This is a genomic window from Vagococcus fluvialis bH819 (genome assembly GCF_900163795.1).
Classification (GTDB): Bacteria; Bacillota; Bacilli; order Lactobacillales; family Vagococcaceae; genus Vagococcus; species Vagococcus fluvialis_A.
This window is the reverse complement of record NZ_FWFD01000003.1, coordinates 57,672-288,357: the sequence shown is the minus strand read 5'-3', so window position 1 is coordinate 288,357 and position 230,686 is coordinate 57,672. Positions and strand designations below refer to the sequence as shown.

General features: G+C 32.9%; 201 protein-coding genes, 1 tRNA gene, 1 other RNA gene, 1 pseudogene, 1 riboswitch and 2 other annotated features (1 of these 207 running past the window's edge). Of the genes and pseudogenes, 169 read left to right on the top strand and 35 right to left on the bottom strand.

What is annotated here, in order from left to right:
* Positions 1-16: 16 nt before the first annotated feature.
* The 4 genes from rbsR (at position 17) to rbsU (ending at position 3,343) form a co-directional block, all read left to right on the top strand.
* Positions 17-1,012 (top strand): ribose utilization transcriptional repressor RbsR, encoded by a 996-nt coding sequence (gene rbsR, locus FM121_RS01645; RefSeq protein ID WP_086950415.1) that lies wholly within the window; start codon positions 17-19, stop codon positions 1,010-1,012.
* Positions 1,013-1,116: 104 nt separating this feature from the next.
* Positions 1,117-2,022 (top strand): ribokinase, encoded by a 906-nt coding sequence (gene rbsK / locus FM121_RS01640; RefSeq protein WP_086950414.1) that lies wholly within the window; start codon positions 1,117-1,119, stop codon positions 2,020-2,022.
* A 12-nt stretch (positions 2,023-2,034) separates the two neighbouring features.
* Entirely contained in the window at positions 2,035-2,430 is a 396-nt protein-coding gene (rbsD, locus tag FM121_RS01635) for a D-ribose pyranase (RefSeq protein ID WP_086950413.1), read from the top strand.
* Between the two features lie 25 nt (positions 2,431-2,455).
* Positions 2,456-3,343, top strand: coding sequence for a ribose/proton symporter RbsU (gene rbsU / locus FM121_RS01630; protein ID WP_086950412.1), 888 nt, complete (start codon positions 2,456-2,458; stop codon positions 3,341-3,343).
* Positions 3,344-3,444: 101 nt separating this feature from the next.
* Here the strand turns inward: rbsU and FM121_RS01625 are convergent, their stop codons facing one another.
* Complete coding sequence (locus tag FM121_RS01625; RefSeq protein ID WP_179203769.1) at positions 3,445-4,722, bottom strand: S41 family peptidase; 1,278 nt, start codon at positions 4,720-4,722, stop codon at positions 3,445-3,447.
* Positions 4,723-5,128: 406 nt separating this feature from the next.
* Here FM121_RS01625 and FM121_RS01620 point away from each other — a divergent pair, with 406 nt between their 5' ends.
* The 3 genes from FM121_RS01620 to deoC all read left to right on the top strand — a co-directional run bounded on the left by FM121_RS01620 (position 5,129) and on the right by deoC (position 7,416).
* Entirely contained in the window at positions 5,129-5,539 is a 411-nt protein-coding gene (locus tag FM121_RS01620) for a hypothetical protein (protein WP_086950410.1), read from the top strand.
* A gap of 182 nt (positions 5,540-5,721) precedes the next feature.
* Positions 5,722-6,657: a sugar-binding transcriptional regulator gene (locus FM121_RS01615; protein WP_086950409.1), complete on the top strand. Its 936-nt coding sequence runs from the start codon at positions 5,722-5,724 to the stop codon at positions 6,655-6,657.
* Between the two features lie 81 nt (positions 6,658-6,738).
* A complete protein-coding gene (gene deoC / locus FM121_RS01610) occupies positions 6,739-7,416 on the top strand; it encodes a deoxyribose-phosphate aldolase (protein ID WP_086950408.1) in 678 nt (225 codons plus the stop codon).
* Positions 7,417-7,561: 145 nt separating this feature from the next.
* On the opposite strand, the gene FM121_RS14400 is transcribed toward deoC, so the two are convergent.
* Positions 7,562-7,720: a hypothetical protein gene (locus FM121_RS14400; protein WP_179203768.1), complete on the bottom strand. Its 159-nt coding sequence runs from the start codon at positions 7,718-7,720 to the stop codon at positions 7,562-7,564.
* Between the two features lie 222 nt (positions 7,721-7,942).
* On the opposite strand from FM121_RS14400, the gene FM121_RS01605 reads away from it, so the two are divergent.
* The 5 genes from FM121_RS01605 to FM121_RS01585 all read left to right on the top strand — a co-directional run bounded on the left by FM121_RS01605 (position 7,943) and on the right by FM121_RS01585 (position 12,526).
* Positions 7,943-8,176: a DUF1858 domain-containing protein gene (locus FM121_RS01605; RefSeq protein WP_086950407.1), complete on the top strand. Its 234-nt coding sequence runs from the start codon at positions 7,943-7,945 to the stop codon at positions 8,174-8,176.
* On the top strand, positions 8,176-9,462 hold the full coding sequence (locus FM121_RS01600) for a DUF438 domain-containing protein (protein WP_086950406.1): 1,287 nt from the start codon (positions 8,176-8,178) through the stop codon (positions 9,460-9,462). The genes FM121_RS01605 and FM121_RS01600 overlap by 1 nt, the downstream gene beginning before the upstream one ends.
* Positions 9,463-9,834: 372 nt before the next feature.
* A complete protein-coding gene (locus FM121_RS01595) occupies positions 9,835-10,647 on the top strand; it encodes a TrmB family transcriptional regulator (protein ID WP_086950405.1) in 813 nt (270 codons plus the stop codon).
* 2 nt (positions 10,648-10,649) lie between these two features.
* Positions 10,650-11,528: a sulfite exporter TauE/SafE family protein gene (locus tag FM121_RS01590; protein ID WP_086950404.1), complete on the top strand. Its 879-nt coding sequence runs from the start codon at positions 10,650-10,652 to the stop codon at positions 11,526-11,528.
* A 17-nt stretch (positions 11,529-11,545) separates the two neighbouring features.
* A complete protein-coding gene (locus FM121_RS01585; RefSeq protein ID WP_086950403.1) occupies positions 11,546-12,526 on the top strand; it encodes an ornithine cyclodeaminase family protein in 981 nt (326 codons plus the stop codon).
* Between the two features lie 96 nt (positions 12,527-12,622).
* Here FM121_RS01585 and FM121_RS01580 read toward each other — a convergent pair whose 3' ends face one another.
* From FM121_RS01580 to FM121_RS01575, 3 genes are all read right to left on the bottom strand, one after another.
* Complete coding sequence (locus FM121_RS01580) at positions 12,623-13,072, bottom strand: GNAT family N-acetyltransferase (protein WP_086950402.1); 450 nt, start codon at positions 13,070-13,072, stop codon at positions 12,623-12,625.
* Positions 13,073-13,092: 20 nt separating this feature from the next.
* The gene (locus tag FM121_RS14395; protein WP_179203767.1) at positions 13,093-13,269 is read right to left on the bottom strand and encodes a hypothetical protein; all 177 of its coding nucleotides are present in this window, start codon (positions 13,267-13,269) and stop codon (positions 13,093-13,095) included.
* Between the two features lie 87 nt (positions 13,270-13,356).
* The gene (locus FM121_RS01575; protein WP_086950401.1) at positions 13,357-13,842 is read right to left on the bottom strand and encodes an AAA family ATPase; all 486 of its coding nucleotides are present in this window, start codon (positions 13,840-13,842) and stop codon (positions 13,357-13,359) included.
* A 258-nt stretch (positions 13,843-14,100) separates the two neighbouring features.
* Between FM121_RS01575 and FM121_RS01570 the strand changes: the two genes are divergently transcribed.
* From FM121_RS01570 to FM121_RS01445, 26 genes are all read left to right on the top strand, one after another.
* Positions 14,101-15,015 (top strand): ABC transporter permease, encoded by a 915-nt coding sequence (locus FM121_RS01570; protein WP_086950400.1) that lies wholly within the window; start codon positions 14,101-14,103, stop codon positions 15,013-15,015.
* A gap of 19 nt (positions 15,016-15,034) precedes the next feature.
* Positions 15,035-15,913, top strand: coding sequence for a carbohydrate ABC transporter permease (locus FM121_RS01565; RefSeq protein WP_086950399.1), 879 nt, complete (start codon positions 15,035-15,037; stop codon positions 15,911-15,913).
* Between the two features lie 29 nt (positions 15,914-15,942).
* On the top strand, positions 15,943-17,550 hold the full coding sequence (locus FM121_RS01560; RefSeq protein WP_086950398.1) for a sugar ABC transporter substrate-binding protein: 1,608 nt from the start codon (positions 15,943-15,945) through the stop codon (positions 17,548-17,550).
* A 49-nt stretch (positions 17,551-17,599) separates the two neighbouring features.
* Entirely contained in the window at positions 17,600-18,193 is a 594-nt protein-coding gene (locus tag FM121_RS01555; protein WP_086950397.1) for a DUF624 domain-containing protein, read from the top strand.
* Positions 18,183-19,106 carry an acetylxylan esterase gene (locus tag FM121_RS01550; RefSeq protein ID WP_086950396.1) on the top strand — a complete coding sequence of 308 codons (924 nt, stop codon included), beginning with the start codon at positions 18,183-18,185 and terminating at the stop codon, positions 19,104-19,106. Before FM121_RS01555 ends, FM121_RS01550 begins: the two co-directional genes overlap by 11 nt.
* Positions 19,087-19,848 carry an endonuclease/exonuclease/phosphatase family protein gene (locus tag FM121_RS01545; protein ID WP_086950468.1) on the top strand — a complete coding sequence of 254 codons (762 nt, stop codon included), beginning with the start codon at positions 19,087-19,089 and terminating at the stop codon, positions 19,846-19,848. The genes FM121_RS01550 and FM121_RS01545 overlap by 20 nt, the downstream gene beginning before the upstream one ends.
* Positions 19,849-19,867: 19 nt before the next feature.
* The gene (bglX, locus tag FM121_RS01540) at positions 19,868-22,018 is read left to right on the top strand and encodes a beta-glucosidase BglX (protein ID WP_086950395.1); all 2,151 of its coding nucleotides are present in this window, start codon (positions 19,868-19,870) and stop codon (positions 22,016-22,018) included.
* A 14-nt stretch (positions 22,019-22,032) separates the two neighbouring features.
* Positions 22,033-25,347, top strand: a complete 3,315-nt coding sequence (locus tag FM121_RS01535; RefSeq protein WP_086950394.1) for a GH36-type glycosyl hydrolase domain-containing protein — start codon at positions 22,033-22,035, stop codon at positions 25,345-25,347.
* A 1-nt stretch (position 25,348) separates the two neighbouring features.
* Positions 25,349-26,311, top strand: a complete 963-nt coding sequence (locus tag FM121_RS01530) for a LacI family DNA-binding transcriptional regulator (protein WP_086950393.1) — start codon at positions 25,349-25,351, stop codon at positions 26,309-26,311.
* 158 nt (positions 26,312-26,469) lie between these two features.
* Entirely contained in the window at positions 26,470-27,438 is a 969-nt protein-coding gene (locus FM121_RS01525; protein WP_179203766.1) for an LPXTG cell wall anchor domain-containing protein, read from the top strand.
* 366 nt (positions 27,439-27,804) lie between these two features.
* Entirely contained in the window at positions 27,805-29,658 is a 1,854-nt protein-coding gene (locus FM121_RS01520) for a beta-glucoside-specific PTS transporter subunit IIABC (RefSeq protein ID WP_086950391.1), read from the top strand.
* Positions 29,659-29,744: 86 nt separating this feature from the next.
* The gene (licT, locus tag FM121_RS01515; RefSeq protein ID WP_086950390.1) at positions 29,745-30,587 is read left to right on the top strand and encodes a BglG family transcription antiterminator LicT; all 843 of its coding nucleotides are present in this window, start codon (positions 29,745-29,747) and stop codon (positions 30,585-30,587) included.
* Between the two features lie 135 nt (positions 30,588-30,722).
* Positions 30,723-32,405 (top strand): PTS transporter subunit EIIC, encoded by a 1,683-nt coding sequence (locus FM121_RS01510; protein WP_086950389.1) that lies wholly within the window; start codon positions 30,723-30,725, stop codon positions 32,403-32,405.
* Positions 32,406-34,436: a BglG family transcription antiterminator gene (locus FM121_RS01505; protein WP_086950388.1), complete on the top strand. Its 2,031-nt coding sequence runs from the start codon at positions 32,406-32,408 to the stop codon at positions 34,434-34,436.
* Between the two features lie 10 nt (positions 34,437-34,446).
* Positions 34,447-34,884: a PTS sugar transporter subunit IIA gene (locus FM121_RS01500; RefSeq protein ID WP_256958389.1), complete on the top strand. Its 438-nt coding sequence runs from the start codon at positions 34,447-34,449 to the stop codon at positions 34,882-34,884.
* Between the two features lie 154 nt (positions 34,885-35,038).
* On the top strand, positions 35,039-36,790 hold the full coding sequence (locus FM121_RS01495) for a PTS mannitol transporter subunit IICBA (RefSeq protein WP_086950386.1): 1,752 nt from the start codon (positions 35,039-35,041) through the stop codon (positions 36,788-36,790).
* Between the two features lie 12 nt (positions 36,791-36,802).
* The gene (locus FM121_RS01490) at positions 36,803-37,243 is read left to right on the top strand and encodes a PTS sugar transporter subunit IIA (protein WP_179203765.1); all 441 of its coding nucleotides are present in this window, start codon (positions 36,803-36,805) and stop codon (positions 37,241-37,243) included.
* A 12-nt stretch (positions 37,244-37,255) separates the two neighbouring features.
* Positions 37,256-38,401: a mannitol-1-phosphate 5-dehydrogenase gene (locus FM121_RS01485; protein ID WP_086950385.1), complete on the top strand. Its 1,146-nt coding sequence runs from the start codon at positions 37,256-37,258 to the stop codon at positions 38,399-38,401.
* 200 nt (positions 38,402-38,601) lie between these two features.
* Positions 38,602-39,171: a LemA family protein gene (locus FM121_RS01480; RefSeq protein WP_086950384.1), complete on the top strand. Its 570-nt coding sequence runs from the start codon at positions 38,602-38,604 to the stop codon at positions 39,169-39,171.
* 39 nt (positions 39,172-39,210) lie between these two features.
* Positions 39,211-40,719 (top strand): TPM domain-containing protein, encoded by a 1,509-nt coding sequence (locus FM121_RS01475; protein WP_086950383.1) that lies wholly within the window; start codon positions 39,211-39,213, stop codon positions 40,717-40,719.
* Positions 40,720-40,903: 184 nt separating this feature from the next.
* Complete coding sequence (locus tag FM121_RS01470; RefSeq protein WP_086950382.1) at positions 40,904-41,863, top strand: ABC transporter permease; 960 nt, start codon at positions 40,904-40,906, stop codon at positions 41,861-41,863.
* A gap of 14 nt (positions 41,864-41,877) precedes the next feature.
* Positions 41,878-42,801 (top strand): carbohydrate ABC transporter permease, encoded by a 924-nt coding sequence (locus tag FM121_RS01465; RefSeq protein ID WP_086950381.1) that lies wholly within the window; start codon positions 41,878-41,880, stop codon positions 42,799-42,801.
* 25 nt (positions 42,802-42,826) lie between these two features.
* A complete protein-coding gene (locus FM121_RS01460; RefSeq protein WP_086950466.1) occupies positions 42,827-44,293 on the top strand; it encodes an ABC transporter substrate-binding protein in 1,467 nt (488 codons plus the stop codon).
* A gap of 127 nt (positions 44,294-44,420) precedes the next feature.
* On the top strand, positions 44,421-45,047 hold the full coding sequence (locus tag FM121_RS01455) for a YesL family protein (RefSeq protein WP_086950380.1): 627 nt from the start codon (positions 44,421-44,423) through the stop codon (positions 45,045-45,047).
* Entirely contained in the window at positions 45,010-46,773 is a 1,764-nt protein-coding gene (locus tag FM121_RS01450; protein ID WP_086950379.1) for a sensor histidine kinase, read from the top strand. The genes FM121_RS01455 and FM121_RS01450 overlap by 38 nt, the downstream gene beginning before the upstream one ends.
* On the top strand, positions 46,766-48,262 hold the full coding sequence (locus FM121_RS01445; protein WP_086950378.1) for a response regulator transcription factor: 1,497 nt from the start codon (positions 46,766-46,768) through the stop codon (positions 48,260-48,262). The genes FM121_RS01450 and FM121_RS01445 overlap by 8 nt, the downstream gene beginning before the upstream one ends.
* 82 nt (positions 48,263-48,344) lie before the next feature.
* On the opposite strand, the gene FM121_RS01440 is transcribed toward FM121_RS01445, so the two are convergent.
* Entirely contained in the window at positions 48,345-49,679 is a 1,335-nt protein-coding gene (locus FM121_RS01440; protein ID WP_086950377.1) for a M20 family metallopeptidase, read from the bottom strand.
* Between the two features lie 262 nt (positions 49,680-49,941).
* Here FM121_RS01440 and FM121_RS14605 point away from each other — a divergent pair, with 262 nt between their 5' ends.
* The 25 genes from FM121_RS14605 (at position 49,942) to FM121_RS01320 (ending at position 76,820) form a co-directional block, all read left to right on the top strand.
* Entirely contained in the window at positions 49,942-50,226 is a 285-nt protein-coding gene (locus FM121_RS14605; protein ID WP_256958388.1) for a GNAT family N-acetyltransferase, read from the top strand.
* A gap of 414 nt (positions 50,227-50,640) precedes the next feature.
* A tRNA-Sec gene (locus tag FM121_RS14390) sits at positions 50,641-50,737 on the top strand.
* Positions 50,738-51,012: 275 nt separating this feature from the next.
* The gene (gene proS / locus FM121_RS01430; protein ID WP_086950376.1) at positions 51,013-52,458 is read left to right on the top strand and encodes a proline--tRNA ligase; all 1,446 of its coding nucleotides are present in this window, start codon (positions 51,013-51,015) and stop codon (positions 52,456-52,458) included.
* 220 nt (positions 52,459-52,678) lie between these two features.
* Positions 52,679-53,842, top strand: coding sequence for a double-cubane-cluster-containing anaerobic reductase (locus tag FM121_RS01425; protein WP_086950375.1), 1,164 nt, complete (start codon positions 52,679-52,681; stop codon positions 53,840-53,842).
* 3 nt (positions 53,843-53,845) lie between these two features.
* The gene (locus FM121_RS01420; RefSeq protein ID WP_086950374.1) at positions 53,846-54,598 is read left to right on the top strand and encodes an acyl-CoA dehydratase activase; all 753 of its coding nucleotides are present in this window, start codon (positions 53,846-53,848) and stop codon (positions 54,596-54,598) included.
* 285 nt (positions 54,599-54,883) lie between these two features.
* Positions 54,884-56,167 (top strand): proline reductase-associated electron transfer protein PrdC, encoded by a 1,284-nt coding sequence (prdC, locus tag FM121_RS01415; RefSeq protein ID WP_256958387.1) that lies wholly within the window; start codon positions 54,884-54,886, stop codon positions 56,165-56,167.
* 51 nt (positions 56,168-56,218) lie between these two features.
* Complete coding sequence (prdA, locus tag FM121_RS01410; protein ID WP_086950372.1) at positions 56,219-58,108, top strand: D-proline reductase (dithiol) proprotein PrdA; 1,890 nt, start codon at positions 56,219-56,221, stop codon at positions 58,106-58,108.
* 20 nt (positions 58,109-58,128) lie between these two features.
* A complete protein-coding gene (locus tag FM121_RS01405) occupies positions 58,129-58,422 on the top strand; it encodes a CBO2463/CBO2479 domain-containing protein (protein WP_086950371.1) in 294 nt (97 codons plus the stop codon).
* 3 nt (positions 58,423-58,425) lie between these two features.
* On the top strand, positions 58,426-59,151 hold the full coding sequence (gene prdB / locus FM121_RS14600; protein WP_086950370.1) for a D-proline reductase (dithiol) protein PrdB: 726 nt from the start codon (positions 58,426-58,428) through the stop codon (positions 59,149-59,151).
* A 45-nt stretch (positions 59,152-59,196) separates the two neighbouring features.
* On the top strand, positions 59,197-59,934 hold the full coding sequence (gene prdD, locus FM121_RS14745) for a proline reductase cluster protein PrdD (protein WP_086950465.1): 738 nt from the start codon (positions 59,197-59,199) through the stop codon (positions 59,932-59,934).
* Between the two features lie 30 nt (positions 59,935-59,964).
* Complete coding sequence (locus FM121_RS14740; protein WP_086950369.1) at positions 59,965-60,438, top strand: glycine/sarcosine/betaine reductase component B subunit; 474 nt, start codon at positions 59,965-59,967, stop codon at positions 60,436-60,438.
* Positions 60,439-60,462: 24 nt separating this feature from the next.
* On the top strand, positions 60,463-61,479 hold the full coding sequence (locus tag FM121_RS01385) for a proline racemase family protein (RefSeq protein ID WP_086950368.1): 1,017 nt from the start codon (positions 60,463-60,465) through the stop codon (positions 61,477-61,479).
* A 15-nt stretch (positions 61,480-61,494) separates the two neighbouring features.
* On the top strand, positions 61,495-62,367 hold the full coding sequence (locus tag FM121_RS01380; RefSeq protein WP_086950367.1) for a TSUP family transporter: 873 nt from the start codon (positions 61,495-61,497) through the stop codon (positions 62,365-62,367).
* Positions 62,368-62,506: 139 nt separating this feature from the next.
* Positions 62,507-63,529 (top strand): selenide, water dikinase SelD, encoded by a 1,023-nt coding sequence (gene selD / locus FM121_RS01375; protein ID WP_086950366.1) that lies wholly within the window; start codon positions 62,507-62,509, stop codon positions 63,527-63,529.
* A gap of 15 nt (positions 63,530-63,544) precedes the next feature.
* Positions 63,545-64,153: a sulfurtransferase-like selenium metabolism protein YedF gene (yedF, locus tag FM121_RS01370; RefSeq protein ID WP_086950365.1), complete on the top strand. Its 609-nt coding sequence runs from the start codon at positions 63,545-63,547 to the stop codon at positions 64,151-64,153.
* Between the two features lie 12 nt (positions 64,154-64,165).
* Positions 64,166-64,426, top strand: a complete 261-nt coding sequence (locus FM121_RS01365; protein ID WP_086950364.1) for a DUF3343 domain-containing protein — start codon at positions 64,166-64,168, stop codon at positions 64,424-64,426.
* A 5-nt stretch (positions 64,427-64,431) separates the two neighbouring features.
* The gene (selB, locus tag FM121_RS01360; protein ID WP_086950363.1) at positions 64,432-66,324 is read left to right on the top strand and encodes a selenocysteine-specific translation elongation factor; all 1,893 of its coding nucleotides are present in this window, start codon (positions 64,432-64,434) and stop codon (positions 66,322-66,324) included.
* 10 nt (positions 66,325-66,334) lie between these two features.
* Entirely contained in the window at positions 66,335-67,501 is a 1,167-nt protein-coding gene (locus tag FM121_RS01355; RefSeq protein WP_086950362.1) for an aminotransferase class V-fold PLP-dependent enzyme, read from the top strand.
* Positions 67,494-68,879 (top strand): L-seryl-tRNA(Sec) selenium transferase, encoded by a 1,386-nt coding sequence (selA, locus tag FM121_RS01350; protein WP_086950361.1) that lies wholly within the window; start codon positions 67,494-67,496, stop codon positions 68,877-68,879. The genes FM121_RS01355 and selA overlap by 8 nt, the downstream gene beginning before the upstream one ends.
* A gap of 24 nt (positions 68,880-68,903) precedes the next feature.
* Entirely contained in the window at positions 68,904-69,467 is a 564-nt protein-coding gene (locus FM121_RS01345) for a TetR-like C-terminal domain-containing protein (protein WP_086950360.1), read from the top strand.
* Positions 69,468-69,620: 153 nt separating this feature from the next.
* Entirely contained in the window at positions 69,621-71,414 is a 1,794-nt protein-coding gene (locus FM121_RS01340) for an oleate hydratase (RefSeq protein ID WP_086950359.1), read from the top strand.
* A 201-nt stretch (positions 71,415-71,615) separates the two neighbouring features.
* Entirely contained in the window at positions 71,616-72,755 is a 1,140-nt protein-coding gene (locus FM121_RS01335) for a trans-sulfuration enzyme family protein (RefSeq protein WP_086950358.1), read from the top strand.
* Positions 72,756-72,977: 222 nt separating this feature from the next.
* Positions 72,978-73,733, top strand: coding sequence for an ABC transporter ATP-binding protein (locus FM121_RS01330; RefSeq protein ID WP_086950357.1), 756 nt, complete (start codon positions 72,978-72,980; stop codon positions 73,731-73,733).
* The gene (locus tag FM121_RS01325) at positions 73,720-75,306 is read left to right on the top strand and encodes a hypothetical protein (RefSeq protein WP_086950356.1); all 1,587 of its coding nucleotides are present in this window, start codon (positions 73,720-73,722) and stop codon (positions 75,304-75,306) included. The genes FM121_RS01330 and FM121_RS01325 overlap by 14 nt, the downstream gene beginning before the upstream one ends.
* A gap of 8 nt (positions 75,307-75,314) precedes the next feature.
* A complete protein-coding gene (locus tag FM121_RS01320) occupies positions 75,315-76,820 on the top strand; it encodes a helix-turn-helix domain-containing protein (protein WP_086950355.1) in 1,506 nt (501 codons plus the stop codon).
* Positions 76,821-76,835: 15 nt separating this feature from the next.
* On the opposite strand, the gene FM121_RS01315 is transcribed toward FM121_RS01320, so the two are convergent.
* Positions 76,836-77,975 carry a VanZ family protein gene (locus tag FM121_RS01315; protein ID WP_086950354.1) on the bottom strand — a complete coding sequence of 380 codons (1,140 nt, stop codon included), beginning with the start codon at positions 77,973-77,975 and terminating at the stop codon, positions 76,836-76,838.
* A gap of 154 nt (positions 77,976-78,129) precedes the next feature.
* On the bottom strand, positions 78,130-78,477 hold the full coding sequence (locus FM121_RS14545; RefSeq protein ID WP_086950353.1) for a hypothetical protein: 348 nt from the start codon (positions 78,475-78,477) through the stop codon (positions 78,130-78,132).
* Between the two features lie 88 nt (positions 78,478-78,565).
* On the opposite strand from FM121_RS14545, the gene FM121_RS01305 reads away from it, so the two are divergent.
* The 5 genes from FM121_RS01305 (at position 78,566) to FM121_RS01285 (ending at position 84,602) form a co-directional block, all read left to right on the top strand.
* A complete protein-coding gene (locus FM121_RS01305; protein WP_086950352.1) occupies positions 78,566-79,243 on the top strand; it encodes a response regulator transcription factor in 678 nt (225 codons plus the stop codon).
* On the top strand, positions 79,240-80,730 hold the full coding sequence (locus tag FM121_RS01300; RefSeq protein WP_086950351.1) for a sensor histidine kinase: 1,491 nt from the start codon (positions 79,240-79,242) through the stop codon (positions 80,728-80,730). The genes FM121_RS01305 and FM121_RS01300 overlap by 4 nt, the downstream gene beginning before the upstream one ends.
* A gap of 142 nt (positions 80,731-80,872) precedes the next feature.
* Entirely contained in the window at positions 80,873-82,708 is a 1,836-nt protein-coding gene (gene asnB / locus FM121_RS01295) for an asparagine synthase (glutamine-hydrolyzing) (protein WP_086950350.1), read from the top strand.
* Positions 82,709-82,797: 89 nt separating this feature from the next.
* Entirely contained in the window at positions 82,798-83,505 is a 708-nt protein-coding gene (locus FM121_RS01290; RefSeq protein WP_086950349.1) for an aspartate/glutamate racemase family protein, read from the top strand.
* Positions 83,506-83,615: 110 nt separating this feature from the next.
* On the top strand, positions 83,616-84,602 hold the full coding sequence (locus FM121_RS01285) for a choloylglycine hydrolase family protein (protein WP_086950348.1): 987 nt from the start codon (positions 83,616-83,618) through the stop codon (positions 84,600-84,602).
* An 83-nt stretch (positions 84,603-84,685) separates the two neighbouring features.
* On the opposite strand, the gene abc-f is transcribed toward FM121_RS01285, so the two are convergent.
* Positions 84,686-86,185, bottom strand: a complete 1,500-nt coding sequence (gene abc-f / locus FM121_RS01280; protein WP_086950347.1) for a ribosomal protection-like ABC-F family protein — start codon at positions 86,183-86,185, stop codon at positions 84,686-84,688.
* A 351-nt stretch (positions 86,186-86,536) separates the two neighbouring features.
* On the opposite strand from abc-f, the gene pulA reads away from it, so the two are divergent.
* Positions 86,537-89,731: a type I pullulanase gene (pulA, locus tag FM121_RS01275; RefSeq protein WP_086950346.1), complete on the top strand. Its 3,195-nt coding sequence runs from the start codon at positions 86,537-86,539 to the stop codon at positions 89,729-89,731.
* Between the two features lie 68 nt (positions 89,732-89,799).
* On the opposite strand, the gene FM121_RS01270 is transcribed toward pulA, so the two are convergent.
* Positions 89,800-90,204, bottom strand: coding sequence for an organic hydroperoxide resistance protein (locus tag FM121_RS01270; RefSeq protein WP_086950345.1), 405 nt, complete (start codon positions 90,202-90,204; stop codon positions 89,800-89,802).
* Between the two features lie 136 nt (positions 90,205-90,340).
* Between FM121_RS01270 and FM121_RS01265 the strand changes: the two genes are divergently transcribed.
* Positions 90,341-90,706, top strand: a complete 366-nt coding sequence (locus tag FM121_RS01265; protein WP_086950344.1) for a DUF488 domain-containing protein — start codon at positions 90,341-90,343, stop codon at positions 90,704-90,706.
* A gap of 26 nt (positions 90,707-90,732) precedes the next feature.
* Here the strand turns inward: FM121_RS01265 and FM121_RS01260 are convergent, their stop codons facing one another.
* Complete coding sequence (locus tag FM121_RS01260) at positions 90,733-92,262, bottom strand: endonuclease MutS2 (RefSeq protein ID WP_179203764.1); 1,530 nt, start codon at positions 92,260-92,262, stop codon at positions 90,733-90,735.
* A 429-nt stretch (positions 92,263-92,691) separates the two neighbouring features.
* Between FM121_RS01260 and FM121_RS01255 the strand changes: the two genes are divergently transcribed.
* The 9 genes from FM121_RS01255 to FM121_RS01215 all read left to right on the top strand — a co-directional run bounded on the left by FM121_RS01255 (position 92,692) and on the right by FM121_RS01215 (position 100,807).
* The gene (locus FM121_RS01255; RefSeq protein WP_086950342.1) at positions 92,692-94,503 is read left to right on the top strand and encodes an LTA synthase family protein; all 1,812 of its coding nucleotides are present in this window, start codon (positions 92,692-92,694) and stop codon (positions 94,501-94,503) included.
* A 190-nt stretch (positions 94,504-94,693) separates the two neighbouring features.
* Entirely contained in the window at positions 94,694-95,431 is a 738-nt protein-coding gene (locus FM121_RS01250) for an amino acid ABC transporter ATP-binding protein (protein WP_296746313.1), read from the top strand.
* 11 nt (positions 95,432-95,442) lie between these two features.
* On the top strand, positions 95,443-96,249 hold the full coding sequence (locus FM121_RS01245) for a transporter substrate-binding domain-containing protein (RefSeq protein ID WP_086950340.1): 807 nt from the start codon (positions 95,443-95,445) through the stop codon (positions 96,247-96,249).
* A 16-nt stretch (positions 96,250-96,265) separates the two neighbouring features.
* Complete coding sequence (locus FM121_RS01240; RefSeq protein ID WP_086950339.1) at positions 96,266-96,910, top strand: amino acid ABC transporter permease; 645 nt, start codon at positions 96,266-96,268, stop codon at positions 96,908-96,910.
* 17 nt (positions 96,911-96,927) lie between these two features.
* Positions 96,928-97,581, top strand: coding sequence for an amino acid ABC transporter permease (locus FM121_RS01235; RefSeq protein ID WP_086950338.1), 654 nt, complete (start codon positions 96,928-96,930; stop codon positions 97,579-97,581).
* 153 nt (positions 97,582-97,734) lie between these two features.
* Entirely contained in the window at positions 97,735-98,715 is a 981-nt protein-coding gene (locus FM121_RS01230) for a biotin--[acetyl-CoA-carboxylase] ligase (RefSeq protein ID WP_086950337.1), read from the top strand.
* An 81-nt stretch (positions 98,716-98,796) separates the two neighbouring features.
* Entirely contained in the window at positions 98,797-99,333 is a 537-nt protein-coding gene (locus FM121_RS01225) for a biotin transporter BioY (protein WP_086950336.1), read from the top strand.
* A gap of 112 nt (positions 99,334-99,445) precedes the next feature.
* A complete protein-coding gene (locus FM121_RS01220) occupies positions 99,446-99,832 on the top strand; it encodes an Rrf2 family transcriptional regulator (protein ID WP_086950335.1) in 387 nt (128 codons plus the stop codon).
* Positions 99,833-99,892: 60 nt separating this feature from the next.
* A complete protein-coding gene (locus FM121_RS01215; protein ID WP_086950334.1) occupies positions 99,893-100,807 on the top strand; it encodes a DMT family transporter in 915 nt (304 codons plus the stop codon).
* Between the two features lie 58 nt (positions 100,808-100,865).
* Here the strand turns inward: FM121_RS01215 and FM121_RS01210 are convergent, their stop codons facing one another.
* Positions 100,866-101,525 carry a carbonic anhydrase family protein gene (locus FM121_RS01210; RefSeq protein ID WP_086950333.1) on the bottom strand — a complete coding sequence of 220 codons (660 nt, stop codon included), beginning with the start codon at positions 101,523-101,525 and terminating at the stop codon, positions 100,866-100,868.
* A 144-nt stretch (positions 101,526-101,669) separates the two neighbouring features.
* Positions 101,670-101,913: a binding site (T-box leader), on the top strand.
* A 35-nt stretch (positions 101,914-101,948) separates the two neighbouring features.
* Positions 101,949-102,186, top strand: a binding site (T-box leader).
* 59 nt (positions 102,187-102,245) lie between these two features.
* On the opposite strand from FM121_RS01210, the gene FM121_RS01205 reads away from it, so the two are divergent.
* The 4 genes from FM121_RS01205 to FM121_RS01190 all read left to right on the top strand — a co-directional run bounded on the left by FM121_RS01205 (position 102,246) and on the right by FM121_RS01190 (position 107,222).
* The gene (locus tag FM121_RS01205) at positions 102,246-103,319 is read left to right on the top strand and encodes a methionine ABC transporter ATP-binding protein (RefSeq protein ID WP_086950332.1); all 1,074 of its coding nucleotides are present in this window, start codon (positions 102,246-102,248) and stop codon (positions 103,317-103,319) included.
* On the top strand, positions 103,319-103,999 hold the full coding sequence (locus FM121_RS01200; RefSeq protein WP_086950331.1) for a methionine ABC transporter permease: 681 nt from the start codon (positions 103,319-103,321) through the stop codon (positions 103,997-103,999). The genes FM121_RS01205 and FM121_RS01200 overlap by 1 nt, the downstream gene beginning before the upstream one ends.
* A gap of 16 nt (positions 104,000-104,015) precedes the next feature.
* A complete protein-coding gene (locus FM121_RS01195) occupies positions 104,016-104,861 on the top strand; it encodes a MetQ/NlpA family ABC transporter substrate-binding protein (RefSeq protein ID WP_086950330.1) in 846 nt (281 codons plus the stop codon).
* 126 nt (positions 104,862-104,987) lie between these two features.
* Positions 104,988-107,222 (top strand): bacterial Ig-like domain-containing protein, encoded by a 2,235-nt coding sequence (locus FM121_RS01190; RefSeq protein ID WP_086950329.1) that lies wholly within the window; start codon positions 104,988-104,990, stop codon positions 107,220-107,222.
* Between the two features lie 80 nt (positions 107,223-107,302).
* Here FM121_RS01190 and treP read toward each other — a convergent pair whose 3' ends face one another.
* The gene (gene treP / locus FM121_RS01185) at positions 107,303-109,255 is read right to left on the bottom strand and encodes a PTS system trehalose-specific EIIBC component (RefSeq protein ID WP_086950328.1); all 1,953 of its coding nucleotides are present in this window, start codon (positions 109,253-109,255) and stop codon (positions 107,303-107,305) included.
* Between the two features lie 241 nt (positions 109,256-109,496).
* Here treP and FM121_RS01180 point away from each other — a divergent pair, with 241 nt between their 5' ends.
* From FM121_RS01180 to FM121_RS01170, 3 genes are all read left to right on the top strand, one after another.
* Positions 109,497-112,088, top strand: coding sequence for a glycoside hydrolase family 65 protein (locus FM121_RS01180; RefSeq protein WP_086950327.1), 2,592 nt, complete (start codon positions 109,497-109,499; stop codon positions 112,086-112,088).
* 65 nt (positions 112,089-112,153) lie between these two features.
* Entirely contained in the window at positions 112,154-112,867 is a 714-nt protein-coding gene (gene treR / locus FM121_RS01175; RefSeq protein WP_086950326.1) for a trehalose operon repressor, read from the top strand.
* A 108-nt stretch (positions 112,868-112,975) separates the two neighbouring features.
* Entirely contained in the window at positions 112,976-114,298 is a 1,323-nt protein-coding gene (locus tag FM121_RS01170) for an APC family permease (protein WP_086950325.1), read from the top strand.
* A gap of 51 nt (positions 114,299-114,349) precedes the next feature.
* Here the strand turns inward: FM121_RS01170 and FM121_RS01165 are convergent, their stop codons facing one another.
* The gene (locus FM121_RS01165) at positions 114,350-115,744 is read right to left on the bottom strand and encodes a 6-phospho-beta-glucosidase (protein ID WP_086950324.1); all 1,395 of its coding nucleotides are present in this window, start codon (positions 115,742-115,744) and stop codon (positions 114,350-114,352) included.
* A gap of 117 nt (positions 115,745-115,861) precedes the next feature.
* Between FM121_RS01165 and FM121_RS01160 the strand changes: the two genes are divergently transcribed.
* Positions 115,862-116,842, top strand: a complete 981-nt coding sequence (locus tag FM121_RS01160; RefSeq protein WP_086950464.1) for a LacI family DNA-binding transcriptional regulator — start codon at positions 115,862-115,864, stop codon at positions 116,840-116,842.
* Positions 116,843-116,999: 157 nt separating this feature from the next.
* On the opposite strand, the gene glmL is transcribed toward FM121_RS01160, so the two are convergent.
* Positions 117,000-118,388, bottom strand: a complete 1,389-nt coding sequence (glmL, locus tag FM121_RS01155) for a methylaspartate mutase accessory protein GlmL (RefSeq protein WP_086950323.1) — start codon at positions 118,386-118,388, stop codon at positions 117,000-117,002.
* A 655-nt stretch (positions 118,389-119,043) separates the two neighbouring features.
* On the opposite strand from glmL, the gene ftcD reads away from it, so the two are divergent.
* From ftcD to FM121_RS01110, 9 genes are all read left to right on the top strand, one after another.
* Positions 119,044-119,943, top strand: coding sequence for a glutamate formimidoyltransferase (gene ftcD / locus FM121_RS01150; protein ID WP_086950322.1), 900 nt, complete (start codon positions 119,044-119,046; stop codon positions 119,941-119,943).
* Positions 119,944-119,957: 14 nt separating this feature from the next.
* A complete protein-coding gene (locus FM121_RS01145) occupies positions 119,958-120,584 on the top strand; it encodes a cyclodeaminase/cyclohydrolase family protein (RefSeq protein ID WP_086950321.1) in 627 nt (208 codons plus the stop codon).
* 57 nt (positions 120,585-120,641) lie between these two features.
* Complete coding sequence (locus FM121_RS01140) at positions 120,642-122,318, top strand: formate--tetrahydrofolate ligase (RefSeq protein ID WP_086950320.1); 1,677 nt, start codon at positions 120,642-120,644, stop codon at positions 122,316-122,318.
* A 16-nt stretch (positions 122,319-122,334) separates the two neighbouring features.
* Positions 122,335-122,931 carry a HutD family protein gene (locus FM121_RS01135; RefSeq protein ID WP_179203763.1) on the top strand — a complete coding sequence of 199 codons (597 nt, stop codon included), beginning with the start codon at positions 122,335-122,337 and terminating at the stop codon, positions 122,929-122,931.
* Positions 122,932-123,136: 205 nt separating this feature from the next.
* A complete protein-coding gene (locus FM121_RS01130; RefSeq protein ID WP_086950318.1) occupies positions 123,137-124,447 on the top strand; it encodes an APC family permease in 1,311 nt (436 codons plus the stop codon).
* Between the two features lie 143 nt (positions 124,448-124,590).
* Positions 124,591-126,141 (top strand): histidine ammonia-lyase, encoded by a 1,551-nt coding sequence (hutH, locus tag FM121_RS01125; RefSeq protein ID WP_086950317.1) that lies wholly within the window; start codon positions 124,591-124,593, stop codon positions 126,139-126,141.
* Between the two features lie 132 nt (positions 126,142-126,273).
* The gene (gene hisS, locus FM121_RS01120) at positions 126,274-127,596 is read left to right on the top strand and encodes a histidine--tRNA ligase (protein WP_086950316.1); all 1,323 of its coding nucleotides are present in this window, start codon (positions 126,274-126,276) and stop codon (positions 127,594-127,596) included.
* 28 nt (positions 127,597-127,624) lie between these two features.
* Positions 127,625-128,497: a YitT family protein gene (locus tag FM121_RS01115; protein WP_086950463.1), complete on the top strand. Its 873-nt coding sequence runs from the start codon at positions 127,625-127,627 to the stop codon at positions 128,495-128,497.
* An 81-nt stretch (positions 128,498-128,578) separates the two neighbouring features.
* Entirely contained in the window at positions 128,579-129,466 is an 888-nt protein-coding gene (locus FM121_RS01110; RefSeq protein WP_086950315.1) for a diacylglycerol/lipid kinase family protein, read from the top strand.
* A gap of 45 nt (positions 129,467-129,511) precedes the next feature.
* On the opposite strand, the gene hutI is transcribed toward FM121_RS01110, so the two are convergent.
* Positions 129,512-130,777 carry an imidazolonepropionase gene (gene hutI / locus FM121_RS01105; protein ID WP_086950314.1) on the bottom strand — a complete coding sequence of 422 codons (1,266 nt, stop codon included), beginning with the start codon at positions 130,775-130,777 and terminating at the stop codon, positions 129,512-129,514.
* 281 nt (positions 130,778-131,058) lie between these two features.
* Between hutI and FM121_RS01100 the strand changes: the two genes are divergently transcribed.
* The 32 genes from FM121_RS01100 to FM121_RS00945 all read left to right on the top strand — a co-directional run bounded on the left by FM121_RS01100 (position 131,059) and on the right by FM121_RS00945 (position 162,646).
* The gene (locus FM121_RS01100; RefSeq protein WP_086950313.1) at positions 131,059-133,083 is read left to right on the top strand and encodes a urocanate hydratase; all 2,025 of its coding nucleotides are present in this window, start codon (positions 131,059-131,061) and stop codon (positions 133,081-133,083) included.
* A 413-nt stretch (positions 133,084-133,496) separates the two neighbouring features.
* Positions 133,497-136,535 carry an AAA family ATPase gene (locus FM121_RS01095; protein ID WP_086950312.1) on the top strand — a complete coding sequence of 1,013 codons (3,039 nt, stop codon included), beginning with the start codon at positions 133,497-133,499 and terminating at the stop codon, positions 136,533-136,535.
* 183 nt (positions 136,536-136,718) lie between these two features.
* Entirely contained in the window at positions 136,719-137,705 is a 987-nt protein-coding gene (locus FM121_RS01090; protein ID WP_086950311.1) for an alpha/beta hydrolase, read from the top strand.
* Positions 137,695-138,057 (top strand): EamA family transporter, encoded by a 363-nt coding sequence (locus FM121_RS01085; RefSeq protein ID WP_256958386.1) that lies wholly within the window; start codon positions 137,695-137,697, stop codon positions 138,055-138,057. Before FM121_RS01090 ends, FM121_RS01085 begins: the two co-directional genes overlap by 11 nt.
* On the top strand, positions 138,050-138,397 hold the full coding sequence (locus FM121_RS01080) for an EamA family transporter (RefSeq protein ID WP_086950309.1): 348 nt from the start codon (positions 138,050-138,052) through the stop codon (positions 138,395-138,397). Before FM121_RS01085 ends, FM121_RS01080 begins: the two co-directional genes overlap by 8 nt.
* A gap of 207 nt (positions 138,398-138,604) precedes the next feature.
* Entirely contained in the window at positions 138,605-139,999 is a 1,395-nt protein-coding gene (locus FM121_RS01075) for a gluconokinase (RefSeq protein WP_086950308.1), read from the top strand.
* Positions 140,000-140,087: 88 nt separating this feature from the next.
* Positions 140,088-140,573, top strand: coding sequence for a 5-(carboxyamino)imidazole ribonucleotide mutase (gene purE / locus FM121_RS01070; RefSeq protein ID WP_179203762.1), 486 nt, complete (start codon positions 140,088-140,090; stop codon positions 140,571-140,573).
* Positions 140,566-141,687: a 5-(carboxyamino)imidazole ribonucleotide synthase gene (gene purK, locus FM121_RS01065; protein ID WP_086950306.1), complete on the top strand. Its 1,122-nt coding sequence runs from the start codon at positions 140,566-140,568 to the stop codon at positions 141,685-141,687. The genes purE and purK overlap by 8 nt, the downstream gene beginning before the upstream one ends.
* A 13-nt stretch (positions 141,688-141,700) precedes the next feature.
* On the top strand, positions 141,701-142,996 hold the full coding sequence (gene purB / locus FM121_RS01060) for an adenylosuccinate lyase (protein WP_086950305.1): 1,296 nt from the start codon (positions 141,701-141,703) through the stop codon (positions 142,994-142,996).
* Positions 142,997-143,187: 191 nt separating this feature from the next.
* A complete protein-coding gene (locus tag FM121_RS01055; protein WP_086950304.1) occupies positions 143,188-145,104 on the top strand; it encodes an amidase family protein in 1,917 nt (638 codons plus the stop codon).
* Between the two features lie 42 nt (positions 145,105-145,146).
* Complete coding sequence (locus FM121_RS01050; RefSeq protein ID WP_256958385.1) at positions 145,147-145,377, top strand: hypothetical protein; 231 nt, start codon at positions 145,147-145,149, stop codon at positions 145,375-145,377.
* Positions 145,378-145,646: 269 nt separating this feature from the next.
* Positions 145,647-146,360 carry a phosphoribosylaminoimidazolesuccinocarboxamide synthase gene (gene purC, locus FM121_RS01045; protein WP_086950302.1) on the top strand — a complete coding sequence of 238 codons (714 nt, stop codon included), beginning with the start codon at positions 145,647-145,649 and terminating at the stop codon, positions 146,358-146,360.
* Between the two features lie 2 nt (positions 146,361-146,362).
* Positions 146,363-146,614 carry a phosphoribosylformylglycinamidine synthase subunit PurS gene (gene purS, locus FM121_RS01040; RefSeq protein ID WP_086950301.1) on the top strand — a complete coding sequence of 84 codons (252 nt, stop codon included), beginning with the start codon at positions 146,363-146,365 and terminating at the stop codon, positions 146,612-146,614.
* A complete protein-coding gene (gene purQ, locus FM121_RS01035) occupies positions 146,615-147,295 on the top strand; it encodes a phosphoribosylformylglycinamidine synthase subunit PurQ (RefSeq protein WP_086950300.1) in 681 nt (226 codons plus the stop codon).
* Positions 147,295-149,517, top strand: coding sequence for a phosphoribosylformylglycinamidine synthase subunit PurL (purL, locus tag FM121_RS01030; RefSeq protein ID WP_086950299.1), 2,223 nt, complete (start codon positions 147,295-147,297; stop codon positions 149,515-149,517). Before purQ ends, purL begins: the two co-directional genes overlap by 1 nt.
* The gene (gene purF, locus FM121_RS01025) at positions 149,502-150,914 is read left to right on the top strand and encodes an amidophosphoribosyltransferase (protein ID WP_086950298.1); all 1,413 of its coding nucleotides are present in this window, start codon (positions 149,502-149,504) and stop codon (positions 150,912-150,914) included. Before purL ends, purF begins: the two co-directional genes overlap by 16 nt.
* Before the next feature lie 12 nt (positions 150,915-150,926).
* Positions 150,927-151,973, top strand: coding sequence for a phosphoribosylformylglycinamidine cyclo-ligase (gene purM / locus FM121_RS01020; RefSeq protein ID WP_086950297.1), 1,047 nt, complete (start codon positions 150,927-150,929; stop codon positions 151,971-151,973).
* Positions 151,970-152,542 carry a phosphoribosylglycinamide formyltransferase gene (gene purN, locus FM121_RS01015; protein WP_086950296.1) on the top strand — a complete coding sequence of 191 codons (573 nt, stop codon included), beginning with the start codon at positions 151,970-151,972 and terminating at the stop codon, positions 152,540-152,542. The genes purM and purN overlap by 4 nt, the downstream gene beginning before the upstream one ends.
* Positions 152,542-154,083: a bifunctional phosphoribosylaminoimidazolecarboxamide formyltransferase/IMP cyclohydrolase gene (gene purH, locus FM121_RS01010; RefSeq protein WP_086950295.1), complete on the top strand. Its 1,542-nt coding sequence runs from the start codon at positions 152,542-152,544 to the stop codon at positions 154,081-154,083. The genes purN and purH overlap by 1 nt, the downstream gene beginning before the upstream one ends.
* A 12-nt stretch (positions 154,084-154,095) precedes the next feature.
* Positions 154,096-155,337 (top strand): phosphoribosylamine--glycine ligase, encoded by a 1,242-nt coding sequence (gene purD, locus FM121_RS01005; RefSeq protein ID WP_086950294.1) that lies wholly within the window; start codon positions 154,096-154,098, stop codon positions 155,335-155,337.
* Between the two features lie 167 nt (positions 155,338-155,504).
* Positions 155,505-156,035, top strand: coding sequence for a YqeG family HAD IIIA-type phosphatase (locus tag FM121_RS01000; protein WP_086950293.1), 531 nt, complete (start codon positions 155,505-155,507; stop codon positions 156,033-156,035).
* On the top strand, positions 156,028-157,137 hold the full coding sequence (gene yqeH, locus FM121_RS00995) for a ribosome biogenesis GTPase YqeH (RefSeq protein ID WP_086950292.1): 1,110 nt from the start codon (positions 156,028-156,030) through the stop codon (positions 157,135-157,137). The genes FM121_RS01000 and yqeH overlap by 8 nt, the downstream gene beginning before the upstream one ends.
* Positions 157,138-157,157: 20 nt before the next feature.
* Entirely contained in the window at positions 157,158-157,469 is a 312-nt protein-coding gene (yhbY, locus tag FM121_RS00990; RefSeq protein ID WP_086950291.1) for a ribosome assembly RNA-binding protein YhbY, read from the top strand.
* 13 nt (positions 157,470-157,482) lie between these two features.
* The gene (locus tag FM121_RS00985) at positions 157,483-158,124 is read left to right on the top strand and encodes a nicotinate-nucleotide adenylyltransferase (protein ID WP_086950290.1); all 642 of its coding nucleotides are present in this window, start codon (positions 157,483-157,485) and stop codon (positions 158,122-158,124) included.
* On the top strand, positions 158,111-158,695 hold the full coding sequence (yqeK, locus tag FM121_RS00980; protein WP_086950289.1) for a bis(5'-nucleosyl)-tetraphosphatase (symmetrical) YqeK: 585 nt from the start codon (positions 158,111-158,113) through the stop codon (positions 158,693-158,695). Before FM121_RS00985 ends, yqeK (FM121_RS00980) begins: the two co-directional genes overlap by 14 nt.
* The gene (rsfS, locus tag FM121_RS00975; protein ID WP_086950288.1) at positions 158,692-159,066 is read left to right on the top strand and encodes a ribosome silencing factor; all 375 of its coding nucleotides are present in this window, start codon (positions 158,692-158,694) and stop codon (positions 159,064-159,066) included. Before yqeK (FM121_RS00980) ends, rsfS begins: the two co-directional genes overlap by 4 nt.
* 2 nt (positions 159,067-159,068) lie before the next feature.
* Positions 159,069-159,803: a class I SAM-dependent DNA methyltransferase gene (locus FM121_RS00970; protein ID WP_086950287.1), complete on the top strand. Its 735-nt coding sequence runs from the start codon at positions 159,069-159,071 to the stop codon at positions 159,801-159,803.
* A 76-nt stretch (positions 159,804-159,879) separates the two neighbouring features.
* On the top strand, positions 159,880-161,058 hold the full coding sequence (locus FM121_RS00965; RefSeq protein ID WP_086950286.1) for a nucleotidyltransferase: 1,179 nt from the start codon (positions 159,880-159,882) through the stop codon (positions 161,056-161,058).
* Between the two features lie 3 nt (positions 161,059-161,061).
* Positions 161,062-161,391, top strand: a complete 330-nt coding sequence (locus tag FM121_RS00960) for a DsrE family protein (protein ID WP_086950285.1) — start codon at positions 161,062-161,064, stop codon at positions 161,389-161,391.
* Positions 161,392-161,619: 228 nt separating this feature from the next.
* Positions 161,620-161,847, top strand: a complete 228-nt coding sequence (locus tag FM121_RS00955; protein ID WP_179203761.1) for a DUF3955 domain-containing protein — start codon at positions 161,620-161,622, stop codon at positions 161,845-161,847.
* 103 nt (positions 161,848-161,950) lie between these two features.
* Positions 161,951-162,415, top strand: a complete 465-nt coding sequence (locus FM121_RS00950; RefSeq protein WP_086950283.1) for a DUF2975 domain-containing protein — start codon at positions 161,951-161,953, stop codon at positions 162,413-162,415.
* Between the two features lie 21 nt (positions 162,416-162,436).
* Positions 162,437-162,646, top strand: a complete 210-nt coding sequence (locus FM121_RS00945; RefSeq protein WP_086950282.1) for a helix-turn-helix domain-containing protein — start codon at positions 162,437-162,439, stop codon at positions 162,644-162,646.
* Between the two features lie 33 nt (positions 162,647-162,679).
* Here the strand turns inward: FM121_RS00945 and fni are convergent, their stop codons facing one another.
* The 6 genes from fni to FM121_RS00915 are packed head-to-tail and all read right to left on the bottom strand — an operon-like array spanning position 162,680 to position 168,394.
* Complete coding sequence (gene fni, locus FM121_RS00940) at positions 162,680-163,726, bottom strand: type 2 isopentenyl-diphosphate Delta-isomerase (protein ID WP_086950281.1); 1,047 nt, start codon at positions 163,724-163,726, stop codon at positions 162,680-162,682.
* A 2-nt stretch (positions 163,727-163,728) separates the two neighbouring features.
* Positions 163,729-164,835, bottom strand: coding sequence for a phosphomevalonate kinase (locus FM121_RS00935; RefSeq protein ID WP_086950280.1), 1,107 nt, complete (start codon positions 164,833-164,835; stop codon positions 163,729-163,731).
* 13 nt (positions 164,836-164,848) lie between these two features.
* Positions 164,849-165,847, bottom strand: coding sequence for a diphosphomevalonate decarboxylase (gene mvaD / locus FM121_RS00930; protein WP_086950279.1), 999 nt, complete (start codon positions 165,845-165,847; stop codon positions 164,849-164,851).
* Positions 165,848-166,795: a mevalonate kinase gene (mvk, locus tag FM121_RS00925; protein WP_086950278.1), complete on the bottom strand. Its 948-nt coding sequence runs from the start codon at positions 166,793-166,795 to the stop codon at positions 165,848-165,850. It abuts the gene before it with no gap.
* Between the two features lie 14 nt (positions 166,796-166,809).
* A complete protein-coding gene (locus FM121_RS00920; RefSeq protein WP_086950277.1) occupies positions 166,810-168,150 on the bottom strand; it encodes a tripartite tricarboxylate transporter permease in 1,341 nt (446 codons plus the stop codon).
* The gene (locus tag FM121_RS00915; protein ID WP_086950276.1) at positions 168,140-168,394 is read right to left on the bottom strand and encodes a hypothetical protein; all 255 of its coding nucleotides are present in this window, start codon (positions 168,392-168,394) and stop codon (positions 168,140-168,142) included. Before FM121_RS00915 ends, FM121_RS00920 begins: the two co-directional genes overlap by 11 nt.
* A 192-nt stretch (positions 168,395-168,586) precedes the next feature.
* Here FM121_RS00915 and FM121_RS00910 point away from each other — a divergent pair, with 192 nt between their 5' ends.
* On the top strand, positions 168,587-169,606 hold the full coding sequence (locus FM121_RS00910; RefSeq protein ID WP_218778605.1) for a branched-chain amino acid aminotransferase: 1,020 nt from the start codon (positions 168,587-168,589) through the stop codon (positions 169,604-169,606).
* Between the two features lie 39 nt (positions 169,607-169,645).
* Here the strand turns inward: FM121_RS00910 and FM121_RS00905 are convergent, their stop codons facing one another.
* Positions 169,646-170,344 (bottom strand): peptidylprolyl isomerase, encoded by a 699-nt coding sequence (locus tag FM121_RS00905; RefSeq protein WP_373385052.1) that lies wholly within the window; start codon positions 170,342-170,344, stop codon positions 169,646-169,648.
* A gap of 208 nt (positions 170,345-170,552) precedes the next feature.
* On the opposite strand from FM121_RS00905, the gene FM121_RS00900 reads away from it, so the two are divergent.
* The 6 genes from FM121_RS00900 to FM121_RS00875 all read left to right on the top strand — a co-directional run bounded on the left by FM121_RS00900 (position 170,553) and on the right by FM121_RS00875 (position 176,894).
* Positions 170,553-171,644 carry a DUF871 domain-containing protein gene (locus FM121_RS00900; protein WP_086950274.1) on the top strand — a complete coding sequence of 364 codons (1,092 nt, stop codon included), beginning with the start codon at positions 170,553-170,555 and terminating at the stop codon, positions 171,642-171,644.
* 107 nt (positions 171,645-171,751) lie between these two features.
* A complete protein-coding gene (locus tag FM121_RS00895; protein WP_086950273.1) occupies positions 171,752-172,726 on the top strand; it encodes a DUF4003 family protein in 975 nt (324 codons plus the stop codon).
* 102 nt (positions 172,727-172,828) lie between these two features.
* Positions 172,829-174,142: a GTPase ObgE gene (obgE, locus tag FM121_RS00890; RefSeq protein ID WP_086950272.1), complete on the top strand. Its 1,314-nt coding sequence runs from the start codon at positions 172,829-172,831 to the stop codon at positions 174,140-174,142.
* Between the two features lie 169 nt (positions 174,143-174,311).
* Complete coding sequence (locus tag FM121_RS00885; RefSeq protein ID WP_218778611.1) at positions 174,312-175,097, top strand: metal ABC transporter ATP-binding protein; 786 nt, start codon at positions 174,312-174,314, stop codon at positions 175,095-175,097.
* Positions 175,097-175,954: a metal ABC transporter permease gene (locus tag FM121_RS00880; RefSeq protein WP_086950271.1), complete on the top strand. Its 858-nt coding sequence runs from the start codon at positions 175,097-175,099 to the stop codon at positions 175,952-175,954. The genes FM121_RS00885 and FM121_RS00880 overlap by 1 nt, the downstream gene beginning before the upstream one ends.
* A complete protein-coding gene (locus FM121_RS00875) occupies positions 175,941-176,894 on the top strand; it encodes a metal ABC transporter substrate-binding protein (RefSeq protein ID WP_086950270.1) in 954 nt (317 codons plus the stop codon). Before FM121_RS00880 ends, FM121_RS00875 begins: the two co-directional genes overlap by 14 nt.
* Before the next feature lie 101 nt (positions 176,895-176,995).
* Here FM121_RS00875 and FM121_RS00870 read toward each other — a convergent pair whose 3' ends face one another.
* Complete coding sequence (locus tag FM121_RS00870; protein WP_086950269.1) at positions 176,996-177,787, bottom strand: MerR family DNA-binding transcriptional regulator; 792 nt, start codon at positions 177,785-177,787, stop codon at positions 176,996-176,998.
* Positions 177,788-178,076: 289 nt separating this feature from the next.
* On the opposite strand from FM121_RS00870, the gene FM121_RS00865 reads away from it, so the two are divergent.
* The 8 genes and pseudogenes from FM121_RS00865 to FM121_RS00825 all read left to right on the top strand — a co-directional run bounded on the left by FM121_RS00865 (position 178,077) and on the right by FM121_RS00825 (position 186,854).
* Positions 178,077-180,647 carry an isopeptide-forming domain-containing fimbrial protein gene (locus tag FM121_RS00865; protein WP_086950268.1) on the top strand — a complete coding sequence of 857 codons (2,571 nt, stop codon included), beginning with the start codon at positions 178,077-178,079 and terminating at the stop codon, positions 180,645-180,647.
* A 27-nt stretch (positions 180,648-180,674) separates the two neighbouring features.
* On the top strand, positions 180,675-181,334 hold the full coding sequence (locus FM121_RS00860) for a WxL domain-containing protein (RefSeq protein ID WP_086950267.1): 660 nt from the start codon (positions 180,675-180,677) through the stop codon (positions 181,332-181,334).
* A gap of 111 nt (positions 181,335-181,445) precedes the next feature.
* Positions 181,446-182,498, top strand: a pseudogene (locus FM121_RS00855) (DUF916 and DUF3324 domain-containing protein).
* Positions 182,499-182,530: 32 nt separating this feature from the next.
* Entirely contained in the window at positions 182,531-183,181 is a 651-nt protein-coding gene (locus FM121_RS00845; protein WP_086950264.1) for a response regulator transcription factor, read from the top strand.
* A gap of 200 nt (positions 183,182-183,381) precedes the next feature.
* Positions 183,382-184,314: a ribonuclease Z gene (gene rnz / locus FM121_RS00840; protein WP_086950263.1), complete on the top strand. Its 933-nt coding sequence runs from the start codon at positions 183,382-183,384 to the stop codon at positions 184,312-184,314.
* 10 nt (positions 184,315-184,324) lie between these two features.
* A complete protein-coding gene (locus FM121_RS00835; protein ID WP_086950262.1) occupies positions 184,325-185,128 on the top strand; it encodes an SDR family NAD(P)-dependent oxidoreductase in 804 nt (267 codons plus the stop codon).
* 12 nt (positions 185,129-185,140) lie between these two features.
* On the top strand, positions 185,141-185,572 hold the full coding sequence (locus FM121_RS00830; RefSeq protein WP_179203760.1) for a LapA family protein: 432 nt from the start codon (positions 185,141-185,143) through the stop codon (positions 185,570-185,572).
* An 82-nt stretch (positions 185,573-185,654) separates the two neighbouring features.
* Positions 185,655-186,854 (top strand): FtsW/RodA/SpoVE family cell cycle protein, encoded by a 1,200-nt coding sequence (locus FM121_RS00825; RefSeq protein ID WP_086950260.1) that lies wholly within the window; start codon positions 185,655-185,657, stop codon positions 186,852-186,854.
* Between the two features lie 50 nt (positions 186,855-186,904).
* Here FM121_RS00825 and FM121_RS00820 read toward each other — a convergent pair whose 3' ends face one another.
* A complete protein-coding gene (locus tag FM121_RS00820) occupies positions 186,905-187,558 on the bottom strand; it encodes a metal-dependent transcriptional regulator (protein ID WP_086950259.1) in 654 nt (217 codons plus the stop codon).
* A gap of 154 nt (positions 187,559-187,712) precedes the next feature.
* Here FM121_RS00820 and FM121_RS00815 point away from each other — a divergent pair, with 154 nt between their 5' ends.
* The 5 genes from FM121_RS00815 to nifJ all read left to right on the top strand — a co-directional run bounded on the left by FM121_RS00815 (position 187,713) and on the right by nifJ (position 194,161).
* On the top strand, positions 187,713-188,066 hold the full coding sequence (locus tag FM121_RS00815; protein ID WP_086950258.1) for an arsenate reductase family protein: 354 nt from the start codon (positions 187,713-187,715) through the stop codon (positions 188,064-188,066).
* A gap of 15 nt (positions 188,067-188,081) precedes the next feature.
* Positions 188,082-188,366 (top strand): glycine cleavage system protein H, encoded by a 285-nt coding sequence (locus tag FM121_RS00810; protein ID WP_086950257.1) that lies wholly within the window; start codon positions 188,082-188,084, stop codon positions 188,364-188,366.
* An 87-nt stretch (positions 188,367-188,453) separates the two neighbouring features.
* Complete coding sequence (locus tag FM121_RS00805; protein WP_086950256.1) at positions 188,454-189,917, top strand: serine hydrolase domain-containing protein; 1,464 nt, start codon at positions 188,454-188,456, stop codon at positions 189,915-189,917.
* Positions 189,918-190,098: 181 nt separating this feature from the next.
* Positions 190,099-190,545: a flavodoxin gene (locus tag FM121_RS00800; protein WP_086950255.1), complete on the top strand. Its 447-nt coding sequence runs from the start codon at positions 190,099-190,101 to the stop codon at positions 190,543-190,545.
* Positions 190,546-190,624: 79 nt separating this feature from the next.
* Positions 190,625-194,161: a pyruvate:ferredoxin (flavodoxin) oxidoreductase gene (gene nifJ / locus FM121_RS00795; RefSeq protein ID WP_256958384.1), complete on the top strand. Its 3,537-nt coding sequence runs from the start codon at positions 190,625-190,627 to the stop codon at positions 194,159-194,161.
* A 16-nt stretch (positions 194,162-194,177) separates the two neighbouring features.
* Here the strand turns inward: nifJ and FM121_RS00790 are convergent, their stop codons facing one another.
* Positions 194,178-195,392, bottom strand: coding sequence for a GGDEF domain-containing protein (locus tag FM121_RS00790; protein WP_086950254.1), 1,215 nt, complete (start codon positions 195,390-195,392; stop codon positions 194,178-194,180).
* A 27-nt stretch (positions 195,393-195,419) separates the two neighbouring features.
* Complete coding sequence (locus FM121_RS00785) at positions 195,420-196,907, bottom strand: helix-turn-helix domain-containing protein (RefSeq protein WP_086950253.1); 1,488 nt, start codon at positions 196,905-196,907, stop codon at positions 195,420-195,422.
* A 282-nt stretch (positions 196,908-197,189) separates the two neighbouring features.
* On the opposite strand from FM121_RS00785, the gene FM121_RS00780 reads away from it, so the two are divergent.
* Positions 197,190-197,888: a zinc metallopeptidase gene (locus FM121_RS00780; RefSeq protein ID WP_086950459.1), complete on the top strand. Its 699-nt coding sequence runs from the start codon at positions 197,190-197,192 to the stop codon at positions 197,886-197,888.
* Here FM121_RS00780 and FM121_RS14710 read toward each other — a convergent pair.
* Positions 197,885-198,733, bottom strand: coding sequence for a helix-turn-helix domain-containing protein (locus FM121_RS14710; RefSeq protein ID WP_296746223.1), 849 nt, complete (start codon positions 198,731-198,733; stop codon positions 197,885-197,887). The two genes, FM121_RS00780 and FM121_RS14710, sit on opposite strands and share 4 nt — an antisense overlap.
* Positions 198,734-198,838: 105 nt before the next feature.
* Here FM121_RS14710 and tadA point away from each other — a divergent pair, with 105 nt between their 5' ends.
* The 3 genes from tadA (at position 198,839) to FM121_RS00760 (ending at position 199,893) form a co-directional block, all read left to right on the top strand.
* Complete coding sequence (tadA, locus tag FM121_RS00770; RefSeq protein WP_179203759.1) at positions 198,839-199,342, top strand: tRNA adenosine(34) deaminase TadA; 504 nt, start codon at positions 198,839-198,841, stop codon at positions 199,340-199,342.
* Positions 199,343-199,382: 40 nt separating this feature from the next.
* Positions 199,383-199,467: signal recognition particle sRNA small type (gene ffs, locus FM121_RS00765), an RNA gene on the top strand.
* 219 nt (positions 199,468-199,686) lie between these two features.
* Positions 199,687-199,893 carry a hypothetical protein gene (locus FM121_RS00760; protein ID WP_086950251.1) on the top strand — a complete coding sequence of 69 codons (207 nt, stop codon included), beginning with the start codon at positions 199,687-199,689 and terminating at the stop codon, positions 199,891-199,893.
* Between the two features lie 57 nt (positions 199,894-199,950).
* Here the strand turns inward: FM121_RS00760 and FM121_RS00755 are convergent, their stop codons facing one another.
* The gene (locus tag FM121_RS00755) at positions 199,951-200,592 is read right to left on the bottom strand and encodes a deoxynucleoside kinase (protein WP_086950250.1); all 642 of its coding nucleotides are present in this window, start codon (positions 200,590-200,592) and stop codon (positions 199,951-199,953) included.
* Positions 200,593-200,745: 153 nt separating this feature from the next.
* Between FM121_RS00755 and FM121_RS00750 the strand changes: the two genes are divergently transcribed.
* Positions 200,746-201,231: a cupin domain-containing protein gene (locus FM121_RS00750; protein WP_086950249.1), complete on the top strand. Its 486-nt coding sequence runs from the start codon at positions 200,746-200,748 to the stop codon at positions 201,229-201,231.
* Between the two features lie 71 nt (positions 201,232-201,302).
* On the opposite strand, the gene FM121_RS00745 is transcribed toward FM121_RS00750, so the two are convergent.
* Complete coding sequence (locus FM121_RS00745) at positions 201,303-202,217, bottom strand: DUF5692 family protein (protein ID WP_086950248.1); 915 nt, start codon at positions 202,215-202,217, stop codon at positions 201,303-201,305.
* A gap of 108 nt (positions 202,218-202,325) precedes the next feature.
* Positions 202,326-202,892, bottom strand: coding sequence for a TetR/AcrR family transcriptional regulator C-terminal domain-containing protein (locus FM121_RS00740; RefSeq protein WP_086950247.1), 567 nt, complete (start codon positions 202,890-202,892; stop codon positions 202,326-202,328).
* A 136-nt stretch (positions 202,893-203,028) separates the two neighbouring features.
* On the opposite strand from FM121_RS00740, the gene FM121_RS00735 reads away from it, so the two are divergent.
* The 11 genes from FM121_RS00735 (at position 203,029) to lpdA (ending at position 218,936) form a co-directional block, all read left to right on the top strand.
* Complete coding sequence (locus FM121_RS00735) at positions 203,029-204,060, top strand: LacI family DNA-binding transcriptional regulator (protein ID WP_179203758.1); 1,032 nt, start codon at positions 203,029-203,031, stop codon at positions 204,058-204,060.
* Between the two features lie 130 nt (positions 204,061-204,190).
* Entirely contained in the window at positions 204,191-205,444 is a 1,254-nt protein-coding gene (locus tag FM121_RS00730; RefSeq protein WP_086950245.1) for an ABC transporter substrate-binding protein, read from the top strand.
* 13 nt (positions 205,445-205,457) lie between these two features.
* On the top strand, positions 205,458-206,330 hold the full coding sequence (locus tag FM121_RS00725) for a carbohydrate ABC transporter permease (RefSeq protein WP_086950244.1): 873 nt from the start codon (positions 205,458-205,460) through the stop codon (positions 206,328-206,330).
* Complete coding sequence (locus FM121_RS00720) at positions 206,327-207,184, top strand: carbohydrate ABC transporter permease (RefSeq protein WP_256958383.1); 858 nt, start codon at positions 206,327-206,329, stop codon at positions 207,182-207,184. Before FM121_RS00725 ends, FM121_RS00720 begins: the two co-directional genes overlap by 4 nt.
* Before the next feature lie 34 nt (positions 207,185-207,218).
* The gene (locus FM121_RS00715; RefSeq protein WP_086950243.1) at positions 207,219-208,847 is read left to right on the top strand and encodes a glycoside hydrolase family 13 protein; all 1,629 of its coding nucleotides are present in this window, start codon (positions 207,219-207,221) and stop codon (positions 208,845-208,847) included.
* Between the two features lie 200 nt (positions 208,848-209,047).
* Positions 209,048-210,226, top strand: coding sequence for an acetyl-CoA C-acetyltransferase (locus FM121_RS00710; RefSeq protein ID WP_086950242.1), 1,179 nt, complete (start codon positions 209,048-209,050; stop codon positions 210,224-210,226).
* Positions 210,227-210,438: 212 nt separating this feature from the next.
* Positions 210,439-210,607: riboswitch (M-box (ykoK) riboswitch) on the top strand.
* A 93-nt stretch (positions 210,608-210,700) separates the two neighbouring features.
* Positions 210,701-213,319 carry a magnesium-translocating P-type ATPase gene (gene mgtA, locus FM121_RS00705; RefSeq protein WP_296746233.1) on the top strand — a complete coding sequence of 873 codons (2,619 nt, stop codon included), beginning with the start codon at positions 210,701-210,703 and terminating at the stop codon, positions 213,317-213,319.
* Positions 213,320-213,794: 475 nt separating this feature from the next.
* On the top strand, positions 213,795-214,907 hold the full coding sequence (gene pdhA / locus FM121_RS00700; protein ID WP_086950240.1) for a pyruvate dehydrogenase (acetyl-transferring) E1 component subunit alpha: 1,113 nt from the start codon (positions 213,795-213,797) through the stop codon (positions 214,905-214,907).
* Positions 214,908-214,910: 3 nt separating this feature from the next.
* Positions 214,911-215,888 (top strand): alpha-ketoacid dehydrogenase subunit beta, encoded by a 978-nt coding sequence (locus tag FM121_RS00695; RefSeq protein ID WP_086950239.1) that lies wholly within the window; start codon positions 214,911-214,913, stop codon positions 215,886-215,888.
* Between the two features lie 39 nt (positions 215,889-215,927).
* A complete protein-coding gene (locus FM121_RS00690) occupies positions 215,928-217,517 on the top strand; it encodes a dihydrolipoyllysine-residue acetyltransferase (protein ID WP_086950238.1) in 1,590 nt (529 codons plus the stop codon).
* Positions 217,518-217,529: 12 nt separating this feature from the next.
* Positions 217,530-218,936, top strand: coding sequence for a dihydrolipoyl dehydrogenase (gene lpdA, locus FM121_RS00685; protein WP_086950237.1), 1,407 nt, complete (start codon positions 217,530-217,532; stop codon positions 218,934-218,936).
* Positions 218,937-219,040: 104 nt separating this feature from the next.
* Here the strand turns inward: lpdA and FM121_RS00680 are convergent, their stop codons facing one another.
* Entirely contained in the window at positions 219,041-219,574 is a 534-nt protein-coding gene (locus tag FM121_RS00680) for a GNAT family N-acetyltransferase (RefSeq protein WP_179203757.1), read from the bottom strand.
* Positions 219,575-219,695: 121 nt separating this feature from the next.
* Here FM121_RS00680 and FM121_RS00675 point away from each other — a divergent pair, with 121 nt between their 5' ends.
* From FM121_RS00675 to FM121_RS00660, 4 genes are all read left to right on the top strand, one after another.
* Complete coding sequence (locus FM121_RS00675; RefSeq protein ID WP_256958382.1) at positions 219,696-221,468, top strand: DNA-binding protein; 1,773 nt, start codon at positions 219,696-219,698, stop codon at positions 221,466-221,468.
* A gap of 215 nt (positions 221,469-221,683) precedes the next feature.
* Positions 221,684-223,279, top strand: a complete 1,596-nt coding sequence (locus FM121_RS00670) for a CTP synthase (protein ID WP_086950235.1) — start codon at positions 221,684-221,686, stop codon at positions 223,277-223,279.
* 277 nt (positions 223,280-223,556) lie between these two features.
* Positions 223,557-224,744 (top strand): glycine C-acetyltransferase, encoded by a 1,188-nt coding sequence (locus tag FM121_RS00665; protein ID WP_086950455.1) that lies wholly within the window; start codon positions 223,557-223,559, stop codon positions 224,742-224,744.
* Between the two features lie 15 nt (positions 224,745-224,759).
* Complete coding sequence (locus tag FM121_RS00660; protein ID WP_086950234.1) at positions 224,760-225,719, top strand: L-threonine 3-dehydrogenase; 960 nt, start codon at positions 224,760-224,762, stop codon at positions 225,717-225,719.
* Between the two features lie 200 nt (positions 225,720-225,919).
* Here FM121_RS00660 and yqeK (FM121_RS00655) read toward each other — a convergent pair whose 3' ends face one another.
* The 3 genes from yqeK (FM121_RS00655) to FM121_RS00645 form a co-directional block, all read right to left on the bottom strand.
* Positions 225,920-226,573: a bis(5'-nucleosyl)-tetraphosphatase (symmetrical) YqeK gene (gene yqeK / locus FM121_RS00655; RefSeq protein ID WP_086950233.1), complete on the bottom strand. Its 654-nt coding sequence runs from the start codon at positions 226,571-226,573 to the stop codon at positions 225,920-225,922.
* Position 226,574: 1 nt separating this feature from the next.
* Positions 226,575-227,429: a metallophosphoesterase family protein gene (locus FM121_RS00650; protein ID WP_086950232.1), complete on the bottom strand. Its 855-nt coding sequence runs from the start codon at positions 227,427-227,429 to the stop codon at positions 226,575-226,577.
* A 259-nt stretch (positions 227,430-227,688) separates the two neighbouring features.
* Positions 227,689-229,476: an aminopeptidase P family protein gene (locus FM121_RS00645; protein WP_086950231.1), complete on the bottom strand. Its 1,788-nt coding sequence runs from the start codon at positions 229,474-229,476 to the stop codon at positions 227,689-227,691.
* Between the two features lie 247 nt (positions 229,477-229,723).
* Here FM121_RS00645 and FM121_RS00640 point away from each other — a divergent pair, with 247 nt between their 5' ends.
* A protein-coding gene (locus tag FM121_RS00640; RefSeq protein ID WP_086950230.1) for a DUF1846 domain-containing protein crosses the window boundary here: on the top strand, positions 229,724-230,686 show its 5' portion. The gene runs 558 nt beyond the window's last position; only the first 963 of its 1,521 coding nucleotides appear in the window; it begins with the start codon at positions 229,724-229,726; the stop codon falls past the right edge of the window.

The window sequence follows — 230,686 nt, the reverse complement described above, 5'->3', positions numbered from 1 at the left end:
ATTAGGTGGGGGAGAAATGACTGGTAAAAAAATAACCATTAAAGATGTTGCCAAAGAGTCTGGTGTCTCAATTTCTACAGTTTCACAAATATTAAATGGTAATGGAAAGAATTTTAGTCCTAAAACAGTTGAAAAAGTAATCAAAATAAAAGAAAAACTAAATTATGAACCTGATTATTTTGCTCGAAGAATGGTCATGAAAAAAAGTAAAACAATCGGAGTCATGGTACCAGATATTTCAAATCCTTTCTTTTCAACTTTAGTTCGAGGGATTGAAGATGTTTTGTACCAAGAGAATTTTATTACGATGTTGTGCAATGCAAATGAAGAAAATAAACGAGAAAATAATGCCTTGGAAGAGCTGAGTCGAAGAGGTGTAGATGGCTTTATTATTGCTAGTTCTGCGATTAGCAACGATGACATCGAACGTTTACTAAGAAATAAAAAGCATCCGTTTATTATTTTAGATCAAAAAAGTTCTGAAGGAAATAGTGATACTATTGGCACAGATGATTTTTTAGGTGGTAAATTAGCAGCAGAACATTTAAAAAAATTAGAACATATAAATGTAGCAGTAGTTGTTCCTAAAAATATTACGCAAAATATTCAGAGGCGAGTGGATGGATTTCAGTCAATTTATGGAGAGACTTGTCAATTAATAAAAGTAGACAGCTTATCTAAAAAAAGTGGTCGAGAAGCAGCAAAGGAAATTACACAACTAAATATTAGTGGGATTTTTGCGATTAATGATGAAATTGCTTTTGGTTTATATCTTGGTTTAAAAGAGTTAGGAAAAGTGGTACCTGATGATTATAGCATCATAGGATATGATAATATCGATATGTGTGAATACATAACACCGCCATTGACTACAATAGGACAACCAATCTACGAATTAGGTAGGCAAACAGCTGAGATGTTACTTGATCGAATTGAACATCCCACAAAAGAATGGGAGTCTAAAAAACTACCGGTTAATATAATAAATAGATTTTCAACGACACATGCTTGAAATTGCTTTCATCATGTGTTATATTTTTGTTGTCTTATTAAAACGTTTTAATAAAACGTTTTAATTTTTATAAATTAAACAAATAAATCTTGGAGGGAATCAAAATGAATACGATTACCGTTATCGGAAGTATCAACTTAGATACAACACTTAGAGTAAGTCAAATGCCTAAACCTGGGGAAACAATGCATGCGAAAGAACATTTTACTGCCGGTGGTGGCAAGGGAGCTAACCAAGCTGTTGCAGCTAAACGTTCTGGTGCAGATACTTATTTCATCGGTGCAGTGGGAAATGATGGAGCAGGAACAGTTATGAGTGAGTTACTTGAACAAGAAGAGATTGATACAACAGGTGTGATTAAGTTAGATAATCAATCAACGGGCCAAGCTTTCATTACAGTAGATGATGCTGGCGAAAATAGTATTTTAATCTTCTCTGGAGCAAATAATAGTTTTACACCAGAAGACGTTCAAAAATCAACAGATATTATTGGAAAAAGTGATTTTTTAATTTCTCAATTTGAAAGTGCTATCAACAGTACAACGGAAGCGTTTAATATTGCAAGAAGTAAACAAGTTAAAACAATTTTAAATCCAGCTCCAGCTCTTAGTGAGATGCCAAAAGAATTGTTATCTGTGACAGATATGATTATTCCTAATGAAACGGAAACAGAAATTTTAACTGGAATTAAAGTAACAGATGAAAAAAGCTTAAAAGAAGCTGCTGATTATTTACATGATTTAGGTATTGAAGCTGTTATTATTACAATTGGTAGTAAAGGCGCTTTCTATGATGTGAATGGGAAATCTGGTATTGTGCCAGCATTTAAAGTGAAAGCAGTCGACACAACAGCAGCCGGTGATACATTTATCGGAGCGTTAAGCACTATTCTAAAAACTGACTACAGTAATATTGAAGAAGCAATTACTTATGGGAACAAAGCATCATCATTAACTGTTCAAAGATACGGGGCACAACCATCAATTCCATACAAAAATGAATTAGTTTAGGAGAAAATTAAAATGAAAAAATCAAAAGTTATCAATTCAGATATTTCAAGAGTTATTTCTCAAATGGGACATTTCGATAAATTAAGTATTGGAGATGCTGGTATGCCAGTTCCAATGACAACAGAAAAAATCGACTTAGCTGTAGATAATGGCATTCCGAGTTTTATGGACGTTTTAAATAATGTTCTGGAAGAGTTAGAAGTTCAAAAGGTATATTTAGCAATGGAAATTAAAGAGATGAATCCTGAAATGCTAAAAATGATTCAGGAACGTTTACCAGAAACACCTATCGAATTTATTCCACATAGTGAAATGAAAGCAGAACTTAACAACTGTCATGCTTTTGTTAGAACAGGTGAAATGACGCCATATGCTAATATTTTATTGGAAAGTGGCGTAGTCTTTTAATTAAAAGGAAAATAGGGGGATGGATATGAATACAACAGCATTACTTATCGGTTTAGGACCACTTTTAGGTTGGGGACTTTATCCAACTATCGCATCAAAAATTGGTGGTAGACCAGATAATCAAATATTAGGATCAACAATTGGAACACTTATTTTTGCCATTGTTTTTTCAATGACACAAGGAATCAGTTTAGCAACAGGCTCTGATTTAATGTTAGGTATTTTATCAGGTATTGGTTGGGCATCTGCACAAATTATTACTTTTTACTCATTTGGTTTAATTGGTTCATCTAAAGCAATGCCAGTTACCACTGCTTTTCAATTACTCGGTGCATCATTATGGGGCGTTATTGCATTAGGAAATTGGCCTGGTTTGACAGCTAAATTAGTTGGTGGACTAGCTTTGATTTTAATCATCGTTGGTGCAAGTTTAACAGTATGGACAGAGAAAAAAACAGATGAAAATGCCAGTGTCTTGAAAAAAGCTGTTATCATGTTAGCAATAGGTGAAATTGGTTACTGGGGTTACTCAGCAGCACCACAAGCAACTAACTTAACAGGACAACAAGCCTTCTTGCCACAAGCAATTGGAATGCTATTAGTTGCGGTAATTTATAGTATTGTCTTAACAATGAAAAACAAAGAACAATCAGCGTTTAAAGAAGCCGTTTCATATAAACATATTATTTCAGGATTCTTCTTTGCTTTTGCTGCTTTAACTTACTTAATTTCAGCACAACCAGATATGAATGGTTTAGCAACAGGCTTTATCCTATCACAAACATCAGTTGTTTTAGCGACATTAACAGGTATTTGGTTCTTAGGACAAAAGAGATCTAAAAAAGAAATGACAATGACGATTATCGGATTAGCATTGATTATTATCGCAGCAACAGTTACTGTGATGTTATAGGAGAACAGAGAAACAAACCAATTATCGATTAGGGTAATTGGTTTGTTTTTTTACTGTAATTAATTAAGTAGATATATTTTGATTTTTCAAAAGCAACTAGCCTAGTTTTTCAATGCATAAATTAAGGTATTATCTTGTCTTTGTCTGTTGTCTACTAACGTATCATGTATAAATATATCAGGTTTAATTCCGATATTATGATGTGCCAAACCATTAGGTGTTTCAACTTTTTTAGCTGTTACTACAAAGCAACCACCTGTTTTTAGTTTAAAAAGTGCTGGTTGACCTGTTGATCCAGCTGTATTAGAACCAATTAAAGTTGCTCTATCGGCATTGGAAAAGTTGATAATAAAATTTTCAGCAGCAGAATAAGTCTGGTCATTTTGAAGTATTTTTACAGATTTATTTTTTAATAATCCTTCATATTTTTTATAGTGATTTGTTTCTATATGAGAAGTTAAGTATTGATGATGCAGCATTTGATTCATTTTTATTAATTCTGGATCAGTTTCATTCTTAGAGTTATAATTATCTGTGTTTAAAATAATAGCTGAGGCGATGTATCCACCCTCAATTGCTTGAGTACTAATTTTTTCTGTTTCAAAGGTAGAGTTAAAGAAAGCTTGAGTTATTTCATTACCATACCCCGAATTACCACCACTGTTATTTCTTAAATCAAAAATTATTTCTTCACAAGCTAGGTATTCTGGAATATATTTGTAAAAAATAGCCACCATCTCATCAGACATAAAGTGTTTTAAATTAATGATTATTTTATTAGATACTTGATAAATGCTAATGGCTTCATGTTCAGTTAAAGTCAGATAGTTATTAAATTTTTCAGTGTAGTTACTTGAATCATTCATTTGGTTTGGTAAAAAAGGGAACGTCATCTTTTTACCGTTTTTAAATTCAATTAAAAATAAACTTGTATTGAAGATAAAACTAAAGTTTTTTTGAGCCATTGTTAAAGAAATGTTGATATTATGTTTCCAATAATGATTAGTTATTTTGTTTAAAAATTCATTAACGGTAAGAGTGTTGATTTTTTTTATAGGTTCAAAAAGATAACTAGTGAAATCTTTGTGCGCAGAATATATAACTAATTCATTTTCAATGACAGTTAACGTAAGTGGTGCATAAGTTAAATTTTTTTTAATCTCGTCAGGAAGAAAAATCATTGTATGACCATCATTTAATAAAGCACTTAGTTTTTTGAGTTTTTTGTAAAATTCTTTATTAGGTAATCCTTGCTGAATATCTTTAAACAAACCAATAATTGAAGTTTCCCATAAATCAATCAAATCATCTGTCCAATATGGGAAAACATTTAATGCTTGATGATGGATAGTTAAAATATCTGAGAGTTGCTTATTCATTAAGTTCATCTTCCTTTGTTGTGAAATAATCATGTGTTTGGTTATTGATAGAAGGCTTATATTAATAAATAAGCAAAAATACCTTATTGCGTTGGGAGTAAATAAAGATAAATAACCAAACAAGTGCACAAAATATAAGTTTCATGATAATCACTCTTATTTTTTTATATTGTACATTATATCACAATAGGGTCTTTCTTTTAAGATAATTATCCAGTGATAATAAGTTTAGAAAGAGTTACATTAGAGAGTGTTTTTACAGTTGTATAGAGAAGTCACAGAGATAAAATAGTAGCTTTTATTATCCTATTACAATGTAATAATTACTTTAATTGTCCTTTAACAACTCGTTTTATATACATGTGTAAATAAATTATGCTATGATAAAAATAAAGGGTGATGACTCATGAAAAAAATAGCTAGAATATTCATTATTGTATTTATTTGTGTCATTACAATACTTATGCCAGTAATTTCATTTAATTTTTGGAAAGATCAACAGGATTTTTCAAAAGGAGATAAAGAAAAGACAGAAGCAATAATCAAAGTAGATAAGCATAAAGTTAAAACTTATAATTATAAGGAAAATAATTATGGAGTAGATGCTGAAAAGTCTGCTTGGCAAGATGGCGATAAAGTAACAATTTACTATTTAAAAAATAGACCAGAGATGGTTGCTGAAAATCCCTATAGTTATCACTCTAGTTTAGAAATTTTTTTCCCGTTGATTTGGTTTATCCTTTTGGGAATTGTAGTTATTAATGAAATGTACATGCGATACTTAATAAAAAAAATAGATTTAGATAGGATTGAGTAGATTAAAAAAATGTCTGAATGTGACTTCTGTTTGGACTATCTTATCAGAAAATTGACTTCTTTTTTAGCAATATTTTTTATAGTTAAGTTAAACTATGGTGTGCTTACTTAAGATATGCCATAATTAAACTCATCAGTTAGAAGTAATTTTTTTAAAGATGTTACGGTGAAAGGTGAATAATAATGAGTATAACAAAAGATCAATTAAGCGTCGAAGTTGCTAGATTATACTACCAGCTAGAGTATGGACAACAAAAAATAGCAACAGAATTAAATATTTCAAGACCGACAGTCTCTAGATTACTTAAACATGCTAAGGATAATGGATTTGTGACTATTACAATTACAGATCCTTTTAGTGAAAGAACGGTATTAGCTAGAGAAATTAAAGAAAAATTTGGATTAAAAGAAGTTGTTATCGCACAAACGCCTAGTGATAACTATGAATTGATTGTAGAACAAATTAGCTTGGAGGCTGCAAATTATCTTTCAGAAGTAGTAGCAGATGGCGATATAATTGGAATTGGATGGGGAACTACTATCTTTGAAGTAGCTAAAAAACTCCAATCTAATCAATTAAAAAATATACAAGTGGTTCAATTAAAGGGAAGCATTACTCATTCAAAAGTGACAACATTTGCTCATGAAACATTATCATTATTTGCGGATAATTACCATACAACTGGAACAGCACTGCCTTTACCAGTTATTTTTGATAATAAAGAAGTTAAAACTGTTGTCGAAAAAGATCGTCATATTCAACATATTATGAAACTTCAAGAAGAAGCAAGCATAGCGATTTATACTGTAGGAACAACAAGGGAAGAAGCATTAGTTTTTCAATTAGAATATTTGACTGAAGAGCAAAAAAATAACCTACAGAAGACAGCAGTTGGCGATATTTGTTCTCGTTTTTATAATGAAAAAGGAGAGATTGCGTCTAAAGAAGTTAATGATCGTACTATCGGAATTGAACTTTCTGAATTACCCAAAAAACGTATCTCTTTATTGGTTGCAGGAGGTGACCATAAGTTACAGGCAATTAAAGGTGCACTAAATGGAGAGTATGTTAATACACTGGTTACTGATTATTGGACGGCTAAAAAGTTAGTTATTTGAAATTATGTTCATACCCCTCTTTACATTTGTTCATAGTGGAGTTATAATTAATTTGTAAACAAATAGAGAGGAAGTATAAATATGACAAATTTAGCAAAAATGATCGATCACACAAAATTAAAAGCAGATACTACTCAAGCAGAGATAGCTACCTTAACAAGTGAGGCAAAAGAACATGGCTTTTGGTCAGTATGTATTAATCCAGTATGGATTCCATTTGCTAAAGAAGAATTAGCAGGTAGTGATGTAAAAATTTGTACGGTTATTGGTTTTCCTTTAGGTGCAAATTCTTCAAAAACTAAAGCTTTTGAAACGAATCAAGCAATTATTGATGGCGCTGATGAGGTAGACATGGTTATAAACGTTGGTGCATTAAAACAAGCGCAATATGATGTTGTTTTAGAAGATATTAAAGCTGTTGTGAATGAAGCTAGAGGGCGCGCTTTAGTTAAAGTAATTATCGAAACAGCACTTTTAACAAAAGAAGAAATTGTTAAAGTTTGCCAATTGTCAGTAGAAGCTGGAGCAAACTATGTAAAAACATCGACTGGCTTTTCAACAGCAGGAGCAATAGCTGAAAATGTTAAGTTAATGAAAGACACTGTTGGTGATAAAGCATTAGTTAAAGCGTCTGGTGGCGTTAGAACAACAGAGGATGCGGAAGCGATGGTTGCAGCAGGTGCATCACGTATTGGCGCAAGTGACGGTGTTAAAATTATCGGTGCAAAAACAAACAGCAGTGATACAAGTGGCTACTAATAATAATCAAATATCAATCTGCTCTTAATAACTGATAGGTATTACGGAAATCGTTTACTATAAATGATGTTCGTAAAAATAAGAAGAGGCTGACATTTTAGTCAGCCTCTTCTTTTTATTAATTTGAATGTCTAATTGTCACAATTTATTCTTTTTTAGATGTTTCTTTTTTTTCTTCTTCTTTTAAGCGATTAAGTATTTGATCTTTATTGTCGAATATTTTTTTTGCCCCAGCTAAAACTAATCCACTAGCTAAAAGTTTACCAAAAAGACCTGATTTACTATTTTTTTTATGATGTCCCATGTGTATCATCCTTTCATAAAATAATAAACTACTATACATATATAGTAGTATAAAAACTAAATTAAAGTCAAATGAAAACGTTCTATAAAGTAAAAACATAAAATTTTTTTAAGATAGTAATTATTAAAATATCCATATAATGTGAAGTAAAACACATTGATGTTAAGCAAATAAAGTGCTATGATAATTTCGATTGAGAATAATTATCAACGAGGTGTGTTTATGATAAAGATAAGTAAAGAAGCAACTGTTTTTGATTTGATTGAAACATATCCAAAGATCAAAGATATTTTAATAGAATTAGGATTAAATGGAGTGGAAAACCCATTGATGCTTAGAACAGCAGGGAAAAAAATGACAGTTTTTAAAGGAGCAAAAATGAAGAAAATTCCTTGGGATGACGTTGTCAATAAATTTCAAGAGAATGGCATTATTTTTGAAGAGGAGGCTGAATAATGACAAAAGAAAGAGCAGTGGAAAGACAAAAGAAATTAATTGAAATTTTAGGATTACTTCATGAAGGTGGTCATTTTGAAGAGGCTAAAAAAATGTTTGATGAGTCATTTAGTGATGTGGATGTCAGTGAAATCACTTCAGCTGAAAGAGAATTAATTGCAGGAGGTTTAGATCCGGCAGAAATTCAAAAACTGTGTACTGTTCATGCATCAGTTTTTAAAGGCGCCATCAAAGATATTCACCACTCAAACTATGAACATGAAACACCGGGACATCCAGTTCATACGTTAAAATTAGAAAATATTGTCATTAAGTCTTTATTACATGATGAACTATTGCCTTTATTTGAAAAAATCGTTAAAGGTGACTTGACGCTACAAAATAAAATAGTTACCGTTTTAGAAGATTTATACCAAATCGATACTCATTACAAACGAAAAGAAATGCTGATATTTTCTTATATGGAGAAATATGGTATCACAGCACCACCCCAAGTTATGTGGGGAGTAGATGATGATATCAGATCTGAAATCAAACAGTTAATCACTGATTTTTCTGACCCTAAATTTATTATTAATCAACTAAGAGAACCACTTTTTGAAATGGTAGAAAATGTGGATGAAATGATTTTTAAAGAAGAAGAAATTATGATTCCTATGGTATTGGAAGTTTTTAGTTTGGAAGACTGGGAAGAAATAAGTGAAAATAGTTTTGATATTGGTTTTGCTTTTATTCCTAAACCACTTATTTATAAGGCTAGTGATGCTGCTAAAGAAGTAAGTTTAGAACATGAACCAAGAAGACTTGCAGCGATTCAAGAATCCATTCAGTTTAGTCAAGCACAACAAAAGTCAATGAAGTCAGAAGAAGTAAAAGAAGAAACCGTATTTGTTAACCTTCCAACTGGAAAACTAAATATTGAAGAAATGAAAGCCATGTTTAGCGTCTTACCAGTTGATTTAACCGTTGTGGATGCAGATGATAGAGTGAGATTTTATTCAGAAGGTCCTGATAGAGTATTCCCTAGAACAACATCTGTCTTAGGCCGTGAGGTGGTCAATTGCCATCCACCAAAAAGCATGCATATGGTTGAAAAGATTTTAGAAGAATTTAAAGCAGGCACCAAAGATGATGCTGATTTTTGGATTGATTTAGGACCAAGAAAAGTATATATTCGCTACTTTGCATTGCGAGATGAGAATAAAACTTATCTAGGTTGTTTAGAAGTTACTCAAGATGTTACTAAGATTCAAGCTTTAGAAGGTCAAAAAAGATTGTTGGATTAAACAATAAGTTAGTATAAGTCCAGGTATTCCGATTTGGAATATCTGGACTTGTTTGTTTTGGAATAATGATTGAAATAGATAGGTGAATACAGAGGTAAATTAAAAAGAGAGAGAAAGTAAATAAAAAACTGTCAATGTTGATTGGGGATTAAATTATAAAATAAACCCCTGAAGAGTTCATTCTTCAGGGGTTTTTCTGGTGTGATTATTTTCGTATAAAAAGTTATTTGGGGCTATCGAACCAATAATCTAAAAACATATCTTTTAAAAGGAACCCTATTTGTAAAAGTTTTAACAAACTATTGTAAAGTTACCTTTTTCACGATATAGTAGTCACTGTAGTAGCTACTAAAAAAATAGGGGATAAAAAATATGGAAACGATTGTACAAATAATGAAAAAATATGATTTTTCTGAAATGGAAACCTTAGTCTATACCACGCTTTTAGAAAAAGGGGTGATGACTGGTTATGAGGTTAGTAAACAGTCTGGTGTGGCACGTTCTAAGGTCTATAACGTTTTGGAAAAATTAATTAAAAAGAATTTGGTTGTCGTTAATAAATCAGAACCTAAATTGTATTACGCAGTGTCATCTGAAGAATTCTTAAGTCGATTAGAGAACAATGTTAAGCAAGATTTAGCTCTTTTAGATAATCAGTTAGGTAAGATAAAGATCCAAGAAGAAGAAGAAGAGCTTCTCTGGAAATTAGAAAATTACCAAAGTGTGATGGAAAAAAGCCAACATCTAATGAAGTATGCTAAAAATAGTTTGTTGATGCAGATGTGGGAAGAAGATTTAACAAAAGAAGTGGTCAGTCTTTTACAAGAAGTAGAGGCTAATATCCCTCGTTTTGTGTTGATTCTTTTTAGTAACAACCATCATTATGATATTCCTTTGAAAAATTATTATGTTCATGGTTTTGAAGAGGAAAAATTACATGACTTTGGTTCAAGATGGATTAATATTGTGGCAGACGAAAAAGAAGTTGTCTTTGGGACGTTAGAGAGTGACGAACAAGTTATGGACGTGACGTGGACGAAGAATAAAGCCATGGTAAATCTGGCAAAAGAATATGTTAAACATGATGCTTATACATTGAAGATCATTGAAGAAAACGCAGAGACACTCAAAAATCAATACGGAGAAGAATTTGAAAGAATTAGATTGATTTATGAGGAGGACTAACGATGGTTAGAACAATATTATTAAGTTTAATAGTGATAGTAAATGGTTATTTTTTATTTGTATTTGTGAAGGATTTAATTAACAGTAAAGAAGCATTTAAGGAAGAAAAGGGAAATATGAAGGCATTACCTTTTACCTCTTTTATTATGTTTTTCTTATCTACTTTTGGTATATCAGATTTTGCAATAGGAACCGTTTTATATCCAAAACTAGGTTGGACTAGTATGAAAAAATTACCTGGAACACTTAATACTCAATGTGTTATTCCAGTAGCAGTTATGGCATTATCGTATATCTCTTCTGTTGAAGTGGGAATAAAAACGTTAGCTGTTTGTATTATCGCTCAAGTCATTGGTGCTTATGTTGGACCAAAATTTGTAGTAAGATTACCAGAAGATACAATTAAAAAATTTGTTGGTATTGGTTTAATCGTAGCAGCATTTTTAATCTTTGCTGGTCAAATGAACTGGATTCCATCAAACGGTGTGGCTAAAGAATTATATGGTGGTAAACTTGTGTTAGCAGCTGTTTTATTATTTACATACGGTGCTTTAAATAATATTGGAATTGGTTCATTCGCTTTAACAATGGTAACTGTTTATTTACTTGGTATGGACCCAATCGCAGCATTTCCAATTATGATGGGAGCTTGTACTTTTTCAGTTCCAACAGGGAGTGTTCAATTTATCAAGTTGGATCAGTATAGTCGAAGAATTACATTATTTACATCAACATTTGGTGTTCTAGGAGTTTTAGTGGCAGTATTCTTAGTAAAATCATTGAATACTTATCTCTTAAAATGGTTGGTAATTATTGTCTTAATTTATAGCTCATACACAATGCTTGTAGAGCAAAAAAAGAAAATGACACAAGAAGCATAAAGAAAGGTTGAGTTAGTATGTTATTTTTAAAAAAAGAAGATATCGAACAAAGTTTTAATATGAGGGATGCTATTGATGCGTGTAAAGAAGCATTGAAACTTTATTCAGAAGGCAAAGCTAAGGTTCCTTTAAGAACTAATATAGGGATTGATAAACAAGCCGGACAAAGTTTATATATGCCAGCTTATGTAGAGGATAATGAAGATGCTTTAGGGGTTAAGATTGTTTCTGTTTATCCTAATAATATTGAAAAAAATATTCCAAGTGTGCCTGCTACGATGATCACTTTGGATGCTGAAACAGGGATGGTTTCTGCTATCTTAGACGGCACTTACTTAACGCAATTAAGAACAGGTGCGGTTCAAGGAGCTGCAACAGAAATTTTAGCATCTGAAAAGGCAATAATTGGCGCTTTAATTGGTACAGGAGGACAAGCTGAATGTCAATTATGGGCAATGCTAACAGCAAGAGAGTTAAAAGAAATTAGAATTTTTGATATTGATTTTACAAGAGCGACAGAGTTTGCTAAAGCAATGGAAGAAAAATACAAGGTAACAATGACAGCCTGTCAAAACGTTCAAGAATGTGTAACAGATGCCGATATTATTACGAGTGTCACAACTTCTAAACGTCCTACTTTTTCAAGCGAATGGGTCAAAGAAGGAGCGCATATTAACGGTGTTGGAGCATACACTCCTGAAATGTGTGAAATTCCTAGAGAAGTAATTAAAGCTGCGGATAAAGTTATTTTCGATACAATGGATGGTGTGCTTGAAGAAGCAGGTGATTTTATTCAACCACTAGAATCAGGTTATATTTCGAGAGATCATTATGAAGGTGAATTAGGTGAAGTGGTTTTAGGCAAGGTAGCAGGTCGTAAGTCAGAAAAAGATATAACAATTTTTAAAACGGTTGGGTCAGCAGTATTAGATGTTTATGTTGCCAATCAAATTGTTAAAAAAGCAAAAGTAAATAACTTAGGTCAAGAAATAAATTAAGTAGAGACATAATTCCAAGCAAGGGTGGGTGATAAGCCCTTTTGCTTGGAATTATTTTTGTCTTTCAATATCTAATCAGTAATGTTAGTCAATACTTTAACACTCTAAAATCATAATGATTTCGCCATTTTCTTTATCGACTTTATGTGTGTTTTTAAAGCCAAAAGCTTCATAAAAGGAAAAGATACTTTGATTTTCTTTATGTGCGCTTAAAATAATCGTTTTCACAGACCAATTGTCCTTAATAAAATTAAGAATAAGCTTTAAAAATTGCGTACCATATTTTTTTCCCTGAAAATGTTGGTCAATCATAAGACGATCCAACCAAATAGACTTTTGATCCTCATTAAAATCTCCAATCATAGCAAATCCTACTAATATAGCTTCATCATATAATGCTAAAGGCATCCAATTAAATTTTTCATCAAAAGCAGCTTCCAACAATGAATCGCTATTTAATTCGATAAAATTAATTTGTTCTTTAGTGACAGAAAGATTGGCAACTAGCCGCCAATTATCTTGTGTGATTGTTTCTAAAAATAACATTTTGTTTATCTTCCACCTTATTAAAATAATTTTTTTTCAAATAGACTGTCAATATGTCCATAAGTAGTTTCACAAGTCATTAATTTATTATAACCGTATTTTTCATACAGACCAACCTCTCCGCTGACAAGGTAAACGGAATCAAATTTTTTAGTGTAAAGATAATTTTCCGCCTGTATTAATAACATTTCTGACAAACGATTTCCTCGATATTTTTTCTGCTACATTATGCCAATCTTTATGATTTATATCGAGACTTTTAAAACTCCTTATCTTTAAAATAGCTAGGTCAAATCTGCAAGTATTAACTTAATCATCTCCTCTTTCGAAATATTCTCAGAAATTATTTTTTCGTTTTCAATCCCAAGAAAGTCGTGTGGAACAAACCATTCTCTCATTTTATTAGAATTAAAATCAGTATTTTCTTTTGTATTATGTCTTTTAATCGTTTCTTCAAGTGATAAGTCATAGTAATAGGCATTAACAATGTCCGCTCTTTTTAGTGTATTTCGAAGCATTTCACCATACTTATTGCGAGCTAAAATCCCTTCAATGATGATGTGTTCACAATTTTTTATACCATAGTCAATCATTGTCTCTATTAGACCAATTGCCAAGTTCATCGGTTTATCTTTTACTTTTAGCATGGTTCGTCTAACACAATCTTGAGAAATTAATAAATTTCCAGGACCTAAAATATCATGAAGTTCATTAGCTACAGTTGTTTTTCCGCTACCTGAATTACCTCGTATTAAAATAATTTTTGACATGTAAGTCTCCCCTTTTGGATATAGTTTAACAAAAATATCAGTATTTTATAAGTTGCTTCTTTGTATAATTATATATTTTCTGAAAAGTATCTGAAAGCCTTTTAATAATAAGGTTTATAGATGTTTTAGAGTTTAAAAGAAACGTTTCAATGAAAAAAATTAAAAAAACGACATAAAATCAGTTGAAAACGGTTTATATATATGATATTATCTATTTGTCGAAACGTTTCACCAAATTAGAAAGGAGGCTTTACTTTGATGAAATCAAAGTTTAATCGGTTTTTATCTCAATGGCAATTACAATGGATGGTTCTTCCTGGAATCGCTTTTATGATTGTTTTTAATTATATTCCAATTTATGGGATATCTATCGCATTCAAAAACTACACAGTTGTCGATAGTGTTTCTAGCGCAAATTGGGTAGGATTAGAAAATTTCAGAATTATTTTTGAAGATACATTCTTTTGGGAAGCTGTAAGAAATACTTTAGCAATTAGTTTATTAAAACTTGCGTTAGGTTTCTTTATTCCAATCGCTTTAGCTATTATGATTTATGAGATGAAGGACGGAAAGCTCAAGAAAACAATCCAAACTATCTCCTACATTCCCCATTTCTTTTCATGGATAGTTTTAGGAGGAATGATGATTAGTTGGTTATCAACTTCAGGATTCTTTAATCAATTACTGATGTCTGTTGGGTTAATGGACAAAGGTGTGAATCACTTGCTTGAACCAAGCAAATATTGGTGGATAGCAGTATTCTCTGATTTATGGAAAGAAGTTGGTTGGGGAACGATTCTCTATCTAGCAGGTATGTCTAAAATTGATCCAACTTACTATGAAGCAGCAAGAATTGATGGTGCAAGTAAATTAACACAAATCAGAAAAATCACTTTACCATTGTTAACACCCATTATTTCCCTTAACTTAATTTTAGCAGTTAGTGGCATTTTAGGTTCTAACCTTGATCAAACATTTGTACTGATGAATTCACAAAACCAAAATCGTTCGGAAGTTATTAACTCATTTGTTTATAAAATGGGTATCACACAAGGTGATTTCTCATACGCAACGGCAGTTGGTTTAGGTGTTTCTGTTATCTCAATTATCTTGTTACTAGTGACCAATAAAGTGACGAAGAAAATGAATAACGGTCAATCAGTTATCTTGTAAAAAATGGAGGTGAACTAAAATGCATAAGAGAAAACAAGAAAATCGAACATTTAATATTATTAATACCACTCTACTTGTCCTTTTTGCTTTAATTATTATCGTGCCACTTTGGAATATCGTGGTTTCTTCTTTAAGTGCAGGAGCAGGAACGGGAAGCTCAGGATTAGTGCTAATCCCTAAAGACTTTACCTTGGAAAATTATAAAAAGGTATTAACAGATGAGAGCATTCCAAGAGCGCTAATTATTTCTATTTTGAAAACAGTTATCGGAGCTTTTACCCATGTAGCATTTTGTGCGGTATTTGCCTACGCTTTAAGTAAACAAAAATTAGCAGGAAGAAGTATCTACACAATGATGGGTGTTATTACCATGTATTTTAGTGGTGGTATGATTCCTACATATCTATTAATTAAATCATTAGGTTTATTAGATACTTTTTGGGTATATATTATTCCAGGATTGTTTAGTTATTACGATGTAGTAATTTTAATGAACTTCTTTAGAGATGTTCCACCATCACTCGAAGAATCAGCTAAAATTGATGGTGCTTCGGAATTTACAATCTTTAGAAAAATATATGTTCCACTATCAAAACCAGCCTTAGCAACTATTCTTTTATTTAATGGAGTGGCTCAGTGGAATGATTTCATGACAACTAAATTATATGTAACAAATGAGAAATTATATCCATTACAAATGAAAATTTATGAAATAATCGTTCAATCTAATATGAATTCTATGTCTAACAGTGGTAGTACAGACGTGATCGTTGAATCCAGTACAAAAGGTGTTCAACTGGCAACGATTGTTATTACGACTATACCAATTTTAATTATTTATCCATTGTTACAAAAACATTTTATGGGTGGCATGATGGCGGGAGCCGTTAAAGAATAATAAACATAATAAGAAGGGTGAAAAAATAAATGAAAAAAGTAGTTCTTGGTTTATTAACAGCAACATTGGCACTAACATTAGCAGCATGTGGTGGCGATAAAAAAGATGAGGGTAAAGATTTTAGCATTAAAGATCGTTATGAATTAGATGCCAAAACACCAGCTTGGAAATTAGACAAGAAAAAAGAAACAACAGAATTAACTTGGTATATTAATGCTGATTGGAAAATGACACCATTTGGAACAGATGCTACAACGAAAAAAATTAAAGAAGATTTAAATATTGATGTGAAATTTGTAACCGGAGATGACGCTAAATTAAATGCTTTAATTTCTAGTGGTGACTTACCTGATATCGTAACATTAATGAAAAAAGATACTCCTGCTGGAAACAAAGCGGATAAATGGGCGTATTCTTTAAATGAATTAGCAGAAAAATATGATCCTTACTTAAATACAGTTGTAACAAAAGATACATTCAATTGGTTTGCTTTAGAAGATGGTAAAACATACGGCTATCCAAACTACTCAAATACTCAAAAAGATTATGATAACAATGTGATTCCAGCAAATGATGCGTTTGTTATTAGAAAAGATGTTTATGAAAAATTAGGCAAACCATCAATTTCTTCACCATCAGATTTCCAAAAAGTGATGGGAGATATCAAAAAAGAGTATCCTGAGTTAACACCATTTGGTTTCCCACCAGTTAAAGAAGAAGGTGGACCATTTGAAAGAATTTTACAAGACTTCATCGGTGTACCTTTAGAAACAAAAGATGGTAAGTTTAACGAACGTAGTCTAGATCCTGAATACAAAGAGTGGTTACATGCTATTAATAAAGTTTATCAAGACGGCAATATTACAGATGATAGCTTTACAGATGATGGAGACACTTACAAAGAAAAACTTAAAAAAGGAAACTACGCAATTGTTTTTGCTAATGGATTCAATGGTTCAGTTGGAGAATTCCAAGACTTTAAAAATAAAGGTGAATCAGAATACATGGCAATTGACGGACCAAAAAGTACAACTGACCGTGAAATTATGTTAAACCAAACAGGTATCTCAGGTTGGTTAGTAAATCATATTTCTAAAAATGCTAAAGATCCAGCTAAAGCAACACAGTTATTTACTTATTTGATTAGCGAAGAAGGTCAAATTTTAACTAAATTTGGCGTTGAAGGTGAAACCTTTAAATATAATGACGATAAAAAAGTTGAAATTTTACCAGAAGTTAAAGAGTTAGAAAAAACAAATCCTGAAGAATATCGTAAATCATATGGTTTAAGTGCATTTAACTTCTTTAATAATGACCGCATGAACTTACTTAAAGAACCAGAAGATAGTGCTGTAACCCAAATGCAAGAATGGGGTAAAGGGAAATTAGTTCCTCACTTTATCATTGAAAATACAACGCCAGAAGCAGGTTCAAAAGAAGCGCGTTCAGAAACAGCAATTAAAACAAAATATGACACAGCAGTTATTTCATTAATTCGTTCTAAAACAGATAACGATTTTGAAAAAACGTATAAAGAATATGTTGAATTTACAGAGAAAAATAATATTGACGATGTAAACAAAGCTAAAACAGAAATTATGAAATCGAACAAAGAAAAATTAGGCATAAAAGACTAGAAAGGAGAAGGTGGGGAAAGTCTAACTTTACCCACCTTTTGTAATAGATATGAAAAATATATTATCAATAGATGGTTGGTACTTTAGAGTATTTTCTAAATTAGCTAATTTGGTGTTACTTAATTTAATATTTGTAATTTCCATTATTCCAGTAGTGACGATTGGACCAGCTTTTATTGCTTTAGTGTTGTCTTTAAAAGAATTAAAACAAGATGGCACATTAGCAGTTTTTAGAGTATATAGTGGTTACTTTAAGGATAATTTAAAGAGAGGGATTATTTTATCTTTAGTAGAATTAATCAGCTTCTTGATACCTAGCTCTCTTATTTATATTAGTTTACAATATGTTCCTCTATTAAGTACGTTGTTGATGATTCTTTTTTCATTTGTATTACTGCTATTAGTCATGTTTCCGTTGGTTTATAGTTTAAAAAGGATGTCTTTAAAACAAGCTTTTCATAAAACATTAGAGTTTGTCACTGTTAGAATTGCTTATGCTATTGCTTGTTTTATTGTCCCAGTGATTATTACTTTTATTAGTTTGAAATATTCTATTATTTTTATTTTTTTAATAGGAATTGCTTTGATTGTTTACCTTCAAATTCATCTGTTGAGCAAAGGGGGCTTGCTCGATGAAGCCTAAAGAGTACTGGTTAAACGAACAAAAATTATCAAAAGAGTTACCGTTAGATTTAGAATATCAAAAAAGATGTTTTCCTAGTTCGATTGCCTCTGTTTATGATATTTCTTATACAAGTCTGTATGATGAAACCATTTATGGATGGTTGATTGAACCTAAAAATAAAAAAAATTATCCCCTCATTATAGAGTATATTGGCTATATGAATCATTTAGACTCTCCCTTGCAATTTATGCATTGGCTGAGTATTGGTTGTGGTGTACTAGTTACAGATTCTAGAGGGCAAGGTGGACGAACAAAAGATACTCATCCTTACCAGACTTTCTCAGAATCACGATTAATGGCTTGTGGTTTTTTAGATAAAGATGATTTTTATTTAAGAAGGCTGTATTGGGATGCCTTACGATTACTTGATGTTTCTCAAGAATTACCTTTAGTAGATAAGGAAAACATCTTTATTCATGGAACAAGTCAAGGTGGAGGCATTGGCCTTTTTGCCAATAGCTTCTCACTGTATCCAATTAAATACGGTTTTTACGATGTTCCTAGTCACAGCAATCTACTAAATAGAGTAGCACAAGGGACAGGTTCTTATCAGGGAATCCATGATTACTTGAAGGAAAATACAATAGATTATGAACAAGTAGAAAACGACTTAAATTATTTCGATATTAAAAATTTTGTTGAAGAAATAACTAACCCCGTTCTTGTGTCAGTAGGGGAAAATGACCCGATATGCCCGAAAGAAGACTTTTTAGTCTCTTATCAAAAAATAAAAGCGTTTAAAGAATTAACAAGTTATCCAGAATCAGGTCATGGTGGCGGTGGCTTGAAACATACAGAAAAAATTTTACAGTATTTAATGAAAGAAATAGATGGTGATTTACATGAGAGACATTCAAGTAGCAACTTATAATGTTAGAACTGATACAGATTTTGACCAAGATTGGTCTTGGGATTACCGAAAAGAGCAAGTTATAAAGCTAATAAATTATCACAATTGGGATATTTTAGGTGTGCAAGAACTTAGACCAAATCAAGTAGCAGACTTTTACAGATTAGTTGATTATTCTAGTTTTACTCGAGAAAGAGAAGGGGATAATTCGGATGAAGGCTTAGGTATCTACTATAAAAAAGAATCATTTGATTGTTTAGATGAAGGTTTCTTCTGGCTATCTGATACCCCTTTTGAATCAAGTATTCATCCAGAAGCAGGCTGTAAAAGAATTGCTTTATGGATAGTATTACAAGATAAAAAAAGTCAGCAAGAATTTTTAGTTATTAATACTCATTTGGATCATATATCTGAACAAGCAAGACAAATGGGAATGAAGGTTTTACTTGAAGTACTCGATGAAAAAATTAAAGTTTATCCAACGATTCTTTTAGGTGATTTTAATGCTGAAAGAAGTGAGCCGTTACATACAGAATTAAAACAAATTTTTGATTATCCAGAAGATGATAAAAATATCTTCCACTACGGTCCAAAGGGAACCTTTCAAGATTTTAACTATGAGATAGCGTGGAAGGACTTACAAAAAATAGATTATATCCTTTATAAAGAGATGAATTGTATTAAACAAGGGGTACTAACTGACTCTTGTGATCGGAGATTTCCATCTGATCATTTTCCAGTTGTAACCACATTTAAAATTTAAATATTAGGAGATTATAAAAATGAAACAGACAGAATTATTAGCCATAATAGAAAAAATGAGCCCTAAAGAAAAAGTAGATCAATTATTACAATTAGCAGCAGATTTTTATACAGATAATGCTGAGGATCGTACTGGTCCAATGGATAATCTAGATATTACAGAAACAACGATTGATAATGCTGGTAGTATTTTAGGTGTGTCTGGTGCTCAAAAAGCAATTGACATTCAAAAAAATTATATTGAAAATAATCCTCATAATTTACCAACCATTTTAATGGCAGATATCATTCATGGATTTAGAACAATCTTCCCGATTCCTTTAGCTCTTGGTTGTACGTGGAATAAATCAGCTGTCGAAGAGATGGCATCTATTTCAGCTTTAGAGTCCTCAGTTTCCGGTCTTCACTTAACTTTCTCACCAATGCTTGATTTAGTTAGAGATCCTCGTTGGGGACGTGTTTTAGAATCAACTGGTGAAGATCCATACTTAAACAGTGAATACGCTAGAGCTATGGTTAAAGGCTACCAAGGCGATAACTTAAAAGAAGATGTTACAAAAGTTGCTGCTTGTGTGAAACATTTTGCTGCTTATGGTGGAGCGATTGGTGGACGTGATTATAATACTGTTGATGTGTCTGAAACAACGTTACGCGAAAAATATTTACCTAGTTACCATGCAGCAATTGAAGCGGGAGCTAAAATTGTAATGACAGCCTTTAATACAATTGAAGGGGTGCCTGCTAGTGGAAATAAAAAATTATTCAGAGATGTTTTAAGAGATGAATTTGACTTTAAAGAACCAGTCATTTCAGATTGGGCTGCGATTAAAGAAATGATCAACCATGGTGTTGCTGCTAATGAAAAAGATGCCGCAAGACTTGCGATTGAAGCAGGTGTTGATATTGAAATGATGACGACTTGTTATGACAAACATCTTTTAGAATTAATTGAAGAAGATGCTAAATATATGGATTTATTAGATGAAGCTGTTCTAAGAATTTTAGAACTAAAAAATGATTTAGGGCTATTCGAAAATCCTTATCGTGGTGCTGACCCAGTGAAAGAAAAAGAAGTTATTTTATCACAATCTCACCGTGAATCAGCTCGTAAAATTGCTGAAAAAACAATGGTTCTTTTAGAAAATAAAGATGTTTTACCATTAGATAAAGCACAAAAAATAGCTGTTGTTGGACCAAAAGCGACGACGGGTGATTTAATGGGCGCTTGGTCATGGCAAGGTAAATTTGAAGAAGTTGTAACTATTGCAGATGGTTTATCAGCAATGGGTAGTAACGTGACTGTTTCAACAGTTGAATATGATCTATTTGAAAATACATCTGAAAGTCTAAAAGATGCTAAAGAATTGGCAACAACCAATGATGTGGTTGTCTTAGCACTTGGAGAAGCAGATTGGATGAGTGGCGAAGCGGCTAGTCGTAGCGATATTAAATTACCACAAAGTCAAATTGAATTATTTAAAGAAGTCCGTTCAGTGGCTAAAAAAGTTGTGGTTGTTTTAATTAACGGTCGTCCTCTGGATTTAACGGATATTTCTGAAGCAGATGGTATTTTGGAGGCTTGGTTCCCAGGAACTGAAGCAGGAAATGCGATTGCTAATATTCTTTTCGGTGATGTGAATCCAAGTGGTCGCTTGAGCATGTCATTCCCAGAAAATGTTGGTCAAGTTCCTGTTTATTACAATACGGAAAATACTGGTCGCCCTTATGAAGCGGCACCAGAAGAAAAATATGTATCTAAATATTTAGATATTTCTAATTACGCTAGATACCCATTTGGATTCGGTTTATCTTACAGCTCAGTTTCTTACGATAAACTAGAATTAAATAAAGAAGTTGGGAACATTGAGGATACCGTTAAAGCTACTGTGACTTTAACTAACCATTCAGATCGTCAAGTAACAGAAACAATCCAATTATATACACGTGATTTAGTTGGAGAAACAGCAAGACCTCTTAAAGAGCTAAAAGCCTTTAAACAAATTGAATTACAAGCAAATGAAACAAAAGAAGTTATTGTAGAATTAGATACTAAAAAATTAGCATACGTTCATCAAGATTTATCATGGGCAACTGATGCGGGTGAATTTAACTTAATGGTTGGACCAAATAGTCGAGAATTAAAATTAGCTAAGAGTTTTTCTCTTAGATAACGGAGTGATATGATATGAACTTAAAAAATTATTCAGGTAAAAACGTAGCATTTACGTTTTTACCTCATGGTGATATAAAAGAAATAACAGCAAAAGAAATTTTAATTAATCAATTGATTGGTAATGAATTTGATGGAAGTTTAAATAATTTGTTTTTACGCATCCATACAAGTGATTCTATCGAAGTTTTCCCGTTAATTGGTAAACAATCAAGCAGTCAAACAGAATTTTTTGAAAACGGTGTTCGTTGGACAGGAAATGTCAACGGTGTTAGCTATCAAGTAGAATTTAGATTATCTCATGAAGATATTTGGTTCTGGGAGACTAAATTAACGGGGACTGGCAATGTAGATATTATTTACGGCCAAGATTTAGGTTTGGCTAACAAGGGCGTTGTCATAACAAATGAAGCGTATAATTCTCAGTATGTGGATCACTCTGCTTATCAAGTAAAAGATAGTTATGCCATTTGTTCAAGACAAAATATGGCACAAGGGAAACAATTTCCTTATTTGCAACAAGGATCATTGACTAAAAATACCCAATTTTCAACAGACGGCTATCAGTTTTTTGAAAAGACAGAAGGCGACAGTTTTACGAGTTTGTTAAGTCATAAAGAGAATTTACCAAGTGAAGTTTATCAATTTGAGATGGCTTATACTGGTTTACAATCAGAACGTCTAGCTTTAACAGATGAGGAACAAAAAGTTATTTTTTATAGTGGCTATTTAGAAAATCATCCAGAAGCAGTTAAGCAAGCAGAAATTAGTTTATCGGCTATTGAAACAAGCTATCAATCTCTTGAAGAACTAAAAAATATAACTAAAACTGACCTTCCTTCTGAAGAAAATATGAAGGGATTATCAGGTGAAACGTTAACAGATAAAGAAATTAACGAGTTATTCCCTAAACGAAAAGTGGAAGAAAAAAGTAACTCTAATGACCTGCTTTCATTCTTTGATGAACATGATTATCATGTTGTTCTAAAAGAAAAAGAATTATTAATGGAAAGATCTCATGGTCACATCATTATTAGTGGTGAAGAAGATACAATAGAGCAACCTGTGATGGCAAGTACTCTTTATATGGATGGTTTATTTAATTCTCAGATAGTTTTAGGAAATACAACTGTTAATAAATTTATTAGTAACACACGTAGTACATTGAATTTATTAAAAAAAGCAGGACAACGTCTGTATGTAAAACTTGATAATGAATGGCACCGATTGGCTATGCCATCCGCCTTTAAAATAGGTTTTAACTTTGCTACTTGGTATTATAAGCTAGCAGATGATCTCATCGAAGTTACAAGTTATACTGTTGGAGTATCTAGAAGTGTTAAATTGATTGTAAAGAGTAAAAATAATAAAGAGTATGAGTGGTTAATGAGCTTTGATTTAGTTATGGGTGATAGTGAAAATAAAAAAGATTATACTATCTCAGAAGATAAAAACCTTTTAACATTTAGACCTAAATCAGCATCAGCTATTTACGGTAAATACCCAGAATTAACTTATTACATTTCTTTAGAAGAAAGTTATCGATTAATCTCAGCAAGTGACTTTTTCCATATGACAGCAGATGAGAATATCCTTTTAATGGAACTAGATCAAACAAGCACTATCGACTTAACGATTCAAGGAACATTAGAAAAAAAGGCCTTCCAAAAAGAAGCAACGTCTCTACTTGAAGCAAGTAAAAAATACAATGAATACATTGCTGATTTAAGTAATGGCTTCTTGCTTGAAGGTAGCGACCACAATCGTATTGATAAAATGAATTCACTTGTTAAATGGTATACACACAACATGTTGGTTCATTATCTATCACCACATGGTTTAGAGCAGTATGGTGGAGCCGCTTGGGGAACACGTGACGTTTGCCAAGGGCCAGTTGAATATTTCTTTGCGATGAATAAACCTGAGATTGTCCGTTCAATTATTTTAACTATTTATGCCAATCAATTCGACGATGATGGTAACTGGCCACAATGGTTTATGTTTGATAAATTTGAAGAAATAAAAGCAGATGAAAGTCATGGTGACATTATTGTTTGGCCATTAAAAGTTGTAGGGGATTATCTAAGCGTAACTGAAGATTATACTATCTTAGATGAATTGGTTCCTTATTCTAGTCGCCAAAACTTTAAACAAACTGAAATGTGTGAAAGTTTGCTTCAACATATTGAAAAACAAATAAAATACATAGAAGATAATTTTTTAGAAGGAACATATCTATCTTGCTATGGAGATGGTGATTGGGATGACACGTTACAACCAGCTGATCAAACATTGAAAAAAAATATGGCAAGCAGTTGGACAGTCGCTTTAACCTATCAAACAATGAATCAATTCTTTGAAGTGATGACAGGAAAAAATCAAGATTTAGCAGATAAAAGCCAAAAAATAGCTGAAGGTGTTTATGATGATTTCCATAAATACATGTTACAAGATGAAGTGATTCCAGGTTTCCTATTTATGTCAGATGAAGGTGAAACAGAGCTAATGGTTCATCCAGATGATACTAGGACAGGGATTGACTATCGTTTATTACCAATGACTAGAAGTATGATTTCTGAATTAATTGATCAAGAGGAAGTGGCTAAACATTACGATATTATTCAAGAACATTTGAAATATCCAGATGCTGTTAGATTAATGAACAAGCCTGCCAATTACAATGGTGGTGTGAGTAAAATATTCAAACGTGCAGAACAAGCAGCCAATCTTGGTCGTGAAGTAGGATTAGCATACATTCATGCTCATATCAGGTATGTAGAAGCGATGGCTAAAATCGGAAAACCTGAAGAAACATGGAAAAATCTTGAAGTGATTAATCCAATTGGTATTTTTGATGTCGTTACAAACAGTGAATTAAGACAAGGAAATGCTTATTTTAGTAGTTCAGATGGTAACTTCAAAACAAGATACGATGCTAAAGATAACTTTAATGAATTAAAGGACCAACAACGAACTGTTAAAGGTGGTTGGAGAATTTATTCTAGTGGTCCTGGTATTTATCTGAATCAATTGATTAGTAATGTTTTAGGAATCCGCAAAACAAATAAACATTTATTATTAGATCCTGTGTTACCTAATGAGCTAGATGGTTTGACATTAAACTATACAATTGATGATCGTCCATTAAAAATAACGTATCATTTAAATTCTTCTGTTCAACAGCTTAAAATAAATGGTAAACTAGTGGAAGTGACATCATCAAAAAATAGATACAGAAATGAAGGCATACAAATTGATTTAGATGCTTTTTATTCACAAACTAAACAAGGTGAAGTAAACGATCTAGAATTATTTATTGGAGAGATGTAAGATGGTAGGGATCAGAGATATAGCAAAATCAGCAGGTGTTTCTATCTCAACTGTTTCATATGCTTTAAATGGAAGTGAAAAGGTAACAGAGGAAACAAGACAGAGAATCCAGAAGATAGCTGATGAGATGAATTATGTTCCTAATATGGCTGCCAAGGCTCTTAAAAGGCGTGAAACAAGAATTATCGGTGTTTATCTATCGGATTATATGGGAAGTTTCTATGGCGAATTACTGGATGGGATAAAACATGGCTTGAAATCTTATGACTATGAGATGATTGTTTGTAGTGGTAAAAGGTCTCATCTTTTCATTCCAGAGAGAATGGTGGATGGTGTTATCGTTTTAGATTGGACATTTGATACAAAAGAAATTGAAAAATATGGTCAAGCAGGTTATAAATTAGTGACTCTTGATCGAGAAGTTTCAGGAGATAATTTGTGTCATGTTTTATTAGATAACACTGGCGGTGCGACCCTTGCTATTGAAAAAATAGTAGAAGCAGAAACACAAGAAATCCATCTTGTTACAGGACCTGATAATTCATTTGATAGTATGAAACGACTAGAAGCAGCTGAACGTGAATTGAAAAGATATGATCGAGAGTATACCGTACATAATGGTGATTTTGATGTGAAATCTGGCAAAAAAATAGCTGAAGAGATCTACTTGAAAATGACCCAAAAACCAGTTTCAATATTTTCATTTAATGATGAAATGGTTGTAGGAATGTATGACTTTTTCAAAAAAACAGAACTAAAAATTGGTAAAGATGTTAAGATTATTGGTTTTGACAATGCTAATTTTGGTAGTATTATTACACCAACTATTGCGACAATTGGTTTTTCAAAAAAACGTTGGGGAATGGTTGCTGTCGAAAAATTAATGCAATTAATTAATAATGAAGAAACAACAGATAGTTTAATTTACACAAGTTTTGTATCTGGCGAGTCTTTTCCAGATTAAATATAGTTCTTAATTAAAGAGGAATGAGCGAAACGTATCTAAGTTTTGTTTATTCCTTTTATTTTTGATTAATAATGACTAAATTTATGTCGACTTTTGATTACAAAAGTATTACAATTGTTACAACAAGATGTTTGATAAAAAAAGGAGAGAGTGAAATGAAAAAAAGAATAAATTCTTTATTAATGTGTGGCATAGTTGTCGGATCATTAGGAATTGGGACTGTTGCATTAGCAGAAGACAGTAAAGTAGCAGAGAAAGCTTCACAAGAAGAAGTCGTTACAGAATCAACAATTGCAGAAAGTATAAGTGGTGAAACTAAAACAAGTGAAACGACACAAGAAAGCAACACTTCAGATATAAAAAAAGACACAGTTGATGTGACAAAAGTAGAAGAAAAAATAGAAAAAATTGTGGGAGAAAAAAAAGGAGAAGATGTTCCAGTTGAAACTAACCCACAAGCTGGCAAGATCAGAGAAGAGTTACTAACAGGCGGCTATGGTATCACTAAGGAGCAACTTGATAAATATACTGATGATCAATTAGAACAAACCATGACACTATTTACTCGCTATAACTATGATATTACAGGAATGGATTATGGCTCTTATGTGCGTTTATTGAATACATTATATGTCGATAAAACAGTCAACGTAAATGATGCCTTAACACAACTATCTTTTGATCCAGATAGTTTTAATAGTTTTTCTGAAATGATCCCTCAAGTTGATAAATTACAAAAATACTTAAGTACGCTTTATCCAGCTAATAGCTCATTTATTCCTGGTGTAACACTTACGAATGACCAGTTAATAGCAAAATTAAATAAGCTTCAAAAAATGGAAGATGAATTAAAAGCCAATGGTCAAACCATGCCTTTCGGACGAATTGCAGGGCTAGTTCAAGCAGATACAGATGAAGAAACAGGAACAAGTTCAACAACGACTGAAACAACAGCAACAACATCTGAAAGTAATAAAAAAGATAAAGTAACACTGACAAGTTCGTCAGATAAAACAGGTGGATTTTTACCTAAAACAGGGGAAAAACAAACAGGTGGTATATTTATGACACTTGGATTATTTACAATTTTAGGTGCAGGATTTGTATTACGTAAAAAATTATAGTCAGTCAAAATAAGACGGTTAAAAAGATTTTGCTCCTAGTAACTTGAGACTGTTCAAGTTACTAGGAGCAGTCTTTTGAACTGTAATTATTAAAAATTATTCAGGAAAATATATATATAGTTCATGCTCTTAACGTAACCTATTTTTTTGAAATTTAAAAAAAAATAAAAGAAAGTGTTTACATTTTTTTGTTTTAATGATACTATCCATGTATACATTTAAGGATTGTGACTGTACGGCAGGCAAAACCTAGATTGAAAGAAGATATATTAAGTGAACAACCTCTACTTTTTAGAGAATGTTTTTTAGTATATTTCTCTCAGTTTGGGTTTTTTTTGTTGTTTTAAATTAAGAGGAGGAAGCAAAATGTCAAAACAAACGAATCAAGAATTAGCCAAAGATGTTTTAGACTTAGTTGGTGGAAAGAAAAATGTAGACAGTGTTGTGCATTGTGCCACACGCTTACGCTTTAAACTAAAAGATGAATCTGTGGCAAAAACAGATGAGATTAAGAAACATCCTGGTGTCATTCAAGTTGTTCAAAGTGGTGGACAATATCAAGTGGTTATCGGTAGTCATGTTAAAGATGTTTATGGTGAACTAGTTGAAATATCAGGATTGGGAGAATCATCATCTGATCAAAAAGGTCCGAAGGGAAGCATATTTAATCAATTTATTGATATTATTTCTGGTATATTTACTCCATTTTTGGGAGCTATGGCAGGTGTCGGGGTTCTTAAAGGATTGTTAACGTTATTAGTAGTAGGTGGTTTGTTATCAGACAAATCTGGCACATATCAAATTTTATTTGCAGCTTCAGATGGTTTTATGCAGTTTTTACCATTTGCTATTTCTTTTACTGCAGCTAAAAAATTCAAAACAGATCCATTTATTGCACTAGCTATTACAGCAGCTTTACTACATCCAAGTATCTCTGCTATTGCAGGAGCACAATCAGGTTTGGATTTCTTAGGTATCCCTGCAATTATGGGACCTACAGGATATATGCAAACAGTTATTCCGATTATTATGTTTGTTTGGATTCAAAAGTATGTTGAAAAATTTGCAAAAAAAATCTCACCTGATTTTCTACAAATTATCTTAGTTCCTTTAGTTACAGTTCTTGTTATGGCACCACTTACTTTTGTAGCTATCGGACCATTAGGAACAATCATTGGCGTTTTCTTAGGTAAAGCTTATGGCACGATTTTTGGTTTCAGTCCAATCTTAGCTGGGGCAGTTATGGGTGGCTTATGGCAAGTTTTTGTAATGTTTGGTATGCATTGGGGATTGATTCCAATTGCTATGTTAAATTTAACAACAATAGGGTACGATACAATGATTCCGATGTTACTTGGGGCAGTTATTGCTCAAGCAGGAGCAGCGCTAGCAGTAGCTATTAAAACAAAAAATCAAAAGAGAAAAGCTTTGGCTATCTCTGGAACGTTAACAGCGGTTTTTGGTATCACAGAACCAACCGTTTACGGTGTTACTTTGCCACTTAAAAAACCTTTCTACGCAGCATGTATTGGTGGAGCAGTTGGTGGAGCAATTATTGCTGGAGCTGGTGTTAAAACCTTCGCCATGGGATTAGTGAGTCTACTAAGTATTCCAGGATTTATCAGCACAATTGATGGTGTTGAATCTAATGTGGTTATGGCGGTTATTGGAGTGGTTGCTTCATTTATTATTGCCTTTGCTTTAACATTAGTTCTAGGATTTGATACTGAAGCTGAAGAAGTTGAAGAAAAAACAGCATCAAAAAATAGAGAAACATTAAAATCTCCATTAACAGGTAAAATTGTTCCAATGACAGAAGTTCCAGATGAAGTATTTGCTTCTGGAGCTTTAGGAAAAGGTCTAGCAATTGAACCAACAATTGGTGAATTACGTGCACCAGCAAATGGTGTAATTGCAACAATCTTTCCAACAGGACATGCAGTAGGTATGACAACTGATAATGGTGCAGAAATTTTAATGCATATTGGTATGGATACTGTCGAACTTGAGGGACAAGGTTTTGATAAAATGGTAGCACAAGGGGATAAAGTTAAAGCTGGCGACTTGCTTGTTAAATTTGATATTGAAAAAATTAAAGCAAGTGGTAAGCCAACGATTACTCCGATTGTAGTGACAAATTCAGCTGATTTTCTAGATGTGTTAGACTTAAACCAAACAGAAATAATCGATGGTGAAGATTTCTTAACCTTAGTTAAGTAATATATTTTGTAAATGATTAAAGATACGTTAAACTATAGATATCATTTAAAAGGGACGATCATGATTAGGAAGGGGCAAGATAACCGTTGATTATCAAAAAGGTATTAAATAATAATGTTGTTATTTCTGAAAATGATCGATTAGAAGAAATTGTTGTTATGGGAAAAGGGTTAGCATTTCAAAAAAAGCAAGGGGAAAAAATTGACTCTGAAAAAATAGATAAGGTGTTCGTTTCAAGCTCTTCCGAAGGTGTAAGTGAAATTGAAAAAATGGTTTTAACGATTGACCCAATGATTTTAGATATTGCAAAAGAAACGATATTATTTGCTGAAAAGACGACAAATCATGAATACTCTGATCAAGCATATATTACACTAACAGACCATTTGAATTACGCAGTTGAAAGAGGTCGTAAAGGTATCTACATACCCAACCCACTACTATTTGAAATAAAAAAATTCTATCCTGAAGAATCTAAAGTCGCTTTAAAAACTATTGAAGTAATCAATAAGCAATTAAAGATAGAGTTTCCATCTGATGAAGCAGGTTTTATAGCGATTCACTTAGCTAATAGTCGAATAAATGCTAATGAATTGCCAATAACGATGGAAAGTACTGAGATGGTTCGAGATATTTTAAACATTATTAGTCGCTTCTTTGGAATAATGTTTGATGATACGTCCCTTAGCTACAACCGAATGGTGACACATATTCAATATTTTGTAAAACGAATTTTACAAAATGAAACTATTGAAGAAAATGATGAATTTTTATATGAATTAGTTCAAAGTAAGTACCCAGAAGCTTTTAATTGTAGTCAAAGAATCAAAGATTATTTATGCCATACAAAAAATGTTAAAATTAAAGAACCTGAAATGATTTACTTGGTTATCCATATTAATCGAGTGGTAGAAGATACGAAAAAATAATTATAATAAAGGTATTGTAGGAGAGAGTCATCTTTTTCTTACAATACCTTTTTTCTTTTGAACAACAAGATACACAAATATTGAAACTCTATGCTATCATCAAAGAAAGAATATCTGTGATAGGGATTGAAAAAAATGAAAATGAAACAAAAAATCGGCTCATTTAGAAAATTCGGTCATTTTTTAAGTAGTATGATGATGCCTAATTTAAGTATTTTTATTGCTTGGGGAATTATTAATACGTTCTCAAAATTTACGGATGGACAAGTTCAAGAGTTACTTGTCTCAACAGAAGAATTTTTAATTAATATTTTATTACCATTATTGATTGCTTACTTTGGTGGCCGTAAAATTGAAAAAATAAGGGGCGGGACTGTTTCGGCTATTGCCGTTATTGGTTTAATCATTGGAGCAGATAGCCCACAAATTGTTGGTGCCATGTTAATTGGCCCACTAGCTGCATATAGCTATCATAGGATCAATCAATTTTTAGAAACAAAAATCAAAGAAGGTTATCAGATGTTACTTCATAATCTTTTAGTTGGCATGATTGGCAGTTTTTTTTGTTTGTTAGGCATTTTTTTATTTGTACCAATAATCAATGGCATAAATGAGGGGCTTAGTCTCAGTGCTAGTTGGATGATTGAGCACCAGTTAGTTCCTTTTGTTAGTCTACTAATCGACCCATTAAAAATTCTTTTTTTTAATAATGCCATCAATCATGGCGTTTTAACACCACTAGGATTAAATATGGTAAGTAGTAACGGGCAATCTATTCTTTTTTTACTTGAGACAAATCCGGGACCAGGTCTTGGGATTTTACTTGCTTACGCAGTAAAAGGAAATAGTTTAAATAAAAAAAATGCACGGACTGCTTTTTTTATCCAATTATTTGGAGGAATCCATGAAGTCTATTTTCCTTTTGTTTTAATGGAGCCATTGCTTTTTGTTGTAGTAGCATTAAGTGGTTTTACTGGAACTTTTATTTTTGAATTATTTCAAGTAGGATTAAGGTATCCAGTTTCTCCGGGATCAGTCTTCCTAATTTTAGCTAGTACCAGTTCAGGTTCTTTACTAGGTGTTTGTTTAGGTATTTTAGTTAGTTTTATTTTATCATTTACCTTAGCTAGTATTATTTTAAAAAGGCGTTATCTGGAGAACGAGACAGAAAAAAATCAAGTGGAGGAACCAATTAAAATGACTCAATTCCCTTTAAAAGTAAATAAAATTATTGTGGCTTGTGATGCTGGTATTGGTTCAAGTGCTATGGGAGCTAGTTTACTTAGAAGAAATTCACAAGAAAAATATGGTGTAATCAAAATTGAGAATCAATCAGTTTATGATGTGGTAAATAATCAAACATCATTAGTATTAGTACACCCTCAATTAGAGAAAATTTTGTTAGAAAATGCGCCAGATGTCCAAGTTCTTTTAATTGAAAATTTTTTAGAAATCAATGATATGGTAACGTTACTACAAAATTATCCTTTGGAAGAAATCAAACAAGAAAAAGGATTAATTTCTCAAAAAGAAAATCAACTATTAGAAATAGTCATATTATTTGAAAAAAATATCAGAGGGTCACAAACGATGGCGATTGAGATGATGCGAAAAAAATTAGATCAACAAGAATTAAACTATACGATTACTAAACAGGCGATAGAAACCTTAGTTATTAATAAAAATTGTTGGTATATTTTAACGAAAGAAATGGAAGAAAGACAACAATTAAAACTTAAAACTTCTTTTATTTTGGAAATGGCTAGTTTATTTAATATGAAAGAATTTGAAAAATGGTTACAGAAGGTAGGTGAGTAAATGTTTTTAACGCCAAGAGAAAAGATACTCTTAACAGAACTCTTAAATAGTCCAGCATCTGTTTCGATTAATCAGATGTTAACGTTATTAAAAGTAAGTCGACGAATGGTTTATCGTGAACTAGATAGTTTAACTCAGAGTTTGGCTAGTATCGATGTGGATGTCAAAAAGATATCAAGAGGAAACTACCAACTAATTTATGAAAAGGAACAAAAAAAAGAGTTAGAAGCTTTGTTAGGAACAACGACTCAAATGGAATTGTCTACGATTGAAAGGCAAAGAAGTATTTTATTGGAATTTTTAGATACGACTGAAGTTATACCAATGATTCAATTTCTAGAGAAATATCAGATTAGCAATACGACTTTTTACGCAGATATTAAACAATTAGAAGAGCAGATCAAGCAAAGTCCATTAAAAATTGTCCGGAATCAAGGGTATGAAATAACAGGTTCAGAAAAATACCGTAGGCTACTGATGGCCAATGTGTTAGAAACAGAAATTAATGAGTATCAGTTTTTCAATTATGATCCTAAGAACAATGAAAATCCTTATTTTTTTAGCTATATAAGTAGCCCAGATTTCTTTAGTACAAAGAAAATGGTTTTAGAAGAACTAAATCAGTCATTACCCAATTTAAGCGATCGTAAGAGACAACACCTTATTTTGGTAGCTTTTTTATCTGTTAAAAGAGTGAAAGCAGGTCATGTTTTATTTGAAGATACCTACACAGAGCGATTGAATAAAAATATGTTGAATATTTCTAAACGAATTTTTGCAAAATTAGGCAAAGAAACTCAGCAGCTGTATCCAGTTAATGAAATTGTCTTTTATAGTAGTTTGTTGAATGATTTTTCTAACTCTTTTGATGAGAATTTTTTTGAAGAAAATTTTGATACAGAGTTAGCTTATGATGTGAAAACTTTGATTGAACTTGTCAGTGAAGAGACAGAAATTGATTTTTTTGAAGATTATAATTTATACAAAATGCTCTTGACTCATCTATCTGGTGTTTTTTCAAGAGCTATTCTTAAAGAAGATACCTTAACTAATCCGATTCTTGAACGAATTATGGAGCAGTATCAAGAGTTAGCTAATGGTATTCGCCAAAGTTTACCAATTGCTTTTGAAGGTCAGGTTTTAACAGAAGAAGAGATTGCTTATATGGTTCTTCATTTTGCTAATTCCCTTGAACGTAGTCCAAAAATCATTGAAGTAGATGTTGCTGGTTTTTCACCAAGTGGCTTGGTCTCAACTAGTATGTTAGAGATGAAGTTACGTCATCATTTTCCGTTTATTCATCAAATTCATTTTTATAGTATTGCCGAATTAGATAAAATTAAATTAGAGGAAGATTATGATCTGGTTGTTTCGACATCAGTATTACCCGGATATCAAGGTCATTATGAATTAGTCACGCCCTTGTTACTAGAAGATGAGGTTAAACGGTTAAAGGATGTTTTAAAGAAAATAGATAAGCGAGATAGAAAACCTCGAGTGGCAATTAAAAATTTAGATGAAGGTAAGGCTTATACGGAAGTTCTTAAATTTATGGATGATGTGAATGAATTACTGTCACATTTTTTTGTTAAAAAAATTAGCTATTCAGGGGAGTTAGAGGAATTATTACAGGCCCTGCTATCAAATTTAGATCAGGAATTAGTGAGTAATCAAGAACAAATTTATCAAAAATTATTGAAACGATTAAAACAATCTCCAGTAGCAATCCCTAAAACATCCATGGCTTTATTCCACGCTTCCACAGAAGGAATCAAAAAACCTATTTTTTGTATCATGGATTTAGAAGAAGAAATGACTCTAATGGGAATGGATAAGGTAGAGATGAAAGTTTCAAGAATTTTACTCATGCTCTCACCCCAAGAAGTTACGGGGATTGAAACAAAGTTGTTGAGTAAAATCAGTGGTGCGATTATTATGAATGATTTATATACTGAAATCTTTAATTCAGGGAATGAGTCTATTATGTATCAACTTTTATCAACTTTATTAATTGAAGAAATGAAACATTAAGGAGTTAATCATGAAATTAAGTATTGATAATATTAGCCTTAATCAAAGCTTTGAAACTGCAGAAGAGGCGATTAATTATTCAGGAGAACAGTTAGTAAATCTAGGGTATGTAACAGAAGATTATCTTGAAAAGATGCAAGAAAGACATCAACTAGCAAGTGTCTATATTGGAAATTTTGTATCCTTACCTCATGGGAGTGGTAATTCAGAGATAGTTCTTGAGGAAGGCCTATTCTTAACGCAAGTGCCAGATGGGGTTGATTTTGGGAATGGCTCGCAACGTCAAATAGCAATAATCATCATAGCTGTTGCGGTTAAATCAGAAAATCAATTAGATTTTTTACAAGAATTGGCATTTTTTTGCTCAGATATAGAAAATATAAAAAAATTAAGTGATAGTAATGACAAGAATGAAGTATTAAAATTGTTAAATCAGGGATTATTTTAATAATGAAAAAGGTGTTTGGCTCCAAGAAATTGGAGCTAGACACCTTTTTTTTACTTTTGGCACAGTTGTTTGTGTCAAAGTACGACTTTTTTTGGTTAAGGTAAGCGAATACAATTTAAATATCAAGATAACACAAAAAAAGAGGGGGATATCGATGGAGTCGATAAAGACAAAAAGTTCATTAAAAGCAAAAGTTCAAAAGTTAGGTAGTACGTTATCAAGCATGGTTATGCCAAACATTGGTGCGTTAATAGCATGGGGTGTTTTGACAGCGCTTTTTATTCCAGATGGTTATTTACCAAATGAAAAATTTGCCACTATGGTTGGCCCAATGTTAACGTATTTAATTCCAATTATGATTGGTTACACAGGTGGTAAGGTGATTGCCTCTGATCGTGGGGCAATTGTTGGGGCGATTGCTACGATGGGAGTGATTGTCGGAACCGATGTACCAATGATGCTAGGTGCTATGTTAATGGGACCTTTAGCAGGCTTTTGTATTAAGAAATTTGATCAAATATTTCAGCACCGAATCAAAGCTGGTTTTGAAATGTTGGTTAATAATTTTTCAGCTGGTTTAATTGGTTTCTTTTTAGCTTTACTTGGTTTTTCAATCGTTGGACCAGTTGTTGACGGTTTAACACAGGCCATGGCACAAGGGGTGGATGCAATCTTATCTGCTCATTTGATTCCCTTAGCTAATATTTTTATTGAACCAGCAAAAGTACTCTTTTTAAATAATGCGATTAATCATGGAATTTTAACACCTCTTGGAACAGAGCAAGCGTTAGAAACTGGTAAATCAATTCTTTTCTTATTAGAAGCAAATCCTGGACCAGGTTTGGGTGTCTTACTTGCCTTTATGATGTTTGGTAAGGGTGCAGCCAAATCATCAGCACCGGGTGCCGTTATTATTCATTTCTTAGGAGGAATTCATGAAATCTACTTCCCATACGTGATGATGAAACCAATGCTCTTTTTAGCCGTTATTGCAGGTGGAATTTCAGGAAGTTTTACCTTCCAAGCTTTAAATGCAGGACTTCAAGCACCAGCATCTCCTGGTTCAATTATTGCTATTCTAGCAATGGCACCGCAAGGAAGTCATTTAGCTGTATTAATGGGCGTTTTAGTTGCTGCGGCTGTGTCATTCTTTGTTGCTAGTGTCATTTTAAAAGCAGATAAATCAACGGATATTGACTCATTTGAAAAAGCAGTTGGTGAAACTCAAGCAGCTAAAAAAGAAGCTAAAGGTCAAGGTAATCAAAGTATTGGTAATTTAACTGAAGTTAAGAAAGTTATTTTTGCTTGTGATGCTGGCATGGGATCAAGTGCTATGGGTGCTTCTTTGCTTAAGAAAAAAATAAAAGAAGCAGATCTACCACAGGAAGTAACTAATAGCGCTATTAATAATTTAATAAATGATTCTGATGTTTTAATTGTCACTCAAGTTGAACTTCAAGAAAGAGCTAAACAAAAAGCTCCTGACGCAAGTTTTGTTGCAGTTGAAAACTTTTTAAATTCACCTAAGTACGATTGGATTGTTGCTGAGTTGAGTGGAAAAACAGAAGAAAAATTAGAAGGAAAAGAGATGATTTCAGAATCTAATCAAAAACTTGATTTTTCAGAAGTTAAAAGTATTTATCTGGTTCATGATGATCGAGTAGGATCTGCAACAATGGGCTTAAAATTATTTGAAGAAGTTTTAACAGATAAAGAAATCAATTTACTCATTCAAAAAGTTAATGTTACTGATCTAGTTAATGAAAAAGGGGCACTATTTGTTTTTAAAGATGAGTTAAAAGAACAAGTTGAAAGTAAAGTTCCAAATGCCTTTTATTTGGAAGTGGATAGTTTAATTCAAACAAAAAAGTTTGAACAGATGCTTCATCAATTAAAAAATAGATAAGGAGAGATAATCATGACAAGTGTACTAGTTAAAGAAATGATCATTTTAGAACAACAGTTTGAAACAAAAGAAGAATCGATTCGCTTTTGTGGCCAAAAATTAGTAGAAGCTGGCTGTGTGGAAGAAGACTATATAGAAGCGATGATTGAAAGAGACAAGATGTTATCTGTTTACATGGGAAATTTTATTGCCATTCCTCATGGTACAGATGAGGCAAAAAAATATGTGAAAAACTCAGGTGTTTGTATGGTTCAAGTGCCTGAAGGTGTTAATTTTGGCACTGAAGAAGAGCCGAAAATTGTGACTATCTTGTTTGGTATAGCAGGCGTAGGAGAAGAGCATCTGCAGTTAGTTCAACAAATCGCACTTTATTGTAGTGATATTGATAATGTTGCTGTTTTAGCTGATGCATTGAAAAAAGAAGAAATAACAGAAAAGCTAGTTTTAGCATAGGAGATGAAAAGAATGAAAGCAGTTCATTTTGGAGCAGGAAATATTGGTCGTGGCTTTATTGGTGAAATTCTTCATAAAAATAAGTTTGAGGTTACTTTTGTTGATGTCAATCAAGAAATTATTGAACAATTAAAAACAGAAGGTAAATATATGATTGGTTTAGCAGATGAGAGTCATCAACAAATTTCAATTGATCAAGTAACAGGATTAAACAATCAATTAGAACCAGAAAAAGTTTTACTAGCCATGTTGGATGTTGATATTATTACAACAGCAATTGGTCCCAATATACTACCGTTAATCGCTCCTCTATTAGCTCAAGGAATTCAATTAAGAGAAAAAGAAAATATAGAACAAACGTTGGACATTGTAGCTTGTGAAAATATGATCGGTGGTTCAAGCTTCCTTAAAGAAGAAATCAAAAAACATTTATCTGACATAACTTATTTAGATGAGTGGATTGGTTTTCCAGATGCAGCTGTAGATCGAATTGTTCCTGCTCAAAGTCATGAAGATATTTTATATGTTGAAGTTGAACCATTTAGTGAATGGGTGATTAACAAAAAACAAATGAAAAATCCAAAACTCGTTTTAGAAGGTGTTCATTATGTGGATGATTTAGAGCCATACATCGAAAGAAAATTATTTAGTGTAAATACTGGACACGCAACAGTGGCTTACACAGGTGCTCTTCTAGGGTATCAAACCATCGATGAAGCAATGGAAGATTCTTTAGTTTTAGCTCAACTAAAAGCTGTTTTAGCAGAGACTGGGGAGTTATTAGTAACAAAGTGGGGATTTGATAAAGACGAACACAATAAATATATTGAAAAGATAATTAAAAGATTTCAAAATAAATATATCTCTGACAGCATTAGTCGTGTAGCAAGAACGCCTATTAGAAAATTAGGCTATGAAGAGCGGTTTATTAGACCTATTAGAGAGATGGGAACTTATGATATCGAAGCCAATCATTTGATTGCCATGGCTGGAATGGTTTTAAACTATAAAGATCCGGCAGATGAAGAGAGTCAACGGCTTCAGGAGATGTTGAATAAACAAGATATGAAGAGTGTAATTGCAGAAATCACAAATATAAATGATGAATCATTGCTAGTTGAGATGACTATAGATGCTAAAAGATACGCAAAAAAATAAGGCAGATAAAAGTTATTTGTCCACTTATTATTAAAAATTATTCAGAAAAGTAAGGAGGGGCTAATGTTGTGGATTAGCTTCTTCTTACTTTTAAATTTCCCATCAGTCTTTAGACGGATGTAAACTAAAAAACTAGTGTTATACTTGTCATATTAGTAATATATATGACATATTAGTTACAAAACAAGGAGGAGATAAAAATGAGTCAGGGAAAGAAAACAGGTTTAATTATTGGTGGAGTTGTTGCATTGTTAGTTATTTTTGGGTTTACTACATATAACGGACTAGTTACAAAGCAAGCTGAGGTCGAAAGTCAGTGGGCAAAAGTGGATTCTAAATTACAACGTCGCTATGATCTTGTTCCTAATTTAGTCAATTCAGTTAAAGGAAGTATGGAGCAAGAAAAAGAAGTCTTTGGCAATATTACTGAGGCTAGAAGTAAAATGGCAGGAGCAGATACAGTCAAAGAAAAAGCTACAGCCTCAAATGAAATGGAATCAGCCTTATCTCGATTAATGGTAGTAATGGAAAATTATCCAGAATTGAAATCAAATGAGAACGTTAAAACATTGATGACTCAATTAGAAGGAACAGAGAATCGGATTTCTGTGGAACGGGATCGTTATAATGATACAGTTAAAAAATACAATGTTTCAATTAAAAAATTCCCAAAATCAATTATTGCTGGAATGACAGGGTTTGAAGAAAAAGAATATTTTGAAGCGGATGAGGGAGCAGAAAAAGCACCAGAAGTTGATTTTAGTAAGTAAGTTTAGCGGCGTTAAGTTGTGACTTAGGAGGTAACTAAAATGGAGCGTATTTGTTATAAAAAACAGAGTAAAATGGGTCTGATTATTGGGTTGTTGGTAGTAGTAATGTCTTTTATTATATTTTCGGGTAAGGTGTTTGCTGACAGTGATAATATTTTCGTGGAAGATAATGCTAATATACTGACGACAGAAGATAAAAATTATATTAAACAAATCAATGAAGAGGTTTTTATTACTCTTCCAGGTGAACCACAATATGCTGTTGTAACCTTAAAGAGTTTGAAGGGATTTGATTCCATTGAAAGTTATGCTGAAAAAAAGTTTAAAGAATTAGGCATTGGAAATAAAGAATTAAATAATGGCTTTTTATTTGTTATTGCAGTAGAAGATCGAGAATACCGACTGGAGACAGGATATGGTGTGGAAGAAATCATTACTGATAGTATGAAAGAAGATATTGTCACGTCAGAAGCCACTGATTTACTACAAGATGAAAAATACGGAGCATCAGTAATGATGATTTCAAAAAATATTGAACAGTTAGTAAAATTAAAGTATAGCGATTTAGATTCAGCTAAAGAGATGGTGGTAGCTGAAAAAGAGAGACAAGAAAAAATAGTTAAAATGATTTTTATTGTTGTTCTATTCTTCTTTATCTTAGCTGCATTAGTGGCTATCATCTATATTTTAAGTATTATGTTTATTCGCAAGAAACTAACTAAATCATATTTGGCAAAAGAATTAGTGGGATACATTTACATAGATAAAACGAATGCGATATTAGGAGCAACAAAAGGTGCGAGCAAAGTAAATTTATCGGAAGCTATTGCCAAAAAAATAAATCGCATGCCAAATAAAATGAAGTTCTTATCAAATGAGTCTGATTTAAAGAATTATGTTGCCCAATTTTTATTGATTGATAGTTTGATTCAATATTGTAAGCAATTTAAAAAAGAAGCGCCTTATAATGTGTCAGTTTACTTAGATAGTAAACATTTAGATACATTGAAATCTGAATTGATACCAATTAGTAGCTCATTTGATTATCCAGTAACTGTTAATCCTTATTTATCAGATGTTGAGATGTTGATTGTTGGAGACTATGTGGAAATTGTGACAGAAAAACATCGTCAATCATTAAAAATAGCTGCAAAAAATAAAAAATTTATAGAAACTGTTTCTCAGCAGTATGCTAGTGAAAAAGAAAAACAACTTGGTCGTATCGACTATAAATTAATCATAGCCTTAATGGTTTATTACTTTTTAAAAGATAAAGACTTATCAGATCCAGAATTATTAGGCCAATTAACAATTAATGAGGCATCACTTGAAAAAGCATATAAATTTGCTAAAAAGAGAAAAAAAGAAATTGACAGTGATCAAAGGCAGAAAGCTTTGAATGATCTAACCAATATGTCATTAGGAAACTATTATATGCATACGATGATTTGGTCAAGTTATAATGAGTCTAGTGGTGGTTCTTCTGGTGGCGGCTCAACATTTGGTGGAGGTTCATCCGGTGGTGGCGGCTTTTCTGGTGGTTGGTAATTAAGTATTTATAAAGTTGGAAGTGAACTAACTAAAGTTCTCTTCCAACTTTTTTTGGTGTAGTAAGGGTTTAAAAAAAAGTATCTTCTTATGAAAAAGTACTTTATAAACTATAGTTTGTTTCAAAACCTCTTTAATTTGTTTCTTATAAAGAAATAAAGAAAGCGTTATACTTTCAGTGTGAATGAAGGGAGGAAAAAAAGTGAAGAAAAAGAAAAAAGGGTTTTGGGCTGATGTCTACCGCTTTAGAGCGTTAATTTTTATGGCAATACCTGGATTTATCTGGTTTATATTCTTCTTTTATATTCCAGTATTTGCTAATGTTATTGCGTTTAAAGATTTTCAACTATCACCTGATGGTTTTATATCTAGTTTAAAACAAAGTCCTTGGGTTGGGTTTGATAATTTTAAATTCCTGTTTGCATCAAATGATGCATGGTTAATTACCCGAAATACATTAGCTTATAATATTATATTTTTAGCATTTAACTTATTCTTTGCAGTAGCATTTGCCATTATTATGAGTGAGCTACGTAATAAAAAATTAGTAAAGGTTTATAATACGATGTCATTGTTACCTTACTTCTTATCTTGGGTAGTTATTTCATATTTTGTGTATGCATTTTTAAGTCCGGATAAAGGAATTATTAATCAATGGTTAACTCAAAATGGACAACTACCTATTCAGTGGTACACTGATCCAACATGGTGGCCATTAATCTTCGTTGTGTTAAACGTGTGGAAGAGTTTAGGGTATAACAGTATTATCTATTATGCTTCAGTTATGGGAATTGATCCAACTTACTACGAAGCTGCAATGGTAGATGGGGCAAGTAAATGGCAACAAATTAAAAATGTGACAATCCCACAGTTATTACCGATGATGAGTATTTTATTAATTCTAAATATTGGTGGGATTTTCAAAGCTGATTTTGGTATGTTTTTCTCAATACCTAGACAATCAGGGGCTTTATATGAAGTAACAACAGTATTAGATACTTATATTTATAATGGTTTAACAGCAACGGGGGATATTGGTATGACAGCAGCTGCTGGTTTGTATCAATCTGTTGTCGGAAGTACATTATTAATTTTAGCGAATTTTGTTGTTCGTAAGCTTGATCCAGATTCAGCATTATTCTAGTAGGAGTGTGACAAATGAGTAGAAAAAAAGTAACTAGAGTAGAGGTTCGAGCTTTTAGTCCTAAAGTCGATTTCTTCTTTAATATTATGGTGGCACTATTTGCTATCTCGTGCTTAATCCCATTTATCTTTGTTATTATTATTTCACTAACGAGTGAAACTTCTTTAGCAGAGAATGGCTATAGTTTTTTCCCACAAGAATGGTCTTTTGCATCATATAGATATATATTTGCTGGCCAAATGTCTGAAAAAATATTCAGAGCATTTGGGGTGACAATTTTTGTAACTGTCTTTGGGACTTTAGTGAATGCCTCAATGACATCATTATACGCTTATGTTATCTCTCGTTCGAATTTTCCATTTAGAAAATTCTTTACGATGTTTGCTCTTATAACAATGTTATTTTCACCAGGAATGGTAGCAAATTATATTGTTATGACCAATATGCTTCAATTAAAAGATACGATTTGGGCATTGATTTTACCACTTGCCTTGGGTCCATTTAATATTCTAGTCATGCGAACTTTCTTTAAAAAGACAGTGCCTGATAGCATTATTGAATCTGCTAGAATTGATGGAGCAAGTGAGATGACCATTTTTATGAAGATTGTCTTGCCACTAGCGGTACCAGGAATTGCAACAATTAGTTTGTTTGCAGCTTTAGGTTACTGGAACGATTGGTTTAACGCTTTGTTATATATTCAAAAAGACAATTTGGTTCCATTACAATACTTACTAATGAAAATCCAAAATAATTTGGATTACTTAGCTAAGAACACCGGAATGGGATCACAAATTGCAGGAGGATTAGCCGCTCTTCCAAGTGAGTCAGCGCGAATGGCTATTGTGGTGGTTTCAACCCTACCGATTGCTTTAAGTTACCCGTTCTTCCAAAAATATTTTGTGGGTGGTTTAACAATTGGTGGCGTGAAAGAATAAAAAAAGTATACAGGGGGAATTAATGGTGAAGAGCTTTAAGAAAATCGCAACTGTCGCTGGTGCGGCACTTTTAGTGGCAGGATTAGCAGCGTGTGGTAATGGTGGTAGTAAAGACGCTAAAGGTGGAAAATCTGGCGGTAAAAGTGATACAACAACTCTTTTAATGTACCAAGTAGGGGATAAACCAGAAAATTATGATGAGTTAATGGGAATCGCTAATAAACGTATCAAAGAAAAAATTGATGTTGAAGTTGATCTTCAATATATCGGTTGGGGCGACTGGGATCAAAAAATGAGTACCATCATTGCTTCAGGTGAAAATTACGATCTCTCTTTTGCTTCAAACTATGTTGCCAATGCTCAAAAGGGAGCGTATGCTGATTTAACTGAACTAGCGCCTGAGTACGCGAAAGAAGCTTACGATCAGTTAGATGATTCTTATATTAAAGGGAACTTAGTGGACAATAAATTATATGGATTCCCAGTTAAAGGAAATGTGTATGGTCAACAAATGTTAACATTTAACAAACAATATCTTGATAAATATAACTTAAATGTAGATGATATTAATTCTTATGCAGATGCTGAAAAAGTGTTAACAGAGTTTCATAAAAAAGAACCAAATATTGCTGCATTTGCAATAGGTCAAAACTTTAATGTTTCAGGTGATTATGATTATCCATTAGGTAAAAGTTACCCATTTGCGATTAAATTAGATGAAGAAAAAAATCCTAAAATTATTAATCAATATGAAGACAAAGACATGATGGATAACCTTAAAACTTACCGTAAATGGTATGAAGCTGGACTTATTCCAACAGACGCAGCAACAAACACAACTGGATTCCCGTTAGAAGGAAATACATGGTTCATGCGTGAAGAAACACAAGGACCTATGGATTATGGCGATACTGTACTAACCAATGCTGCAGGACAACCGATAGTTTCTCGTGCGATTACAAAACCATACAGAACAACAGCTCAAGCACAAATGGCTAACTTTGTTGTTTCTAATGTTTCTAAAAACAAAGAAAAATCAGTTGAATTTTTAGGATTGCTAAACAGTGATCCAGAATTATTAAATGGTTTAGTATGGGGTGTTGAAGGGGACGCTTGGGAAAAATCAGGTGACAACAAAATTAAATTATTAGATGGTTACAAACCTAATAAACATATGGCGGCTTGGAACACAGGAAATAACATGCTTCTTTACACACAAGACACTTTATCAGATGACTTAGTTAAAGAACGTGATAAAAAAATAGAAGAATCGATTGTTTCTCCAACATTAGGTTTTAACTTTAAAACAGATAGTGTTAAAACTGAATTAACTAATATTGCCAATATCATGAGTCGTTACAAAGATAGCGTGAATACTGGATCAGTTGACCCAGAAGAAAATGTCGCTAAAATGTCTAAAGACTTAGAAAAAGCAGGTTGGGATAAAGTACAAAAAGAAATGCAAAATCAATTAGATGAATTTCTAAAATAGGCTAAAAAAATAGTTGAGGTTGTGGCATAAAGTTTATTGTTTCTGTCACAGCCTTAATTTTTTATTTTAAAAGTACGTTTAATTAATGTTATAATGAATTGAGAATAAATGAAAGAAGGAATAAAATATGTTAGGAACAGGATTAGAAAGAGCTTTTAAAGTCAGTTGGCTCGTTATAAAATTAAATTTATTTTTTCATTTGTTTAGTCTAATGGGCGGTATTATTTTTGGAATAGGACCTTCAATTCAAATGGTGTCAAATTTATTTCAAACATCAGAGTTTGATTCGAAAGAAGTCACTTTAAAAAAAGCATTTAAATTATGGAAACAGTATTTTATCAGAAGTAATGTTCAGTTTTTGTTTTTCCTAAGTTTATTTACATTATTAGCCTATAATCTTTATCTATCTGTTCAAATGTTAGGAATGGTTTGGTTGATGATTGATTTTATCTTAATTGTCGCTATTCTTTTTCTGTATATATCTTATCAATACGTTATTTCCTATGAAGCCACTTATGATATGCCTTTCATTCAAGTTCTCAAATTAGCTTTTATTAGTGTTTTCTTTAGCTTTGGAACATTTTTTAAGTTATTATTAGGTGTAATCACCATTGGTTTTGTAACGTGGCAAATAAAAGGACTCTTACTTTTTGCAACGTTTAGTTTGCTAATTATTTGGAGTGTGATTGCAACTAAAAGGATTAGGGATGTCGTAAATGAGAAGTTGGGATTTAATGAAGAAGAGATGGTTTAACTTTTTTAATAAAGGTTTTTTAATAAACCAATTAATGCAATTATATAGCTTAATCCTGATTGTGGTGCTGTTAGTCATCATGATAGGGTTAAGTTTATTTATGGTTAATGCCAATGAAAAAGAGGCAAAGAAAACAATTGATAATGTGACAACTGAGCTTGGTACTAGCTTAAAAAGTAAAGATAGTGATGTAGTATCGAATATATTGGGTGAAGTAGCTATTACTAATGCTCATTATGAAAACATTCGTAATTACCTTATGATGGACCAACAAACTTATTTTGAGTATATGATTGATATTTGGCATGAAACAGGCACGAGCGTCTATTTTCCAGATGCGATGAAGACAATTTTTTTAAACTACGGAGATGTTAAGTCAATCGATATTGTGTTTGACGATTTGGATGTTTACTTACATGGTGATCGAGATCGTGTTATGGGGAAAAAATTAGATAAACCCTTTAAAAAACCGAGTAAAGAGTTAACGCTGGTCCGAGCAATTCGAGATCCTGGGACGTCTATTGTGAATGGAACAATCTATATTACTTTTTCTGAAGATAGTTTAACGTCTTTTTACAATAAAAACCAATCTAGTCAACAATCTGTGAACACTTTTATTTTCAATTCTCACAATGAAATTATTTATAGTAGCCAGAATGGTTTATCTAAAGATACGATCAATCAATTAAAAAATGCAATGTCTGAAAAATCTTGGGTCAGCGAAAAAGACTTAAAAAATGGATACTACGTAGGAAATATTTCTGTTAAAGATTTATCTGTAGTAACGATTTTAGATAAAAAAGAAGTACGAATGACTTCATTTATTCAGATTTTGATTATTTTTTCAATTGGCTTGACAGTAATTAGTTTACTCTTATTTTTCCTTAATAAAGTATTTAAAAAGTATTCTAACCAAATGGAACAACTGGTTAAGGTGACGAATCAAGTTAGTGCTGGAAATTTAGAGGCACAAGTTGATACATCAATGATGCAATTAGAATTAAATGACTTAGCTGAGGCGTTTAACCAGATGATTATTAATTTAAATAAGTACATAGAAGATATCTATTTACTAGAAATCAAACAACGAGATGCCCATATGCGTGCGCTCCAGTCACAAATTAATCCTCACTTTTTATATAACACCTTGGAGTATATTAGAATGTATGCTTTAAGTAATCAGCAGACAGAATTGGCTGATGTTGTTTATGCTTTTTCAGCTCTTTTAAGAAATAATATAACTCAAGAAAAAACAACCACTTTGAAAGAAGAATTAGATTTTTGTGAGAAATATGTTTATTTATATCAAATGCGTTATCCAGATAGTATCGCCTATCATTTTATTGTAGATGAAGGTTTGGATAAATTTGTGATTCCTAAATTTATTATTCAACCACTAATTGAAAATTATTTTGTCCATGGGATTGATTATGAAAGGCAAGATAATGCAATTAGTGTTAAGGCGCATCAATACAAAGATGGTGTTGAAATTAGAATTATTGATAACGGTCTAGGTATGAGTCAAGAGCGATTAGAAGAAGTAAATCTCAAATTGACAGACAATAAAACATTACTTCAAAATTCGATTGGTATATCTAATGTCTATCAACGTATTAGAGGGTTCTTTGGTGAAGAGTCAGAGATGCGATTAGAGTCTATAGAAAACAAAGGGGTCACAATTATTATTAGAATTAAAGAACAAGGAGAGGGCAAAGATAATGTATAAAGCGATGCTTGTTGATGATGAATATATGATTTTAGAAGGATTAAAACAAATTATCCCTTGGAATGAATTAGGTTTTGAAATTGTAAAGACAGTTAAAAGAGCACAAGAGGCTTTGGATTATCTTGAGGAACATCACGTCGATTTATTAATTACAGATGTAACAATGCCTAAAATGACTGGAATTGATTTAGTTAGAGAAATCAGGAAATTTAAACCAGAATTATCAATCATTATTTTATCAGGCTATCAAGAATTTTCTTATGTCAAACAAGGATTAGAGCTTGGCGTTAAAGGTTATTTAGTTAAACCTGTTAACAAAGAGGAGCTAGAACAAAAGGTCGTTCAAATTAGAGATGATTTAGAACAAGAGGAACGTATGGGAACTCAAAAAGAACTTTACTATGAGACAATGATTCATAGATGGTTAAATGATGAGCTGAATGAAGATGAATTTCTAACTTTTTTAAAAGAAGTAAACGAATCACTTCAAAAATCTTACTCCGTCATTATTGTCAATCAAGCTAATACAAGTCTTGATTTATCCAAGTATGCAAAGGACCAAGATCAACCCTTTATTATTCAGAATGAGAACGAGACAACTTTCCAAACAGTGATTGTTTATCAAGGGATGAGAAATGAACTCAATCTTTTTGTAAAAGGGATTGAGGAACAATTGAAAGGTCAAGTATTTAAAATAATTCTGGGTGAATCAGTTTCTGAATGGGAAAATGTGTATGAAAGCTTTGAAAAAGCAAAAAAATTATTATTATTTCAGGAATTTTATGGGGATAAAGAAGCGGCACAAATGATTGTTTCATTAACTGATTTAGAAAAAGAAGAAGAGAAATTGCATTTCTTATCATTTAATAAAGCATTGATAATAGGTGATATAGCTACTATTCAAGAAGAGCTACATCATATTTATCAACAAATGACAGAATTTCGTTATACGCCAGAAAATGTGCGACACGTCACTTTTCTTTTATTTACAGATATTTATCGGCAGTATCCTTCTTTAGATAAGGATATTTATGATGAGACATTAAAAAAGATCCATCATAGTTCAAGTATGATGGAATTAAAAACTTGGTTAGATGACATTTTAAATTCGATTTATGATAATCCTGCTGTGAGTAAGCGTTATTCAGATTTAGTAAAATCAGCCATAGATATTATCTCTTCTGATTATCAAAGAGATCTTTCATTGAAATCAGTTGCTGAAACGCTTCATATTAATCCTGTTTATTTAGGACAATTATTTAAGAAAGAAACCGAGCGAAGTTTCTCACAATTTTTGAATCAAACGCGAATCAAAAAAGGACAGTACTTGTTACTTAATTCAAACAAACCGATTAATGAAGTAGGATATGATATTGGTTATAATAATCCAACTTATTTTTTCAAAATGTTTCGAAAATTAAACGGTTTGACACCAAAAGAATTTAGAGAAAAATATTTACAAAACTATCATTCTTTTGAGGAAGAATAAAATGTACTAGAGTTGTTAAATAATAAAAAAACTTCCATCACATACAGATTAAAGTGTATGTGATGGAAGTTTTTTAACGATTTTATTTAGCACACAAACGATAAATTGCTTCAGCATAGATTTCCATAGTTTGTCGCATTTCTTTTAATTGCCATATCTCATTAGGTTGGTGCATGGTGTCTTTGGTATTTTCAAACATTGCGCCAAAAGCCACACAATTATCCATAGTACGAGCAAAAGTTGCTCCACCTGAAATTTGAGGTTCGCGCATATCGCCTGTTTTATCTCGATAGGCACCAAGCAGGGTTGTAACTAGTTCTGAGTCGACAGGAACATAAAGTGATGCTAAAAAGTCATGCTCGTGGTAAGTAAGACCGTATTCTTTAGCCACTTCTTCTAATTTTGAGGTGACTATTTCTTTTTCAAAAGTTACTGGAATACGAATGTCGATCCCGATTTTTGTTTCATTTTCATTAATATCAACCATAGCAGCGTTGAAGGTTAAGTTTCCAGAAGCTTCGTCTTTTATCTCTCCAAGAACGCTGATTCCGTTAGCATCATTTTTAATAAGTTTTCCAAGAAAATCAATAGCAGAATTATCATATAAATTAGCCATGGCTTCTGCTAAACGAGTATTAGCATTAATCCCATCAGGAGCATCTTTTGAATGGATAGATTTTCCTTTGACGTGAACCTCATTTTCTTTAACAAGATAGTTATAACCTAATTTATCTAATTCTGCGCAAAGTTCATCTTTTTTATTACCTGAATATACAGCAGTATCAGCCACGACATTTAATGCTGAACCACCCTTAAATGTAAAATCAGATGTTCCTTTTGAAGTTAAGAAGACTTGTAGTAAGCCTTTTTCAGCATAAATAACAGGAAAGTTTGCATCAGGCGCAATCCCCATAGCAACACCTTGTTCTTTTTTATGATATTGGTCCATACAACGCCATAGATTTTCTTCATCTGTTCCGAAAATAAAGCGAATTTTTTTATCTAAAATAACACCATTTTCAAGAAGTGCTTTAACTGCATAAAGTGCAGCGATTGTTGGACCTTTATCATCCTGAACACCACGTCCTACAATAGCATTTTCAACAATAGTAGCTTCAAATGCAGGTGTGTCCCATAATGTTTCATCACCTGGTGGCACAACATCTAAATGGCAAAGAATCCCAAAAATTTCAGAACTTTTACCGATTTCAGCATAACCATAATATCCCTCTGGATCAATAAAAGTAGAATAGCCTTCTTCTTCAAATAGTTTTAAAGTGTCTTTTAAACAATCAAGAATATCTTGACCAAAAGGTGCTCCATATACCTTATCTTGTAGAAAAGATGGTTTAGAAACAACACGTTGAAGGGCTTTGATAGCTTGTTCTTGATGTGAATCTGTAATAAAATCTTTCATTGAATGTTTCACTCCTTCTAAAATTAGTAATCAATTGGTTAATTATAACACTTTATATTTATAAAAAGAGTGAAGAATGCCATATTTTCATATGTTTATTATGAATATTGATTATTTTAGTAGAGTATAATTGTCAGAAAAATTTGGTAATGATACAATGTCTATAAGTATTTTTTATTAAATCAGAAGCCTAATTTGGCTCTATCTTTAATAAAAAAACATATTCTAGAATTATCAATAACACATCTAAAGGAGGGGAAATATGTTAGTTAGAGAAATTACCCAAACAGACAATCAAAGTGTTAAAAAATTAATCCAATCTTCTTTGAAAAAACTAGGTTTTGATAAACCTGGAACAGCGTATTATGATCCTGAATTAAATGATTTATATACTTTTTACAAAACAAGAAATAAGGCAATGTACTGGGTAGTTGAGGAAGAAGGTAAAATTGTAGGTGGTGTAGGAATAGCGCCATTTAAAGATAACATTTGTGAACTTCAAAAATTATATGTCTCACCGGAAATTCAAGGTAAAGGTTTAGCTTAATTATTAATGGATCACGCACTCAAATTTGCGGGTATACATTATGATTTTTGCTATTTAGAAACTCATTCTGATCTAGGTGCAGCTTGTAGATTATATGAAAAATATAATTTTGAGTTGCTACCTCAACCTATAGAAGGTTCGGAGCATTCAGCTATGGATAAATGGTATTTAAAACGAGTTTCATGAAATTAAATAACGAATATCCTAATGTGAATTGTTAACAAACTAAATAATTTTTAATAAGGAAATAAAATCTAAATAAGTTTTAATTAGGATGAGAATAATAAATAACCCATCCTAGCTGTTATAATATTCATTGTGCATAATTTAACAAAAATAGTTAAATTATGCTGAAATTATATTTGACAAAGGATTTTTTTAGTGATACATTGTTATCAAGTTATTTAATATGTTGGGAATGGATGGGTTCTGGTGTTCCCTCTGGTCTTCAAAACCAGTATGAGGAGTTAAGAGCTTCTTGGGTGGGTTCGATTCCCACACTTTCTCGCCAAAATCATCATATTAATGATAATATTAAAATTAAAATATAAAAAACTGGACTAGTAGAGGACTGTTTAACACAATAAGAGAAGAATCGGTAGCTGAAAAGATTCTAGTCGTTAAACCCTTGAACCTACCAAATTAATATAGGCTGGATGTCTTTAACAATCCCAATAAGTCGTAAAGTAAACTCTACTTTGAAGCAAGGTGGTACCGCCAGAAATGGTCCTTGTATTCAAAGTAGAGTTTTTTTATTTATATAGTAAAATTAGGAGGAATTTTTCAATGGCAAAAAAAGATGGTTTCGTTAAACAAATTACAAGTCGTGATATCGACTTTGCACAATGGTATACAGATGTCTGTTTAAAAGCTGAATTATGTGATTATTCAAGTGTTAAAGGTTGTATGATTGTCCGTCCTTTAGGTACTGCATTATGGGAAGGGATTCAAAATGCTGTAGATACTCAGTTAAAAGCAACAGGACATCAAAACGTTTTAATGCCAATGTTAATTCCTGAAAGTTTATTATTAAAAGAAGCAGAACATGTGGAAGGATTTGCTCCAGAAGTAGCTTGGGTAACAGCTGGTGGCGATTCTGAATTACAAGAAAGACTAGCAGTTAGACCAACTTCAGAAGTTATGTTCTGTGAGCATTTCAAAAAAATTATTCACTCACATAGAGATTTACCGGTTCTTTATAATCAATGGGTAAGCGTGGTTCGTTGGGAAAAAACAACTCGTCCATTCCTAAGGACAACTGAATTTTTCTGGCATGAAGGTCACACATGTCATGTAGATTACGAAGATGCGGACAAAGAAGCATTAAGTATCTTAGATATGTATGTGGATATTTGCGAAAATATGTTAGCTATTCCAGTTGTATCAGGTGTGAAATCTGAAAGTGAAAAATTTGCGGGAGCAGATAAAACATATACAAATGAAACCTTAATGTACGATGGAAAAGCATTACAAATTACAACATCGCATCATTTAGGTGATAATTTTGGTAAAGCTTTTGAAATTACTTATGCTGATAAAAATGGTCAAGAACAATTTGTTAATACAACATCTTGGGCGATCACAACCAGAGCAATTGGTGGTATGATCATGGTTCATAGTGATGACCGTGGCCTTGTTTTACCTCCAAGAATTGCACCAATCCAAGTGGCTATCATCCCAATCGCTCAACATAAAGAGGGAGTATTGGATAAAGCTTACGAATTACGTGATCAACTAAAAGAACAGGTAACTGTTATGGTTGATGCAAGTGAAAAACAACCAGGTTGGAAATTTAGTGAAGCTGAAATGAAAGGTTATCCAATCCGTATTGAGATTGGTCCTAAAGATATTGAAGCAGGCGAAGTGATTGTGGTTCGTCGTGATACATTGGAAAAAACTAAAATGGCTTTAGATAATAATTTGGCTTCTAACTTAAGTATTTTACTTGATGAAATTCATGAGAATATGTTAACGAATGCTCGTAATCGTCAAAATAGTAAAACGCGTGTAGCCAAGACGAAAGAAGAATTCGCTGAATTAATCAAAGATGGTGGTTTTGTTATTGCGCCTTGGTCTGGAAGCGAAGAAATTGAAGACTTGATTAAAGAAGAAACTGGGGCTTCATCTCGTTGTTTAAGTTTTGAATACCAAGATGCTGATTTAACAGGCATGAAAGACTTATGGAATGGTGAAGATGCTAAGTACATGATGCATTGGGCTAAGGCATATTAATCAATTTTGTTATTTTATAAAATTAACTAAAAAAGGTATAACACTAAAAAAAATGTTATGCCTTTTTTTTGTATGTTAAAACCCAAAATATATATATAAGTATCATAAGATAGTGAGGCGTTTAATGATAATGCTGTTAAAAAGGATTGAAAAATAAGGATTCCCCCTCTATACTTATTGTGAATTAAAAAACAATATAATATAAAATGGAGGGTATTTAATGAAAATTAGAACAGAGCTACCAAGTATTTTTAATGATTTTGCAGAAGCAAGACAACAAGGTTTTTTAACAGTGAAAGAATTAAAAGATCAAGGAAAGCCCATTGTAGGTGTGTACTGTACATTTATGCCAGAAGAACTAACGATGGCAGCAGGTGCATTACAAATTAGTTTATGCTCTACATCGGATGAAACGATTCCAGATGCAGAAGAAGTATTGCCAAGAAATTTATGTCCGTTAATCAAATCAAGTTTTGGATTTGGTAAAACAGATAAATGTCCATATTTTTATTTTTCAGATTTGATTGTTGGTGAATCAACGTGTGATGGGAAGAAAAAAATGTATGAATATATGACTGATTTTAAAGATCTTTATTTAATGCACTTACCCAATATGCGGAACAGTCCAGAAAGTTCTCAATTGTGGAAGGCAGAGATGGTTCGTTACAAAGAAAAGTTAGAAGAATATTTTGATGTTGAGATAACAGAAGAAGCCATTAAAGAAGCCATAATATTCAAAAATAGGGAACGACAAGCTCGTAAAAATTTTTATGAATTAGGTAAATTAAATCCGCTACCAATCAAAGGTTCTGAAATTTTTAAAGTAATGTATGGAGCCAATTATTCATTTGATAAAGAGAAATTGATTAGTGATTTAAATACGATGACTGCTGATATCAAAGCAGATTATGAAGAATTACAAAAAGAAAAAAGTGATAAACCACGCATTTTGATTACAGGTTCACCAATTGGTGGTGTAACGGAAAAAGTTATTCGAGCTATTGAGGATAACGGGGGTGAAATTGTAGCCTACGAGAATTGTACCGTAGCAAAACCAATTGAGCGCTTAGTGGATGAAACAAACCCAGATGTATATGATGCTTTAGCGGAAAAATATTTGGATATTGGCTGTGCTTGTCTATCTAATAATCAACCAAGAATTGATATGTTAGATCGAATGATTGATGAATATCAAGTAGATGGAGTTTTAGATATGGTTCTTCAATTCTGTACGCCTTTCTCAGTAGAATCATTGAAGATTAAAGAATTTTGTCAAAAAGAAAAAGGTGTTCCTTATCTATATTTGGAAACAGATTATTCAAGTGCAGATGTTGAACAAATTAATACAAGGGTTGAGGCCTTTATTGAGATGATTGGAGGATAACATGTGAGAGTTATTGGTTTAGATTCTGGTTCAACAACAACTAAAGGTGTTTTGATGGAAAATGATAAAATTGTTAAATATGCCCTAGTTTTAACTTCAGGAAACCCAAGAAAAGCAATGAATGATATTTTGAATCAGTTGAACAGCGATGAAGAAACACTATTAGTAACAACGGGTTATGGTCGTAAGTTGATTGAATCTGATAAATGTGTGACTGAGATTACGTGTCATGCTAAAGGTGCTAATTTTTTAAATCCTGATGTGACGAGTATTATCGATATAGGTGGACAAGATAGTAAAACAATTAAATTGAATAGTTTAGGGCAAGTAGAAGAGTTTAACATGAATGATAAATGTGCTGCTGGAACCGGGCGTTTTGTGGAAGTGCTAATGCGTATTTTAGGAGAAGATATAAGTTGTTTAGATGAATTTGTGGAGTCAGCTGAAGTAGTCAAAATAAATAGTATGTGTACTGTATTTGCTGAAACAGAAGTGATTAGTTTAGTTGCTAAGGGAGAAGAAAGAGAAAATATCGCTTTAGGTGTTCTTCACTCTATATGCCATAGAATCCAGGGACAATATCTTAAGATTACACCTCAAGAAAAAGAATTGATCTTCTTTTCTGGAGGGTTAGCAGGTAGTAAAGTGATGAAAGAAATATTAGAAAAATTCACAAATAAAAAAGTGGTCACTCATCCTCTTGCTCAATATACAGGTGCAATAGGAGCGGCTAGAATGATAAAACAGAAAAACTGATTGTGAAAATAGACACATTTTTATATTTTGAAAATATTAAAATAATTATTATTCTTTGTTATGTTATTTAAAAATCAATTGTGAAAATAAAAATAAAAGCGTTTTCTGATTCACCTAAATAATAAGCTTATCCTTTATAGGATAAAGAATAAAGTTTAGTGAAAAGAGTAACTATTTTGTTAAAAAGTCTGTTAAAAAATAAAAGTTTATGTTATTATACAAGCGAGATTTGTAAACCTTCAAATGCTCGAATTATCACAATTAAAAAGACAGGAGGTGAAAATAATGACCGTATTTTACATTCCATTAAAACAACATGTAGGTGCTCCTTGTATTTCTTTAGTGAAAAAAGGAGACTATGTGAAACGAGGACAGTTAATTGCAAAACCAAATGGACTAGGTGCCAATATTCATGCTAGTATTTCTGGAGAAATTTCCGAAGTCAATGAAGAAACAATCGCAATTATTCCAAGTGAAAAACTATCAACAGATTTTATTAAACTTGAAGAAAAAGATTCGTATTTAGAATTGATTGAATCAGCTGGTATTGTAGGTGCAGGTGGTGCTGGATTTCCAACGCATGTTAAGTTAAATGCTGAGATACCCAATGGTTGTTTTATAGCTAATGCTGTTGAGTGTGAGGCACTACTTAAACACAACGTGAAACAAATCAAGGAACATTCTGAGACAATCGTTCGAGGGATTAAATATGTTATGGAAATAACGAAAGCACCAAAAAGCTATATCGCGATTAAAGATAAAAATCGTCAAGCTGTGATTGAATTACTTAAAGCAACTAAAAATGAACCTAATATTGAAGTGTTCAGATTACCAGATGTTTATCCAGCTGGTGATGAACGGATGATTATTAGAGAGGTTTTAAATATTGTTTTAGAACCAGGTCAATTACCGATTGAAGTAGAAACAATTGTCTCTAATGTGGAAACATTGAAACATATTGTAGAAGCAATTGAAGAGCGTAAACCTTTCATAGATAAAGATTTAACTGTTTCAGGTCGCGTAAAAAATGAGTCACATGTTTTTGTAAATGTCCCAATTGGTTTACCAGTAAAAATATTAATAGATGAAGCTGGTGGCTATATTGAGCCGCATGGAGAAATTGTAATTGGTGGACCGATGACTGGGCACAGTGGTAATGAATCGACACCGATTACCAAAACAACAGGTGGTATTTTAGTTGCAATGCCTTATCCACAAGAACATCGTAAGATTGGAATCTTGATTTGCGAATGTGGTGGTTCAGAGGAAAGATTAACTGAAATTGCTGAAAACATGGGTGCTGAAGTTGTTGCAAGTGAAATGTGTAAGCGAATGGTAGAAGTAAATGGCCGATACAGATGTTCTAAACCGGGTGTCTGTCCAGGGCAGGCTGAAAAAGTGATGAAAATGAAAAAAGAAGGCGCAGAAGTTGTCTTAACAGGAACTTGTTCCGATTGAACGAACACCGTCATGGGTGTCGCTCCTAGGTTAGGAGTTCCAGTGTATCATCATACAGATCATGTTCTAAGAGCAGTTGGACATAAGCTTTACCGTAAGCTGCCAAGCTAATATATTATTAAACTAAAAAAATTTATTAATAAATTTAGGAGGAGTTTTCGAATGTCTATAACTGTAGAAACTGCAAAAGAACATGCTAAAGATCCTGCGGTACTTTGTTGTCGTGCGGAAGGAAATATCATTATTGAACCATCAAATTTGGAAGATCCAGCGATTTTTTTAGATTTGGAGGATTCAGGTTTACTAGAAATTCCAGAAAATTGTTTAACAATTAGTCAAGTCTTAGGTGCTAAATTGTTAAATACAACAGATGCTTTGGTGGCATTGACACCAGATTTAGTTGAAGGAGCAACAATTGAAGTAGAAGAAGAAGTTATTGAAGAAGTAGCTCCAGAAGTAGCTGCCAATCCAGTAGCAACATCTACGCCAGTTGCTGAACCGATTATTAATACACAAAATCAAACAATCAAAATTCATATTGCTGAAGGTAAAGGAATTGATTTGGAGTTACCACTTATATTAGCAGGTGTGCCCCAAGCAACTCAAGGACAAGCGCCTGTTGAACAAAGTGTGACATCACCGATTCAAGAAACTGAAACAGTAGTTACTGAAGCGGCTCAAGAAGCAATTAAAGTGCGTTCTTTTGAAAGAGAACATTTAGAAATTAAAGAAGTTGTATTTGGTGACGAAACTAAGATTGAAGGTACTACTTTAACTTTAAGAAATCCTAAAGAATTAGGTGAAGAGGCTGCTGATTTAGAAGCGTTAGTTCTTGGTATGACGATTGATATCATTACTCCAGATCGTTACGGAGAGTATAGTGAAACAATCATGGACGTACAACCAATTGCTACTAAAATCGAAGGCGATTTAGGTCACGGAATCACACGTGTAATTGATGGTGTGGTAATGGTCTTAACAGGTACTGATGAAAATGGCGTTCAAATTGGTGAATTCGGTTCATCTGAAGGTGAATTAGACCGTAATATCATGTGGGGGCGTCCTGGTGCACCAGATAAAGGTGAAATCTTTATTAAAACGCAAGTAACAATCAAAGCGGGTGCCAATATGGAAAGACCTGGACCTTTGGCAGCACATAAAGCTTCTGATTATGTCACTCAACAAATCAGAGAAGCACTAAAAGTAGCAGATAGTTCTTTAATTCATAAAAAAGACGAAGTCGCGCAATATCGTCGACCGGGTAAGAAAAAAGTCTTAATCATTAAAGAAATTATGGGTCAAGGAGCAATGCATGATAATTTAATTATGCCAGTGGAACCTGTCGGAACATTAGGAGCGAAACCTAACGTTGACTTAGGTAATCTACCTGTTATTTTAGCACCAACAGAAGTAGTAGATGGTGGTATCCATGCCTTAACATGTATTGGACCAGCATCAAAAGAAACATCTCGTCATTATTGGCGTGAACCATTAGTTCTTGAAGCAATGAATGATGAAGAAATTGATTTAGTAGGTGTTATGTTTGTAGGATCACCACAAGCTAACTCAGAAAAATACTATGTATCAAAACGATTAGGTATGACAGTTGAAGCGATGGGAATTGATGGTGCAATTGTAACAACTGAAGGATTTGGTAATAACCATATTGACTTTGCTTCTCATATTGAAGAAGTTGGTAAACGCGGTATTCATGTTGTGGGAGATTCTTATAGTGCTGTTCAAGGTGCTTTAGTTGTTGGTAATAAACAAATGATCGCTATGGTTGATAATAATAAATCAAAACAAGGGATTGAAAATGAAATCTTATCAAACAACACACTTTGTAAAGAAGACGCAATTCGTGACTTGGCAATGTTAAAAACATTAATGGGTGGCGGAAGTATCAAAGTTGCTGAACGTAAGTGGAATCCAAATGTGAAAGAAAATAACCTTGAAATCATTGAGAAAACAATCGGTCAAAAAATTGAACGTGTTGAAAATGAGCAAATTTTACCTAAGAGTAAAAAACGTCAAGAGATTTACGAAAAATAATTAACATCGTAGGTGAAAAGATGGATGCAATAGATAAATTGAAATATGTATCAACTGAGAGAATGTTTGAAGGGGTTTTAGTAGAGATTACCGGTGCAAGTGTTACGATCGATATAAAAGGTCGATTAGGTCAGTTTAAGATTCCAAGGAGAATGTTGATTTCTGAATATGATATTAAGATCGGACAAGAAGTTGGTTTTATGATGTCTTATCCTGAAGTATTAAATGAAGAACCTAATGATCACTATGTTAATGCGATAGCAGAGCACAACGCAAGACAAAAAAATATAATGGACACACGAGAGGAGATTTAAATCATGACTTTAACGGTTTTTGAAGGTTTACAATCAGAAATTTATGTACCGATTACACCAAAATCAATTTTTACTCCTGTAAAAAAAGAGTTGAAAGAAATGCGTGTAGCGATGGCAACTGCTGCCGGCGTACATTTAAAAACAGATAAGAGATTTAATTTAGCAGGAGATACTTCATACAGAGAAGTACCTGATACTGCTAAAACTGAGGATTTAATGGTTTCTCACGGTGGTTACGATAATGCTGATGTAAACCGTGATGTTAACTGTATGTTCCCTATTGATCGTTTGCATGAACTTGCAAAAGAAGGATTTATCAAAGAAGTAGCACCTGTTCACTTTGGCTTTATGGGTGGTGGGGGCGATCAAGATGCCTTTCACGATGTAACAGGTCCAGAAATTGCTCAAAAATTAGTGGAAGAAGACGTTGATGCTGTTGTCTTAACAGCTGGTTGAGGGACTTGCCACAGAACTGCCGTGATCGTGCAGAGAGCTATTGAAGAAGCAGGAATTCCTACAATTTTAATCGCCGCCCTACCACCAGTAGTGCGACAAAATGGGTCACCAAGAGCCGTAGCGCCACTTGTTCCAATGGGTGCGAATGCGGGTGAACCGAACAATATCGAAATGCAAACAGGTATTTTAAAAGATACATTAACTGAATTAGTAGCAATTGAAACGCCAGGAAAAATTGTTAGTTTACCTTATGAGTATATCGCTCACGTTTAAGGTATTTGGGATTATGATTTGAAATGAATGAAAGCTGGTTGAATGATGACTGATAGAGAATTAAAAATTAAAGCTTTTCATATGAGAAAAGTAACATCAGGAGACACGTTTCAATTAGACCCGAATGCTTTACAAATTAAAGCAACTCACACTTTCAGTGAACCAAATATTAAGCAAATGACGATTCAACTTTTATCACCTAATCAGCATCATGTTGAAACCAATACAATTATGGATATTATACCAATATCTACTAAAGTATTGGGGAAAATTGGCGAGGGAATCACACACACACTTACTGGTGTTTGTGTGGTGTTAACAGGTGCAATAGAAGCTGGAGAGCAAATGCATGAGTTTGGTTCTTCTGAAGGGATTTTATCAGAAAATTTGAAGTTAAACAGAGTAGGCACACCTCTTGATACGGATTATATCATTCACATTGATATATTAGCTCATCAAGGGGTGGGTTTCACTCGTGAATTATGTTTGAAAATGTTCGAGATGACTGATAATTATATTCAAGAAATAAGAGATTCTCTAAAAATGATGGAGGGTCGTGTGGCAACAGAAGTTCATACCTTTGTTGAGAAATTTAATGAAGGAAAACCTAGAGTTGTACTTGTGAAACAGGTAGCAGGTCAAGGTGCAATGTATGATAATTTGATTTTTCCAGATGAACCAAGTGGTTTTTCAGGTGGAACATCGATTATCGATATGAACAATGTGCCGATTATTATTTCGCCAAATGAATATCGTGATGGAGCAATAAGAGCTATGGTCTAATGTTTTTGAGAAAAAGAAAGAGGGGTATCTATGGGAATAGGTCCTTCGACAAAAGAAACGACACTACACCATTTTAAAGACCCATTAGTTGATTGTTTAGCAGCAGATCCTGATATTAATTTTTTAGGAGTTGTTGTTGTAGGGACACCACAAGATAACAAGATGAAGCATTTTGTTGGTAACCGAACTGCTACATGGGTTAAAAGTATGGGATGTGACGGAGCAATTGTCTCAACAGATGGTTGGGGAAATTCAGATATTGATTTTGCTAACACATTAGAAGAAATAGGAAAACGTGATGTGAGTGTTGTTGGTTTAAAATTTATTGGAAAACAAGCCAAGTTTGTTGTTGAAAATGACTATACTAATTTCGTTTTAGATTTTAATAAATCGGAACGAGGCATTGAAACAGAGGTCGTTGGTGAAAATACAATAGATAGTCGAGACGCTAGTAAAGCGCTTGCATTTATTAAACTAAAAATGCGTAAAGATAAACAAATATAAATTTTGAAGGGAGTCGTTTTAAAAGTGAAATTTTCAAAAATGATGACAGCAATTGATACACATACTGCTGGTGAAGCAGCTCGCTTGGTAATCGGAGGTATTCCAAAATTTCCAGGTAAAACAATGGCTGAAAAGAAAGAATATTTAGCAACACAAAAAGATTATTTAAGAACAGCAATGATGCACGAACCTAGAGGACACAATGAAATGTTTGGTGCCTTTATTTGTGAGCCTGTTCACGATGAAGCAGACTACGGTATCATTTTTATGGATGCCGGAGGTTATTTAAATATGTGCGGGCATAATACAATTGCTGCAATGACAGCAGCTGTTGAAACTGGTTGGGTTGATGTTGAACCTGGACAAAGAGAAGTTAAAGTTGTTCAAGACACACCAGCTGGCTTAGTTTATGGAGAAGTCCATTTAAGTGAAGATTATTATGCAGAATCAGTTTCATTTGAAAATGTCGAATCATTCCTTTATAAACAAGGGGTGAAAGTTAACGTACCAGAAATTGGCGAATTAACAATTGATATTTCTTTTGGAGGTAGTTTCTTTGCGATTCTTCCAGCTAAAGATTTAGGTTTAGAAATTAAACCTGAAAATGCTTCAAAATTCTCTGATTTAGGAATTAAAATACGTGACGCTGTTAATGAACAAATTGAGATTCAACATCCAACCTTGTCACATATTAAAACAGTTGATCTAGTTGAGATTTATGGACCTGCAACAAGCCCAGATGCTACTTATCAAAATGTGGTTGTCTTTGGAGATGGGCAAGTAGACCGTTCGCCTTGTGGTACTGGAACAAGCGCAAAACTTGCTACTCTTTATGCTAAAGGAGAAATGGGTGTGGGTGATACTTTTGTTTATGAAAGTATTTTAGGCACTAAATTTAAAGGTGAAGTTGTTAGAACTGCTAAATTAGGTGACTATGAAGCCATCATTCCACGTGTATCAGGTTCAGCAAATATTAATGGATTCAATACATTTTTAATCGATCCAAAAGATCCGCTTAAAGATGGTTTTGTTCTAGGGTAGAAAGGAAGTAATAATATGGTAGCAGTTTTATTAGGTATTTTAGGTTTATTACTTCTTTACTATATGTTTTTCTTAGTGAAAGATTTAATCGCTAACAAAGCTAATCTTGGAACAGGAAGTATTCCTATTGCAATGGGAATTGGATTTGTTACAGACTTTTTAGATGTATTGGGAATCGGAAGTTTTGCTCCAACTACTATGCTTCTACAAACAACTAAGTATTTAGATGATGATAAAAAATTACCAGGAACATTAAACGTGGCTCACACTATTCCAGTTATGATTGAGGCATTTATTTTTATCAAAGTAGTAGAAGTTTCACCTGTTACATTATTGTCATTGGTTTTTTCAGCAATCATTGGTTCTTGGGTTGGTTCTAAAACAGTAACTAAATTACCTGAGAAAAAAGTCCAATTTTACGTAGGTCTTGCCCTAGTAGCAACAGCAATTATTATGGCTGCTAAACAAATGGGGTGGCTTGCTATGCTTGGTGATGGCAATACTGCAACTGCCTTAACTGGCGGAAAATTAATTATCGGTATTGTGGGTAATTTTATTTTTGGTGCTTTAATGACTATTGGGGTTGGTCTGTACGCTCCGTGTATGGCAATGGTTTATTTATTAGGATTAAAACCAATTATTGCAATGCCAATTATGATGGCTTCATGTGCCGGACTAATGCCCGTAGCAAGTGCAGAGTTTATTAAGACAGGTAATTATTCAAGAAAAGGCACTATCGGTATCATTATTGGAGGGATTATTGGGGTAGCGATTGCAGCCAATTTTGTAACTAATATGCCAATGGATATCTTAACTTGGATTATTATTGTTGTTATTATATACACTGGTATTACCTATATCTTAAAGAGTAAAAAAACAGTAGCATAATATCAAATAAGTTCGAAAATAAAGTTTTTCAACTTTTATTTTCGAACTGTTTGTTTTATCTGTTAAAATAACAATATAAAGATAATGATTTCGGTTTCATTGTATGGTTATTTTAATAGATAAATAGGAGATGACTTTAATGGAAGATTTAGAACAGTTAATCGTATGTGGTGGATGTAACGCTAAGATAGGCCCAGGAGATTTAGGTGACTTACTTGCTGATCTACCTAAAGTAACGAATGATAAATTATTAGTTGGTTTTGAAAATACAGATGACGCGGCAGTTATCAAAATTAGTGAGGATCAAGTAATCATTCAAACCTTGGATTTTTTCCCAACGATGGTATCAGATCCTTATCTTTTTGGGAAAATAGCAGCAGCTAATGCCTTGAGTGATGTTTATGCAATGGGAGGGACTGTATTGTCAGCCTTGAATATTGTGGCTTTTCCAGAAGAGAAAGATTTTAATGTTTTAAAAGAAATTTTACGTGGAGGAGCTGAAAAAGTTCAAGAGGCAGGTGGAATTTTGGCTGGTGGTCACTCGATTCATGATCACTCTGTTAAGTACGGTTTATCTGTCACAGGAGTGGCACATCCAGATGAAGTATTGATGAATAATTCAGGTCAAATAGGGGATCATTTAATACTCACAAAACCACTTGGTGTAGGAATTATTACGACTGGCTTTAGTGTGGGAGAAATTTCTGAAAAGGCTTTTGAAGAAGCGACGAACTATATGCAAATGCTAAATAAATATGCCATGGATGTGATGAAAAAGTACCCAATAAATAGTTGTACAGATGTGACGGGATTTGGTCTTTTGGGACATCTACATGAGATGCTTCATGGTGAATTATCGGCTGAAATTGATAGTCAAAAACTTCCTTTTATAGAAGAAGCCTATCAAGGTGCTAAGGAATTTATATTAACGGCAGGTGGCCAACGTAATCGTAATTATTTATCAGAATTTGTTTCTTTTGAGAATGAAGATTTTGGTATAGAAGAGTTATTATTTGATCCGCAAACTTCTGGAGGGTTATTAGTGAGTGTTCCAGAAAATGAAGTGAGTAATTTATTAAAAGAACTCAGAGAAAAAGAAATTTTTGCAGAGGACTTTGGAAAAATTACCACAAAAATAAATGATGAAATTATTGTTAAATAGAAAGGTGAGATAGAAATGTTTGAGATAGATGCAAGAGGAATGGCCTGTCCGTTACCTGTTATAAAAACAAAAAAAGCACTTAAAGAAAATAAAGAGGTTGTAACAATTGTGGACAATGAGATTGCCACACAAAATTTAAAAAAATTAGCTGATCAACTTCAATTAAATTATCAAGTAGAAAAAAAATCTGCTACACATTTTGTGACAACGATTAGTCAAGGCGAAATATCTCATGATAAAGTGGTAGTGAAGTCGAAAGATGATTCAAGTGATGTACTCTCAGAAAAAATAGGCTACACAGTCGTTTTTGATACGAATATTATGGGAAGAGGATCAGACGAATTAGGTGCTAATTTAATGAAAGCTTTTGTATATTCTTTACTTGAACAAGATGAGTTACCAGAGGTGATTATTTGTTATAACAGTGGTGTTAAACTAACAGTTGAAGGATCAGACTGTTTAGAGGATCTTCTTCAAATGAAAGAACAAGGTGTTGAAATTTATTCTTGCGGTGCTTGTTTAAATTACTACAACTTAACAGAAAAACTAGCAGTGGGTGAAGTGACTAATATGTACCGAATTGTTGAAATGATGCAATCTGCTGTTAAACTGGTTAAACCATAGGAGGATTTCAAAATGAAGGAATACGGTGTTCTTTTATTTAACTCAACACATTACGCAATGGAAGCTGAAAAATATTTAAAAGAGGCCTCACTTCCAGCAAGAATCATATCTACTCCAGAAAAAATAAAAGCAAGTTGTGGGTTTTCTTTAAAATACAACATTGATTTAGAAAAAGAAATTATCGACTTACTGGATGATAAGAAACTTTTGTATGATGGTTTTTATCATGCGAGTGGCAAGGGACTTAATATTGACTATCGAAAGGTTGGCTAGTAACTATGGCAGATATTGTAATTGGAACAGCAGGACATATTGATCACGGGAAAACAACATTAATAAAGCATTTGACGGGAATTGAAACCGATACAACAAAAGAAGAAAAAACGCGTGGCTTATCAATAAATCTCGGATTTGCCTATCTAGATTTACCTAATAAAGAACGTGTTGGAATTGTTGATGTTCCTGGGCATGAAAAATTTATTAAAAATATGGTGGCAGGACTTCCAGGAATTGATTTAATTCTACTTGTTATTGATGCAGGGGAAGGTATTATGCCTCAAACAAAAGAACATATTGATATATTAAGTTTACTGGGGATTCAAAATTACATGATTGTCTTAAGTAAATGTGAGACGATTGATGATGAGTTAAAAGAATTGGTAAAAGATGATATCAGAGAACAACTAGCAAGTACGTTATTAAAAGAGGCACCTATTTTTGAAACAGATGCAGTTGCGGGAATTGGTTTGGAAGAGTTAAAGTTAGCCATCCAAAAATTCGCTGAAAACACACCTGAAAAAACAGTTAAAAACATCGGTCGTTTAAATGTGGATCGTGCTTTTTCAGTTAAAGGTTTTGGAACGGTTGTTACAGGAACACTTCTTGAAGGTCAGTTTAAAGTTGGTGATGAATTAACGATTTTTCCAAGTGGCAAAAAAACAAAAATTCGTAGTATTCAAATTCATGAGACGGATAAACAAGAAGCTTATGCGGGACAAAGGACAGCGCTTAATTTAACGAATATCTCAAAAGAAGAAATTAGCCGAGGTGATGTTTTAACAAATGGGTCAGCCCTAGAAGCGACTTGGATGATTGATGCTAAAGTAACTTGTTTAGAAGATATTTCAACTGGGTTTAACTTGTGGGATAGAGTTCGAGTGCTAGTTGGAACACAAGAAGTATTTGCAAGACTTGTTCCAATTGGATCAGAAAATATTCAACCAGGTGAGAGTGGCTTTATACAACTTCGCCTGGAAGAACAATTAGCAGTTAATACAGGTGATTATTTCATTATGCGTGCTTATTCACCAATGGTTACTATTGGCGGTGGACAGGTTTTAGACGCTATCCCTCAGAAACATCGACGCTTTAAACAAGATGTGATAGATAGTTTGAAAGTTAAAGAAGAAGGTAATATGGATCATTTGATTTTAGATTTCATGCTAAATCGTCAAGAGATGGTCAGCCAAACAAAAGAGATTTGCCAGTACATGAATTTATCAGAGGAAAAAATATTACCAATATTAGGGATACTTGCAGAAGACGGAGAGGTTGTACGCCTATCGGATAGAGAATGGATTTCTCAAGGTAAGATTAAAGAAGCGCGAGAACTTATTTATCTAGAATTAGAAAAGTATCAAAAGATGTATCGTTTACGACCAGGAATGCCGGTAGAAGAGTTACGTTCTAAGGTAAAGAGATGGATAACTACAAAACAACTTGATTTACTTATTGCTTATCTTGTTGCACAAAAACAATTGATACAAGAAAGCCATCGTGTGTCACATCCAGATTTTAAAATTGAGTTAAATAAATATCAAGAAAATGTAAAAATAGCAATTGAGAAAAAATTAAAAGAAACAGCTTTCACACCAATAAAAAAAGAAGAGTTAGAAGCATTAGATGAAAAAAATGGAAAAGACGTTTTAGAAATGTTAGAGGATAAAAGCGTCACTGCTTTAACTTTTGAGTATGTTATTAGTCAAGAGTACTATCTAAAAGCTGTTGAATTAGTCACCGATTTTATTAATAAAAATGGTCCTATGACTTTAGCTGATTTTAGAGATATGACAGATTCTAGTCGAAAATCATCCATGTTAATTTTAGAATATTTAGACGAACAACAGGTAACTAAAAGAGTTGAAAATACACGAGAATTAATGGAAAGTTAGGTGATTGTTGGTGTCAATTTATTTTGATAATGGAGCAACCACGATAAACAAACCTAAACAAGTTGCTCAAACTGTTTATGAAACAATGATTTCAGGAGAGTATGGTAATCCAGGAAGAGGGAGCCATGATTTTTCTTTAAATAGTTTTCGTGAAGTGAATGGTGTCAGAAAAAAAATCAAGTGTTTATTGAATGCTTCAGAAAATTATGAAGTAGCGTTTACTAATAATTCGACAACATCTTTGAATATGATAATTAAAGGTTTAGTCAAATCTAAGGAACATGTTATAACAACTTGTTGGGAGCATAACGCTGTTCTTAGACCTTTGTATCAATTAGCAGAAGAGGGGGTAACGTTTGATTGTTTAACAGGAAACCAAGTGACAGGACGACTTGATTTAGATAGATTAGAAGAATTAATCAAACCAAATACTTCAACTGTCGTTGTGACTCATGGCTCTAATGTGACGGGGAATGTGATTGATTTAGAAAAGGTTGGTCGATTTTGTCAAAAGAATAACTTACTACTCATCGTAGATGCCTCACAAACCATGGGACAGTTTTCCATCTCTTTAGAAAATGAAGCTGTAGATGCTTTATGTTTTACAGGTCATAAATCACTCTATGGACCCACAGGAACTGGTGGTGTTTGTTTGAAAAAAGATTTAGCAACGAGGATGACGCCTCTAATTTCTGGGGGAGATGGTATGCAATCTTTTTCCAAAATTCAACCTCAAGAATTACCAGTGTTATTAGAAGCTGGGACGTTAGATGTTGCAGGAATTAGAGGTCTTGGCTCAGGGATTGATTATGTGAACCAGATAGGTGTTAAACAGATTAATCTCCATGTAACAGATTTAGCAAGGCAGCTAGTTGAGGGTGTTAAAAATAATTCTCTTATTCAACTTTATGGTTATCAAGACATTGCAAGGACAGGTGTCATTTCTTTGAATTTTAAAGGAATTGATTCAGCCCTTGTGAGTGATTCTTTATGGGAAGAGTATGAAATTGCCATTCGAGCAGGGTATCATTGTGCGCCTTTAATGCATGAAACTTTAGGAACTAAAAATCAAGGAACCTTAAGATTTTCTTTTTCAAGTTTAAATACAAAAAAAGAGGTTGAAGTAGCAGTTAATGCGTTAAATGAACTAAGTCAGGAAGTGCAAAACAATGATTGATTATCAAAAACTAGCATTATTACCATCCGTTGACTCGCTACTAAAACATCCAAGTTTAAAGGATATAGCCGTGGAATCTCCGAAAGGATTAAAGGCGTGTATCCAACAAATAATATCAGAAATTAGAGAGAAATTTCTTTCTGAAGAATATTCAGATTTACCTTCTGAAGAAGAAATAATTCGGTGGGTGCTAGAGCAACAAGAGCAAACTAAGGATTTTTCATTAAAACAAGTGATTAATGCTACTGGAACGATCGTTCATACTAATTTAGGTCGTTCATTACTAAGTTTAAAAGTAAAAGAACAGTTAGAAAAATCAGCTTTTTCATATACAAATTTAGAGTATAATTTAGAAACAGGTGAAAGAGGATCACGTTATCAGCATCTAGAAGGTGTGATTAGAAAGTTAACAGGGGCAGAAGATGTAGTGGTTGTTAATAATAATGCAGCAGCAGTGATGTTAACTTTAAGTACGCTTATTCCAGAAAAAGAGGTATTGATTTCAAGAGGGGAACTAGTTGAAATTGGTGGTTCGTTTCGAATCCCAGAAGTGATTGAGTTGAGTGGTGGAATGATTCATGAAGTAGGGACAACGAATAAAACTCACTTAAAAGATTATCAACAAGGAATCAATGAGGACACTGGAGCTATTATGAAAGTTCATACGAGTAACTACCGAGTCATTGGTTTTACTGAAACGCCATCTATTGAAGCGTTAGCTGAGTTGGCCCATCAAAATGATTTACCCTTGATTAATGATCTGGGAAGTGGTTTATTAATTGATATGCAACCATTTGGATTACCTTACGAACCTACGATTCAAGAGAGCTTAAAACAAGGTTGTGATGTGGTGATGTTCAGTGGAGATAAATTATTAGGTGGTCCTCAAGTTGGAGTCATTATCGGTAAAAAAGAGTTCATCGAACCAATGAAAAAAAACCAACTACTACGAGCTTTAAGAGTGGACAAGTTAACTTTAAGTGCTTTAGAAGCAACTTTATCCATTTATTTAGAACCTGAGAATGCTATTAAAGAAATCCCTACATTACAAATGATTAGTAAATCTTATGAGACTTGTCTAGAGGAAGCTAAACACTTAGAAAAAGAATTAAAATTAGCGAATTTACCTTTAATTGTCGACAGGATATCAGAAAAAAGTCAAGTTGGTGGTGGTTCGTATCCAGAGTATCAGCTACCAACAGAGCTTGTGGGTATTAAAAGTGCAACGTTAACTACTAATCAATTGGCTTATAGATTAAGAACAGGTGATTATCCTGTTGTCACTCGTGTGAAAAACGATCAAGTTTGGTTTGATGTTAGAACATTAAAACAAATCGAAATTGAATTGATTACAAAAAAATTAGCTGAAATTTTATAATAAATAGTAGTAAGGGGAGAGTTCATGGCAAAGCAATATACAAAAAAACTAATACACGATACGTTTATTAAAATGTTGAATGAACAACCCTTGAAAAGAATAACTGTTAAGGATTTAGCACTAGCTTGTGAAATCAACCGAAATGCCTTTTATTATTATTATGCAGATATTTACGAATTACTATCTAAAATATTCAAAGACAATATTCAATTAGTAATTGATGAATTCAATCAATCCAATTCTTGGGAGGATAGTTTTCTTAAGGCAACTGATTTTGCATTAGCTAATAAAAAAGCCATTTATCATGTATACGATTCTATGCAAAAAGAAGAGTTAATTCAATTTATTTTTGAGATTTCTGGTAACATGATGACAGAATACGTTAAACGAGTGAATGCTTCGATTAACGCACCAGAAAAGGATCAAGATTATATTGCCTACTTTTATCAGTGTGCTTTGGCTGGAATGGTAGTTAAGTGGCTTCAAACAGGTATGAAAGAAGAACCTGAGGAAGTGATTGATCGTATCGGTTTTTTGTTTGATGGCAATATAGAAATATCATTAAAAAGGGCCGTTGAAAAAAATTAAAATTTGACACTTTGAGCTAGTTGCCTAAATTTATAGCAGGTTTAAAAGAATGTTTGGAAAGCAAGCATTCTTTTTTTGTGTCTAATGAAGTTATGTTTGTTTTTATTTATACTTATTCTTGTAAGAGAAAAGTTTAGAAAGTAGGAATGAACAATGGAATTAAAAACATACGATCCACGTTTAACTTTAACAAATGGAAGTTATCATGCTTTGGTTAATGCTAGAAAACCAGAAGGCATCGAAGAAAAACAAGCTTTCCTAATCGGAACAGGGATTGGTTCATTAGCAGCAGGTTGCTTTTTAATAAGAGATGCACATATGGAAGGTAGTAAAATTACCTTTTTAGAACAATTAGAGATAGCTGGTGGTTCATTAGATGGTGATATTCGCCAAAATGCAGGCTATGTTGCTCGTGGTGGACGTGAAATGGGACATCATTTTGAGGTTCTTTGGAGTTTATTCAGTTCTTTACCATCAACAGAAGACCCTAATATGAGTGTTTTAGATCATTTTTATTATACTAATTTTGATGATCCTAATTATAGTAATTGCCGTGTAACTGAAAATCGTGGTGAAAGATATGATAATGCTAAATTTAATTTAGGACAAGATTTAGCTAAAGAATTAGCTGATTTTGTGATGATGAGAGATGAAGTACTAGAAAATAAAACAATTGAAGACATTTTTTCTAAGGAATTAATCGCCAGTGATTTTTGGTTATATTGGCAAACAATGTTCGCATTTGAAAATTGGCATAGTGCTTTAGAAATGAAATTGTATATGAACCGTTTCATCCATCATGTGGACGGTCTACCTGATTTATCAGCACTACAATTCTCTAAACATGATCAATATACTTCATTCGTCTTACCAATGGTGAAATATTTAGAAGATCACGGAGCAAAATTTGAGTATGGTATTACTGTAGATAATGTGATTTTTGAAATTAACGACCAACACAAAGTAGCTAAAAAAATTGTGGCAACAAATTCAGAAGGTGAAGATGCTTCAATTAATCTAACTGAAAAAGATTTAGTATTTATTACAAATGGTTCAATCACTGAAGCTTCTGGTTATGGAGATGATAATACACCAGCACCATTTAATCGTGAATTAATGGGTTGTTGGAACTTATGGCAAAATATCGCCGAACAATCAGAAGAATTTGGAAAACCAGAAAAATTCAATTTTGATGTAGAACAATCTAACTGGGAATCTTGTACGGTAACATGTCACAATGACCGTGTTCCAAAATATATCGAAAAAATAACTAAACGTTCTCCATATGGTGGAAAAACAGTAACTGGTGGTATTGTCACTGCCAAAGATTCGTCTTGGTTACTTAGTTGGACCATTAATCGTCAAGAACAATACATTGGTCAACCTAAAGAAGATGTCATTGTATGGGTGTATGGTTTATTCTCAGACGTTGAAGGGGATTATATTAAAAAAACAATGAGAGATTGTACAGGAAAAGATATCACAAAAGAATGGTTATATCACATTGGTGTGCCAATTGGTGAGATTGATGAACTAGCTGAAACATGTACAGCAGTACCAGTGATGATGCCGTACATCACATCTCAATTTATGCCTAGAGAACAAGGAGATCGCCCATTTGTAGTACCAAGTAAAGCCGTTAACTTTGCTTTCTTAGGACAATTTGCAGAAACATTAGATAAACCAGGACGTGACACAGTCTTTACAATTGAGTATTCTGGACGGACTGCAATGGAAGCAGTTTATGTTTTAACAGGTGTTGAAAAAGGTGTACCAGAGGTCTTTAATTCAAGATATGATATTCGTTATCTATTGTTTGGTGGCTTGAGTTTATTAGATGGTGAAAAACCCGATATTAAAATGCCTGCCTTGACTAAGCATAAATTAATGAAGAAAATGAAGAATACTGAAATAGAAGCTATTTTAGAAGAATTTGGAATTTTATAAAATAAAAAAAAAGAGGCCGACTTTGGTCTCTTTTTTTTGTATCTTAAAAAGATATGAGTATTATCTAAGATTAATCACATGTAATTATTTAGTCACTCATGGAGCTATCATTTGCTTATTAATCTTAATAAATAAGTGTTGTTAACGCTTTATTCTAAGTGTATGATTAGGGTATGAGAGTTGATATAGGAGGAACTATATATGAAAGACAATACAAAATTAATACACGGTTATCCAGTTGTAGATAGTTTTACAGGGGCAGCGTCAATTCCTAAATACCAAACATCAACATTTAATCAATCAGATGTTTTTGAAAAACAAGCGTATAGTTATACCAGATTTGGTAATCCAACTGTTTCTGCTTTAGAAGAGGGAATAGCCGTGTTAGAAGGCGGTAAACATGGTTTTGCTTTTTCATCAGGTATGTCAGCAATTTCGACTGTTCTAATGATGATGGATGCTGAAAATCATATTATTGTACCAAAAGAAGTTTATGGCGGAACGTGTCAATTTGTAAAAGATATTTTACCAAGTTTTCATATTACTTCCTCATTCGTTGATTACAGTAATATAAGTGATGTCGAACAAGCAATTCAACCTAATACAAGAGTGTTATATCTAGAAACACCTTCTAATCCGTTATTAACAATTTCAGATATTAAAGCTTTAGTTGCTTTAGCTAAAAAACATAACTTAGTAACCATTATGGATAACACTTTTATGACACCACTCTACCAAAAACCATTAGAATTAGGTGTCGATATTGTGATTGAAAGTGCCACTAAATTTTTAAACGGTCATAGCGATGTTTTAGCTGGTTTAGTTGTTTTGAATGATGATAAAATGGCAGAACAATTACGTATTTATCAAAAATCTTTTGGTGCTATTCTTGGTGTGGAAGATGCTTGGTTAGTCTTAAGAGGAATGAAAACAATGGGAATTCGCATGGAAAAAAGTTGTCAGAATGCCCAAATTATTGCAGAATTTTTAGAAAATCATTCAAAAGTTGAAAAAGTTTTTTATCCAGGACTTAAGCAACATGAAGGATATTCTATTCACTGTGAACAGGCTAAAAATGGTGGTGCGGTTCTTTCATTTGAGCTTGGGAGTGAGGAGAATGTCCATACCTTTACTCAACATTTGAACTTGCCGATTATTGCTGTGAGTTTAGGAGGAGTAGAGTCAATCGTCTCTTACCCACGTACGATGTCTCACGCCTGTATTTCTGAAGAAGAAAGATTAAAACAAGGAGTTACTCCTGGTTTACTACGTTTATCTTGTGGTATCGAAGACACAGAGGATTTATTAGAGGATATTAAAGAAGCGTTAAGCTATTTGTAATCCCAAATAGGGTGAATCAAAAATTATTTTGCCTCTAGTTGCCTCTAGTTGCCTTTGGAGCAGACGTAAAATCATCTGGCTATTAAAAATTATTCGTATAATAAATAAGTGGTTGACATCGTGGTCAGCCTCTTTTTTGTTTTAATTGATAACAAATGTCATTTTCAATCAAGAAAGTGTATAATATTAAGTAAATAATTTTAAAAAATGGGGTTGTTTAAGATGATTATACTAGAAAATGTTCAAAAAAAATATGGAACAAAAGAAGCACTGAAAAATTTAACATTGACAATACCAGAGGGAAAAATATTCGGTTTTTTAGGTCATAATGGAGCAGGTAAATCGACAACTATTAAAAGCTTAGTAAGTATTATTACGCCAACATCTGGAGAAATTATGGTCGATGGGAAGTCCTTAAAAGAACATCGATTAGAAATAAAAAAAAGAATTGGCTATGTTCCAGATACGCCTAATATCTTTTTGCAGCTAACGGCAATGGAGTATTGGAATTTGGTTGCAGCTGCATTTGATTTAACAGAAGAAGAAAAAAATCAACAAATTAATAAATTAGCCAGTTTATTTGAGATTAGACAACAAGTTAATAATGAAATTGATAGCTTTTCTCACGGAATGAGACAGAAAGTTATTGTGATAGGAGCATTATTATCTAATCCAGATATTTGGATTTTAGATGAACCGATGCAAGGATTAGATCCACAAGCAGCTTTTGATTTGAAACAATTGATGAGAGAACATGCGGACAAAGGGAAAACGGTTATTTTTTCTACTCATAATTTAGACACTGCAGAACAGTTGTGTGATGAATTAGCCATCTTGAAGAAAGGTGAACTAATTTATAATGGTTCTGTAAGTGACTTGTTAAAAGAACATCCAGATACATCATTGGAAACAATTTATTTAGAAATGGCTGGAAGAAAACAAGATGAGAGGGAGTTGATCACACATGACACTCTTTAAAAAACAATTACTTGCTTTATTTAAAGTGAATTTATTGTATGCTAATCCTCAGGTTTCCGCACAACTTAGAAAAAAAGGAAAACAAGGAAATGAGATATTTAAGAGCATCGTCATTCAACAAGTGATGCTGAGTTTTGTTTTTACCTTTATTTATGGTATGAGCATGTTCATGATTGATTTTAGTCAATTTCCTGGATATTTTACTTACTATTTAGGGATATTTAGTATTCTAGGTTTTTCTCAAGGCATTTTTATTGTTTACAATGTTTACTTTGATAGCAAAGATGTAGAAGATTATCTACCCTTACCGTTTTCAGAAAGAAGTGTCTTTTTAGCTAAATTTTTATCGGTGGGTTTCTTTATGATTCCGTTTATGTTACCGATATTAGCATTATTTATTTTAACTGCCATTAGAAGTTCAATTTCTTTAATTTTAATGTTACCATTTAGTTTAATTTTGTTCGTTTTATTTTTTATCCTTTATTTAGAACTTGTCACTTATTTTGTGTCACTTTTAATCCAGACAAAAATATTTCAACGTTTTAAAACAACATTTACAACTTTACTGATGTTTATTCCAACAGTCGGAATGTTAGTCGGAATTTTATATATGAATAAGCAACAAACTAATATAAGTGAAATGAGTCAGTTAAAAGATCAAAAAGTCATTACTATTTTGAAGCCATTTCATCAATTAATAAATGAACCTTTTTCATTGGATGCGCTCTTAGCTTTTTTAATTATTGTTGCTTTGGTTGTATTATTAGGCCTATTGATTAAAGAAAAGACATTACCTAAAATTCGTAACCAAGTGAATACTACTAGCCAGAAAAAGAAAAAAACAACGTATAATTCTTTAAGAAGACAGTTGATTTCTTATCATTTTAGTTTAATTAAAAATCCAACGTTACAGTTACAAATACTATCAGGATTATTTATTTTTCCAATTATTATTATTTTCCCATTTCTAGCAAATGGTACTGAGTTTTTACAAAGATTAGGAACACAATATTTTTCTCTATTTTTTGTTGTGGGGATTATTTTTGCTATGATGACACTTAGCATTAATTCATTGGCGAGTGTAATTATTTCTTTAGATCAAGATAATTTAATGTTTATCAAGTCTTTACCAATTTCATTTAAAGAATACTTAAAAATGAAATACTATTTTGCTTTCTTTTTACAATTTATTTCAATTTTATTGATTATGTCGATTGGTGGACTAGTATTGAAATTACCAATTATTTTAATAATAGCTCTTGTTTTCGGTGCTCTACTAGGATGTTTAGCAGGTACTTCTCATTTTATTAAGGATGATTGGCGACATTTGACACTCAATTGGACAAATATTAACCAACTTTTTAATCGAGGGTCAGGCGCATTTAGAATAATGGGAATCATGTTTGGTACAATGTTTATAGGTAGTATTGTTATATTTTTTCTTTATACCATCACAAGAACAATCGAGAATACGTTACTCCTTAATATAATAGTGTTGGGAATAATAACTCTTTTAATTACTTTATATCAATTAAGAATGAAAAAAGTATTTTGGAGAAAAATGGAGGGATAGAAAAAGCGATGGAAAAAGACATTTTGAATTTATTAGATACTCAAAATAAAATCATGTTGAATATTTTAGATCTAGTTTCTGAAAGTCATAGATGGTACAGTGTAAATGAAATAAGCATTGAACTTAATGTCGTAGAACGAACAGTCCAAAGGTACATCCATACTCTAAAAGAATTGATAGATGCTTATAATGAAGAACGAAATCATCATATTGCTATTAGTTATGAAAAATATAAAGGTGTTTTACTTGAAATTGATAGTGGAAGTAATTATATGGAGTTAAAAAGTTATGTACTAGAAAATGATGAGACGATGAAACTTTTTAAGTTAATTATTTTCGAGGATTTTCAGTCTATTTCTCATTATTCGCAAGAAAATTTTGTCAGTGAAAATGCCACTAGAAGGTCACTAAAAAAAATAAAAGAATTTTTAGCTCAATATAATTTAACGCTGTCACGAAGTTCTTTCATCATAGAAGGAGAAGAAAAACAAATCCGTTTAATTATTTATATCTGTAGTTGGATTATATTTAAGGGCGTTGTTTGGCCTTTTGATTTCATTAGTCAAGAAAAAGTATATGTGTCAGTAGACCATTTTTCAGAAGAGATGAACATCGGATTCTCAGTCATTCATAGAAAACAGATGGCGTACATGTTAGCTGTTAATATTTTAAGATTAAGAAAAAAACATGTTATTATGATGGAACCTGAATGGAAAAATTATGCTAATTTACCAAAATTAATTGAAGGTTTACCTGTTTTAAATACTTTTATTGCTGATTATAATGTTTATATAGAATCAGAACTTTATTTTTATTTGTTATCAGTCCAATTTAAACCGAAACTTTATGAATCTCTTGATTATAGAAATCGAGTGCTTAACTATCATAAAAAAATGAATTCCAATGTGTATCAAGCAACAGAAGCGTTTATGAATCAATTTGATAAGGAAATTGTCTCTATACCAACAGAGTTGAAAGAACGTTTCTTTTTAACTAGTTTTTGCTCTCATCTATTCTGTCAGTTATTTTCTAACGTACAGGTAGATATAGATGGTCATACAATTTTTAGAGACATGGAATCGGATTATCCTAATCTAAAAAATGAATTATCAAAAATGCTAAATAATTTATTTCAAACGACACAAGAAAGATTATTTTTACAAGAAGATTTTTTACTTCAAAAATATGTCCAGTTATTTTCTTCTATCAAACCACTGACTTACTATGAGCCAAAAATCAGTATTTTTCTTGATTCTGATTTACCTTATTTTGTAAAAAATAATATTCGTGATCAAATTACCAATCGATTTAAATACGATTTTAATGTTCAGTTTGTTACGAAAGAAGAAGCTGAGAGCTCAGATTTAGTTTTAACCAATATACCTAATATGTTGGAAGAAGAATTACGCTTTTCACACAAGGTTCATTTATTTGATTTTCCTTTTAATCAAAGAGATTTTGTAGAGATAGAAAGAAAGCTAAGAACAATTACACAAGATAACTCTTTGAAATAACCAAAAAAGCCGATCTTAATGATCAGCTTTTTTTGGTTTATTGTCACGAACAAAAGCAATGTTAGAAAAACGGTTAAAGAAGATAGTCCCTCTTTTTTTGAACCAATCTCGCAAAATAAATAGCCAAAAAATCCCCCAAATGAAGAAGGTTAGAAGAAATAACCCGATTTGTAAAGCTAGTATATAAGGATTAACCGATTGTTTATTATTAGATATCATTGTTAAATAACTTAAAAAAGAAGGTGTATAAATCAAGATAAATCGATGTGTGAGATGTAAGATTGGTTTTGAATTAGGTAGAATAATTTTAATCTTAACTAACTTACCGCCGACTGTCTGTCCCTTACGTGTTAAAGGCCAAATTACTATAAAAATAAAGACACTAATAGTATTGAAAATAAACAAATAGTTACCATGGAAAAAGAGTCCAGATACAAGAGAACCAATAAATCTTGCAATCATCATACTAACAAAAACTTCGATTAGTTGAGCACCATAGGAAGCCAATTGATTATGAACATATAATGTATCTTTTTGTTGAATTTGATCACGACTAGGAATTAAAAATAAAAGAATAGGTGCAGTGAAAAAACCAATCATGCCACCTAAAGTATTCATCAATAAATCATCTACATCAAACAGTCGATAAGGATAAGCGTAGTATCCAAACAAAGCAGTTAATTGAGACACTTCAAAGAATAGGGTAACTAAAAAAGTTATAATTAATGCAAGATACCACTTACTAGCTTTTTTAAAGAAAAATCTTAAATAAATACCTAAAGGAAAAAGTAGTGCAATATTAAAGAAAACTTCTAAAAAAGTAAAGGATTTGACTAGAGTTAGGTAAGTTTTAATATTTACAGGATCGAAACCGGGAACTTGTTTGAAATTATTAATCATGTTAAATGGTGTTAGTTGAGTAAAAACATGATCTTTAAAGGCAAGTGTGTTATTTCGTTCTTTAGGTAGTGGTAGACTAACTAAGAAGAAGGCAGTTAAACAGTAATAAATAAAACTAAAAATAATTAAATTTCGCCAAAAGCTAAAATAACCATGTTTTCGATATTGATAAATTGTCCACGGAACAGTTCCAATAAAAGCAATAAAAGCAAATGAAAAAAAGGCAGTGGACAAAGGAATAGCATATGAAGGCATTTTATGTAATCTCCTTTTTTTACTCTAGTATAAAGGAAAAAAAGAAGATAACCAATAAAAATAAGAAGCTAGCAACTAACAATATTGTAAGACATCAAACTAATCAATAAAAAAAGGCTGATTCAATGTCAGCCTCGTTTTTATTGATAAAATGTTAGTTATTATTATGCTTCATATGACCAGTTCCATGTCTTTTGTTACCCATGTTGTTATAATTATGGCAATTTTTATTTTGTGAAGTATCACTATTTTTAGCTTGGGCTTCCTCATAGTAATCACAGTTTTCATTATGGTACCCTTTATTTTGATCATCACAATAGAAATTTCCGTCGCTCATTTTATGATTTTCTCTTTGACAATAAGATTGATTATCCTCCATTTGACTAGATGTGCTTGTTTCTTTTTTAGCTGTTGATGTTGTTGAAGCAAGAGTGATTGTTCCAGCGATTAAAAATAGACCAACAACACTTATTAAACTTGCGATGATAATTTTCTTTTTCATCTTACTACCTCCTATTAATATTTGATATAGTAAGTATATAAAACAAATAAGGCAGAATTATGTCATAAATTAATTTTAGGAGAGAAAAATGAAACTATTAATTATTGAAGATAATCATTCTTTAAGAACTATGTTGTCTCGATTTTTAAGAAATGAAGGATATGAGGTTACGGAAGCTAGCACAGGTGAGATGGGTGTAGAGTTATTTATTAAACATCCTTTTGACTTAGTGTTACTTGATATTATGCTACCTGGTATAGATGGTTTTGAAGTATGTCGAAAATTAAGAGAATTGTCGATGATTCCAATTATTATGATTACAGCTAAAAGCGAAGATCATGATAAAATTTTGGGATTAGACGTGGGGGCAGATGATTATATGGTGAAGCCATTTTCACATCAAGAAGTTACGGCAAGAATTAGAGCAATCATGCGAAGAATTGATCCACAAAAAAATAGGCCGGCTAAGTATAATGGATTAGAAGTTGATGCTGAACAGTATAAAATAAGCTTATTCGGAAAATCCATCCATGTAACTAAAAAAGAATTTGAAGTTCTATATCATTTTATTCAACATCCCAATCAATTATTCACACGGGATCATTTGCTAGATAGTGTTTGGGGCATAGATTATTATGGTGATTTCAGAACAGTAGACAGCCATATTAAGCGATTAAGAGAAAAATTAAAAACTGATGAAAAACTTAATTGGCAAATTAAGACTGTTTGGGGGAAGGGATATTTATTTGAGGTGACTGATACATGATATCTAAAAGAATAACGTCACGATTAATTAGAAATTACACTGTTTTACTGATATTATTTTCCACGGTTATTTTGGGGTTTTTTTTTAGCTTATTAAATCGGCAAGTGGCTACTGTTCATCAAGAACAAATAAAAGAACAAGGAAATATAATAGCAAAAAATATTATGAATGAAGGTTTAGTTGCTAAAGAAGAATCAAATGAAAGTAATCGTCATGGAAAAATGAGGATGCAAGAAAATCATATGGCGACTAATAATTCTTATCTGCAACTAATTAGTAAGTTATCGACTGATGATATTTTTATTGTGGATGAAAAGGGTCAGTCGTTGATTGGTGGGCATATGATGGATGAGGAACCTCAAGAACTTAGCCAAAGTGGGCAGGAAATTTTAAAGGAAATCGTGAGAAACAATCAAGCTGTTTTTTTTGAAACAGGACAGTTGTCTAACAGTGGACAGATGGGGTATGGTGTTCCTTTAATTTCTAAAAATGGAGACAATTATGGATATGTTATTGTATTATCAACAAAAACGATTACTTTGACACAATCTATAAAGGATTACCGCTTATTAATTTGGAGTATTTTACTTGCTCTGTTAGTGGTTGTTTTTATTTCTGTATGGTTAGCTAGAAGTTTTGTAAAACCTATTCATGAGATGGCCGATTTTACAGAAGAGTTAATTCAAATGAATTATCAGGATGAATTAGAAATCAATACAAAAGATGAATTAGCTGAATTGGGTAATAAGTTATTAATTTTATCTAATCGTCTTGAAGTTGCGAGGAATGATCAAGATAATAAGGAACAAAGTCAAAAATTATTTTTATCACAAATTTCTCATGAATTAAGAACACCTGTTATGGTCATTAAAAATTCTTTGGAAGCTTTAAAAGGAAATTTTTTGAATGAGACTGAGAGAAAGAATTACATTGAACAACTTCTCAAAGAAACGGAGCAACTCAATTTATTGGTTAATGATTTGCTTGAGTTAAGTAGGTTACAATCAACGGAATTCTCAATAAAAATAGAAGAGCTCCATTTGAATGATGTGCTAACTGATAGTGCGCGATCATTTAGACAACGAGCTGATGATGAAGGAAATAAAATTAAAATAAATAGTCAATTGAAAAGTTCAGATATTTATCGAGGCGATTATCAACGATTACTACAATTAATGAAAATTTTACTTGATAATGCACTTAAATATAGCCCTGTTGATGAAATGGTATTTTGTTCATTAAATCGAACAAATGAAGGATTTGAACTTGAGATTAGCAATAAATCGAAAGAAAGAATTACCGAATTTGAAAGTGATGCCTTCTTTGAAGCGTTTAATCGAGGTAAAATAAAAAAAGAAAATGGACATGGATTAGGATTGACCATTGCTAAGCAGATAGTAACAAGGCATCAAGGAAGTATTCAGTTTAATGTAGTAAATTCAAATAATGTTCAAATAAAAGTGAATTTACCTCAAATAACTAGTTAAAAAAAATTAATAAAAGGAAAAGAATAGTTCAAACTCTTTAATTTGTAAGTTATTTGCAGTATACTTGTAAACTGATACATTAGAATTTTAAATAGCTTGTTATTCTAATTTAAAATAATGAGACAAATGGAGGATTATAATAATGTGTGGATTTGTAGGATACATTAATCACCCAAACACAGTGGCTGAAACACTTAAAAAAATGACTGATAGAATAGTGCATAGAGGTCCTGATGATGAAGGGTATTACCAAGATGATTTCATCTCGATGGGATTTAGAAGATTATCAATTATTGATTTAAATCATGGTGCACAACCAATGAGCAATCAAGATGACACAAAAGTATTAACCTTTAATGGAGAAATTTATAATTATTTAGAACTTAGAGAAGAATTAATTGGTCTAGGTTATAAATTTAAAACAGATGTAGATTCTGAAGTGTTAATTCATGGATACGATGCATGGGGTGAAGGCCTTTTAGATCGAATTCGTGGAATGTATGCTTTTGTCATTTTTGACAAAAAAAACCAAGAAGTGTTTGGCGCTCGAGATCATTTCGGGATTAAACCACTTTATTACTATAAAGACAGTGAAAGTTTTATGTGGGGATCAGAAATTAAAAGTTTCTTAGATCATCCAGGCTTTATCAAAGAATTGAACGAAGAGTTACTACCTATTCATTTGAGCTTTGAATTTATTCCAAGTGATGAAACAATGTTTAAAAATGTGTATAAATTAAATCCAGGTCATTACTTTAAATTTAAAAATAATAAGTTAGATATTCAAGAATATTACCACTTTAAATTTGAAGAAGATAAAACATTAGACATGGAAACAGCTAAACAACAAATTATTGAAACAGTTCAAGAGTCAGTTAAGAAACATATGATTGCTGATGTTGAAGTAGGAAGTTTCCTATCAAGCGGGATCGATTCAAGTTACATATTAAATGAAGCTTCTAGAGATCGTGATATTACCTCATTTTCACTAGGTTTCGATGATGAAAGAATAAGTGAACTTCCTTGGGCTGAGCAATTTGCTGAAGAGATTAAGCAGAAAAATGTTCCTATCATGGTTAATGATGAAGAGTTTTTTAATATCATCCCAACAACGATGTATCATATGGATGAGCCTCTTTCTAATCCATCAGCTTTATTACTTTATTTCTTATCAAAAGAAACGAGTAAGCACGTAAAAGTTGCTTTATCAGGTGAAGGAGCGGATGAATTTTTTGGTGGTTACAATACTTATTTAGAAGCGAATACTTTTGAAACATATGAAAAATATACGACATTGCCTATGAGAAAATTATTTGCTCAAACAGCTAAAAGATTGCCTCATTTCCACGGAAAACGATTTTTAGTAAGAGGATCTCAAGATATTAGTGAAAGATATTACCGAGTTAATTATGTCTTTAATCAATCTGAACGTGATGAGTTACTAATAAATAATAAATATAATAAATCATCAGCTAATTTTGTCAAAAAATTATTTGCTGAAGCTAAAGGTCAAGATTCTATTACCCAAATGCAACATTTTGATATCCATGCCTGGCTTGCATATGACATCTTACATAAAGCAGATCGAATGAGTATGGCAAATTCGTTAGAAGTTAGAACACCTTTAGTTGATAAAGAGGTGGCAGAACTTGCTAAGAGAATCCCCTCAAATCTACGTGTGAAAGATGGTGTGACAAAAGTTGCTTGGCGCCAAGCATCAGAAAGTCAATTACCAGAAAGAATCGTTAACAGAGAGAAAATGGGCTTTTTATCACCGCTTGCTACTTGGGTAAAAGAAGATAAATATCAAGAAATGATCAAAGAAACATTTAACTCAGATGTTGCTAAACAATTTTTCAATGTGGATTATTTAAATAGATTAATTGAAGAACAAAAACAAGGAATGCCTCATATCCAAAAACTATTTACAATTTACACTTTTATTATATGGTATCAAGTATTCTTTATCGAAAACTAAATAAATGAATTAAAATATAGGGAAATTACGAAAAAATAATTGCTAAAAATATTAAGCAGTATGTCTATCGTATCGGGAGGTAATAGGGAATGGATAATTTTTTCACGATAATCGGTGGAATGGGAACAATCGCAACAGAATTATACATTAAACAAATTAACCAGAAAACACCAGCGACAAATGATCAAGAGTACTTAAATTATGTATTAGTTAACTACTCAACTATACCTGATAGAAGCTCTTATCTAATGAATAAAGGAAAAAATAAAAATCCATTACCTTATTTATTAAACGTTATTAAACAACAAGCTGCTCTGGAACCAAATTTCTTTGTTTTAACTTGTAACACCGCTCATTATTTTTATGAAGAACTGCAACAAGCGAGTACAATACCATTTCTACATATGCCTCGATTGGCGGTGGAGGAGGTAAGTAAAAATTATCCCAAAGGAACTCGTGTAGGTTTGATTGGTACTGAAGGAACAATTAAAAATAAAATTTATGATCCTTTTATTTTGGAGGCTGGCTTTGATTTAGTTTACCCAACTTTAGAAATTCAGCAATTAGTAAGTACGCTGATTTTTGATAAAATCAAACAAAAAAATGAGCTTGATACAGTGATATATAATCAAATTTTAGAAAAAATGTTTGAGTTGAACTGTGACGTTTTGATTTTAGGTTGTACAGAACTTTCTTTAATGGAAGATGCTGCCAATTATCAAAATCAACACGTGATAGATCCACAAAATATTCTTGCTGAGGAAAGTGTCAGATTAGCATTGAGTTATCGCAAGTAAAAAAAGTTGAAATGAAACATTAAATTGATTTCATTTCAGCTTATTTTTTTTGAATAAATTAATTAAAGAACGTATAATGAAAATACTCTGACGAATGAGGTGATGTATTTATGTGTACAAGCATTATTTATCAAAATAAAATGAAGCAAGCATTTTTAGCAAGAACAATGGATTTTTCTTATCCTCTAGATGGAAAACCTGTTTTTATTCCTTCCAATTATGAGTTTTTTAAAGGAAATAAAATAAAATCATTTACAAGTAAGTATGCTTTTGTAGGCTCTGGAGATTTACATGGTGAATATGTTTTAGCAGATGGCTTAAACGAAGAAGGATTATCAGCAGCCTCTCTTTATTTTTCAGCAGATGCGGTTTATAGTGATGAAAAAAATAGTGATCAAGTAGCTGTGGCTCCTCATGATGTTGTCGCTTGGTTATTAAGTATGTTTAAAACCGTTGAAGAAATTAAAGAAGGCATTTGGCAGCTTAATATTATAAATGAAAAAAATAGTTTACTTAAAAAAGTGATACCTCTACACTGGATTGTAGCGGATCAATCTGGAAAAAGCATTGTCATTGAATCGGTTGTTTCAGGTATTGAAGTTTATGATAATCCAGTTAACGTAATGACGAATAGTCCAAGTTTTACTTGGCATTTAACTAACTTAAATCAGTATGCTAATCTTTCTAATGCTAGCCTAGATCCTATAAAATATGGACAGTTTACAGCTTATGGTAATGGAGCAGGAAGTGGCGGATTAGGATTACCAGGAGATTTCACTTCAATTTCTAGATTTATTCGCATTGCTTTTATGAATCAGTACATAGAAAAAGTAGAAACAACAGAAGCTAGTTTGAATATTATTATGAGAATGCTAACCAGTGTTTATATTCCTAAAGGAGTAAAGAAAAAAAGTGATGGCAGAGATGATTATACTCAATTTATTAGTATGATGGATTTAAATCAGATTACGTATTACATTAATTACTATGAAGATAATCAACTTTTTAAAATTTCTTTAGATGAACAAATTAAGAAGCAAGTAACACCTAAAATTTTTGAATGCTCAAAAAAAGTAATGATCCAAAAGTTAAATTAAAAAGGAAGAGGTTGACCAAAATGTAGTGACCCCTAAAAATTAGGCTTTTAGGTGTTACTACATTTTGGCTCATCCTCTTATTTTTAGTATTTTTCCAGTGTAATAATTTTTGTTGCTACTTTTTTAATAAAAGCTTCATCATGTTCTATAAAAAGCATGGTTGGTTTTTTTAGAAGAATGATTTCTTCCAGTTGCTCATAATTAAAAATATCCAAATAATTAAGTGGTTCATCCCAAAGATAAAAAGGAGTCTCTTCTGTTAATGATTTAGCAACTTCAACTTTTTTTCGTTGCCCCATACTCATGGTTTCGATATTATTCGTAAAAAGTGTTCTTTCTAGACCAAGTTTCTTAATGTTACTTAAAAAATCTTGGTAATTAAGTCCATGCTCTAGACAAAAATTTTGTAAAGTACCTTGATTAACCTCATAATTTTGTCTAACAAGACTCCAATCTTGAGTATTTACTTTAGTTATTTCTCCGCTGATCTCTCCATTAAATAGCTCCAGAATGGCTTTAATAAATGAGGTTTTTCCAGCACCATTAGCACCAACTATTGCCACACGTTCGCCTTGCTTAATGTCAAAAGTAATTGGTTTAAATAAAGGATTATTATCAAAAGATAAGGTGAAATTTTCAACAGATAATAACGTTTTATGATGAGAAGGGTTAAAGTTCATCGTTAATGGATCTATAAACTCGATGTTTTTAAGTAATTTTTCTTTTTCTTCAATTTCTTTATCCATTCTATTTAATAGGTTTTTTGATTTTTTCATGGTTCTAGCAGCACGTGCGCCAATGAAACCTGTATCTCCGATAGAACCACTGTTTTTAACATTGGCACTACCGTACTTGTCACCTTCTCTAGATTGAGACCACTCCGCCTTTTTAGCAGCTGTTTGTTTCAAACGACCAACTTCTTTTTTTAATTTCTCATTCTTTTCTTGTTCTGATTCATCTTGACGTTCTTTTTGGAATTGGTAGGTTGAGTAGTTTCCTTGAGAGAGAGTGATCTGACTTTTATCAATGGCTAAAATATGATCACAAACTTCATCAATAAATAAACGATCGTGACTAATTACGATAAAGCCTGTCTTTTTTTGTTTCAGATAATCTGCAACTTGTTTGCGACCTAAAGAATCTAAGTGATTCGTTGGTTCATCAATTAAGGGGAAGTAATCTGATTGAGAAAAAAGAATAGCTAATAATACTTTAGTTTGTTCCCCGCCAGAAAGACTAGAAAAATCACGCCATAAAATATCTGTTTCTGTACCTAATAGGGTTAATTCACGTTCGATTTCCCAGAGTTCACCAGACTTCAATTCATCAATTATTTCATAGGTCATCTTATTTTTATTTTTTATTGCTTGGGGAAAATAAGAAAAATCCATTTGGTGATTAATCGTTCCTGAGTAGGCTAATTTATCTTGCAACAACTTGAAAAAAGTTGTTTTCCCTCGTCCATTCCTTCCGATTAGACCAAGTTTCCAAGTGGTATCAATATTTAAATCTACGTGGTCAAAGAGTGTTAATCCAGGACCATCATAGCTAAAACTTAGTTGTTTAATTTCAATTGTAGACATGTTTACATCATCCTTTCAAATAAAAAAACAATCAGTCTGATTAACAGAACTGATTGTTAAGAGAAGGGAATAAAAATAGCCCTTGGACGTGTAAAAGGTCATTATCTCTTATCATCTCCACCAATTCTGTCAAATTGCAGACTAATCCCGTTAAATTTAACGGTAAAATAGGCAATTTGCATAAAAAATTGGCTTAGATAATCAATGGATAAATCCCTCACTTTCATTTCCTATAATATATCATAAATATTGTTAAATGCAAATGAAAGTTGTTACCGATAACAAGTTGAAGCGCTTTCTTAAATTTGGTATATCTATAGAGTAGTTATTTTAATAGGGGAGAGATGTTAAGTGTTTAAGTTGGAAAATAAAAGAAGTGTGCAAAAAATACGAATAATATTCTGTATGATGAGTTTGTTATTTATATGTTCTTTTTCGTTACAAAAAAGTTTTGCAGAAGAAGTAGAAACTCAAGTGATTATTCATTATGAAGCACCTGAAGATGAAAAAAATATTGATCGAAATATTTGGATTTGGCCTGAAAATGGAGCAGGTGAGGAACACTCTTTTGAAAAAGAAGATGCTTTTGGGAAGTATCAAGTAATTAATTTAAAAGGAGCGCATGCTAAAGTTGGTTTTTTAATCAAATCAAAAGGGGATTGGTCCTATCAATCAAAAGATCAATGGATAGAGACAAGTAGTGGTCGGGCTCATGTTTGGTTAGATAAAGAAGGAAAAATGTCTTATGAACCAAATAAAAAAAAAGCGCCTAAAAATAAAGAATTAAATATCAACGTTCATTATTTTCGTAAAAATCAAGATTATGATAATTGGCAACTTACTTTACAAACAGATAGCGGAAAATCACAAGTCACTTCTTTTAATTCAGAAGATGACTATGGAAAAAATGCTGATTTTAAAGTAACTTCAGAAATAGACTTTTCTAAATTAACTATTAAACTAGAAAAAAGAAATGAGAAAAATGAAGTCATTGAAACAGATGGCAAGGAACGAGTGGTTTATTTGTATGAAAATCAAGGAAATCTTGATATGTGGTTAATGGAAGGGGATGAGTTAGTTTATGCTCATCCTGAGTTAATTATAAAAACACAAAAAATTAAAACAGCAACAATTGAAAAAATGAACCAAATTGATTTAGTTTTTTCAAAACCAGAAACAATTGAAAAATTAAAATCTTATCAGGTTAAACTTATTAATTCTAAGGGGGCAGTTTCTTTTAAAGTACTAGATAAAGAAAAAGAGAAACCAACTAATCGTTTATTACTTCAAGCAGAAAAAAATCTGGATTTAGCAGAAAACTATTCTATTGAAACTGAAAATGGTGAAAAAATTCCAGTAACTATGGGGGCAGTGGTTAGGACACCTGAATTTGATGATGTTTTTTATTATGAGGGGGAATTAGGGAGTAAGTATCAAAAGGATCAAACAAACTTTACATTGTGGGCGCCAACTGCTAAATCAGTTGAACTAATTACTTATTCTGGTCAAGCAGCAGATAGTGCTGAAAAAGAGAAATTCTCAATGACTAAAGGAGACAAAGGGACCTTTAAAACGGAGCTAAGTGGTGATCAAGATGGGTTAGTTTATACTTATCGTCTAACATTCTCAGATGGAAAGATAAATGAATCTGTGGATCCTTATGCAACAGCAGCGATTGTTAATGGAAATCGTTCGGTTGTCTTGAGTCCAAATCAAACGAATATTTCTGAATTTAACCGGATGCCTTCATTTTCAAATCCTGTTGACGCGGTGATTTATGAAGCTCATATTAGAGATTTATCAATCGCAAGTGATAGTGGCATTCAAAATAAAGGAAAATTTTTAGGTGTGGTAGAATCTGGAACAAAAAATGGTCAAAATCAAGAAACCGGTTTAGATTATCTGAAGAGTCTAGGTGTGACTCACGTTCAATTTTTACCAATGTATGACTATCAAACAGTGGATGAAAGCCAGCCAAATACGCCACAATTTAATTGGGGTTATGATCCTAAAAATTATAACGTACCAGAGGGATCATATAGTACAGACGCTACTAATCCACAAAACCGTATTGTTGAGATGAAACAAATGGTTAAGGGCTTGCATGATAATAATATTCGAGTGATCATGGATGTTGTTTATAATCATGTCTATGAAGCAAGTAGCCACGCATTCAATCAAACCGTGCCAGGTTATTATTTTAGATACAACGAAGACGGTGGGTTAGCTAATGGAACAGGTGTTGGCAATGATGTGGCATCCGAGCGTAAAATGGCTCAAAAATATATTGTAGACAGCGTGAGCTATTGGGCTAGGAATTATCAAATCGATGGTTTTAGATTTGATTTAATGGGGATTTTAGATGTTGAAACTATGAACTTAGTACGCCAGGAGTTAAATAAAATTGACCCATCAATTATTGTTTTAGGTGAGGGGTGGAATATGGGGACCCCACTTTCTGATGATCAAAAAGCAATTCAAAAAAATGCAAATAAAATGCCAGGCATTGGTCATTTTAATGATTCAATTCGTGATAGTGTCAAAGGTAGTGTATTTGAGGGCAAAGAACCAGGAATGATTAATGGGAAAAAAGACTTAGAAAAAATAGTGGTTCAGAACATGTTAGGTGGTGAAGGATTAGAAGGTTATACAGATCCTAGTCAATTAATACAATACGTAGAGGCTCATGATAATTTAACGTTATATGATAAATTATCTCTAACCAATCCTGAAGATACCAAAGAACAGCGATTAAAACGTCACATGTTAGGCACTGGAATAGTACTAGTTTCTGAAGGAGTTCCTTTTATTCATGCGGGTCAAGAATTTTTAAGAACAAAAGACGGGGATGAAAATAGCTATAAGTCACCAGATTCAGTGAATCAATTTGATTGGAATCGTCCACAAGAATACAACATATCTGTCAATTTTTTTAAAGAACTAGTTGCATTTAGACAAACAGAACCACTATTGAGAATGTCCTCTTATAAAGAGATAAAAGAAAAATCAACAGTGATTGAATCAAAAAACGGGGTAATCATTTATCAGTTAAGCGATGAAAGTAAAGATTTAATCATTGCGATTAATAGTAATGAGGTAGAAAAATCAATTGATAAAAAACTAATTAAAGAATTTAAACCGGTGATTACTAATAAGCTAGAAAATGAAAAGAATGAGTTGGATAAGATGCTACCGTTAAGCTTAACTATTTATAAAAAAGATAAGAAAACAACTGAAACGACAACAAACTCGGAAACAACAAAAAATACAACAACAGAAGAAATTGAGTCTTCAGCGACGAGTACAACTAAAACAAGTGAAACAATCAAAGATAATTCAATAGAAACAACAACGACATCGTCAACAGAAAATAAAAAAAGGATAACGAGTCAAAATAATACTAATAATAGCCAAAAAAATTCAAAAGAAGGAAAACAATATTTTAGTGATATGTTACCTAAAACTGGAGAACAAAAGACCATTTTTGCTTTTATGGGCTTATTAGTTGTAGGAGCTAGTTGGTTAATATTTAAAAGAAAAAATTAATCAATAAATAAGAAAGAGGCTGCCATTTGGGGTCAGCCTCTAAGATAAAAGTAGAACATTTTAAAAAATTATACTATTTTTAATTCAACTTCAATATTGTTTCTAGTTGCTTTTGAATAAGGACATACTTGATGTGCTTCATTAACTAAATCAGTTGCTGTATTTATGTCGATATCATCTATATGAACTTCAAGAATAACGCTGATGTGAAATCCATCTTTTGGATCAGAATACAGGGAAACATGAGCAGTAACTGTACTTGGATGAACATTTTTATGTTTACCCATAACTAATTCTAGTGCTCCATTGAAACAAGCACTATAAGCAGCTGCAAATAATTGTTCAGGGTTGGTTGTGCCTTCCTTGTTATCTACTGGAGATGTCACTTGATATGAAAATGATTCATCTAATGAATGTACTTCACCAGCACGACCACCAGTATTAACAATAGTTGTTTCGTAAATTTTTTTCATAAGATATAGCCTCCTTGAAATAGTTTAATAAGTAGTACAATGTAATCTTACGTCGTTTTATTTTTTTTAACAAATGATTTGATTTGACAAAATGAATAAAAAGGATAATAGTCGTCTTATAAGGTGGTGTAGAGAAATGACAAGTATACAAATTAAAAGAGTTTACGCACCAGTATCAAAGGATGACGGATTTAGAATATTAATAGATAAATTATGGCCTCGTGGTAAAAAAAGAGAAGAGGTAATGTTGAATGATTGGGCAAAAGAAATAACACCCTCTACTAAAATAAGAAAAATATTTGCTCATAAAGAAGAAAATTTCTCTCAATTTAAAGTTGATTATTTAAATGAATTGAATGAAAATCCAAGTAGTAAAGAGTTTGTTCAAAAGGTCAATAAGGAGTTAAAAAAACAAGATGTTACTTTTTTGTATGGAGCAAAAGATCCTAATATAAATCATGCGGTTATTTTGAAAGAGTTTGTGGAAAAAGAGCTTGACTAAAATTTTAGTCAAGCTCTTTTTCTTTTTTATTTCTTTAAATAGCATACAGCACTTTCTAAAATATCTTCATTAATTTTCATTTTACGTGCGATGAAGAAAGCATTACTTTCACCTATTTCATTCATTAATAATTGATATTTTGGTTGTAGTGTTTCATTATCAAAAGCCATAGCAGCGGTTATAAATGTTTCTTTTTCAGTAGCAAAATCCTTAATCTCGCCATAATGAGTGGAAGCTATAACTACTGACTGACGATTGACCAAATTATCTAGCATAGCAATTGCAAGAGCAGCCCCTTCAGTAGGTTCTGTTCCACTACCAATTTCATCAACTAAAATGAGGGATTCTTTGTCTGCAATAGTTAGAATATTTCCCATGTTGTTCATATGGCCTGAAAAAGTACTTAGTGCATTATCTAAATCTTGATAGTCGCCAATATCAACTAAAATGTGCTTGAATAGGCTAATATGACTGCTTGGATCTGCGGGAATATAAACACCCATCATTGTCATAAAAGTTAATAAGCCAATTGTTTTTAAAACAACTGTTTTGCCACCTGAGTTAGGGCCAGTAATAACTAGTCCCCGCTGCCTATTTCCTAGTTCAATATTTAAAGGAACGGCATTTTTACCTAGTAAAGGATGCTTTGCATTGTCGAGTTTAATATAGCCTATTTGATTAATAGTGACTTTGTGACCGTTAATTTCGTGACTGTATTTAGCTTTAGCTATTATCAATTCCAGTTGAAAGATAATCTGGATAGCATGGTTTAAAAAGGGTAACTCTTGGGCAATTTCTTCTGTTAAATTAGCTAATATCTGGTAAATAAGTGACATTTCTTCTGCTTGAGCTGTTTGTAACTTTTGATTTAATTCTCTTGTATTTTCAAGTTCAATATATGCAGTAGAACCTTTACTAGATTCTGAAATAATACGTCCTTTAATACTGTGTTTGAATGAGCTCTTAATAGGGACAGTGAGAATACCATCTCTTTGAACAATTAGAAATTCCTGTATTTTATTTTTATTTGCAGCATTATTGATATATTTATGTAACTTATCGCTAATATCTGCTTGGTATTTGTTTATGCTTTGTCGTGCTTTTTTTAAATCTCTTGAAGCGTCAGATGTCACCTGATTATTCTTAATGGACAAATGGATTGTTTCTTCGATTGAACGAAAGCCTTGTAATTTAGAAGCGTATCCCGAAAGTATTGGCGATAATTTTTTGTTTTTTTGAAAAAACTCTTTTAATTTTCTAATTGATTTTAGAAAATCAGCTATTTCAACTAATTCTTTTGTTTCTAAGATATAACCTTCTTCAATTTTTTGAAAAAGGCGATCAATTTGTTCACTTGCCATGAACGGAAAACTTTGATTTGTTTTTAAAATTACTAAAGCTTCTCCAGTTTCTGCTTGGTAATTTAAAACTTGTTCTAAATTATCTGATGCTTCAAAATTAATAATTCTTTCTTTCACTGTTTGACTGATTGTGTATGTACTAATTTGTTCCTTAATTTTATTAAATTGTGTTTGTTCAAATGCTTGTGTTTTCATGTTTAGAGTCTCTCTTTCTGTTAGTAAAGAGATGTCTGTCATTAACAAATTAACTAGAATAAAAAAAGAACAGGTATTATAAATACCCGTACTTTTAATTTTATATACTGAAGAATGGCTGAAATAAATGAGTCTTTTTCAAGACACACTTAGGACACCGAATAGACAGATATCTCAAATTAAAATTAGGCGTGATAAATAAACATATAGAGGATTACTTTATTTATCAGTTAAATTATTTTAATTATTGGATACCTTTGGCGCTCAAAAAGTTCACTCATTTCTTGTTATAGTTAATTTGCTTTCGAAGTAATAATAACAATTAGGGCTTATTTTGTCAAAAATGACTGTAATTTTCATCAAAATATTAGTTGTGTATTTATTTGAATTTAAGTATTCTTTACTTAGATGAAAAATAGGGGGAGTAACATGAGGTTTTTAACATTTTTAATCGTTGGATTAGTCATTAGTGGACTAGATATCTTAATGTTTAAAGAAACAAAAATAAAAAGGAAAGTTTTAAATAGTATAGGATATACCGTTGGAATCAACATATTAACTTTATTTACAATGCGTTATATATTAGGGAAAATGTATGTTTTAAGTCCAGTAAATTATAAAACGATATTTGTATTAAAATACGTTCTTTTTGCTATCGTGATAGGGTTACTTATTTTATTTATTAAAGGTTTGATTTTAAATAAAATTGTAATTACAAAAAATAAAGAAAAAACAACTTTAAAATCAAAAATTTTAACAGGAATTTCTGTTTTATTTGTTTTTGTAGGCAGTTTTTTATATATTGGCACAGTTTGGTTTATTGATTTTTTTGGTAAATTAACACCAGAACAATTTCTTTTTAATTTTAATTCTCCAGTAACAGGAACAGCATCAAATGTGATGGATCAAGCAATTAATGGCCCAGTATTACTGCTAGTATCAGTTCTAGTTGGTTATATATTCTTGATGTTGACTAAATTTAAAATAACTTTTGGGAATGAAAAAAGTTTTTCCGATAAGTATGTAAAAGTGGTTGGTTGGACTGCTTCAATTGGAGTTCTTATTTTTGGTGTAAGTTATAGCATTAAAGAGTTGCAATTAGTCGCAGTATACAGTGCTTATTTTGATGATTCAAGTTATATTAAAGATAATTATCATTCACCAAAGAATACAAAATTAACTTTTCCAGATGAGAAGAAAAATTTAGTTCATATTTATTTAGAGTCCTATGAAAATACTTATTTTGATAAAAACTCTGGTGGTTATATGGATAAAAATTTAATGCCAGCATATGAAAAGTTATATAAAGAAGGAGTCTCCTTTTCGGAAAGTGATAAAAAAGGAGGACCATATCAAACATATGGCTCAAGCTGGTCAGTTGCTTCAATGGTAAATATGAGTATGGGACTGCCACTTAAAATACCAATGAATGGAAATTCATATGGAAAATCAGGCTATTTTTTACCAGGTGCAATCGGTATAGGAGATGTACTTAATAAAGAAGGGTATAATCAAACGATTATGTTTGGTGCAGATGCTGATTTTGGAGGATTAACCTCTTTCTTTAATAACCATAAAGATTTTAATATCTATGACGTAAAACATGCTAGAAAAATCGGTAAAATTCCTAATGATTACAATGTCTGGTGGGGATATGAAGATAAAAAATTATATGACTATGCGCAAGAAGAAATAACTCGTTTAGCAAGTGAAGGGAAACCATTTAATTTTACAATGGAAAATGCGGATACTCATTTCCCAGATGGTTATATTGAAAAGGAAACACCACGCCCATTTGATCAACAATATGCTAATGTTATTTTCCATTCACAGCAACAAGTCGTTGATTTTGTTAAATGGATTCAAGAACAACCTTATTATGATGATACTGTTATTGTTTTAACGGGGGATCACTTAAGTATGGATAAAAAATTCTTTGTAGGTTTTGATAAAAAATATCATCGTACGACGACAAATTTAATTATTAATGGTGATTTTGAGAACAAAGATATTAAAACTAATAATCGTCAGTTCGCCCCATTTGACATGTATCCAACAATTTTATCAAGTATGGGTGTTGGAATTAAAGGTGATCGATTAGGTTTGGGAACAGATCTTTCTTCTAAAGAGAAGACGTTAATTGAAAGAGATTCATTAGAAAAAGTTAATGAAGAGTTATCCAAAAATAGTAAATTCTACAATACTGAGTTTGTGTCAGAGAAGAAGAATAGTGATTATTAGAGTAAATGAAAAGTCTTGAACGCTTGTTTCAAGGCTTTTTTTATTTTAATTTAATTAACTTTAGATGAAAAAATATCAAGAAATTTTCACAATGCTTTACAAAACAATAAAAAAACAGTTATAATAAAAAAATATAATGATAAAATTATTAGAATTTTAATTGTTTTGTCATTTTTAATGTAAAGGGGGAATTGAGATGATTTCATTTAAAAATGTGGAGAAGTATTATGGTTCTTTCCACGCCTTAAAAGATGTTAATCTAACAATTGAAAAGGGTGAAGTAGTCGTCGCTATTGGTCCATCAGGGTCGGGGAAAAGTACGATGCTACGCTGTATTAATGCTCTAGAAGAAATTACGACAGGCGAACTATTTGTGGATGGTGTGGATATTCATGATAAAAAAACTAATTTAACTGAAGTAAGAAAAAATTTAGGAATGGTCTTCCAACATTTTAATTTATATCCCAATATGACAGTCTTAGAAAATGTCACTATTGCACCCATAAAAGTTTTAAAAGAAGATAAAGAAGCAGCCGTCAAAAAAGCAGAAAGATTGCTAGAAAAAGTTGGAATGTTACATAAAAAAGATGAGTATCCAACACAACTATCAGGTGGACAACAGCAACGTATCGCCATTGCTAGAAGTTTAGCTATGGAACCAGATGTAATGCTTTTTGATGAGCCAACATCAGCACTAGATCCAGAAATGGTTGGAGAAGTACTTGATGTAATGAAATCATTGGCGAAAGAATCAGGAATGACGATGATTGTAGTGACACATGAAATGGGATTTGCTAGAGAAGTAGCTGACAGAGTTATTTTTATGGCAGATGGCAAAATTTTAGAAGATAGAGAATCAGAGGCTTTCTTTGATAATCCAAAAGATGAACGAGCGAAGCAATTCTTAAGTAAAATTATTAATCACTAGGAGGCGAGTTAATGAAACGACAATTAAATAAATTAGCCTTTCTTTTTTTATTTGGCGGTCTTTTTTTCGTTTTAGTGGGATGTAAAAGTGAAAACGGTGCTAAGACAGATACATTAGAAAAAACACAATCAAATGAAAAAATAGTTTGGGGAGTTAAGTACGATACGAAGTTATTTGGCATGATGAATATTGAAGAAAGAAAAGTGGAAGGTTTTGATATTGATATTGCCTCTGCAGTAACTAAGCGCGTTCTTGGTGAAAAAGGACAAGCTGAATTTGTTGAAGTAACCTCAAAAACAAGAATTCCATTACTTAAAAATGGCAATATTGATGCGATTATCGCAACAATGACGATCAGTGAAGAACGAAAAAAACAAGTTGATTTCTCAGATATTTATTTTGATGCCGGTCAATCATTACTAGTTAAAAAAGAGAGTGACATAAAAAGTGTGACTGATTTAAATAAAGAAAAAACAGTACTAGCTGTTAAAGGCTCAACCTCAGCTGAAAATATAAGAAAGCATGCGCCAGAAGCAAGAGTACTCGAACTTGAAAATTATGCGGAAGCATTTACTGCTCTTCAATCGGGTCAAGGCGATGCGATGACCACAGATAATTCAATTTTACTCGGAATGTCAGCAGAGAATCCTGATTATGTTTTAGCAGGTGAAAAGTTTACAGATGAACCTTATGGAATTGCTTTAAATAAAGAACAAGAGATGTTTAAAAAAGCGATTAATAAAGCATTAAAAGAGATGAAGGAAGACGGCGAATATGCTGAAATTTATCAAAAATGGTTTAAAGAAGAAGCCAAGTAGTTAGGAGGAAAAAAAGATGCTAAGTATCTGGCAGACATATCAAGGAGATATTTTATCAGGTTTAAAAGTGACGCTATTGGCAAGTTTAACAGCATTAGTATTTAGTTTAATTATTGGGACAGTAATGGCAATTTTACAAGTGTCAAAAAACAAATGGGTTAAAAGACTAGGAGATAGTTATGTTAACTTATTCAGAAATTTACCATTGTTAATTGTGGTGATGTTTTTCTTTGTTGTAATGCCGCTTTATGGCTTTAAATTAGATGGCGTTACTGCAGGAACAATCGGACTAACACTTTATACATCTGCGTTTATCGCAGATACAGTGAGAGCTGGTATTGAAGGTGTGCCTAAAGGCCAAATGGAAGCAGGTATCGCTTCTGGATTAAATTACCGTCAAGTGATGGTTTATATTGTCTTACCACAGGCATTTAAAATTGTGATTCCACCATTAGGGAATCAATTCATCAATCTCGTGAAGAATTCATCTATCTTAGCTATGGTAACAGGTGCAGATTTAATGTACCAAGGAGATTTAGTAGCAAGCACCACTTTTAATACGATTGGAACTTATACATTAATTGGGCTGATATATTTATTATTAACATTGCCATTGTCTTATTTTATGAAATATTTAGAAATCAAATTAGCGAGTAATTAAGGAAGGGAGTTGATTGGATGGATTTCTTACAAGCTTTTACATGGACAAATTTACGTTTTATTTTAGACGGTTTTTTAGTTACTCTAGAAGTGGCAATCGTGGCCATTATTTTGAGTTTTATCATCGGTTCATTATTAGGTATTGTACGCTATTTGAAAATTCCTGTGGTATCAGTGTTTTTTGGAGTGATTGTTGATATTATCCGAAATTTACCGTTACTCTTAATAATTTTCTTTACGTATTTTGCCTTGCCACAAATTGGAATTCAATTTAATATTTTTTGGTCAGCGGTTATTGCTTTAACTATTTTTGAATCAGCAATGCTTTCTGAAATTATTCGTGGAGGCTTACTTGCTGTACCGAAAGGGCAATTGGAAGCAGGAATGTCGACAGGTCTAACAAGAATCCAGACTATCTTTTATATTGTATTACCACAAGGGTTAAAGTTAATGGTGCCACCTTTAGTGAGTCAATTTGTTTCACTAATTCGTGATACGTCATTAGCGGTTATAATCTCATTACCAGAATTAACTCATAATACAAAAATAATTTATGCACAGTACCCAAATACTGTACTACCAATGTTCTTTATCATGGCAGCCTGTTACTTTGTGGTCTGTTACTCATTATCTAAATTTTCAAAAAGATTTGAATTAACTTACGGGAAATAAAGGGTGATGAAAAAGGCGTTTAATTTCAAGCAACCTGCAGAATCACAACAATTATAAAAATAAGTGGAAGGATGGCTTAATTGTCACCCTTCTTTTTTTATTCATGTTATAATAAAGAAAATTTTGAGTGATAGGTAAGAGGGGAGAAAATTGATGAAAACTAAAGATAAAGTTTTAGCTTTTTTAGAGAAAAATAAAGGGACTTATATTTCTGGTACAAAAATTGCAGAAGCAATTGAAGTTTCAAGAAATTCAGTTTGGAAAGCGATTAAACAGTTAGAATTAGACGGTTTTGAGATTGATGCCATAACCAATAAAGGATACTGCTTATCAGAGAATAGTGATCAGCTTTCAGCTATTGGTATTATTGAAAATATATCAATCCCTGAGTTGAACAATCAAATTATTTTTTATGATGTGATTGATTCAACCAATAAAAGGGCGAAAGAATTAGCAGCAGAAGGAGCAATACATGGCACATTAGTTGTAGCAAATGAGCAAACAGATGGCAAGGGTCGATATGGACGTTCTTTTGAATCACCTAAGAACACAGGGGTTTATATGAGTTTAATCATAAGACCTCAAGAACTAACTTACAATGAACCGACCACCGTTACAGCATATGCTGCCGTAGTTGTTTCTAATGTTATCGAAGAATTAACTGGGAAAAAAATCGGTATTAAATGGGTCAATGATCTATTTTATAATGAAAAAAAAATATGTGGTATTTTAACGGAAGCGGTCACAGATTTTGAAAGTGGTCAAATTGAATGGATCGTTTTGGGAATTGGTTTAAATATTTCAACAAGTGACACTGTTTTTTCAGAAGAAGTGAAACAAAAAGCAGGCTCTATTTTTAAAGAAAACGAAATATCGATCAATCGTAATAAATTAGTCGCTACTTTACTAGAAGAATTACTAACAGCTCATAAAGAATTATCTATTACTGATTTAATGGCTAGATATAAAGAAAAATCGATTGTCTTAAATAAAAATGTCATGATTCAACAAGGTCAAGAAAGTTATAAGGTTAAAGTAATCGATATTGATGATCAAGGGCAATTAATAATAGAAACTCAATCTGGAAATAGAAAAAAGTTTAGTTCAGGTGAAATAAGAATCATACTAGATTAATTGTCAACTTGTTATATTTTTAAGTTGACAATACACTGCTTTCTTTTTATAATAATAAAAAGAGAGGGGCAATCAATTTATATGAACACTTTTAAAACCGCACAAATTAGTCGTATTGGACTATTCACAGCATTAACAATTGTCATGTCTCAAATCAGTATTCCTATGCCATATGGCGTGCCAATGACGATGCAGACATTTATCATTCCTTTAGTGGCATTATTATTAGGAAAAAAAGAAGGGACATTAGTATCTATCATCTACATTATTTTAGGCATGATTGGTTTACCTGTATTTGCAGGATTTACTGGAGGTTTAGGCATTGTTTTAGGCCCGACTGGTGGCTTTATATTGTCGTTTCCATTATTAGCCATTTGTGCAGGCATTGCTTCACAAAAAAAGAATAAATCTAGCGTTTTTTTATGGTTATTAACAGGTTCCCTACTTAATTTTTTGGTCGGAATGTTATATTTTTCGTTAATGACATCCAACTCTTTATGGGTTGCATTCACGGCATGTGTCTTACCTTTTATCCCAACCACATTAATAAAAATTGGCTTTATCATGTTGGTGGGAAAAAAATTACAAAACTTAATGTTAAAAAAATTGCCTAATTAAATAAAATTGAGAAGATTAAGCATAGAAAAGTATGCATAATCTTTTTTTATTGACAAAAAATACTATTGACGATATTATAGATTACAAATATCTGTGATTGAAGGTGAATAAATTGAAATATTCTAAAGCAACTGATTATGCACTGCATACAATGCTTTTTTTAAGTCAATCGAGACGTGGAGAAACCGTTAGTGTAATTGATTTAGCTGAAAAGCAAAATATTTCACCAACTTATCTTTCTAAGATATTAACCAAACTATCTAAAGAAGGATTAGTTAAAGCGACTTCTGGTGTTAAAGGAGGTTACAGAATATCTTCAAACTGGCAAGATATCTCTTTTTTAGATATTGTACACGCAATTGAGGGTAGACAGTCTTTGTTTGAGTGTTATGTTCATGAGGATCCTAATTGTAGTATAAAAAAAGTGATGTTTGAAGCTGAAACCAAAATGGAAGAAGTTTTAAAGAACCAAACGTTGGGTACTTTACTGAATAATTAGTAAAGTACTTCATTATTTCTTTAATCACGGATATTAAATATCTTTAATAGGAGCGTTGGTATGAATATATTTATTTTTTTAATTTTAGGCTTAATAGCGGGAGCTTGTTTCCCAGTTCAAGCAACCATCAATTCTAGATTAGGAAGTTACACTAAAAATCCTCTGACAGCTTCTTTAATTGCTTTTTCAGTGGGAAGTATTGTTTTATTTTTATTAGTTATTTTGTTTAATTTTAAGTCATTTTTTAATATTGATACATCTGTGTCACCATTAGTATTTCTAGGAGGTCCGATTGCAGGTGTGATTTATAATGTTGCTAATATTATTCTGTTTTCTAAAATAGGCGCTATGATCACGACTATGGTTACGATAACTGGACAAATGGTTACTGGGATGTTGATTGATCACTTCGGGTTATTAGGTATGCCTGTATCAGCGATAACTGGAAGTCGTTTACTTGGAATTGGCATGATGTTGATTGCTATTTTTTTGTTTCAGAAAAGTAAAAATCAATCAAATTTAGAAGAGGTAATTTCTAAAAAATGGCTATTTTTAGGTGTTCTAGCAGGCGCTTTTCCCCCACTCCAAGCAGCTTTTAATGGACAATTAAGAGTGGCTACTCATTCTGTGTTACTTTCAACATTTTTATCTTTTTTTATTGGAGCTATCATATTAGTTTTATTACTCTTAATAATTGAAAAAAAAATAACAATTCCCAAAATTGATTCAGAGGGAAATAATTTACCGTGGTGGTTTTATATAGGCGGGTTGTTTGGAATTATTATTGTCGGAGGAAATATTCTAGTAATCCATACGCTAGGATCTATTCTTACAACGATTATTTTTATATTAGGACAACTGGTTATGGCGACCCTAATTGATCACTTAGGAATTTTTGGATTGAAAAAAAGAAGCGTAATGCCGATGCAATATATGTCTATTTTAATGATTGTTATTGCTTTATTTTTAGTGTAAAAGTAAAAAATGCTAGACAAAATTTAAAATAATTTTGTCTAGCATTTTTTTGTTATAGTTATTGATTAAAGACTTTTTTTAGGACTTTTCTTGGACCAAGATCTTGAGTTTCTCGGTAATTATCTTTATGAATTGTCGTTATTTTTCTAAGTTGTTCTTTAGAAAGAGTCATGGCTTCAATCAGAACATACCATTCTACATTTTCAGTCAATGGCGGTGTTGTTAAAGAGCCTAAATAGTGATAATAATCCAAATTTTTAGGGACTAAATCTAAAAGATTAATATGATTATCGAAATCAGATTCATCCAAATGATTTAAGATATTATCAATAGTTGGATTTTCTGTTCCAATTTCAAAATGGATTGCGATGACAGCCATTTTACCACTTTCAGACTGATGAACTAAATGGAGTTCTAAAGGAAAGTCTTTTCCATCAATTGTATGCTCTCCCTTAGCGTGAAAATGAAATTGTTGAAATTCGAAATTTCGATTATTGATAGAAGCTACACCGTTTAAATAACCTTGGACACAATAACCTGTATTCACAATAGCATTCATTTTTTTTCTGTAACGTAAGATGATATCACCGTCATCATTCATAGGTTGAGTATCATTGTTGACAATATCTATTGGAGATTGGTATTGATGAGAGGGGCAAACCCATTCTTCTTTTTTTTCATAATCCCAATCAACCGCATTAAATTTAATTTTTTTCATACTTTTGAACTCCTTAATAAATAATAAGTTGTGACAATTTTACCTAAAAAAAATGAAATGTACAAATATAAAGTGTTAAATTAACTAAAAAAAAGTACTTGACTTCTTCTTTTGATTACGGTAAATTATTAATCAATACAGAAACACATTCCAGTGAAGAGGAAAGTACAAATAATAAGTTGCGTAGAGAGATCTTGGTTGGTGAAAAAGATTGGACAAATTATTTAGAAAATGGCCTTGGAGGAAAATCGTCGATAAGTAGGCGGTTGACGGGTTGCTCACCGATATCAAGAGCACTAATAACTCTAGCATGGATTAGAGCGTTAGTTTGAGGGAAACGTAAAGTTTCTAAAAAAAGGTGGTACCGCGAAGAATATTCGCCCTTTTATTAGCTTAGGCTAGTAAAGGGGCTTTTTTTATATCCAAAAAGCATTGATTAAGTAAGTAAACTAAATAATTCATTTAAAGAGAGCTTCGATTGGTGAAAAGAAGCAATGAAGAGTTAGTTGAAAATGGCTTAAGAGCATTTTATTCGAGTCGTAAGTGATAAGAATAAAACGGCAGCGTCCGTTATCACGCTAGAGTATGATAGTACTTGAAGAGTAGTTACATGTGAGTGTAGCTAAAAATGAGGTGGTAACGCGTTAAAAACGTCCTCAAAAGCATTGTTTAGGCAGTGTTTTTGAGGGCGTTTTTTATTTATATAAAAGGAGTGGGAAAATGATTAGATTAGAAAATATAGACGTAACCTTTAAGCAAGAAAAAAAAGAAATACAAGCAGTTAGAGAGGTTTCTCTAAGTGTGGAAAAAGGAGAAATATATGGCATTGTAGGCTATTCAGGTGCTGGGAAAAGCACTTTAGTAAGAGTGATTAATTTATTACAACGTCCAACTCGTGGAGAAGTTAAAGTAAGAGGCACCTCTTTAACTAAATTAAGCAACAAAGAATTACGAGAAGAACGAAAAAAAACCGGAATGATCTTCCAACATTTTAATTTGATGAATCAACGCACTATTTATGACAATGTTGATTTTTCATTAAAGTATTCAAAATTATCAAAACTTGATCGCCGAAAAAAAGTGTTAGATTTACTAAAATTAGTTGGTTTAGAGGATAAGATAGAATCTTACCCTAATCAATTATCAGGAGGACAAAAGCAACGTGTAGCGATTGCTAGAGCATTGGTGAACGATCCTGAAATTTTATTGTGTGATGAAGCCACAAGCGCATTAGACCCCAAAACAACTAGTCAAATTTTAGATTTATTACAAGAGCTTAATGAAAAATTAAACTTAACAATTGTTTTAATTACTCATGAGATGCAAGTTGTTAAAAATATTTGTCATAGAGTTGCAGTAATGGAAAATGGAGAAGTCATTGAAGAGAAAACAACAATTGATCTGTTTAGCCATCCGGAAAAACAATTGACTCAAGATTTTATAAAAACAGCGACTCACGTAGATCAGGCTTTAGAAACAATTTTAACTCATCCAGTTTTATCTAGTTTAGCACCTGATGAAGAGTTAGTAGAATTTTCTTATGTAGGAAATCAGACAGCAGAACCGTTGATTGCAGATTTATACAGTAAGTTCCAAGTTAAAACAAATATTCTCTATGGCAATATTGAAATTATCCAAGAGACACCAATTGGTCACTTAATTGTCAATTTAAAAGGAAACAGTACACAAAGAAGTAGGGCTTTGAGTTATCTAGAAAAACAACAAGTTAAAGTTAAGACAATCAAAAAAACTAATGAAAAACAACTTATTTCTTTAGTAGAAGGAGGCTTTTAATGAAAGAGAACATTCAACGGTTACTACCTAATGCCTCAAAGATACCAAATGAATTTTTAGAAGCCACGGTCCAAACTATTTACATGGTTTTTTGGACAACGCTGATTGCTGGTATTTTAGGAATACTACTTGGTTTATTATTAATTATCATCGGTCCAAATGGCTTTCTTAAAAATAAGTGGCTTTATAATACATTAGATAAAATCATCAATACGGTGAGATCGATTCCTTTTATCATTTTACTTACTTTACTAGGTGTTGTGACACGTTTTATCGTTGGAACAACTATCGGAGAAACGGCAGCCTTAGTTCCGTTAATCATAGGTGTAGTTCCTTTCTATGCGCGTCAAATCGAAAATACTCTTTTAGAAGTTGATCCAGGTGTCATCGAAGCCGCAGAATCTATGGGAACTTCACCAGTAGGTATTTTATTTAGAGTTTATTTAATAGAAGGTTTACCTGGAATTGTTCGAGTGTCTGCTGTAACTGTCATTAATGTGATTGGATTTACAGCGATGGCTGGAGCAGTTGGAGCTGGAGGGTTAGGAAACTTAGCAGTGACAAGAGGTTACAACAGATTTCAAACAGATATTACAGTAGTCGCTACATTATTAATTTTAATTTTAGTTTTTACAAGTCAATGGGCAAGTAATAAAATAATAAAAAAAATAAGCCATTAAAAAGGGGATAAATATCATGAAAAAAATATTAAAAGCAAGTTTAATCTTATTAGCAATTACAGTAGTTGCAGCAGGATGCTCTAAGGGAGATGCTAAAGCTAAAGGAAGCAAGAACGAACAAAAAATAGTTAAATTAGGTGTAATTGGTGCTGACACAGATGTTTGGGATGACGTTCAAAGTCGTTTGAAAGATGAAGGAATCAAGTTAGAGTATGTTAAGTTTAGTGATTACAATCAACCTAATGGAGCTTTGGCAGATGGATCAATTGATTTAAATGCATTTCAGCATCAGTTTTTCTTGGATAATTATAACAAAGAACATAAAACAGATTTAGTTTCTATTGGTAATACAGTGAATGCTCCGATGGGAATTTATTCTGAAAAAATAAAAGATCTTAAAAAACTTAAAGAAGGATCAGAAATCTCTATACCAAATGATGTAACGAATGGTGGTCGAGCATTATTATTACTACAGACAGCTGATTTAATAAAAGTCGATCCAAGTAAAGGTCAAGCACCTACTGTTTCAGATATCACAGAAAATAAAAAGAAATTTAAAATTACAGAATTAGATGCTGCTCAAACAGCAAGAGCACTGCAAGATGTGGATATTTCAGTGATTAATAGTGGAGTGGCTGTTGATTCTGGTTTCAATCCCCATAAAGATGCCATCTTCGAAGAACCTGTTGATGAAAAATCAAAACCTTATGTGAATATTATTGTTGCTAGAAAAGAAGATGAAAATAATAAAGTATATCAAAAAATAGTAGATGCTTATCAGACAGAAGACACAAAGAAAGTTATTGAGAAAACATCTAAAGAAACTAGCTTTCCTGCATGGGAAACATTTGGAAGAAAATAAATTAATATCTATACCAATTGTAAATAAAAGTTTATTTTTTCACTGAAATATTACAATTGTGTTACAAAATGTGCTAGTATATATGTATAAGCTAAGTACCACATATAGAAGAAAGGGTGAACAAAAATGAAAAAGTTTAGATTAGCTGTTGTTGCTCTGTATCTCTTATCTTTTGTCTCTCCAGTCGTCTCTCTAGCTGCTACAGCCCCTAAAAAGGTCAATACTAACACAGTAAAAAAAGAAGTAAAATCTTCCTTTTCTGTCAAGAATAGCCAAATGATAGTAGGTGACAAATGGTCTACTGAGTTTAACTTTGTATCAGCAACAGATGATGCAGGTAATAAATTAACTTGGAAGGACATCGGTAAAGATGTTAAAACAAAAGGGATTGTTGATACGACTAAAGTTGGTAAATATCCTGTCACTTACACATGGAATAAAATCACCCAAATAGCAACAATTGAAGTGATTGAAAAGCCAAAACCTAAAGTTTCCTTAAAAGAATTAAAAGTTAAAAATGTGACGCTCACTCAAGGACAAGCATATGATGTGTCACAATCATTTGAATCAGCAGTATTAACAGATGGAAATGTACTCGGATATAAAGATGTCGCTGAATTAATTAAAGTTGATAATTTAGTTAATACCAATCAACCAGGGAAATACAACGTAACTTTCACCAGTGGTACATTAAAAGCTATTTCTGAAGTCACTATTGTTGCTAAAAAGATAGAACCTATTGAATTAAAGCTAGTTAACAGCAAGCTAAAAGTAGGGGATAAATGGTCACCAGATGTTAATTTTCAAAGTATTATCTTATCAGATGGGACCGTCTTAAGTTGGAATCAAGTGGCTAAAGATTTAATTGTTACTGGTAGTGTTGATACAAGTAAAATTGGTAACTATAACATAACTTATCAGTATGGAAATTTAAAACAAACGGTTACAGTGACAGTCGAAGCCAAAGAAGTGATTACTGTTCAGGAAATAAAAGTAAAAAATACAACACTAGAAGCTAATTCTGAGTGGGAAGCAAAAGATAATTTTGATTATATTTTGCTATCGAATGGTAAAAAACAAACATGGGAAGAAGTTGGACTGAACGTTTTTGTTACTGGCAAAGTTGACACAACGAAGCCTGGTACGTACGAAGTAGTCTATACGTATGGTGAAAAGACAGCTACAGCAACGGTAAATGTTAAAGCTCAAGAAGTTATTAAAGTTCAAGAAATTTCAGTTAAAGATACAACGATTGATCTAAATGCTAAATGGGAAGCCAAAGATAACTTTAACTACGTACTAATGTCAGATGGAACCAAGCGAGAATTTAAAGACGTTTCAAAAGACTTAAAAGTTAAAGGTCAAGTTGATACTAAAAAATCTGGAACTTACCCAATTGTTTATACTTATGAAGATAAAACAGCTACAGCAACGGTAAATGTTAAAGCTCAAGAAGTTATTAAAGTTCAAGAAATTTCAGTTAAAGATACAACGCTTGATCTAAATACTAAATGGGGAGCAAAAGATAACTTTAACTACGTACTAATGTCAGACGGAACTAAGCGAGAATTTAAAGACGTTGAAAAGAAATTAAAAGTAACAGGAGACGTCAATACTAAAAAAGCTGGTACATATAAAGTGGTTTACATTTATGAAGATAAATCAGCCACAGCAACGGTAAATGTTAAAGCTCAAGAAATAGTAAAAGTTCAAGAAATTTCAGTTAAAGATACGAACTTACCGCGTGGAACTAAGTGGGAAGCAAAAGATAACTTCAATCATGTGTTGATGTCAGATGGTACAAAACGTCTATGGAAAGATGTTGAAAAAAATATTAAGGTGACGGGGAAAGTTAACAATCAGCAAGCCGGAACTTACAAAGTAACATATAAATATGAAGACAAAGAAGCAACAGCCAAAGTCACTGTTAAGGACATGGAAGTTATTAAAGTTCAAAATATTACGTTGAAAAATACAACTGTTAATTATGGTAGCAAATGGGAAGCCAAAGATAACTTTGTAAGTGCTCGTTTAACGAATGGTGTGGATCAAAGTTGGAAAGATGTGGCTAAAAATATTAAAGTTAAAGGATCAGTGGATACTCAAAAACCTGGTACTTATAAGGTAGTTTATACACTAGCTGACAAATCTGAAACAGCAACCATTACTGTAAAAGAGAAAACTAAAGCAGTAGTTAAACCAACAACAAAGACAACGAAAAAGACGTATCCTGTAACGACTAGAAAAACATTGCCTCAAACAGGAACGAAGGAAAATCTAAAACTCTTCGTAGGCGGTATTTCTTTAGTCATTGGGGTAGGAGCTCTTCTTCTTCTAAAACTAAGAAAAGAAGAACTGTAAGAGAGATAGAAAAAGAGCTACAGTAGAACTTTTGAAAAGTCTGCTGTAGCTCTTTTTTTATTTTTGAAGTAGGGTAGACTTTATAGTACATCTGCTGCTCCGATTAATTCAGAATGAGTTACTGTATTTGTTTTGTTTAGTGTCATCAAAGGTGCTTTATCAACGTTTGTTAAAGCAACAATAATGTCAGTTTGTTTACCAGCACTTGTAACAGCTTCTAGGTCCATTGTAGCGATTAACGTATTCATTGTGACACTATCACCTTCAGCAACCTTAACCTCAAAAGGTTTACCATCAAGTTCAACTGTATCTAATCCCATATGAATCAAAACTTCAATCCCTAGATTAGAAGTGATACCGATTGCATGCTTTGTATTGAAAATATTAGTTACTTTACCTTCAACAGGTGAGTAAACGTTAGTATCTGTTGGTTTAATAGCAAAACCGTCACCCATCATTTTTTGTGAAAATACTGGGTCTGGCACTTCTGTAATTGAAATACAAGTTCCGTTTACAGGAGCGTAAAAACTTTCAGTTCCAATTTCTACAGTTCCTGAGTTAACAGTGGGTTCTTCTGTCAACGTAGGCGCATCGACCACTCCACCGACAGGATCTAATTTGTTTAAAATACCACGTTGTCTAAAGAAGATAGTAAGGACAAATGGAACCACGATAACAATTAGCATTCCAATGGCAAAGTGAAGTTGAGAACCAGCTTGGATTGAAATGATACCAGGTAATCCACCAATACCAACACCCATTGCTTTAACGTTCATCACTGTGATATAACATCCAGCAATACCAGAACCGATCATTGCAGCAACGAATGGGTATAAGTATTTTAAGTTAATCCCAAACATGGCAGGTTCAGTAACGCCTAAGTAAGCGGAAATAGTAGAAGGAATTGAAACTTGTTCTTCTTTTTTGTTTCCTCTGTGCAAGTAAACCACCGCAAGTACAGCAGAACCTTGAGCGATATTTGATAAAGCAACCATTGGCCAAAGTGTTGTATATTTCAAATCAGCAATCATTTGTAAATCAATGGTTAGCATTAAATGATGTAAACCAGTGATAACTAATGGAGCATAGAATGTTCCATAGATAATTCCAAATAACCATGCAAAACTTGAGTCAATAGCCATAGAAACCACGTTAGTAATTTGGCTACCAATTGCCCAACCAATTGGACCTAAGATAACATGAGCTGCTAAAACTGTAGGCACTAGTGATAGGAATGGTACAAAAATCATTGATATTGATTGAGGTACATATTTTCTAAAGAAAATTTCGAGATAAGCTAGCATAAAACCAGCTAACATAGCCGGAATAACTTGTGCTTGATAGCCAATCATTTGAACTTGTGCAAAACCAAAGTCCCAAACTGGAATATCAGCAGCTGCAGTGGAAGCTACACCATAAGCGTTTAGAAGTTGTGGAGAAACTAAAGTAATCCCTAGCACAATTCCTAAAATTTGAGTGGTTCCCATTTTTTTAGCGATACTCCAAGTAATACCAACAGGTAAGAAATGGAAGATAGCTTCACCAATTAACCATAAGAAGCCATGAACACCTGCCCAAAATTGTGAATGCTCAATAATCGTTTGACCACCAAAAGCACTAATTGGAACACCATCCATTAAATTTCTAAAACCAAGAATCAAACCACCAATAATAATTGCAGGAATAATAGGGGCGAATACTTCTGCTAGGACAGAAACTATCCGTTGAATCACGTTTAGATTTTGTTTAGCTGCTTCTTTTCCAGCGTCCTTTGAAACACCTGAAATACCAGAAACTGCTGAAAAATCATTGAAGAAAACAGGTACATCGTTTCCAATAATAACTTGGAATTGTCCAGCATTGGTGAACATCCCTTTGACGACTGGGATGTCATCGATTTTGTCTTCATCTGCTTTACTCGGATCGTTTAAAACAAAGCGCATACGAGTGGCACAATGACTGACTGCGGCAATATTTTCTTTACCACCAATAAATTCAAGTAAATCTTGAGCTTCCTTTTGATACTTTCCCATGTTTGTCACTCCTTTTTTATTAACTTGTCTATCCAAGTTGTTTTTACAAATTAATCATAACTATTTTTCTGATTTTTTGCAAGCGTTTTTATATAAAAAAGTTTTTTTATTGATGAAAACCTTTATTTTATAAGGTTTTATAAAAAGTGTTATTTTATAAAACAAATTTTAAATTGTAAAATCGCCATTTATTTGCTATTATAAATTCATAAATGTATATACAAGTATAAGGGGTGTGTTTATGGACGTGTTAAAAATTTATGAGCAAAAATCAGATGCTATAAGTGACACAAAAGAAATAGTGATTTCTATTGACCAATTAACAACAGAAGAAGAATTAAAAGAAGTTAAGCAAATCATTTATAAGAAAAAAATAAAAGGTGCTGTCTTTTTCAATGTCTCTTTAAAGGAAAAAGAATTAACTGAGGTGCTTTACAAATTAACCGAAAATTTAAATATACCAGTCGTTTTAAATGATGAAACTAAAGATTTGAAAAAACAGATTCAAAATAAACGAGAATCATATCCTTTTGAATTAACTTATTTTGACTATCCAAAAGGAAAACAAGAGTATTCAATCGAATCTTTATTAACGGTTGGAAATGGTTATCTTGGCTTAAGAGGAACTAGTCCTGAGATGTTAATTTCAGATAGTAATTATCCTGGAACATATGTGGCAAGTGTTTATAATACTGCTGAATCACTGGTGGACAATACAACAATTGAAAATGAAGATTTTGTAAATCTTCCTAATGGTCAAAAAATGTATTTAATTATTGATGGTGAAGTAATTACGATCGAAGATAATGATTTAAATTCAATTAAACGCACACTAAATTTAAAAACAGGTGAGCTAACAATTAATAGTGAGATAATGCTAAAAAATGGGGCGCTACTTTCTATTTGCGTAAATAAGATGGCAAGTATGTCACAAAGAAATTATTATGGTATTCAGTATTCCTTTAAATTAGATAGGTTAGTTAGTGACATTCAATTTGTTTCAGAATTAGATGGGGATGTTAATAATTATAATGTGGAACGCTACCGTAAGTTAACGAATCACCATTTAACAGTCATAGATAAAAAAGTAGAGGGTGCTAAAGCGTCTCTTTTAGTTAGAACCAATCAATCTAATATTGAAGTGTACCAAGAAAGTCGTTTATTAAGCCAAGACATTAATTTAAATAAACTAGATAATCAAATATTAGATAAAAAAATAAAACAACAAGTTACGATAACTGCTGAAGCAGATAAATGGTTGACTGTTGAAAAAATCGTTTTTATGACCAAAAATCAAACCGAAGATAAAGCTTTAAATGAGTTTCCCAAATATACTAATTTACTTTTGGAATCAGAAAAAGAATGGGAAAAATTGTGGGAAGAAGCGGCCATTAAAGTTACTGGTGATTTGATGTCGCAAAAAATGCTAAACCTTCATACTTATCATATGTTAAGTTCAGCTTCGCCAAATGGTAATAAAGACTTAGATGCTTCTATTACAGCTAGAGGATTACATGGTGAAGCTTATCGTGGTCATATTTTTTGGGATGAATTATTCATGCTACCCTTTTATATCATTCATTTTCCGGAAACAGCGAAACAATTATTAATGTATCGTTATGACCGTTTAGAGATGGCAAAACAATTAGCGAAAGAAGAGGGCCATTTAGGAGCAATGTACCCGTGGCAATCAGGATTAGATGGAAGAGAGCAATCACAAAAATTACATCTTAATCCGTTAAGCGGAGAATGGAAAGAAGACCATAGTCGCAGACAACGCCATGTTTCATTAGCGATTGCCTATAATGTGTGGTCATACTATCAATACACGAAAGATCAGGATTTTTTAAATAATTATGGTACAGAAATGTTAACAGAAATAACTAAATTTTGGTTATCATTGACAACCTATGATGAAAAGAAAGATCGCTATTCAATCAAAGGTGTTATGGGTCCGGATGAATTTCATGAAGCATATTCTGGCAGCAAAGAAGGTGGATTAGATAATAATGCCTATACTAACTTGATGGTAACTTGGTTACTAGGTATCATGCCGATAGTAAAAAAAGAGAGTCTTACAGCTGTGAATCTTGATTTTGAAACAATTAATAATATTCAAAAAAAATTAAAACTAGATATTAATGAAGCTGGAGTTATTGCTCAATTTGAAGGTTATTTCAATTTGAAAGAAATTGACTGGGATTATTATCAAAATAAATACGGAAATGTTTACAGAATGGATCGTATTTTGAATGCTGAAGGAAAATCGCCAGATGATTACAAGGTGGCTAAACAAGCGGATAGTTTGATGATTTTCTATAATTTTCCAAAAGAGAAAGTGACTGAATTATTGACGACTCTAAACTATCATTTACCAGAAGACTATGTAGAAAAGAACCTATTGTATTATTTAAATCGGACATCCCATGGCTCAACGTTATCTAGAGTAGTTCATTCCCAGTTAGCTGAAATGGTAGATGATCGTGAATTAGCGTGGAAACTCTATCAAGAGGCTCTTTATTCAGATTATCGAGATATTCAGGGTGGAACAACAGCTGAAGGAATTCATACTGGCGTCATGGCTTCAACGTTGCATATCACATTATCTGCATTTGCTGGTCTTGATATACGAGGAGATTTGATTAAATTAAATCCGCATTTACCAGAACAATGGTCAGAGTTAAGTTTTACCTTTAGTAAACAATTAATTCATTTTAAAGTTACTGTAACTAAAAACACAATAGTTATTTATGTGAATAAAGACTGTTCAGTTATGATTGGTTCCGAATGTGTGTCTTTAAAAGCAAAGGAAAATAATGTGATTAACTATTAATTTCTTTTTTTCAGATTGCATATCAAGAAGCTCGCCTTTATAATAAGTGATAGAGGAGCGACTGTATGAACAAATTTAAAGAAATTTTTCTAGATTTAGAAGAAAAAATATTAAACAATGAATACCCGGCCCATACTTTATTACCTAGTGAGAATCAGTTAATAAAAATGTATGGTGTTTCAAGAGAAACGATTAGAAAAGCTTTAAACTTATTAACAAATGCTGGTTATATTCATAAAAAGCAAGGAAAAGGTTCCATTGTATTGGATATGAATCGTTTTGACTTTCCGATATCAGGTTTAACCAGTTATAAAGAGTTACAGGATAATCAGCGTATACCAAGTGAAACTATTGTTGTGGAATTAAAAAAAATAGCAACATCTAAAGAGCTAAGTAAATTAACAGAATGGCCCGTAGCGTCTGAGATTTGGAAAGTAGTCAGACAAAGAAAGATTGATGGAGAGGTCGTCATTTTAGATAAAGACTTCCTACTGAGTGAGATTATTGAAGAGTTACCAAAAGAAAAAGCAGAAGAATCGATTTATAAGTATTTTGAGGAAGAACTTGATTTGACCATTGCTTATGCTCAAAAAGAAATATCAGTAGAACCAGTTACTAAAGAGATTCGAGATTTAATGGATTTGCATGGAGATCAGCATGTCGTAGCTGTTAAGAGTTTAGTTTATTTAGAAGATACAAGATGCTTTGAGTACACAGAGTCCCTCCATCGTTTGGATAAATTTAGATTTGTAGAGTTTGCTAGACGAAGAAAAACCTAATTAAATATTACTATTAAGGCGAAGAGAGTTCTCTTCGTCTTAATGTTATTATTTTACAATAATAATTAGAGTATGTGAAAGTTAGATAAAGGTTTAGGAGGAGAAACAATGGGACAAGAAAAGTTAAAAAAAGAAATTTCGCTATTAGGTGCGTTTTCAACTGTTATGGGGACTGTAATTGGTGCGGGCGTATTCTTTAAAGTTGCAACCGTTACAAAAGAAGCTGGATCGCCAGGCATGACATTACTGGCTTGGGCTCTTGGTGGGATACTTACTTTATGTGCAGGTCTTACAAGTGCAGAGTTGGCAACAGCTATTCCTAAAACTGGTGGAGCAGTTAAATATATTGAATATACTTATGGAAAATTATGGGGATTCTTATTGGGTTGGGCACAGATGATGATTTATTTTCCAGCTAATATTGCGGCCCTATCGATTATATTTAGTACGCAATTAATTAATTTATTCCAACTAAAGGTGGGATACTTACTACCAATCGCTATGGTTGTTGGTTTTTCAGTTACATGTATTAACTTATTAGGAACAAAAGTTGCCTCAAGGTTTCAATCAATTTCTTTGGTTCTAAAACTTATTCCCATTTTATTAATTATTGTTGTCGGATTGTTTAAAGGGAGTGGGGAAACTATTTCATTGATTCCTCAAACAAGTGGTAATCACAGTTTCATGAGTCAATTCAGTGGCGCATTATTTGCGACCTTGTTTGCTTATGATGGTTGGTTAGGTGTTGGAGCTGTTGCTGGAGAGATGAAGAATCCGGAGAGAGACTTACCTAAAGCAATTTTTTCAGGTCTTTTTTTTATAACTTGTGTGTATGTTGTGATTAATTTTGTATTTTTAAAAACGTTACCTTTTGAATCAATTGTTGGAAATGTGAATGCTGCCAGTGATGTTGCTAATAAACTTTTTGGGGACTTTGGTGGTAAATTAGTAACCATCGGTATTTTACTTTCTGTTTATGGTGCTCTAAACGGCTACACAATGACAGGTATTAGAGTACCCTATGCTTTAGCAGAAGAAGAACTTCTTATAGGAAGTAAGTATTTGAAAAAATTATCAAAACACACAAAAATTCCTTATATAGCAGCACTTTTACAAGTGGGAATCGCTATGATTATGATGTCTTTAGGATCGTTTGATTTGTTAACAGACATGTTGGTATTTGTCATTTGGATTTTTAGTGTCATGATTTTTGTAGCAGTTTTTATTTTGAGAAAAAGAGAACCAGAACTTAACCGTCCCTACAAGGTACCTATTTATCCTGTTATTCCGATTATAGCGATTGTAGGTGGTGTTTTTATCTTAGCGGTAACGATTATTACCCAGTTTAAGCTAGCTATTATAGGAATAGGTATTACTTTACTAGGAGTTCCAATCTATCTAATTCAAGCAAAAAAAGTGAAGAAAGACTAATTGGTCTTTCTTCACTTTTTTAGAGTGGAGGTCTTTTTCATCACAATAAGCTTAGTTTGTTTTCATTAACTCAGTAACATAAGCCACAGTTTCTGGTTGTGTTGCTTCAATTTTTTCAATACTCTCTTTAAATTGTGGCAGATGATCTTTGTGAGCAATCAATAATTCATCAAGAATAGTTTTAGCCATTGTTCCACCAGGGATTAAAGGATTCACAGTAAACGCATGTAATGCAGCCCCGTAACTACCTGTAATCGCTGCTTTAATAACCGTTTCTTCCATACCTTTCATGTTTTGAATAACGCCACGAGCAGCAGGTGGAAAGCTACCCCAATTATAAGGTTCGTGGCCATGAGAAGTGACAGGTCCTGAAACCTCAACGACACAATCGTAAGGTAAATCAGTAATAGTACCATTATTTTGAGTAGATACAACCATATCAGTTCTCTTATCATTGAAAATCGAAGCAATTAACTCACATGCAGCATCACTATAGTGAGTGCCGCCACGTTGTTCTAATTCTTTTGGTTTATAGTCTAGATTTGGGTCTTTATAAAGATCGAAAAGTTTAGCTTCAGTTTCTTTAACAACTTGTGCACGAGTTTCACCACGCTTGAATTCTTCGACAGAGTGTTGTAGCATCTCATCTTCAATGTAGTAATAACGATGGTAGCCACAAGGTAGTAATCCTAGATCTTTTAGTTGTTCATAGTGGAAAGGAGCATCCCAAATATTTTTAAGATGACTTTCTTGCTCATTCTGTGGACCATAAATTAAATCAATTAATTCGTCAGTGCGTTCATTGCCGGCTTTATCCCAAACACGGTGCCAATGGAAATGATTAATTCCAGCAAACTTGAAGAATAAATCTTCTTCTGGAACATTTAATTTTTCAGCGGCTTGTTTTCTATGTCCAATTGGCACATTACAAAGACCGGCTGTTTTTGCCCAACCACCATGTTTGATAGCTGCTTCTGTCACCATGCCTGCCGGATTGGTAAAGTTAACTAACCAAGCGTCAGGACATAATTCTTTCATGTCTTCGATGATGCTTAAAATGACAGGGATTGTTCGTAGAGCTTTAAAAATGCCTCCAGCCCCGTTTGTTTCTTGTCCTAAAACACCATGTGACAAGGGAATTCTCTCATCTTTAACACGTGCTTCTAAAAGGCCAACTCTAAATTGTGTGGAAACAAAATCAGCATCTTTTAGAGCTTCCTGACGATCTAATGTTAAATAAACACGCCAATCAAGACCTGCTGCCTTGACCATTCTTTTTGCCATTTCGCCAACAATTTCTAATTTTTCTTTGCCTTCTTCAATATCAACTAGCCAAATTTCTTTAATCGGCAATTGATCCTGTCTTTTAATATATCCTTCAATTAATTCTGGTGTATAACTAGAACCGCCACCAATAGTTACGATTTTCAAAGCATCTCTACTCATGTTTTTCCTCCTAAAATTAATAATTAATTCGCTTACAAATTTAGGATACTTTGTGGGAATGTTCCCATGTCAAGCATTATTTATGCTAAAATTAAAATAAAAAAAGGACAGATTAAAATGCCAACAATTATTGATGTCGCAAAAACTGCTGGAGTATCAAAATCAACCGTTTCAAGAGTGTTAACAGATAATGGTTATGTTAGTAAAGAAAGTCGAAAAAAAGTTTTAAGCGCAATGGAGGAAATTGGCTATATTCCCAATATTTTAGCTAGACAATTTCAATCAGGTGTGACAAAAACAATCGGATTTATAGCACCTAGCTATATGAATACAATGGGAAAATTTTTACAAGTTTTTATGGAGACTGCTAAAAAATATGGTTATTTTGTCAATCTATACTTAACAAGTGAGGATAAACAAAAGGAGATTGAGGCGTTGAATCAAATGAAATTTAAACAAATTGATGGAATTTTTATTTTGACAAGAACTAATGAGTGGGAAGTTATAAAAAAATTTAGTCAATATGGACCAATTTCAACTTGGAACCGAATTGAGGAAGATTGGATTTACTCTTCTTATTTTGATCACTATGAAGGATATTTAAAAGCTCTTAATTATTTGTATAATCAAGGTTATCGTCAGTTTGGTCATGTACTTGGCAATTCACAAAATTTAAATACTAAAGCGCGGCTAAAAGCACTTCATGAATTTCATCAAAATAAAGGACTTAAATTAGATGATGAGTGGTTGATTCAAGAATCTTCTTTATATGATGATGGCAAATTAATCGGAGAAAAGTGGATTGACAGTAAGAGTAAACCGGATGTTCTAGCTTTTTATTCTGATTACATAGCCGCTCAATTCATATCTAGAATTGAAGAAAAAGGGTTTAAGTCACCAGAAAATATCGGTGTATTAGGATTTGATAATAGTGAAATCAGCGAGTTGATGCACTTAACAACCGTTGATTACTCGATTGAAAAACAAGCCTATAATTCGTTTATCTATTTATATAATCAATTGAATGAGGAAAATATAGCTGAAAAAAAACTAACAACAAAAATAATAAAACGAAAAACAATTGTAAATCGAACATAATAAAATAAAAGAGTAGATCAAATGTTTTTTGGGTGAAGTTGACGTGGGAGCAAACATTCTATCCCTTGCTAGTTCAATAAATAAAAAATAAGGGGTATGACAAACGTAAGCCACACTCCCTTAATTATGAATACTTCTGTTTTAAACTCTTATTTTGTTAAAGTTTTACAAGATATTTTTTTAATATTCTTAAGGCAATATCAGGAAATTTATCAGAAAGAAGTCCCATAGCAGATAAAATATAAGACTGATCTAAATAAAAATTAGGTTGGATAGGTTTTAAATAGGAATCATTTTCTACACGTAAACAAGCAGCCATCATCTCTTCTGATTTTTTACTGTGAATCAAGATTCCACCAGTTCCTATAATAGCATCGAACGCACCTAAATCTTTACCTGTTTGATAAAGTAAAATACGTGAAGGGGTGGGTTCTCTACGATAACTACCAGCATGCCGATTGAAAGCTGTTTCGATAGCTATTTTCCCCATTACTTCATCAAAATTAGTTTCTCCAGTAGTTTTAGCGACCATTTCTGGATGAGTAGAACGAAAGGCGCATGCTCGATAAATATCTTCTTCTTCCATATCAGGTAGATAATGGTTAAATTTCTTATATTTTACAGATTCCAATAAACTAAGAGCAGAATATCTCATACCAAGATCACCTTCCACTGTTCTTTTAGAATTAGGTTCTTGTAAACCTTCCATTCGTATTTCTGGATTACTGGGTTTGCCATCACCAATAGAATGCAAATCCGTAGTGGCGCCACCAATGTCAATTACGAGGACACTATCAAGGCCGTTCTCGGTTGCAGTTCCATTTGCCAATAGTTCTGCAGCGTGAAGAACTGCTGTTGGTGTAGGCATTAAAATATTGCCAATTTCTTTTTCTGCTGTATCCATTCCTTTAGCTTCTACAATTTTTTTCATGAAAATATCTCGTAAAATTTCCCTAGTCGGTTGATCATTTAAGACGTTTATTTGTGGCATGACGTTCTCAGTTAAATAGTAAGGAAGATTTGTAGTTTTCAGTAGTTCTTCAATTATAGGATAAGCTTCTTCATTTCCGGCAACGACAAGTGGAAATGGCTGTCTTAATGAGGTAAGTAGTTTAGTATCATTGATAATGCCTTCCGTATTACCCCCGTTCGTCCCACCGCAAACTAGAATAATATCAGGATTGAGTGTTTCGATTTCTACAATATCTTCTTTCTTAAGACCATAACTATAAACTTTAAGGATTCGAGTGCCAGCCCCCAAAGCTGCTCTTTTTGCTGCTTCAGTTGTTAGAGTTGGAGAAAGACCAATAGCAATCATTCTAAACCCACCACGAGCAGATGAACAAGCGAAATGATGTTTAAATTCTATATTGGGTTGATCTATTTTTTCAAGTAGTTCTTTTTTAGCTGTATAAAAACCATCCATAATAGATGTTTCAATTGTAGTTTTTGATTTTGAGGTCCCTAAAATTATCTCCTGAGTTAAATCGACAGCAGTTAATTTTGTATAGGTACTCCCAAAATCAATCAGTAAACAAGCAGTCATTATATTTCCTTCTTTCTTTAAAAATAAAAAAATGTTATTTTATAGTTTTTTTAGTTATCTATTTTCCGTCAAATGAGCGTCTAAATTGATAGTGTAAAAGTTTGGGTGGAGTGGGATTTTATTTTTTATAAATAATGATAAAATAAAAAATATGAAAAAAAATAATAAAAGAATAGCAAATATGATTTTATTTTGACAGAAAGTAACAGCTGTTTAATAAAGAATATCTTTGTTTTTATTTAAACAAGATATTGTTATATAGGCAAACTATTATAAGTAAAAAGGGTGAAAGTCAAAAAAATGTCAAAAATAGGCAGCAAGCAATAATAATAAAAAATAGAAAAATTAAATAACAAAAAAATCAGTTTAAAATGAAGAATAAATATTTAAGAATAATGCTTATAAACTATGTAATTTAAGGTGTTAGGCGTGTTGACACACAAAAAAAGCAGTGTTATTCTTTGTGTGTAATTGAAAGCGCTGTACTTGACAAAAAACAAAAAACTAACTTTTTCAAAAGGGGAAGTTTACAAGAAATTTTTGTTCGGTAGTTCACTGATTTGTTTTTATTAAGTATAATGTATATTAAAATAGAATGAGGTAAGAATACTTACTGTCATTTGTTTTTAACAAAAATAGAGAGGAAGTTGTTTCAATGGCAAAAATAATTGAATGTGTACCAAATTTTAGTGAAGGTAAAAATGAAGAGGTAATTAATGGATTAGTATCAATTGCTAAAAGTGTTGGAGGAGTGACTCTTTTAGATCATTCATCAGACGCTAGCCACAATCGTAGCGTATTTACATTAGTAGGTGACGAAGTAGGGATCCAAGAAGCAGCATTCCAATTAGTAAAATATGCAAGTGAAAACATTGATATGACAAAACAACACGGTGAACATCCACGTATGGGTGCAACAGATGTTGTTCCATTTATTCCTATTAAAGATTCTTCAGTTGAAGAATGTGTTGAAATTTCTAAAAAAGTAGCTAAACGAATTAATGACGAATTAAATATTCCGATTTTCTTATATGAAGATTCAGCTTCTACGCCAAGTCGTAAAAACTTAGCGAAAGTTCGCAAAGGACAATTTGAAGGAATGCCCGAAAAATTAAAAGAAGAAGAATGGGCACCAGATTTTGGTGAAAGAAAAATCCATCCAACTGCTGGAATTACAGCTGTAGGAGCAAGAATGCCACTTGTAGCATTCAACGTAAACTTAGATACATCAGATATTACAATTGCTAACAAAATTGCTAAAATTATCCGTGCTTCAGGTGGTGGATTCAAATATGCTAAAGGTATCGGCGTTATGTTAGAAGATCGTAACATCGCTCAAGTATCAATGAATATGGTTAACTTTGAAGGAACGCCATTATATAGAACATTTGAAACAATCCGTATGGAAGCTAAACGTTATGGTGTTAACATCATCGGAAGTGAAATCATTGGATTAACTCCAGCTAAAGCAATGATTGATTGTGCTGAGTACTACTTGCAAGTAGAAGACTTTGATTATGGCAAACAAATTTTAGAAAACCACTTATTAGGATAAGGAGAGACACATAGATGAAATTAGTAGACTTAACAGTAACAGATTTTATTGAAACATTAGGTTCAGACGCGCCAGCTCCTGGTGGTGGTTCTGCGGCAGCTTTATCAGCAGCAATGGGAATCTCATTAACTAAAATGGTGTGTGAATTAACAATTGGTAAGAAAAAATACGCTGAATTCGAAGATGAAATTAAATTAGTCTTTGATGAAACAAAAGCACTTCAAGATCACTTATTAAAAGCGATTGACGAAGATACAGAAGCTTTTAACGTGGTTTCTGCAGTTTTCAGTATGCCAAAAGAAACAGATGAAGACAAAGCAGCACGACGTAAAGCAATGCAATCAGCTTTAGAAGGTGCAGCTGAATCTCCATTTAGAATGATGAAATTAATGGTTAATGCTTTAGAAGTTACTCAAAAAGCTATTGGTAAATCTAATACAAATGCAGCAAGTGATTTAGGTGTTGCAGCACTTAACTTAAAAGCAGGTCTTCAAGGTGCTTGGTTAAATGTTTTAATTAACCTTTCAGGTATTAAAAATGAAGAATTTGTCGCACAACATCGTGGCGAAGGTGAAAAATTATTAGCAATGGGAACTGCCTTAGCTGATGATATTTATGTTGAAACATTAAAAGTCGTTTAAATCTTTAAAAAAATAAAAAATTAGTTTTTCTAAGAATGAAAGGATGAAATTTTACACATGTCATATTTATCAGATATTGAAATTGCAAACCAAGTTACAATGAAACCTATTAAAGATGTAGTTGCTCCTTTAGGAATTGAAGAAGATCAATTAACTCTTTACGGAAATTATAAAGCTAAATTAAGCGCACACGAATTAGGTAAATTACAAGATAAAAAAGATGGTAAATTAATCTTAGTAACAGCTATTACACCCACTCCAGCTGGAGAAGGTAAAACAACAACTTCTGTTGGTTTAGCTGATGGATTTGCTAAATTAGGTAAAACTGCCATGATCGCTTTAAGAGAACCATCATTAGGACCTGTCTTTGGTGTTAAAGGTGGCGCTGCTGGTGGAGGACACGCACAAGTTGTTCCTATGGAAGATATTAACTTACACTTTACGGGTGACTTCCATGCCATTGGAGCTGCTAACAACCTTTTAGCTGCTTTAATCGACAACCATATTCACCACGGTAACGCATTAAACATTGACAGCCGTAACATTACTTGGAAACGTGTTGTGGATATGAATGACCGTCAATTACGCCATATTGTTAACGGACTTCAAGGTCGTGTCAATGGTGTGCCTCGTGAAGACGGATATGATATTACTGTAGCATCTGAAATTATGGCTGTTTTATGTTTAGCTAACGATCCAGATGATTTAAAAGTAAAACTTAACAAAATGATTATTGGTTACAACTTTGAAGGTAACCCAGTAACTGCAGGAGACTTAAAAGCAGGTGGCGCTTTAGCTGCCTTACTTAAAGATGCGATCCATCCAAACTTAGTTCAAACATTAGAACACACACCTGCAATCATCCACGGTGGCCCATTTGCCAATATCGCTCATGGTTGTAACAGTGTGATCGCAACTAAATTAGCATTAAAATATGCTGATTATGCAATTACAGAAGCTGGTTTTGGAGCTGACTTAGGTGCTGAAAAATTCATCGACATCAAATGTCGCTTAGGAAACTTAAAACCAGACGCAGTTGTTTTAGTAGCAACAATTCGTGCTCTTAAAATGCATGGTGGCGTTCCTAAAAAAGAATTAGAACCAGAAAATGTTGAAGCAGTTATGGCTGGTTTAACTAACTTAGACAAACATATTGAAAACATTCAAGAAGTTTATGGTATGCCAGTTGTTGTAGCAATCAACAAATTCCCATTAGATACAGATGCTGAATTACTAGCTGTAGAAGAAGCTTGTAAAGAGCGTGGCGTAGACGTTGTTCTTTCAGACGTATGGGCTAACGGTGGTGAAGGTGGGAAAGATTTAGCTGAGAAAGTAATCGAATTAGCTGAACGTCCAAACAACTTCAAATTTGTTTATGATTTAGAAGATACTATTGAAGAAAAATTAAACAAAATTGTTCAAAAAGTTTATGGTGGAACTGGCGTAGAAATCGTTCCTGCTGCTCGTAAACAATTGAAAAAATTAGAAGAATTAGGTTTTGGAAACTTACCAATTTGTATGGCTAAAACGCAATATTCATTCTCTGATGATCAAACTAAGATTGGAGCACCTAAAGACTTTACAGTGACTATTCGTAACTTAAAAGTATCTGCAGGGGCTGGATTTATTGTCGCACTTACGGGAGCTGTTATGACAATGCCAGGTTTACCAAAATCACCAGCATCAGAAAGAATTGATATTGATTCAGATGGTAACATTATCGGTTTATTCTAGAAAAAAGGTGAAAGAGATGAACAAAAAAATTATCTCACAATCTGATTATTCAGTGTCTAACTGGAGTGGTGGAGAAACAGCAGAAGTGTTTCTCTACCCACCAGATGGGCAGTATGCTTTAAATAAATTTGATTTTAGAATTTCAACTGCGAAAGTTTCGTTAAATGAAAGTAATTTTTCTAGTTTGCCTGAATACAAACGCATTATTATGTCTTTAGATAATCCTTTAGAACTTCATCATAGTGGCAAAAAAGGATTTCGAAAAGAAGTTTTGGCACCATTTCAAACAGATTACTTTTGTGGAAGTGATATAACAAAAAGTTTTGGAAAATGTACAGATTTCAATTTAATCTACTTACCAAAATATGGTGGTGAAATGACGACTAGACAATCTGATGCAGAAATAGTATTGAAAAAGAATGTCTTTTATCTTTATTTTGCCTTAGAAGATAGTCAGTTGATCATTAATGGAACATCAGCTGAAAAAGAAATAATTAATGTTAAAAAAGGTGATAGTTTAGTTTTAACTGATACTCTCGGTGGAGAAAAAGTTAAAGTTTGTTCGACTATAGAAGGACGCCTGCCGATTGTTGTTGAAGTGAGTGTCCGTTGACAAAAAAGATGCAAGAAGAGCGTATCAAAAAATTGCCAGAAAGATAGTGACAAAACTTGAAATAGAACGTAAGTGAACCGTCCGTTTCGTCAGAAAACAGATTTGGATAGGAAGTCTTTTTGATAAACTCTTTAAATTTTAAAAATTTGGATGTAAAAAAAGAACCAAAGTTAAGTGATCTGACAGATCAGAGAGGGGATTTACAATGAGTTCAGAAACAGAAAATGCAAAATTCAGTTTGAGCGGCGCGACGTTATATGGAATTAACGCAGTAGTCGGCTCAGGAATTTTCTTATTACCACGTACTATTTATATGGATTTAGGTCCAGCGTCGCTACTAGCAATGCTTTTTGATGCGGTGTTAGTATTATTACTTGCTGTGTGTTTTGCGGAAGTATCTTGTTACTTTGATAAAAACGGAGGAGCTTTCCAATACTCTAAATCAGCATTTGGAGATTTTGTCGGATTTATCGTGGGATTACTTGGTTGGTTTGTAACAATTATCGCCTGGTCAGCGATGGCGGCAGGATTTGCTAAGCTGTTAATCATGGCTTTTCCAGCTTTAAAGGGTATGAATACATTTATTAGTATTGCACTAGTTATTTTATTATCTATTATTAACAGTACCGGATTAAAATCATCTAAAATCTTTACAATCACAGTAACAATTGCTAAATTAATTCCAATTGTTGCCTTTGTATTTATCTCAATCTTCTTCTTAAAAGGTGGATTTGATAACGGTAACTTTACACCATTCTTACGACTTAAAGAAGGTATGTCATTATCCAAAGCATTAGGTTCAACATCAATGACAATTTTCTACGCATTTATCGGATTTGAAGCATTACCAGTAGTTGCTGGTGAAATGAGAGATGCGAAGAAAAATATGCCGCGTGCGATTTTAGGATCAATTACAGTGGTATCAGTTCTTTATTTTATGATTATTGCAGGAACAATTGCAATGTTAGGTGTCGGTATTTTAGAAAGTGGCGCACCTGTTCAAGATGCTTTTGGACAAATGGTTGGTCCATGGGGTAAATGGATTATCTCAGTAGGAGCATTAATTTCAATCTTAGGTCTTAACGTTGGGGATTCAATGATGATTCCTAGATACGGCGCTTCAATCGCTGACGAAGGTTTATTACCAAAAGTATTTGCTAAGAAAAACTCTAAAGAAGCGCCATATGTGGCGATTATCGTCTCATGTGTGTTAACTTCTGGTTTATTATTAACTGGTAGTTTTGAACAATTAGCAGAACTTAGTGTTGTGTTCCGTTTCATCCAATATATTCCAACAGCATTAGCGGTTATTTTCTTACGTAAGAAAAATCCAGATGCTAAAACAGCCTTTAGATTACCACTCGGACCAACGATTCCAATTTTAGCAATTGTCGTTAGTATTTGGATGTTGAAAGAGGGAGCTAATTCAAGTAGCTTGATTGCTGGTGGTGTCGGTATCGTCATTGCAGGAATTTTATACTTTGTCTTAAATGGCAGTAAAAAACAAACAAGTTAATCTCTAAAATTTGACATTTTTTAGATAACATTGATTATAATAAGGTTATAGGTTAGGCAACATAAGTAATAAAGTTTAAACATTAGGTTAAATGTAATCAGATGGCTCTAGAAAAACTAGAACCCATAGGAGGAAAATTGATAATGAGCGAAAAAATTATTTTAAATGGTAGAGATTTAACATTGGATCAAGTTGTTGAAGTATCACGTAAAGGAACTCAAATTGCATTAGCTGAAACAGCTATTGATGCCGTTAAAGCATCTCGTAAAATTATTGATGACATTGTTGAAAGTAAACGCACTGTTTACGGTGTAAATACTGGTTTTGGTTCTTTAGTAAAAGTAAGTATTCCACAAGAGGAAACACGTCAATTACAAGAAAACTTAATCCGTACTCACTCAAGCGGCTTTGGCGATCCTTTAAAAGAAGACGAAGTTCGTGCAATCATGTTAATCCGTGTTAACTCTTTATTAAAAGGACACTCAGGTATCCGTTTAAGTACAATCGAAACATTAATGGCAATGTTAAATAATGGTGTCGTTCCTCACATTCCAGAAAAAGGATCTTTAGGAGCTTCAGGAGATTTAGCACCATTATCACATATGGTATTACCAATGTTAGGTTTAGGCCGTGCTTTCTTTAACGGAGAATTAATGACTGGTAAAGAAGCAATGGAAAAAGCAGGCGTTCCTGTAATCCACTTAGAAGCTAAAGAAGGTTTAGCTTTAATCAACGGTACAACTGTATTAACAGCAATTGGTGCTTTAGCTACTCATGATTCAATCGAATTATTAAAACTTGCTGATATTGCAGGAGCCTTATCATTAGAAGTACATAACGGAATCGTTAATGCGTTTGACGAAGAATTACATATTATCCGCCCTCACAGTGGACAATTAGCAACTGCTAAAAATGTTCGTGCATTGATTGCAGGAAGTACTTTAACAACACCAGCAACAGCTGAACGTGTACAAGATGCTTACTCATTACGTTGTATGCCTCAAATTCACGGTGCAAGTAAAGATACAATCGCTTTTGTTAAAACAAAAGTTGAAATTGAAATTAACTCTGTAACAGATAACCCAATCATTACTCGTAGTGGGGATGTTATCTCTGGTGGTAACTTCCACGGTGAACCAATGGCACAACCATTTGACTATTTAGGAATTGGTGCTGCTGAAATTGGTAACGTATCTGAACGTCGTGTGGAACGCTTAGTTAACACTAACTTAAGTGGATTACCTTCATTCTTAGTGAAACATCCAGGTGTTAACTCTGGTTTCATGATTACACAATACGCTGCTGCTTCATTAGCATCAGAAAACAAAATTTTAGCTCATCCAGCAAGTGTTGACTCAATTACATCTTGTGAAAACCAAGAAGACTTTGTAAGTATGGGAACAACTGCAGCTCGTACAGCTCGTGATATCTTAATCAACTCTCGTCGTATTGTTGCAACTGAAATCATGGCTGCTTGTCAAGCCATCGAATTTGTATCAGATCGTGGTGTGATGGGTAAAGGGACTCAAGTAGCCTATGATACATTTAGAAAATATGTTAATGTCATTGAAAATGATAAAGACATTGAAATCTACGATGAATTAGAAAAAGCAACTGATGTTTTAATCAGTGGTGATTTATTAAGAGCCGTTGAAGAAGTAGTCGATTTAGAAATTGAATTTGACTTCAAATAAAAATTAAATACAATAAAGCTTCCGAATATTTAGATATTCGGGGCTTTATTTGCAAAAAGAAGGGGGAGGACTTGTATCAGCTCCCTTTTTTTTGTACTATAAACTTAACAATAATAAGAGGAAGTGTTATATATGGGATATCAAAAACCAAAAGGAACCGCAGATATATTACCAGGTGAGGTAGAAAAATGGCAATATGTAGAAACGGTCGCAAGAAAAGTATTTAAGCGTTATGACATTCATGAAGTAAGAACACCGATGTTTGAGCATATTGAAGTAATCACTCGTGGTGTTGGAGATACAACAGATATTGTGACAAAAGAAATGTATGATTTCCAAGATAAGGGTGGGCGCCATATTACCTTACGTCCTGAAAATACAGCCCCACTTGTTAGATCTTATGTAGAAAACAAATTATTTGGACCAGAACACCAAAATCCATTTAAAGCCTTTTACATCGGACCAATGTTCCGTTATGAACGCGCCCAATTTGGTCGTTTCCGTCAATTTCACCAAATTGGTATTGAAATGATTGGAAGTGCTAATCCTGCCATTGATGTGGAAGGAATTCTTTCTGCGTTAGACTTTTATAGAGAATTAGGCGTTACTCATACTAAATTAGTAATTAATTCTTTAGGTACAAGGGAATGTCGTATGGAATATCGTCAAGCATTAATTGATTATTTAGAACCACAATTTGATGAATTAAGTGGCGATTCACAACGTCGTTTACACACTAATCCCTTACGAGTTTTAGATAGTAAAGATGAAAAAGACAAAGTGATTGTTGAAAATGCACCGTCTATTTTAGATTATTTAGATGAGTATTCAGCTAAATTCTTTGAAGAAGTTAAAGAATTATTAGATGCAGTAGATGTTGACTATGTAGTCGATCATCGCATGGTTCGTGGGTTAGATTACTACAACCACACTGTTTTTGAAATTATGAGTAATGCACCAGGCTATAATGGTAAAATTACAACAATTTGTGCTGGTGGTCGTTATGATGGTTTAGTGAAAGAATTTGAAGGACCTGATAGTCATGATGCAGCCTTTGGTTATGCTTTAGGCTTAGAACGTGCGATTATTAGCATGGAAGCTGAAGGAGTAGCGCTTCCGACAACTCCAGGAGTAGATGTTTACGTAGTTGGTCTTGGCGAAAAAACCAATATTGAAACGTTGAAATTAATCCAAAAAGTTAGAGAAGCAGGCTATACAGCTGAGCGTGACTACTCAAATCGTAAAGCCAAAGCACAATTCAAAACAGCATCTAAACTCAATGCTAAAGTTGCTTTAACGATTGGTGACGATGAATTAGAACGAGAAGTTGTTCGTATGAAGAATATGGATACTGGTGTTGAAGAAGAAGTGAAATTAAGTGATTTATACGCTGATTTTAAAGGGATTGTTGGAGAAAATATTCCTAAAAATTGTAAATGTAAGAACAAGAAATAAAAGGGAGTTTTGAGAAGTGAAACCTCAGATGTACGAGGAAAAAGGAACCATATCAGAATATACACATAAGTTAACGGTGGCGTTTTTATATGCCATGTTATACGCCATTGCTTTAAATTTTTTCTGGCGACCAGCGAATATTTACACGGGAGGAATTACAGGTTTTTCTCAAATAATTACTACAGTATTTGAGAAATTTACAGGTTTTGAGCCTTCAATGTCAGTTATTTATTATTTAATAAATTTACCATTTTTGATTTATGGTTGGTTTAAAATGAATAAAAAATTAGTCATTTTCACTGTCATTAGTGTAACCTTTGCCTCAATAGCTATTGAAATGGTCCCAACGATTGTTTTAACAAAAGATCCTATTATTTGTGCATTATTTGGTGGTGCTATTGGTGGGACATCGATGGGACTTGCTTTAAAGAACGGGATTGCTACAGGTGGTTTAGATATTGGTATTATTGCAATCAGACGGAAAACAGGGAAAAGTATAGGTTCAATATCAATGATTATCAATGGTATTATTGTTATAGCTGCGGGAGCTTTATTTGGTTTTCCATATGCTTTTTATAGTGTAATATCAATTATTGTTAGTGGAAAAGTGATGGATTTTGTTTATACGAAACAACAAAAAATGCAAGTTTTAATTATTACAAGAAACCCAGAGGATGTTATATGTTCTCTTAAGAAAAGATTATTAAGAGGAGTGACTGTTTTAAATGATGAGGCAGAAGGTGCCTATGATCACCGTAAAAAAACAGTCCTTTTAACAGTTATTACAAGATATGAGTTAAATCAGTTAGAAGAAGCAATTGAGGAAGGCGATCCGACTAGTTTTGTGAGTATTTCAGAAAATGTCCATACTTTAGGGAAGTTTGATGATTTTGGTTTGTAAGTTTATTTGAGTATAAAGTAAAGAATTTAAAAACATTTTTATTGGCTATATACTATTAATTTAACAGAAGGGATGATCTAAGTGAAACCCTATGGTATTTTGTTTAATCCAAATGCAGGAAATGGCGAGTCAGAAAGAAAAGCTAAGAATCTTCAAGAAAAATTAAAAAATAATAAAATTGATTCTTTTTTTATAGCAGGAGATAGCCCAGAAAATACTATTCAAAAGTTGATAGATAGAATGTCTGAAATTTCAGCTATTATAGCAATTGGTGGAGATGGAACGCTTAATATAGTCGGGACCGCTTTTATCAGAAGTAATCGAAGTGTCCCTCTAGGAATTATTCCAGGAGGAACGATTAATAATTTTGCGAAACGCTGGAATATTCCGATAGACACAGAGAAAGCGATAGCTGTTATTCTTGATAATTATACGAATAAAGTTAGTATTGGAAAGTGTAACGATCAGGCTATTATTAGTTCTTTTACATTTGGTAAACTAGCAGACATCTCAAATGATGTGAGACAAAGCGAAAAGCAAAAATATGGGCTTATTGTTTATCCGTATCAAGCGTTAAAAAAAATAGGAAGTAAAACGTCATATTTAATTCGTTTTAAAACTGAAAAAGAAGAACAAGATTTAAAAACATGGGTGACGCTGATAACAACAACATCTTATGTAGGAGGATTGCCTTATACTTTAGATGATCCAAATGCATTTCATATTAATATCTTAAATAACATGACGATGTCAAAAGCGATGGCTTATTTGACATATGCTTTTACGGGCCACTTAAAGGGAAAAAAAACCATTACTAGATTAGAAGCAGAGAGTCTTGAAATAATTAATTTAGATTCTGAAATAAAAATACAATCAAGAATTGATGGTGATCCTGGTCCAGACTTACCTCTGCACTTAGAGTGGAAAAAAGACCTAATTGATTTAATGGTTCCAATCAAAAAAGAATAGTAAAAAAGGTGACTAAAAAAATTAATTTTTAGTCACCTTTTTATATTAAAGAATTTGATGATTTTTAGAAACGAGCTCACCGTGTTTATACACGTCTTGAACAAGATTTGTTGCAAAGAAATATAATGGATAGTCAACATTTGGTGCGTCCCAAATGGCAATATCAGCTAATTTTCCTTCTTTAAAACTACCAATTGTATCGCCTAAACCGACAGAGTAAGCAGCATTAATTGTAACTGCATTGAAGACTTGGACTGGTGTTAGATACATTTTGAAACAACCTAATTGCATAATAAATTGGATGTTTGAGGTTGGACAACTTCCTGGGTTACTATCTGTTGACAAGGTAATTGCCATACCTGCTTCTAGCATTTTTTTAGCTGGAGCGTAAGTGTCTTTCATTAAACTAAAAGTTGTTCCTGGTAGTAAGTTACCAATCACGCCACTTTCACTCATTTTTTTGATGCCTTCATCAGTAGCTGCCATTAAATGTTCAGCACTTACCGATTTTAACTCAGCAGCTACATCAACCCCGCCGATTGAATCAATTTCATCAGCGTGGATACGTAATTTAAAGCCTAATTCTTTTGCAGCTTCAAGTAAACGGAATGATTGTTTAGCTGTGAAAACACCTGTTTCACAGAAGATATCACAAAATTCTGCTAAGTTTTCTTCTTTAACTTGCGGTAACATCTCAGCAATGATCATTTCGATAAACGCATCCCCATCCCCATCAAATTCAGGTGGGACAGCGTGGGCTGCCATAAATGTTGAAACTAAATCAATGGGATGATTATGATTTAATTCTTTGACCACTTCTAATTGACGTTTTTCTGTTTCCCAATTTAAACCATAACCACTTTTAGCTTCCACAGTAGTAACACCGTGAATGATCATTTGATCTAATAAGCGTTTTGATTTATCGTATAAGTTTTCAAAAGAAGCGGAACGAGTAGAACGAACGGTACTTAAAATACCGCCACCTTCTTTTAAAATGTCTAAATAACTCACACCATTTAATTTTTTAGCAAATTCATTTTCACGACTTCCACCATAAACTAAATGAGTATGACAGTCGATTAAACCAGGAGAAGCTAATTTTCCAGAATAATCAACAATTTTTGTATGAGAACCGATAAGGGATGTTTCAGGTTCACCTGCTGCTACTTTTAATATTTTTCCATCTTTAATGGCGATAAAACCGTTTTCAATAACGTCTGCTTGATCCATTTCAGCACCCTTTAAAGGTTGTCCATTATCAATCGGACAAAAAATTTGGCTAAAATTTGTTAAAATCTTATCTGCTATCATATTGCTTTTTTCCTCCTTTGATTTACAATAATATTATAACAATATTTACTCGTAATTACTGTAGCTTTTTATCGACTAATTTTTGTCAAATTATTGTAATCGTTTTATTTAGAATGTTTTTTTATAAAAATATTTATTTTATACAAGGGATAGACAGTAAATAGACCGTCTCGTTTTATAGTAGTGGTATAACCTAAAAGAAACATTACTTATGTGAAAAAACAGTAATAACGTATCAACATTTATGCACTTTTTATTGATAATTTTAAGGAGGAAGTAAAATGATTAGTAACACAGATATTAGTAAAGCAATGACAATTAAATTGCCAGAAGTATTACCAGATATGCCGGTATTTCAAGAAGGTATTAGACGTGCTCCAGATAGAGGGTTCCGTTTATCAGAATCGCAAACAATATTAGCATTAAAAAATGCTTTAAGATATGTACCAGAACAATTTCATGATCAAGTCATTCCAGAATTTTTAGAAGAATTAAGAACTCGTGGACGTATTTACGGCTATCGTTGGTATCCAAAAACACGTGTTTACGGAAAACCAATTGATGAGTATAAAGGAAAATGTGTCGCTGCTAAAGCAATGCAAGTTATGATTGATAACAACTTAGACTTTGATATCGCACTTTATCCATATGAGTTAGTAACTTACGGGGAAACTGGACAAGTATGTTCAAACTGGATGCAATACCAATTAATCATGAGCTACTTAGAAGAAATGACAGATGAGCAAACATTAGTTGTAGAATCTGGACATCCAATGGGATTATTCGCTTCTAAAAAAGATGCGCCACGCGTTATCATTACTAATGGTTTATTAATTGGAGAATACGATAACATTAAAGATTGGGAAATTGGGGAACAAATGGGTGTCACTAACTACGGTCAAATGACTGCTGGTGGTTGGATGTATATTGGCCCTCAAGGTATTGTTCATGGAACATTCAATACATTATTAAATGCTGGACGCTTGAAATTAGGCGTTGCTGATGATGGTGATTTAAGAGGTAAATTATTCATTACATCAGGACTTGGTGGTATGAGTGGGGCTCAAGGTAAAGCAGGAGAAATTGCTAAAGCTGTAGCAATTGTAGCAGAAGTTGACCGCTCTCGTATTGATACTCGTTTAGAACAAGGTTGGATTTCTCACGTAACTGAAACACCAGCAGACACAATGAAATTAGCAAAAGAATACATGGATAAAGAAGAAACAACGTCTATTGCTTACCATGGTAACATTGTTGATTTATTAGAGTATATTAATGAAAATGATATTCACGTACATTTATTATCTGACCAAACATCTTGTCATAATGTTTACGAAGGCGGCTATTGTCCAGCTGGTATTTCATTTGAAGAAAGAACAAGACTTCTAGGTGAAGATCAAGATAAATTCCGTGTTGAAATTGACAAAACATTGAAACGTCACTTTGAAGTTATCAAAGCATTAACAGCTAAAGGAACTTATTTCTTTGACTATGGTAACTCATTCATGAAAGCTATCTATGATACAGGAATTAAAGAAATTTCTAAAAATGGTGTGGATGATAAAGACGGATTTATCTGGCCATCATACGTAGAAGATATCATGGGACCTATGTTATTTGACTATGGTTATGGACCATTCCGTTGGGCATGTTTAAGCCGTAAACACGAAGATTTAATGGCTACTGATAAAGCAGCTATGGAAGTAATTGATCCAACACGTCGCTATCAAGATCGTGATAACTATAATTGGATTCGTGACGCTGAAGAAAATAAATTAGTTGTAGGTACTGAAGCACGTATTCTTTATCAAGATGCTATGGGACGTGTTAATATCGCCCTTAAATTCAATGAAATGGTAAGAGAAGGTAAAATTGGACCTGTTATGATCGGTCGTGACCATCATGATGTATCTGGTACAGACTCTCCATTCCGTGAAACTTCAAATATCAAAGATGGTAGTAATATTACTGCTGATATGGCAACACAATGTTACGCAGGTAACGCAGCTCGTGGTATGAGTTTAATCGCTCTACATAACGGTGGTGGTGTTGGTATTGGTAAATCTATCAATGGTGGCTTTGGTTTAGTATTAGACGGAAGTGAAACAACTGACGAAATTATTAAATCTGCTATTGCTTGGGATACTATGGGTGGCGTTGCTCGTCGTAGTTGGGCACGTAATCCACATGCTATTGAAACATCAATGGAATACAATGAAATGCGTAAAGGATTAGACCATATCACAATCCCTTACATTGCTGATGATGCTAAAGTAGAAGCAGCAATTAAACCTTTATTTAAATAATGATTGTGTGAACTTCCTATCCAAGTCATTGTTGTAAAAAAATAATCTACTAAGAACCTTAAGAATTTAGAGAATATCTTTCTTCTTAAGGTCTTTTTGTATCTGCATTTAAAACTATAAAAAATGGTATTTGTTGATATTGTGGTAGTGACGATTGCCATCTGAGTTATGCTAAAATTTAATAGACTTCTTATAAAATACGCTATTTATTGATCGTTTAATGAAAAAAAGTTTAACTTTACTTGTTAACAGTTCTTTCACAAAAAAATGATTAATTTATTCAATAAATGAGGTTTCTTTGTGGACAGTTTGTTTATTTTATCACTAAAAAAAGGTATAATGAATTTTGTAAATGTTTTAACAGATAAAATGTATGACTGTTACAAAGAATGACTAGTTAGGAGGAAGTAAACTTGTCTAACCGCTTAAGTTGTAAAATGTTTGGACATCCTGAAATAAGATTAAACGATGAAGCAATTCTTTTTTCTTTTTCTAAAATAGATGCTTTGCTTTATTACTTGATAGTAACTAAATCAGCAAGTAGAGATGAAGTTGCCGGTTTGCTTTGGCCAGATAAAAGCGACCAAAATGCAAAAAAGAATTTAAGAAACGCTATCTATCAAGCGAATAAAATTTTAGGTGTAGAGATCATTAGTTCTCCAAATAAAGCATTACTCGTATTGAATGGATCGGTTGATCTAGATATTGATGTTGATAATTTTATGAAACAAACTCAGGAAAATTTATTTTTATATAAAGATGAATTTTTAAAAGGTTTTTTCTTAAAGGATTGTGAAGGATTTGAAATTTGGGTTGTAAAAATGCGTAGCTTTTACGAGAAAAAGTTTTTACAAGAATGTTTGAGAAAAATTGAACAAGATATTGAAAATGGAAATTTAGAAGATGTTGAAAAGAATATTTACCAGTTAATTCATATTGATGAGTTTGACGAATCAAATTATCAATTATTAATGAAATTTTATCAGACAAACCAAAGAGATGGAAAAGTGGTTGAAACATATTATAATTTATCCAATACTTTGAAAACAGAACTAGGAATTACACCTAATAAACAAACAAAAAAAATATATGAAGATTCATTAGACCATTTAAATAACCATAATAATCAAGGGAAACAACGATTTAGTTCTTTATTTTATGGACGTTTTGATGAACTAAAACAAATTGAAACTCAGTTGAATTCATTTAAAAATAACCAGTCTTTTCTATCTATGGTAATTAGTGGAGAAGCTGGTATTGGAAAAAGTGCGCTGGCTAACGTTGTTTTGGATAATATCCAAAATGAGGTAACTGTTGTTGAGACACAGTGTTACCAAGTAGAAGAAAAGTATTCTTTTAGGCCTTGGAAAAAAATTATCGATAAATTATCAATGATTATTAAAGAAAACCAACAAATAAATTTAGAAATTTGGGAAGAAGCTATTTCAAAAATTTTTCCAAATATTGAGGCACATTTAGCTGGAGCGAAGTTAGTTGAACGAGAGTCCTCGGTTAATTTAAATGTTTTATCCGATGTTTTGATTGATACTATCAATCGTATTTCTGAGAAAAGTAAGTTGTTAATTTTTATTGAAGATATTCAATGGATGGATTCAAGTAGTCTAGAACTATTAACAAATGTCATGATGAATGTAAGTGAAAATGTCATTTTTTTAATGACTTCTAGAAAAGTAAACCGTGTAGAATTAGACTTCTTTTTAAATAATTTAATTCAGTGTTCTCTATTAAAAATGATTAAATTAAACCCCTTTACATATCAAGAGACAAACGAGTTTATTCTAAAAAAATTAGATAATGATCAAGTGACAGATCACTTAGTTGAAAATGTCTATAAACACACAGAAGGAAATTTGTTTTTCTTAATTGAATATGTCAGTTTACTTCAAAGTAATGCTAACTTAAATACGATGACTGTTAAAATGAAAGATGCTTTAAAAAATAGATTTTTGTATTTAACTGAAGGAGAACAAGAAGTAGTTAATATTGTTTCTTATTTTTATGATTATGCTTTATTGGATGATTTAGTAGAAATTCTAGGTATGGACAGCTTAATAATTGTTAACATGATTGAAAATCTTGTTAAGAAAAATATTCTTAAGGAATTAGATATAAATGGTGAGATGGGCACCACTTTTACTCATATTAAGTTAAGAGAATTTATTTATATGAATCAATCAATTGGGAAAAAACGTATTATTCATAAAAAAATAGCACATTATTTAGAAAGTAAGATACACTTGAATGGTGTAGATAATTTACTTTATGATAATATCTCTTACCATTATAAAAAAGGGAAAGATGATTTAAAAGCGTTGAAATATAAATTATTATATCTTGAAAAATATTTAGGTTTTTATCATGAACTTTTCCCGATTGATATAGAAACTCAAGGAACATTTAAAGAAGAGCTGACATTCAGTCAAGAAAAAGTTTTTAAACAATTTGATAAAATTCAAAACTCTTTAGATTTATTGAAAGTTCAGTACCAAGGAAACGAAGTGTTTGAACAGTTAACACGTCAGTTTTTATATCTAGAAGGTCGTTATTTAATCAAATATGGTGAATATAAAAAAGGAGTTCAAGATATTGAACAAGTTATTACTCGCTCAAAAGAATTAAAAGACAACGGCTATCTTTTGGCAGGATACAAACAAATGATTTATTACTATATTCAAATTGATGAACCAGAAAAAATGATTGGTTACATTGAGTTAGCACTGGATTTATCAATTAAAGAAAATAATCATCAATCCATAGGTGTTTTGTTAAGACTCAAAGGATTATATCAAATCATGTGTGGTAATAACTTGATTGCTGAAAAATTACTTCGAGAGTCTATTAATACCTTTATGTTAACCGATGAAATCGCTAAAAAATATGCGGTAAACATTGCAGCGGCGTATAACTATCTAGGTGAAATCAGATTTAATGAAAATAACTACAGCGAAGCCTACGAAATGTTTATAAAATCAATTGAGTTGTGTGAAGAAAAAAATACACTATCGAGTTTGTCGGTTTTTTATACGAATGCAGGAGCAGCTTGCTTTGCTCAAGGAAATCTAGAAAAAGCTAAAGATTTATTATTGAAATCTCGAGCTATTTACGAAGAGCTCCGTACGTTTTGGAAAAGACCACGTCTAGATGCTTATATGGCTTTAATTTATTTACAAGAAAAAGATTATGAACAAGTTAAATACTATTTAGATAAGGGAAAAGAATTTGCTGAACGAATGGGGAATAATAGAGATATTGGAATTGTTGAATTTGGTAAATCTGTTGTGAGCAAAGAGTTAGTTGCTCAAGGAGAGAGTTTATCAGATTGGCAAAATTGGCTGTCACGTGATTCAGAATCATATGCAATAGACGCATTAAGTCACTTAAATCAATATCAAGATGCCTATGAAATTAATTTTTTAAAAGATATTTTATAAATAAAAACTAGATCAGATGTCCCGTATCAAATAACGAGATAAATGGTCTGTTTTTTTGTTAGAATAATAGCAAAATTTTTGAATAAAAAAATCTTATGATACTTAACAAATATAAAAGATATTTGTCATGTTTAATGATAAAATAAATATACATAATAAAAAAATTTGATGAGGAATGATGAGATGTTTGCTTGGGTTGTTGGAATTATTTTTATAGTTTTAATCAGTATTTGTATTTACGGAGCTAATTTTTTTGTCAATGTAGCATTTTTTAAAGACTCAACTTGGTTTGCTAAAAAAGGACATGCTTTATTTAACCCCGATAATTTTAGTAAAGAAAAAACGGTTTACACAGAAATTGAAGACAGACAAAACGAAGAAGGACATTCTTTTTGGGAAGAAGAGGCAACTGAAGAAATATTTATGCCATGGAACAATGAAACACTATGTGCTAGAGTATTTAGGGCTGTTCCGACAACTAGTAAATGGATCATAGCTGTACATGGCTATCGTTCTTCTGGTAAAAGAGATATGTCTTATCCAGCGAAAGTTTTGAATGAAGCAGGATTCAATGTCTTAGTACCAGATTTACAAAGTCATGGAAAGAGCACAGGAAACGAAATTGGAATGGGTTGGCTTGAAAAAGAAAATGTCAAAGCCTGGATTGACAAAATCATTAGCCATTATCCAGAGGCTGAAATTATTTTATTTGGTGGGTCAATGGGTGCGGCCACAGTTATGATGACGAGTGGCGATCAATTGCCGGAGCAGGTGAAAATTTTAATTGCTGATTGCGGATATATCAATATTTATGATGAGTTTTCGTATTTGTTATCTTCAGCCCTAAAATTACCAGCGACCCCCATTTTATTTTTTGCTAATTATCTTGCTAAATTTAAACTAGGTTTTACATTAAAAGAAGCATCTAGTGTCGAGCAACTTAAAAAAAATAAGCTACCAATATTATTTTTCCATGGCACAAAAGATAAATTTGTTCCTCATGAGATGGTCTATAAAAATATGGAAGCAACTATTGGTATCAAAGAATTGGTACTAGTAGAAGATGCGCCTCATTTATGTTCATGGGTTTATGAAGAGAAAAAATATTTTGAGACCATTTTAAATTTTATTAATGAGAATTTAACCAAAGGAGATAGACATGGAAAATAAAAAGAATATGAAATTAGCAATGACTCTAATTTTACTTGCAGCAACGATGAGTAGTTTAGGGCAGTTAGCCTGGAAAATAGGAGCAGATGCAAGTGATAACAAGTTTGCTTATTTAATGTATTTTATTGGTTTAGTAGCTGCAGGAATTGGGATGGTTGTTTTAATGATTTCCTTTAGATTTGGAGAAGTTTCTATTTTGCAACCTATGATGAGTGTTGGTTTTGCTTTATCGATTATTTTTGGTGCTATGTTTTTAAATGAAGGAATCACAACTTTGAAAGTTGTAGGGACACTTTTTATTATTGGTGGCTCAGCTCTCTTAGGATATGAAGGGGGAAAAGATAATGACTGATATGCTTAAAATTATTCTTATTCTGATTATCACAACTCTTTCAGGAAGTATCGGCGCATTAGCTTTAAAGCAAGGTATGAACGAACTGGCTGAAGTAACTTTTATCAAATCAATTACGAATAAATGGTTACTTATTGGTTGTTTTTTATACATTGTTAGTGCGGCAACTAATATTGTTTTATTTAAATTTTTAGATTATTCTATCGCTTTTCCGATGACATCCTTAACATATGTTTGGACTGTTTTTATTTCATACTTTACATTTAAAGAAAAAATTACTCCTTTAAAATTATTATCAGTTGGTTTGATTATGATTGGTGTTGTTATTATTAGTCAGTAATTAAATTAGAGTGCTTTGGTGAATAAAATCAACAAGGTGAGTCAAAAAGTTATTTTACTCTTCTGACTATTAAAAGCTATTTACATAAATAAGATAGAAGCTGACAATTGGGTCAGCTTCTTTTATTCTTTCATCTCATTTTGGAAAAGATATAATAAATGGTAAAATGTAATGAAGCGAAACTTAGGAAAAGGTGGACAATAAAAGATGTATCGATTAGCCATTGACGTTGGAACAACCAACATCAAACTTAGTTTATTTGAAAAATATCAATTAATAGATAAAATTGAGATTAGAATTGAAACACAATATAAAGAGTTTGGAAAAGTCTTTCAAAATCCAGCTGAAATTTTACAACATATTAAAAGTGGTATCAAAAAATTCGGTGAAAAAGGAATCGAAATAGAGCAAATTAGTTTCAGTACTGCTATGCATAGTATTATGCCTGTAATAGACACATTGTATGATGAAGAAATGTTCATTTGGTTAGATACACAAGCAAGTTCTTTTGTTAAAGAATTTAAAAAAGAAGAACTGGCTAATCGTTTTTATCAGAAAACGGGAACACCAATTCATGAGATGTCTCCTTTTTCAAAAATGGCCTTTATGAAAAATAAAATATGGTTTAAAGAGGTAAAAAAATGGATTGGATTAAAAGAATATCTGATGTCTGCTTTTACTGGCCAAGAAGTGATAGATTATTCCACAGCATCAGCTACAGGATTATTTAATATTCACGAAAAAAAATGGGACGAAGAAATACTTGATTTTCTTGAAATAGAAAAAGAAAAATTGGCAGAACTTGTCGATACAGATGCTTATTACGTTATTAAGAAAGAATTAGCAGATGAGCTATTTATATCTCAAGATATCTTAGTTTATATTGGTGCGTGTGATGGCTGTTTAGCCAGTTACGCAAGTTATTTAGGCAACGGAACGATGAATACTCTAACAATAGGAACAAGTGGAGCCGTTAGAAAATTAACCAAAAAAATTGAACTTGATAAAGAAGGAAAAACATTTTGTTATTATTTAAATAAAGAGTATTGGGTCGTTGGTGGAGCTAGTAATAACGGAGGGCAAGTTCTTGAATGGGCGAGTGATGTTTTTTGTCAAAATCAATCAATTTATGAAGAACTTGATCAGATTTTTAAGTTATCGCCAATTGGAAGTAATGGTGTTTTATTCTTACCTTATATTGCTGGCGAGAGAGCTCCGTTGTGGAACGCAAAGGCTACAGGTGGCTTTAAAAAAATATCTATCCATAATAAGAGGGAAGATTTACTTAGAAGTTTGAGTGAAGGTATTTTATTTAATTTGCGCTATATCAGTGAATTGATCAATCTTGATACAAGAGAAATTTCAGTTAGTGGTGGTTTTTTTGATTCACCAATTTTAGCGACACTTGCTGCAGATATTTTTGGTAAAAATTGTATCCAGTCCGTTTTTTCTGAACCAAGTTTTGGCTTAATTTGTTTAATTGAGCCTCCAAAAAAATCAATTATTTTAGATCAAAAACGAATATTTACAAGTTTAGAAAATCATTTGAAATATAAAAATATCTATAATATGTTTGTGGAAGAGTTAAAAACCGAACTATAATATAAAAATAATTAATTAAATTCGTTTATTTGTTGACCCTTTTTAACTCAGTTGCTAGAATGAAAGAAATGAAAGGGGTCATATTCTGATGATTGATGTATCTGTCATAATGGGAAGTATTTCCGATTGGGAAACAATGAAAGAAGCGTGTCAAATTTTAGAAGAGTTTGGAGTTTTATATGAAAAGAAGATAATATCAGCTCATCGTACGCCAGACTTAATGTTCGACTTTTCAAAGAATGCAAGAAAAAAAGGAATTAAAATAATTATTGCAGGTGCAGGCGGTGCCGCGCATTTACCAGGAATGGTGGCAGCTAAAACAACTTTACCAGTTATTGGTGTTCCTGTAGAGTCAAAAATATTAAAAGGGATGGATTCTTTATTGTCTATTGTTCAAATGCCAGGTGGGATTCCCGTTGCCACGACAGCTATTGGAAAAGCTGGCGCTAAAAATGCGGGCTTACTCGCTGTCCAAATTTTATCAGTTAATAATAGAGAATTAGAACTTAAGTTAGAGGACTATCGCGATAAATTAAAAGAGATGGTTATCGAAAGTGAGGTTCATTTTGACTAAAATTATTTTACCACAACAAACTATAGGGATTATTGGTGGTGGACAATTAGGACAAATGATGGCTTTAAGTGCTAAAGAGATGGGTTTTGTCGTTGGAATTCTTGACCCGACAACAAATTGTCCTGCCTCACAAGTAGCTGATTGGCATATTAAAGCCGCTTATGATGATTCAAAAGCTATCGAAAAATTAGTGGCTAAATCAGATGTGGTGACTTATGAATTTGAAAATGTGGATGCTGAAGTTTTAGTAAAATGTACTGAACTAGGAAAATTACCACAAGGCTTAGAGTTACTTAAAATTAGTCAAAATCGAAAACATGAAAAATCTTTTTTAAGTCAGTTGAATTTACCAACTGCCCCTTATGAAATTATCAATAATCAGGATGAACTAAAAAATGGCATCGATTCATTAGGGTATCCTTCTGTTTTGAAAACATGTTCTGGTGGTTATGATGGTAAAGGACAAGTAGTTATTAAACATGAAAAGGATATTAAATCAGCAACCTCACTTTTACATTTTGGTGAGTGTGTTCTAGAAAAATGGCTAACTTTTGAAAAAGAAATATCGGTTATTGTGTCAGGAAGTAGCCACAGTCAATTTGAAGTCTTTCCGATTGCTGAAAATAGGCATCAAAACAATGTCTTGCACACCTCGCTTATTCCAGCTGACATTTTAGAGGATTGCGAATCACAAGCAAAAAAGATGGCTAAAAAAATAGCAAAGAACCTTCAAATTAAAGGAACAATTACTGTAGAAATGTTTGTGACAAAAAATGGGGGCTTGATTATAAATGAAATGGCACCTAGGCCACACAATTCAGGGCATTACTCTATTGAAGCTTGCAACGTAAGTCAGTTTGATTCACATATCAGAGGGATTTGTGGTTGGCCACTTCCAAAAGTTATTTTACATCAATCCTCAATTATGATGAACTTGTTAGGTGAGGAAGCAAACCGAGCAAAAGAATGGATTAATCAAAAACCTGAATGGAATTTTCACTATTATGGAAAAAAAGAAGTAAAAGATGGTAGAAAAATGGGCCATATTACGATATTATCAAATAGTCTTGAAAGAACATTAGAAGAAATCAATCAAACCAATATTTGGAAATAGAGAGGATAAGACAATGTTAGAACGTTATACACGAGAAGAAATGGGTAAAATTTGGACAGACGACAATCGTTATCAAGCTTGGCTAGAAGTGGAAATTTTAGCTGATGAAGCTTGGGCTGAATTAGGAGAAATTCCGAAAGAAGATGTAGTAAAGATTCGTGAAAATGCTAGTTTTGATGTTGATCGTATTTTAGAAATTGAAGCCGAAACAAGACATGATGTGGTTGCTTTCACACGTGCTGTTTCTGAAAGCTTAGGAGAAGAACGTAAATGGGTTCACTATGGCTTAACAAGTACGGATGTGGTAGATACAGCTTACGGTTATTTATTAAAACAAGCCAATGACATTTTAAGAAAAGACTTAGCTAACTTTACTGAGATTATCGGTGAAAAAGCCAAAGAACATAAATATACTGTTATGATGGGAAGAACTCACGGAGTCCATGCTGAGCCAACAACTTTTGGTTTAAAACTTGCTTTATGGTACTCAGAAATGAAACGTAATATGGAACGTTTTGACCATGCAGCTAAGGCAGTTGAAGCAGGCAAAGTCAGTGGAGCAGTAGGAACATTTGCTAACACACCACCATTTGTAGAAGAATATGTTTGCGAAAAATTAGGTTTACGTGCCCAAGATATCTCAACACAAGTCTTACCTCGTGATTTACACGCTGAGTACTTATCATCAATGGCGTTAATCGCCACAAGTATTGAAAAATTTGCCACAGAAATCCGTGGACTACAAAAATCTGAAACACGTGAAGTGGAAGAATTTTTTGCTAAAGGTCAAAAAGGTTCATCAGCAATGCCACATAAACGTAACCCGATTGGTTCTGAAAACATGACAGGTTTAGCTCGTGTCATTCGTGGACATATGGTTACAGCTTATGAAAATGTTTCCTTATGGCATGAAAGAGATATTTCTCACTCGTCAGCTGAGCGTATCATTATTCCTGACACAACGATTCTTTTAAACTACATGCTAAACCGTTTTGGTAATATCGTTAAAAATCTAACGGTTTTCCCAGAAAATATGAAACGTAACATGGATGCGACATTTGGTTTGATTTATAGCCAACGTGTCTTACTTAAACTAATTGATAAAGGGATGTCTCGTGAAGGTTCATATGATTTGGTTCAACCAAAAACGGCCTACGCCTGGGATCACCAAGTTCAATTTAGAACACTTTTAGAAGAAGATGAAAAAATTACTTCTGTTTTAACACCAGAAGAAATCAACGATGCTTTTGACTATAACTATCATTTAAAAAATGTAGATGTTATTTTCGAAAGAGTCGGGTTAGAATAAAAATGAAGAAGACTGTGCCTTAAGTGGATTGCAGTCTTTTTTTACGTAAAAAAAACGAAATTGTATTTTATAAAGGCTAGTTTGATAGCGTTTGTTATTTATTCTTAACTTAAAAAAACCGTTTTAAGCACAGAATTAACATTATTTCACATAGTTCGTTAAACTAATTCTTGGATAGGAGAGTGGTTTAGATGAAAATGAAAAAAATAGTAACGTTAGGATTAATGATAGGATTATTTGTTTTAGTTAATCCAGTGTTTGCTGAGGAAATAAAAAGTGATCAGCAAGGAGTAACAACTCAAAGTGTAAATTTAGAAAAAGACTATTCAAAGTACTCAGCCGAAGAATTAGCTGAACTAGTTAGAAGTAAAAAAGTAACCAGTGAAGAATTAGTTAAACAGGCGACACGGAAAGTTAATCAAGAAAATCCAGCTCTAAATGCAGTTATCGGTTTAAGAGAAGAAGCAGCGTTAAAAGAAGCTAGAGAAATCCAAGATACTGGACAGCCTTTTTTAGGTGTTCCGATTTTAGTTAAGGGCTTGGGGCACACAATAAAAGGGATGCCAAACTCAAATGGGTTTCCATTTGCAAAAGATCAAATTGCAGGTGGGACAAGTTCTTTTGTCAAAGCACTCCAAAATGCTGGTTTTATTGTGATTGGTCAAACTAATTTTCCAGAGATGGGATGGCGTAATATTACCGATTCAGCTCTTTATGGTCCCACTGGAAGTCCGTGGAATCCTAATTATCAAGCGGGAGGCTCATCAGGTGGTGCAGCGGCTAGTATTGCTTCAGGGATGAATCCTGTCGCTTCTGGGAGTGATGCAGGAGGATCTATTAGAATTCCAGCGTCATGGAATGGTATTGTGGGTTTAAAACCCTCAAGAGGTGTCTTAAAAGGAAATAGTGCTTCAACAAAAGGGCAGGTTGTTCATTTTGCTAATACAAAATATATGAATGATACAAGAATTTTATTTAACACGTTAAAAAATGACCCAACAGCTAAAGGGCAAACTTTATCAAAAGATATGAAAATAGCTTACTCTACAGAGTCGCCAGTGGGCACACCAGTAACGAAGGACGCGTTAGCGGCTGTAGAAAATGCTGTGGCATTTTTGAAATCTCAAGGGTATCAAGTAGAAGAAGCAAAGCCAGAGATTGATGGTGTCAAATTAATGGAAAACTACTATACGATTGCTGCCGGTTCAGGTGGTATGGCAGAGTATTTAGGTAATCAGATATTAAAACGTCCGATTACAATTGATGATGTGGATATATTAACCTGGGCACTCTTTCAAACAGGAAAAGTGACCACTAAAGATGAAATAAATGCAGCATGGGATTTTAACCATCAAGCAGAAGCGACTATGGCAGAGTTTCATAAACAGTACCCGATTTATTTAACGCCAACCACCGCTTCAACAGCGCCAAAAGTTGGTGATCCATTAATTACGCCAGCTAATTTAGAAAAAATGAAAAACATTGAGACAGCATCAGCTGAGGATCGGAAAAAGTTGATTTATGATCAGTGGTTAGATGCATTAACCTATACACCATATACGCAACTAGCTAACTTAACAGGAGAACCTGCGATTAGCTTACCGACCTATGTCTCAAATGAAGGGTTACCACTGGGGATTCAATTTAATGCTGGTTTTGGCAATGATGAGTTACTTATGGACTTAGGCGATCTGTTTGAAACAAATAGCCAGTTTAAATTATTGGAAAACCAAGAACCAGAAACAGAACCAAGTACGAGCACAACTGAAGAAGGTAGTTCCACAGTTGAAACGATAAGTACAGGTGAAGCAAATAGTAGTTCAACAGAAAATGCAAGCACAAGTGAAGCAAGTAGTAGCCCAACGGAAAGCACAGTCACAAGTGAATCGACTAAAACTACGAATAGTTCAACCACTCATTCTAAAACTGGCGTTGGGACTGTTAACTCTTCATCCAATAAGAAAGAATGGTTCCCAAAGGCAAAAAAAATATTACCACAAACAGGAGAAGAAAATTCAATGCTTCTAATCTTGTTTGGTGTAATAGGTGTGATTGTTGTTTTAGCTTATATCGGCTTTAAAGTAGAATTTAAAAAGACGGATAGTTAACTTCTGTGTTATAATTAAGCTAAAGCATAGGAGTTGATGAAGATGACAGACAAGAAACTGTTAAAATCTGAAAAAATAAGACTCAAAAATGATAAGTTACGTGCTAAAGGAAAAGATCCAGTTAAAGGTTGGGGACAAATGATTAACACAGGACTTGGTGGTATTAACAAAGGTGAAAATTTATCTGCTAGATTTGATAATAAAGGTTTCATCGCTAGTGAGCAGAAAAAAATAGCGGAAGATAATCAAAGAAAACGAGAAAAGAATAATTAATATAAATTGATAATCAGTGAGTGTTAGACGAAATCAACGTCTAACACTCTTTTTTTATATAACTATCGTTCGGTTTTTAAGCAACGTTAAGTTAATAAAACCGGTTTAGAATGATATTTGATTAAAACGCGAACTATAAATATAAAAACATAAGTAAAAGTTAATAAATATTTGACTATCATTTTAAAGGTTGATACACTCAAAGTGAATTAACCGAACTTTTCGTTTTGAGATTAGAAAAACGATCATTAATAGGAGATGAATTAAGCGTGGTTTCAACTATTTTATATCAAGGCAAAGCTAAAAACGTACATTCTACAGAAGATGATAATATCTTACGATTAGAGTATCTTGATCAAGCAACTGCTTTAAATGGTAAAAAGAAAGATGCAATTCGTGGTAAGGGTGAGTTGAATAATCAAATTACTTCCTTAATTTTTTCAGAATTAACTAAGCAAGGAATTAAGAATCATTGGTTAGAAAGTATTTCAGATAACGAACAATTAGTTAAGAAAGTTGAGATTATTCCTTTAGAAGTCGTTTTAAGAAATATTGCAACTGGTAGTTTTACAAAACGTTTAGGCGTTGAAGAAGGTACTAAGCTACCTTTTCCAATCATTGAATTTTATTACAAAGATGATAAATTAGATGATCCTTTTATTAATGAAGATCATATCAAGTACTTGGAGATTGCCAGTGAGAGTGAAATGGCAAATCTTAAAGAACAAGCCCTTGAAATTAATCAAAAACTGCGAGAATTATTCCAATCAATTGATGTGACCTTAGTTGATTTTAAACTAGAGTTTGGTAAAGACACGTTTAACGAGATTATTTTATCTGATGAAATTACACCAGATACTTGTCGTCTATGGGATCAAAAAACAGGACAGTCCCTAGACAAAGATATCTACCGTAAAGACTTAGGTGAAATTATTCCCGTATATCAAGAAATATTAAATCGCTTAAAAGAAAGAGGAGAATAACTATGTTTAAAGTCAGAGTATATGTAAGTTATAAGGAATCAGTTTTAGATCCACAAGCAGAAGTAATCGAAGGAGCAATTACTCGATTAGGTTATGAAAATATCTCAGATCTTAAATTAGGAAAGTTCTTTGATTTTGATGTCAAAGCAGAGACAGAACAAGAAGCCGTCGAAACCGCTGAAAAAATAAGTGATCAATTGTTAGCGAATATCAATATGGAAAGTTTCCGTGTCCAAGTACTGGAGGCAAAATAAATGAAATTTGGGGTACTAGTTTTTCCAGGTTCAAACTGTGATATTGATTTATATTTAGCAATTAAAGATATTATTAAGGAAGAAGTCGAATACATTCGTCACACACAAACAGATTTATCGGAATTTGACGCAATTTTAATTCCTGGAGGCTTTTCTTATGGGGATTATTTAAGATGTGGGGCGATTGCTCGTTTTTCATCAGTGATGGATGAAGTAGCGAAATTTGCTAAAGCAGGTAAACCTGTGTTCGGAACGTGTAATGGATTTCAAATTTTAACAGAAGCAGGTCTTTTACCAGGTGTGTTGCTTAAAAATGATTCTCTAAAATTTGTCTGCCAAACGCAATCAGTTAAGGTCTCAAATAATCAAAGTTTATTTACTTCTCAATACGAGCAAGATGAATTACTATCTTTACCGATCGCTCATGGTGAAGGTAATTACTACTGTGACGAAGAAACATTAGCAGAATTAAAGAAGAACAATCAGATCATTTTTACCTATGAAGGGAATAATCCCAATGGAAGTTTAGAAAAGATCGCAGGAATTACTAATAAAGAAGGCAATATCTTAGGCATGATGCCTCATCCAGAACGTGCGATGGAAGAGTTATTAGGCAGTGATTCAGGGCGTAAGTTATTTGCCTCAATGGTTGATTATCTAAGAAAGGTGAGTCAAAATTAATGTTAAAAATTCATGAACTGACACCAGAAGAAGTAAGAGATCAAAAAATTTATCAAGAGTGGGGCTTAACTGATGAAGAGTATCAATTAATAAGCGAAAATATTTTAGGTCGCTTACCTAATTATACTGAAACAGGACTTTTTTCAGTGATGTGGAGCGAACATTGCTCTTACAAAAATAGTAAACCCGTCTTGAGAAAATTCCTAACTTCTGGCAAACACGTGTTACAAGGACCTGGAGAAGGTGCTGGAATTGTTGATATTGGTGATGATTTAGCAGTCGTTTTCAAAGCAGAAAGTCATAATCACCCATCAGCTGTCGAGCCTTATGAAGGGGCAGCGACAGGAGTGGGCGGTATTATTCGGGATATTTTTAGTATGGGAGCAAGACCTATTGCCATGCTAAATTCATTACGTTTTGGAGAACTAGATAATAATCGTACTAAATATTTATTAGAGCAAGTGGTGGCTGGCATTGGCGGCTATGGTAACTGTATTGGCATTCCAACTGTGGGTGGCGAGATTGGTTTTGACCCTTGTTATGAGGGAAATCCTTTAGTCAATGCCATGTGTGTTGGTTTAATAGAACATAAAGATATCCAAAAAGGGCAAGCCAAAGGAACTGGCAACACGATTATGTACGTTGGGGCTAAAACTGGACGTGACGGAATTCACGGAGCAACATTTGCTTCTGAGGAATTTACTGAAGGGGAAGAACAACAACGTTCTGCCGTTCAGGTTGGGGACCCGTTCATGGAAAAACTGTTAATGGAAGCTTGTTTAGACTTAATTCTAAATCACTCAGATATTTTAGTCGGCATTCAAGACATGGGAGCGGCTGGCTTAGTTTCTTCCAGTTCAGAAATGGCTTCAAAAGCGGGTTCTGGTTTAGAACTTTTCTTAGATGATGTGCCTCAAAGAGAAACGAATATGACACCATATGAAATGATGCTTTCTGAATCTCAAGAAAGAATGCTATTATGCATAAAAAAAGGTGAAGAACAACAAGTCGTTGATTTGTTTGAGTCTTATGATTTAGATGCGGTAAACATTGGGAAAGTTACAGACGATAAGCATTACCGGTTATTCCATAAAGGTATTCAAGTAGCAGATTTACCAGTTGATGCTTTAGCAGAAGAAGCGCCTGAGTATCAAAAAGAGCAAAAAGAACCCGCTCGCATAAAAGATTTTAAAAAGTTAACTCCCTTTAATCCAGAAATAAAAAAACCCGATGAAATTTTGCTTGAATTACTACAACAACCGACAATCGCCTCTAAAAAAGCAATCTTTGAAACGTATGATTCTCAGGTCAGAACGAATACAGTTGTAGGACCTGGAAGTGATGCGGCTGTTTTAAGAGTGCGAGGAACCAATAAAGGCTTAGCAATGACGATGGATTGTAATAGTCGCTACCTTTACTTAAACCCAGAAATCGGTGGACAATTAGCAGTAGCCGAAGCAGCTAGAAACATTGTTGCTAGTGGTGGACGTCCTTTAGCGATTACAGATTGCCTAAATTACGGTTCTCCTGACAAACCAGAAGGCTTCTGGGAATTAAGCACATCAGCAGACGGCATTGCTAAAGCGTGTCGTGAACTTGAAACCCCAGTTATTTCGGGAAATGTTTCTTTATACAATGAGACAAATAATAATGCAGTTTATCCAACACCAGTCATTGGGATGGTTGGTCTTGTTGAAGACATGAAACATGTGACAACTCAAGACTTCAAAGTGTCTGAGGATTTAGTTTATGTGGTTGGTGAAACAAACGCAGACTTTAACGGTTCAGAACTTCAAAAATTATTAACAGGAAAAATTGAAGGTGTTTTGAATGAGTTTGATTTAGAAAAAGAGAAGCAAAATCAAGACTTAGTATTAGAAAGCATTCAAAAAGGACAACTACAAAGTGCTCATGATTGTTCTGAAGGTGGTTTAGGCATTGCATTAATGGAAGCTTGTTTTAGAAATAATTTGGGTTTTAAAGGTGAGTTTAATCAGGCTTCTGAGTTACTATTTTCTGAAACACCGTCACGTTTTGTAGTATCAGTTAAACCAGAAAATCAAGAGACATTTGAAGGCTTACTAGGAGAAAAAGCTGTTTTACTTGGGCAAGTAACAAGTGAGCCAATATTTAATTTAGTAACTGAGACAGAAGCGATTAATGTGGAGATAACAAAAGCCAAAGAACTTTGGGAGGACGCAATTACATGTCTTATGAAGTAAAAAGTTTAAATGAAGAGTGTGGCGTTTTTGGTATTTGGGGACATCCTGAAGCTTCAAGAGTGACTTATTTTGGTCTTCATTCACTTCAACATAGAGGGCAAGAAGGTGCAGGGATAGTTTCTAATAATCAAGGTGTATTAAAAGGTCATCGTGATTTGGGACTACTTACTGAAGTGTTTGGGAAAGCTGAAAATTTAGAAAAATTAACAGGAAATGCATCGATTGGACATGTTCGTTATGCCACTTCTGGAACGGGTGAAGTGAATAACATCCAACCTTTCTTATTTAAATTTTTTGATGGTGATTTTGCTTTAGCTCATAATGGTAATTTAACAAATGCCAAAACATTACGCCATGAAGTAGAAAAAGAAGGTGGCATTTTTCATTCGAATTCAGATACAGAAATTTTAATGCACTTGATTAGACGAAGTGAAAAAGAAACATTTAAAAACCGTTTGAAAGAAGCGTTGAACCAAGTAAAAGGTGGCTTTGCTTATGTACTATTAACAGATGATGCGTTGTATGCAGCTCTTGATTCGAATGCTTTTAGACCTCTTGCAGTTGGTCAAATGAAAAGTGGGGCGTATGTTGTAGCAAGCGAAACCTGTGCCCTTGATTCTGTCGGTGCAGAATTTGTTCGTGACGTTGAACCTGGCGAAGTGATTATTATAAATGATGAAGGTATGACCATTGAAACCTACACGAAAGAAACACAATATTCGATCTGTTCTATGGAATATATTTATTTTGCTAGACCTGATTCTAACATTAAAGGGATTAATGTCCATTCAGCTCGAAAAAAAATGGGGAAAACCTTAGCTAAAGAAGCACCCGTTGAAGCAGATATGGTAATTGGAGTGCCTAACTCGTCTTTATCAGCGGCTAGTGGATATGCTGAAGAAAGTGGTATTCCTTATGAGATGGGGCTTGTTAAAAATCAATATGTGGCAAGAACCTTTATTCAACCAACACAAGAACTCCGCGAAGAAGGGGTTCGAATGAAACTTTCAGCCGTTCGTGGTGTAGTTGAAGGGAAGAAAATTATCTTAGTGGATGATTCTATCGTCAGAGGAACAACGAGTCGCAGAATTGTTAAACTTTTGAAAGACGCAGGAGCCAAAGAAGTGCATGTCAGAATTTCAGCTCCACCACTAAAATACCCTTGTTTTTATGGGATCGATATACAAACGAAGAAAGAGTTAATTGCCTCTAATCATTCGAATGAAGAAATCAGAGAAATAATTGAAGCTGATTCTTTAGAATTTATTAGTGAAGAAGGGTTAATTAACTCAATTGGTCTTAAATTAGATGCGCCTTATTCAGGTCTGTGTATGGCCTATTTTAATGGTGACTACCCAACGGAACTTTACGATTACCAACAAAATTTAGCTAATTAAAGGAGTAAGTCAATGAAGAACGCCTATCAAAAAGCAGGAGTTAGTGTAGAAGCAGGTTATGAGGTCGTAGATCGTATCAAAAAACATGCCAAAAGAACAGAACGTTTAGGTGTTATGGGCGGTTTAGGAGGTTTTGGAGGTGCATTTGATTTAAGTTCACTCGGTGTTAAGAAGCCTGTTCTTGTATCAGGAACAGATGGTGTCGGGACAAAGTTAATGTTAGCCATTGAAGCAGATAAACACGACACAATTGGAATTGACTGTGTGGCAATGTGTGTGAACGACATCTTAGCTGCAGGAGCAGAACCGTTATATTTTTTAGATTATTTAGCGACAGGAAAAACCAATCCAGAACAAGTGGAGCAAATTGTCGCAGGAGTTGCGGAAGGATGTCATCAAGGAAATATGGCGTTAATTGGTGGAGAGACAGCTGAGATGCCTGACATGTATGCTGATTCAGATTATGATTTAGCTGGTTTTGCGGTGGGAGTGGCAGAGAAGGGTCAGTTACTCACTAAAGAAAAAGTTCAATCAGGAGATATTTTAATTGGGTTAGCTTCAAGCGGGATTCATTCAAACGGCTACTCATTGGTGAGAAAAATATTTTTTAAAGATAATGATTTTTCGTTAACGGATAAATTACCAAAATTAGGAAATCAAACATTAGGTGACGCTTTATTAGAGCCAACAAGAATTTATGTTAAGAGTGTACTACCACTGATTAAATCCTCATTAATTCACGGAATTTCTCATGTGACAGGTGGTGGATTTGTTGAAAACTTACCTAGAATGTTATCTGAAAACTTAGCAGTTGAAATTAACAAAGGAACTTGGGAGATACCGGCTATTTTTTCAGTGATGCAAGAGCAAGGGAATTTAAAAGAAGCTGAGATGTATGAAATTTTCAATATGGGAATTGGCATGGTTTTAGCCATTTCTCCTGAGAAGGTATCAGAAGTGAAAGCGAACTTATTAAAATTGGGAGAAACACCTTATGAAATAGGTCGTGTGATAACTAAAGAATCAGAAGAAATTGTTTTTATTGAGGAATTACGATGAGATTTGCTATCTTTGCCTCGGGGAATGGGTCGAATTTTGAATCGATTGTCGAACATGTGAAAAATCAGTTGATTTCTGGTGAATTGGTGTGTTTATTTACCGATCAAGAATCTGCTTATGTGATTGAAAGAGCTAAAAAGCACTACATTCCTTACTATGTATTTCCTAAGACAAAAGAATTATCTAAAGCTGAATATGAAGCACACATTTTAAATTTCCTTAAAGCAGAAGAAATCGAATTAATCATTTTAGCTGGTTACATGCGAATAATAGGTTCAACTCTTTTAAAAGCATATCCAAACCGAATACTTAATTTACACCCTTCTTTGTTGCCCAATTTTCCTGGAAAGCAAGGGATTTATGATGCATTTCATTCTGAGGTAATGGAAACAGGAATTACGATTCATCTAGTAGATAATGGCATAGACACTGGTCCAATTATTTTTCAAAAAAGCCTAGAAAGAAATGAAGAAGAAACGCTTGAAGAATTAGAAAAAAGAATTCATTCGTTAGAATACATGTATTACCCAAAAATAATTGCAGATTTTATAAGGGAGAACGAAAAATAATGACAAAAAAAAGAGCGTTGATTAGTGTTTCAGATAAAACTGGAATTATCGAGTTTTCTAAAGAATTGATCGCACTAGGATTTGAGATTGTTTCAACAGGTGGCACACAAAAAGTATTATCTGAAGCTAATATAGCAACTATTGGGATTGAAACAGTGACGAATTTTCCTGAAATGTTAGATGGACGCGTAAAAACACTTCATCCAAAAATTCACGGTGGCTTATTAGGTAAAAGGAGTGATACCGCACATGTAGAGACAATGAAACACCATGAAATCAAGGCAATTGATCTAGTCTGTGTTAATCTTTATCCCTTTAAAGAAACCATTCAACAACCAAATGTAACAGAAGTCGAAGCGATTGAAAACATTGATATCGGTGGGCCTAGTATGCTACGTAGCGCCAGTAAAAATTTTGAAAGTGTGACAGTTGTCATTGATCCTTGTGATTATAAAAAAGTGATAAAACAGATGAAAGAAGAAGGCAACACGACGGTTAAAATTCGTAAAGAACTAGCCGCCAAAGCATTTCGACACACAGCTAGTTATGATGCTTTAATTGCAGATTATTTAACAAAACAAGTGGAAGAGTTAAACCAAGAATCTTTAACGCTAACTTTTGATTTAAAACAAGAACTACGATACGGCGAGAATGGGCATCAAAAAGCAAGTTTCTACGGTTCAGCTGTTCCTAGTCCTTTTTCGATTGCTTCGGCTGAACAGTTACATGGTAAAGAGTTGTCATATAATAATATTAAAGATGCTGATGCTTGTTTGCGAATAATCAGTGAATTTAGTGCTCCAACGGCAGTAGCTGTTAAACACATGAACCCATGTGGTATTGGAAATGGCTCAACGATTTATAACGCTTTTTTGAATGCTTACAAAAGTGATCCTATTTCAATTTTTGGTGGCATTATTGCTCTTAATCGAGAAGTTGATTTAAAAACAGCAGAAGAACTAGGGAAAATTTTCTTAGAAATTATCATTGCACCAAAATTTTCAAAAGAAGCTTTAGCAGTTTTAAGCCAAAAGAAAAATATTCGCCTATTAGAACTGAATATGACAGAACAAAAAGATATAGCTGAAAAAGAATATGTTTCAGTTTTAGGTGGCTTATTAGTCCAAGAAATGGATACGTTAGTTGAGGAAGCAGCAACTTGGAAAATAGTAACGAAACGTCAACCATCTCATGAAGAATTAGAAGCTATGATTTTTGCTAATAAGTGCGTGAAGCATGTTAAAAGTAATGCGATCGTTCTAGCAAATAAAGAGCGGACACTTGGAGTCGGAGCAGGTCAAATGAATCGAGTCGGCTCAGTGGAAATTGCAATTAAGCAGGGACAAGAGTATGTAGAAGAAGCAGTTCTTGCTAGTGATGCATTTTTTCCAATGCCTGATAGCGTGGAATTAATAGGAAAGCAGGGTATTAAAGCAATTATTCAGCCAGGTGGAAGTATTAAAGATCAAGAATCTATCGATATGGCAGATAAATACGGTATTGCAATGATTTTCACTAATGTAAGACATTTCAAGCATTAAAAGGAGCTAATGATGAAAAGAAAAATATTAGTTATTGGTAGTGGCGGAAGAGAACACGCTATTTGTAAAAAATTACTTGAAAGCCCTAAAGTAGAGACTGTTTTTTGTGCAAAAGGAAATGCAGGTATGTTGTTTGATGGCATTGAAATTGTTGATATTTCAGAAGATAATCACGATGAATTGATTGTTTTTTCTAAAAAAATGGCAATTGATTGGGTTTTAGTCGGGCCAGAAGTTCCATTGATGAATGGCATAGTAGATGATTTTAAACAGGCTGGTATTAAAATTTTTGGGCCGAGTAAGGCGGCAGCAATGATTGAAGGTTCAAAAGAATTTGCTAAAAAAATAATGGTTAAATACGATATTTCGACAGCAAATTACCAAGGCTTTTCAGATTATGCTGAAGCATTAGAATACGTTAAAAAAAATAAGTTGCCGATTGTTATTAAAGAGGATGGGCTTGCAGCTGGTAAAGGTGTAACGATTGTCTATACGTTAGAAGAAGCTCAAACTGTTTTAAAAGCGATTTTAGGAGAGGCTTCATCACGAGTAGTCATTGAAGAGTTCTTAATTGGGAAAGAATTTTCATTATTGTCTTTTGTTAATGAAACAGGATTTTATCCGATGGTTGCAGCAAAAGATCATAAAGCTATTTTTGATGGTGACAAGGGATTGAATACTGGTGGAATGGGCGCGTATAGTCCTGTTGATTATGTGACAAAAGAAGTGGAAGAAACAGTCATTCAGGATATTATTCAACCGACAATTGAAGGGATGAAAAAAGAAGGCATTCCTTTTGAAGGTATTTTATATACGGGATTAATCTTAACAAATGAAGGTCCTAAAGTGATTGAATATAATGCTAGATTTGGAGATCCGGAAACACAAGTCTTGCTTGAAAGATTAGACTCCGATTTTTGTTTGGTAATTGAGTCATTATTAAGTCAAGAAGTACCTAAGATTATATGGAAAAAAGAAGGAACTAGCCTTGGTGTTGTCGTATCAGCAAAAGGATACCCAGAAGTCTACGAAAAAGGAATTGAAATTCCAGATTTTGGTGCAGAACATGAAGTAAAAATTATCTATTCAGGTGTTAGCCAAAATAATGATACCTTAGTTTCTAATGGTGGACGTGTTTTTTTAGTTGCAGTAACTGAAAAGTCCCGAAAAATAGCGCATAAAAAGATATATGAATGGTTGGAAAATCAAGATTTAAAAAAATTCTATTATCGGAAAGATATTGGGAATAATTAAGAATATAATAAATAGAGTAAAACCGTTAGTCCTTTGTAACGGTTTTTTTATAGTTAAAAAGTATCTATTGAATTGTTTTTAGTGAATTTTAGAAGAAAATAGCGTATAATGGTGAAAAGTGTGGGAGGCCAAGATGTGTCTCCTATTTTTTATGAAAGGAAGTCACTATGTTTGAAAAATATAAACCGACATGGATGATTGAAGCCATTTATGATATTACACCTAATCAATTGAAGGACCACGGGATTGAAGCTGTTTTAACGGATTTAGATAACACGTTAATTGCTTGGAACAATCCAGATGGCACACCTGAATTGTTAACTTGGATTGAAACAATGAAAGCTGCTAATATTCCAGTGATTGTTGTGTCTAATAATAAAGCTTCACGAGTGGAACGTGCAGTGAATCATTTAGGTCTTGAGTATGTATCACGGGCAATGAAGCCATTCGCCAAAGGATTTAATGAAGTTGAAAAAAGATATAACTTACCTAATGAAAAATTAATTATGGTAGGTGATCAATTAATGACAGATATTAAAGGTGCCAACAGTGCGGGTATTAGAAGCGTGCTTGTTAAACCAATTATTGAAACAGATGCTTGGAATACGAAATTCAACCGAACAATGGAGAAAAAAATAAAAAGATATTTACATAAAAAACACTCGGATATGAAATGGAGGAAATCACTTAATGACTGAGGAAATACGCTGTATAGGTTGTGGGACAGTTATTCAGACAGAGGACAAAGAGGGGATTGGGTTTACACCGAATTCAGCTCTTGAAAAAGGCTTAGAAAGTGGCGATGTTTATTGTCAACGTTGTTTTAGATTAAGACACTATAATGACATTCAAGATGTGGCTATTACAGATAAGGAATTCTTAGCTCTTTTAAACAGTATTGGAGATTCAGATGCTTTAATAGTTAATGTGGTAGATATCTTTGATTTTAATGGAAGTTTAATTCCAGGATTACACCGTTTTGTTGGTAATAATCCAGTTTTACTGGTTGGAAATAAAGTGGATATTTTACCTAAATCATTAAAACGTGGCAAGATGACCCAATGGATGAAGGAAAGAGCTTTTGAAGTTGGTTTAAGACCAACAGATGTGACCTTAACAAGTGCGAAAAGTAGTTCAGATATTGAAGAGTTACTTGAATTGATTGAGGAACATCGTGCAGGGCGTGATGTGTATGTAGTAGGTGTTACAAACGTTGGTAAATCAACATTGATTAATGCAATCATCAATCATTCAGCTGGAGTAAAAGACTTAATTACTACGTCACAATTTCCTGGAACAACTTTAGATAAGATTGAAATTCCTTTAGAGGATGGTCGCTTCTTAATCGACACACCAGGAATTATTCATCGTCATCAAATGGCGCATTATTTAGGTAAAAAAGATTTAATGCTTGTTTCACCAAAAAAAGAAATTAAGCCAAAAGTTTACCAATTAAATGCAGGTCAGACACTATTTTTAGGTGGTTTAGCACGTTTTGATTTTATTCAAGGAAATAAACAAGGATTTATTACGTATGTTTCTAATGACTTAACGATACATCGTACTAAATTAGAAACCGCCACAGAATTTTATGAAAAACATGCAGGTGGACTATTACAGCCGCCACGAGAAAATGAACTAGATGAGTTTCCTGAACTTGTTCGCTTTGAATTTTCAGTGAAGGAAAAAACTGATTTAGTATTTGCAGGTCTTGGTTGGGTAACTATTCCGGATGCAGGTGTTGTAGCAGGTTGGGCGCCAAAAGGTGTTGACGTGATTCAAAGAAAATCACTAATTTAAAAATAGAAGAGGTAAGAAGAATGAAATTAAGAGGAAAACAAAAACGCTTTTTAAGAAGCGAAGCACACCATATGAATCCACTGGTTCAAATTGGAAAAAATGGCATTAGTGAAACATTACTAGATCAAGTAGATGATTTGCTTGAAAGAAGAGAATTAATTAAAGTTAATTTGTTGCAAAATACAGATGAAGAAGCAAAAGATGTAGCTGATGTTTTTGAAGAAACACTTCATTGTGAAGTTGTTCAAATAATTGGGCGTATCTTAGTTGTTTACCGTGAATCATCTAAAGAAAAATTTCAAAAAATTTCTAAACAAGTTCAATCAATTTAATTGTGGTGAAAGTATGAAATCAGAAGTTAATATAATGATGCACGCACAAGAAAAAGTAAATTCAATCCCTTCTAAAAGAAAAAGAGTAGGTATCTTAGGTGGTGGATTTAATCCTATTCACATGGGACATTTAATAATGGCAGATCAAGTGTGCCATCAATTAGCATTAGATAGTTTTTTTCTAATGCCGTCGTATGAATCACCACATGTTGATAAAAAAGAAACCATTGATTCTAATGAACGTGTTCAAATGTTGAAATTAGCTACTGAAGACAATCCAAAGCTAGGAATAGAATTAGCTGAAATCAATAGAAAAGGTAAAAGTTATACTTATGATACGATGAAAAATTTAATTGAAGCTAATCCTGATACAGATTATTATTTTATCATTGGTGGCGACATGATTGAGTATTTACCAAAATGGTATAAGATTGATGAATTGATGAAGATGATTCAATTTGTCGGTGTGGAGCGAGTGGGATCTAGTAAAGAAACCCCTTATCCTATTATTTGGGTAGATTTACCATTGATTGAAATTAGTTCTAGTGATATTCGTAAAAAAATTGCTTCAAATTGTTCAGCAAAGTACTTTTTACCTGAGAATGTGTTAAACTATATTCATAAAAAAGGATTGTATCAAAATGGAGTACAGTAACCAATATACGAAACATACAAGAGATGAGTTAATTAAATTAGTTTCTGCTCAAATGAGTGATAAACGATTTCAGCATGTTTTAAGAGTTGAAAAAAAAGCTCTTGAGCTTGCTGAAAAGTATGATGTTGATTTGGAAAAAGCAAGTATCGCTGCTTTGACTCATGATTATGCAAAAGAAAGACCGGATGAAGAGATGATTACTCTCATTAGACAGTCAGAAATAGATAATGATATTATTCGATATGGTAATAATATCTGGCATGGAATTGTAGGCGCTCGTTTAGTTTTAAAAGAGTTAGGCATTTCCAATCAAGATATACTGAAGGCTATCGAATCACACACGACGGGTAGCCAATCTATGAGTGAACTAGAAAAAGTTATCTATGTGGCAGATTATATTGAAGAGGGACGTCATTTCCCTGTAGTGGAAGAAGCTCGCCTTGTAGCTAACAAAAATTTAGATGAAGCTGTCGCTTTTGAAACAAAGCATACCTTGCTTTATTTAATAAATAATCAAAATAAAATTTACCCCAAGACATTAGAAACATATAATGCTTGGGTCGTGAGATGAAAATAGGAGGAATTATTATTAATAGTAATAATATATTAGAATTAGTTGTTAAAGCAGCTGATTCAAAACGTGCAGAAGATATAGTAGCGTTAGACGTAGCAGAGGTTTCTTTATTAGCTGATTATTTTGTTGTTTGCCATGGTAATAGTGACAAACAAGTAATGGCAATCGCAAGTGAAATCATAACTGCTGCTCAAAAAAGTCAAATCGAAGTAAAACGTGTGGAAGGTAAGGAATCAGCTCGTTGGGTCTTAATTGATTTAGGCGATGTGATTGTTCATGTTTTCCATAATGAAGAAAGAGAATTTTATAATCTAGAAAAATTATGGTCAGATGCACCACTTGTTAATATTACAAGTATGGTTGACTAGGCATGGCAAGTTACGAAACATTTGCAAAGATTTATGATGAAGTGATGGATGAAAATCTGTACTTAGATTGGTTAGAATTTACGTGTCGACATCTTGAAAAAAGACAGCAAAAAGTCTTAGAACTTGCTTGTGGGACAGGTATTCTATCAGTTGAATTAGCCAATTTAGGTTTTAATGTCTGCGGGTTAGATTTATCTGAGGACATGATTACCTTAGCTAAAAAAAGAATTACATCGGACGACGAAAAATTATCTTTTAAAACAGGAGATATGCTCGATTTAGATGAAAAAAATAGTTATGATGTTGTAACTTGTTATTCAGACTCGATTTGTTATATGCCTGATAAAAAAGCAGTAGGTCAAGTTTTTTCAGGTGTTTATAATAGTCTAAAAGAGAATGGAACATTTATTTTTGATGTTCATTCAACTTTTCAGATGGAAGAATCTTTTTCAGAATACAGTTATCATTATCAAACAGATGAATTTGCCTTTCTTTGGGAAAGTTACCCAGGAGATCATGAGTACAGTGTTGAACATTTTTTAACATTCTTTGTTTCAGATAAGAAAGGAAAGTTTGAGCGTTTTGATGAACTTCATGAAGAACGAACTTACGATATCTCAACTTATAAAACTCTGATTAAAGATGCTGGATTTAAATCAGTTGAAGTTTATGCTGATTTTGAAGATGTTGCACCAAGTGAAGAATCCAATCGTTGGTTTTTTGTTTGTCAAAAATAAAAAATCGCCAAATATTATAAGTAAAGCTGTGTTATCTTTAAATAAAGATAACCGGCTTTTTTAAGGATGTGAAAAAATGAAAAGTTGTGGAGTAATAGTCGAGTATAATCCTTTCCATAATGGTCATAAATATCATATAGAACAAGCCAGAAAGAAATCACAAGCTGATGTTATTGTGGCAGTCATGAGTGGCAATTTTTTACAGCGAGGAGAACCAGCTGTAATAGATAAGTGGTTAAGGGCAAAAGAGGCTTTAAGTAATGGAGCGGACCTAGTGATAGAATTACCCTTTGCCTATGCTGTGCAATCTGCTGATTACTTTACAAGAGGAGGTGTCAAAATCCTCCAAGAGTTAAAAGTAGATAGTTTATGCTTTGGTACAGATAGTAGTAAATCAGTAGATTATGAGTCTTTTGGCCGTTTTCATAACGAAAATATCGATAGAATAAATCAAAAATATCGAGAAATTAAAAATAATGGAAGTAACTATCCACAACTTATGACTCAAGTTTATCGTGAATTGTATCCGGAATGGCAACTTGATTTTTCTTCACCTAATCATATATTAGGTATGGGATACGCTAAAGAAAATGCGAAGTACGATCAACCAATGAGTTTATATTCGATTCAAAGAGTGGGGAATAACTATCATGATACAAAAGTTAGTCACAAAAAATTTGCTAGCGCGACCTCTATTAGGGAAAAAATTTTATCAGATCAATTGGAAAATCTAGAAGATTTAGTACCAATTAAGACCTGTCAAGATTTAGAATTAAATCCTTTAGCTAGTTGGGAAAATGCCTGGCCCTATTTAAAGTACCAATTAACCATTCAAACTGTGGAAGAGTTAAGAAATTGTTATCAAATGGTCGAAGGGTTAGAGTATCGCTTAAAAGAAGCGGCATTATCTTCTGAGAACTTTAATGAATTTATTCAAAAAGTTAAGAGTAAACGGTATACTTGGACCAGAATTCAGAGATTGTGCACTTATGTGTTACTTCAAGTTAAACAAGAAGATATTGAGCAGGTGTGGGAAAATACATGCATAAGAGTATTAGGTTTTACGGACGAAGGAAGAAATTTTTTGAAGAATAAAAAAAAAGAAATAGCTTGTCCAATGGTTACAAATATTAATAAAAAAAATGAATCTTATCTAAGTTTAGATATTAGAGCAGGTCTGTTATATACTATGATTAGTAAGAGTGATGACCATCAGGATTATTACAGAGCACCAATTTATTTGAAGGAGGAATAAGAAATGAAAGTTGTATTTCATATTGACAAGCAAGAAAAATGGCAAACAGTTTTAAGCAATATTATTAATTTATTAGAATCAGGAAAAAAAGACATTAGAAGTGTTGAAGTAGTTGCAAATGGTAAAGCTGTATTAGGATATGTAGACTCAAATTTAGCGATTCCGATGCATGAATTAACTGAATTAGGCGTTTGTTTTAGTAGCTGTCAAAATGCAATGAACGCAAATGAAGTAGATAAAATAAGCATTCACCCATTTATTAAAGTTGTTCCAGCAGGCGTTTTACGTTTAGTTGAATTGCAAACTGCTAAGTATGCTTATATCAAGCCTTAAAAAAATATTTAACTTTAAACAATAAGCTATCTAACGAGGGTAAACTTTTTATTCCCTGACTATTAAAAAAATTATTCGTATAAATAAAAATGAGACTGATATTTTGAATCAGTCTCATTTTTTGTTAATCAATATTAATTTATTGTTTTACGATAAGAAAGTATTGACTTACGAAAAATAAAATGATATATTTATTTCATCAAATGAAAGAAAGCAGGAATTAACATGATGAAAAATAATCAGTCACCGAAATTGACAATACTATCTATTATTTTATTAATAATTGGTGGGAGTAGCCTTTTTATAAAAGGTTTTTTACCTGAATATGTAGATGCTCAAGGATTTTTAATCGAACCGTACTTCTTTTTAATTCCAATTGGGTTTTTTATTGTATTTTTAGGTTTAATAATTGGAGCAATTGCATTTATAAGAAATATGACAGGTTTAAGAAAGTAGTACCCTAGACTAGATAAAGGTTCTTATACAAATTTAAGAACCTCTATCTTTTTTTAGATTGTATTATGATATAATAGAAACTAGCCTCGTAAGGAGTTAAAAAATGACAATAAAAAAAATTAACCTACTTTTTAAATCAATTATTACTATTTTAGGATTGAGTGGAGCTGTATTACTATTAGTCGTAGGACCAAAAATTAGTGATTATCTAGAAACCACAACTTTTGAAAAATTAATTGTGTTTCTGTTATGGATAACAGCAATTCCTGTTGTATTTATTCTATTTAAACTTTGGAAAATAAGTTCAGACTTGTTAAAAGAAGAGATATTTTCAGAAAAAAATAGCCAACGATTGATTCAAATAGCCTATGCTAGTTTAATTGAAAGTGGTATTTATGGGATTGGAATTATTATCGGCTTATTTGAATTAAAAGGAAATTATCCATTCTTTTTAATTTGTTTCTTTTTCTTTTTTGTTGGATTAACACTCTCAGTCATTGCCTCACTATTATCTTATATATTTAAAATGGCAGGTAATCTAAAATCGGAGAATGATCTAACTATTTAAAAGAAAAGGAAGTGCTGAAAAATGCCGATTCGCGTTAATTTAGATGTGATGCTTGCTAAAAGAAAAATGTCAGTTACTGAGTTATCTGAACATGTAGGTATTACAATGGCTAATCTGTCTATCTTAAAAAATGAAAAAGCCAAGGCTGTGAAATTTTCGACTTTAGAAAAGATATGTGAAGCACTTGATTGCCAACCAGGAGATATTTTAGAATATGAAAAAAACGAGTGAGAAACAAGTTGAAAACTTGAGTCTCTCTCGTTTTTATTGATGTTTGAAATTAATATGACGTTGTGTACACCAGTTGACTAAATCAGGTGAGAGAACGATTGGTTTTCTCTCAATCTCAACGATTCTTTTAGCACCAATCATTGTCATTAGAAACGTTAATTCTTCTTTCCAACTTTCTATTTGTTCGATAGATACTTGGTTTCCTTTAGTTAGAATCATATGCAAAAATTCTCCAGAAATCCCAACTGCTTTGGCGCCGAGTCCAAAAGCAGCAAGCATTTGGAGAGGATTTTTTATACCTCCAGAAGCGATAAAATCGGCTTGTTTTCGGTAAAAATGAGCTTCGAGTAAAGATTCAGCCGTTGTTTGTCCCCAATTCAGTAAATAATCAAATTCTTTATGATCTCGACGTTCGTTTTCGATATGAATAAAATTAGTCCCACCTCGACCGCTGACATCAATGACACCCACCCCAATATCAAGTAATTGTTGAATGGTTTCTTTTGACATTCCAAACCCGACTTCTTTAACGATAACTGGTGCTTGAACATTTTTGACAATACGTTCAATGTTACTCAGCCAATTAGTAAAGTCACGATCACCTTCTGGCATGACCAATTCTTGTGGCGTGTTGACGTGAATTTGTAGAGCATTAGCCTCTAATAAATCTATTGCACGTTTAGCACTATCTACAGAATGATGAGCCCCTAAATTAGAAATGATTAAGCCATCAGGATTATTTTTTCTAACTACCTTAAAACTTTCAATAGTACTAGGTTCTTTAAGTGCGACACTGACAGAACCAACAGCCATTGCTAAGTGAGTTTCTTTGGCAATCATGGCTAGATTTTGGTTGATGACATGAGCTTTTTCACTACCACCAGTCATAGCATTTATGAAGAAAGGATAGTCTAATGAAAGACTACCCAAAGTTGTATTTAGTTTTACATCATCTGTTTTGATTTCAGAAAAAGATTGATGAATAAAACGAACTTCATCTAATCCATTTGAAGAGGTTTCATTGTACTGCATCTCAGCTAAATGGATGTGTTGATCTTTTCGATTCCAATGAGTTGTCATTCTTAGTCCTCCCACATAATTGATGAATAATCAGTTTTTTCTTCTTTATAAACCTGTAGAGGTAAATTTACAATCCCTTGTTCACGCCAATTATTAACCATAGGCAAAATTTCATCATGTTGATTAAATAAAACAATCCCACAATCTCCACCACCAGCGCCAGAAGATTTAGCAGCGCCATTGAAACTTTCGGCAATGGTACAAAGATCTGTCAGTGCTTGAGTTTCGATATCAACCCCACTTTTTTGTGCTAATGATTTTAATAAATCACGATTGATTCGAATTCCTTTTTGGATTTTTTCGATATCTTTGTTTTTAAACGCATTAATAATAGAAGTAACACATTGATTACTATCGAGAAGGAATTGCTTATAGAAACCATTCATTTCATTTTGTTCATCATTTAATTGATCGACAAGAGAAGTGGTGGAAGCAGGTGAGCCTGTCCAACCAATTAAAAGTCTTAAATCAGCAGGTGCTTTTAGTGGCTCAATCATTAATTTCGGCCACTCTTGTAAAAGAAGAGAATTAATCTTTTCACCCTCAGCTAATTGTTCAATAACCCATTCTCTTTCAAAACAAGCATAGGCAATCCAGCCACCATAAGAACTGGCGGCTAAGTCGCCAAAAGAGCCATTACTATTTAGAGATAAGTGGGTAATAGCAGCTAATTTATAAAGTAATTCTGAATCATAAGTAATCTTATAAAGTGACAATATAGCTTTTATTGTTGCGATCGTTACAGCACCACTTGAACCTAAACCGTATTTACGACCATCCTTATTGTCTAATTCACTTTCGATCGTTAAATCAAAATATTTTAAGTCATAATTTAATTCTTGTAGATATTGTTCTACAATGGTGACTGATTTAGTTATATATGAGAAGGGATTTTCTCTTTCATCAATATAAAATTTACCGTTTTTTCTTGTCCACGGGATTGAAATACCATTGGAGTAGCTTGAACAAATACTACCTTGTTTGTCAGCTTCTTTAAGTGTTACGGTAATAAATTGATCCAGGGCTACAATGAGTGCAGGATGTCCGGGCTCAAGAACAGCATATTCTCCCGCAATATATAATTTTCCTGGAGCACTTGCTTTTATCAAAAAAATCTCTCCTTTAATAATTCCATTCTGATCTATTTAATAGTCGGATTCCTTCACCAATCTTAGAAGGAATGATTTGTTCTTCTTTGAATTCTTCTAATAGAAGTTGCTCTATTTTTAACATATCCGATTGTTTACATAATACCTTAACGTTCGGACCAGCATCCATTGTAACATAGCATGGAATGCCTGTCTCACGAATTTCTTTGACTTTCTGGATGGCTTTTACACTGTCTGGCTCCCAATAAGAAATTGGCGGAAAAGCACCTAACATTGTCGCATGCATTTTCATTCCGTTGGATTCTGTAATTTCACCTAATTGGATAAAATCTTGCTTTTTAATCGCTTCTTTCATTTTTGTAAGGTCTGAGGTAGCTGTTTCAACCCAAGATGAATAAAAGGGCGACGTTTTGATGGTCTGTTTCATTCCGACACGGCTGGATAATTTCTTACGCCCCGTATTAACTGCAATCACAATCATCCCAATATCCCATGATGCATCATCAACAGGGATTGCATGACTTGAAGTCGTTTCATCATCATTCCCCATAAACCACTCAACAAAACCTCCGTAGACACTCCTAGTAGCACTACCACTACCTTGTCTAGCAAAAGTAGATAGAGTTTTTAAATCTAAGTTAAGACCAATTGCCTGATTCATTGCTCCAGCTAGAGCTGAAAAAGCGGAAGCAGAAGAGGCTAAACCGGCAGCAGTCGGAACATGATTATAACTCTTTACACAAGCTTTTGTCTCAATTTTAGCTAAATTCCTAAACAAATTTAAGAATTCTGTAATCTTTTGAGTTTCTTCGACCCCTTGTTTAGTGTCATCTAAATAGAATTCATCTGAAGTTAAGTTATCATCTAAAACTACTTCAGTATCAGTAAAAAAAGCATCCAAAGTTAATGAAAGGCTACTGTTCATAGGTAGGAAGAGTTCTTCATTTCGTTTTCCCCAATATTTAATTAAAGCGATATTTGTATGTGCACGGCATCGGCCAGTTGATTTCATTTAAATTCCTCTTCTCATATCGTAAACCCAAGTTGTTTTAGCACCATTATCTGCTAATGCCTGGGCGATTTTCTCAGCACTCATTTTATCATGGGTTAAGGCAATCATACAACCACCACGACCGCCACCAGTTAATTTAGCTCCTATTGCGCCATTATTTTCTGCAGTTTCTACTAATCGATTTAATTCAGAACTAGAAACTCCGAGTTGATTTAGAAGTTGGTGAACGTGTGACATAGTTAAACCAAGTTTTGCAGCTTCATTGTTTTCTAAAAAGTAGCGTCCTTTTTTTGCTAGTTCTCCAAGTTGATTAATCCTTTTTTTTGTATTGACTGAATCAGTGTTAGTTAGTTTTTTTGAAATACTAGCAACAGCTTCTTTTGTTTGGCCAGTTTTCCCAGTGTCACCCACTACTAAATAAGCGTCTAAATTTAATTTTAAAGGTTCAAAAGGTTGACCTTTAGTATAGTAGTAAGGCGATGAACTACTTGTCATTAGGGCATCTAAACCACTGGGATTTCCATGGGCAATTTTTTCAGAAATATCAACGATTGCCAGTAAATTTTCTTGTGTTAAGTCTGTGTTAAAAAAATCAAATAATGCTCGTGTTGTGGCGACTGAAACTGCAGCGCTTGATCCCATACCACGTTCAGCAGGAATCTGACTCTCAATTGTAATAGCAAGAGGATAATTTTCTTTATGTAATTGCTTCAGTGTGACACGAATTGTTTCTTTTAAACTCTCTAATAATTCTGGCATATCTTCTAATAGGCCTTGATAAAATTCACAACTGATCACTGTTTGATCCCTTGTTTCTTTAACAACTGCCTTAACTTTAGCAGCAGGAAAAGGAATAGCGATAGATGGTTGATTGTAAACAACAGAATGTTCTCCTAAAAGAATAATCTTAGCATTTGATTCACCAACACCTTGCGTTTCTTTTTTCATAGTCGTCGCTCCTTTTATTTATAACTAATAATTTGAATGATAAATGGTGCAGCATAAAGTGCCATAAACTGAACACCATAGCTTACACCCAACCGGTTTAGTGTACCACAGATAATACCAATTAATAAAACACCAAATATATTTATTAAGCCGGCATCAATATAAGCAAGTAAAAACACAAGAGCGATAAATAAAGCAAGTAAACTTTCATGGGGAATTTTAGTTAAGACAAAAGAAGTAAGCTTCTCAGAAAGTTTTGTTGCGATAAAGTAAACTAGTAAAAGTGCAATTAAACTACCCATCACAAAAGCAGTGATTAACTGTGGTTGAGAATAAGCTTGCGTGATGGTTGCCCCGATTTTAAAAACTGGTGGGGATTCAAAAAAAGCAGCACCAGGACCAATTGCAGTTGGTGCTAAAGGAATTCCAATAGCGACAATTGAGATTAAAAGGCCTGAAATATAAGTCCCTTGAGCTAAAGCATTCATTGTTGTTACTGTAAGTTCAGCTCTTTTTAGCTCATCAGATTCTCTTTTACCAACTGATTCTCCTATAAGTAAAATTAAACCTACTGGACTTAAAACGAATAAAAAATTAGCAATAAAAGTTGATAAACTTGCGAAAATAGTTTCTTTCTTTGTTAGTGACTGTTTATTTTTCTTAATAGTAGGCAGTGTGATGTTTTTCGTAGAAGTTACAGTTACCTTGTCTAATTCATTCTTTTGTAATAAGGATAAAAGAGAAAGAATTAGTGGTGCAACAGTAATGCCAAGAAAAAAAGACGTTGTGATATTTTTTTCTAAAGGTACAGCCCCGCTTTCCCAATACAGATGTCGAATCCCTTGAAATAGCATAGCTAAAGGAACAATACTGATAAGAGACAAAATTTTAGCTGAACTTAATAGAGATAAAAAAATAGCACCACCAATAAATAGCCAACTGGCATAGGAAGTAATGGTTGTCGCAAAAGGGGCGATTAGATTAGCAATAATAATACTAATAATCAAAGAAACAAGAACACCAATCACGCTAGCACGGGCTATTTTTTTAATCACAGCACTAGTTCGACCATACTTTTTAATAATTAAAGCATGCTCAATCATAGGAGCAGAAAGAACACCACCAGGTAACCCTGCAATCAGGGTCGGTATAGCGTTCATTAAATTTAGTGTGACACAGGCAGCGATAAAAAAAGTTAATACTACAATAGGGTTAATACCACCTAAAATAAGAGCGAGTGTTACGGGCATCAAAACACTGGTTTCATCTGTCCCGGGAATTAGCCCAATGAAAGAATAGAGGGTTACAGCTAAAATACTGGCAATTATCATTTCGATAAGTAAACTAGTTGTCATGATCCATCTCCTTAGAAGGTGTGACATGATCATGAAGCTTTCTTTTTGGTGTAATGAAAAACGAATTAACGGTAAAAGCAATGATAGCTCCTAATAGTCCGAAAAATAATTGTTGTGTGGGACTATTTTTATCTGCAAGATTATATAGCCCCATCGTTAAAATAATAGAAATTAAAAGAGCTTTTATTAAATCAACTATTCCAACAATATCTCCCCAAATTGTAATTAAACGTTGCTTTTTCATGTTATTCTCCTTTTAATAAAATCTTTGTTATTTAATAATAACTAAAAGATGAGAATGAAGATACATTTAAATAGAGTTTTTATAAATTCTTATAGGATTTTCATTCTGTTTCCATAAAAAATTAAGAAAAGATGAGGATTAAGAGATGAATTGTGATAAACTAATAAAAAAGTTTGGAAGGTGGAATGTATTATGGTAGACATCAAATGGGACGAATTGGGATTTTCTTACATCAAAACACCACTAAGATATCTTTCGTATTGGAAAGATGGTAGTTGGGATGACGGGATTATGACTGAGGATAATCAATTACATATTAGTGAAGGTTCTCCAGCAATTCACTATGGTCAACAGTGTTTTGAAGGATTAAAAGCATATCGAACTAATGACGGAACAATTAATTTGTTTAGAGTAGAAGAAAATGCCAAACGAATTAATCAAAGTGGACGTCGTTTGATGATACCTCATATGCCTGAAGATAAATTTATAGATGCAGTTAAAAAAGTTGTGGCAGCTAATCATGAATACGTTCCGCCTTACGGTTCAGGAGGCACACTATATCTTAGGCCAATAATTATTGGTGTTGGTGATTCAATCGGTGTTGCACCAGCTCAAGAATACATCTTTACTGTTTTTTGTATGCCAGTAGGTCCTTATTTCAAAGGTGGTATGAAACCAACCAATTTTGTGATATCTGATTATGATAGAGCGGCTCCAGCGGGAACTGGTGCGGTTAAAGTTGGTGGAAATTATGCCGCTAGTTTGTTACCAGGAACAGAAGCAAAAGAGAGATTATTTTCTGATTGCATTTATCTTGATCCGGCAACACATACTAAGATAGAAGAAGTAGGTGCTGCTAATTTTTTTGGTATTACAAAAGACAATCGTTTTATCACTCCAATTTCCCCCTCCATTTTGCCTAGTATCACTAAATACTCATTGCTTTACTTGGCTAAAGAGCGTTTAGGGATGGAGGCTATTGAGGGAGATTGTTACTTAACTGAACTTGATCAATTTAGTGAGGCGGGAGCATGTGGAACAGCGGCAGTGATTTCTCCAATTGGTGGGATTCAACTGGAAGAGGATTTTCATGTCTTTTATTCTGAAATAGAAGTTGGACCAGTAACTAAACGCCTATATGATGAATTAACTGGCATTCAATTTGGTGACATTGAAGCACCAAAAGGTTGGATTACAAAAGTAGAGTGGTGAAAAAAAGCGAAGCTGACATAAAGTCGACTTCGCTTTTTGTTATTTTTTCGCTTCTTGTAAAATATTGATTTTTTCGATTTTAACCTCTTTTTTAGGCTTATCAGCTTCGCCAGTCTCAACAGCAGCAATTTTATCTACGACATCCAAACCTTCAGTTACTTGACCGAAAACAGTATGTTTACCATCTAAATGAGGAGTGCCTCCATCTTTGTAGGCGTCAATAATTTTCGATGGATAAACTTCTGATAACAAACCGTCGGACATATCATCATTATTTTGAACGATAAAGAATTGACTACCGTTTGTATTAGGACCTGAATTAGCCATAGATAAAGCACCACGTAAGTTATAAAGTTGGTTTGAGAATTCATCTTCAAAGGCTTCCTTCCAAATACTTTCACCACCAGTACCGTCCCCTTTAGGATCGCCACCTTGAATCATAAAATTATTCATCACTCTATGGAAAGCTAATCCATTATAGTAGCCATCTTTTGCATGGGTCATAAAATTTTCTACCGTTTTTGGTGCTTGTTCTGGAAATAGTTTGATTTTGATTGTTCCCTCAGATGTAACCATTTCAACTAATGCTTCATTTTCAGCTACTTCCTTATTTAATTGAGGTAATTCTAATTTGTTAAGGTCAACTTTTTCTTTCTTTTCAGTTGAAGATTGCGCTGTGTCACTAGATTTTGATTTAGTTTCTTTAGTGTCACCATTACCACATGCCCCTAATAACATAACAGATAATAAAAGTGTTGCAGAACCTATGAATAATTTATTTCTTTTCATACAATTTTCCTTCCGTTGTTCAAATAGTAGTGTTCTTATTTATAGTAACAAAAATAGAAGTATCTGCCAACAGTTAAAAATATAAAAGTGGTCTAGACAATTAATGAAGCTCTTGTTATAATGAAAAGGCATTCAGAATAAACTAGGAGGTTCTTCAATGGGACAATTAGGTATTTCGATTTATCCAGAACGTTCAACATTTGAGAAAGATAAAGCTTATTTAGATTTAGCACATAAATATGGTTTTAAACGTGTGTTTACAAGTTTACTACAGGTTAACGATGATAAGGAAAAAGTTATAGCAGAGTTTAAAAAAGTAGTAGATTATGCGAATCAATTAGATTTTGATGTGATGGTCGACATTAATCCATCACTATTTGGTCAATTAGGTATTTCCTATGATGATTTGTCTTTTTTCCATGAACTAGGGGCAGATGGAATTCGTTTAGATCTTGGCTTTACTGGAGCAGAAGAAGCAAAAATGACGAGAAATCCGTATGGAATTAAAATAGAAATAAATATGAGTTCAGGTACACGCTATGTAGATAATATTATGAGTTACTCACCTAATGTCAATAATCTGTTAGGCTCTCATAATTTCTACCCACATCGTTATTCAGGTTTGGAGTATCAACATTTTGTGAACTGTTCCAATCAATTTAGACAATATAATATTAATACGATGGCTTTTGTTAATTCACATGATGCTACATTTGGTCCGTGGCCGACACAAGATGGGTTATGTACTTTAGAAGATCATCGTGATTTAGAAATAGGAACGCAAGTAAAACATTTCTTGTTAACTGGTTTGATTGATGATATTACTGTGGGGAATGCTTACGCTTCAGAAAAAGAATTAAAAGAAATGTCAGAAGCGTTCTTTTCTGAAAATCCTAAAATTAAAGTGGACGTTCTTGAAACAATTACAGAAGATGAACGTGTTGTTCTATTCGATAACTTACATGATTACCGTGGTGATCGTTCAGCCTACATTTTACGTTCAACGATGACTCGAATTAAATATAAAGATTTAGCGTTTCCTAAAACCAATACACCAGATATGACTAGGGGGGACGTGTTAATTGATAATGTTGGCTATGGTCAATACAAAGGTGAAACACAAATAGCTCTCAAAGAAATGACAAATGATGGTCGTGTGAATGTTGTTGGAAAAATCGCAAAAGATGAATTATTTCTATTAGATTTTCTAAAACCATGGTCGAGTTTTGAGCTAATTGAAAATAAATAATAATGATGTAGGTTAGTACGACTAAAGTGCTAACCTATTTTTGTTTATCTTTCTATGATTTTAAGCTAAAATAAGAAAGTAAGAAGCAATAAAAGGAGAACAATTTCATGGATCATAAAGAGATCACTGATCTTTTGGAGAAAAATTATAGAATTCTTAACGAATCTAACGCCAAATGGTTAGATAAACGTGTTAAGTATTTATTAGCAAGAATTTTTACTGGGAAAGGACAAATTTTACCATTAACTGAGTTTGATTGGCTAGACAAAGCATTTATTCATAAGTCTGGTTTGTTTACAAGTTTCTCAAAAGTTACAAGATACACGTTAACTGGTTTAATGCTATCAAGCCAATTAAATTCAGTTGAAGGAATTGAAGAGTTATTTTTTAATAAAAAAATTTTAAAAGATAATGGATTTAAGTCTTCTGGGGCAACCTATTTTGCCGCGTATCAACTTTTTTTATCTAAAAATGAGGATAGAGAAGCAATTGTTCAACGGGCAGATCGATTATATAAAGAGATAAAGGCCATCCACCCATTTATTACAACGACAAATGATTACAGTGCGGTTGTTTCTTTAGCACAAGCTGAACAATTGGCTCATTTAAGCGAAGTCGAAATCTGTGGGATTGTGGAATATTATTTTGAAGAATTTCAAGCTATCGGATTGAAGAATAGAGATAGTTGTCTTGTCGCCTCTACATTATCGACACTTATGAATGGTAAAAAAGATTTGGAGTATTTATCTCATCTTAGTACTTTAATTGAATTTTTTGAAAATAATCGTATCAAAATTAAAAGTGTACACTTTGTCCCGTTAGTATCATTGACTTATTTGAGGCAACAGACTGATTTAGTTGATTTAGAGGAGTTGCTTATTTTTATGGATGAAGTTTGTAAAAATATTTCTATTTACTTTGAAGCTGATTATAAAGAGTCTTTAGCAATGAGCCTATACGCGGAAAGTAAATCAAATACTTTAAATCGGTCAAACATGACAACGTTATCGGTTTCTTTTAATCAAATTATAGTTCAAGAACAAACGATGCTTGCCAGTAATTCGGTCGCATTAATCAATTAAAAGGCTTAAAATTACAAGAAAAACGTTAGAAGAAATTGGACAAATGCTATTGCAACAAGTACAATGATGAAGAGATTTTTTAGAATATGAGGAGGACAAGAGATGTCCATGTTTTTAGATCAGGTTACAATTAATGTTAAGGCTGGAAAAGGTGGCGACGGAATGGTTGCTTTCCGTCGTGAAAAATACGTTCCAGATGGTGGACCAGCAGGTGGGGATGGCGGAAAAGGCGGTAGCGTCATTCTTATTGTAGATGAAGGTTTACGTACGCTGATGGACTTTAGATTTAACCGTCATTTTGCGGCTGATGCTGGTGAAAATGGTATGAGTAAAAGTATGCACGGTAGAGGATCAGAAGATAAATTTATCAAAGTCCCAGCTGGAACAACAGTTAGAGATAAAGAAACTGGGGAATTATTAGGAGATTTAGTTAAACACGGTGAACAGTTACAAATTGCCCGTGGAGGACGCGGTGGACGTGGAAATAATCGTTTTGCAACACCAAGAAATCCAGCACCAGAAGTGGCTGAAAACGGTGAACCAGGACAAGAACGCCAAATAGAAATGGAATTAAAAGTCTTAGCAGACGTTGGTTTAGTAGGCTTTCCATCTGTTGGAAAATCAACTATTCTTTCTATTGTATCAAAAGCAAGACCAAAAATTGGGGCGTATCACTTTACAACCCTAGTACCAAACTTAGGTATGGTAGCAACATCAGATGGTGATAGTTTTGTTATGGCTGATTTACCAGGATTGATTGAAGGGGCATCAGAGGGAATTGGTTTAGGTACTCAATTTTTACGTCATATTGAACGTACCCGTGTTATCTTACATGTCGTTGATATGAGTGGTATGGAAGGTCGCGATCCCTATGAAGATTATGTGTTAATCAATAAGGAATTAGAAACACATAATATGCGTCTTTTAGAACGTCCACAAATTATTGTCGCTAATAAAATGGATATGCCTAATGCAGAAGAAAATTTGGCTATTTTTAAAGAACAAATTGCAGCATTAAAGGAAGACGAGTTTGCTGATGATTTACCAATCTTCCCTATCTCAAGTATTGCAAGACAGGGGATTGAACCATTGCTGAACGCAACAGCTAAGTTAGTCGATATTACACCAGAGTTTCCGATGTATCAAGAAGAAGAAGTGGAAGATGTGGTTCATTATGATTATAAAGCTGAAGAGCCAGATTTCACTGTTTCTCGTGATGATGACGCAACATGGGTATTGTTAGGTGATAAGCTCGAAAAATTATTTGTTATGACCAACTTTGACCGTGAAGAAAGTGTCATGAAATTTGCCCGTCAATTAAGAGGGATGGGTGTTGATGAAACACTTAGATCAATGGGCGCTAAAGATGGCGATTTTGTAAGAATTAAAGAGTTTGTATTTGAGTTTGTCGATTAAAATTTAAATAAATCCAAAGAATCAAAAAGGAGTAAATACTCTCTTTTGGTTCTTTTTTTGTTTTTTACTTGTGATAATCAATTTCATTTGCTATACTGTGAGTAAGTTTTAGGTAACCCTAAAAAATAAATTAATTAAACCGAAATAGAAAAGAGGGTGTTCATTTATGATGAATACAACAACCGCATCTTATGAGGTGCATGAAGAATTAACTAGTAAGCCAATTGAAGTGTCTAACATGACAGTGGCTTATCAACATAAAAAAGCAATCGAGAATGTAAGTGTTTCGATTGAACCTGGAAAAATAACAGGAATTATTGGACCAAATGGTGCTGGTAAGTCAACTTTATTAAAAGCAATGATTGGTTTGATCAAAACAGAGTCAGGAGAAGTAACTGTTTCTGGTAAGTCATTAGACGTGATTAGAAAAAAAATAGCTTACGTTGAACAAAGAAGTGCGATTGATTTAACTTTTCCAATTAAAGTCGATGAAGTCGTTCTTTTAGGAACATTTCCAAATCTTGGCTTGTTTAGAAGACCTAAAAAGGCTCAAAAAGAAAAAGTTGTCGAGTGTTTAAAACAAGTGAAAATGGAAGACTTCTCTAATCGACAAATTGGTAATTTATCTGGTGGTCAACTGCAACGAGTTTTTATTGCTAGAGCTTTAGCACAAGAAGCAGATATTATCTTTTTAGATGAACCGTTTGTAGGAATTGATATGGTAAGTGAGAAAGTTATTGTAGATTTATTAAAAGAGTTAAGAAATCAAGGGAAAACAATTGTTATCGTCCATCATGATTTACATAAAACACGTGAATACTTCGATAATTTAATTATTATGAATAAACAATTAGTTGCTTCTGGTAGTGTTGAAAGTACTTTTGTTACTAAAAATATTCAGGCTGCTTATGGAGATACTATGGGTGAGATTGTGATAAAAGGAGTGAATGACTAATGATTCAAAATTTTATAAGTGGTTTAATGCAATATGAGTTTTTACAAAATGCTTTAATGACATCTATTATTGTTGGTGTTGTTTCTGGTGTCATCGGAAGTTTTATTATTCTTAGAGGAATGTCACTGATGGGAGATGCTATATCTCATGCTGTATTGCCTGGAGTGGCTGTTAGTTATATTGTGGGAGCTAATTTTATGATTGGGGCGTCAATTTTTGGGATTGCGGCTGCAGGATTAATCGGATTTGTGACACAGAAAAGTAAATTAAAAAGTGATACAGCTATCGGTATTGTTTTTAGTTCGTTCTTTGCTTTAGGTATTATTCTAATCTCTTTTGCACAAAGTTCGACAGATTTATACCATATTTTGTTTGGTAATGTTTTAGCTGTAAGGCCAAGTGATTTGTATACTACATTAGGTGTAGCAGTTGCGGTAATATTATTTGTCGCTCTATTCTATAAAGAGTTATTAGTTAGCTCTTTTGATCCAGTGATGTCAGAAGCTTATGGGTTAAAAGTTCAAGTTATTCATTATGCATTAATGTTCTTTTTAACACTTGTTGCAGTATCTTCATTGCAAACAGTAGGAACTGTTTTAGTGGTGGCGATGTTAGTTACACCAGCAGCAACAGCTTATCTTTTAACTGATAGATTATCAGTCATGATTTTCTTATCAAGCTTAATTGGTGGCGTAAGTGCCGTTGTCGGGTTGTTCTTTAGTTACTCTTACAATCTAGCATCAGGTGCAACTATTGTTTTAACAACTGCTATGTTCTTTATCATAGCCTTTATATTCTCACCTAAACAAGGATTTATTTTTAAAAAGAAAGAGGTTGTTATTATTGAAGAAATCTAGAATTGTATTTATCGGACTAGTTTCCTTTTTGGTTATGTTTACCCTAGTGGGGTGTGGTGGAGGAACTTCTAATAATTCAGAAAAAGAAAAAAATGATGAAGGTAAAATAAAGATTGTAGCGACAAACTCAATCATAGCGGATATGGTTGAACAAGTAGGAAAAGATAAGGTTTCAGTTCACAGTATTGTCCCTCGTGGAACAGATCCTCATGAATTTGAACCATTACCAGCAGATATTTCTAAAGCAACGGATGCAGACCTTATTTTCTATAATGGATTAAATCTTGAAACTGGTGGTGGCGGTTGGTTCATGAAATTAATGAAAACATCTAAAAAAGAAGATGGTAAAGATTATTTTGTGACAAGTAAAAATGTGGAACCATTATTTTTAACGAGTAAAGGGCAAGAGAGTGAACAAGATCCTCATGCTTGGTTATCTTTAGAAAACGGGATTATCTATGTTAATAATATTAAAGATGTCTTAGTTGAAAAAGATGTAGAAAATAAAGAATTTTACGAAAAAAATGCCAAAGAATATACACAAGAACTACAAACATTACATGATGATAATGTTAAACGGTATAAAGATATACCAGAGGATAAAAACCTTTTAGTCACAAGTGAGGGAGCTTTTAAGTATTATTCACAAGCTTATGGAACAAAGGCTGCTTATATCTGGGAAATTAACACAGAAAGCCAAGGAACTCCTGACCAAATGAGTCAAATTATCGATCAAATTAGAAAAACAAAAGTACCTTCTCTGTTTGTTGAACAAAGTGTGGATCCTAGGAGTATGGAATCTGTTTCAAGAGAAACCAAAATTCCGATTTATGATACAATTTTTACGGATTCTTTAGCTAAAGAAGGCGAAGAAGGAGATACTTATTTAACGATGATGACATGGAATTTAGATAAAATTCATGAAGGATTAACTAAATAATATATAAATGAGGATGACAAAAAATGTCATCCTTATTTTTTTTGAAATTTATTTATAGTCAGTCGAAAAAATTAATTTGGCTGTGTGATACAAAATGATTTTTAACCTATCTTGATTTTTTGAACTTCAATATATGGAGCGGTAAATTGATATGAATTATCAAGAAAACCAGTGGAAATGACTAACTCATTCTCTTCAACATTATTTTCCCAATATGGAGCAATCCGATGATAAAAAGTATCATAGGGATATAGCGCACAATAGTACTCCCCTTTGGGTAGGCAAGTAATTAATTTTAACTGTTCTGTCGAAAAATCTTCTTTAATAATTTCAGAAAAAATATAATGTTTATACGTATTGCCAACTTTTTTTTTGATCATTCCACGATTAGTAAGCGCAGATAATCCATTGGAATAAATAATTTTATAAACATCTATGAGTGAATTAGAAAATTCTAAATAAGTTATATGTTTATTCATGAATTCACTGGCAACGATATATCGTTCATCCATGGTTTCGAAATAGGGTGAACTCTTTTTTTTCTTTTTTTGAAATGAATCTAGGTTATCCCTCAGGGAATTTAAAGTCGTTTGTAGCATATTGTAATGCTCAAAATCTTCTGTTAATTTTTCTTGAGTGACATTCACAAACTTCTCTAAACTAAGATTGTTATCTTCAAGTGTAAATTTATGAATACTTGATAAGGGAACATCAAAATGATTGCACAGTTGAAGAAAATAAAGTTTACCTAATTGAGAGGGTGCATAGTAACGATAGCCACTATTTTCATCAATGAATTCAGGTATTAAAAACCCTTTTTTATCATAGTAGCGTAAGGCTCGAACAGATATACCAGATGCTTTTGAAAGCTCACCAATACTAATTAAATCCATAAATTAATCTCCTTGTCTTGACTCTCTATTCGTGTCAGAGTTTATAGTAACGAATGTCGAGATTTTATTATTATTTATTTACAACGTTTATTCTACAGTATTTTTAACTATGAATATAGGAAAAAAGATAAGTAATAATTTTTTTGACCTAACTTGTCACAAGGGTGTCACGTCGAATTCACTTAGATGACATATCATTTTTTTAGAATTGATGACGTAAGGGAAGAAATTAAAAAGGAGGTCATTAATAAAAAATATTAAATAAATATACTAGAAAGGAGGAAAAGATGTGATAAAGAAATTATTTTCGTTAGTTATATTTTGTGTTAGTACTCTGATGTTTCCGATGATTGGTTTAGCAGCAGGTCAATTAAATCAACCTACTAACTTGATCGAACAAGAAGTTAAAACAACTCAAAATAGTAGGGGGGTTGATATTGAACAATATCAAGATTTTGATCCAAATAATGATTGGACTGAAATTTTTAAAATGGAAGAAGGTCGAATAAATTTAAGTAGTAACCAACAACTAGCGTATTATTTTGGTCCTGAGAGTTTTCTAGGAAAAGACAAATCAGCACCGTACAACCTGACTACACCTAATATAAACTTTATTAATGAAAATGAAAAAATATTTGCTTATTATGATGCTAAATATAGATTAAAGTCAACATTACCAATACTAATTGGTACGAATCAAACAAACATGTCAGGGGTATCTCCAACTTTGGATGGCTCTAATACTCGTTACTACAAAAAAGAATTAACGAATGGGCTACCAGCATTTTTGATGGTTGTTGAAGATGATATAAGAGGAATTAAAGCATCAACAATTCAGTATGGGGTTCAAACTGGTTTTGTACGGGTCAACACTCGTTATACTAATTCAACAAAGGAAGTAAAAAAGAATACTTTTTTTGCTTCTACATATGACACGATGCTCAACAACAATGATGATGTACCAATCAAGTATTTAGGAAATAATAAAGGTTTATACATTGAATCAGGCAACTATACATTACAGTATCGTTTTAATGTTCCTGATGGACCGGAAAATTGGTTAGGTGGTCACTATCTAACGTTACTTAGTTTTTTTGGAGATATCGGATTTAAAGATATAGATAGTCCGGGAATGGAAATAAATAATGCACCTTTTGGTTCAGTAGCAGCAGATAAAATAGATACTGGGATTTCTATGAAAAGTCATCGTATGAACTTAGAACCTGGAAAAAGTTTTGATATGGGATATATTGTAGGAATTCAAAAAAATGATGGTGAACCTGTAATGACTCTTAATGAAGAGGATCAGTATTTTGAAGGGACTGACTTCAAATTATCTGGGGAATGGTATGATCGTGAAGCAAAATTTGTGAATTTGTATTACGTATTAGATGATGGTCAACCAATTAAATTTGCTGAAAATATACCAAATACAAGACTTGGAGAATCCTACGAGTGGGAAACAACGATTTCAAATTTAGATAAAAAAAATCATAAAATTAAAGTGTATCTTGTTAGTTCGAGTGAAGAACAATCTAAAGAAAAAAATGTCCATTTAACGTATCTTCTAAAACCCCAAATAAAAGAAATGGTTTTTCATGAAGATAACAGTGTAGCAAATGAGGCGTATTCTGGGGAAAAGCTCCATTATGTGATTGAAGTAGCACCAATTTCTGATGTGAAATCTAATTATGAAAACTTGACATTTATAACACAACTAAGTGAATTTTTAGAAAATGTATCAACTATTGAAGTGATATCAGAGAATGGAGAAAAGGTAGAAATAAATAATTCGGACATAAATAACAAACAATTAATAATTGAATTGTCTAAAAAGATACCTCTTAACGAGAAGTTAACTGTTAAGTATTCAGCAAAAATCAAAAAAGACGTGCCTGCCGGAAAAGAGATTAAAGCGCAAATGGCGTTAGAAGGAACAGTTGGGAATCAAATGAAAATGGGGAAAGTTATCTCTAATCAAGTGATAACTAAAATTATACCAACCACAGGAAAATTAGTATCTGAGGTTTTTCATCAAAATGGTACACAGGCATTAAATGGAACAGTGGGAGAAACGCTTAATTTTTCACTCAAATTATCACCTAATAATTCGTTAAAGGACAGAACATATACAGATCTCAAATTTTCTGTCAACATAGATGATAAGTTAGAAGAACCAACCAATATTTTACTAATTGGTGAAAATAGAGAGAAAATTGGAACTGGATTTTTTGATAGTCAAACAAGACAGGTTCATTTTCAGTTAGAAAAAAAAATACCGACAACAGACACTGTTTTTTGTATGTATTCTTCAAAAATAAAACCAATTAATGACTCGGGAATTATATCGGTTAAAGGTTCTCTAATAGAGGGCTATGCAGATGATGTATTACTATCTAAAGTTGATTCCAATGAAAGTCAAATTAAGGTGGAAGAAGGTAATTTAGAGTTTATCTCATCCCCTCCAAGCGTTTCTTTTGGCAATCAGTTAGAAATTAAAGGAAGTAAAACAGAATTTTCGTTGTACCACAAAGAAGGCGATTTAAAAGTTCGAGATAATCGTTGGGGAGATCATAGGTGGAGAATGACAGCACGATTGCTAGATGATTTTAAAAATACTGATAATGATCTATTGAAGCAAACGTTATTTTTAAGAAAAAATAATCAAGAATCAATCATTGGCGTAGAAATGGATGCTGTAATCAAACAAGAGTCTAGTTCATTTAATGAAGTGGTTAATATCAGTGGTGACTGGAATGAGAATGAAGGGATTTTTATTTCAATTCCACCTGGAACAGCTAAAGAAGCTGCGTATCAGGCTAAAATACAGTGGACATTGCAAGATGTACCTATGAATTAAAAATAAAAAAAGAATGGAAGCTTAAAAATGAAAAAAAACAACAAAATTTTAGGTAGTATTACTTTATTAAGTTTTTTGATGTTAGTGGGAATGTCAAAAAATGTTGTAGCTTCAGAAATTCAGAAAAAAGATACAGAGGCAGAAATTAGTTTTAAAGCCTCAAAAGAGCCATTAACAATAGATTTTGCTCCTAATTTAAATTTTAGTTCAAACGAAATTAGTGTTTATGATCAAGTTTATAATGCAACAATTGTTGATTCAGAAAATAAAAATATGCCAGTGTACGTTCAAGTAACTGACAATAGAGGAGCACTATCAGGCTGGGATTTAGACGTGAAACAAAATGGACAGTTTGAATCAGTTTCAACAAATCACGAACTAAAGGGAGCTGTAATTGAGTTTAAAAACGGAGAACTTCAAACCGATTCTTTAAGTCAACCAGGTCAAGTTACTGAAGCTTTTAAATTAGATCCAAGTGGCTCTATTCAAAAAGTAATGAATTTTTCTAAAAATCAAGGTGCTGGAACATGGAAAGCTGTTTTTGGGAATGAATCGACTGTTGAAGATAAAGGTGACTTTAAAGTAACGAATAGTTTACAATTAACAGTTCCAGGTAATTCTGAAAAAGTAAGCGACACGTATAAAACAAGTTTTACGTGGATCTTATCTGATGTACCTTCGAATTAAAAAAGTATAGGAAATAAAATAAATTACTTTTTCCTGACTATCATTATAATTTAGGAAAATGAAAAGAGGTTGACCATTTGAGTCAGCCTCTTTTTCAAGGAAAGGAAAAAAATGAAAAAAAGAATTTTAATAATCGGCTTTTTTCTAACTTTTTGCTCGTGTGGTTTGTCAGCAAAGTCATCAGAATTGAAGTTTAATGTAAAGTCACAAATTCCAGAAAACCAGATCGATAAAACGCAAACGTATTTTGATTTAAAAATGTCTCCTAACATGTCACAAGATATTTATATAGAAGTGACCAATCATTCAAATGAAGACATAATAGTTGTTCCGTCTATCAGTAATGCAACAACTAATATGAATGGTGTTGTTGAATACATGAAATCAAAGAATAACGTTAATAAAGACACACCCTTGGAAATAGAAAAAGTAGTCCGTATAGATAAAAAACAAAAAGAATTAAAAATATCTAAAGGAAAAAGCCAACAGTTAAAACTAGCTATTACATTACCTAAAGAGGAATTCAAAGGAATCATCGCTGGCGGAATTACCTTGCAAGAAAAAATAGCAGATGAATCAGAGAGTAATAAAAAAAAGAACTTAAAAATAGAAAATTTACATGCGTATACCATTGCTCTTGTTATTCGAGAAGATGTGAAAGAACTTATACCTAATCTTGAATTTAAAGAGGTTAAAGCAGGGCAATCTAACTACCGCAATGTTATTTTTACAGAATTAATTAACCCGGTTTCTAATTACGTTAATAATTTGGAAATAAAAACTAAAATTTTTAATAAAGAAAAAAAAGAAATTTATTTTACAGAATAAAAAAAAAATCTGCAAATGGCTCCTAATTCATCTTTAAAACTACCGATTTCTCTAAATGGTGAGAAATTAGAGGCAGGAGACTATTCTATGGAGATGTTAGCGACATCAAATGATTTAGAGTGGCATTTTTCCAAAGATTTCACAATCTATAAAGATGAAGCAAAAAAATTTAATAAGAGTGATGTGACTATAAAAAAAGAATGGAAACTTCTATTAATTATTAGTTTAGTTAGTTTGATTATTCTATTAATTATTATACTATTTGTTGTGGTAATGAAAAATAAAAAAAAGAATCACAAGAAGAAAAAAAGAAAAAAACATAGGGATACTAATTAGAATAATAGTTGGCTGGTAAAGGGGATGTCAAAATGAAGATTTTATTAGTTGAGAATGATACTGAACGGCAAAAATTATTACGAGCATATTTAGAAAATGAAGGTTATGAAGTTATATTATCTTATGAAAAAGAGGAGATATTATTTCTTGTAACATGTAGTGAAATTAAATTAGTTATTATTGACGCTGAGTTTTTAAATGAAGACAAAGTAGAATTATGTCATGCTATAAGATCATCGAATCATTCTGTAAAAATCTTATTGCTGACATGTGACAATTCGTCATTAGATGAATTAAAAATACTCATTGCTGGAGCTGATGATTATATAATCAAACCATATGATATTTCAGTTTTACTTGTGAGAATTAGAAAGATGTTGATTGCAAATTCTTTACATATATACGGTCAATTAACTTTGAATACTGAAACTTGTGAAGTAAGAAAAAAAGATGAAATAGTAAACTTAACAAGAAAAGAATATGAGTTATTATGTTATTTTATGAATAATATTAATATTGTATTAAGTAGAGCTCAAATTTTAGATTATGTATGGGGAATGAATTATGAAGGTGATGAACGAACAGTCGATACACATGTGAAACGATTGAGGCGAAAAATTGGTAGCTCTTATATTGTGACAAAAATAGGTATGGGTTATTTAATGGGCTATAAAAGTAACTAAATAATATGATATAAAAATTGTCAGATGTTTCCCTTGTTTTAAAAGGACGCTTCTGCTTTTTTTATTGTTTTAAATTAGGCTAAAATATTGTTACAATGATATAGAAAGAAACTCTTAATTTTATAAAACAAGTGTTGCTTAACTAGTCAATCTTTCATAAAATATAACAAGTAAACTTAAAAAAGAAAAGTAGGTACAATATGGAAATTCAATTTTTAGGAACAGGTGCAGGAGTACCTTCAAAACAGCGTAATGTTACAGGAATTGCGCTTAAATTATTAGATGAAAGAAATGCTGTTTGGTTATTTGATTGTGGAGAAGGAACACAACAGCAAATTTTAAATACAACGATTCGACCAAGAAAAATAGAAAAAATTTTTATTACTCATTTACACGGTGATCATATTTTTGGTTTACCCGGATTATTAAGTAGTCGTTCTTTCCAAAATGGGGAAGGAACGCTTGAAATCTATGGACCAAAAGGAATCCGTAATTTTATTTTAACAAGTTTAAAAGTATCAGAAACACATTTAAAATACCAAATTAAATTCATTGAAATTGAGGAATCAGGTTTAGTTTTTGAAGATCAAGGCTTTAAAGTCTATTGTGAAGAGTTAGATCATAGAATTAAATGCTATGGCTACCGTGTAGTTGAAGCTGACTTCCAAGGTGAATTGTTAGTTGATAAATTAAAAGAAATGAATATACCATCAGGACCTATTTATAAAAGAATAAAAAATGGTGAGATTTGTGAATTAAAAGATGGTCGAGTTATCGACGGAAAAGATTTTGTTGGTGACTCTCGAGATGGTCGTATTGTAACTATTCTAGGCGATACAAGAATACATCCTAATAGTTTAAAACTTGCTCAAGATGCAGATGTTTTAGTTCATGAGAGTACATTCAGCCATGATGAAAGTAAGATGGCTAAGAGTTATTATCATTCTACATCAACACAGGCAGCGACAATCGCAAAAGATGCTAATGTAAAGCAATTGCTTCTCACTCATATTAGTGCCAGATATTTAGGGAAAGCAGTATATGATTTAGAAAATGAGGCAAAATCAGTCTTTCTTAATACTAAAATTGTTCGTGATTTTGATATGATTGAAATACCATTGAAAAGAAGTTAGGAGTTGCAAGATGGCAAGAGTATTTGAAAATTTAATAGGTAAAACAGTCTTAATTACTGGTGCGTCAAGCGGTTTAGGTGAACAAATTGCCTATGAAGCATCTAAAGCTGGAGCAAGAGTAATTTTATGTGCTAGAAGAGTTGAAAAATTAGTAGAGATTGCAGAGAAATGTGAAGATTATTCTAAACTAGAAGCCTATTTTTTTGCTATTGATGTGGCTAATTTTGAAGATGTAGAATCAAAATTACAAGCGTTAGCACAAGAGAATCTGACAATCGATGTTTTAGTAAATTGTGCTGGCTTTGGTTTATTTGAGCCATTCTTAGAAACTAATTTTTCTGATACTCAAAGAATGTTTTCAGTCAATGTTCTCGGGTTGATATATATTACTCAAAAAATTGGGATTCAAATGGCAGAAAATGGTCAGGGTCATATTATCAATGTTGCATCACAAGCAGGCAAAATGGCAACGCCTAAATCTAGTATCTATGCAGCAACTAAATTTGCAGTCATAGGTTTTTCCAATAGTTTACGATTAGAAATGAAGCCTTTAGGTGTTAGTGTGACAACCGTTAATCCTGGCCCAATTAAAACACCATTTTTTGATTTAGCTGATCCAAGTGGTAGTTACTTAAAAAATGTTGGAAAACTAGCTTTAGATCCTCAAAAATTAGCCCGGCGAATTGTAAAATCGATGGGAACGACTAAAAGAGAAATTAATGCGCCTTTTATAATGGAATTTGGAAGCAAAGCCTACCAATTATTTCCTTACACAGGTGATTTGTTAGCTCAAACGATTTTTAATAAAAAGTAGGAGATGGTAGAAATGAAGAATACAACCAAATTATTTTTAGTTTTAATTTTATCATTTATTGTGGTTCTGTTCTCAGTTATTAATGCACAACAAATTGAAGTTAATTTTATGATAACTAAAATATCACTTCCTTTAGTTGTTATCATAATTGGCGCTGTGTTCATTGGTGCGTTAATCGTTTCGATTGTAATGTGGAGTAATGTTTGGCAAAAAAATAAAGAAATAAAACATCTTAAACAAGAAACACACGCCCTTAAAACAACTAAAGAAACGCCTTTTGATTTTGAAGAAGACGAAGAAGTGTTAAATTTAAAACAAGAATTGAAAAATAGGGAGTTAGAAATATCTGATTTAAAACATCAATTGGTCAATCAGATGATGTCAGAAAAAAAAGACTCACCAGAAATTAGTGAATGGCAAAATAAGCTAAATGATGAATTATAAGCGACTCAGACTAGCGTAATTAGAAAAGAATAGTATAATACTAGTTATGTTTAATGAAAACAAACCAGAAAAGAGAGGAATTATGCAGAGAAGAAATAAAGATTTAACTAAACAAATAGACTACGGGATCTTACTTCCAGTCTTTTTATTGTCTATTGTAGGGATGCTATCATTGTATGTTGCTTTAGATAAAGATGCTGGAATGAAGAATATTATTTCTCAAATGGCGCAGCAAGGTTTATGGTATATCATTGGTGGCGTGTTGATATTTGTCATCATGCAATTTAGTCCAAGAGCGATTTGGAAATTAACGCCATATGGTTATATTCTAGGTCTAGGTGTAATGACAGCTCTTTTATTCTATTATGATGCAAACTTAGCCACTCGAACAGGGTCTAAAAACTGGTTCCGGGTTGGGAGTTTAACGTTTCAGCCAGCTGAATTAATGAAAATTGCTTATATATTGATTTTGTCTTATATTGTCACAGGACATAATTTAAAAACAAAAATCAGAACGTTAAAGACGGATGGCATGTTAATTTTGAAATTAATTATTGCTACAATTCCGGTAGCTATTTTATTAAAGCTACAAAATGATTTTGGAACAATGCTTGTTTTTGTGGCTATTTTGGGCGGTATTTTTATCATGTCTGGAATATCATGGAAAATAATTATTCCAGTTGCGGTAACTTTTGGTATTTTAGGTGCAGGCATTTTATACTTAGTTACAACAGATGCGGGTAGAGAACTACTTTACAATGTTGGTTTTAAAAGTTATCAATTTGCTCGTATTGACAGTTGGATTGACCCCTTTCATGATGCCACAGGGAATTCTTATCAACAAGCTCAAGCTTTAAAAGCCATTGGATCTGGTGGGATTGGTGGTAAAGGTTTTAACGTATCTGATGTGTATGTACCAGTTAGAGAGTCAGATATGATTTTTTCAGTTATTGCTGAAAATTTTGGCTTTATTGGTAGTACCTTTGTTATCCTTTTATATTTTATTTTAATTTATAGAATGATCAGAGTCTGTTTCGACACGAATAATGAATTTTTCTCTTACATTGCAACGGGAGTTATTATGATGATTTTATTCCATGTGTTTGAAAATATTGGAGCTAATATCGGACTATTACCATTGACAGGGATACCGTTACCATTTATTAGTCAGGGAGGGTCTTCTCTTATGAGTAATATGATTGGTGTGGGTCTTGTTATGTTGATGAGGTACCAGTATCAGCCTGAAGAAATTGATTTAACAAACATGAAACGTTCAAAATAAAAAAGTAGTTAAGATCAACCCATATTGTGGGCTTAGTCTTAACTACTTTTTTAATATGAAAAAATAATTTGAGCTTGTTTAAAGCTAATGTGATGAGTACTACTATCATCATTTATGGTAAAAATAATCAATTCATTAAATTCATCTATTTCAATAATATGGATAATGTCACGAATATTAAGATTAATAGTACTCATGTAATTTAAAATATTAGCATCATCCATCACACGACAGATCATAGGTGAATCACCAACTGTAAATGAAGAGATGGGTTTAACTGCTTTTTCAATAAAAGAATCCTCTGTAGGAATAATACCGCCATGAGGACAAGTCTCTGGCTCTCCAAGAAATTCATAAAGTTTTGAAAAGAAAACAGAATCTTTAACATGTTCTAATTCTTCTGAAAGATGATGAAGATCATGGAGTGAGTAACCTAATTTTTCATAGAGAAAAGTTTCGATAATCCGGTGATTTCTAATAATTAAGACGGTTTGGTTTAACCCTTCTTGTGTTAGTTTGACTCCAGTATAAGGTTTATATTCAATTAAACCGTCATTTTGTAATTTTTCAACCATTTCAGTAACGGAGGCAGGAGAGACACCTAGATGAGTAGATAAAGTTTTATTTGCAACAAATTCATGAATGCCATTATTCTCATAAATTGCTTTTAGGTAATCCTCTTTATTGCTTGATGAAGTTTTCATTGTTTTCCTCCTACATATATATCAATCCGTTAAAGCTATCCTTAACCTATCTATTCTAACATATTTTTAGTGATTTATGAAAAAAATAGACAAATACTTTTTTTTCTGATTATGATATACTTAACAAAGTAAAATTGAAAGTGAGGCAAAAATTATGGCAATTTTTTATTGGTACCCAAAATGTTCGACATGTAAAAAAGCAAAAATTTGGTTAGATGAGAATAAAATTGAATATGATATGATCGATATGATTGAGACACCACCAGCAAAAGAATTACTGGTTAAGTGGATGAAAAACAATGAATATCCTATCCGTCGCTTCTTTAATACAAGTGGGATTCGTTATAGAGAACAAAGTTTAAAAAATATAGTGAATGATTTTTCAGAAGAAGAGGCTGCTGAGCGTCTTTGTGTTGATGGAATGTTGATCAAACGTCCGATTATGGTACTTGGTGATAAAGTACTGTTAGGATTTAAAGAAACAGAATATGAAAAGGCATTTCTGTAAGAAAGTTGGATAAAAATGACTGAAAAGAATCTATGGATGAAAGAAGATACAGATGGAATTATTGTTGGTTTAACAGCATTTGCTCAAGATGATTTAGGAAGTATTAGCTTTGCGATGTTACCAAAAGTAGGTAGCCAAATTACTGCTGGTGAAGGTGTTGTCGAGCTCGAAGCTGAAAAAGCTGTTGTTGAATATGATGCACCAACCTCAGGTGTGATTCTTGCTGTAAATGAAGAAGCTGTAAAAAATGTAAAAATTTTAGACGAACCAGAAGCTTGGTTATATAAAATTACAAAATAGTACAAGTCTAAAGATTTCCCGTGAATGTTACTATGGGGAATCTTTTTTTGTTCGTTTAATATGAATTTTGAGAGTTGGTGATTGAGAATGATTTATAAATTAAAAATAACAGCAGGTGATATAGTGAAAAAAATAGTTATCCTATGCTTTTTTATCGTTATATTACCAATCAATGCTGAAAGTATCTCTAGGGAACAAAACCAAGAAATCCAAACTTTATTGGATGATGCTTGTCGTATTTCCAAAACTCCTGGAGTTGCTGTTACAGTGACAGAAAGTAAAGAAGAATTTTTTTTCACTTCTGGTTACGCAGACAGAGAAAAAAATTCTTTGGTAGATAAGGAAACGCTGTTTGAACTGGCTTCAATGAGTAAAGCTTTTACAGGATTAGGTATTTTATTATTAGAGGAAGAAGGAAAGTTATCTTTAGATGATTCAATTGATAAGTATCTTCCAGAGCTTGAATTCAAATTTAAGGGAATACCTGTTGACATGAAAACGTTAACTGTAAAAAACTTTTTATTCCATACAAGTGGTTTAACAAATGAAGATCATGGAGCTCTTTTTTATTTTGAAAAACCTGATACTTCTTTGGCTCAAACAATCGATGCTTTTTCAACAAGTGAACTTTCGTTTAAACCAGGTGAGAGGTTCCAATATGGAACGATGAATTATGATATTTTAGGACGTGTAATTGAAAATGTCTCTCATCAAGAATATAGTGATTTTATGACTGAAAAAATCCTTATTCCCCTAAAACTTTCAGGAACATATAGTGATAGACAAAAAGCGCAGAGTACAGAAAAATTAGCAACAGGTTATCATGCGTACTTTGGAAATACAAAACCTTATAATGCTCCAGAATTTATTGGTAATCGACCAGCTGGATACCTGATCTCAAACAGTAAAGATATGGCACGATGGCTGAAAATTCAGATGGGAGTTGTTCAGGATATTCCTGATATCTTCAAAAAAATAGTTATAAAATCACATATAGCTAATCAGTCAGTACCACCTGTTAATAAAAAATCATATTCTTCTGGTTGGTTTATATCAGAAAAAGCTAATGAAATAGAGCATCCAGGAGGAAATCCTAATTTCGTTTCAAGGATAAAAGTATCACTGGATAATCAAAGGGCAATTAGTGTACTTGCAAATAGTAATAGTATGAATGTTAACTTACTTAATCAAATCGAAGATATTTTAAATGAGAAAAAAACTACAAAGTATAAAATGAGCCAACTACAGGTAATTGATTATTTATCTACATTTTTAACGTTGGTAGCATTGTTACTAAGTATTTTATTATCAAGTTTAATTTTTAGAAAAAAATATCATCAAAAAAATAGCATGATGAAGCACCACGCTAAGATAAAATTTTATTTGTCTCTCTTTAGTTCAATTCTTTTGTTAATTATCTTAATTAGCATTGGAAATGATTGGTTAAATTTTTATCTGTGGCAACCAATCAGTATTTTAACGATGGTAATTTCAAGTCTCTTTTTAACTTTTTTACTCACAGTTTATTATCATGTACCACATGAAAATTAATTTTATTTGTGAAAAAAACATAAAAGAAAATGTATATTCACAAAAGGTCTATTATTATTCAAAATAATAATTTCACATTTTTTTAAAATTGGGTTCATCTTGACTTATTTTTATGTTAAAATTTGGGTACGAAGATTTGTGAAAAGATTGATAAAGATAAAATTTTATAGGAGGAAATAATATGACTTTAGCAAAAATTGTTTATGCAAGTATGACAGGAAATACAGAAGAAATTTCTGATATTATTGAAGAAAAATTAGAAGATGAAGGTATTGAGATTGAAAGAGAAGAATGTTCAGATGTGGATTCTGACTTTTTTGGAGATGCTGATGTTTGTATTATTGCTACTTATACATATGGTGATGGGGAATTACCATTTGAATTTGAAGATTTTTTTGAAGATTTAAAAGGTGAAGACCTAGAAGGCAAACTATTTGGCGTTGTCGGATCAGGAGATAAGGAGTACGGGGAATATTACTGCCAATCAGCAAGAGACTTCGTTGAACAGTTTAAATTAACAGGTGCAACGCAAGGAGCTGAACTTGTTTGTATTGAAAATAATGCAGAAGATGAAGACATCGATGCTCTACAAAAATTTGTGAATGAGTTAATAGAAAATTCAAAATAAATTAGATAAACGAGGCTGGCACAAGTTGAGTCAGCCTCTCTTTATTTTTAACTATAAAAAAAGAAAAAGAGGTTACAAAATGAGTAAGCAACGAGTGACAATGGATGGAAATACAGCAGCTGCTTATATTTCTTATGCGTTTAGTGAAGTAGCAGCTGTCTACCCAATCACACCAAGCTCAACAATGGCAGAAGTTGTTGAGGAATGGTCAGTGAAAGGTAGAAAAAACATCTTTGGTGAGCCGATTAAAGTAGTTAATATGCAATCTGAGGCGGGAGCAGCAGGAGCAGTTCATGGCTCTTTGAAATCAGGCGCATTGACGACAACGTACACAGCCTCCCAAGGATTACTTTTAATGATCCCGAATATGTATAAAATAGCAGGAGAGTTATTACCAACTGTCTTTCACATTGCTTCTCGTGCTGTAACAACCAATGCATTAAGTATTTTTGGAGATCACGGGGATGTGATGGCGGCTAGACAAACAGGTTTTTGTATGTTAGCGGAAAGCTCAGTTCAAGAAGTTATGGATCTATCTGCTGTGGCTCACTTAACAAGCTTGAAGGCAAGTTTACCTTTTATGAACTTTTTTGATGGATTCAGAACAAGCCATGAACTTCAAAAAATTGATGTGATTCCATATGAAGAATTAGCTAAATTAGTTGATCCAGAAGATATTAATCGCTTTAGAAAAAGAGGGATGAATCCCAATCATCCGACTGTATCAGGAACAGCTCAAAATCCGGATATTCATTTTCAACAAAGAGAAACGATAAATAGTTATTATGATATAGTCCCTGAAATAGTTCAGAATTATATGAACGAGATTAATGAAATTAGAGAAACTAATTATGATTTAACGAATTATTATGGACATGAAGAAGCAACAGAAGTCATCATTTCCATGGGTTCAGTGTCTCCCACAATTCAACAAACGGTGGCTTACCTAAATCAACAAGGTCGGAAAGTAGGACATATTAATATTCATTTGTATCGACCGTTTCCTGTTAAAAACTTATTAGAAAAACTGCCAAGTACTGTAGAAAAGGTGGCTGTTTTAGATAGAACTAAAGAACCAGGTTCTGATGGTGAACCCTTGTTGTTAGACGTTCAAAGCGCACTATATCGTCATCCGAATCGCCCAATCGTGATTGGAGGAAGATATGGATTAGGTTCAAAAGATGTCCCACCTAATCAAATTAAAGCTGTTTATGATCATTTATTGTCACAACCAGATAAGTTAAATTATCGCTTTACTATTGGGATTACAGATGATGTCACACATTTATCTCTTCCTGTGGAGGAAAGTTTAGATTTAACACCAAAAGACACATTCCAAGCGAAATTTTGGGGTTTTGGTTCGGATGGAACTGTAGGAGCGAATAAACAAGCTATCAAAATTATTGGGGATCATACGGATATGTATGCCCAAGCTTATTTTTCTTATGATTCTAAAAAATCTGGTGGGTTAACTAACTCACATTTACGATTTGGAAAAGAACCTATTCAATCAACTTATTTGGTTGAGCAAGCTGATTTTATTGGTTGTCATAATGCCTCTTATATTCATCAATATGATTTAATTAAAGGGTTGAAACAAGAAGGTATTTTCCTTTTAAATACAACTTGGACAAAAGAACAAGTTGTTAGATTATTGCCTAAACATCTAAAAAAAGAACTAGCTAAAAAAAATATACAATTTTATATAGTAAATGGGATGAAGATTGCCCAAGATGCTGGTTTAGGTCGACGAATTAATATGGTCATGTCGACAGCCTTTTTTGAATTAACTAAATTACTTGATAGGGCTGACTTTGTTCGTTACTTGAAAGAAGAGGCAGAAAAAGCTTACGGTAAGAAATCACAAGAAATTGTCAAACGAAATCATCAAGCCATTGATGCGACATTTGCTGATTTAATTAAAATTGATGTACCAAGTGACTGGGCTGATATTGTGATACCTGAAAAAGTTGTAGATCATAATAAACCTCAATATGTGCGTGAAATTTTAGAGCCGATTAATCGTCAGGAAGGGGATCAATTAACCGTTAAAAATTTAGTTGATAATCAAATGACGGATGGTAGTGTGCCACTTGGGACAACTGCTTATGAAAAAAGAGGGGTTGCCTTAGAAGTTCCTGAATGGGATATGGATGCTTGTACTATGTGTAATGAATGTGCTTTTGTTTGTCCTCATGCGGCAATCAGACCATTCTTAGTAGATGAAGAAGAGATGGCAGAAGCACCTGAAGGATTTATGACACGTGAGATGCGAGGGGCTGATGGCTTGATGTACCGTATCCAAGTATCATTAGAAGATTGTACTGGTTGTGGACTGTGTGTGGATGTCTGTCCAGCAAAAGGTAAAGCACTTTTTATGAAACCTTATGAAGAACAAAAGGAACAAGCAATGAACTGGGCTTTTGCGATGACATTAAAACAAAAAGCCAATCCTATTAAGAAAAAAGAGAGTATTAAAGGCTCTCAGTTTGAGAAACCGTTACTTGAATTTTCTGGAGCTTGTTCAGGTTGTGGAGAAACACCCTATATTAAATTATTAACACAACTTTATGGTGATCGAATGTTGATTGCTAATGCAACAGGATGTGCCTCAATATGGGGTGGGGCAGCACCGTCTACCCCTTATACAACAAACGATGAAGGTCAGGGGCCAGCGTGGAGTAATTCTTTATTTGAAGATAATGCGGAATTTGGATACGGCATGTATTTAGCTAATCAAACGAAACGTAAACATCTAGGGAATATGATGATTGAATATTTAAGTTCTGGTTCACAAGTCTCTACCGAGCTAAAAGATTTAATGGAAAATTGGCTTGAAAACAAAGATATTGGTGAAGGTTCAAGACAACGATCAACTAAATTAGAAGCAGCTCTAAACGAAGAAAAAGGAGCAGATTCTTGCTTGAATAAAATTTATGCTGAGCGAGATTTGTTTATCAAACCAAGCCAGTGGATCATTGGTGGAGATGGTTGGGCCTATGATATTGGTTTTGGAGGAATCGATCATGTATTGTCTAGTGGTGAGGATGTCAATATATTTGTAATGGATAATGAAGTTTATTCTAATACTGGTGGTCAAACATCGAAAGCAACTCCAACTGGTGCAATTGCTAAGTTCTCTACTCACGGAAAGAAAACAGGGAAAAAAGACTTAGGTTTAATTGCAATGACTTATGGTAATGTTTATGTGGCTCAAGTAGCTTTAAATGCTAATCCAACTCAAACAATTAAAGCTTTAGATGAAGCTGAAAAATATCCAGGACCTTCTCTTGTGATTGGATATGTTCCTTGTATTAATCATGGAATCAAAGGAGGGATGAGCCAAGCAGTAGAGATAACCAAAGAAGCTGTTGAATCTGGTTATTGGCCACTCTATCGTTTTGATCCTCGTCTAAGTGAAAAAGGCAAAGAACCACTTAGAATTGATTATAAAAAATCAGACTTTGAAAAATTACCTGATTTCTTCAAACATCAAACTCGTTTTTCTGCTCTAGAAAATGTCTTAGAGGCAGAAGAAGTGACTAGTTTATTAGGTAAATCAGCGGATGAAGTGATCGAAAAAGCTCAAACTTATAAAGAATTATCTGGAAAATAAAAAAAAGACCAATCAATCAATGCATTGTTTGGTCTTTTTTTTGTATGTAAAGCACTTTTTCAATAAATTTAATTTGATCTTTACCTTGTTTTTTAGCTTCGTATAAAGTAGCATCTGCTAAAGAAAATAAATCCTGGACTGTCAGCGCTGGCGAGTCTGTTTCAGATATTTCTTCGGGATAAAAATCCACAAGTCCGATAGAAAGAGTGATCTGTTGTTTGTATAGTGGCATTCTTTTTGAAGTTGCTTCGATTTCACGAAGACAATCTTTAATAAATTTCAGTGCATCATAATCTTCGTGTTTAAAGATAATACCAAACTCATCTCCACCAATTCGACATACTCTGATTCTTGAATTAGGGCTTAGCTTATTTTTAAAAATAGACGCAACTTTTTGTAAAGTATGATCTCCTGCTAAATGTCCATAGGTATCATTGATTCCTTTAAAATCATCAAAATCAATGATGGCTAGTGAAAAGCGATGGCCTTTTTGAATGGCTTCATTATAAGTTAAATCGAGAAAAAAATAAAAAGACTCTTGATTATATAAGCCAGTTAATTTATCAAATGTAGAGGAAGTTCGATAAATATGGATTTCTTTAGAAATAGTAAATGCAGTGTGAAATAGCCAACCTGTCAATAAAAATAAGCTCGAAAAGATAACTGAGTGAATTAATATATGTAAAAGAATAGTTGGATTTAATCCAGGAGTTAAAAAGAGACTTAATAAAATTGTTCTTATAATAATAGTTAAAACCAAACAAAGAATAATGGCTTTTTTGGGAGATACTTTCCTTTTTGTGATGATAATACTGATAGCTAATATAGAGAAAGTTAGTATAACATTATTCCAATACTCAGCCGGGATCCCTGTGATATATAAGTATTGGAAGGTTTTAGCAGTGATCAAAGTTAAGGTTGAAATAGTACCTATCAAGGGTGAACCATAAGACACAGAAAAATAAATGGGTAAATATCTGACATCAACAGGTCGTAACTGGTCAATTGGAATCCGATTTAAAGAAATAATAAAAGACATTATTCCAATAAAAATTCCTAAGAGAATTTGAGAAATAATAGATAAGTAGACACTAGTTGAACCAAGTAGAAACTCTGAGTCAGCATCATTATGTTTTAATGAATGCCGTAAAGAAAAAAAATATAAAGCAAAAACTGTCGCGACGATAATAGATAAATTGACAACATAAGCATTTATAAAATTTAAGATCATTTTTATTCCTCTTTATCTTTTTAGGGTCTATTTATTCAAACTTTTTACATTAATTTTATTGATTTTATTGATATTTTTTCTAAGAGTTCCCCAGTCATTTCCTGATGGAATATCGTCCATGACAACTAATTTATCATTAGGTAAAAGTTTTGTATTAAAATTTGTTATCAAAATATCGTAGTCATCAAATAATTCTTTTGGTTCATTTTCGAGAAATGAAATAGAGCCTGCAAAAGTATCGATGTTTGCCTTAAATCTAAAATTATTTCTAATTTGTTTAGCCATAAAATTTGAATGGTCTTTTCCAAGATTACTTAAAATCAAGATCTCAGCTTTTTCTTTTTTATCTTCCAATATTTCAGGAAGATCATGCCATTTGATCATTAAAAAATAAAGAACAACATCGTGATATTCCGATTCCCAAGGAAATTTTGTATTTTTTTCTAATTTATTAAGAGCTTTGGTGACGACAGTATCAAATACAGGATAATTATTTTTGATAACCGATCCATTATAGAAATATTTATCAAAAATAATGTAATTTCGATATGGATACAATTGGTGGTATTGATACAGAAAAAGCATATTACTTTCGATTTTATGTGAAATAGAATTGCTTAGTTTTATATCAAAAACATCTCTAATATTTTTGATAAAGCAGCCGATTTCATTGGTAACTAAAAATTTTTCTTCAGCATCTTTCCAATCAGATTGATGGAAAAAAATCGTAAGTATGATATCATTTAACAGTTTATCATCAATTTTGAGCTTATAAGTTTGTGCAATTTTATTTAAGTTAGTTTTATCATTAAGTAATAATTGTTGTAATTCTTTATGATTATTAAAGCATAGGTCTCTTTCGGCATAAAAACCTTGACTCTGTCTAATCAAACAAACATTAAAAAGATAGTTAATATGATTGACTTGATTTTCATCTAAATCAAAATTGATTATATTTAGAATGCTTTGAATATAATCAAAGGATAATTTTTTATCAACTGGAAATGGCCACTCGGTTATGTTATAAGCTTCTCTAAAGAAACTAGTATAAAAATAACGAACATAAAACTCGTTTTCACCAATAATACGACAAGGTTTTTTTTCAAGTATCAGACCGTATTTTTTTAAAGAAATAGACATAACATTTGTAATTCTATATAAAGAAGACTCGCTAATGTAAAGTTTTTCACCCCATTTTTCAATGCTTAAACTGGTATCAAAAAACATGGATTCTAATAGGCGAAAGGCTTCAGAATTTTTTAAAACATATCGATAAACAAATTCGACATGGCTACTAGCTTGTGTTTTAAGTCTGACCCCATTCTTTTTTGATGTTTCAATCAGCAATAGTGGATGCCAATTTTCCTTTAGGTAACTAACATCATTATTAATTGTTCTTAAAGAAGCATTATTTTGTTGAGCTAATTCATTGGAACTAATCCAAGTAGAAACTTCATTTAAAATTTCTAATATTTTTAAACGTCTTTGTGTGGGTGTATCTAATAGTTCTCGCAATCCACTGTCCCTCCCCTTGAAACGGTTTTCTACGTAATTTTAAAAAACTAGTTTAAAAGAACAAGGATACTATCATGTTCAAATATCCTTTATTATTAAGATACATCATTTTTAATAATAAATCCACTTAATAAAACAACATCTTGTTTTTTTATTGGTTATTTTATTAATAACGGCATAAAAATAAAATTCACAAAAGGTTCAAAGGAAAGACTAACATATTATAAAAAAATTTGATAAACTTACTGATATAAAATTATTTGGAGGGATTTGTTTATGTTTATGCCATATATGTTTTTTGACAAAACTTATATACTAATTATTATCGGTGTGGCTATCTCAGCGTGGGCGTCTAGCTATGTTAATAGTACTTATCGAAAATTTGAAAAAGTATCGAATAAAAAAGGATTAAAAGCGTCTGATGTGGCCCGCTTAATTTTAAGAGATGCCAATATTAATGGGGTTGCCGTTCAGCAGATTTCAGGAGATTTAACGGATAATTATAATTCGCACACTAAAATCCTTAGTTTATCAGAAAGAGTTTCTGAATCTCGTTCAGTCTCTGCCATCGGTGTTGCAGCACATGAATGTGGTCATGCGATTCAAGATGAAGTGGGTTATGCCCCACTAAAACTTAGAGGAGCTTTAGTACCAGTGGTTAATTTTGGTTCCAAAATTTCAATTCCTTTAATTATTATTGGTGCAATATTTTTTAGTAGTTCACCATTTCTCATCACTTTAGGTATTTGGTGCTTTGCTTTAACTTTCCTATTTCAAGTGGTGACACTCCCAGTAGAGTTCAATGCTTCAAGAAGAGCTTTAGCTGTTTTAGCAGAGAATCAATCTTTAGATGAAGAAGAATTAGTAATGGCTAGAAAAGTCTTAACAGCTGCAGCCTTAACTTATGTTGCTGCAGCCGTTGCCTCATTACTACAAGTATTAAGATTGGTTATTCTTTTTGGTGGAAATCGAAGAGATTAATTAATGAGAAGATAGCAGAGTGTTAAATCATTCATATCTTTTAATGAAAAACCAGTACGCTCGTTAAATTTTTCAAGGCGATATTGCAACGTATTTCTATGAATGTAAAGTTCTTTAGAGGTCGATGTGATGTTGCCTTGTTTTAACCAAAGCGTTTTGATGATTAACTTTAATTCATCATCGATACTCAATGTGTCTTTAAGTGTTTGCATGATTGAACTTTTGGCGATTGTATTTTTAGTTAAATAATCAATTGCCACATCTTGAAAAGAAAAAACATTTTTTCGATGTTTGTAATAAGATTCAAATATTTTTTGTTCTTCAGCAAAATAAAGGGAAAAATTTTGATTTATTTCGTTAAAAGAGCCAAGAAAAGCATTTGCTTGAATTAAAAACTCACTTTCAAGAGTTAAAATCATGCCATCTAAATCTGTTTTTTGATAAACGACAGGTGATTTTTCTTCTACTAGAATAGCCGTTGTTTTATCAATAAAGAAATAATCTTCTACTTGATTGAAGAGTTTAGAAAAATGAGTTAACCAATCTATCGCGTTTGGGGACTCTTTTTTTATTTTTAATTGAATAATACGGTATGGTTGTTCAACAGTTGGAAACGGTTTGTTTTGGAATAAATATTGATACCAAGGGTGTTTTTTTAGTTGAATTAAGTAATTCGATTCAGGTAATAAATTTTGTAATAGTTTCATTTCACTGTTAGATAAATTATTTTTGGGTAAATAAAACCATTTATTCTCAATTGGCAGAATCAAATATTTTTCATCGGCTTCTTTAGATGTAAGAACTTTTCCTTGAGGATAAATGCTTTGTAGTTCATTTAATTTCATATAAAGCATTCCTTTCAATAAATGTATCATCATTTTAACATAAAGGTATCATAAACAAAGTTTTTTGTGATAATATGATAAAAACAAGAAAAATAGAGGGATGTTATGTTTATTCGTTCGGTAAAATTTACACAAGAAGAAAAAGAATATTTTATGAGAGAAGCTCTTTTAGAAGCTAAAAAAGCTGAAATTATGGGCGAGGTACCTATTGGAGCAGTGGTTGTTTTAGATGGTCAGATTATTGGACGTGGTCATAATGTTCGAGAGCTTTCTCAAGATGCAACTACTCATGCTGAGATGATTGCTATTCAAGAAGCTAATCGAAGGACTAAAAGCTGGAGATTAGAAAAGGCCCAACTATTTGTAACGCTAGAGCCTTGTCCGATGTGCTGTGGCGGTATCTTGCTCTCCAGAATAGATCAAGTATTCTATGGGGCTAAAGATCCTAAGGGAGGCACGGCAGGTAGTTTAATGAATCTTTTACAAGATATGAGATTCAATCATTCTTGTTATGTTGAAACTGGAATACTAGAAGAGGAATGTGGTAATATTTTAACAAATTTTTTTAGACAAATTCGAAAAAAGCAAAAAGAAGCAAAAAAAGAGTAGTATTTTTAATTGAGATGAAGTATAATGAATATTGCCGCAAGGCTAGGACAATGGTGGGCTTATGAAGCGTGTCAGATCTGGAAGGAAGCAGCACTAAGTAGGTGCCGCCATGTGTCTGAATAAATGTAGCAACGACAAGGCTTAGTGCCTTATTTTTTTTGGTCTAAATGAAAAAAATAGAATAAAAGTAGCAAGTAGTCTAATTGACTTCGATAGTTGACTTTATTTACATATGACTTTTTCTAAATTCATAAAGCAACTATACACGACTTGAGACCTATACAACTCAGTTATTAATCATGTTACAATTATTATAAATAAAAGATAAGGAATGGGTGAACAATATGTTACCAAGTATTTTTTTATGGGGATTTGGCTTACTATTAGCAGTATGGGGATTTTACCGAATGAAAACAGACTTTAAAAATCATAAAGGAGAAAATAATATAATTCAGTTGATTTTTACAGGTCAAGCATCTGGGATTGGACAGTTTTCATCTGGAATTGCGATGATTATTATTGGTTTTGTTGCGTTTCATTTTAGTAAATAATAGAATAAAAAAAGGGATTCAACACAAAGCTTATCTTTGTATTGAATTCCTTTTTTATTATCTAATTTTCTCAAGTTTTTTTAGTACCATATTTATAACTTCTTTAGCAGCAGTCTCGTCTTCCACAAAATTAAATTGATCCCCATCTATTTGAATTTTAGGACTTTCATTATAGTCAATAAACCATTGTTCATAGCGTTGATTAAGTTCTTTATAATAATCATACAAATTAGGATCGAAGCTTAATTGTTCATACGGACGATTTCTTTTTTCGATTCGTTCTAACATAGTCTCGAATGAAACCTTAATGTGAACCAATAAATCAGGTTGTTTTTTATGTGAAGCAAAAGGTAGTTCTTCCATCATATTTTTAAGAAGTTCGTCGTAAACTTCGACTTCTTGTGTCGATGCACGTCCTAAATCAGCATTTAAATGAAATAATAATGAATCTTCATAAATTGAGCGATCTAATACGTTGTTATCATGAACAAGCGCTTCTTTAATACTTTTGAATCGTTTATTTAAAAAATATATTTGAAGCAGAAAAGAATACTTCTCTGGATCTTGATAAAATAATGGTAGAATTTCATTATTTTCTACACTTTCAAAAAATACTTCTGTTTCTAATTCTTTGGCTATCATCTCTGATAAACTTGTCTTTCCAGCACCAATCGTGCCTGCTAATACTATCACTGTCATTTCCTCCTCAAACCCCTTAGCTATATATAGCGTTTGTAGCTTACAAAACATATGATAATACACAATATATAGTATATCAAGTAAAAATACTAAAGTTGTGTCGAAATACAATTTAAAGTATAATTAAATGAAAATTAGTAAGGGGAGAAAACAATGAAATCAAAAGAAGAATGGATTAATGAATTAGGGTTAGAAGCTCACCCAGAAGGTGGCTTTTATTTAAGAACAGAAGCGTCAGAAAATTATCTTTCAGTGAATGATGATGAGCGCAAGCTTTATACAAGTATTTATTTTTTATTAACCGAGGAAAGCCCTTCCCATTTTCATCAGTTGACGGCAGATGAAATTTGGTACTATCATGATGGTAATCCGTTGACAGTTCATTGCCTTTTTCCTGATGGACGTTATGAAGCTGTTAAAGTAGGCAAAAATACATTAGAAGGTGAACGTCTGCATTACTTAGTACCCAAAGGAACAATATTTGGTTCCACAGTATCAAATGACTATTCATTAGTTAGTTGTGTTGTTGTTCCAGGTTTTGAGTTTACAGATTTTAAGCTTTTTACTCAAAAGGAATTATTAGAAAACTATCCCGAACATGAAGACATTATAAAGAAATTAGCATTTGAAGAAATTTAGAACGATTATCTTATAAAAATAAAAGCCTGCAAAAGAGATGTGTATCGTCTTTTGCAGGCTTTTTTGCTTTATTAGTTATTGTCTTTTACTTCATCAAAAGATTTAAGTCCAGTATAAACTTCTTCTTTGAGAACATTTTTCTTTTGAGTTTTGATGCGGTAGATATGGTAGATAAAGACAGCCACGTTTGCTGCTAAAGCAAGGAAACTTGCTACAAATAATGCAGTACTGCTGTGAGTACTTTGAACTGAAAATTGAGATTCACCAACAAAGGCAGGGAATGTCATAGTGAACATCATCCAGAAAGCTAATGTTTGAGCTCTATGTTGTAACCAAGCGCCTTTTTTGATAAAGAAAGCAGGAATAGTACAAGATAGTAACAATGCTAAACCAGCGTAGAATGAGTGATCTGATACACAGTTGTAAACATAAGCAAAGTTCCATAAATCATAAGCAATAATCCAGAACCACATTTGATCAGCCCAGACCATATCTTTTTGTTTATTTTTACTAATTTGGATACCCATCCAACCAGAAATAGTCAAGATGTTTAAAATACCAGCGACACCATTCATGATGTTCCAAATACCACCATTCATGTATACTCCATCAATCATTCCATGTAAAGAATAAACTTGGAAATCACGAATAACAGCTTCCATAATATTGATAGCTAAAATTAAAGCTGGGAAAGCCATCATGTATTTGTTGTTTTGAGCACCTTTGATAAATCGTAGAGCTAAAAATCCTAAACAACCAGCTAAGGCTGAATAAACTTTTACCCAGTGGAACCAAGTACCGGTACTACTTCCAGCGCCAGCTGTTGTTGGCCAAACGAAGATTGTTAAGATGATAGGTAGTGCGGTAAATAAAACAATTGCTACCCATTTGTTAGCACGAGCTAATTCATTCATGAGAATTAACCCACCTAGTACGACAAACCACATAAGAACTGAAGTTAGTGGCATACTTTCAAAGAAAAACATATAAACTCCTCCTAAAATAGTTAAATGATAATTACATTACTATCATACGAATTTTGAGAGGAAATAACATAAACAAACGTGATAAATTGCACAAAAATTGGACAAAAACTAAATTTTGTCCAATTTTTGTGTTTGATTTTGGATGATTAATTCAAACATACCCTTTGTTACGCGCTCGATTCTTGTAATTAATTGATCTTTTGGCTCATCAAGACGAGTCGTTAACCAATGAATAACTTGGGCAACGATACCCCGTCCGTAAAAATCAGCGATTTGTTCTTTTAACTCCGTAGCCAATACTTTTTCACTATAGGATTGACTCATAATAGAAACGAGCATTTGGTAAGTAATATTATAAAGAAAGATTTCCAATCGATCACGATTAAAAGAATGGAAAGTATTTAAACAAAATTTGCGGTTTTCTTCAGTGTAATTAAGAACACTTAGCAAACCATCATTCCAAGTATTAAGATCTTCATAATTTTCTAACCCTTTAACAATTTCATTATCAAAGGTCCAAGCAAGAAGTTCGTTAATATCTGAAAAATGATAGTAAAAAGTATTTCTTGACACACCAGCTTCTGCAGTGACATCATTAATGGTTATTTTTTCAAAGGGAATATGATTCATTATTTCTTTGAGAGCTTGTGATAAAGCTTTTTTAGTTAAGTTCATAGTGAAATAGCTCCTTTTTTTACATAACTATATTATAATTTGAATTGAAGAAGAAAACAAAGAATTTAATAAAAAATTGTCAGTTACATTTAAAACTGCTACACTAAAAAATAATATGGCTAAACGAGGTGAAAAAATGGCAACCATCAAGGATATTGCAAAATATACAGGGGTCAGTCCCACAACTGTGTCAAATGTGATACATGGTAGAGACGCCAAAGTATCAATTGAAACAAAAGAAAAAGTTAATAAAGCATTAAAAGAGTTAAATTATACAGCCAACATGGGAGGTCGATTACTGGCTAATCATGGTTCTCGAATCATTGGTGTTATTATTCAGGATACAGAAGCAGTTAATGAAGCCTTTTTTGATAATCCTTATCACGGAGAATTAATTCAAACTTTAGAAGCTAAGATCAAAGAAGCTGGCTATTTTATGATGTTTCATCGGGTCTCTGATTTTGAAGAAGGAGCTAAGTTAGCAGATATGTGGAATTTAGAAGGGTTAATTGTTTCTGGGACATCTGCTAATGATATTAATAAGTGGCAAACTCGAGTTTCTGTACCAATTGTTTTTATTGATTCTTACGGACAGGGGATCAATCGCCCTAAATTAAATGTTGGAATAGATGATCGTGCGGGTGCTTTAAATATGACAAAATACTTACTTAGAAAAGGTTATTCTGATATTGTCTTTATTGCTAAAAGTGACTCACCATCTGATTGGAAAGGCTTAGATTTAGAGCGTTCACTGGGAGTTAAAGAAGCCATGGAAGAAGTTAATTTATTACCAAAATTCGTGAGTATTCCAACAACATATACGAATTATGGCACATTTATTAAGCGGTTTTTGTTACCCATAGTAAGGAATGAAACAGTTTTTTTCTGTTCTTCTGATCTATTAGCAATTCAGGTTATTTCAGAGCTATATAAAGAGGGGATAACAGTTCCAAATGATATTTCTATTGTTAGTTTTGATGGAACAGCATACTCTAAATACGCGACCCCACAAATTACTAGTATGCGCCAAGATGTTTTTGAAAAGGCAACAGCAATCATGACTTTAATGGTTGAAAATATAGAAAAAAACAATCAAAAAGAGCAGTCAAAAGAAATTAAAACGGTGCTAGTTGAAGGTGGATCTGTTAAGAATATCAGAAACAAGTGAAAACGTTTTACAAAATAATTGACTATAAAAAATAAAAATGTTATATTTTATGCAGGTGTTGCGAAACACTTGGTTAGAAGTTTTTATTTTTTTATTAAAAGGTGTTACGTAACACCTTAGGAGGGAAATTATGAAAAGTTTAAAGTTAAAAGGAATTTTTGTCGTTGGTTTCAGTTTATTGCTACTTTCTGGATGTTCTTCAAAAGAAGCAACAGATAAAGTGACAATTGAAGTATTTAATAATAAATCAGAGAATCAACAAATTATGAGAAGCTTTATCGAAGAATATGAGGAAAAGAATCCAAATATAAAAGTAGTATTCAGTTCACCACCTGATGCGGGAACAGTTCTTAGAACGAGATTGGTAAAAAATGATATTCCTAATATTATTTCTTATGGAGGGGACATAACCTATACAGAACTTGCTAATGTAGGAATGTTAGAAGATTTATCAAAAGAAGATTTTGCTAATAATATCGTTCCTGCTTATAAAGAAATGACGATTGATTTACAACAAGAAAAAGATAAATTATATGGTATTCCATACGCAACCAATGCGTCAGGAGTTATTTATAATCAAGAATTATTTGATCAATATAATTTAGAAATCCCTAAAACGTGGGATGAATTTATTGCGGTATGTGAGTTATTTGAAAAAGAAGGGATTACTCCAATTGAAGCAACCTATAAAGATGCGTGGACATTGTCTTCATTATTCAATCCAATGGCAGGAATTTTAGCCAATGATGAATTAATGACTGATCGAAAAATAGGTAAACAAAAGTTTGTTGATGGTTGGGTGGAGCCGATGGAGCAAGTTTCTGAGGTCATGAAGCATACCCAAAAAGATGCTATGGGAACTGGATATGCTGACGGCGTTCAAGCATTTGCTAAGGGAAAAGCAGCCATGTTGATTAATGGAACCTGGGCAATCCCAGAAGTCCAAAAAGCAAATAAAGACATGAAAGTAAGCATCTTTGCTTTACCAGCTAGTAATGATGTGGCTAAAAATAAAGTCACAAGTGGTGTAGACGTGATGTTTATGATTGGTAAAGACACAAAAAATCAAAAGGAATCAAAAGATTTTATAAATTTCCTTTTAGAAAAAGAACAAGCGCAACGTTATGTAGATGATCAATTTGCCTTTTCAGCCCAACAAGGAATTAAACAAAAGGACCCAGCATTGACACAAGTTAGCCCGATGATTGAAGCTGGGAAAGTAAATGATTTTATTGATCATTTCTTACCGAATGGCTATGACATGGCAGCTTTATTATCTGAATTTGCTTTAGAACAAAACAAGGCACCAGATAATACAACTAAGAATATAAATAATACGCTGAAAAAAATGGATAAAGCGTATGATGCAGCAAATATTGAATAGGGGGAGTTAAAAAATGAGAAGTGGTCGAAAAATACATCCAGCATTTTATCTCATGGTAGTACCAGTCGCAATTCTATTTTTTATTTTCCACACGATTCCATTTTTACAAGGAATTTTTTATAGCTTTACTAATTGGCGTGGCTATGGTGAGTGGGATTTTGTTGGATTTAAGAATTACTTACACATGTTTCAAGATGCAGATATTTTAAATAGTTATGTATTTACGTTTAAATTTGCTATTATTTCAACAATTTTGGTAAACATAATTGGTTTATTTTTAGCTATTGGATTAAATTCAAAAATTAAATTCCAAAAAATTCTTAAAGCCGTTTATTTTCTACCATATATGTTAGGAACATTAATTATTGGTTTTATTTTTAATTTTATTTTTGCTCGTTTAGTTCCTGAATTTGGAATTGGGGCTGGTATTGAAGCTTTAAGTGTCAATATTTTGGGGACAGAATATGCGTGGGTAGGAATTGTGATAGTCACCGTATGGCAATCTCTAGCTTTTACCACTTTAATTTACCTATCTGGTCTGCAAACGGTGGATCAAGATATTTATGAAGCAGCAGATTTAGATGGTGCGAGCGGTTTTACTTTATTCAGAAAAATCACTTTCCCTCTGCTAGCACCATTCTTTACCATTAATATGGTCTTATCAGCTAAAGGTTTTTTAATGGCATTCGATCAAATTGTTGCTATGACAAATGGAGGACCAGGAACATCAACGACATCTATTTCCCTTCTTATCTATAAAAAAGGATTCACAGGTGGGCAATTTGCGTATCAATCAGCTAACTCAGTGGTGCTTTTCCTAGTAGTTGTGATTATTTCAATCGTTCAACTTAGAATTTTGGAGAAAAGAGAGGCGAATATGGGATGATGAAAGAGAAAAAGAAAAATATTTTAAAACGAAGCAATGGAACTGTTAATTGGCCTTTGACGATTTTTTTAATGGCTTTAGCCATGTTCACAATTATTGGGCCTCTCTATATGACGCTAATGATAGCTGTGAAAGACCCAAGCCAAATGGATTCGATTCTGAGTTGGCCAACAAGTTTTCATTGGAGCAACTTTACCGATGCGTGGAAATTAACGAACTACCCTGAGAAATTTAAAAATACTTTTATTATTACAGGAATTAATTTGATTTTTACGATCTTTACGAACAGTTTAGCCGCTTATGCGATTACTAGAAAAAGATCTCATTCTAAGTTCTTTAACGCTTTGTACTATTATTTTATTAGTGCTATGTTTATTCCTTTTAATGTCATCATGTTACCTTTAGTAAAGCAAGCATCTATGTTTAATTTAGATAATTTAGCAGGAATCACATTTTTATATATTATTTTCGGTTTACCAATGAACACATTTTTATACACAGGTTTTATTAAAAAAATACCTGTAGCAATGGACGAAGCAGCAGAAATAGACGGAGCTTCACCTCTACAAGTTTTCTGGTACGTCATTTTTCCTATGCTAAAACCAGTTCATGCTACTGTAGCGATTTTAAGTTTTATGTGGACTTGGAATGACTTCCTGATGCCTTTAATTTTCTTAAGTAAGCCAGAACAACAAACCTTGCAATTATCTCAATATATATTCCAAGGTCAATTTTCAACACAGTATAACTTAGCATTCGCCTCTTACTTATTAGTTATTTTACCTGTATTATTAATCTATATTTTATTTCAAAAATGGATTATTGCTGGTGTAACTGACGGGGCAGTCAAATAAAAGTGAAACAATAAAAATATATGGAGGTTTTTTCATGACAGTTAAACAAAATAAATGGTGGCAATCAGCCGTACTTTATCAAATTTATCCAAGAAGTTTTCAAGATACAACAGGAACTGGTGTGGGAGATTTACGTGGAATTATTGAACGTTTAGAATATCTAGAAAAATTAGGGATTAATGCTATTTGGTTAAGTCCAGTATATAAATCACCAAATGATGATAATGGCTATGATATCAGTGATTATGAGGATATTATGGAAGAATTTGGAACAATGGCTGATATGGATGAGCTGATTGAAGAGGCAAAAAAACGTGATATTCGCATTATTATGGATTTAGTGGTTAACCACACATCTGATGAGCATGCTTGGTTTGTAGAAGCTAAAAAAGGCAAAGATAATCCTTTCCGTGATTTTTATGTCTGGCGTGACCCGGTAAATGGAGAAGCTCCAAATGATATGGAATCTACCTTTAGTGGGAGTGCATGGCAATTTGATGAAGCGAGTGGCCAGTATTATTTACATTTATTTAGTAAAAAGCAACCTGATTTAAATTGGGAAAATGAAACAGTTCGAAATAAAGTCAATGACATGATGAATTTCTGGTTAGATAAAGGTGTGGGTGGGTTCCGCATGGACGTAATTGACTTGATTGGTAAAATTCCAGATGAAAAAATCACAGGAAACGGTCCTAAACTTCATGATTATCTAAAAGAAATGAATAAAGCAACTTTTGGCAATCATGATGTGATGACTGTGGGTGAGACTTGGGGTGCAACACCAGAAATCGCTAAAATGTACTCAGATCCAGAACGTCATGAGTTATCAATGGTCTTCCAATTTGAACACATTGGCTTAGATCAAGAGCATGGCGAAGGTAAGCATAAATGGGACTTAAAACCATTAGAGATGAAAGATTTAAAAGAGGTTCTTTCCAAATGGCAAACGTCTTTAGGGAATCAAGGATGGAATAGTTTATTCTGGAATAATCATGACTTACCTCGCGTGATTTCTCGTTGGGGAAATGACCAAGAATACCGTGTTGAAAGTGCCAAAGCTTTTGCTATCTTACTCCACATGATGAAAGGAACACCATATATCTATCAAGGCGAAGAAATTGGGATGACAAATTATCCTGTTTCAAGTATTGATGAAGTAGAGGATATTGAAAGTGTGAACATGTATCATGATCGTATTAGTCAAGGTTTCTCAAAAGAAGAAATTATCACGTCAATTAATGCGAAAGGACGTGACAATGCGAGAACACCAATGCAATGGAATACATCAGAAAATGGAGGATTCACAACAGGAACACCTTGGTTACATGTGAATCCGAATCATCAAGAAATTAACGTGGAAGCAGCTTTAGCTGATAAAAACTCAGTCTTCTATACCTATCAAAAATTAATTCAGTTGAGAAAAGATCACCCAATCGTTGTTTGGGGTGAGTATGAATTACAGGAAACAGCAGACAAAGTGTTTTCATACAAAAGAACTTTTGAAGATAAAACATGGTTAGTCGTAGCTAATTTATCAGATGACGTACAAGAATTTACAACTGAAGATGTAGTTAAAAATATCTTGATTGAAAATATGACAACACCAAGTAGTTTAGTAAATATCAAATTAAATCCTTGGCAAGCATTTTCAGTAGAAATATAAAAAATAAATATTCAGATTAACACTAGTATTTAAAAAAATAGATGGATTGGCGTTAAGTCAACTTCATCTATTTTTTTTGACTATCTTTAAAATTAAATTATCCCTAAATTTTTTAAAAGTTAGTCGCTTTTTTGAATGATAATGATTAGAATAGGTAAGTAAATAAAAAGCGCTTTTATAAATGTAGGAGGTTTTTGTTAGTGAAAGAAGTTGTAATTGTATCTGCCAAAAGAACAGCAATCGGTAGTTTTGGAGGTAGTTTTAAAGATATATCAGCTGTAGAATTAGGTACGCAGTTGGTTCAAAAAAGTCTAGCAGAAATAAACTTAGCCGCTAATTTAATTGATGAAGTAATTATGGGAAATGTATTATCAGCTGGCTTAGGTCAAAATATAGCTAGACAAATAGCAGTAAATGCCGGTGTTCCGATAGAGGCATCTGCTTTTACAGTTAATAAAGTTTGCGGTTCGGGATTAAAAGCTGTCATATTGGGAGCTCAATCTATTCAATTAGGAGAGAACGAAATTGTAATTGCTGGTGGAACTGAAAGCATGAGTCAATCACCCTATATTGTTCCGAATCACCGTTTTGGTCAAAAAATAGGAAATGGCACAATGATTGATACAATGATGAAGGACGGTTTAACGGATGCTTTTGATGAGCTACCAATGGGAAATACGGCAGAAAATATTGCAGAGTTGTATCACTTTACTAGAGAAGCACAAGATGAATTCTCAGCAAAAAGTCAACAAAAAGCAGAAGTTGCGATTAAGTCAGGAAAGTTTAAAGATGAAATAATACCGATTGAAGTGCCAACTAGAAAAGGGAATCCAATTTTAGTTGAGACGGATGAATTTCCAAGGTTTGGCTCAACAACAGAAACACTTGCTAAATTAAGACCGTCATTTAAAAAAGAAGGTAGTGTGACAGCAGGTAACTCATCAGGTATTAATGATGGGGCAGCCATGGTTATTTTAATGACATTAGAAAAAGCACAAGAATTAGGACTTGAAATTTTAGGGAAAATAACGTCATATGCAACAAGTGGTGTAGACCCAAAAACTATGGGTATTGCTCCAGTTAAAGCCACTCAAAAAGCATTGGAAAAAGCAAACAAACAAGTAACTGATTTGGATTTGATTGAAGCTAATGAAGCCTTTGCCTCACAATCATTAAGTGTGATAAAAGAATTAACAATAGATCCATCAATAATAAATGTCAATGGTGGAGCAATCGCACTAGGTCACCCAATTGGGGCAAGTGGTGCGCGTATTTTAGTTACTTTACTTCATGAAATGAAAAAAAGAGAAGTCCATACTGGATTAGCAACCTTATGTATTGGTGGTGGACAAGGTATTTCTTTGATTGTGGAGAGATAAAAATAAAAAATAGAGTGGATCAAAGGTCGTTTCTTCCGAGCTACTGGAGGTAAAAATAAACAAGCACTCTTTTATCCATTGACTATAAAAAATATTTGTATAAACAAGACAGAGGCTGACAGTTGGTTAGCCTCTTATTTTTGTGATTCGAACAACCAACATATATTTGACTTTATTCAGGAAACAGCGTACAGTCGAATTAACAAATGACCACCGTCTTACGTTAGGTGAGGCTCCTATATAGAAATATGCTACTGCCCTGCAAACTATCCAGAGATTTTTGTATGGGTCAACAGGAACTGTCGAATAAGGCTTTTCTTAATGTAGCTGATAGTAATTATCTACGCTATATAGTGCTAAAACTCCACGAAGAGATTAACAGAATCTGCTTTTTAGTGAAGCCAATTTTCTGGCACTCTCCAAGTTGGGGGTGTCTTTTTGTGTTTAAGATAAGAAGTTACTAAAAATGAAAGGGTGGGAGATATGAAAAAAGATATGACAAATACAAACAAGGATATGGAGTTAAAAAAATTAGCGACATTATCTGACCGTGAGTTGATGATGGAGTTTCGAACATCACCCAGTGGTTTAACTTACGAAGATGCAACGAACCGTTTAGAAGAGTATGGTGAAAATAAAATTGATATCCAAAAACCAGATGCATGGTTTGTTATATTGATTAAGTCGTTCATGGATCCTTTTATTTATGTTTTATTTGGTCTGTTGGTCGTATCGGCTTTAACAAGAGATTATGAGGCAGTGGTTGTCATGGCGCTCATGATTACTGTCAGTGCAATTATTCGTTTTGTTCAGGACATTAAGGCTCAAAAAGAATCCTTGGCTCTTCAAAATCTAGTGAAACATACCTGTGGCATTAAAAGAAATAATAAGATAAAAGAGATTCCGATGGAAGAGGTTGTTCCAGGAGATATCGTTTACTTATCAGCAGGAGACATGATCCCTGCCGATAGTTTATTGATTTGGACAAAAGATTTATTCGTTAATCAGTCTTCACTGACTGGTGAATCAATGCCAGTGGAAAAATATGAATCCAAAAAAGTAACTGTTACATCTATAGATGCAAGCTCAGCGATTGATCTTTCTAACCTTGTGTTTATGGGGACGGATGTATTAAGTGGGCAAGCAGAGGCGATTATCCTTAAAACAGGACAACAAACTTTTTTTGGTGATATAGCTAAGCATGCTAGTACTAAAAGAGAATTAACCAATTTTGACCGTGATTTAAAACATATCAGTAAATTACTCATAAGAATGGTCACAATTTTATTTCCAATAGTGTTCTTAATAAATGGAGTAATGAAAGGTGACTGGACGCAAGCTTTCTTCTTTGCAATTGCAGTAGCAGTAGGATTAACACCAGAGATGTTACCGATGATTGTAACCAGTAATCTTGCTAAAGGGTCGCAAGCTTTGGCTAAAAAGAAAGTTATTGTCAAAGAATTGAATGCTATCCAAAATTTAGGAGCAATGAATATTTTATGTACAGATAAGACAGGTACTATCACAGAAGATCGAGTTGTATTAGTAGAACACGTTAGCCCACTTGGTGAAGATGATGATCCTAAAGTATTAGACATGGCTTTTTTAAATTCAAATTATCAAACTGGTTGGAAGAATTTAATGGATCATGCCATAATTAACTATTACGAAACACATCCTGAGAAAGATGCAGAAAAAAATATTGAGAAAATAGATGAAATTCCTTTCGATTTTTCAAGACGTCGATTGACGGTTGCGTTAAAACAATCAGATCACCATTTGATGATTACTAAAGGTGCTGTTGAAGAGATGATTGAAGTATGCTCTCATGTAGAGATAGATAATGAGATTATTCCACTAACAGATGAGTTACTTAATCAAATGAATGAAGTAAATATCAAAATGAATCAACAAGGAATGCGTGTGATCACTGTAGCTTATAAACGAGATGTTCATAGTGAAGCCACCTATACAGTAGCAGATGAAAAAGAAATGATACTAGTCGGATTTGTTGGTTTTTTAGATCCTGCTAAACAATCAGCAATAGAAGCCATATCTTCCTTACATCAACATGGTGTGAATGTAAAAGTCTTAACTGGTGATAATGAAATAGTCTCAAGAAAAGTCTGTGGAGATGTGGGTATTGAAGTTGATCGCGTTTATGTAGGCAGTCAGCTAGACCAGTTGTCAGAAGCAGAATTTGAATTAGCAGTTAATGAGACCAATCTTTTTGCCAAACTAAACCCAATGCAAAAAGCAAAAATTATAAAAACACTCCAAAATCAAGGGAATACTGTTGGTTTTATGGGAGATGGTATCAATGATGCGCCGGCTTTAAGAACAGCTGATATCGGAATATCTGTCGATACGGCAGCAGATATCACAAAAGAAGCGAGCTCTATTATTTTACTTGAAAAAAGCTTAACGGTACTAGAAGATGGTGTTATTGAAGGTCGAAAAGTATTTAAAAATATGATGAAGTATATCATGATTACTATTAGTTCAAATTTCGGGAATGTTTTTTCAGTTTTAATTGCTAGTGCATTCTTACCATTTTTACCTATGTTATCATTGCAACTATTAGTCCAAAATTTGATATATGATATTTCGCAGCTTGCAATGCCTTGGGACAATGTCGATGAGAGTCAAATTATGGAACCTGTTAAATTTGATACAAAAAATTTATTTAAATTCACTGTTTTTATTGGTCCAATTAGTAGTATTTTTGATCTTATCACTTTTGGTGTCATGTGGTTTATTATTGGTGCTAATACAGTAGCTGATCAAAGTCTTTTTCAAACAGGTTGGTTTTTAGTAGGTTTAGTTAGTCAGACTTTGGTTGTTCATATGGTCAGAACAGAAAAAATACCTTTCCTTCAAAGTAGAGGAAGTGTGTCAATGGTACTTATGAGCTTACTAGCTGTTATCACTGGAGTAATGATTGTCTTAATAGAACCGCTAAGAAATGCATTTGATTTTACAGCGTTACCAGGTGATTATTGGGGATGGTTGATAGGGATCGTTGCTATGTACATGATTTTAATTCAGTTTGTGAAAGTTAAATATATAAAAAAATATAATAACTGGATTTAATAAGCATAGTTATATTCTTCACTATCTTGATTGGAAAACGAAAAAAAGAAAACATATTTATTAAAAAAAGAACTTATAATCTTCAATATAAGTTCTTTTTTTTATTTTATACTCCTTTAATAGAACAGTGATTAGTAGATGAAAAACAATAAGAATGATGAAGTAACATAGTGTTTTAATGCTTTCAGAAAATTGCTATATAACAGTTAGAAATATTTTTTAAAACAGAATGATACAGAAGAAGTTTAGGAAATTGTAAAAAAACAAACAAAGTTCGTTTGTATAGTGAAAACGATCACTATCTATTGATCGCTGATTCTAACAGCTTTTTAATGAAAAGAATTCAGAGTTAATTACTTGCATTCATTAATTTGTCGTGGTAACTTATAGGTGTCGAAGCGAAAGAAAATGATACAGTTTTTCTTTCTGTTTGAGAACAAAATGAAATTGTAATAAGAGAGGATTGTGCAACAGTATGGCTAAGAAAAAAGTAAACCCACTTGATTTTGCAGCATTTCTGGAAGGTATAGATGAAAACTTCCCAACTGTACAAGTATTAGATGTCAACGGGAAAGTAGTAGATGAAAGTTTAGTACCTGATTTATCAGATGATGAGTTAGTAGAATTAATGAGTAGAATGGTTTGGTCTCGTGTGCTTGATCAACGTTCAACTGCATTAAATCGTCAAGGTCGTTTAGGATTCTTCGCTCCAACAGCTGGACAAGAAGCAAGTCAATTAGCAAGTCACTTTGCTATGACTAAAGAAGATGTTTTACTACCAGGTTACCGTGATGTTCCTCAATTAATTCAACATGGTTTACCATTAAAAGAAGCTTTCCTTTGGTCAAAAGGACATGCTGCAGGTAATGAATATCCAGAAGACTTAAAAGCTCTTCCACCACAAATTATCATTGGTGCTCAATATGTTCAAGCAGCAGGTGTTGCTTTAGGACTTAAAAAACGTAACAAACCAAATGTAGCCTTTACATATACAGGTGACGGTGGTTCTTCACAAGGTGATTTCTATGAAGGAATTAACTTTGCAGGAGCTATGAAAGCCAACGCAGTATTCTTTATTCAAAACAATGGCTATGCTATCTCTACACCTCGTGAATTACAAACAGCAGCAACAACATTAGCTCAAAAAGGTTTAGCAGCTGGTATTCCAAGTATTCAAGTTGATGGTATGGATGCTTTAGCAGTTTATAAAGTAACAAAAGCAGCACGTGACTGGGCAATCGCTGGAAACGGTCCTGTTTTAATCGAAACATTAACTTACCGTTATGGTCCACATACATTATCAGGTGATGATCCAACAAGATATCGTTCTCAAGAAACTGATGATGAATGGGCTGCAAAAGACCCATTAACTCGTTTCCGTATTTACTTGACTGAAAAAGGTTTATGGTCAGAAGAAAAAGAAGAAGCAGTAATCGAAGCAACAAAAGAAGAAGTTAAAGAAGCAATTAAAGCAACAGATGCTACACCAAAACAAAAAGTATCAGATTTCTTGAAAAACATGTTTGAAGTTTCACCACAAAGTATTCAAGAACAAATTGATATCTACGAAGCAAAGGAGTCGAAATAAATCATGGCACAAAAAACAATGATCCAAGCAATTACAGATGCTCTAGCTTCAGAACTTGAAGCAAACAAAGATGTATTAGTATTCGGTGAAGATGTAGGTAATAACGGTGGGGTTTTCCGTGCTACTGAAGGCTTACAAGCAAAATTTGGTGAAGATCGTGTATTCGATGCACCTTTAGCAGAATCAGGTATTGGTGGTTTGGCTTTTGGTTTGGCATTAGAAAACTTCCGTCCAGTTGCAGAAATTCAATTCTTTGGATTTGTCTTTGAAGTAATGGATGAAATCGTTGCTCAAATGGCACGTACTCGTTACCGTATGAGTGGTACAAGAACAATGCCAGTTACAATCCGTGCGCCATTTGGTGGTGGAGTTCATACACCAGAATTACATGCTGACAATTTAGAAGGATTGATTGCTCAATCTCCTGGTATCCGTGTTGTTATTCCAAGTAACCCATATGATGCTAAAGGATTACTAATTTCTGCTATTCGTGACAACGATCCAGTTGTTTTCTTAGAACATATGAAATTATATCGTTCATTCCGTGATGAAGTACCAGATGAGTCTTATACTGTTCCTTTAGATAAAGCTGCAGTAGCTAAAGAAGGATCTGATATTTCTGTTATTACTTATGGTGCAATGGTTCGTGAATCACTTAAAGTAGCTGAAAAATTAGAAGCTGAAGGCATCTCTGTAGAAGTTATTGACTTACGTACAGTTGCTCCTTTAGATGTAGCAACAATTATTGCTTCTGTTGAAAAAACAGGACGTGTAGTTGTCGTTCAAGAAGCCCAAAAACAAGCAGGTGTTGGTGCACAAGTTGTTTCAGAAATCTCAGAAAGAGCTGTTCTTTCATTAGAAGCTCCAGTTGGTCGCGTTTCAGCTCCAGATACAGTTTTCCCATTCGGTATGGCAGAAAATGCTTGGTTACCAAATGCATCTGATATCGAAGCGAAAATTAAAGAAATCCACGCATTTTAATTAAGTGCTTGAAACAAGATAGAAGGAGAGAAAACTAAAATGGCTTTTAAATTTAAATTACCAGATATTGGTGAAGGTATTGCAGAAGGCGAAATCGTAAAATGGTTCGTTAAAGAAGGCGATACTATCAACGAAGACGATACAATGTTAGAAGTACAAAACGATAAATCAGTAGAAGAAATTCCTTCTCCTGTAACAGGTAAAGTTCTTAAAGTAGTAGTAGCTGAAGGAACAGTAGCAAACGTAGGTGACGTATTAGTAGAAATCGATGCTCCAGGGCATGAAGATGATACTGAAGAAGCGGCTCCAGCCGTTGAAGCAGCACCAGTTGCAACGCCAGCAACAGCTCCATCTGGCGGTGTTTTCCAATTCAAATTACCAGATATTGGTGAAGGTATTGCAGAAGGCGAAATCGTAAAATGGTTCGTTAAAGAAGGCGACACAATCAACGAAGACGATACAATGTTAGAAGTACAAAACGATAAATCAGTAGAAGAAATTCCTTCTCCTGTAACAGGTAAAGTTCTTAAAGTAGTAGTAGCTGAAGGAACAGTAGCAAATGTAGGTGACGTATTAGTAGAAATTGATGCACCAGGACACAATAATGCGGCTCCAGTAGCACCAGCTACAACGGCAGCACCAGTGGCTGAAGCAAAAGCAGCAGCATCAACGACTCCAACTGGCGCACCAAGCAAACGCGTTTTAGCTATGCCTTCAGTTCGTCAACATGCACGTGAAAAAGGTGTGGATATTACTTTAGTAACGCCAACTGGTAAAGGTGGACGTGTTGTTAAATCTGATATTGATAACTTTGGTGGTGCACCAGTTGTAGCAGCAGTTGAAACAACAACAGAAGCAGCAACTTCAACAGCGAAACCAATAGCAGCAGCGAAAGCAGCACCAGCACCATTTGTGGGCGCTCCTGAAGCTGAAGTTCGTGAAAAAATGACACCAACGCGTAAAGCCATTGCTAAAGCGATGGTTAACAGTAAACATACTGCACCTCACGTAACCTTACATGATGATGTAGAAGTTTCTGCACTTTGGGATCACCGTAAGAAATTTAAAGATGTTGCAGCAACAAGAAATACTAAATTAACATTCTTACCATACGTTGTTAAAGCCTTAACAGCTACTATGAAAGAATTCCCAATCATGAATGCATCAATTGATGATACAACAGATGAAGTTGTTTACAAAAACTACTTCAATATCGGTATCGCAACTGATACAGATCATGGTTTATATGTACCAAACGTTAAAGATGCTAACACTAAGAGCATGTTTGATATTGCTGATGAAATCAATGCCAAAGCAGCTCTTGCAATCGAAGGTAAATTAACAGCAGCTGACATGCGTGGTGGAACTGTCACAATCAGTAACATCGGTTCTGTTGGTGGTGGTTGGTTCACACCAGTTATTAACTACCCAGAAGTAGCTATCTTAGGTGTTGGTACAATTACACAACAACCAGTTGTTAATTCAGATGGTGAATTAGCTGTTGGCCGTATGATGAAATTATCATTAAGTTTTGATCACCGTATTGTCGATGGAGCAACTGCTCAAAAAGCTATGAATAACATTAAACGTTTATTAGCTAATCCAGAATTATTATTAATGGAAGGATAAGGTGAGTCGAACATGGTAGTAGGAGATTTCGCAGTAGAATTAGATACAGTTGTTATTGGAGCTGGACCTGGAGGATACGTTGCAGCGATTCGTGCCGCACAAATGGGTCAAAAGGTTGCTATCATTGAACGTGAATACATCGGCGGCGTTTGTTTAAACGTCGGCTGTATTCCTTCAAAAGCCCTAATTAACGCTGGACATAGATTCCACGAAGCTAAACATGCTGAAACATTTGGTATTACAGCTGAAAACGTAACATTAGATTTCGCTAAAACGCAAGAGTGGAAAGACAACGGTGTTGTTAACAAATTAACAACAGGCGTTAAATTCTTACTTAAAAAGAATAAAGTTGAAGTTATCGAAGGTGAAGCATTCTTCGTTGACGAAAATACATTACGTGTAATGACTGAAGAAAGTGCTCAAACTTATTCATTCAATAACGCAATCGTAGCAACTGGTTCTCGTCCAATTGAAATCAAAGGTTTCAAATTTGGAAAACGTATTATTGATTCAACTGGTGGTTTAAACTTAACTGAAGTACCTAAAAAACTTGTCATCGTTGGTGGTGGAGTTATTGGTGCTGAATTAGGTGGAGCATACGCTAACTTAGGTTCAGAAGTAACTATTTTAGAAGGTTCTCCTCAAATTTTACCAACATTTGAAAAAGATATGGTTAAACTAGTTGAAAAAGATTTTAAAGAAAAAGGTATTACAACTGTAACTAAAGCGATGGCTAAAGAAGCCATTGACAATGGTGACAGCGTAACTGTTAAATATGAAGCTAACGGTAAAGAAGAAGCAATCGAAGCTGATTATGTTATGGTAACTGTAGGCCGCCGTCCAAACACGGATGACTTAGGTTTAGAAATCTTAGGTGTTGACATGACTGATCGTGGATTAGTTAAAGTTGATAACCAAGGACGTACAAATGTGAAAAGCATTTGGGCAATTGGTGATATTGTTGCTGGAGCTGCTTTAGCTCATAAAGCAAGTTATGAAGCTAAAATTGCTGCTGAAGCTATTTCTGGTAAAGCAGTCGCTGTAGACTACGTAGCAATGCCTGCTGTAGCCTTTACAGATCCAGAACTTGCAACAGTTGGTTATACTGAAAAAGAAGCTAAAGAAGCTGGCTTAGACGTAAAAGCTTATAAATTCCCATTAGGTGGAAATGGCCGTGCTATTTCTCTTGATAAAATGGAAGGTTTTGTACGTTTAGTAACAACTAAAGAAGATAATGTTTTAGTTGGTGCACAAGTTGCCGGAGTTAGCGCAAGTGATGTTATTGCTGAATTAGGAATCGCTGTTGAATCTGGTATGAACGCAGAAGATATTGCTTTAACAATTCACTCACATCCTTCATTAGCAGAGGTAACAATGGATGCTGCTGAATTAGCATTAGGTTTACCAATCCACATGTAAGAAACAAGTAGAAACAAATGTCCGGACGTAACTTATTAATATAAGTTTTAAAATAGAGGCTAGAATAGAACTTTTAGGAGTTCCATTCTAGTCTCATTTTTTAATTATTTTTTAGCTAGCCATTCTCTTTTCAAAATGCCAAAAATTAGACTATCTGTCCATTCACCTTTATTCCAATAATCTTCAATATGGTGGGCTTCTTTTCTCATAAATAGATTTTCGCATAGTCGAGCAGATTTAAAATTTCGAGCATCCACATCAGCATAAATTCGGTGTGTCTCTTTATTTAAAAAGAGGTAGTCGAAAGTGGCTGTTAATGCTTCAAGTGCAAAGCCTTGATGAGCGTAGTCAGAATTGAAAATATAGCCTATTTCAATTGTATCTTTCATATCACATGAAATAATAGATATTTCACCGATTGCTTTATTTTTAAAAACAACGGAGAGTAATGTGGAGCTTCTTTTAAGAAAGCTTTTATTCTCTAATTTGGGTTTAAAGTTTTCATCCATATTGTCTTTGTTCCAAGGCTCGTTTAAAAGATAACGGCAATTTTCTTCATCTGAATAAAAAGCAAAATAATCGGTGATATCTTCTTGAATGATGGGTCTTAAAATAAGTCTTTCTGTAGTTATGTTCATGTTAATAACCCTTTCTATTGTAAATTTGTTGACTAAATTGTACCATAGATAGAAGATATATAGAGTATAATAATAAATAAGTTTCATAAAAATAATTGGTAAAATTTTAGGAGGAAACATAATGTTAGGTATCGGGTTAATAGTGGCAACACTAAAATTTGGAATAGGATTTTTTATAGCAATTATTTTAGGAATTGTTGTGACAAAAAATAAAAAAAGTATTTTAAAGAAATCAGTTAAATCAAGTCTTTTCTATTTGTTGGTAAGTTTTATTTACGTTTATTTTTCTTTACCGGCACAATCATTAAGTAGTCTATTGTTTAATAATATTGTGTCATTTTTGATTGGGATGTTTTTTGTATTGTTTATGACAGGAACGACAACGAAAATATCTGGTTCCAAAGATAAAAAAGGGACACAAATTTCTTTTAATTCACCTAAAATAATTAGAAATAGTACAATTATTGCTGTTCTTTTAGCGATAGCCTATTTTATTATTATTCCAGTCGGTCGTATCTTAAGTACAGATGAAATTTATGAGACTATTTCAGTGAAGAAAGTAACTGAAACAGAGGAATTAAAATCAACTAAAGAAACACCGATTGCCATGTCAACTAAGAGTGCTCGCAACAAGATGCAAAAAATGATGAGTAGTGTACCTAATTATAGTGCGTATGAATTGGGTACAACAACGGCACAAATGATTGATGATGAGTATGTTTATGTTTCAGCATTGGAGTATAGAAGTGTTTGGAAATGGAATCGATTTAAACAAGTTCCTGGTTATTTTAAAATAAGTGCCACAAACATAAATGCACAACCTGAGTTTGTTGAAAAAGGAATGAAGTATGTACCAAGTGGTTACTTATGGCAAGATGCAGAGCGAAAAATTTATTCTAAGTCATCTAATCTAGCAAGAACTGGTGTAGTGAATTTAGAGATAGGTGAAGACGGCACACCATACTATGTTCAAACACTTTACAAAGAATATGGTATTAGCGGTAAAAAACGTTACGATAAATTTCAAACAGCTATTTTAAACGCGGAGACAGGCGAAACTAAAATTTATAATTTAAAAGATGTTCCTAAAGAAATTGATGCACCGATTACAAGTTCTGTAGCAAGTAGTATGAATAGTTATTATGGAAAATATGGTAAGGGTTGGTGGAATAGTCTTTTTGCTAAAGACGATGTGAAACAACCAACGTCTAATGGTATTTATTCATCAGGTGCTGTCACACCATTAATGTCAAAAAATGGTGAATTACTCTATTTTACTGATTTTACCAGTGATGATGAAAAGCAAGACAGTGCGTTAGGTTATAGTTTAATTAATGCTAGAACGGGTGTCATGGAATTCTACCGTGATAAAAAAGGCATGATGGACAGTGATGGTGCGATTCAAATTGCTGAAAAAATATACCCTGAAAAGAAATGGGAAGCCAAAATGCCAATTCTTTATAATATCGAAGGAATGCCAACTTGGATTGTTTCGTTGCTTGATACAAATGGAATTTTTAAAGGTTATGTTTATATTTCAGCGACAGATAGTGATATCTTAGTTGATGGGAATGATGCAGAGAAAACATTGCAAGCATTTAAAGTTAAATTGAGCTTAAAAGGAAGTAATAACAAAAACACCAGTAAATCTGATGCTAAAAAAGTAACTGGAAAAGTCAAACGAGTGAATAAAATCGTGATTGATGGCACAGAAACAGTCTCTTTTATGTTAGAAGATGATAAGCAAGTGTATACCATTAGCACCGCAAATAATGTTTATAGTATGTTTTTAAAAGAAGGAGATCAAGTGTCGTTTGAGGCGAATATCAGTAGTGATAATCCAATGACAACGATTGATGATATTACGATTGAAGAAGTGACACCGATTAATTAATAAAAAACTTTTGTCATTTATTAATTTTTCCTTTTAATACTAAAATTTTTTCTTTAAAATTGACATCTAAAACCAAACATTGTAAAGTATTTGTTGGGCACCCTTTTAATAGGGGAAGAAGTTAACGAAAATATCCGCTCCCTTATTCAATAAGAATAAGGGAGCTTTTTCTTATTTCTAAAGCTTTACCAAAAGAGAAGAAAGAGGGAAGACAAATGACAAAATATATTTTCGTAACAGGTGGCGTTGTGTCATCAATCGGTAAGGGAATCGTCGCAGCATCATTGGGGAGACTACTTAAAAATCGTGGACTAAAGGTAACAATTCAAAAATTTGATCCTTATATTAATATTGATCCGGGAACAATGAGTCCGTATCAACATGGGGAAGTTTTTGTCACAGATGATGGGGCGGAAACGGATTTAGATTTAGGACATTATGAACGTTTTATTGATATTAACTTAAATAAGTACTCAAATGTAACAACAGGTAAAATTTATTCAGAAGTGTTACAAAAAGAGAGAAGAGGCGAATACTTAGGTGCTACTGTCCAAGTAATCCCTCATATTACCAATGAAATTAAAGACAAAATAATGCGTGCTGCTAGTACAACAGATTCTGATATCATCATTACAGAAGTTGGGGGAACAGTGGGAGATATTGAGTCACTGCCATTTTTAGAAGCGTTACGTCAAATCAAATCAGATGTCGGTCCTGAAAATGTGATGTATATTCATACAACCTTAATTCCTTATTTAAAAGCAGCAGGCGAGATGAAAACAAAACCAACTCAACATAGTGTGAAAGAGTTAAGAAGTTTAGGAATTCAACCTAATATTTTAGTGATTAGAACAGAACAAGAAGTTTCAGAAGGAACCAAAGAAAAATTAGCCCAATTTTGTGATGTGCCAAAAGAAGCGGTGATTGAATCTCGTGACGTAGATACGTTATACTCAATTCCTTTAAACTTACAAGCACAAAATATGGATCAAATTGTCTGCGATCATTTAAAAATTGAGGCACCAGCTGCTGATATGACAGAGTGGAAACAATTAGAACAACGTGTCTTGAATTTAGAGAAATCAGTAAAAATAGCTTTAGTTGGTAAATACGTTGAATTACCAGATGCTTATCTTTCTGTCGTCGAAGCGTTGAAACATGCTGGTTTTGAATCGAATTCAGACATTGATATTAAATGGGTGCAAGCAGAAGAACTTACAGAAGAAAACGTGTCAGAATACTTATCAGATGTGGATGGAATTTTAGTTCCTGGCGGCTTTGGAGATAGAGGATTAGAAGGGAAAATCGAAGCGATTCGTTTTGCTCGTGAAAATGATGTGCCATTCTTAGGGATTTGTTTAGGGATGCAAATGGCTTGTGTGGAATTTGCTAGAAATGTTGTAGGACTTGAAGGAGCTGCATCAGCAGAGACAACACCGGATACGGACCATAAAATTATTGACTTAATGAAAGACCAAGAAAATATTGAAAACTTAGGTGGTACCTTACGTTTAGGTTTATATCCATGTCAGATTAGACCGGAAACTAAAACTGCTGAAGCTTATAATAATCAAGAAGTCGTTGAAGAAAGACACCGTCACCGTTATGAATTCAATAATGATTATCGTGAAATGTTTGAGGCAAAAGGTTTAACATTTTCAGGCGTTTCACCAGATAATCGTTTAGTTGAAATCGTTGAATTATCAGATAAAAAATTCTTCGTAGCAGCACAGTTCCATCCAGAGTTAATTTCCAGACCGACAAAACCACAAGCTTTGTTTAATGGATTTATTAAGGCGAGTTTGAAATAGAAAATTTATCATTATATATAGAAAAGGAGTCTTAAAAAGGCTTCTTTTTTTATAGAATATTTCTAATTTACTTTTCTGTTTAACAAAGACTATTCAACACATTTTTTGGTGTAGTTTACAGTCTTATTCTATATTATGAGAAAACATTGAGTACTTACTAATAAATCCGCTTACAATTATGATAATTTGACTAGAATTTTTCATTTTATAGAAAGCGTTTCAAAAAATAGTTATAATGGTAGTATAAAATACTTGGAGGTTTTTGTTTATGAGTTATATGAGTCCAAAGTTAGAAAGTTTTTTAGATGAAGGATTAGGTAATTTAAAATCAAAAGGATTGTACTCAACAATTGATGTTTTAGATGGTGCTAATGGTCCGATGATTACAATTAATGGTCAAGAAAAAATTAATTTAGCATCCAATAATTATCTAGGATTTGCCACACACCCAGAGATGATAAAAGCGGCAAATGAAGCCACAGAAACATACGGAGTAGGTGCTGGAGCCGTTAGAACGATTAATGGTACATTAGCTATCCACCGAGAATTAGAAGAGCGTATTGCTAAATTTAAAGGAACAGAAGCTGCAATAGCATTCCAATCAGGTTTTAACTGTAACATGGGAGCAATCTCTGCAGTTATGAATAAAGAAGATGCAATTCTTTCAGATAGCTTAAATCATGCGTCAATTATAGATGGCTGTCGTTTATCTGGGGCAAAAATTATTAGAGTTAATCACTCCGATATGAAGGATTTAGAAGAAAAGGCTAAAGCTGCTGTTGAAAGTGGTCTTTATAAAAAAATAATGTATATAACTGATGGTGTTTTTTCAATGGATGGTGATGTTGCTAAAATGCCAGAAATTATGAAAGTTGCTGAAAAGTATAATTTGATTGTTTATGTCGATGACGCTCATGGTTCAGGTGTCCTTGGAAAAGGTGCTGGAACAGTTAAAGAGTTTGGTTTATCAGATAAAGTGGATTTCCAAATGGGGACTTTGTCTAAAGCAATTGGTGTTGTCGGTGGTTATGTAGCTGGCTCAGAGAAATTAATTAGCTGGTTAAAATCACAAGCTAGACCATTTTTATTCTCAACTTCATTGACACCAGGAGCTTCAGCAGCAGTTATCAAAGCGATTGATTTAATGGAGCATGATTCAAGTTATGTTGATAATTTATGGGAAAATGCTAACTATTTTAAAGCAAAATTAAAAGGAATTGGCTATGACATTGGTCATTCAGAAACACCAATTACACCAGTTATCTTAGGTGATGAAAAATTAGCTCAAGAATTTGCGAAGAATTTAATTGCAAATGGCGTTTATGTGAAGCCAATCGTCTTTCCTACAGTACCATTAGGAACAGGACGTGTAAGAAACATGCCAACAGCGGCTCATACAAAAGAGATGCTGGACAAGGCTGTAGCAGTTTATGAAAAAGTCGGAAAAGAAATGAAAATTATTTAGTGAGGGTGACTACTTATGGAAAGAATTATGATCACAGGTTGTTTAGGACAAATCGGCTCTGAATTAGTGGATCGTTTAAGAAGAGAAAAAGGCGTGGATAATGTATTAGCAACAGACATTAGAAAACCAGAAGATCATCGAATTGTGAAGGGTGGCTTATTTGAAGTATTGGATGTACTAGATGAAGACCGAATGTATGAGTTAGCTAAAGAGTTTAAAGCTGACACTATGATTCATTTAGCGTCACTCTTGTCATCTGTGGCAGAAGACAAGCCGCAAATCGCATGGCATATTAATATGTCTGGTTTGATGAACGCTTTAGAAGTTGCTAGAAAACTTGATTTACAATTTTTTACACCGAGTTCAATTGGTGCATTTGGTCCAGAAACACCTAAACAAGGAACACCACAAGATACCTTACAACGCCCTAAAACAATGTATGGTATCACTAAAGTAGCTGGTGAATTATTATGTGATTATTACCATGATAAATTTGGTGTCGACACTAGAGGGGTTCGTTTTCCAGGGTTGATTTCTTATGATACGCTTCCAGGTGGAGGAACCACTGACTATGCGGTGGAAATTTACTATGAAGCATTAAAAGCTGGCAAATATACCTGTCCAATTGGTGCAGAAACATCAATGGACATGATGTACATGCCTGATGCGATTAATGCGATTATTCAACTAATGGAAATTCCTGAAGATCGCTTAACTCATCGTAATGCTTTTAATATTTCTGCCATGTCATTCACACCAGAACAGATTAAAGCAAGCATTCAAAAAGAGATGCCTGATTTTACCATGACGTATGATGTGAATCCTAAATTACAAGGGATTGCCGATTCATGGCCAGATTCACTGGATTGCCAAGCAGCTGAAAAAGAGTGGGATTTTAAACCACAATATAGTCTAGATAAAATGACTGAAGATATGTTAGTTAAGCTAAAAGCGAAGTTGTTTGTGGAAGCTTAAAAATATCCAAAGTTAATAATTTAAAACATTCTTGCCTTTTAAGAATGTTTTTTTGTTTGAAAAAAACTTCTAATTTACCATATTTACTTTTAGAGTGGTGTTAAGCCTTGGTGGAATATGAAATTTTCGAACAATTCCTATTCAATTGTTGTATATTTTTGATTGGATAATAATATAAAATAACTAATATTTAATTTTTTTCACGTTCTTCTGTTGTTAGATGAGTGGATGTCGTGAGAAAATCTTCCGCTTTTATACTTTAATTCGTCATATGCATGTTGAGTAGATGGGTGAATAACGGTCATACCTGTATTAAAAGCCCAATCAAAATAAGCTAAACAGGCATTATCTAATGAAATATCGATCTGTTCTAAAACGCTATCAAGATATGGTGCTCTATCATTTTTATCCCACTTTAGTTTATCAGAAATAAATATAAGTTTATCGAAGTCTGATGCATTCATTTTTAAAGTAGTGTGGCAAGCCATTGATGATAAGATTTTTTCATCATTGATATTAAAAAGCTCTTCTGAAATATAAGAGGAGAAGTCTTGATGAAGGAGTAGAGGTAACTCTTTATCAGCTTCAAAAATAGTCATGTTTAATTTAGTTGCTAATCGAATTCGTTCGTTATTTGGGATAACTCCACCAACGTCATGAAGAAGGCCGGCTATATAGGCTTTTTGTGGACATAAATTAAACTTGCTTGCTAACCTTTTAGCTTCTTTGGCTACTTCTAAAGAATGTTGCGCAGTTTCATCCATATCATAATAGTTCATAAAGTAAAACATATTTTCTTTGATTTTTTCTTTTGGAAATGGCAATTCGATAAAAAAATCTTCAATATTTATCATACTATTTCTCCTTAGAAATAAAATTAAAATAGTTAAGCACTTCTGAAAGATAGGTATTTTTATTCTCAATAGATTTCAAAAAAACACTATCGTGGGTTTTAGAACTACCTTCGTTTAACATTTTTTTATAGACATCAATGTAAGGAAGGCCTAAACTCATAGCTTCTTTAATTTCTTTATCAACATCGTATTCAACTTGTTTGAAAAATATTTGAGGGACTCCCTTTGAATTAATGTCTAATATTGCATATTGAGAAAAGCCACTCTTCCTCAGATTTTTTCTTTTTAAAAAAGGATATCCAATTGAACCTGGATTAATAATTAATTGTTCAGAACTACTATATCTCATCATTTGATGATGAACATGACCATAAATAGCGATATCAGCGTTATTTGTATCAAATAATAAATCAAAATTTTTCTGTTTTTCAGTTGGAAGTAAATCTCTACCATAATTTTTATTAGGTAAATTATGTGAAATGCTGATATTCAAACCATTTATATTTTTAAGAACGTGTAGTGGCAAATCTTCTAAGTCATTTATATTTTGTTGTGTCATTTTTGAAAGTAAATCTATGCCTAATTTTGCTATAAATATATCAGAGGGATCATTAATATCAATTTCTTTCTTTGAATAGATATAAAGGAATAGGTCATCCCAATTCCCTTTAACCCAAACAGAAGGCTTTAAATGGTATATTCTATCAAAAATTTCAGTAGATCCACCACCGTGCATAATAACATCACCAATAATCCAATAATCGTCAACATTTTCTTTTTTTGAATCTGCTATGACTGCATCAAATGCTGTAGTGTTTCCATGTATATCTGAGAATAAAGCAATTCTTGTGTTCATTATTTTACACTCCAAACTAATTTATTATTATTTTTTATTCAAATCATATCATAAGTAAAAAAAAATAATCTATAAAAATAAGTGGTGTAGTGCTTTCACCAACATATCTTCAATTTTCAAACATAAGTATTTGGATACTACTTGTTATTATCTTTATATATCTCTATTCAATGATTTTAGGTTCAAGATTAGTTTTTGAGAGAAAAGATATTTAAAAAACCCAGCTTCTACTTAATCAGGTAAGAGCTGGGTTTTTCGTTTAAATATCTTTAGTTATTTCTTCTAACCAAGTGTTTTCTTCTTTCGTTAAGTGAGAACCAATTAAGTTACGTACTAAAGCATGATAGTTATTTAACCATGTTTTTTCTTCTTCAAGTAACATATCAATAGTCATTGCATCAACATCAAAAGGTACATAAGACATTGTTTCAAACTGCATAAATTGTCCGTACTCATTTTTTTCAGCTTCAACAACTAAGAGTTCATTTTCAAGACGAACACCATGAGAACCTTGAATGTAAACGCCAGGCTCGTTAGTTACAACCATACCAGCTTCAAAAGGATGTGATTCGCCTGGACGATATTGCCAACGTAAGCCTATCGGACCTTCATGGATATTTAATAAATAACCAACACCATGACCTGTTCCGTGATTATAGTTTAAGCCTTCACGCCAGAAGGGTTGACGAGCTAGAATATCTAAATTCGTTCCATTAACACCGTGTAAAAATTTAGCCATATCCATTTGAATATTACTTCTTAGGGTAATAGTGTAATGTTTTTTCAATTCATCAGATACTTCACCCAAAGCAAATGTTCTGGTAATGTCAGTTGATCCTTCATAGAAACCAGCACCTGTGTCACTTAGTAGGAATGTTCCTTTACTCAACTCAACATCTGTTTCTTCAGTGGCTTCGTAATGGACAATCGCACCATGTTCGCCAAAAGCTGTGATTGGGGCAAAACTTTGGCGGATATAACCTTCTTGTTCTTTTCTTAAATCTTCTAATTTTTTAGTCGCACTTAATTCTGTGATTTTAATGTTGCCAACATTATGTTTCAACCAATACATATATTTAGTGTGAGCCACACCATCTTTAATTTGAGCTTGTTTCATATTTTTGATCTCTGTTTCATTTTTAACTGCTTTAAAAAGCACTGTAGGGTTAGCTGTTTCAGTAATTTGAACAGTATCTGCTACATTTTTAATAAGAGCATAGTTCATTCTTACTGGGTCTGCTAATAAAGAAATAGTTGAATCGAACCCTTTAACAAATTCATAGATGTCATTATAGGCATGAACATTTACTCTATTTTTAGTAAATTCAGCGTGAATTTCATCGTTTAACTTAGATTCATCAATAAATAATTCAACCTCATTCATCGTAACAACGGCATAGCTTAGAACCATTGGGAAAAAGTCGATATCATCACCACGAATATTTAACAACCAACAAATATCATCTAATGAAGTTAAAACATGCGTGTTTGAATTATTAAAGCTCATTTTTTCACGTAATCGGCTTAGTTTAGAAGCAGTATCTTCACCTGAATACTTTGTTTCTAAGAAAAAGGCAGGTTTAGTTGAAAGAGAAGGGCGGTCTGACCACAATTTATCAATCAAATCCTGATCATACTTGATAAAACCTTCATGATTTTTAGCAATGGCTTCATAAGACAAGCCGTCTCCCATAGAAACAGTTCGTCCATCAAAACCAATCGTTTGTCCTTTTGTAAGTGATTGGTTCAAAAATTCTGGAATGGTTGGGACTTCTGGTTCACCCATTTTAAACAAGTCAACACCAGAGCCTTTTAATTGTTCTGCTGCTGCGATAAAGTAACGACCATCTGTCCATAGACCGGCATTTTTAAGAGCAATGATTGCTGTTCCAGCAGAGCCGCCAAATCCAGTAATCCATTTTCTAACTTTGAAATGTTCACCAACATATTCACTTTGATGATAATCGGCTGTCGGAACCACATAGTAATCGATTCCTTGTTGTTCCATCAATTTTCTGAGTTGCGCAATTCGTTCTGATACTTTCATTCTTGTAACACTCCTTTACATTTTTTAAAGCTATCTTCATTCTATCACTATTTAATAACTATAGTTTTATTTTTTGCTAAATTCTCATTTTAAACTTTGCTCTTAAAAAGAGCTTAATTTATTTTAGGATAAATAAAATGCGTATAACTTGTATTTATGATAAGCTATTAAGAATAAATAATGGTTGGCACAAGATCAAATTTATTTTATAATGGTGTGTCAGACTATTTAGTGGAGGGATATCATCATGAAAAAAATTGGCTTTGATTCTCAAAAATATATTGAAGAACAATCGAAGTATATCTTAGAAAGAGTGAATGACTACGATAAATTGTACTTAGAATTCGGTGGGAAGTTAATCGGAGATAAACATGCCAAACGCGTTTTACCAGGATTTGATGAAGATTCTAAAATTAAAATATTACAAAAATTAAAAGATAAAGCAGAAGTTATTATCTGTGCATTTGCTGGGGATATTGAACGTAATAAAATTCGTGGAGATTACGGTATTACTTATGACATGGATATTTTGAAATCAATTGATGAATTTACGGAGTATGGTTTAAAAGTTAATAGTGTATTAATTACACGTTATAGTGGTCAACCAGCTACTAAAGTTTTTATTAACAAACTAGAGAAACGTAATATTAAAGTTTACACTCATGAAGCTATTGAAGGTTATCCGTATAATATTGATCAAATTGTTAGTGATGAAGGGTTTGGAAAAAATCCGTATATTCCGACAACAAAACCGATTGTTGTCGTTACTGCCCCAGGTGCTGGAAGCGGAAAATTAGCGACAAGTTTAAGCCAAATATATCATGAAAGTAAACTTGGACGAATTGCTGGCTATTCAAAATTCGAAACTTTTCCAGTTTGGAATATTCCGTTAAAACACCCTGTTAATATTGCTTATGAAGCTGCGACAGTAGATTTAAAGGATGTTAATATGATTGACTCTTATCACTATGAAGCATATGGCGAAGTTGCGGTTAATTATAATCGAGATATCGAAACTTTCCCAGTGATTAAGCGTATCATTGAAAGGATTACTAATCAAGAATCTGTTTTTCAATCACCAACTGATATGGGTGTTAACCGGGTTGGGTTCGGTATTATTGACGATGAAGCAGTGAAAGAAGCATCTAAAGAAGAAATTATCCGACGTTGTTTTGATACGGAGTGTTTCTACAAGCGTGGTATGGCAGAT

What these genes read in the sequence shown, in the direction of transcription:
- rbsR (WP_086950415.1), top strand. Translation starts at nt 17, where the DNA reads ATGACTGGTAAAAAAATAACCATTAAAGATGTTGCCAAAGAGTCTGGT.
- rbsK (WP_086950414.1), top strand. Translation starts at nt 1,117, where the DNA reads ATGAATACGATTACCGTTATCGGAAGTATCAACTTAGATACAACACTT.
- rbsD (WP_086950413.1), top strand. Translation starts at nt 2,035, where the DNA reads ATGAAAAAATCAAAAGTTATCAATTCAGATATTTCAAGAGTTATTTCT.
- rbsU (WP_086950412.1), top strand. Translation starts at nt 2,456, where the DNA reads ATGAATACAACAGCATTACTTATCGGTTTAGGACCACTTTTAGGTTGG.
- FM121_RS01625 (WP_179203769.1), bottom strand. Translation starts at nt 4,722, where the DNA reads ATGAATAAGCAACTCTCAGATATTTTAACTATCCATCATCAAGCATTA.
- FM121_RS01620 (WP_086950410.1), top strand. Translation starts at nt 5,129, where the DNA reads ATGAAAAAAATAGCTAGAATATTCATTATTGTATTTATTTGTGTCATT.
- FM121_RS01615 (WP_086950409.1), top strand. Translation starts at nt 5,722, where the DNA reads ATGAGTATAACAAAAGATCAATTAAGCGTCGAAGTTGCTAGATTATAC.
- deoC (WP_086950408.1), top strand. Translation starts at nt 6,739, where the DNA reads ATGACAAATTTAGCAAAAATGATCGATCACACAAAATTAAAAGCAGAT.
- FM121_RS14400 (WP_179203768.1), bottom strand. Translation starts at nt 7,720, where the DNA reads ATGGGACATCATAAAAAAAATAGTAAATCAGGTCTTTTTGGTAAACTT.
- FM121_RS01605 (WP_086950407.1), top strand. Translation starts at nt 7,943, where the DNA reads ATGATAAAGATAAGTAAAGAAGCAACTGTTTTTGATTTGATTGAAACA.
- FM121_RS01600 (WP_086950406.1), top strand. Translation starts at nt 8,176, where the DNA reads ATGACAAAAGAAAGAGCAGTGGAAAGACAAAAGAAATTAATTGAAATT.
- FM121_RS01595 (WP_086950405.1), top strand. Translation starts at nt 9,835, where the DNA reads ATGGAAACGATTGTACAAATAATGAAAAAATATGATTTTTCTGAAATG.
- FM121_RS01590 (WP_086950404.1), top strand. Translation starts at nt 10,650, where the DNA reads ATGGTTAGAACAATATTATTAAGTTTAATAGTGATAGTAAATGGTTAT.
- FM121_RS01585 (WP_086950403.1), top strand. Translation starts at nt 11,546, where the DNA reads ATGTTATTTTTAAAAAAAGAAGATATCGAACAAAGTTTTAATATGAGG.
- FM121_RS01580 (WP_086950402.1), bottom strand. Translation starts at nt 13,072, where the DNA reads ATGTTATTTTTAGAAACAATCACACAAGATAATTGGCGGCTAGTTGCC.
- FM121_RS01575 (WP_086950401.1), bottom strand. Translation starts at nt 13,842, where the DNA reads ATGTCAAAAATTATTTTAATACGAGGTAATTCAGGTAGCGGAAAAACA.
- FM121_RS01570 (WP_086950400.1), top strand. Translation starts at nt 14,101, where the DNA reads ATGAAATCAAAGTTTAATCGGTTTTTATCTCAATGGCAATTACAATGG.
- FM121_RS01565 (WP_086950399.1), top strand. Translation starts at nt 15,035, where the DNA reads ATGCATAAGAGAAAACAAGAAAATCGAACATTTAATATTATTAATACC.
- FM121_RS01560 (WP_086950398.1), top strand. Translation starts at nt 15,943, where the DNA reads ATGAAAAAAGTAGTTCTTGGTTTATTAACAGCAACATTGGCACTAACA.
- FM121_RS01555 (WP_086950397.1), top strand. Translation starts at nt 17,600, where the DNA reads ATGAAAAATATATTATCAATAGATGGTTGGTACTTTAGAGTATTTTCT.
- FM121_RS01550 (WP_086950396.1), top strand. Translation starts at nt 18,183, where the DNA reads ATGAAGCCTAAAGAGTACTGGTTAAACGAACAAAAATTATCAAAAGAG.
- bglX (WP_086950395.1), top strand. Translation starts at nt 19,868, where the DNA reads ATGAAACAGACAGAATTATTAGCCATAATAGAAAAAATGAGCCCTAAA.
- FM121_RS01535 (WP_086950394.1), top strand. Translation starts at nt 22,033, where the DNA reads ATGAACTTAAAAAATTATTCAGGTAAAAACGTAGCATTTACGTTTTTA.
- FM121_RS01530 (WP_086950393.1), top strand. Translation starts at nt 25,349, where the DNA reads ATGGTAGGGATCAGAGATATAGCAAAATCAGCAGGTGTTTCTATCTCA.
- FM121_RS01525 (WP_179203766.1), top strand. Translation starts at nt 26,470, where the DNA reads ATGAAAAAAAGAATAAATTCTTTATTAATGTGTGGCATAGTTGTCGGA.
- FM121_RS01520 (WP_086950391.1), top strand. Translation starts at nt 27,805, where the DNA reads ATGTCAAAACAAACGAATCAAGAATTAGCCAAAGATGTTTTAGACTTA.
- FM121_RS01510 (WP_086950389.1), top strand. Translation starts at nt 30,723, where the DNA reads ATGAAAATGAAACAAAAAATCGGCTCATTTAGAAAATTCGGTCATTTT.
- FM121_RS01505 (WP_086950388.1), top strand. Translation starts at nt 32,406, where the DNA reads ATGTTTTTAACGCCAAGAGAAAAGATACTCTTAACAGAACTCTTAAAT.
- FM121_RS01500 (WP_256958389.1), top strand. Translation starts at nt 34,447, where the DNA reads ATGAAATTAAGTATTGATAATATTAGCCTTAATCAAAGCTTTGAAACT.
- FM121_RS01495 (WP_086950386.1), top strand. Translation starts at nt 35,039, where the DNA reads ATGGAGTCGATAAAGACAAAAAGTTCATTAAAAGCAAAAGTTCAAAAG.
- FM121_RS01490 (WP_179203765.1), top strand. Translation starts at nt 36,803, where the DNA reads ATGACAAGTGTACTAGTTAAAGAAATGATCATTTTAGAACAACAGTTT.
- FM121_RS01485 (WP_086950385.1), top strand. Translation starts at nt 37,256, where the DNA reads ATGAAAGCAGTTCATTTTGGAGCAGGAAATATTGGTCGTGGCTTTATT.
- FM121_RS01480 (WP_086950384.1), top strand. Translation starts at nt 38,602, where the DNA reads ATGAGTCAGGGAAAGAAAACAGGTTTAATTATTGGTGGAGTTGTTGCA.
- FM121_RS01475 (WP_086950383.1), top strand. Translation starts at nt 39,211, where the DNA reads ATGGAGCGTATTTGTTATAAAAAACAGAGTAAAATGGGTCTGATTATT.
- FM121_RS01470 (WP_086950382.1), top strand. Translation starts at nt 40,904, where the DNA reads ATGAAGGGAGGAAAAAAAGTGAAGAAAAAGAAAAAAGGGTTTTGGGCT.
- FM121_RS01465 (WP_086950381.1), top strand. Translation starts at nt 41,878, where the DNA reads ATGAGTAGAAAAAAAGTAACTAGAGTAGAGGTTCGAGCTTTTAGTCCT.
- FM121_RS01455 (WP_086950380.1), top strand. Translation starts at nt 44,421, where the DNA reads ATGTTAGGAACAGGATTAGAAAGAGCTTTTAAAGTCAGTTGGCTCGTT.
- FM121_RS01450 (WP_086950379.1), top strand. Translation starts at nt 45,010, where the DNA reads ATGAGAAGTTGGGATTTAATGAAGAAGAGATGGTTTAACTTTTTTAAT.
- FM121_RS01445 (WP_086950378.1), top strand. Translation starts at nt 46,766, where the DNA reads ATGTATAAAGCGATGCTTGTTGATGATGAATATATGATTTTAGAAGGA.
- FM121_RS01440 (WP_086950377.1), bottom strand. Translation starts at nt 49,679, where the DNA reads ATGAAAGATTTTATTACAGATTCACATCAAGAACAAGCTATCAAAGCC.
- FM121_RS14605 (WP_256958388.1), top strand. Translation starts at nt 49,942, where the DNA reads ATGTTAGTTAGAGAAATTACCCAAACAGACAATCAAAGTGTTAAAAAA.
- proS (WP_086950376.1), top strand. Translation starts at nt 51,013, where the DNA reads ATGGCAAAAAAAGATGGTTTCGTTAAACAAATTACAAGTCGTGATATC.
- FM121_RS01425 (WP_086950375.1), top strand. Translation starts at nt 52,679, where the DNA reads ATGAAAATTAGAACAGAGCTACCAAGTATTTTTAATGATTTTGCAGAA.
- prdA (WP_086950372.1), top strand. Translation starts at nt 56,219, where the DNA reads ATGTCTATAACTGTAGAAACTGCAAAAGAACATGCTAAAGATCCTGCG.
- FM121_RS01405 (WP_086950371.1), top strand. Translation starts at nt 58,129, where the DNA reads ATGGATGCAATAGATAAATTGAAATATGTATCAACTGAGAGAATGTTT.
- prdD (WP_086950465.1), top strand. Translation starts at nt 59,197, where the DNA reads ATGACTGATAGAGAATTAAAAATTAAAGCTTTTCATATGAGAAAAGTA.
- FM121_RS14740 (WP_086950369.1), top strand. Translation starts at nt 59,965, where the DNA reads ATGGGAATAGGTCCTTCGACAAAAGAAACGACACTACACCATTTTAAA.
- FM121_RS01380 (WP_086950367.1), top strand. Translation starts at nt 61,495, where the DNA reads ATGGTAGCAGTTTTATTAGGTATTTTAGGTTTATTACTTCTTTACTAT.
- selD (WP_086950366.1), top strand. Translation starts at nt 62,507, where the DNA reads ATGGAAGATTTAGAACAGTTAATCGTATGTGGTGGATGTAACGCTAAG.
- yedF (WP_086950365.1), top strand. Translation starts at nt 63,545, where the DNA reads ATGTTTGAGATAGATGCAAGAGGAATGGCCTGTCCGTTACCTGTTATA.
- FM121_RS01365 (WP_086950364.1), top strand. Translation starts at nt 64,166, where the DNA reads ATGAAGGAATACGGTGTTCTTTTATTTAACTCAACACATTACGCAATG.
- selB (WP_086950363.1), top strand. Translation starts at nt 64,432, where the DNA reads ATGGCAGATATTGTAATTGGAACAGCAGGACATATTGATCACGGGAAA.
- selA (WP_086950361.1), top strand. Translation starts at nt 67,494, where the DNA reads ATGATTGATTATCAAAAACTAGCATTATTACCATCCGTTGACTCGCTA.
- FM121_RS01345 (WP_086950360.1), top strand. Translation starts at nt 68,904, where the DNA reads ATGGCAAAGCAATATACAAAAAAACTAATACACGATACGTTTATTAAA.
- FM121_RS01340 (WP_086950359.1), top strand. Translation starts at nt 69,621, where the DNA reads ATGGAATTAAAAACATACGATCCACGTTTAACTTTAACAAATGGAAGT.
- FM121_RS01335 (WP_086950358.1), top strand. Translation starts at nt 71,616, where the DNA reads ATGAAAGACAATACAAAATTAATACACGGTTATCCAGTTGTAGATAGT.
- FM121_RS01330 (WP_086950357.1), top strand. Translation starts at nt 72,978, where the DNA reads ATGATTATACTAGAAAATGTTCAAAAAAAATATGGAACAAAAGAAGCA.
- FM121_RS01325 (WP_086950356.1), top strand. Translation starts at nt 73,720, where the DNA reads ATGACACTCTTTAAAAAACAATTACTTGCTTTATTTAAAGTGAATTTA.
- FM121_RS01320 (WP_086950355.1), top strand. Translation starts at nt 75,315, where the DNA reads ATGGAAAAAGACATTTTGAATTTATTAGATACTCAAAATAAAATCATG.
- FM121_RS01315 (WP_086950354.1), bottom strand. Translation starts at nt 77,975, where the DNA reads ATGCCTTCATATGCTATTCCTTTGTCCACTGCCTTTTTTTCATTTGCT.
- FM121_RS14545 (WP_086950353.1), bottom strand. Translation starts at nt 78,477, where the DNA reads ATGAAAAAGAAAATTATCATCGCAAGTTTAATAAGTGTTGTTGGTCTA.
- FM121_RS01305 (WP_086950352.1), top strand. Translation starts at nt 78,566, where the DNA reads ATGAAACTATTAATTATTGAAGATAATCATTCTTTAAGAACTATGTTG.
- FM121_RS01300 (WP_086950351.1), top strand. Translation starts at nt 79,240, where the DNA reads ATGATATCTAAAAGAATAACGTCACGATTAATTAGAAATTACACTGTT.
- asnB (WP_086950350.1), top strand. Translation starts at nt 80,873, where the DNA reads ATGTGTGGATTTGTAGGATACATTAATCACCCAAACACAGTGGCTGAA.
- FM121_RS01290 (WP_086950349.1), top strand. Translation starts at nt 82,798, where the DNA reads ATGGATAATTTTTTCACGATAATCGGTGGAATGGGAACAATCGCAACA.
- FM121_RS01285 (WP_086950348.1), top strand. Translation starts at nt 83,616, where the DNA reads ATGTGTACAAGCATTATTTATCAAAATAAAATGAAGCAAGCATTTTTA.
- abc-f (WP_086950347.1), bottom strand. Translation starts at nt 86,185, where the DNA reads ATGTCTACAATTGAAATTAAACAACTAAGTTTTAGCTATGATGGTCCT.
- FM121_RS01270 (WP_086950345.1), bottom strand. Translation starts at nt 90,204, where the DNA reads ATGAAAAAAATTTACGAAACAACTATTGTTAATACTGGTGGTCGTGCT.
- FM121_RS01265 (WP_086950344.1), top strand. Translation starts at nt 90,341, where the DNA reads ATGACAAGTATACAAATTAAAAGAGTTTACGCACCAGTATCAAAGGAT.
- FM121_RS01260 (WP_179203764.1), bottom strand. Translation starts at nt 92,262, where the DNA reads ATGAAAACACAAGCATTTGAACAAACACAATTTAATAAAATTAAGGAA.
- FM121_RS01255 (WP_086950342.1), top strand. Translation starts at nt 92,692, where the DNA reads ATGAGGTTTTTAACATTTTTAATCGTTGGATTAGTCATTAGTGGACTA.
- FM121_RS01245 (WP_086950340.1), top strand. Translation starts at nt 95,443, where the DNA reads ATGAAACGACAATTAAATAAATTAGCCTTTCTTTTTTTATTTGGCGGT.
- FM121_RS01240 (WP_086950339.1), top strand. Translation starts at nt 96,266, where the DNA reads ATGCTAAGTATCTGGCAGACATATCAAGGAGATATTTTATCAGGTTTA.
- FM121_RS01235 (WP_086950338.1), top strand. Translation starts at nt 96,928, where the DNA reads ATGGATTTCTTACAAGCTTTTACATGGACAAATTTACGTTTTATTTTA.
- FM121_RS01230 (WP_086950337.1), top strand. Translation starts at nt 97,735, where the DNA reads ATGAAAACTAAAGATAAAGTTTTAGCTTTTTTAGAGAAAAATAAAGGG.
- FM121_RS01225 (WP_086950336.1), top strand. Translation starts at nt 98,797, where the DNA reads ATGAACACTTTTAAAACCGCACAAATTAGTCGTATTGGACTATTCACA.
- FM121_RS01215 (WP_086950334.1), top strand. Translation starts at nt 99,893, where the DNA reads ATGAATATATTTATTTTTTTAATTTTAGGCTTAATAGCGGGAGCTTGT.
- FM121_RS01210 (WP_086950333.1), bottom strand. Translation starts at nt 101,525, where the DNA reads ATGAAAAAAATTAAATTTAATGCGGTTGATTGGGATTATGAAAAAAAA.
- FM121_RS01205 (WP_086950332.1), top strand. Translation starts at nt 102,246, where the DNA reads ATGATTAGATTAGAAAATATAGACGTAACCTTTAAGCAAGAAAAAAAA.
- FM121_RS01200 (WP_086950331.1), top strand. Translation starts at nt 103,319, where the DNA reads ATGAAAGAGAACATTCAACGGTTACTACCTAATGCCTCAAAGATACCA.
- FM121_RS01195 (WP_086950330.1), top strand. Translation starts at nt 104,016, where the DNA reads ATGAAAAAAATATTAAAAGCAAGTTTAATCTTATTAGCAATTACAGTA.
- FM121_RS01190 (WP_086950329.1), top strand. Translation starts at nt 104,988, where the DNA reads ATGAAAAAGTTTAGATTAGCTGTTGTTGCTCTGTATCTCTTATCTTTT.
- treP (WP_086950328.1), bottom strand. Translation starts at nt 109,255, where the DNA reads ATGGGAAAGTATCAAAAGGAAGCTCAAGATTTACTTGAATTTATTGGT.
- FM121_RS01180 (WP_086950327.1), top strand. Translation starts at nt 109,497, where the DNA reads ATGGACGTGTTAAAAATTTATGAGCAAAAATCAGATGCTATAAGTGAC.
- treR (WP_086950326.1), top strand. Translation starts at nt 112,154, where the DNA reads ATGAACAAATTTAAAGAAATTTTTCTAGATTTAGAAGAAAAAATATTA.
- FM121_RS01170 (WP_086950325.1), top strand. Translation starts at nt 112,976, where the DNA reads ATGGGACAAGAAAAGTTAAAAAAAGAAATTTCGCTATTAGGTGCGTTT.
- FM121_RS01165 (WP_086950324.1), bottom strand. Translation starts at nt 115,744, where the DNA reads ATGAGTAGAGATGCTTTGAAAATCGTAACTATTGGTGGCGGTTCTAGT.
- FM121_RS01160 (WP_086950464.1), top strand. Translation starts at nt 115,862, where the DNA reads ATGCCAACAATTATTGATGTCGCAAAAACTGCTGGAGTATCAAAATCA.
- glmL (WP_086950323.1), bottom strand. Translation starts at nt 118,388, where the DNA reads ATGACTGCTTGTTTACTGATTGATTTTGGGAGTACCTATACAAAATTA.
- ftcD (WP_086950322.1), top strand. Translation starts at nt 119,044, where the DNA reads ATGGCAAAAATAATTGAATGTGTACCAAATTTTAGTGAAGGTAAAAAT.
- FM121_RS01145 (WP_086950321.1), top strand. Translation starts at nt 119,958, where the DNA reads ATGAAATTAGTAGACTTAACAGTAACAGATTTTATTGAAACATTAGGT.
- FM121_RS01140 (WP_086950320.1), top strand. Translation starts at nt 120,642, where the DNA reads ATGTCATATTTATCAGATATTGAAATTGCAAACCAAGTTACAATGAAA.
- FM121_RS01135 (WP_179203763.1), top strand. Translation starts at nt 122,335, where the DNA reads ATGAACAAAAAAATTATCTCACAATCTGATTATTCAGTGTCTAACTGG.
- FM121_RS01130 (WP_086950318.1), top strand. Translation starts at nt 123,137, where the DNA reads ATGAGTTCAGAAACAGAAAATGCAAAATTCAGTTTGAGCGGCGCGACG.
- hutH (WP_086950317.1), top strand. Translation starts at nt 124,591, where the DNA reads ATGAGCGAAAAAATTATTTTAAATGGTAGAGATTTAACATTGGATCAA.
- hisS (WP_086950316.1), top strand. Translation starts at nt 126,274, where the DNA reads ATGGGATATCAAAAACCAAAAGGAACCGCAGATATATTACCAGGTGAG.
- FM121_RS01115 (WP_086950463.1), top strand. Translation starts at nt 127,625, where the DNA reads ATGTACGAGGAAAAAGGAACCATATCAGAATATACACATAAGTTAACG.
- hutI (WP_086950314.1), bottom strand. Translation starts at nt 130,777, where the DNA reads ATGATAGCAGATAAGATTTTAACAAATTTTAGCCAAATTTTTTGTCCG.
- FM121_RS01100 (WP_086950313.1), top strand. Translation starts at nt 131,059, where the DNA reads ATGATTAGTAACACAGATATTAGTAAAGCAATGACAATTAAATTGCCA.
- FM121_RS01090 (WP_086950311.1), top strand. Translation starts at nt 136,719, where the DNA reads ATGTTTGCTTGGGTTGTTGGAATTATTTTTATAGTTTTAATCAGTATT.
- FM121_RS01085 (WP_256958386.1), top strand. Translation starts at nt 137,695, where the DNA reads ATGGAAAATAAAAAGAATATGAAATTAGCAATGACTCTAATTTTACTT.
- FM121_RS01080 (WP_086950309.1), top strand. Translation starts at nt 138,050, where the DNA reads ATGACTGATATGCTTAAAATTATTCTTATTCTGATTATCACAACTCTT.
- FM121_RS01075 (WP_086950308.1), top strand. Translation starts at nt 138,605, where the DNA reads ATGTATCGATTAGCCATTGACGTTGGAACAACCAACATCAAACTTAGT.
- purE (WP_179203762.1), top strand. Translation starts at nt 140,088, where the DNA reads ATGATTGATGTATCTGTCATAATGGGAAGTATTTCCGATTGGGAAACA.
- purB (WP_086950305.1), top strand. Translation starts at nt 141,701, where the DNA reads ATGTTAGAACGTTATACACGAGAAGAAATGGGTAAAATTTGGACAGAC.
- FM121_RS01055 (WP_086950304.1), top strand. Translation starts at nt 143,188, where the DNA reads ATGAAAATGAAAAAAATAGTAACGTTAGGATTAATGATAGGATTATTT.
- FM121_RS01050 (WP_256958385.1), top strand. Translation starts at nt 145,147, where the DNA reads ATGACAGACAAGAAACTGTTAAAATCTGAAAAAATAAGACTCAAAAAT.
- purS (WP_086950301.1), top strand. Translation starts at nt 146,363, where the DNA reads ATGTTTAAAGTCAGAGTATATGTAAGTTATAAGGAATCAGTTTTAGAT.
- purQ (WP_086950300.1), top strand. Translation starts at nt 146,615, where the DNA reads ATGAAATTTGGGGTACTAGTTTTTCCAGGTTCAAACTGTGATATTGAT.
- purL (WP_086950299.1), top strand. Translation starts at nt 147,295, where the DNA reads ATGTTAAAAATTCATGAACTGACACCAGAAGAAGTAAGAGATCAAAAA.
- purF (WP_086950298.1), top strand. Translation starts at nt 149,502, where the DNA reads ATGTCTTATGAAGTAAAAAGTTTAAATGAAGAGTGTGGCGTTTTTGGT.
- purM (WP_086950297.1), top strand. Translation starts at nt 150,927, where the DNA reads ATGAAGAACGCCTATCAAAAAGCAGGAGTTAGTGTAGAAGCAGGTTAT.
- purN (WP_086950296.1), top strand. Translation starts at nt 151,970, where the DNA reads ATGAGATTTGCTATCTTTGCCTCGGGGAATGGGTCGAATTTTGAATCG.
- purH (WP_086950295.1), top strand. Translation starts at nt 152,542, where the DNA reads ATGACAAAAAAAAGAGCGTTGATTAGTGTTTCAGATAAAACTGGAATT.
- purD (WP_086950294.1), top strand. Translation starts at nt 154,096, where the DNA reads ATGAAAAGAAAAATATTAGTTATTGGTAGTGGCGGAAGAGAACACGCT.
- FM121_RS01000 (WP_086950293.1), top strand. Translation starts at nt 155,505, where the DNA reads ATGTTTGAAAAATATAAACCGACATGGATGATTGAAGCCATTTATGAT.
- yqeH (WP_086950292.1), top strand. Translation starts at nt 156,028, where the DNA reads ATGACTGAGGAAATACGCTGTATAGGTTGTGGGACAGTTATTCAGACA.
- yhbY (WP_086950291.1), top strand. Translation starts at nt 157,158, where the DNA reads ATGAAATTAAGAGGAAAACAAAAACGCTTTTTAAGAAGCGAAGCACAC.
- FM121_RS00985 (WP_086950290.1), top strand. Translation starts at nt 157,483, where the DNA reads ATGAAATCAGAAGTTAATATAATGATGCACGCACAAGAAAAAGTAAAT.
- yqeK (WP_086950289.1), top strand. Translation starts at nt 158,111, where the DNA reads ATGGAGTACAGTAACCAATATACGAAACATACAAGAGATGAGTTAATT.
- rsfS (WP_086950288.1), top strand. Translation starts at nt 158,692, where the DNA reads ATGAAAATAGGAGGAATTATTATTAATAGTAATAATATATTAGAATTA.
- FM121_RS00970 (WP_086950287.1), top strand. Translation starts at nt 159,069, where the DNA reads ATGGCAAGTTACGAAACATTTGCAAAGATTTATGATGAAGTGATGGAT.
- FM121_RS00965 (WP_086950286.1), top strand. Translation starts at nt 159,880, where the DNA reads ATGAAAAGTTGTGGAGTAATAGTCGAGTATAATCCTTTCCATAATGGT.
- FM121_RS00960 (WP_086950285.1), top strand. Translation starts at nt 161,062, where the DNA reads ATGAAAGTTGTATTTCATATTGACAAGCAAGAAAAATGGCAAACAGTT.
- FM121_RS00955 (WP_179203761.1), top strand. Translation starts at nt 161,620, where the DNA reads ATGAAAAATAATCAGTCACCGAAATTGACAATACTATCTATTATTTTA.
- FM121_RS00950 (WP_086950283.1), top strand. Translation starts at nt 161,951, where the DNA reads ATGACAATAAAAAAAATTAACCTACTTTTTAAATCAATTATTACTATT.
- FM121_RS00945 (WP_086950282.1), top strand. Translation starts at nt 162,437, where the DNA reads ATGCCGATTCGCGTTAATTTAGATGTGATGCTTGCTAAAAGAAAAATG.
- fni (WP_086950281.1), bottom strand. Translation starts at nt 163,726, where the DNA reads ATGACAACTCATTGGAATCGAAAAGATCAACACATCCATTTAGCTGAG.
- mvaD (WP_086950279.1), bottom strand. Translation starts at nt 165,847, where the DNA reads ATGAAATCAACTGGCCGATGCCGTGCACATACAAATATCGCTTTAATT.
- mvk (WP_086950278.1), bottom strand. Translation starts at nt 166,795, where the DNA reads ATGAAAAAAGAAACGCAAGGTGTTGGTGAATCAAATGCTAAGATTATT.
- FM121_RS00920 (WP_086950277.1), bottom strand. Translation starts at nt 168,150, where the DNA reads ATGACAACTAGTTTACTTATCGAAATGATAATTGCCAGTATTTTAGCT.
- FM121_RS00915 (WP_086950276.1), bottom strand. Translation starts at nt 168,394, where the DNA reads ATGAAAAAGCAACGTTTAATTACAATTTGGGGAGATATTGTTGGAATA.
- FM121_RS00910 (WP_218778605.1), top strand. Translation starts at nt 168,587, where the DNA reads ATGGTAGACATCAAATGGGACGAATTGGGATTTTCTTACATCAAAACA.
- FM121_RS00905 (WP_373385052.1), bottom strand. Translation starts at nt 170,344, where the DNA reads ATGTTATTAGGGGCATGTGGTAATGGTGACACTAAAGAAACTAAATCA.
- FM121_RS00900 (WP_086950274.1), top strand. Translation starts at nt 170,553, where the DNA reads ATGGGACAATTAGGTATTTCGATTTATCCAGAACGTTCAACATTTGAG.
- FM121_RS00895 (WP_086950273.1), top strand. Translation starts at nt 171,752, where the DNA reads ATGGATCATAAAGAGATCACTGATCTTTTGGAGAAAAATTATAGAATT.
- obgE (WP_086950272.1), top strand. Translation starts at nt 172,829, where the DNA reads ATGTCCATGTTTTTAGATCAGGTTACAATTAATGTTAAGGCTGGAAAA.
- FM121_RS00885 (WP_218778611.1), top strand. Translation starts at nt 174,312, where the DNA reads ATGAATACAACAACCGCATCTTATGAGGTGCATGAAGAATTAACTAGT.
- FM121_RS00880 (WP_086950271.1), top strand. Translation starts at nt 175,097, where the DNA reads ATGATTCAAAATTTTATAAGTGGTTTAATGCAATATGAGTTTTTACAA.
- FM121_RS00870 (WP_086950269.1), bottom strand. Translation starts at nt 177,787, where the DNA reads ATGGATTTAATTAGTATTGGTGAGCTTTCAAAAGCATCTGGTATATCT.
- FM121_RS00860 (WP_086950267.1), top strand. Translation starts at nt 180,675, where the DNA reads ATGAAAAAAAACAACAAAATTTTAGGTAGTATTACTTTATTAAGTTTT.
- FM121_RS00845 (WP_086950264.1), top strand. Translation starts at nt 182,531, where the DNA reads ATGAAGATTTTATTAGTTGAGAATGATACTGAACGGCAAAAATTATTA.
- rnz (WP_086950263.1), top strand. Translation starts at nt 183,382, where the DNA reads ATGGAAATTCAATTTTTAGGAACAGGTGCAGGAGTACCTTCAAAACAG.
- FM121_RS00835 (WP_086950262.1), top strand. Translation starts at nt 184,325, where the DNA reads ATGGCAAGAGTATTTGAAAATTTAATAGGTAAAACAGTCTTAATTACT.
- FM121_RS00830 (WP_179203760.1), top strand. Translation starts at nt 185,141, where the DNA reads ATGAAGAATACAACCAAATTATTTTTAGTTTTAATTTTATCATTTATT.
- FM121_RS00825 (WP_086950260.1), top strand. Translation starts at nt 185,655, where the DNA reads ATGCAGAGAAGAAATAAAGATTTAACTAAACAAATAGACTACGGGATC.
- FM121_RS00820 (WP_086950259.1), bottom strand. Translation starts at nt 187,558, where the DNA reads ATGAAAACTTCATCAAGCAATAAAGAGGATTACCTAAAAGCAATTTAT.
- FM121_RS00815 (WP_086950258.1), top strand. Translation starts at nt 187,713, where the DNA reads ATGGCAATTTTTTATTGGTACCCAAAATGTTCGACATGTAAAAAAGCA.
- FM121_RS00810 (WP_086950257.1), top strand. Translation starts at nt 188,082, where the DNA reads ATGACTGAAAAGAATCTATGGATGAAAGAAGATACAGATGGAATTATT.
- FM121_RS00805 (WP_086950256.1), top strand. Translation starts at nt 188,454, where the DNA reads ATGATTTATAAATTAAAAATAACAGCAGGTGATATAGTGAAAAAAATA.
- FM121_RS00800 (WP_086950255.1), top strand. Translation starts at nt 190,099, where the DNA reads ATGACTTTAGCAAAAATTGTTTATGCAAGTATGACAGGAAATACAGAA.
- nifJ (WP_256958384.1), top strand. Translation starts at nt 190,625, where the DNA reads ATGAGTAAGCAACGAGTGACAATGGATGGAAATACAGCAGCTGCTTAT.
- FM121_RS00790 (WP_086950254.1), bottom strand. Translation starts at nt 195,392, where the DNA reads ATGATCTTAAATTTTATAAATGCTTATGTTGTCAATTTATCTATTATC.
- FM121_RS00780 (WP_086950459.1), top strand. Translation starts at nt 197,190, where the DNA reads ATGCCATATATGTTTTTTGACAAAACTTATATACTAATTATTATCGGT.
- FM121_RS14710 (WP_296746223.1), bottom strand. Translation starts at nt 198,733, where the DNA reads ATGAAATTAAATGAACTACAAAGCATTTATCCTCAAGGAAAAGTTCTT.
- tadA (WP_179203759.1), top strand. Translation starts at nt 198,839, where the DNA reads ATGTTTATTCGTTCGGTAAAATTTACACAAGAAGAAAAAGAATATTTT.
- FM121_RS00760 (WP_086950251.1), top strand. Translation starts at nt 199,687, where the DNA reads ATGTTACCAAGTATTTTTTTATGGGGATTTGGCTTACTATTAGCAGTA.
- FM121_RS00755 (WP_086950250.1), bottom strand. Translation starts at nt 200,592, where the DNA reads ATGACAGTGATAGTATTAGCAGGCACGATTGGTGCTGGAAAGACAAGT.
- FM121_RS00750 (WP_086950249.1), top strand. Translation starts at nt 200,746, where the DNA reads ATGAAATCAAAAGAAGAATGGATTAATGAATTAGGGTTAGAAGCTCAC.
- FM121_RS00745 (WP_086950248.1), bottom strand. Translation starts at nt 202,217, where the DNA reads ATGTTTTTCTTTGAAAGTATGCCACTAACTTCAGTTCTTATGTGGTTT.
- FM121_RS00740 (WP_086950247.1), bottom strand. Translation starts at nt 202,892, where the DNA reads ATGAACTTAACTAAAAAAGCTTTATCACAAGCTCTCAAAGAAATAATG.
- FM121_RS00735 (WP_179203758.1), top strand. Translation starts at nt 203,029, where the DNA reads ATGGCAACCATCAAGGATATTGCAAAATATACAGGGGTCAGTCCCACA.
- FM121_RS00730 (WP_086950245.1), top strand. Translation starts at nt 204,191, where the DNA reads ATGAAAAGTTTAAAGTTAAAAGGAATTTTTGTCGTTGGTTTCAGTTTA.
- FM121_RS00725 (WP_086950244.1), top strand. Translation starts at nt 205,458, where the DNA reads ATGAGAAGTGGTCGAAAAATACATCCAGCATTTTATCTCATGGTAGTA.
- FM121_RS00720 (WP_256958383.1), top strand. Translation starts at nt 206,327, where the DNA reads ATGATGAAAGAGAAAAAGAAAAATATTTTAAAACGAAGCAATGGAACT.
- FM121_RS00715 (WP_086950243.1), top strand. Translation starts at nt 207,219, where the DNA reads ATGACAGTTAAACAAAATAAATGGTGGCAATCAGCCGTACTTTATCAA.
- pdhA (WP_086950240.1), top strand. Translation starts at nt 213,795, where the DNA reads ATGGCTAAGAAAAAAGTAAACCCACTTGATTTTGCAGCATTTCTGGAA.
- FM121_RS00695 (WP_086950239.1), top strand. Translation starts at nt 214,911, where the DNA reads ATGGCACAAAAAACAATGATCCAAGCAATTACAGATGCTCTAGCTTCA.
- FM121_RS00690 (WP_086950238.1), top strand. Translation starts at nt 215,928, where the DNA reads ATGGCTTTTAAATTTAAATTACCAGATATTGGTGAAGGTATTGCAGAA.
- lpdA (WP_086950237.1), top strand. Translation starts at nt 217,530, where the DNA reads ATGGTAGTAGGAGATTTCGCAGTAGAATTAGATACAGTTGTTATTGGA.
- FM121_RS00680 (WP_179203757.1), bottom strand. Translation starts at nt 219,574, where the DNA reads ATGAACATAACTACAGAAAGACTTATTTTAAGACCCATCATTCAAGAA.
- FM121_RS00675 (WP_256958382.1), top strand. Translation starts at nt 219,696, where the DNA reads ATGTTAGGTATCGGGTTAATAGTGGCAACACTAAAATTTGGAATAGGA.
- FM121_RS00670 (WP_086950235.1), top strand. Translation starts at nt 221,684, where the DNA reads ATGACAAAATATATTTTCGTAACAGGTGGCGTTGTGTCATCAATCGGT.
- FM121_RS00665 (WP_086950455.1), top strand. Translation starts at nt 223,557, where the DNA reads ATGAGTCCAAAGTTAGAAAGTTTTTTAGATGAAGGATTAGGTAATTTA.
- FM121_RS00660 (WP_086950234.1), top strand. Translation starts at nt 224,760, where the DNA reads ATGGAAAGAATTATGATCACAGGTTGTTTAGGACAAATCGGCTCTGAA.
- yqeK (WP_086950233.1), bottom strand. Translation starts at nt 226,573, where the DNA reads ATGATAAATATTGAAGATTTTTTTATCGAATTGCCATTTCCAAAAGAA.
- FM121_RS00650 (WP_086950232.1), bottom strand. Translation starts at nt 227,429, where the DNA reads ATGAACACAAGAATTGCTTTATTCTCAGATATACATGGAAACACTACA.
- FM121_RS00645 (WP_086950231.1), bottom strand. Translation starts at nt 229,476, where the DNA reads ATGAAAGTATCAGAACGAATTGCGCAACTCAGAAAATTGATGGAACAA.